Source organism: Pseudomonas sp. E141 (assembly GCF_052659885.1).
The window spans coordinates 2,228,631-2,459,316 of sequence record NZ_CP084024.1 but is presented as its reverse complement, the minus strand read 5'-3'; the positions used below and the strand labels follow the sequence as shown (position 1 = coordinate 2,459,316).

Genomic DNA, 230,686 nt, shown 5'->3' with positions numbered 1-230,686 from the left:
TGTTCGAACGCATCCAGGCGTTCTACAAAGGCGATTTGCGCGGTAAAACCTTCGCGGTGTGGGGCTTGGCCTTCAAGCCCAACACCGACGACATGCGCGATGCGCCGAGTCGTACCCTTCTGGAGGCGTTGTGGGGTGCCGGTGCCAGTGTCCGCGCCTTTGACCCAGAGGCCATGCAGCAGACCCAGCAGCTGTATCCCGACGAATCGAAGCTGATGTTGATGGGCACGCCGGAATCGGTTTTGCCGGGGGCCGATGCACTGGTGATCTGCACTGAATGGCAACCGTTCAAGGCGCCGGATTTCGATCTGATCCAGCAACGGCTCAAGGCTGCGGTGATTTTCGATGGCCGCAACCTGTATGACCCGGACCGCATGGCAGACAAGGGCTTTACCTATTTCCCCATAGGGCGCGGGCAATCGTGCAACCTGCCTATCGCTCAGCAAACCTGGTTTCAAGCGTCCAGAAGCGCATGATCTTCTTTACTTCAAAATAAGTGCACTCAAACAGCATTAATATGAATTTGTAAGCAGGGGCCGCGAACGGCACACTGTGCATCGTTCCTCCCCCAACTGTTGGAACACTTAAAGGGCTTTCAGGGATTCTCCCGTAAGCCCCTTTTTTTGTTCGTTTTTTGGATTTTCGCTTAATGCTTTCTCGCTGGTTCCCCGCTGCTATCAATACCCGCCCCACCGAATGGAGCCGGGCCGCCATCGGTATGGCCCTGGGTACGATGTTCAGTGTCTGGCTGTGCGGCCAGGTGTTTGGCCTTGAGGTGGCGCAACACCTGATTGGCCCGCTCGGCGCCTCGGCCGTGCTGTTGTTTGCCGTCTCCTCAGGCGCCCTCGCCCAGCCCTGGTCGATCTTCGGCGGTTACTTGTGCGCCTCGGTGGTGGCATTGCTGGTGGCCCATGTCCTGGGCCGTACCCTGGGGAGCGCCTGTCTGGCGGCCGGCATGGCGCTGGTGTTGATGTGCTGGCTGCGTTGCCTGCACCCTCCGGCGGGTGCCCTGGCGGCGACGATGGTATTGGCCGATCCGTCGATCATCGCCCTGGACTGGCAGGCCGTCGGTGCCGCGATGCTGGCCGGTTCCACCTTGCTATTGAGTGCATTGGCCTATAACAACCTGACGCGCGTGCGCTATCCCAAGCGCGCCAGCGAGCCGACGCCGGTCATTCCCGCCGACCATTCGCCCATCGACCGTCAGGCCATTACGGCTGAGGACTTGAAGCTCGCTCTTGAGCAAATGGAAGCATTCTTTGACGTAACTCCCGAAGATCTCGAGCAATTGATCCACGCCAGCGAACGCAATGCCAGGCGTCGCAGCATCACGGAAGTCCTCTCGGGTCGCGGCTGAGCCTGAGGCTGCTATAAATATGCAGACAGGACCTGCACGTATCCCGGTTGTGCAAGGCAAATTTGCACTGGTACGATCCTGACCGGGTACGCGCGACACAATTCATAAAGAACAATAAAAGCAGGGAGTTAGCGATGACAGCTCAGGTTTCATCACAAGCCTCGGGACCCATCGGAGCCGTGGCTCATGAAGTGCTGGTCGAAGTACGCAACCATATCGGCCACTTGACCCTGAACCGCCCCGCCGGCCTCAATGCCCTGACGCTGGACATGGTGCGCAGCTTGCAGCAACAGCTCGATACCTGGGCTATGAACCCACAGATCCGCGCCGTGGTACTGCGCGGTGCCGGTGACAAGGCGTTTTGCGCCGGCGGCGATATCCGCTCGCTGTACGACAGCCACAAGCAGGGCGACAACCTGCACCAAGACTTTTTCGTCGAGGAATACGCCCTCGACCTGACGATTCATCACTACCGCAAACCGATCCTCGCCTTGATGGACGGTTTCGTCCTGGGCGGCGGCATGGGCTTGGCACAAGGTGCCGACCTGCGGGTGGTGACCGAACGCAGCCGCCTGGGCATGCCGGAAGTCGCCATCGGTTACTTCCCCGACGTCGGGGGCAGCTATTTCCTGCCGCGTATTTCTGGCGAACTGGGCATCTACCTGGGAGTCAGTGGCGTACAGATCCGTGCTGCCGACGCGCTGTATTGCGGGCTGGCCGACTGGTATCTGGACAGCGACAAGCTCGATCGGCTCGATGAACGTCTCGACCGCCTGGAATGGCACGACACGCCCCTCAAGGACCTGCAAGGCCTGCTGGCGAAGCTCGGCATGCAGCAGTTGCCTGCCCCGCCTCTGGCCGACCTGCGCCCGGCCATCGATCACTTCTTTGCCCTTGCGGACGTGCCAAGCATGGTCGAGCAGTTGCGTCAGGTCACCGTCGCCAACAGCCATGAGTGGGCGCTGAAAACCGCCGACCTGCTGGAGACACGCTCGCCCCTGGCCATGGCCGTAACCCTGGAAATGCTGCGTCGCGGCCGACATTTGAGCCTGGAAGACTGTTTTGCCCTGGAACTGCACCTGGACCGTCAATGGTTCGAGCGCGGCGACCTGATCGAAGGCGTGCGCGCCTTGCTCATCGACAAAGACAAGAACCCGCAGTGGAACCCGCCGACCCTGGGGGCGCTGGACAAGCGCCACGTGGCGAGTTTCTTCGACGGCTTCGACGACCACGGGAACTGAACCATGCACGACCTTGAGCTGACCGAAGAGCAAGTGATGATCCGCGACATGGCCCGGGATTTTGCCCGCGGCGAGATCGCCCCTCATGCCCAGGCCTGGGAAAAAGCCGGCTGGATCGACGACGCCCTGGTGGCGAAGATGGGTGAGCTGGGCCTGCTGGGCATGGTGGTGCCCGAGGAATGGGGCGGTACCTACGTCGATTACGTGGCCTATGCCCTCGCGGTGGAAGAAATCTCCGCAGGCGATGGCGCCACCGGGGCGCTGATGAGCATTCACAACTCGGTGGGTTGCGGGCCGGTCCTCAATTTCGGCACCGACGAACAGAAACAGACCTGGCTGGCCGATCTGGCCAGCGGCCAGGCCATTGGCTGCTTCTGCCTCACCGAACCCCAGGCCGGCTCCGAAGCCCACAACCTGCGCACCCGCGCCGAACTGCGGGACGGCCATTGGGTGATCAATGGCGCCAAGCAATTCGTCAGCAACGGTAAGCGGGCGAAACTGGCGATTGTTTTTGCGGTGACGGATCCTGAGCTGGGCAAGAAAGGCATTTCGGCGTTTCTGGTGCCGACCGACACGCCGGGCTTCATCGTCGATCGCACGGAACACAAGATGGGCATCCGCGCTTCGGATACCTGCGCCGTGACCTTGAACAACTGCACCATCCCCGAAGCCAACCTGTTGGGGGCTCGCGGCAAAGGCCTGGCGATTGCCCTCTCCAACCTGGAAGGCGGCCGCATCGGCATCGCGGCGCAGGCCTTGGGCATCGCCCGTGCGGCGTTTGAAGCGGCCCTGGCTTACGCGCGGGACCGGGTGCAGTTCGACAAGCCGATCATCGAGCACCAGAGCATCGCCAACCTGCTGGCCGACATGCACACCCGCCTGAACGCCGCCCGCCTGCTGATCCTCCACGCCGCCCGCCTGCGCAGCGCCGGCAAGCCATGCCTGTCGGAAGCCTCCCAGGCCAAGCTGTTCGCCTCGGAAATGGCCGAAAAAGTCTGCTCCTCGGCCATGCAGATTCATGGCGGGTATGGGTATCTCGAGGATTATCCGGTGGAGCGCTACTACCGCGATGCGCGGATTACCCAGATCTATGAAGGGTCGAGCGAGATACAGCGGATGGTGATTGCCCGGGAGTTAAAGAACTACCTGGTGTGATGGCTGAAAAAGCATCGCGAGCAGGCTCGCTCCCACATGGGATCTTTGGTGTACGCAATCTCTGTGTACACCTCCGAACCCTGTGGGAGCGAGCCTGCTCGCGATGGCGTCAGTCAGGACGCCGCATTACTTGTCCTGAAACTCCGCCGCCCGCTTGGCCACGAACGCCGCCATGCCTTCCTTCTGATCCTGCGTGGCAAATGCCGCATGGAAGACCCGGCGCTCGAAACGCACACCTTCGGACAGGCTGACTTCAAAGGCGCGGTTGACGCTTTCCTTGACCATCATGCTGATGGGCACTGACTTGGAGGCGATCAGAGCGGCGGTTTTCAGCGCGTCGTCGAGCAATTCATCAGCCGGCACGATACGCGCGACGATGCCGCACCGCTCAGCTTCCACTGCATCGATGAAACGGCCGGCCAGGCACATTTCCATGGCCTTGGCCTTGCCCACTGCGCGAGTCAGCCGCTGGGTGCCGCCCATGCCCGGCAGTACGCCCAGGTTGATCTCCGGCTGACCGAACTTGGCATTGTCACCGGCCAGGATAAAGTCGCACATCAACGCCAGTTCGCAACCCCCGCCCAAGGCAAACCCGTTCACCGCCGCGATGATCGGCTTGCGCCGGTTAGCCACGCGGTCGCTGTCGCTGAACAAGTCATCGAGGTAGATCTGCGGGTAGGTCAGCTCGGCCATTTCCTTGATGTCGGCACCGGCGGCAAAGGCTTTTTTCGAGCCGGTCAGCACGATGCAGCCAATCTTTGGATCAGCCTCCAATGCATCCAGCGCCTGGTTCAGCTCGCTGACGATCTGCGCGTTCAAGGCGTTCAAGGCCTGGGGACGGTTGAGGGTGATCAGGCCAACGCGGTCCTTGATCTCCAATAAAATCGTTTCGTAGCTCATGCAGGACTCCTGTTCAAAGATTGCGCGAAATGACCATGCGCTGAATGTCGCTGGTGCCTTCGTAGATCTGGCAGACGCGCACGTCGCGGTAGATGCGCTCCAGCGGGAAATCGTTGAGGTAACCGTAACCGCCCAGGGTTTGCAACGCCATGGAGCAGACTTTTTCGGCCATTTCCGAGGCGAACAGCTTGGCCATGGACGCTTGCACCAACGCCGGCTGGCCGTTGTCGCGCAAAGCAGCGGCGTAATGGACCATTTGCCGCGCCACGGCGATCTGGGTGGCCATATCAGCCAGACGGAACGCCACGGCCTGGTGTTCGATAATCGGCTTGCCGAAACTTTGCCGCTCGCGAGCATAGTCGCGGGCCGCTTCGAACGCCGCGCGGGCCATGCCCACGGACTGCGCCGCGATACCGACCCGCCCGCCTTCCAGGTTCGCCAGGGCGATCTTGTAGCCCTCGCCCTCCTCCCCCAAACGGTTGCCCACCGGAACACGGACATCCTCGAACAGGATCTGGCAGGTGTCGGAGGCGTGCTGGCCCAGTTTGTCTTCGACCCGCGCCACGCTGTAGCCCGGCGAATCGGTAGGCACGATGAACGCACTGATGCCACGCTTGCCGGCGCTCGGATCGGTCACCGCAAACACAATCACCACCCCGGCGTTCTGCCCGGAGGTGATGAACTGCTTGCAACCATTGAGCACGTAGTGATCGCCCTCCAACCGTGCCCGGGTCTTGAGGCTACTGGCGTCCGAACCGGCCTGGGGCTCGGTCAATGCAAAGGCACCGAGCATCGCACCGCTGGCCAGGGGGGTGAGGAATTTGGCCTTCTGTTCATCGCTGCCGAACTTGAGGATCGGCACGCAGCCCACCGAGTTGTGCACGCTCATGATGGTCGAGCACGCCCCATCGCCGGCGGCGATCTCTTCCAGGGCCATGGCATAAGTCAGGTAGCCGGTGTCGCAACCGCCCCACTGCTCCGGCACGAGCATGCCGAAGAAACCCAGTTCGGCCATTGCAGCAATGGCTTCCTTAGGGAAGCGGTGCTCGCGGTCCCACTCAGCGGCGAACGGTTTCAAGCGCTCCTGAGCGAACTGCCGGGCCACGTCGCTGATTTGAGTCTGTTCTTCAGTCGGGAGCATGGTGATTCCTTAATACAGGCATTCAACGGCCATAGCCGTGGCTTCGCCGCCACCGATGCAGATGGCCGCGACGCCACGCTTGAGGCCTTTCTGGCGCAGGGCCGAAAGCAGCGTCACCAGAATCCGCGCGCCCGACGCACCGATGGGGTGGCCCAACGCGCAGGCGCCGCCATGGACGTTGACCTTGTCGTGGGGGATCTCCAGCGCGCCCATGGTCGCCAACGCCACCACTGCGAAAGCCTCGTTGATTTCAAACAGCTCCACGTCGTCGAGCGACCAACCGGTTTTTTCCATCAGTTTCTTCACCGCGCCGATGGGTGCGGTGGGGAACAGGCTCGGCGTGTCGGCAAACGCAGCGTGACCGTGAATCACCGCCAACGGCTTCAAGCCTCGCTCCCGAGCCTGGCTCTGGCGCATCAACACCAGCGCTGCGGCACCGTCAGAGATGGAGCTGGCATTGGCTGCGGTGACCGTTCCGCCCTCACGGAACGCTGGTTTGAGCGAGGCGATCTTGTCCAGGCGGGCCTTGGGCGGCTGTTCGTCGTGGCGCACGGTGACCTGTTCCTTACCGACCATGACCTGCAACGGCACGATCTCGGCGTCGAAGCTGCCGTCCTTGATCGCCTGTTGGGCTCGGGTGGTGGAAGCGATGGCGAAAGCATCCTGGGCTTCGCGGCTGAAACCATTGGCTTCAGCGCAATCTTCGGCAAAGGTGCCCATCAGGCGGCCCTTGTCGTAGGCATCTTCCAGGCCATCGAGGAACATGTGGTCAAGCACCTTGCCGTGCCCCATGCGCAAACCGCTGCGGGCGCGGTCGAGCAGATACGGGGCGTTGGACATGCTTTCCATGCCGCCAGCCACCACCACCTCGGCGCTGCCGGCGATCAGCATGTCATGGGCAAGAATTGCCGCCTCCATGCCCGAACCACACATCTTGTTGAGCGTGGTGCAGCGGGTCGATTTATCGAGCCCGGCCCCCAGTGCGGCCTGGCGCGCCGGAGCCTGGCCCTGGCCTGCCGCGAGCACACAGCCAAACAGCACTTCTTCAACCGCATCAGGGGCAATGCCGGCCCGCTCCACGGCAGCTTTAATGGCGGCGGCTCCCAGTTGCGGAGCGCTGAGGCTTTTCAGTTCACCTTGAAAGCCGCCCATGGGGGTGCGGACGGCGCTGACGATAACAATCGGATCGTTGGACATGACAATTGCTCCTACTTGGCAGCCATACGCAAGGCGCCGTCGAGACGGATCACCTCACCGTTGAGCATGGTGTTTTCAATGATATGCCTGACCAGCCCCGCGTACTCGGCCGGTTTGCCCAGGCGCGGTGGAAAAGGCACGCCGGCGGCCAGGGAGTCGCGTACTTCGGGTGTCATGCCGGCCATCATCGGCGTTTCGAAAATGCCCGGGGCGATGGTCATCACACGGATGCCGAAGCGCGCCAGTTCCCGGGCGGCCGGCAGGGTCAGGCTGGCGATGGCGCCTTTGGAGGCCGCGTAGGCTGCCTGGCCGATCTGGCCGTCGAAAGCCGCCACCGAAGCGGTATTGATGATCACACCACGCTCACCCTCGGCATCGGCATCGGCATCGGTTTCACTGATGGCAGCGGCGGCCAGACGCAACAGATTGAAGCTACCGATCAAGTTGACGTTGATCACCTGGCTGAAGCTGGCCAGCGCGTGCGGGCCGTTCTTGCCGAGGATCTTCTCGCCGCGCACGATGCCGGCGCAGTTCACCAGGCCATTGAGGCCACCGAACGCCGCCACGGTGGCCTTGACCGCCGCGTCTGCCGCCGCTTCGTTGCTGATGTCCGCCACCACGCTCTGGCAGCCCAGCATCTGCGCCTGGGCAGCCACGGCTTCGGCGTTGAGGTCCACCAGCATCACCTTGGCACCGGCCTTGACCAGCATCTCACCGGTGGCCGCGCCGAGGCCGGACGCGCCGCCGCTGACGAGGAAAATCTTGTTGTCGATCTGCATCATGGTTTCCTTGGATTCAAGCTGAAACGTTAGGCGCCGCGGCCTCTTGAGCCTTGGCGATCTCCTGGTTGCGCAAGATAAAGCGCTGCAACTTGCCGCTTGGGGTTTTCGGCAAGTCGCTGACAAATTCGATTTCACGGGGATAGGCGTGAGCGGCCAAGCGCTTACGCACGTGCTGGCGCAACTCTTCGGCCAGCTCTGGCGCGGCGCGGTATTGGGCGCTGAGCACCACGAAGGCTTTCACCAGTTCGGTGCGTTCGGGATCGGGCTTGCCGACCACCGCCGCCTCGACCACGGCGGGGTGTTCGATCAGTGCGCTTTCCACGTCGAACGGGCCGACGCGATAGCCGGAGGTGGTAATCACGTCGTCGCTGCGGCCGACGAAGCTGATGCTGCCATCGGGGTTGAACTCAACGGTGTCGCCGCTCAGGTAATAATCGCCGACGAAAGCCTTGGTTGGCCCACCCTCGTAACCGGCGAACCAGCACATCGGTGACTGGCTGCGGTCGACAGCGAGAATGCCCGGCTGGCCCACGCCCAATTCACGGTTATTTTCATCCAGCACCACGATCCGGTGGCCCGGCGAGGCGAAACCAGCCGCGCCCATGTGCACCGGATGTTCCAGAGCGTGGTGATTGCACAGCACCATGCCCAGTTCGGTCTGGCCGTAGTGATCGTGGATCACCACGTTCAGGTTGTCGGCAAACCAGCGGATGACCTCCGGGTTCAGCGGCTCTCCGGCGCTGCTGACCGCGCGCAGCGTGCCCTTGATCGAGCGGGCGAACTGATCGCCCCCGGCGATCAACAAACGATAGGCAGTGGGTGAACCGGCGAGGTTGGTGATGCCGTACTTGTTGATGACTCGGCAAGTGCTTTCCAGGGTGAACGGCCCATCGTAGAACGTGATGGGATGCCCCATGGCCAGAGGGCCGGTCACACCGAAGTAGATGCCGTAGGCCCAGCCCGGATCAGCGACGTTCCAGAAGGCGTCTTCGGGACGCAGGTCCACGGCGTCACGCATGTAGCTCTGGAATGCGACGATGGCCTTGAGCGGCACCGACAGCGCCTTGGCCGGCCCGGTGGTGCCGGAGGTAAACATCAACAGGAACGGGTCTTCGCCACTGAGCATCACCGGTTCGCACTGGTTTGCATGGTTCGCCACTTCTGCCCAGAAACTGTAATCGCCGCGAACGATGCCCTGGCCTTTTGCGCCGCCGACCGTGACCACTGTGGGGCAACCGGCTACATCGTTGAGTTTGGGGCGATTGACCGCGTCGGTGACCACAACACGCGCACCGGAGCTGCCCAGACGGTGTTCGATGGCCTTGGGGCCGAACGCGGTGAACAACGGCTGATACACCGCGCCGATGCGCCACGTGGCGAGTACCACGATCAGCAATTCAGCGGTACGTGGCAGCAGGCCGGCCACCTTGTCACCCTTGCCCACGCCTTGGGCCAGGAGGAAATTGGCAAAACGCGCGGCGTTGTCCTGCAAGTCACGGTAAGTCCAGGTCGCGTCGCTGCCGTCGCGACCCTCCCAGAACAAGGCAATACGCCCCGGCAACGCATGCCGGTCGCAACACTCGACACAGGCGTTCAATGCCTCGAGCGAGCCGTGCAGCGCGGTGTTGACGGTGTGCAGGTAATCGAACTGTGACGTGGCGGACGAGTAATCGCGCATGACCAGAATCCCTCTGTACTTTTTATTGGTTGGGGGAACCGTAAACAGCAGGGAAATACTCGCGCCGAAGGGCTTGGGCGGCAATGGTCAAAGCCATCAAGTTGCTTGACTGGTTTGGCCATGGTTGGGTGATGTGGCGTCTGGGAGGCCGTTATCGCGAGCAGGCTCGCTCCCACCGGGGCAATGCGAACCTTATGTGGGAGCAAGGCTTGCCCGCGATAGCGCAAGCCCACTCAACCCACATCCCGGATCAGCCAGGATCGTTGAGAATCAGGCTGCGATAATGTCCCGGATTGGACCCGGACCACTTGCGAAACGCCTTGTAGAAGGAGCTGGCATCGGCAAACCCCAGGCGTGCGGCGATTTCCACGAAACTGATGGAAGGTTCGGCCAGCCAGTTGATGGCCAACTCTTTGCGCACACTGTCCTTGAGCCCTTGATACGTCTGGCCCTCCTCCGCCAAGCGGCGGCGCAGGGTCGAGGCCGAAACGCACAACTGCTGGGCCAGAGCCTCGGTCTCCGGCCACTGCTCGGGTGGCAATTGGCGCAGGTCGTGTCTGATGCGGCTGGCGAGGCTTTGCGGGTCACGATATTTGACCAGGATGTTGGCCGGTGCCTGGGCCAGAAAGCGGTTGAGTTCCTCGGCGCTACGTCGGATGGGCAGGTCCAGGCATTCGGCGGAGAAGATCATCCGGGTGCGGGGCCGGTCAAAGCGCAGGTTCCGGGAGAACATCACACGATAGTCGTCGCAGAAATCCGGTTCCGGGCAACGCAACTCGATGGAAAGAATCGGAATACGCCGCCCGGCCAGCCAACAGGCCACGCCATGAACAATCATCCAGTAGGTGAAATAGGTGAAGGCCCGTCGCGGATCCTGATCGTCCTCCAGCAGGACGATTTCCGCCAGGCTCTGCTGACGGACCCATTGGGCCGGCAACTGTTCGAACATCAGCGAGAGGAACCCCAGCCCCGCCGTCAGGCCGCTCGCCAGCGTGGGTTGGGCCATGGCGCACTGGCAGAGAAACGCCAGGCTACCCGACTTGAGCTTGCGCGGGTCCATGCCAAAAAACTCGTCATCCAGGCGTCGGGCGAGCAAACGCCAGAGCCGCGCATAAGCATGGGCCGGGACCCGCGCCTGGGAGTCGTCGAGCAACGCAGGGTCTATGCCGACCTTGCTCAGAACCTCATCGGTGGCCGCTCCGGGAGCGCAGCTTTGCAGCAGCGCCTCACGTACCAACTGGATGGAGATGGTGTCTTTTTCCGACATAGCACGAGCTTTCACAGGATCCGGTAAAGCAGCCGCTCGATCCGCACCCGGCTGACCCGTTTCAGAAACCTGGCGACTGCGGCGGGATAGTCCGGCAGGGTTTCCAGGTCCAGATATCGATCGATGCGCCGGGTGTGCTGGTAAATCTGCTCAAGCTCGGCCTGACGCGGCCCCAGCAGTTCGCCCTTGGGGTCATCCAGCAACAAAGCGTTTTCCAGGTCCAGGCGAAACGCCCGTGGATTGAGGTTATTGCCGGTCAGCAAGGTGTAGCGCTCGTCGATCCACATGCCCTTGAGGTGATAGGTATTGTCACCGTCACGCCACAGGTGCAGGTTCAGTTGGCCGCTGTCGATGTAACGCTGATGCCGCTTGGCGAAGCGGCGCAGGCTGATTTCGTAGAGATAGGGCAGCGCGGCGATGATCTTGAACGGCTCGCTGGGCGGCATGTAGAAGTCGTTGGCGGTTTTGTCGCCGACGATAATGTCGATCCTGACCCCGCGAGCCAGCGCGCGATTGATTTCCCGGGTCACCCCCAGGGGCAGATTGAAATACGGCGTGCAGATGGTCAGTTGCCGGCGACTGCTGGCAATCAATTCGCCGATCACCCGGCTCAACGGATTGTTCTTGCCCACGCCCAGCAACGGGCTCACCGACAGGCCGCTCTTGTCGAGGTTGCCGGCCTGCGTGTCATACGCGGCGTACTTGAGCCGGCTGCGCAGATCGCCGATGTCCTTGCGCAGGCTGCGAGTGCTGGGCAGGTTCGGCAAATCCAGACGATGCACGGCGCTGGAGGCAATCAAGCCATGCTGTATCAGGTGCTGCATCGAGTCGGCCAGTGCCTCGTTGCGCAACAGGTGGTAGCGGTCGTAGCGGTATTTGTCGAACTTGTGCAGATAGACGTTATTGAGGCTGGCGCCGCTGTAAAGCACACAGTCGTCGATCACGAAGCCTTTGAGGTGCAGCACGCCGAACAACTCGCGAGTCTGCACCGGCACGCCGTAGATCGGCACTTCGCTGGCGTGAGTGCGGGTCTGTTCCTGATACCACGCCGAATTGCCCGGCTGCTTCTTGGCGCCGATCAGCCCGCGCTGGGCCCGCAGCCAGTCCACCACCACGACCACGTCCAGTTCCGGACGCTTGGCCTTGGCGGCGTGCAAGGCATCGAGGATTTCCTGCCCGGCCTCGTCCTCTTGCAGGTACAGGGCGACGATGTAGATGCGCTGGGTGGCCTGGGCGATTTGCTCCAGCAGGCAACGGCGGAACTCGGCGGCGCCATCGAGGATGGTCACGGCATCGGCGGTCAGTGCAAAGCTGCGCAGCTTAGGCAGCAAGGGGCGTTTGAAAAGCGACGGCATAGGGCTCGCAAAAGGTCGAATCCGAAGAGTGGTTGAGCTTACACCATCGATGGGTTCGGGTCTTCAGGGCGTCATGAAAAAACAATTTGACCAAGGAGAACGATCGTTCTACTGTTGGCGACATGAACGAAATCAATAGCAATGAGACCCGAGACATTATTCTCGATGTCGCCGAAAAGTTGATCTATAAAAGTGGCATCGCGGCCACCGGCATGGATCTGCTGGTGAAAACCGCCGGCGTCTCCAGAAAGAGCATTTATCGCTACTTTGCCAACAAGGACGATCTGATCGTGGCCGCACTCCAGCGGCGCGACGAACGCTGGATGCACTGGTTCAGCAGTGAGGTCGACAAGGCCCCTACTCCGCGCGCCCGGCTGCTCAACCTGTTTACCGTGCTCAAAACCTGGTTCGACAGCGAAGGTTTCCGTGGCTGTGCGTTCATCAACACCAGTGGCGAAACCGGCGATCCACAGAACCCGGTCCGCCAGGTCGCCAAACTGCATAAACAGAAGTTGCTCGACTATGTAACCCGGCTATGCACAGAACAAGGCGTCGAGAGCCCGGATGCCTTGGCCCGGCAGTTACTGATCCTGATCGATGGCGCCATTACCGTCGCACTGGTCATGGGCGATCACAGCGCCGCCGACCAGGCCCAAAACATACTGAAGTCCTTATTGGCTGAAACTGAATAACCCGTTCCCGTAAACCGCTGTGCCACTTGCTCGATCACTCACTGGAGATCTGCCATGTCATCCACTGCTGAAGTTCGTCCGCCGCTGCCGCCTTTCACCCGTGAATCGGCCATTGAAAAAGTCCGCCTGGCCGAAGACGGCTGGAACTCCCGCGACCCACAACGGGTGTCCCTGGCCTATACGCTGGACACTCAATGGCGCAACCGTGCCGAATTCGCCCATAACCGCGAAGAGGCCAAGGCCTTCCTGACCCGTAAATGGGCCAAGGAACTGGACTACCGGCTGATCAAAGAACTGTGGGCCTTCACCGGTAACCGTATCGCCGTGCGCTACGCCTACGAATGGCACGACGATTCGGGCAACTGGTTCCGTTCCTACGGCAATGAAAACTGGGAGTTTGACGAGCAAGGGTTGATGTCCAACCGCTACGCCTGCATCAACGACATGCCGATCCAGGAAAGCGAACGCAAATTCCATTGGCCGCTGGGTCGCCGGCCGGATGATCATCCGGGGCTGTCTGACTTGGGGCTGTAGGCGCACGGCATTTGTATAAGCAACAGAAACCTTGTGGGAGCGGGCTTGCTCGCGAAGGCGGTGCGTCAGCAGGTAGCAATGCTGGACGAACAACCGTCTTCGCGAGCAAGCCCGCTCCCACATTGCTACTGCGGGCTCGGCCCAGCGCCCGCTCACAACGGCGCTAGACAAGCGGCCACTCGCCAGGGTTGACCGGCATGCCGCCAGGCATCACATTGCCTGGACCGCCGATACACTCAGAGGCGATTTGCTCGTTGCTGACCTGTGGAGCCCATGACCGCGTCGATTCCGATCCGCCCCCCCTGCCCGCCTGGTGTCTGTGACTGCGGGCGTGATGCGTTGCTGCAAACCCCGGGCAGTGACCTGCGCATTCTTTGCTTGAACCGTCAGGAAGAAAAACGCCTGCTCGAACGGCTGGAAAATATCCAGAGCCTGGACGAACTCCAACGGTTGCAGCAGCGTATGTACGAGAACCTCGGAATCCGCCTGAGCGTCGAACCCGGCTACAACGAAGTACGCACCATGCGCGGCATCGCCATCGAGTTCCAGGAGCAGCCCGGCCTGTGCCGCAAGATTCGCCAGTCGATCCCCACCGCCATTCGACGCGGGTTGGAAAAACGTCCCGAAATCGCCTGGCGCTTGCTGGATGCCCACGACCTGTTCCGTGACGCCTGAGAAACAGCTTCATCCCTGAAGCTGCACATCGGTCTAGAAGTCCACGGTGGCCGAAAGCAGGTAAGTGCGCGGCGTTGCCAGGGTCAAGCCTGCCTCGCTGTCATCCGAGGCGCCGGCTGAACTCCAGTAGCGCTTGTCCGCGACGTTCTCGACATTGGCACGCAGAGTGATGTTCTTCTGGTCCACCTTGAACGCGTAGCGCGCGCCCACATCCACACGCTCCCAGGAATCGATTTCCTTGGTGTTGGACTGGTCCAGGTACTGCGAACTGGAGTGGATGGCGCGGCTGGTCAGGGTCAGGCCCTGCACGGTCGGCACATCCCACTCGGCGCCCAGGTTGACATTGTATTTGGGCGTGGCCGGCGCCCGATTACCATCAAAGGCGCCATCGGTGGTATCGGTCAACTCGCTGTCGATGTACATGACCCCGCCGAGCAAACGCAACCCCTTGAGCGGCTCACCGAACACGCTCAACTCAACCCCGGTGTTCTCGCGTTTGCCGTTCGGGCCGAAGACACGGGTCGTGGCATCGGTGGCGTAAGCAGGCTGCTTGATCCGGAAGACGGCGGCGGTGACGGCGAGCGCACCCGCGTCATATTTGGCTCCCACCTCGACCTGACGACTGATGAACGGCGGGAATATTTCGTCCTCGTTGATCGAGGTCGACGGCGCGATCTTGCCCTGGCTCAAGCCTTCCATGTAGTTGGCATACAACGACAGCTTATCGGTTGCCTTGAACAGGATTCCGCCCGACGGCGACATCTTTTCCTCGTCGTACGCGGTGGCGCCTTTGACGTTATCCGTCCAGTCGTCAACCTTGATCCGCTGCCAGCGGGTGCCGAGGGTCAGCAGCAGTCGATCATCGAAGAAACCCAGGGTGTCGGACAGCGCCACGCCGGTGGAGCGGTTTTCGGTATAGACCTTGCTGTCCTGGCGCGTGGGGTCGCTCGGAGTCGGCGTTTGCACCGGGTCATACAGGTTGCTCGGGGACGAAGCATAACGAGCGCCGCCATTGGTGAAATCCATGTAGAAGTAGCTGGCGGCCAGGTTGATCTCATGGCTCACCGGGCCGGTATGGAACCAGTTGCGCACCCCGGCCGTGGCCGTGCGGACATTTTCATCGCGGGTAAAGTCGCGGGGTTGAACGCTGAAATCGCCAGCGTCGTTGCTGACCGAAACGTTGTGCCGCAGGAAGTCATGATCACTTTTGCGCGCCCCCGCACTGCCGTACAGCATCACGGAATCGTTGACATCGTATTGCGCGTTCACCGCGCCGAAAGTGTCCTTGGTGCGCGCCTTGCTCCAGCGCTGAGCGTAGTTGCGGCGCACATCGCTGGCGTGCGGGACCTGTGCGTTGGCCCCTACCAGCACGCGCTCCTGCGGCGCGTCGGTATCGCGCTCGGTGCGCCCGATATCCGTCGAGAGGCGTAGACGCTCGCCACGAAAATCCAGGCCCAGTACGGCCATGTCGCGGTCGACACTCTGGTGATCCCATTCAGTGTCGCCGGACTGCTTCACGCCGTTGAAACGAACGCCGAACTGGTTGTCTTCACCAAAACGCCGGGCGACATCCACGGCGCCGCCGAGCTGGTTGTTGGAGGCGTAGCTGCCCGTGAACGAAGTGATGGGTTTGTCGGTGGCCCGCTTGGGCACCACGTTGATCCCGCCACCCACGCTGCCACGTGGCGAGACGCCGTTGATGAGCTGGGTCGGGCCCTTGATGATGTCGACGCGGTCGGCCATCTCCATGTCGATCGAATAGGTCGGCAGGATGCCGTAGAGACCGTTGTAGGCGACATCACTGTTGAACAGGCTGAAACCGCGAATGGTGAACTGCTCGAAACGCCCGCCTGCCGGATTGGTGGCGCGAACCGAAGGGTCGCTGGCAATCAGGTCGCCCAGGGTCCGAGCCTGCTGGTTCTTGACCACTTCGCTGGTATAGGTGGTCATGCTGAACGGGGTTTCCATGAAGTCTCGCGACCCGAGCAAGCCTTGCGAGCCGCGGCGCGCGACCTGGCCACCGGCATAGGGCTCGCCCTGCGCCAGGCTCGTGGCCCCCATGATCGAGGTGGGAGCCAGTTGCAAGCTGCTGCCTTCCGGCGCCGGGGTCAGGATGTAAGCCTGCTCGCCCACCGGCTGCAGTTGCAGACCCGAGCCCTGTAACAGTCGGGCAAAGCCCTCCTCCACGGCATACTCCCCCGACAGACCGGGGCTGTTATGCCCGCTCACCAGGGCCGGGTCGACCGACAGGTTGACCCCCGCCAGGCCGGCGAACCGGGTGAGCGCGGCGCTGAGGCTGCCGGCCGGCACCTGATAGCTGCGTCGGGCAGCTTCTTCGGCTTGGCTGGAGGACATGAACAATGGGCTGGCGCTCAGGCTGAGCACGAGGCTCAGGTTCAACAGCGGACGCCAGCCGGCAAGGGCCGGGCAAAAACGCAAAGGTACTACTGCGGACATTGGGGGGAGCTCTCGTTTTTGTTCAGTTGCCTTGAATGACAAGCGAGACAAAAAAAGGGGACAGGCGTCAGACAGTATTTTTGCGCAGCGTCAATGTGACCCAGTATCGGGTGCGCGTTTGCACGTGCAGCGGCAGGCTGGCCGAGAGCAACGCGAGGATTCGATCGGTGTTTTCCAGACGGAAGCTGCCGGTCACCCGCAGCGACTCCAGGGCGGGGTCCCAACGCAATAAACCTGGGCGATATCGGCCCAGCTCACGGAGAAAATCCCCCAACGGCTGGTTCTGCGCGACAAGCACACCGTCACGCCAACCCAACTGCGCTACGTCGAACGCCCCCACCGGTCCGGCGCCCGAGGCCAAGAGGTTGACCTGCTCGCCTTCCTTCAGTGTCAGCATTGGCCCGCGCAGCGGTTGCAGTTGCACCGAACCACTGAGGACCGACACCAGGCAACTGCGCTCATTCAGGCGTACGCAGACCTCGCTACGGCTGACGGAGATCAGGCCGAACGGTGCCTGAATGGCCAATGGCGCAGGGCCCTGGACATTGAGGGCCATCTCCCCTTGCACCAGCACCAGGCGTCGAGCCTTGAGGTCCAGGTCCAGGGCGCTGTCGGTATTCAACTGCAAGGCGCTGCCGTCGGCCAGCGACCAGCGCCGCTGTTCGCCCGTGGCCGTATGCAGGTCGGCGCGCCAGACCTCCAGCGGCAGCTCTCGCCCCAGCCACCAGGCCGTGGGCACCAACGCGGCGACGCCGAGCGCACGCTTGAGCACCGCCCGACGGGGCAATGCCGGGCGATCCAGGGTCGCCATACCCAATGAAGGCGGCACCCCGGCGAAACGCTGGCGCAATCGCTGGGCTTTTTGCCAGGCGGCCTCGTGGTGGGCGCTGCTGTCGCGCCAGCGTTGCAGCGCGGCGCAATCGAAGTCATCCCCGCCAGACTCCATCATGGCCAGCCAGCGAGCCGCCGCCCGGGCGACTTCGCGAGCTTCAGGCGAAGGGGCCTGGCGCATCAAAACTCCACCAACAGGCAATGCTCATAAGCCTGGGCCATATAGCGCTTGATGGTGCGCTCCGACACCTGCATGCGCTCGGCGATTTCACGGTAGCCCAGGCCTTCGAGCTGGCTCCACAAAAAAGCCCGCCGCACCAGAGCCGGCAGGCCATCGAGCAATTCATCCAGGGCTTGCAACGTTTCCAGCAGCAGCCAGCGCTGCTCCGGGGACGGTACGCACGCTGGGGACAAGCTCGCCAAGGCGTCGAGGTAAGCCTGCTCCAGGTTGCGGCGCGCGTAAAAGTTGCTCAACAGACGCTTGCCGACTGTCAGCAGATAAGCGCGTGGTTCGTGCAGATCGGCCAATGGCTGAGCGCTGGACAGGACCCGCAGGAACGTATCCTGGCGCAGGTCCGCGGCATCCCAGGCATTGCCCATGCGTCGTCTCAACCAGCCTTCCAGCCAGCCACCGTGGTCTCGGTACAGCGCGTGCAAGGAACGCTCCGTTGGCGTAGCTGCATCAGACATGTCAAGAAGCCTTGTGCAAGGAATACATTAAATGAGAGTGATTCTAATTAATGTTCCCGCACGAATCCAACTTCTTTATCGAACCGCTCTGTTAATGACACTGGCCTATCGTTTTTTGCCAGCCTGCCAAACGGGTGGTTCGCCCCCCAACGCAGCCAGGGACGAACTCATTTGTTCAAACGGCCTCAGTGGCTGGCATGCAGTTGCTTCTGGACTTGCGGCATGGCCGAGGAGTGGTGGTTAAGGATCTTCCACTGACCGTCAATGCGTTCATAGATAAAGGTGTAGCGCGCCTGAACCTCGCGCTTGGAGCCGTCGGCGTTGGTCAGGGCAAAGGTATAGACACCACTGTCCATCGCCGCGTCAGGTCCCAGGTGACGGATTTCCCGATAGTTGATCTGCCCCACCGGCTTGCCGGCCAGGAAGTGTTCAAAGTAATCCTGAATCAGTGCCGCCGTGTTGCGCACCTGGTTGGATACGGTGGGCTGCAATATCGCATCCGGCGCATACAGGCTGGTTACTGCAGCAGCGTTGCCGGTTTTGAGGGCCGCGTTCCAACGGTCGAACAATGCGGCGATTTCACGGTCATTCTGATTCTGTGGCTGCTCGGCTACGGTGCGATAAACGTATGGCGTTGTTTCAAGTGCCAGGGCCAAGGGTGTGGTCAGCATGAAAAAAGCGGCAGCGGCGAAGGTTTTCAGTTTCATCGTAACGTTCCTGTGGGTTTCAATGAGCCGACTTTGCCGGGCCTGGCGGGCTTCGCCATCGGCCAACCGGTGCCGATTGCCTATGCCGTTCGGCAGATAGGCCCGGTGCTGATGACACGCTCTAATACCGCCACGCCGACCGGTCCCATCCACGCTGGAGCCCTATCATGCAAAGCCCACCCCATGACCCCGGCAGTGCCCTGGCCATCCGAACCCAATATCGCCAGTCGCAAAGTCGTGCCGCACGCCTGCGCCTGCTGTTGGGCACCGGCCATGAACTGACGCAACTGCCCCTGTCGGCGATGCGCCAGCGCGCAGTGCAACGAGCGTGCGCATTCATGGCCATGGATCATGGCCTGCTGCTGGAGTGGGCGGCGGACACCACGTTTCGCACCATCGCCAGCCATGGCAGCCAAGAACGGCTCGATCTGCTTGCCAACCTGGCTCAGCCGCCGTCAGCCGAGCCACAATGGCTGGAGTACCCTGGCAGCGCCCTGCCCCAGGTCTTGCGCGTTCCGTTGCGTGGCTCCGACGGTGTGGTGTTCGGGGCTTTATTGCTGGGCAACGGCGTAGCCCTCGGCACGCCGGACAACGAGGATATTGAGTCACTGCAATTGCTGGCGACCCTGCTGGCTGCCCATTTGGAGAACAGTCGTCTGCTCGAAGCGTTGCAGGCCCGCGAACGCACCATGTCCGAGCTGGTCCATCGACTGTTCAGCGCCCAGGAAGACGAACGCAAGCGTGTGGCCTACGACCTGCATGATGGCCTGGCACAGAACCTGGCCGGCCTGCATCAGCGCCTGCAGGGGTTCGCCGGTCGCTGCCCGCCTCTGCCGCTGGCCCTGGCGAACGACTTGCAGGCCATCCTCGATCTCGCCCGGGGTTGTGTCGGCGAAGGCCGGCAGTTGATCGGCGGTCTGCGTCCCCATGCGCTGGATGACTTCGGTCTGTACAAAGCCGTCGACAAGGAAGCCGACCGCCTGCGGGATGCAGGCCTGTCGGTGGACTGGGCCGAGCACAGCGCCGCTCGCCTGCCGGGCAACACCGAAATCGCCTTGTTCCGCATTGCCCAGGAAGGCATCAACAACATTCTCAAGCACGCCCGGGCCAGCCATGTACGCCTGGGATTGATGGTGAGCGACGACCGGGCCTCGCTGCGGGTCGAAGACAATGGCCGTGGTTTTGCTCTGGAACAACCCATCGAGACCAATGGCACCTGCCATCTGGGCCTGGCGGCCATGCAGGAACGTGCCAGCCTGCTGGGCGGCCACCTGAGCTGTTTCAGCCAGCCCGATGGCGGCACCCGTTTGCTGGCCAGCGTCCCCCTACCCACCCACGGAACACACTCATGACGTCCCCTTTACGCCTGCTTTTGGCCGATGATCACGAAGTGACCCGCACCGGTTTTATCAGCATGCTGGCCGGCAGCCCGGGGTTCGAAGTCGTCGGCCAGGCCAGCGACGGCCAGGAAGCCCTCGATCTGTGCGAGCGGCTGCAACCGGACATCGCCATTCTCGACATTCGCATGCCGGTGCTCAATGGCCTGGGGGCGGCGCGTATCCTGCAGCAGCGCCAGCCGGGGATCAAAGTGGTGATCTTCACCATGGACGACAGCCCTGATCACCTTGAAGCCGCCATCGGCGCGGGCGCGGTCGGTTATCTGCTCAAGGATGCCAGCCGCGATGAAGTGCTGGACGCCCTCAAACGGGTCGCCCAGGGCGAAGAGGCCCTGAACAGTTCGGTCAGTGCGCGCCTGCTGCGGCGCATGGCCGAGCGCGGTGCCAGTGGCGCTACCCCGGTCCAGGCCCTGACAGCCCGCGAGCGCCAGGTGTTGGGGCTGGTGGCCGGCGGCTTCAGCAACCGTGAAATCGGCGAAAAACTCGGCATCGCCCCCGGCACCGCCAAGGCCCACGTGGAGCGCGTCATCGGCAAGTTGGGAGCCGCCGATCGAACCCAGGCCGCCGTGCGCGGTGTTGCCCTGGGGTTGGTGGCACAACCCAGCGGGCAATGGCCATGAGATTCCTCGCCGCCCGCCGCTGGGCCAACCTGCCATTGCGGGGCAAGGCATTGGTGGTCATTTCCCTGCCCCTGGTGGTGCTGTTGCTGTCGCTGGTGCTGATCTACATCACCGAACGCCAGACCGCCCGGGCCGAAGAAGACGTGCGCCGGGTGCTGCTGGTCCAGGGCGATATCCAGACGGTGCATACCCTGCTGGCCGAAGCCGCAGCCAGCGTGCGCGGTTACCTGCTGACCCGGCGCGAAGACTTCCTGCCCAGCTACGAACAGGCCACGCCGCTGATCAAGGCCGCGTTACAACGGTTGGACCACAACATCCGCGACGCCCGGATGCGCGAGCGCCTCAAGACCATCACCCCACTGATCGCAGAAAAACTCGATGGGCTGGATGCCTTGCGCAACGGCAAGGCCGATGACACAGCGGCCATCACGACGATTCTGATCGAAAACAAACACGTCCTGGACGTGCTGCGCGAGCAGATCAACGCCATGCGTATACGTGAGGACGCCCTGCTCGCCGACCGCAGTGCCGCCGCCTCGGCCACGCGCATGCGCCTGTTGTTCGCCACGCTACTGGCGGCGCTGTGCGGGCTGCTTGGCGCCATCGTGGCGGTGCTGTTCCTGTCCAAGGGCATTGTCGCCCGCGTGCAACAGGTGCAAGGCAACGCTCAGCGCCTGGCCTTGGGTCAACCGTTGTTGCCGCAACCGCCGGAGCAGGACGAAATCGGCCAGTTGGGCACTCGTCTGGTAGAGGCCGGGCAGTTGCTTGCCGAACGCGAGCGGGCTCTGCGGGATAACGAAGAACGCTTGCGACTGATCATCGATGGGGTGAAGGACTACGGCATCTTTGCGCTGGACGCCCAAGGCCATGTCATTACCTGGAACGCCGGCGCCGAGCGGATCAAGGGTTACACCGAACAGGAAATCCTCGGCCGGCATTTTTCGTTGTTCTATCTGAGCGAAGAATGCCCGGCGCACCCGGACATGGCGCTGCACGAAGCCGCCCGTGACGGTCATTACATGGAAGAAGGCTGGCGCTGTCGCAAGGACGGCAGCCGCTTCTGGGCCAGTGTGGTCATCACTGCCCAGTACGACAGTACCGGCACCCTGCGCGGGTTTTCCAAGATCACCCGCGACATCACTGACCGCCGCGCCGCCGAGATCGCCCTGCGCACCGCCCGTGAAGAAGCCGAAAGCGCCAGCCGCGCCAAGAGCGAATTTCTTTCGCGCATGAGCCACGAACTGCGCACCCCCCTGAACGCCATACTCGGCTTCGCGCAACTGCTGGACATGGACTCCAGCGCCGGCCAGCGCCCACAGGTCAGTCACATCCTGCGCGCCGGTCAGCATCTGCTGGCATTGATCAACGAGGTGCTGGACATTGCCCGGATCGAGGCCGGTCGTCTGCCGCTGAACATTGAGCCGATTGCCTTGACGACGGTGTTGCATGAAGCCCTGACGCTGGTTTCACCCATGGCGGCCGACGCCGGGATTCAGTTAGCCGAGCTGGCGCCGCTACCCGACAGCAGCGGTGTGCTGGCCGACCGTCAACGCCTGGTGCAGGTGCTGCTCAATCTGTTGTCCAACGCCATCAAGTACAACCGGCCCGGCGGTGAAGTGCGCATTGAAGTGACGGCCCAGGGGCCGCGAGTCAGCATTGCCGTCAGCGACACCGGGCATGGCATTGCCCCTGAGCAGCTTGACCGGTTGTTCAAGCCGTTCGAGCGCCTGGGTGCCGATCCACAGGTCGAGGGCACCGGTCTTGGGCTGTCCTTGAGCAAGAGCCTGCTGGAAATGATGCAAGGCAGCCTGCAGGTCCACAGCGAGCCGGGGCAAGGTTGTTGTTTCACCCTGCAATTGCCCGGTGCCCGGGTGGAACACGCCCGCTTGCCCCCCATCGTCGCGCTGAAGGCACCGCGTCCGTCAGTCGAATATCACGGCAAGATACTGTGCATCGAAGACAACCTGTCGAGCCTGGCGCTGATCGAGACCCTGATGCAGCGACGTCCGGGTATTCAACTGCTGTCGAGCATGCAAGGCCAGTTGGGCCTGGACCTGGCTCGCCAGCACGCCCCGCAGTTGATCCTGCTGGACGTGACCCTGCCGGACCTGACAGGCCTGGAGGTGCTGCGCCGCTTGCGGCAATCGGCGGCTACGGCGTCCACACCGGTACTGATGATCACCGCCGATGCCAGCGACCTGACCCACCGTGCCCTGCACGAAGCCGGGGCCACAGCGATCCTGACCAAACCCATTCATATCCAGGCCTTTCTCGGCCACCTTGAACGTTATTTACCGGAGCCCGCATGAATCGCGATTTGCGCATCCTGATCGTTGACGATCAGCGCCCCAACCTGGACCTGATGGAGCAGTTGCTGGCTCGCGAAGGGCTGCACAACGTATTGAGCAGCACCGAGCCTTTGCGCACCCTCGACCTGTTCAACAGTTTTGAGCCTGACCTGGTGATCCTGGACCTGCACATGCCGGCATTCGATGGCTTCGCCGTGCTGGAGCAGCTCAACCGGCGCATCCCGGCAAACGACTACCTGCCGATCCTGGTGCTGACCGCCGACGCCACCCGCGACACCCGCCTGCGCGCCCTGGCGCTGGGCGCCCGGGACTTCATCAGCAAACCCCTGGATGCGCTGGAAACCATGCTACGCATCTGGAATCTGCTGGAAACACGGGCGCTCTATAAGGCGTTGCGCGAGCTGGTTCCATCGCAGCAGATCGAACTGTTGCGCCAGCACCGGCCGGCCGCCGGCGCGGTTTAGTCCGATTACGCCGGGCCGCAACAGGCTCGGGTTCTATTCGATGCGGTAGTGAAAGGTATTGCGCACCGCCGGCACTGTCACGGCCTGGCCGTCGACGATCCGCGGCTGATAACGGAAGGTCTGGGCCGCAGTCAGCGAGGGTCGGATGAACAACGGATGGCAGCCATCCAGCACCTTGGGGTTGTCGATTCGCCCGTCCGGCTTGACGCTGTACTCCACCGTGCAATCGCCTTCCAACCCTTTGTCCAAAGCCCGTTGCGGATAATCCGGGGCCTCTTTGCTCAGGGGTTGATAGTGGCGACTGTCGGCGGCGGCCAGGCGCGCCTGTTCGGCTTGGCGTTGCCGGGCGAGCGCCTGGGCCTGTTGAGCCGCTTGGCGCTGTCGTTCGGCGGCCTGTTGCTCGGCTTCCTGCTGACGTCGCTGGTTCTCCAGACGCTCGCGCTGCTGCTGGGCCTGTTGCTCGGCCTGCTGCTCGCGCTTTTGCTCCTCGACCCGTTTACGCGCCAGGGTTGCCTGCTCCAGTTTCTGCGCCTGGAGCCTTGGATCAACCGCAGGTTTGCTCGGCGCCGGGCGTGGCGCTTGCACTGGAGCCGGCGTGGCTTCGACCGGTTCTGGGGCGACCTCTGCCACGGCGGTCGGCGCAGGCGCTTCAGGCACAGGCAGCGGTGGCAACATCACCAGTTGCGTGCGCAGTACCCGCGGCGTTTCGACGGTCGGTTTCTCTACGGTCCAGCCCAGCACCAGCAATGCCGCGACAACCGCGTGCAAGGCCACGGCGAGTCCTGCTGCCAGGCTGTTCCTCCAGAAACCACTGCCGGACACCGTGGGTAAACCCAAGGATGGACTGTGCATGATCATCGCCGTCATCGGGGTGCCTCGGTCACCAGCCCAAGGTTGCTCACCCCGCCCTGCTGCAAAGCGGCCATGGCGGCCACGACACGACCGTAGTCGGCGTGGTCGTCGGCACGGATATACACCTGGGTATCGCTGCGCTCGGCGACAACCTGGGCCACTTTGGCGCGCATCTGATCCAGGTCCACGGCGCTGTCGGTCTGGCTTTGGGTGTCCAGTTCAGCACCCAGGTTCCAGTAGTAACCGCCCTCGGCCTTAACAGACAGGGTCAGGATCTGTTGGCGGCTATCGTTGGCCAATGCCTGGCTGGCGACCTTGGGCAGCTCGATTTTCACGCCTTGGGTCAGCATGGGTGCCGTGACCATGAAGATCACCAGCAGCACCAGCATCACATCGATGTAAGGCACCACGTTCATTTCGGCCTTGGGCCCGTGCTTGCGTTGCGGCTTGATTAGCATCTGCCCTCTCCTCTCAAGCGGCCGCGGCCAGGTTCACCGGAGCGCCGTGCAGCTTGCGATGCAGGCGTGCCTGCAGCTCGTTGCCGAACGCGTAGTAGCGTGTCAGCAAGGTCTGGCCGCGGGCGGAAAAGCGGTTGTAGGCGATCACCGCAGGAATCGCCGCGAACAGGCCGATGGCAGTGGCGATCAACGCCTCGGCGATGCCCGGCGCCACGGTGGAGAGACTGGCCTGTTGCACCTGGGACAACCCCAGGAAGGCATTCATGATCCCCCAGACCGTGCCGAACAAACCGATGTAAGGGCTGACCGAACCGACCGTGGCGAGAAACTGCAAGCCTTTCTCCAACTGCACCTCCTGCTCGCTGATTGCCACTTGCAGCGAACGCTCCACCCCTTCAAGCACCACCTGTGGGCTGCCGGAGGGCACGTTGAGCTGGGTGAAAGCCTGGAAGCCGGCGTGAAAGATCGGCTCCACGCCGCCCTCTTCCTCGCGCACCTGGGCGGTCTCGCGCAACAGCGCTGGCAAATCGCTGGTGCTGCGAAAACGCTGCATGAAACCCTTGAACTGGCGCTCGGTGCGGCGCAGCACGGTGCTGCGCTGGATGATCAGGTACCAGCTCAGCAGCGAGGCCAGCAGCAGTGTGAGCATGACGGCCTTGACCAGAAGACTCGCATCGCTGATCAGGCCCCAGATTGTCATATGTTCCAGCGTGGCTTGCATGGGTAGAACTCCTGTCTGGCTGCTATTCGATGAAATGTTCATGACCGGTTGATGACAGCGCCGCTCAAGGCAGGCGCAAGGCTTTCGCGACTTCGTTCCAGGGCACGAACTTGAAGTTCTGGGTCTGCTCGGGCATCCGTTTGCGGCCGTCCTGGACCACCAGCATGCCGTCGCTCCAGGGACCGCCAAGGTTGGCCGAAGTGACTTCCAGGCCATCGGTTTCCGAGGCGCCGTCGATGCCCGCGGCGCCGTTCAAGCCGACACGGAACGCACCGCGCACGGCATAAGGCGGTTCGGCATCAAGTAGCACATAGCTGTCGTTGCCCTGGCTTGAGATCACCAGGTAATCGTGGCCGGCGCCTTGGTACAGGGCGATGCCCTCGACGTCGGCATGCAACTGAGGTCCGACCTTGATCACGTTGTCCAATGTCGCCGGTCGGTCGGCCCGGGCATCCACCGCCCAGACTCCGACGTCTTCTTCACCGAGAAACAGCCGCTGGCGCCGGTCATCGGCGACGCACCCTTCAGGCTGGCTGTCGACGCTGAACTGGCGCACCAACTGCCCTTTCACCACGCCGTCCGGGGCGCTGAGGCGGTACTGCAAATAGCGCCCGTCCTTGCCATTGGCGAAGGCATACAGTTCGCCCTCAACCGGCTGGAACAGGCAGATGCCGTAGATTTCCTTGAGTGGCGTAGGGATCTCGCCGGCCTCGCGCAGTTCGCCGCTGACCCGGTCGATGCTGAACAGGCTGAGACTGTTGCGGTCGCGATTGCTGGCGACTGCCAGATCGACGGTTTGCGTACCCAACTTGAAGTTGCCGCGCACATCGACGTTGTTGAGGCGGCCCACCGCCAGCTCCTGCAGCAGCTTGCCGTGCAGGTCATACGTCAGCAGGCCTTGCTTCTTGTTGGTGCCCAACACCCGGCTCAAGGCAGGTGTGGTGGGATGAACCCAGATCGCCGGATCATCCGCCGCGTCGCCCTGGCGCGCCACCGGCTCGCTCTGGCCAATGGCAGCCACTGTAGGCAGCACCGGCGGCAGGGACACAGGGGTGGGTTGCCAATTGATTTGGCCCTGATACAGGCGTGCGCTGTCATCGTCGCGCAACAACAGTTCAAGGCCGTTTTTCGTCGCCCGTACCGCCAGATTTTCCGGCTCGTTCAGGCCGGGCAGCGCCAGACGGGCTATTGAGGTCCAGCCCTGGCCGTCTTGCTGATACAGATGCAGCTGTCGCGCTTGTGGGTCCAGGCCCAGCAACCCGCCTGGTAATGCCGCCAGGTCTCCAGCGGCCTGCTGGATGTCACCGAACGGTGTGCGCATCGCCACGGGTACACGCACGGCATCGGCCTCGGAGGATGCCGGGTAGGCCCACCAGCCGACTTGTTCCTCGTTGACGAACAGTTGATTGGCGCTGTCTTGCACCTGACAGGTCTGGGCATCGGGCGGCAGTGGCAAGCCGCGTACGCGCTGTGCACTGGCGCTCAGGTGCTCGCCGTTGCCCACCAGCCATTGCTCCCCCTTGCCTTCTTCACCCACCAGAAACACAAACAGGTTGCTCGCTTCATCGCGGTACAGGCACAGCCCGTTCACCGGAAAATCTCGTGCTGGCAGGTACAGCGGCGTCCCCCACTGGCGTTTATCCGGATCGAGGCTGACCAACAGTGCTTGCTGACGAGTGCTGTCGAGGCTGGCGACCAGAATGTTCGAGCCGAGGGCACGGCTGTCGAGACCTTCGAAGGAGCCCTCCAGGCGTGACAGTTCGCGGCCTTGGGCATCCAGCAACAGCAAGCCTTCACGGGCGCTGGCCAGTCGTTCGCTGGTCCAATGGCCGGGCACGAATTCCAAGGCATTGATCGAGCGTTCCTGTGCCTGAGGCCAGGGTTGCAGCTTCAGGGTTGGGGAAGCTGCCAACGCTGGAACGCTTGCTAGGCTGATGAGCATTGCCAGCAGGTACTGCTTGGGTAAAAACAAAGCTGTGTTCAACGGAAAAATCCTTGTCATTGAGCCGGGTTCAAACGGGTCTTTTGTCCACCTGCAGGGCGATGGGATTGATCTCCTCGCCCTGACGGATCGGCGTCGCGATCTAGAAATGGGTGAAGGTCAGCCCCAGCTTGTAAGTCGGGCCGTATTCTTCGTACTGACCGTTGTAGGCGCGGTGGCCGGTGTAGACGAAATACGACTCGTCGGTGAGGTTCTGGGCTTCCAAGCTCACTTGCAGGTTTTTGGTCAGGGAGTAGCGGGCGCTGAAGTCGACAAAGGTCTGGGCGTCAACGTGCAGGTCATGGTCGCGGTCGCTGATGGACGCCAGCTCATACAGGTAGGCCGACTTGTAATTGGCCGACAGGCGCAAGCTCAGCTTGTCGTTTTCCCAGCCCAGCATCAGGTTACCCACGGTGTCCGACTGGTTCGGCAGGTCGATGCTGCGCTTGCGTTGTGTTCCGCTGGCCTGATCGAACCCTTCGATCTCGGCGTCCGAGCGACTGAAGGTGGTGTTGGCCCCCAGAAGCAATCCATTCCAGGGGGCTGGCAGCCAGTCGAATTTTTGTGAGTAGGCCAGTTCCAGGCCATAGAGCTTGGCGCTGTCACCATTGGCAAAGCTATGGGCTTCGGAGAAGTCGGCCCAGGCGCCCGTGCCCGCCAGGTCGGTGTTGTAGACGAAGTTCTTGATGTCTTTGTAGAACACGAAAGCCGACACAGTGCCGGCCCGGCCCATGAAATGTTCAATGCCCAGGTCCAGGTTGCTCGACTCCAGGGGTTTGAGGTCCGGGTTGCCGAAGGTCGCCTCGTCATCGTCAATGACAAAACCCGGGGCCAGTTGCCCGAAGGTCGGACGCACCACGGACTTGGTCCAGGCCGCACGCACCTGGGTGTTCTTGTCCAACTGGTAACGCGCGTGCAGGCCCGGCAGCCAGTGGTGATATTTGCGCCGGGTTTGGGTGTCGGTGAACACGCCGTCGGTAACGCCGCTGCCTTTGGCTTCGAACTCCGTGCCTTCATAACGCATGCCGGCGATCAAGCGCCAATCGTCGATGTCCACCGTGTTCATCAGGTAGGCGGCGTTGATGTCTTCGCTCATCTGGAAGTCATTGACCCGCGACTCTTGCGCATCAAAGAAGGCGTCGCGGTCCAGACCACCCAACAATTGTTCGATGGCTCCGGCACTGATGCCTGGACCGTAACGGCCGAGACTGTAATCCACGTTGCCCTTCTGGAATTGTCCGAGGTTCAACTGCTCGTCGGTGAACCCCAGATCGTCGAAATCCTCATAGACCCAGGCGTCGAGATCGTTGTCCTTGTCGCGGCGGCTGACTTTGCCGCCGAATTTGACCTGGGAGGCGTAGCCACTGACGTCATAGTCTCTGGCCAGGTCCAGGCGCAGGTTTTTCTCGGTGTCGGTGGTGTTCTGCTGTTCCCAGTCCACCTTGTCCAGGCTGAAGTTGGCCGGATCATAGAACCCCGAACCAATGATCGGCCGCGGTTTGTCGTTGCCGTAGAAGCCCCCCTCGAAACTGTCGATGCCTTCGAATGTGGCACCGGCGATATGACCGGGGCTGTCCTCGCTGGACTTGCTGTAGCCGCCCTGGCCGCTGAGAGTCCAGAGACCGAACATGCGCTCCCCGCCCAGTACATAGGATTGGATCTCCTGGGTTTCTTCGCGCTGCTTGATCTTGCGCTCGCCTTCTGCGGCACCCAGCTCGCCGGCCGCTTGTGGATCCTCGAAAGCCAGGCTGGCGGCATTGCGGGTTTCGCTGTCTTTGTAACGACTGTAAAGCGTGCGCAGGTAGTAGCTGCTCAGATCATCAGGCTTGTAGTCGAAGTTCAGCCCGCCGCCGGCGCGCTCCCGACGGATGTCATAGTCGCGTTGTTCGAACTCTTCCAGTCGTGAGCCTTGCTCGAAATCCCAGGCGCCGCCGGTTTCAACGTTGTCCGAGCCAAAATCGCGCTTCTGCCAGCTCAGCGCTGCTGCAACGCCGAAGTTATCGATGCCGTCGCCCAGGCTGAAACGGTCGCTGATAGCACCAGAGAATTTCGGACTCGTCTGGCCGGTATTCTTGTCGTAGCTGGCTTCGCTGCTGCCGGTGTAGAACAAGCCCTTGTGGTCGAACGCCGAGAGGCTTTTTACGTCGACCGTGCCGCCCAGGGAGTTGGCGTCCATGTCCGGCGTCAGGGTCTTGATCACCGACAGCGACTGCACCAGCTCCGCGGGCAGCACGTCCAGGGCAACGGCCCGGCGCTCGCTTTCCGGCGCCGGCACCAGCGTGCCGTTGATGGTCACGCTGTTGAGGTCTGGCCCCAGGCCCCGCACACTGACAAAACGACCTTCGCCCTGGTCACGTTCGACGCTGATGCCCGGCAGGCGCTGCACGGCTTCGGCGACGTTTTCATCCGGCAACTGCGCCACGCCGTCGGCATGCACCACGCTCTTGATGCTGTCGGCGCTGCGCTGCTCCTTCAGGGCCTGATCGATGCTGGCCGCCTGACCGACCACTTGGACGTGTTCAGTGGTCGTCTGCTCGGCAGCGCTCAGCCGTTCACTGGCAATGGCCATCGCCAACGCGGTGAACGTAAAACCGACGAGCCCGGCAGTGCTTGTGCGGTGATGCATGGTGATCTCCCCCAGGAATCCGAAAATCCGCCAGGCAACGGCCCGGCAACTGGGAGGGCACGCTAGGGGTGGGGGGTGACGGTTCTGTGACAGCGTTTGCCCGCAGGGCCTAAAACACACTGATGTGAGGGGGTTGGCGGACCAGAATGAGCTGAAATGACCTGTTTCCGAGTCGCACAGGCCTTCAGCAGCCGATCACTTTTAGCGAAACGTCGCTGCACACCGCTGTGGGAGCAAAGCTTGCTCGCGATGCAGGCGCCTCGATCCCCTGAAAAACCGAGTCGTCTTCGTCGCGAGCAAGCTTTGCTCCCACAAAATCCCCTCGCCACAATGAGATAAGGGCGATCTCATGCATAAAAATCCGGACAACCAATGAGCTGATTCGACCTCCCCCACCCATTCACCCACCGTCACCGCACTGTCACATCCATCTGCTGTGCTGAGCCGCATTCCGCTTCTGGCAAAGGATTCCGGCCATGTTCTCCGTGCTGCGCCCGCACCGCCTCAAACTCACCCTGCTTCTGCTGGCGGCCAACCTCGGGCTGATGCTCCACCTGGCCAACGGTGAGCTCAAACCGCTGAGTGAGTGGGTCTGGCTGGATATCCTTGGCGAAGGCGGCTCGGCCTTGCTGGCGCTGGTCTGGCTCGGCCTGGTGCTCAAGAGTCGCCCGGCCGGTCGGGTGACCAACTACCTCGTATGGGGCCTGGGTTGCATCTTTTTTTCCTGGTGGATCGACAGCCTCGACGAGTTCATCCGTTTGCCCGACAGCATCACCTGGGACCACTGGCTGGAGTCCGGGCCGATGCCGGTGGGCATGATTCTGCTGACCCTCGGCATCTATCACTGGCACCGGGAACAACTGGCGATCAACGGACAAATGGAAAAGCGTGAACGGTTGTTCCGCGAGCACCGCCTGTTCGACAAACTCACGCCGCTGGGAGGCGCGGACTTTTTCAGACATGAACTGACGAGCAGCCTGGAGGACAGCCGACGCCGCCAGCAGCCCTTGTCATTGCTGGCCCTGGACCTGGACAACTTCACCGCCATCAATCAGCGCTTCGGTCACGGCGAGGGGGATGCGGTGCTGCAAGCCGTCAGCCAGTTGCTGGTGCTGAACCTGCGCCGTCAGGATCTGCTTTGTCGCCTGGCCGGTGATCGCTTTGTGGTCCTGCTGCCCGACACCGGCGAGAGCCAGGCCCGGTATCTGGCCGCAGAACTGGCCCACGCGGTTGGCAGCCTGGCCCACAAGACTCGGCAACACGGCGAGCGCTTGCAACTGGCCGCCAGCACCGCCGTGGTGATGGCATTTGACGAGTCGCCGGAGGCCTTGCTCAAACGCCTCAACCTGACGCTGGCCCGATCCCGTTCCACGTTGAAAAGCGCCTGAGGCCGGCCCATGACCCTCAAGACCTGCTGGTATGAAACCGACAGCCGCTTCATTCCGGGGCACTATCAGCCTGCCGCGCTGATCGATCTGGCACTGTCGCGTGACATCGACAGCCACCGCCTGCTGCGTGGCACCGGGCTGTTCCACGACGATATCCTCGCTGGCCAGAGCCGCATCAGCCCGCAACAGTTTCTTGGCCTGATCGACAACAGCCGACGCCTGCTCGATGCCAGTGATAGCAGTTTCCTGTTTGGCCAGCGGCTGCTGCCGGGACATTACGGGCCAGCCAGTCATGCGCTACGCCACGCGCAGAATCTGCATCAGGCCCTGGAAACCCTGATTGACCAGCAAGCACTGCTCAGCCCCCTGGCCGCGCCGCGCCTGTTGTTGGACGAGCACTACGCCTACATCCATTGGCTGGACAGTTGCGGTGCGGATGAACAATGGCGCTTCATACTGGAAGCCAGCATGACTTCGATGGTTGCCATGAGTGCATGGCTGAGCGGCGAACGGCTGCCCTGGCAATGCAGCTTTCGCCATGAGGAGCCGCGTTACGTCGAACAGTACTGGGTGCATCTGGGTGAACAGACGCAATTCAATCGACCGCTGGACCTGATGCGCCTGCCCCGCCACTGCCTGGCACAGCCCTGGCCCAACGTGTCGGCCACCGCCGGCCAGGTGGCGCGGATCGAAGCCCGAGACCAACTCGATCAACTGGGTTTCGCGGCAAGCTTTCTGGACTGCGTCTACGACTACCTGCACAGCCATGTGCAGCAGACGCCCAGCCTGGAACAGATCGCCCAGGCTTTCGCCATGAGCCCGGCGACGCTCAAGCGCAAGCTGCACAAGCACCATACCGGGTTCCAGCAACAGGTGGACCGGGTGCACACCCATGTGGCGTTGTACTTGTACCAGGTCAAGGGGTTCAGCAACGAGGAAGTGGCGCAGTACCTGAACTTCAACGACACGGCGAATTTTCGCCGCTCGTTCAAGCGCTGGACCGGCAGTACGCCGAATCTGATCCGGCAGTTGCTGATGTTGGGGTGAGGAAATTTAGCGAAACTTCGCACCATTGTGGGAGCAAGGTTTGCTCCCACAGATAAATTCCCTGTGGGTTCAGTGCCCGCGAATGTAATGCTCCAGCTGCCGGATCAAATCCGCCTGCTCGACAATCGCCTCCTTCACCAGATCGCCAATGGACAACAACCCCATCAACTGGCCGTTATCCAGCACCGGCAAGTGCCGCAGGTGGCTATCGGTCATGACTTCCATGCAGCGGTCGATGCTCTGCTGGCTATCGGCGGTGACCACGGGAGCACTCATGACGGTGCGTACCGAAGTGCCCACCGAGGAGCGTCCTTGCAACACCAGCTTGCGCGCATAGTCGCGCTCGCTGAACACGCCAACCACCTGACCGTGTTCGATCACCGGCAACGCGCCGACGTTTTTCTCGGCCATGATCTGCAGCGCTTCGAGCACGGTCTGCTCCGGCGCGATGCTGTGAACCTGCTGGTTCTGCACACTCTTGAGTCTTACCAGTTGAGCGGCTGTTTTCATTGTTGATCCTCAACTTCAGTTAAAGGCAAGCCAACCAAACAAGAAGATCTGCGCCAGGCGCGATCCCTGTGGCGGGGTCAGAGGCGGATCAGTCTTCGCCAATCTCCACCACATCACCATTCAGGCGCACCGGCCACACCCGCAGACGCTGCTCCGGGTATTCGAGGCAATGGCCGTCTTCCAGGCGGAAATGCTGTTTGTACAGGGGCGATGCGATCACCAGTTCACCCTTGATGCTGCCCAACAGCCCCCGACCGATCACGTTCGCCCCGGACTTGGGGTCGCGGTTGTCGATGGCGTACAGCGGTTTGTCCTGCTGTTCGGGCAGGTACAACAGCGCCACCTGGCTGCCGTCGTGCCAGGCGACCACGCCGGAGTTGGGCACCAGATCCTCGCGGCTGCACAGGGCACGCCATTGCACGGGACTTTGGGCCGCGTTGCGGGTGGGGATACGAACGACGTTTGACTGGCTCATCAGAGCACCTCCTCGGTAACGGGAATCAGGTGAAGCTCGTGGGCGTGAACCGGCCGGCGCTGGCCGCGTTCCCTGACGAAATGAACATCCGGATCACCGCGACCGTCGTTGACGAAGGTGCGGAAGCGCTTGAGTTTGTCCGGGTCTTTGAGGGCGTTGGCCCACTCGCATTCATAACGATCGACCACCAGTTGCATCTGGGCTTCGAGTTCGGCCCCCAGGCCCAGGCTGTCTTCGATGATGACGTCCTTGAGGTAGTCCAGGCCGCCTTCCAGGCTTTCGCGCCAGACCGACGTACGCTGCAACTTGTCGGCGGTGCGGATGTAGAACATCAGGAAGCGGTCGATGTAGCGGATCAGGGTCGCGTCATCCAGGTCGGTGGCGAACAGCTCGGCGTGACGCGGGCGCATGCCGCCGTTACCGGCCACGTAGAGGTTCCAGCCCTTCTCGGTGGCGATCACGCCGACGTCCTTGCTCTGGGCCTCGGCGCACTCGCGGGTGCAACCGGACACCGCGAACTTGAGCTTGTGGGGCGAGCGCAAACCCTTGTAGCGATCTTCAATGGTCAGGGCCATTTGCACGCTGTCCTGCACGCCGTAGCGGCACCAGGTGCTGCCCACGCAGGACTTCACCGTGCGGGTCGACTTGCCGTAGGCGTGCCCGGTTTCGAAACCCGCTTCGATCAGTTCGGCCCAGATATCCGGCAACTGGTGCAACTGGGCGCCGAACAGGTCGATGCGCTGGCCGCCGGTGATCTTGGTGTAGAGGTCGTATTTTTTGGCGACCACGCCGATGGCGATCAGCTTGTCGGCAGTGATTTCGCCCCCGGCGATGCGTGGCACCACCGAATAGGTGCCGTTCTTCTGCATGTTGGCCATGAAGGTGTCGTTGGTGTCCTGCAACGGCACCAGGGACGGGTCCATGATCGGCTGGTTCCAGCACGACGCCAGGATCGAGCCCACTGCCGGTTTGCACAAGTCGCAACCGGTGTGCCCGCGGCCGTGCTTGGCCAGTAGCTCGCCGAAGCTGATGATGCCTTCAACCCGCACCAAGGCATAAAGCTCCTGGCGGGTATAGGCGAAGTGTTCGCACAGGCTCTTATCGACACTGACGCCGCGAACAATCAGTTCGTGCTCGAACACCTGCTTGACCAGGGCGGCGCAACCCCCGCAACCGGTGCCAGCCTTGGTATCGCATTTCAGTTGCCCAAGGTCGGTGCAGCCGCTGTCGATGGCCGCACAGATCGAGCCTTTGGTGACGTTGTGACACGAGCAGATGGTCGCCGCCGCAGGCAGTGCTGCCGGGCCCAACGTGGGTGCACCTTCGGAACTCGGCAGGATCAGGCCGGCAGCCTCCTTGGGCAACGCGATGCCGTTCTGCATGTATTGCAGCAGGGTGTCGTAGTAGCTGTTGTCGCCCACCAGGACCGCGCCGATCACTCGTTTGCCATCGGCGTCCACGACCAGTCTCCGGTAGCTGGCACTGGTTTGATCGATGAACTGGAAGCTGCGCGACCCCGGTGTATTGCCGTGGGCGTCGCCGATGGAACCTACGTCCACCCCCAGCAACTTGAGCTTGGTGGACATGTCCGCGCCAGTGAACGGCTCGGCGCTTTCACCGCACAGGCGAGCCGCGACGTTGCGGGCCATCTGGTAACCCGGAGCGACCAGGCCGAAGATGCTGCCGTTCCAGGCTGCGCATTCGCCGATGGCGTAGATGTCCGGGTCACTGCTCAGGCAATGGTCATCGATCACCACGCCACCGCGCGGGCCGATCTGCAGAGCGCACTGGCGAGCGAGGGCATCCTGGGCGCGAATGCCGGCAGAAAATACGATCAGGTCGGTTTCCAGGAAATCGTCATCGCCGAAATTCATCCGATAACGGTACTGCTCACCGGCGCTGATGGACTGAGTGCCCTTGGACAGATGCACGCCGACGCCCAGTTTCTCGATGCGCGCCTTGAGGGCCAGACCGCCCTGCTCATCCAGTTGTACCGGCATCAATCGCGGGGCGAATTCCACCACATGAGCTTCCAGGCCGAGGGTCTTGAGGGCATTGGCCGCTTCCAGGCCCAGCAGACCACCACCGACCACCACACCCCGGCGGGCGTTGCTTGCGGCGGCACGAATGGCGTCCAGGTCTTGCAGGGTGCGATAGACCAGGCAGGAATCGCCTTCGGCGCCCTGGATCGGTGGCACGAACGGGTAAGAGCCGGTAGCGAGCACCAGTTTGTCGTAGCTGATGCGAGCCTGGGCAGTGACCACCTGGCGCGCCTCGCGATCAATTTCCAGCACCGGCACGCCCAGGTGCAGCGTGACGCCAGGGGTCTGGTACAACGAGGCTTGCCCAAGCGCCAGGGACTCGGCGTCACGGCCAGAGAAATACTCCGACAGATGCACGCGATCATAGGCGCGCATCGGTTCTTCGCTGAACACATGCAGGTGGTAATGATTGAGGGCACCGCGCTCGATCAGTTGCTCGACGCAGTGATGGCCGACCATGCCATTGCCGATCACGATCAGTGTTTGCAGCTTGTTCAGGGAAGCAACGTTGGAATTCATAAAAGCACCCGACAAAAGCCCATCACGGTTTTGAAAGCAAAAAAAAAGACGCCTGAAACCTTGCGGTTCCAGGCGTCTTTGCCTGTTCTGTGCGGTATCGATCCGGCGACTGCGCCCCGATCTACCGTTATCCCCGGCCTGCTGGCTCTCGATCTTCGTTGACCGACGGGGTTGCCCACTTGAATGTATTTACAGTGGGCCTGAACAGCCTCTTGCAGCGAGCGTGCCAAGCCTTTGTCTGCCGCCCTGAAGTCATAGACCCAACGCTGCTTGCAACCCTCGAAAATCCCTGTGGGAGCGGGCTTGCCCGTGAAAAAGGCCGTCCAGTCACCTCATGCTTACAGGCGCTCACCTGACGCTTCCATGCGCGGACGATTGCCTTGCCATGGTGCGATCCATCGCCTGCGGCTTCATAAAAGTGCAGTGACTGGGCTGACGCTATCGCGAGCAGGCTCGCTCCCACAGGGGGGCTCGGGCCATTCGCGATGGAAGAGGTTCAGGTTGCGCCGATGCGGGCGGCTCTATCCACCATCGCCACGATGGTCACAAAGAGCTCTTGCTTGGCCTCCACGGCGCTGACTTCCCCGGTGGCAGCGGCATTGGACAGGGCTTCTGCCGCACCCAGCATCGCCCGCAGACTCGCCTGGGTGATGGCCCGTGTACCAGCGAACGGTTCCAGGACGGTTCGGCACTTGTCCAGGAAAATCGCCTCATATTCGCGCTTGATGCGCTCCAGTTCTGGCGAACTGGTCAGCGCCGCGATCACCCCCGGGATCTCCCGGCCTTGCAGCAGGACGCATTCGACAAACGAAGCAGCAATCACCTCGGCGCGGCTTTGCAGTGTCGGTTCGCTCGCTTCCAGGGCGGCGTCCATGAGCGCCGTCTGACGGGCATCGAAATCCTGATAGAGCGCCGCCAACAGCCCGGATCGAGTGGTGAAGTGGTCATACACAATGGGTTTGGTTACCCCCGCCTGTTCGGCGAGGCGGGCCAGGGTCAGCGCTTCGCTGCCCTCCTCTCGCACCAGCCGCCAGGCGACATCCAACAGCTGCCGTTGCCGATCCTCGCGAGACAAGCGTCGACGGGGAGCAGCAGAAGATCGCGAATTTTCATCAAGGCTTGACATGCTAACTTTACCAACCGTAACTTACTAAAGGTAACTTAACCAAGCATACCTGCTTGATACCGGTCATTGCCATGAGGAGTTTTGCCATGCACGCACTCATCGTTGTCGCTCATCACGATCCCCATTCCCTTACCCACGGCCTCGCGAAAAAAATCGCCCAAGGCCTGACCCAGGCCAATCCCGCCGATACGTTCGAGATCGCCGACCTGGCCGCCGAAGGCTTTGATCCGCGGTTCAGTTTCGCCGATCACGCGGTACACCACCGCGAGGCCTCACCGCCCATGGACGTTTTGGCCGAACAAGCCAGAATCGACCGCGCAGATGCGCTGGTGCTGGTGTATCCCATCTACTGGTGGTCGATGCCAGCATTGCTCAAAGGGTGGATCGACCGGGTGTTTTCCAACGGCTGGGCGTTCGATTTCAGCCTCGATAAACCCTTTATCAAAAAACTGCAGCGTTTGCAGGTGCATCTGGTGGCCCTGGGCGGGGCTGATGAGGGTACGTTCCTGCGCCACGGCTATGGCCAGGCGATGACCGCGCAAATCGACCACGGCATCTTTGATTACTGCGGCGCCCGGGTGGTCAGTTCCCAACGTTTGCTCGACTCGGAAACCCTCGAACCGGCGCTTCACCTGGACACTGCCTATGACCTGGGCCGGCGGCTGTTCCCGCAGTGCGAGAAGACTGCACAGGTTCAAGCCAGCAGCGAGTGCGCCTGACCGCCATCAGAGCACGCTGCCCTTGGCCGCGGAGAGGACCTGATCACGCTTGTAGATATCCGGGATGTACACCGCCTGCCCCTGGCTGTCGGCTTGCACTGTCCAGTAGCCCAACAGAATCGGCACCGGCCTGGCCAGCCTGAACTCATGAGTCAGCCCGCTGGCCAGCAGCGTGTCGGTGCGCAGACGTTCAGCCGGGCTCACCAACCAGTCACGCAACTGCATGGCCTGTTCGACTCGCACACACCCCGAACTGAACGCCCGCGGTTCCTTGCTGAACAGTGACTGGTTGGGCGTGTCATGCAGGTACACGGAAAATGGGTTGGGGAAGCGGATCGCCATTTTACCCAGTGGGTTTTGCGGACCGGGGTCCTGACGCAGCATGAGGCCGCCGGGATGCTCCCAATCGATGTCCTGGGCCAGTAACGGCAAGCCATCGCGATCGATCACCCTCAGGTTGTGTCGACTCAAGAACTCTGGGTCACGACGAATCTCAGGCAGTTTGTCTTCACGCATGATAGTCGGGGGGATGGTCCAGGTCGGGTTGAGTGTCAGTCGTGTCACTCGGGACTTGAGCAATGGTGTTTCCCGGTCCGCGCGGCCCACTTGGGTGCGGGTTTGCCAGACCGCTGCGCCGTCCTGGTAGACCGTCAACCGGGCCGCCGCCACATTGACCAGTACGCTGTCCGGCTCCAGGTCCCGGGCCAGCCAGCGCATGCGCTCCAGATTGACGCGCAACTGCTCGCGCCGCATGAACGGGCTGATGTTCAGCTCCGTCACCGTCCATGGCCCCACTACCCCATCGGCTTGCAGCGAATGGTGAAGCTGGAAGCTTTTCATCGCTGCCACCAGGTCGGGGTTGTAGTGATCGTCGATGATCACGGGGGGCGCGCTGAAATAGCCTTCGCTGAACAATCGCTGGGCCAGGGCCGGTACGCGGGCGTCCCGCTTGTCCGGGTGCAACAACGGGCCGCCGGGCACCGGTTGCCATTCGGGCAAGGGCTGTTGCCGTTGCCGGGCGTAAAGTTCACGCAAGTTGCGATACAGCGCCAGGCTCGGCCGGGCCTGCTCAAAGGCCTCGTCCAAGTCCTGCAGGCCCGACCCGGCAATGGCCAACACCTCGGCCTGACGATCCTGCGGCAGCGGGTCGGCCTTCCACACCGGCTCCAGGCGGTCCTGAGGCAGGTAGCCGAAACGCAGCTCATACAGCGCTTGCAAGTAGCGCTGACTGATGGCGATGTCTACACAATGGGGGTCTTGGGCGGTTTCTTCTGCGGGCAAGCTGTAGCGTGCCGGGTCCAGTCCGTCGTCGGCCAGTTGCTGCAACTGTGCCTGCAACGCCATCCGCCGCTCATCGTCCGACCAGACGTCCTGGCCTGCGTTTTGCTCGTAGAACGCCTGCAAACTCATCATCGTCGGAAAGTCGACGCCTGCGGCCAGCTCGGGACAGTTGACCGACAGCTGGGCCAAGGTGGTTTGCACCAATGCCGGATCGCTTTGCTCGGCTGTTGCGACCAATGGCGCAGTGAGCAATAAAAGGCTCAGGTAACATGCGGACTTTTTGAACAACTGCTTTACTCCAATCCATGGCCGTCCCGTTGACGGTCAACTTTGCGACAGGTACGACCCGCCATCATGCAAACAAACCAAATCGGACGGGATGCCGCAAACAAACACCACCGTGGGAATTTTCCATCTTCAGCAAGCCTCTTGCGCCGACTCTGCCTGGTCATCACCGGCCTTGGCGTGATGTGCAGCCCGGCGCTGGCCGACAAAGGAAATTCTCAGCCGCTTTACAACAGCCTCACCCACGCGGCGCCGGAACTCAATCCCCAAGCGCTCAAAAGTGCCTTGAGCGCCATGCAATGCGCTGTCGCCAACGGCGCTCGCCCAGCCCGCCACCTGGCGGTCATCGACTACTCGCAACCTTCCACGGCCCGTCGCCTGTGGATCTTCGACCTGCGCCAGAAGAAGCTGGTATTGCGCGACCTGGTGGCCCACGGGCAAAAATCCGGGGAAAACTTCGCCACGCAGTTCTCCAATCGCCTGGGCAGTTTCCAGTCGAGCCTGGGACTGTTTCGCACTCAGGAAAGTTATCAGGGCGCCCATGGATACTCGTTGCGCATGGACGGTCTGGAGCCGGGCTTCAATGACCTGGCCCGCGACCGCGCGATCGTGATCCACGCCGCCGATTATGTGAACCCGTTGTGGAGCGTGCGTCAGGGGCGCATCGGCCGCAGCCTGGGCTGCCCTGCCGTCCGCCCGCAGGTGGCGCGCAAGGTGATCGACAAACTTAAAGACGGGCAATTCATGTTTTCCTGGTACCCGGACCCGAGCTGGCTCAAGCGTTCGGCCTACCTCAACTGCCAGCCGCAACAGGTTGCGAGCATTTTGGCTACTAGCGGCAGTTAGGTAGCACCTTTGTGGCGAGGGGATTTAGCGAAACGTCGCACCGCCCCGCTGGGCTGCGAAGCAGCCCCAATGCAGCAGACTCCATCTTCCTGGCACACCGAGTTGGCAGGCAGGGCTGCTTTGCAGCCAGCGGGGATAAATCCCCTCGCCACAGATTGCACCTGCTGAAAGGCTGGTTAAAATGCCGGCCTTTCGCATTGCTGGCCTTGTCCGATGAACCCTGAAGCCCTTCAAACCCTGCAGACCCATTTACTGACGGCCCTGACCTCGGTGCCGGAAGAAACCCGGCGCCTGTTCCATGGCCGCGGTCGCTGCTGGCCGGGGTTGGAGCAGATCACCGTCGACTGGCTGCAAGGGGTGATGCTGGTTTCGTTGTTCAAGCAGCCTGAGCCGACGCAGTTGGACGATCTGATGTCCATGCTGCTCGCCCTCACCGTTACCCCGGCCTGGCAACAGAGCAAGGCCCATACGCTGGCCGTGCAACACCGTTACCTTCCCGACAGCCTTACCCAGTGGCTGGTGGGTGAGGCTCTGGACGAATGGACCTTGGTCGAAGGCGGCTTGCGCTATCGAATCGACCTGGGCAAGAAGCAGAACAACGGTCTTTTCCTCGACATGCGCTACGGCCGCGACTGGGTTCGCGCCAACGCCAGCGGCAAGCGAGTGTTGAATCTGTTCGCCTACACCTGCGGTTTTTCCGTGGCAGCCATCGCCGGCGGTGCACAGCATGTGGTCAACCTGGACATGTCGCGCGCGGCCTTGAGTCGTGGCCGCGACAACCATCGCCTGAACGGCCATGACCTGAGCCAGGTGAGTTTTCTTGGCCACGACTTGTTCAAGTCATGGGGCAAGGTGATCAACAGCGGCCCTTATGACCTGGTCATCATCGATCCCCCTACCTTTCAGAAAGGCAGCTTCCTGCTGACCAAGGACTATCAGCGAGTCCTGCGGCGCTTGCCGGAACTGTTGTGCGCCACTGGCACGGTCCTGGCCTGCAGCAACGACCCGGCCACCGGCCCGGACTTCCTCATCGACGGCGTCACCCGCGAAGCGCCTGGCCTGAAGTTCGTGGAACGCCTGGCCAATCCCCCGGAGTTTCCCGACGCGGATATGGAGTGCGGCTTGAAGGCATTGGTGTTCACCCGCGACGATGGCTGCGCCGTGTAACGATGCCTGATGCGCCCCTTTGCAAGGGCGCTGTGGCGAGGGGATTTACGCCCTCGCCACAGCTTCGCGGCAGGTGTGCCGGCACAGGTTATTGCGGTCGCAGCGACCACCAAGGGGTGACCAGGCCAGTGGTTATCCGATGCACCATGGCCTCGACTTCCCGGCTCTTGACCGAACGGTAGATCGCCATGGTGCGCCGCAACTGGTCTTCGGTGAGCGTCACCGGCTCGCCTGCGGCCCAGTTCACATCCGCTACGGCCTCGAGCCTCACCCGATACCACATCGTCCCGGTGGGCTGCGTGATTGACTCCAGGGCACTGGGCAGGTCGGCGTCCGGTTGCGCCAGGTTATCCAGCAATACCTGCGGCCAATGGGAGGGATCCACCGGCTCGCTGAAGGCATCCACCAGGTTTTCCTCCACCGTGTCCCAGATGGCCAGGCCGTCGAGCCAATCGCGAGACATCAACCCCAGATACGGGCGCCAGGCCTGTTCCCCTACGCGGGGCGTTTGATCATTGCTGTTGAATGTGTCCTGTGCGTCACTGAGCCAGTTGATGAAACCCTCACGGGTCATCGCGGCCCGGCGTTGCACAAGCTCGGGATATCGGCCGCTTAACACCTGGCCCCAATAGTCATAATGGTTGGTCAGAAACCTCGCAAAGTGTATGCCCTGGGGTTCGAGGCGGGCACGCTGAACCGAACCGAACATGAGGAAATGCAGCTCCAACTCGGCAACGTCTGGTGTTTGCCTGTCCAGAACCCGCGCTTGCAAGCGGGTACGCAGTTGGGCCAATTGCTGGTCGAAATCTGCGATACGCCCCGACAGCTCGGTATAAAGGTCGGGGTAGCCAGTGTAGTACTGCAGGATACCGGCAGCCCTCTGACGATCTCCCAGGGCCAGGCCGCCTGGTTGATCGGCGTCTGCGTCACGGATGGCGCCGCAGAACCAATCGATGAAGCGTCGCCCTCCGGCATCGTCGCGAGCCACTTCCAATGCACTCTTGAGGTCGGGGAAGTCACGGAGCCAGTCATCGACGGTGTAGCGAAAGGCCTCGGGGTCCAATGCGCGAAGGGCGCGGATCTGGGCGCTGGGCAGTGGATTATCTTCGAGCCAGAGCCCAAGGGTGTTCGTCTTCGGCATGTTGCCAAGGGCAGGAATCAGATCATCCTGGATGTTGCTGATGCGATTGCCCTTGAGGTCGAGGAAGATCGGATCGGATGAAGGCCTGGCCAACAGTGCCAGGGCCAATGCCGGTACCCGATCGAGCCCCGCGTTGGCCAGCTCCAGCTCCTTGAGGTGCGCAAGCTCCGGCAGATTGGGTAATTCCCGGCAGTTGTTACCGCTCAAGCGCAGGTCCTCAAGGGCCGTGGCGGTACGCAAGAATGCACTTCCCTGTTCATCCAGGCGAAGGCCACAACGAACCAGGTCCAGCGCTTGCAATCCTGGTAAAGCGGTGATGGCCTCCAGCTCCTGGGGGGTGAAATGCAAGTTGTCGGACCAGACGAGTTCACGCAGGGACGGCAACTCAGCCAGGCGGCCGATGGCCGCGACCATATTGGCACTGGCCACGGGGTCCGAGCCACTGCTCACCTCGGACAGCTGCAGCTCTCGCAAACCAGTAGCACGGTCGGCGCCGATCAAGGGGGCAAAGGTGTCCGCATTCATATTGAGCGGATTTCTGCCCAATGACAGCTCCTCCAGAGAGCGAAACTCACCCGCCGCTACCGGCACGGCGGTGAGCTCATTGCCATGCAGGCGCAGCGTATCGATATTGGGAAACAACCTCAGGAAATTCGAAGGGTCTTCGCTCAGCCCCAGATGAGCCAACGTCAGCTCTTCAATATGCTCGAAACGTGCGCTGATGGGAGGAAGCCGGCCGATGTTCAACCCCGACAGACGTAGAGTCAGCTCGCTATCCTCCCTGAGCGGATCGGGCTCACGGCGCCAGGCGCGACGGATCTCCTGCGCCACCTCCCTGCGCATGGCGATGGTATCTGCACGGGTATATTCGCTCTCGACGGGGTGATGAACCCCCTCATGGACCTCCCACTGACGCAGGCCTTCGTCCAGCGTTGCCCAATCGTTGCTCAACCGGGTCACCAGGGTGTCCAGGCTGATGCCTTCGCGCCTGGCCTGATCGGCCAGGCTACGCTGAAGCCTGGCCAGCGATTCCCCGGCATAGTAGGGAAACAGGCGTTCAAGACGCCCTTCCACACGGTGGCGCCAGCCCTGCAAAGGAAGTTTCCCGCGCCCACTGAGCGGATAACCCAGGCGTCCGTTCTGCCATTGCAGGGCAGCTGCGTCGTTGCCCGTGCGTTTGAGCGACAGGTACGTACGCAGCCTCTGGCGATCGCCAAGGGCTTGCTCCATCAGCACCTTGCGAAGGGTGGTCGACGCCCAGATGTTCAAGCCGAGCGCGTTGCGGGCCTCATCCGGCATCGCTCTGAGCAGCGCCTCTTCGAGGCTCGAATCCCCAGCCAGCTCATTTCCCCTTTCGTCGAAGGGATGGTATTTCCCGTCGTCCTGGCGGATGACTTTCAAGGGGCCGTTCTCTCCCACCTCGAGCGGAGCCAACAACTTGTCCGACAACAGCCGCAGGTGCAACCGGCCTTGCAGTTGCGGCGCATTGCCAAGTAGGCCCATGACAATGCGATCCCGGTCCGCGCTGCTTTCACCCCGCTCAAGATCGCGCAAGGCTCGAGTCAGGCGCAGCTCAGTCAGGGCTTCTACGCATTGTTTACCCAGGCGTCCCGTCACCCGGCCTGCTTGCAGCCGCACCCGGTCCTGGCCCTGAGACTGCCGGGCAAGCTCGTTGGCGATGGATTCAGGCAGCCCGGAAAAAGCCCGAACTATCGGAGCGGCCAACGGATCGAGCCGGGTGGACGAGGCCATGCCAGCCGTCACCTGCGTAGCATTGCGCTCAAGATAATCGGCCCAACGGCTGGCCAACAACCGACTGCTTTCCACCGGGCGTAGGCCGATAGAACTCTGCCCCAGCAGCACGCGCTGTTCGTCCGCGCGAAGGCCGGCCAGGATACGCTCCGCCCAGGCATGATGCTCCAGGTCCGCTTTGTCCAGATCGAGAAAACGCGTGGTGGCCCTGTCGCCCACGGAGTGAACCTGCTCGCCATCGTGCAAGCGTAGCTTCATGTCCGCAGGCCAACCGGGCAAATCCACAAGGGTTTGGGTGACTTGAATGTGCGCGCTCCCGGGTGCTTCACCCGCGCGCAAGCGTCCAACGGTCTGCTGCACCCATTGCCAGTTGCGTGCCTCAGCGAGGGCATCGGCGAATATGGCCGGCATTGGCTGCCCGCCAACTTGCAGGTAGCGCAGATGCGCCTCGCTGATACCGACCTGCTGCTGTACGGCCAGGAGCATAGCTTCGTCCAGTTCGGCGGGCGTCTCGACAAAGTTGCGCAGCAACTCCAGATTGCTTCGCTGCAAGGGATTGCGGTGCGCCCATTGCCAGCCACGCGCGCGACTCCACTCCAGAGGCGGGGTCACGCCTCGGTGACCGGCAGGCAGGCGCAGCCCCAGGGCCTCGCCGGTGCCTTGCACCTCGAAATAACGACCATCGATCCGCACCCACGCCTCGTCTGGCGTACGCCAGACACCCCAGGCGTCCTGTTCGGCCTCCACGGGCGGCAAGCGCCGCGCCTGGAAGGGCGTGACATCGCCATTCCACAGCCGCGTCGTGCCGTCATGCACGGGCATGGGTTCAACGGTCCCGCCGATGAAACCCAGATAGGCACCTTGGGCGACCCCGAACAGCACGTTGAAGATGTGATTGATGCCTTCTTGCGCGTGGCCTTCGTTGAGCGCCTGGATACCTTCAAAGAACTCATACACCAGGCGCACCCCGCCCACCGCCGCCGCAGCCATCCCCATGGGAGCGCAGAACGGAATGAAGCTGACAGCCAGCATCAGTGAACGCTCGGCAAGGCCTTCCCAATACTCCAGGCGTGCCAGCAATGCCTGCCAGTCCTGGTCCCGGGTCGAGATCATCAGCGCCGAGGCATTGCTCAGGGTATGGGTGCGCCATTCGTGATAGCGATCATTCCAGTGATCCTCGCGAACATCGCTAAGGGTCCAGGGGACATGGGGAACAGGCACCCGAATGCGCCGGGGATTACCCTCCTCGCCAAGCTCACCTTCGCGCCAACCCACAATACGCGCGTGGATTTCCTGGAAAAGGTTGAGGTTGTCTTTTATCTCCCACTCCACTTGGTCATGCAGGGCCTCACCTAAGCGGGCCTGCAAGCGTACCGGCAGGTAACGCATCAGGCTCTGGCGGTAACTGCGTTTGCGCACCAGTTCGGTCAGCTTTGCGGCCATGGCCTGCAGGCTGGGAAATTGCCTGATCGGGGCCACCACGTCATAGGGCAGGTGCAAGACGACCGGGCGAACGCCTTTTGCGTCCCCTTTCAGCCCCCAATACACCCGTGCGCCGAACAACGGCGCAGACAGCACCTCCAGGCCCTTGACCTCACACGCCAGGGAAGCCACCGGACGATCTTCGAGCCGCACCCCGACATAGGCCAACAGTCGCTCGCCGGTGTCGTCCAGGCGTCCATCCAGCTTCGCCTCGTACGCGTCATAGGCGAGCAGACTGCGCGCGTAGGCCTTATAGGCGTCAGCCACGACAGGAACCTCGTCGCCGATAGGCGGCAGGCGCTGCTTGAGCAGACGCTGGTAGGCACCGCCCACATCCACCTGCCGACAGACTCGGGCAAAACTGGCAGGGGTCGTGGGCAATGCCGTGGTGTCTGACGGCGCGCCCCAACGGTAAAACTCTCCAGGCTTGCCCTTGATGAAAAGCTCGCCGGTTTTATCGAAAGAACTGCCGGTGGCCGCATCAGCAGGAGAAAAGTTGCGCATGGCGGCCTCCACCACCGACAGAGAGGGGCCGAAGTGCTCGCGCCTGACCCTTGCCCGCCGTACTGCGTCGCAAACACTGCCGCGGCCATTGATCGGGCGCCAGGCCTGCATGGGCGGCTGAGCCTGTAGCAAATCGAGTGTGAAGGGTTCCGGCGCTGGCAGGTCGATAAGCCGTGCGTTCAGCGCATCGCTGTCGCGCTGCAATTGCTGGGCAAGGACCTTGAAACGCTCTTGGCGGTGGCGCGAGGCTTGTTTCAACCAGGCCGGTAGCCTGGCCTGGATGAAATCGATATGGGAATCGACAGTGGACATGATGGACCTCCTTCCTTGGGGTCGATTAAGCATCTGAAATTTTGAAATACGCTAAGCCGGGGCGTGGGCGATCCTCTCCAAAATGAGCTTGTTTTTAAACCGCCCAACCGTTGCAAGGGGTTGCAGGTTCCATGGCCAGTCGCTGACAGGTCTGCATCAGATGCTTGCGCCTGATCAGGATCACACCACCAACGTCAACCACGCCGACATCAGCAACAACACCGCCATGATCCGATTGAACCGCCCCATGGCCACAGTGGATCGGCAGAATCTGGCGGCGCCGAGGCCCAGATACGCCCAGGCGGTCATGCATGGGATCGAAATCGCGAAGAACGCCAGGGACAGCCAGAGCACCCGCACGGTGCGGTCGGCCTCGGTGCCGGTGAAGACGCTGACCACCGCCAATGCCATCATCCAGGTCTTGGGATTGACCAACTGCAAACCGGCCGCCCCCGCCAAGCCAAGACGCGGACCCTCAATGGGTCGTTCAGGGTCGATGGCCTGGACTGGCGTGCTGAATATTTGCCAGGCCATCCAGCTCAACCAGGCAATTCCGGCCCATGACAGCAAAGTCTGGAGCGTTGTATGACGGGCCAGCACATCGCCCAATCCGGTGCCCACCAACAACACCAACAAGGCTGCGGCGGCGCAGGCGCCAAGGATAATTGGCAAGGTGGTCGCCAGGCCAAAGCGCGAGCTGTGGCTCAGCACCAGGATATTGGTCGGGCCCGGGGTGATGGAGGCAACAAAGGCGAACAAGGCGAACGGCAGCAACTGGTCCATGGAGCAACATCTCGGTGAATGATCGTAGCCTGATCATCCCCACCCAACCGCGCTCAGTCTGGAACGTTTGAGCAACGCTTGCGGTAGTCCGCCGGGCTCAGGCGATAGGCGCGCTGGAACCAGCGACCCAAATGACTCTGGTCGGCAAACCCGAGTTTCGCCGCCACCGCCACCGCGCTTTCGCCACGGGCCAGCAAGCGCCGGGCCCCGGCCAGGCGCAACTGGATCAGATAGGCATGGGGGGCGAGACCGAACGCGGCCTTGAACGCCCGGGTCAGGCGAAAACGGTCCACCCCGGTGACCCGTGCCAGGTCATCCAGCCCGATGTCTTCACTCAGATGACTGTGCAGATAATCACGGGCCTGCTGCGCCACCAATGGCAGGCGCGGATCGGGATTGATCCGCGCACGCCAGTGCAGGTGCTGGGTCAGGTTGGCCAGCAAGGTGTCGAGGGCCGTCTGGCGCACGATGCGCATCTCCTGCTGATGCAAACTCTGGAACGCCATGGCCGTGGCGCTCGCCAGCCGCGCATCGTCGGCCAGGGTGGCGGCAAATCCCAGCTGTGCATTATCCGGAGCCATGTCGAACAACGACCGCAGTTCGCGCTCCAGCCACTGTGGCTCAAGGTACAACGTGCGATAGGTGAAACCGCTGGCGTGGGGCGCGTTGCCGTCATGCAACTCGCCAGGCTCGAGCAGAAACACCTTGCCCGGCGTGCTGTTGTGCTGCTGGCGGCGACAATGGAACTGCTGCACGCCCTGTTCGGTCACGCCCACCAGATAGGCGTCGTGCCAATGGGGATCGTAGGCATGCCCCTCGAAATGCGCGCGCACGGTCTCGATGCCGGACGTGGCGTCCTGCTTGAGATCGATCCAGTTGCGCGTTGTCATGGGCAGTCTCGTTTTGTGTATCAGCACGAGCAGGTTAACCGCTGGCGGCGAGGGTGTCTGGAAGATTTGTGCAGTTTTGTTTTCGTCGAAAACGAAGCAAATGGATCCATTAAAGACTGCCAACCGTCTACCAGGACACCAAAAATATTGACAACCGAAATAGTTAAGAGAGTTAATGGATCCATAAGCACAACAACATCAGCCCGGAGATCCGTCATGTATCCCAAGAACACCTGGTACGTTGCCTGCACCCCCGATGAAATCGCTGACAAACCTCTGGGCCGCCAGATCTGCGGCGAGAAGATGGTTTTCTACCGTGGGCATGAAGGCAAGGTCGCGGCCGTCGAGGACTTCTGCCCTCATCGCGGCGCCCCGCTCTCTTTGGGTTATGTCGAAAACGGTAACCTGGTGTGCGGCTATCACGGGCTGGTGATGGGGTGCGATGGCAAGACCGTCGAAATGCCCGGGCAACGGGTCCGGGGATTCCCTTGCAACAAGACGTTTGCGGTGCAGGAGCGTCATGGGTTTATCTGGGTCTGGCCCGGTGACCAGGCCTTGGCTGACCCGACGCTGATTCATCATCTTGAATGGGCCGAAAGTGACGAGTGGGCTTACGGCGGCGGTCTGTTCCATATCCAGTGCGATTACCGCCTGATGATCGACAACCTGATGGACCTGACCCACGAAACCTACGTGCACGCCTCCAGCATCGGCCAGAAGGAAATCGACGAGGCGCCGCCGGTGACCACGGTCGAAGGTGACGAAGTGGTCACCGCCCGGCACATGGAAAACATCATGGCCCCGCCCTTCTGGCGCATGGCCTTGCGCGGCAACAACCTGGCCGACGACGTGCCGGTGGACCGCTGGCAGATCTGCCGTTTCACCCCGCCCAGCCACGTCCTGATCGAAGTCGGCGTGGCCCATGCCGGCAACGGCGGGTATCACGCCGCGCCGCAGTTCAAGGCGTCCAGCATCGTGGTGGACTTCATCACCCCGGAAACCGAGACATCCATCTGGTACTTCTGGGGCATGGCCCGGCACTTCCAGCCCCAGGACGAAGCGCTGACCGCCAGCATTCGCGAAGGCCAGGGCAAGATTTTCAGCGAAGACCTGGAGATGCTCGAACGCCAGCAGCGCAACCTGCTGGATCACCCGCAACGCAGCCTGCTCAAGCTCAATATCGATGCCGGCGGCGTGCAGTCGCGTCGAGTGCTGGATCGTTGGATTGCCCGTGAGCGCGAGCCACAAGCGGGATTGATTGCCAGCACCCATCAGGGAGAGCAGCGAGCATGATTGAAGTCCAGGTCACGGCGCGACACAACGAAGCCCAGGACATTTGCAGCTACGAGCTGACGAGTGTCGACGGCCAGCCTTTACCGGCGTTCACCGCCGGTGCCCATATCGACGTACACCTGCCCAACGGCATGATTCGTCAGTATTCGCTGTGCAATCATCCCGAGGAACGGCATCGCTACCTCATCGGGGTGCTCAAGGATGCCGCGTCCCGAGGCGGTTCGCGCAATTTGCATGAACAGATTCTGCCAGGCGCGCGCTTGCTGATCAGCGAACCGCGCAACCTGTTCCCCCTCGCCCCCGAGGCTCGACGCAGCCTGCTGTTTGCCGGCGGTATCGGTATTACGCCGATCCTGTGCATGGCCGAACACCTAGCCCAGAGCGGTGCGGCGTTCGAGCTGCATTACTGCGCCAGGTCCAGGGAGCGTGCAGCCTTTATCGAACGCTTGCGCCAATCGCCTTATGCCGACCGGGTGTTTCTGCATTTCGATGAAGAGCCTGCAACCATGCTGGACGCTGCCAGGGTCCTGGCCGCCCCCAGTGAGGATCTGCACCTCTATGTGTGCGGTCCCGGTGGCTTCATGCAGCATGTCCTCGACACCGCCAAGGTTCAGGGCTGGCGGGAAAGCTGTGTGCACCGCGAGTACTTTGCCGCTGCGCCCACCGACACCCGCTCGGACGGCAGCTTCTCGGTGAAAGTCGCCAGCAGCGGCCAGGTCTTCGAAGTACCCGCCGACCGAAGCGTGGTCCAGGTGCTGGAAAGCCATGGCATCGAGATTCCGATCTCCTGCGAACAGGGCGTGTGCGGCACCTGCCTGACGCGTGTGCTGGAAGGTGTGCCGGAGCACCGGGATATGTTTTTGACCGAGGCTGAACAGGCTTGCAACGACCAGTTCACGCCGTGCTGCTCCCGCTCGAAGACGCCACTTCTGGTGTTGGATATCTGACCCAATACCCTGAGGGAAGAGCTTTGTGGGAGCAAAGCTTGCTCGCGATGACGGCGACTCAGTCAGCATTGCTATCGGCTGACAGACGGCTATCGCAAGCAAGCTTAGCTCCCCCAGCCGTATGCGTGCTCACTGCGCCCGAACAATCACCTTCATCCGCTCATCAGCCAACGTCGAGCCGAACACCTCGGCATAACGCAAAGTCGCATTGGCATGTTCACGCATGATTGCCTCGGCGCGGGCTCCCTGGCGATGGATCAGCGCATCGAACACCGAGTGGTGCTGCATGTGGGCGTAGTTGAAGCGGCGAAATTCGCCGGCCATGTTCTGACGATCCACCGCCAGGGCGGTGACTGAGGCAAATGGCAGGTGATCGTTGCGAGCCAGGGCATCGGCAATCGCCGGGTTATGGCTGCCCTCGACGATCACCTGATGAAAGCGCATGTTCAAGTCGTGATAGACCTCAAGGTCATCCTCGGTCACATAGCCCTTGGCAAACAGTTCGTCGCCCTGCACCAGGCATTGTTCAAGTGCCGCTCGCCCCTCTTCGGATAAGCCACGCTCGGCCGTTTGCCGCGCGGCCAGGCCTTCGAGCACACCACGCACCTCCACGGCCCCGGCGATTTCCTCGGCACTGACCGAGCGCACCTGGAATCCGCGACCACCGAAGCGCACCAGCAGCCCTTCCTGCTCCAGGGTACGAAACGCCATGCGCACCGGCATTCGCGAAACACCGAACAACTCAGCCGTGGGAATTTCCATCAAGCGCTCACCGCCCGCCAGCTCGCCTGAGGCGATCATCCTGCGCAATGCGACCAGCACCGTTTGGCCGGGCTTACTCATCCAGGTTCTTCCAGAGAAAACAGAGTCGCCATAGTAGAAGGCTTGGGACGGTGTGTCACGGCGGGGGTATGGAGCGAACGCAAGAGCAATCGAGCGCAGGAAAATCAGCGGGGCAGGCAGACCGCCATCGCGAGCAGGCTCGCTCCCACAATGGGTCCGCCATAGATCCTTGTGGGAGCGAGCCTGCTCGCGATGGCGGCAGACCAGACAACATTGATGGCAAGCCTTGCTGTCACGGATTTTGGGTCTGGACCGACTAGTTCGCCCGCAGGATCGACAGATCTTCGCCGCAATACAGCGCCTCGACTTTCGCCGCGCGCCATTGCAACACCGCCCGTTGGTTGATCGAGCCCTTGTCGGTGATTTCACCACGATCGATGGAGGGCGGCTCATCGAGCAAGGCAATCCACTCTACGCGGCTGGCGTTGCCGCTCGCCTCGCGGTTAAGACGTTGCAGCCAATCGGCAAACCACTGGCGTACCGGTGGGCTGGCCAAGACCTCGGCATCGCTGGCGCTCGGGGACAGGCCTGACAAGCGCCGGCATTCAGCCAGCCGTGGGAACACCAGCGCGCCCAGGCACTCGCGATCCGGCGCGGTCACCACCAGGTCCTGGACATACGGGGTCCCCTCCAGCACCGCCCGGTTACGCAGCGGCCCGACACTGACAAACACCCCAGAGGACAGCTTGAAGTCCTCGGCTATCCGTCCGTCAAACATCAGGCCCAATTGCGGGTCATGGGGATCGGCCAACTTGATCGCATCGCCCGAACAGTAAAAACCGTCTTCGTCGAATACCTCAGCGGTCTGCTGCGGCGAGCGCCAGTAGCCGGGCATGATGTGCGGTCCGCGGAAGCGCCCTTCGAACTTGCCGTCCACCGGCACCAGCCGCACCTCGCAGCCGGGTGCCGGCAAGCCGATGTAACCGGCCATGGACAACGGCCCGGTGGTAAAAGTGCAGGACGGCGACGCCTCCGTCATGCCCAGCCCGGCCATCATGCGAATGCGTTCGCCGCAATGCTGTTCGGCGACCTTGTCGAGCCGGTCCCAAGTACTTTGGGACAGACCCGCTGCCGCAAAAAAGAACAGACTGATGCGCTCGAAGAACCGCTCGCGCAACTCGCCGTCCTGCTCCAGGGCACTGACCAACTCTTCCCAACCTTTGGGCACGGTCAGGTACGCAGTGGGAGAAATCTCCTTGAGGTTGCGCAAGGTTTCGGCGAAGCCCTGGGCGGTGGGCTTGCCGTCGTCCAGGTAAAACGTGCCACCGTTGTACAACACGATGCCGACGTTGTGACTGCCACCGAATGTGTGGTTCCACGGCAACCAATCCACCAATACCGGCGGCGCTTCACCGAACACCGGAAAGGTCTGCAACAGCATTTGCTGATTGGCGCAGAGCATGCGTTGGGTAGTGATCACAGCCTTGGGCAGCTTGGTGGAGCCCGAGGTGAAGAGAAACTTGGCAATGCTGTCCGGTCCGGTGGCGGCAAAGGCCCGCTCGGCCTCAATACCACCGGGTTGCGCCAGCAGGCTGGCAAAGCTTGCCCTGGACCTTGCGGCCATTTCCCCGCGCACTGTGATCAAGGGGATGTCCGCCGGCAGCACCGCATTGATCGCCCGCTCAAACGGCGCGGCCTCGCTGACAAACACCAGCCCCGGCTGCAACAGATCGCAAACGTGCCGCAGCTTGGCGAAATCCTGGGATAGCAACGAATAGGCCGGCGACACCGGGCAATAAGGGATCCCGGCGTACATCGCGCCAAGGGCCATTTGCAGGTGCTCGATGTCATTACCCGATAGCAGCGCCAGAGGCTTTTCGGCTGACAGGCCATAGCTCAACAAACCTTGAGCGATGGCCCGCACGCTGTCGAGCATCTGAGCATAGCTGACTCGACGCCAGTCCCCGCCCGCCTGGCGGGCTGCAATAAAGGTCTGTTGCGGGCGCACCTCGGCCCAATGCACCAGGCGATCAAGCAAGCGCGTCGGCAACGCAGCCAACGGCTCCAGGGAGCGCATGTGCAGGATGCCCTGCTCTTCTCTGACTTCAACGGCTGGATGACCAATCGACACCTGGCGATAGCGCCCGGGACCGGCTCGGGAGGACGATCTGAACTCAACACTCACGTACATTTCCTCCATCAAGGCACGCCGAACCCGCGCGAAGCGAGCGGAGCGTGGCAGCATCTGGCTGCGGCCTTGTTATTGTTATGTCTGGCCTGCATCGGGCCGGCGATGTCCACGCGCCGCCGCCCGCATGCAACGGATATCAGATCGGGTAATGCCGGGCGCCGTTCTGCATCGTCACCCAGCGCAACTGGGTGAAATGTTCGATGGACGCCTTGCCGCCAAAACTGCCGTAACCGCTGGACTTGACTCCACCGAAGGGCATCTGCGCCTCGTCGTGCACGGTCGGACCATTGATGTGGCAGATGCCCGACTCGACCCGTTGGGCCAAAGCCAACGCCCGAGTGGTATCGCGGCTGAAAATGGCTGCCGAAAGGCCGAACTCGGAGTCGTTGGCCAGGCGCAACAAGGCTTCGTCGCCTTCACCACGCAGCAACACGGCCACCGGACCGAAAGACTCTTCGCGGTACAGGCGCATGTCTGGAGTGACGCCGTCGAGCAAGGTCGGCTGCAGAATGCTGCCGTCCAGTTGCCCTCCCGCCACCAGCGTCGCGCCTTTGGCCAAGGCATCGTCGATCAACCCCTTGATACGCTGGCCGGCACTGACGTCTACCAGCGAACCCAATACCGAATCACCGGCCGCAGGATCACCGGCACGCAAGGTGGCGATCTTGGCGCTCAGCCGGGAAACAAAGGCATCGGCCACGCTGGCATCGACGATCAGCCGCTCGGTGGACATGCAAATCTGCCCCTGATTGAAGTACGCCCCGAAGGCGGCGGCTTCTACCGCTGCATCCAAGTCAGCGTCATCCAGCACCAGCAACGGCGCCTTGCCGCCCAGTTCCAGTAATGCCGGCTTGAGGTGGCGCGCCGATAGTTCGCCAACGATGCGCCCGACATGGGTCGAGCCGGTGAAATTGACCCGGCGTACCGCAGGGTTGGCGATCAGCCGCGCGACAATGGCCGGTGCATCTGCCGGGGCATTGCAGATGACATTGACCACGCCATCGCCCAGTCCGGCGTCCTGCAATACCTGGCCAATCAAGCGGTGCACCGCCGGGCTGATTTCAGAAGCCTTGAGCACCACGGTGTTGCCGCAGGCCAGAGGCATGGCGATGGCGCGGGTGGCGAGAATCACCGGGGCATTCCACGGCGCGATACCCAGCACCACACCACACGGCTGACGCAGGGCCATGGCGAAACTACCGGGCACATCCGAAGGAATGATTTCGCCGTTGATCTGGGTGGTCATGGACGCGGCTTCGCGCAGCATATTCGCCGCCAGATGCACGTTGAAACCGTACCAGTTGGCCATGGCGCCCGTCTCGCCGGCAGCGGCGATGAACTCGCCAGTGCGCGCCTGCAATTGCTCGGCGGCACGCAGCAGACGCGTGCGTCGCTCATTGGGCGCCAGCGCTGCCCAGGCGGGAAACGCAGCTTGCGCGGCGGCCACGGCGGCGTCGGCATCCTCCAGCGTGGCAGCCGCCACACGGGAGACCACTTCACCGGTTACCGGATTGCAACTCTCGAAAGTCCGACCGTCACGGGCGGGGCACGACTGGCCGCCGATCAACAGGGGCACGTCCAGCATGGTGATTCCTCTTTATTGTCTTTATAGGGAACACATTCACAGTAGCGCCAAGGGCTTTTGAACAACAGCCTGCGGGCGCAGGATAGGCACCCGCCGCGCCGTCGTCTCAGCGCTTGTAGGTCTGCAACCCCGGCTTGATGCTCTTGTCGTCGAGGAACTGCTTCATCCCCTGCTCGCGACCACCCTCGGTGTCGAGCAGGCGCGACTGATCGAGCTTGGCGTACAGGTAATCCTCATTCTGCTCCCAGGTCAGTTCGCGGCAGCGTTTGAACCCGTGCTTGGCTGCTCGCAACACCACCGGGTTTTTCTCCAGCAGGTTACGCGCCAGCTCAACGGTGACTTCGCGCAGTTGCGCCAGGGGCACGCTTTCGTTGACCAGTCCCATCTCGGCGGCTTTCTGCCCGCCAAAGGTCTTGCCGGTCATGATGTAGTACAGCGACTGGCGATGGCCCACGGTATCAGCCATGGCCTTGCTGACCAGATTACCGGGCGGGATGCCCCAGTTGATTTCCGAAAGGCCGAAGGTCGCCTCGTCAGCGCAGATCGCCAGGTCACACGCCACCAGCGGGCTGAAGCCGCCACCGAAGCACCAGCCATTGACCATCGCAATGGTCGGCTTGGCGTACATGCGCAGCAGTTTCCATTGCCACTGGGAGGCTTCGCGACGGATTTTTTCTTGCAGGATTTCAGGCCCGGCATCTACTTCGCGGAAATACTCCTTGAGGTCCATGCCGGCCGTCCAGGCATCACCGGCCCCGGTCAGCACCAGTACACCGGCGGCCGGGTCCTGCTCCAGGGTTTCCAGCACGTCGATCATCTCGCGATTGAGCGTCGGACTCATGGCGTTGCGTTTTTCCGGACGATTGAGGGTGACCCAGGCAATGCCTTCCTCGATATCGACCTTGACCGTTTTCCAGCGACCTTCGTAATTGCTCATGGCGGGCGTGCTCTCTTGTTCTTGGCTGAAGATGAGCAAAAATTAAACTCGAAAACTAGTTATGTCAATTAACTATTAATCCATTTATCTGTATTTTTCCCAACGGACAGGACAAAGCGGCAAATCACGATTTCGATATCCACCATAGCCATCGCGCTTCAACCTCGGCAAAATGGATAGCCTTGTTAATCACTCACCTTGAGGATGCTCCCTCCGATGGCCAAGTCTTCCAAGCTTGCCGAACCCGCCGAGCCCCAGGCCAGCGGTACCGACGCACAGGCCCCGCTGGACTCCGCGCTGGATGATCTGATCGGTTACGCCCTGCGTCGCGCCCAGTTGAAACTGTTCCAGAACCTGATCGGTCGACTCGCCATCCACGATCTGCGGCCCGCCCAATTTTCGGCCCTGGCGATCATCGACCAGAACCCCGGCCTGATGCAGACCGATCTGGCCAAGGCCCTGTCGATCGAACCGCCGCAAGTCGTGCCCCTGTTGAACAAGCTGGAAAGCCGGGCACTGGCCGTGCGGGTGCGGTGCAAGCCCGACAAACGCTCCTACGGGATATTCCTGAGCAAAACCGGCGAAACCCTGCTCAAGGAACTCAAGCAAATCGCCGCACAGAGCGACCTGGACTCCACCTCAACGCTTGACGGTGCCGAGCGCGAAGAATTGCTGCGCCTGCTCAAGAAGGTTTACCAGGCATAGAAAAACGGGCGCCAGCGTTTACAATCACCGCCTTCTCCTACTACCCAAGGAATCGCCATGTCCGGGCTTGAACTGTTTGCCGCAGCCCTCGGCGTGATTGCTGTCTGGTTGACCGTCAAGCAGAACCCCTGGTGCTGGCCGATCGGCCTGGTCATGGTGCTGCTCTATAGCTGGATCTTCTTCGAAGTGAAGCTGTACTCGGACATGTTGCTGCAGTGTGTCTACGCCGTACTGCAACTCTATGGCTGGTACCAATGGACTCGTGCGGGGCAGCATCATGAGGGGCGACAAATCACCCGTCTGGGCGCGCCTTCAGTATTGCGTGGCCTGGCGGTCGGCGCGGCAGGCAGCCTGATGCTGGGTGCTGCCATGGCGCACTGGACCGACGCCGCCCAGCCCTGGCTCGACGCTGCACTCACCGGCTTCAGTCTCGTGGCGCAGTGGTGGATGGCGCAAAAACGCGTGCAATGCTGGCCGTTGTGGATCGCCCTGGACATCATCTTCGTGGGCTTGTTCATCTACAAGGACCTGTACCTGACCGCTGCGCTCTACGCTTTGTTCACGCTGTTGGCCGTACAAGGCTGGCGCGAATGGCGCGCCGACCCGGTCCTGCGCACATGAAGGTGATGGTGCTCACCGGCCCGGAGTCCAGCGGCAAGAGCTGGCTGGCGGCGCAGTTGCAGGAGCACTTCGGCGGCTTGCGGGTGGACGAATACGTTCGCCACTTCATGGAGCAGAACCCGCGTGAGACCCGCCTGTCGGACATCACCGATATCGCCGCAGGACAGTTGGCCTGGGAAGACGCAGCCCGCGCCGGTAAACCACCGTTGTTGATCCTCGACACCCACCTGTTGAGCAACATCCTCTGGAGCCAAACCCTGTTCGGCGACTGCCCAAGCTGGCTGGAGCCGGCCTTGCTGGCCCGCCATTACGACTTGCACCTGCTGCTGAGCCCGCAACAGGTCGAATGGACGGGCGACGGCCTGCGCTGCCAACCCGAACTGGAAGACCGAATGAGGTTTTTCGAGGCTATCGAGCAATGGCTGGTTCGGCATCAGCAACCCTTCCAGGTTATTGAAGGCGATTGGGCGCAACGTCGGGAACGGGTGTTTGCAACCGTGACTCGACTGCTCCAAGCCTGATTTACCCCTCTGTTTGTACCACTCTTGAAACACCCCAGTCGTGGCAAACCCGGCTCCAGAGCACTTCGATGGTTTTTCCATTGCCTTTGTCAGGTTCTTGAAACACCTGCTTGCGAAGCCTTGAACCAGAGCCAAGCGATAGCGCCCGGCCATTAGCCTCTATCGGCATGTCTCACGGATGAAACAGGTGCTGGGCGAAACTCCCCTTAAATATAGCAACCCATTGAATTTGATAGATTTTTTATAACCGGCACAACACCTGCTCTTCCTCCTTCGCAACGCTGGACCAAGGCCAGCCCACCGAAGAAGGAATCGATGCCGTGGGGACTTTCAATAGAAGCTTGACCTGCCTGCTGTTGATCGGCTGCGCCGCTGGCGCGACGTTCAGCCTCCCTGTGCAGGCCGAGGGCAACGGCGTCATTGTGCTCACCCGTGACGTACAGCCCGTTCATATCGGTCGCAACGGTGGCAAAGACCCCTACCCGAGCACCGTCAACGCCAACCCATCTGATCGAGTCAATCAAGCGACCGCCAGCATCGAGCTGAGCGACGGCGAATTCGCCAGCGTCGCCAGCGGCTCGTCGATCCGCAACGCCGTCAACCCGAACAACACCGGCGTACAAGGTCTGAACATCGTGACCAACCCCAACGGCTTGCCGGGCATGCGCGCCGGTCACGGTGGCGGCAACGGTGGTGCCATCTCCGGCACGATCAACCGCTCGCTGAGTTCAGGGCTGGCCCCGCTGGGCCGGCTGGCCGGAGGTCAGTGACATGAAGCCAACCCTGTTTCTGCTTGCCCTGCTCGGCTCGTCCACCGCGTTCGCCGATCCGGGCGCGGCGGTGATCAGCAATGCCAATCTGCAGGATTCCGGCAGCCGCTATACCGGCAACTTCAACGTCAACCAGGCCGCTGGCGATCAGACCCAGCAGACCAACACCCGGGCCATCGCCATCGGCACTCACGCCCAGGCCACCACTGTCGTGCGTCAACGACTGGACACCGCGGCCGACCCGTCGATGAACGCAACGGCCCGCATCGGCGGCAGCTCATTTAGCAACGGCAACGGAGTACTGGGCGTGAACCAGTCCGCCGGCGCCAACAACCAGATGGCCAATGTCATGCGGGTGGGCATCAGTGCCCGGCCGCAGAGCATCGACGATAGCGCCCTTTCTCAACAGAACGTGGCGTTGTTACCAAACTCAGGAGCAACTGGCACCCCAACCGGCAGTCGCCAGGTCGTCACCAGCGACCAGGCCTTCACCGGCAGCCGAGGGGTTATCCAGGTGAACCAGAGTGCCGGGGTGGGGAACCGCATGGCTAACACCCTGAGCATCCGGGTCGCTGACTGACCCGAAAAACGTGGGCATAAGAAAGTACTGACACTTAACCAACGACACGCAAGGAGAAACACCATGAAACCAACAATGGCACTTAAACCATTGGTTTTCGCTCTCGCCGCTGTCATGGCAATGGCTGCACAGGCTGATGGAAACGGACGTGGCAACGGGCACGGCAACGGGCATGGCAATCACGGTCCGCAAGGTCCGTCGTTTGAACAACTGCTTTCGATCACCGCCGGGGCTAGCGCGACCGTGATGGATGAGCAGAACAGCGACGGCAACGTGGTGACCAACCAGGCCACCCGCAACACGGCTGAAGCCGCTGACTCGCTCAATGGCAGCAACGGCAATATGGGCGCCAACATCGCCGCCGGCGATGGCAACCAGCAGGACAACGCCGCCGCCATCGCCACCGCTGACGAAGCATTCATCTTCGGCTCGGCGGTCGCGACCTCCAGCGCCATGCAGGTCAATAACAATAACTACGTCAAAAACAACTCGACCCGAAACAACGCCTCGCTCACCAATGCGGGCAACAATGGCTCCGGCAACATCGGCATCAACGTGACGGCCGGCAACTTCAACCAACAGAAAAACAACCTGGCCATCGCTGTATCGGGCGGACGTGTCGCAGAGGCCGCAGCCTCGGCTGATCAGTCTTCCACCGGCCTTGTGGTCGACAACAAGGGCGTACGGACCTACAAGACCGACACCCTCACCAGCACCTACGCTGCTTCCGGCACCTTCAAGGCCAAAGGCACCGGCACCGTCGAAGACGACGACCATGGCGGCTGGGGCAACAGAGGCGGCTACGGCGGCGGTCACGATGACGACAAGTTCAAGTTCTCCGCCGTGGGCACTTTCGAACTGGCCGGCAGCAACACTCAACAAGTGCTGACCCGCGATGGCTGGAAAAACCCTGTCATCAACAACGCGACCATGACCAACTCCATGAACGGCTTCTCCGGTAACGGCGGCGCCAACGTGTCGGCGGGCGTGGGCAACCAGCAAAGCAACTCGCTGTCCATTTCGGCCGGTTGCAGGGCTTGCATGTAAGCGCGATCGAAACGAAGCCCCGGAAACGGGGCTTCTTTCCCAGGTGTGCATAAGGCGTATCGATCATGCGAGCGGCAGCCCTTTCTCTGCTCCTTTGTCTGGCCGGCGTGGCTGAAGCTGCGCAAATGCCGGTCGCCGCCCTACCCGGCGGCATGTTGGTCTACAAGCCAGTACAGAGTGTGCGCGAGCGCAAGTTCAGTGACATCGTCGAACAGAAAACCGATTTCAGTTGCGGCGCCGCCGCGCTGGCCACGGTACTGCGCCAGGCCTATTGGCTTGACGTGGATGAAGAGCACGTCATCAAGGGCATGCTGGTCAAAGCCGACCATGACCTGGTCCGCACCCAGGGATTTTCCATGCTCGATATGAAGCGCTACGTGGAAAGCATCGGCATGCGCGCCAGGGGCTACCGGATACCGCCGGAAAAGCTCGAGGCAGTGACAATTCCGGTGGTGGTCCTGATGGACATCCGTGGCTACAAGCACTTCGTGGTATTGCAGCGAGCCGACCAGCAATGGGTTTATATCGCCGACCCCGTACTGGGGCACAAGCGCTACGCCCATGACGATTTCGTCAAAGGCTGGAACGGCATCGTGTTTGCCATCGTCGGCCCGGGTTACGACAAGACCAACGCACTGCGCACCCCTCCGCAACCGCTAACGGCGCGTAACAAACTGGACGGGTTCAACCCGGTCAAAGATGCAGAGCTGATGGATTTTGGTTTCATACAGAGCGACTTTTTCTAATCGCCGACCAATCGCCAACCATAAGTACAAAAGGAGCAGGAAGCTCCGGGAGCAGCACATGAAAACTTCACGTTGGCTGGCGTTTGCCAGCCTTGCCGCGGCTGTGTCGGGCCATGCCCACGCCGGATTCAAACCCATCGAAGTCAAGGATCAGGAGCTTGCCGAACTGCGTGGACGCTATGTCATGCCCGGTCGGGTCATCAGCTTCGGCATCGTCATGAGCAGCACCTGGCGCAACGCCAGTGGCGACCTGATCGGCGCGAGCAGTTCCATGCAAATCCAGGCGGCCACCGTCAAACCCCAGTTCTATGTTTCAACGATCAAGCAGACCGGCAATGGCCAGGCCCCGCAACAGGGCAGCGGCAACATTGTCGGTGGCGCGGGCCTGGCCGGTGGCCAGGGCGTGACCCAGAGCGTGCGCGCCGCGGGCGATGGCAATTCCGCCTACAACAACGTCAGCATCAACGTCAGGGAAAGCAACCAGGCACCCGCATTGGTGCCTGCTCAAGGCCAACTGCTGAGCAAAGGCCAAACCATCAGCGGCAGCAACGCCGCCGGCAGTGTCGCGGTTACCGCCACCGGCAGCGGCGTGCAGATGGCGATCCAGGCCAACCACAACCAGGGTAGTTCTCTGCAACAAGTCGCCCAGGGCGGCTTGCTGCAAAACACTCGCTTGCTGGGTAACAGCAACCTGGTCAACAACATGACGCAACTCAACGTGGTGTTGAACAACAACGGCCTCAGCGCCGGAGCTTTGGACTGCAACCTGACCCAGCTGCGCGGACTGCGCAATCTCGGATATTGAACTACGCTGCCTTGCGACCACTGGGCAAATAGGGACGGCATATTTCATGTATCGATCCGTATCGTTGCGCGCTGTGATGTGCGTAAGCACTCTTTTACCGGCGCCCCTGCTGCAAGCAGCACCTGACGCCGACATTCAAGCACTGAAGCAGGAGCTTCTCGAGCTCAGACAACGATACGAGGTCCAGCAAAGAGCCCTGGCGGTACTCGAACAGCGAGTCCGCCAGGTCGAGGATCAACCCGCTGCTCCCCCGCCCAAGCGCCTGGCCAAATCCCCAGCCGACATGAAAGGCAACCAGACTGCGGCTGGCGGCGCAGCGGCCGGTGGCAGCGGTTACGGGCAGTCTCTGGCCGATGATTCGCAGCCCGCCCAGAGTGTCTCCAACCTCTATGACGAGGCCAGCGGCTTTTTTGGCGGTGGCAAGTTCAGCTTCGAAACCGGCGTGACCTATTCGCGCTACGACACACGACAATTGATTCTGAACGGCTTCCTGGCCCTGGACTCGATTTTCCTGGGCAACATCAACCTGGACAGGATCAAGGCCGACACCTGGACCCTGGACCTCACCGGCCGTTACAACTTCGACAATCGCTGGCAGTTCGACCTCAACATACCGGTGGTCTACCGCGAATCCACCTATCAGTCCGGCGGTGCCAACCAAGGGGCAGCTGGGGTGACCAGCGAAGAAACCGTTACCCGCGATCCCACCATCGGTGACGTCAACTTCGGCATCGCCTACAAGTTCATGGACGAATCGATCAACAGCCCGGACGCGGTGCTCACTCTGCGCGTCAAGGCACCAACCGGCGAGGAGCCGTTCGGCATCAAGCTGCGCCAGTCCCAGGCCAACACCAACCTGTTCGTGCCTGAAGACCTGCCCACCGGCAACGGCGTATGGTCGATCACACCCGGGATCTCGCTGGTCAAGACCTTCGATCCGGCAGTGCTGTTCGGCAGCCTTTCCTACACCCATAACTTCGAAGAGTCCTTCGACGACATAAGCTCCACCGTCAACCAGAGGATACCGGGCAAGGTGCGGATCGGCGACAGCTTCCAGATCGGCGCGGGCATTGCCTTCGCGCTGAACGAGAAGATGAGTATGTCGTTCTCGGTTTCCGACCTCATACAAAAGAAAAGCAAGCTCAAACAGGACGGCGGGGATTGGGAATCGGTGGTTTCCAGCGACGCCAATGCCGGCTACTTCAACATCGGCATGACCGTAGCCGCCAGTGACAACCTGACCATCGTCCCCAACCTGTCCATCGGTCTGACCGACGATGCACCGGACTTCACCTTTAGCCTGAAATTCCCGTATTACTTCTAACGCAGTACCCTGTGGGAGCGAGCCTGCTCGCGATAGCGCTAGATCAGTGACCTGTTGGTGACTGACACACCGCTACCGCGAGCAAGCTCGCCCCCACATCGAATAGTGCAAGGCTTGATTCAGCGGATTTGATGCTTGTGCAGAAGCCGGTAGAACGTCGGCCGGGATATGCCCAGCACGCGGGCAGCAACACTCAGGTTGTCACTGTGCCGGTTAAGCACATCGCTCAACGCCTGGCGCTCAGCACGGGTCTTGTAGTCTTCAAGGGTGCCCATCGGCGCGACCGGCCCTTGATGGCCTGTCAGGCCAAGGTCCATCGCTTCGATCTGCCGCCCCTCGGCCAACACCAGGCCGCGACGTACCCGGTTGGCCAGCTCACGCACATTGCCCGGCCAGTCATGCTTGCCCATGGCCACCAACGCGTCTTCACTGAAACTGCGAGGCCGGCGACCGGTTTCCTGACTGTAGAAATGCGAGAAGTGGCTGGCCAGCATCGACAAATCGCCATGGCGTTCACGCAACGGCGCCATCAGCACCTGCAGCACGTTCAAGCGATAATACAGGTCTTCACGAAACAGCTTGTGCTCGATGGCGGCTTCCAGATCCACATGGGTGGCGGCCAAAATCCGCACATCCACGGCGATTGGCTGGCTGCCTCCGACCCGCTCGATGTGTTTCTCCTGCAGGAAACGCAACAGATTGGCCTGTAGCTCCAACGGCAGGTCGCCAATTTCATCCAGAAACAGGGTGCCGCCGTGAGCCGCTTCGATCCGCCCGATCTTGCGCTGATGGGCACCCGTGAAAGCGCCTTTCTCGTGCCCGAACAATTCCGACTGGATCAAGTGCTCCGGTATCGCGCCACAATTGATGGCAATGAACGGTTTGTTGCGCCGATGGGATTGGCGATGCAGCGTGCGCGCCACCAACTCCTTGCCGGTGCCGCTTTCACCGCGAATCAACACTGGCGATTCGGCAGGTGCCAGCTTGCTCAACAATTTGCGCAGCTCCCGAATGGGTTTGCTGTCGCCCAGTAATTCATGTTCGGGCTCATTGATGTGAATCGAGCCCTGTCCGCGCAAACGCGCCATGCCAAAGGCGCGGCCCAGAGTCACCTGAACCCGGGACACGTCGAATGGCAAGGTATGAAAATCAAAAAACCACTCGCAGACAAAATCCCCCACATTCTTCAGACGCAACACTTCCTGATTCAGGACGGCGATCCACTCGGTGCCGCTGCGGCTGATCAACTCCTTGACCGCCTCCGGCCGTTCCAGATGAAAAGGTTGAAGTCGCAACAGGCCCACATCGCACGTTCGATCGCCCGCATGTTCCAGGGAACAACTCTCCACGTCCCAGCCAATGGTGCGTAATCCGGGCAACAGGCGATGGCAATCATCGCAGGGATCAACCACGAGCAGACGACGCGACGTACTGGCTTCGATCATGACTGATCCTTGGCGCCAAAATAAGGAATATGAGGAAAAACAGTCGTTTGGCGAACCTGCATGTAACAGTAGCAAGAAGTTGACACCTGCTTGTATCAATTGATTATCGAGTTCGCTTTAAAGTGGTTATAAGCGCGCGTTTCGTTAGTTGTCGCCCGCTGGAATCTTTCATCAAGCTTTCAAACAAAAGTCCAAAAGCCGGGTCTGAAAGAAAATCGAAATTTATTTAAGGAATGTGTGACCTGCCCCCCCTTACAAGACATCAGTACAAGTAACCAGCCGCCCGGTACGCCCAACCGACGGCACATCATTTGATTGGGCATACTTAAGAGATAACGCCATGAACGCCCCGCTCCGTATCAACGAAGCTCTTTTGATTGCCGACCGCGCCTTTCGTCCTTTTCAATGCGTGGCCTGGGCTCCACAAGACGGTAATGGTGAACTGAGCCTGACCGTCATTGACCGCACCAATACTCATATTGGCCGCACTCAGATTCCAAGCAGTGCCTACACCGACCCGGCCCAACTGGCTGACTGCTTGAAACAGGCCCGTGCCGAGTTGAGCCAGGAAGGCTACACCCTGCAATCCTGGTCCATGCCTGAGTAAATCCTTAGCGGTAAACCTGATGATGGATTGCAGGCTTTGCACTGGATCGAAAAGCCAGTGTTCTGGCACGATTCGCTGCTGTTTCTGCAGAGTCTGATAGTTGTGCATTGTCACATTCAGGGATTGAATGTTGCCCTCATGCAGTCGTCGCCCCTCCGGGCTTATCGACACGCAAGGAGAGGCATGCATGCTCGATCAATCCGCGTTTGCAATGCCGACGGCCGCGACCTGTGCCGGCCATCTCGACCCAGGCTTTGCCGATAACGGTAAAGCCTGGTTGCATTTCACCGGTAGCCTCGGGAGCCTGACCACGGGCCTGACGGTCGATCATGCCGGAAGGATCCTGGTGGCAGCCCGGATCGAAACGACCGAAGGCAGCCGGTTCGGGCTTGCACGGCTCAACCACGACGGTTCGGCTGACGCGAACTTCGGACACCATGGCTATGTGATCGGCTCTTTTGAGCGCGGCTTCGAAGCCACGGCAGGCAAGGTGATGGAATTACCCGACGGCCGTATCCTGCTGTCCGGTCTGCACTACGAAAACAGCGACCGCACCCTGCCCGCCATCGCGCTGTTCGATCAGCAGGGCCGCGCCGTTCAAAGCTTCGGCAGCGCCGGGCGGCAGGTCATACGGCTGTGCGGCAACCTTTCCCAAGGTCTGCGCGACACCTGGCTCCCACCCGGCGTACCGGGTCTTGAAGCCTGTGACATGCGGGTGCAGGCCGATGGCCGGATCCTCATCCTCGCCAACCATCATTACCAATTATCTGACCATGTCGGCATCCTGATCCGGCTCCTGCCGGACGGCGCATTGGACACTTCGTTCAACAACCGCGGCTTTGTGATGGTCCGGCATCTGTTGAAAAACACTTGGCTGGGTTGTATGGCGCTTCAGGCCGACGGCAGCATCGTGGTCGGCGGAGTGATTGACTTGCCCCAACAAGGTTTGATGGCCCGCTATGATCCCAGCGGCACACTGGATGACAGCTTTGGCGAGAACGGTTTCCTGTCCATCACGACTCAGCAGCACAGCGTGATGGTCAGCCAGATCGTCCAACTTCCAGACGGTGATCTGCAAGCACTGGGCAGCAGCCGCGACCCGATGCATTGCCTGTCGCTAAGAGTGGGCAGAGACGGCAAACCGGACCCTCGTTGCAATCAAGGACAGTGTCAGCTCCTGACATTTGGCAACAGCGCCAGTCAGTGGACGGCGGCCCAGCTTCAAGCGGACGCAAAGCTAGTGACCGCTGGGGCCACCATCGGCGGTATCGAAACGGACTTCGTTCTGGCCCGGCACTTGCCGGACGCCAGCCTCGACCCGGATTTCGGTGAGGGCAGCGGTTGGGTCCGCACTCGGCTGGGCTACAGCCTCGACACCGCCACATCCCTGGCGCTGCAGGCAGACGGAAAGATTCTGGTGGGCGGCTACTCTCTGCATGGCACGTATCGGGCGGTGGTGGTGCGGTACCGGCCCTGATGATTTGCGTGGTTCATCGAGCCAGAATGAATCGCTCGATTGCCAGCGCCGCACCGTCTTCGGTGTTGGCTGCGGTGATGACATCGGCCTGACGCTGAATCGCCTCCTCCGCCTGCCCCATGGCAATCGACAACCCCGCACGGTGAAACATCGCCGGATCGTTGCCACCGTCGCCCATGGCGGCAGTCTGTTCCAACGGCACCCCCAGGAACGCTGCCAGGGTCGCCAGCGCTTCACCCTTGTTTGCCCGCATCGCCGTCACATCCAGATAGATCGGTTGCGAACGCGAGACCTGAGCCTGGCCCTTGAGCAGCGGATGCAAGCGCGCCTCCAGCTCAACCAGTAGCTGCGTATTGGCGCTGGTGGCGACGATCTTGTCGATACGTTCCAGGTAAGGCTCGAAACTCTCGACTTGCACCGGCGGATAGCCAAGCCCACGCGTTTCCACCGGCACCATCGGACCGTTGGCGTCGCGCACCAGCCAGTCACCGTCGGCAAACACCCAGACCTCGATATCAGGCTGGTCGGCGTACAAGGCCAGCGTCGCCAAAGCCGCCTCAGGTGGCAGGTAGTGCACGGCGAGGAAACTGCCGTCCGGGTGGACCAGCGTACCGCCATTGAACGCGGCGGTAGGCAGGTCCACGCCCAAGGCTTCGATCTGCTGCAACATCGCCCGGGGCGGCCGCCCGGTGGCGAGGCTGAACATCACGCCCGCCTCGCGCAGCGAGCGAACGGCCTCGATAGTGCGCTGGTTGAGACTGTGGTCGGGCAGCAGCAGCGTGCCGTCCATGTCACTGAGTAAAAAGCGGATGGGGTGTTTCACCTGATCACTCATCGAGCGCATGCCAAACGCGGCCATCGCGTGTCAGCAGGTCATCTGCGGCCGACGGACCATCTTCACCGGCCTTGTAGAACTGGACCGTCGCGTCCTGTTGCCAGGCATCGAGGAACGGCTGGACCACACGCCAGCCGTTTTCAATGTTGTCGGCACGCTGGAACAAGGTCTGATCGCCGGTCAGGCAGTCGTAGATCAAGGTTTCGTAGCCCGTGGACGGTTGCATTTCGAAGAAGTCCTTGTAGGCAAATCCCAGTTCAATATTCGCCATGTCGAGGGTCGGACCCGGCCGCTTGGCCAGCAGGTCGAACCACATGCCTTCATTGGGCTGGATCTGGATTCTCAAGTACGTAGGTTGCAGTTCATCGACTTCGGTATCGCGAAACTGCGCGTAAGGCGCCGGTTTGAAGCAGATGACAATTTCCGTGTCCCGCACACTCATGCGTTTGCCTGTGCGCAGGTAAAACGGCACCCCGACCCAACGCCAGTTATCGATCATCACCTTGAGGGCGACGTAGGTTTCGGTATTGCTGTCGGGCGCGACATTGGCTTCCTCGCGGTAACCATTGACCGGTCTGTCGTCGACGTGGCCTGCGGTGTACTGGCCACGCACCGAGTTGGCGCGGGCCTGCTCCACCGACCAGGGGCGAATGGCCCCGACCACCTTGGCCTTCTCACCACGCACCGCATCGGCGCCAAAGGCGGCCGGCGGTTCCATGGCCACCATCGCCAGCAACTGGAACAAGTGGTTGGGCACCATGTCCCGCAGGGCGCCGGTGTGTTCATAGAAACTGCCACGGGTTTCCACGCCAACGGTTTCTGCGGCGGTGATTTGTACGTGGTCGATGTAGTGATTGTTCCAGAAGGCCTCGAACAGGCTGTTGGAAAAACGGCTGACCAGAATGTTCTGCACCGTTTCCTTGCCCAGATAATGGTCGATCCGGTAGATCTGTTTTTCGCTCATGACTTTGAGCAGGCAGGCATTGAGCGCTTCGGCGGTTTGCAGGTCGGAACCGAACGGTTTCTCGATCACCACACGCCGGAAGGCATCATCCTGTTCCTGAAGCAGCCCGGCCGCACCGAGGCGGCGGACCACTTCACTGAAAAAGCGCGGCGCGGTCGCCAGATAGAAAACCGCGTTGCCGGTGCCACTGGCGGCGATCTTCGCCGCCAGTGCTTCGTAGGTGCTGTCATCGAGGAAGTCACCCTGAACGTAACTGATGCCCCGAGCCAGACTGGCCCACAGCACCGGGTCGAGCGCCCGGTCGGCATCGCCGCCCTTGCTCGCCGCCTGGTGACGGATGAAATCCTCGAGTTTCCGGGCGAAGTCCACATCACTGATAGCGTTGTGGTCGACGCCAATGATCTGCAGGCCATCCCCCAGCAGCCCGTCGCGACTGAGGTGGTACAGCGCCGGCATCAGCAGACGCTTGACCAGATCGCCATGGGCGCCGAACAGAAACAGCGTGGTCGGCGGCGCGGGTTCTGCCTTGGATTTCCTGCCGATCGAGGTCATTTTTTCGGCGTCTCCACGTGACCACCGAAGCCAAAGCGCATGGCCGAGAGCATCTTGTCACCGTAGGTGCTCTGCTGGCGCGAGCGGAAACGGGCGAACAATGAACTGGAGAGCACCGGCACCGGCACCGCTTGCTCAATGGCCGCTTCGATGGTCCAGCGTCCTTCACCACTGTCGGCAACCTCACCGGAGAAGCCGTCCAACTTCGGATCGCTGGCCAAGGCGTCGGCGGTCAAATCCAGCAGCCAGGACGACACCACACTGCCGCGACGCCAGACTTCGGCGATATCGGCCACGTTCAAGTCAAATCGCTGCTCAGGTGGCAGGCTTTCGCTGGATTTGGTCTTGAGGATGTCAAAGCCCTCGGCGAAGGCCTGCATCATTCCGTATTCAATGCCGTTGTGGATCATCTTCACGAAATGCCCCGAACCGGCCGGGCCCGCGTGGATGTAGCCGCGTTCAGCGCGATCATCGTCGGACTTGCGGTCGCGGGTGCGCGGGATATCGCCCATCCCTGGTGCCAGGCTGTCAAACAAGGGGTCCAGGCGCTTCACCACTTCGGCGTCACCCCCAATCATCATGCAATAACCGCGTTCCAGGCCCCAAACGCCGCCGGAAGTGCCGACGTCGATATAATTCAGGCCCTTGACCGACAAGGCCTGCGCGCGACGGATGTCATCCTTGTAGTACGTGTTACCGCCATCAATGATGACGTCGCCCGGCTCCAGCAACTCGCTGAGAACGTTAATCGTGTCTTCGGTGGGTGCGCCGGCAGGCAACATGACCCAGACAGCCCGTGGTTTTTCCAGACCGGCCACCAGTTGCGGCAGATCCGCGACGCCCGTTGCGCCCTCCTGGCTCAGGTTTTCAACAAAGGCGGCATTGCGATCGTAGACGACGGTGGTATGCCCATTGAGCATCAGGCGCCGCGCAATATTGCCGCCCATGCGGCCCAGTCCAATGATCCCGAGTTGCATGTGCTGATGCTCCCTACTACAAATAAAGGTGTGTCAAAGGTTTAGCTCAATCGACGAGTGGAGGTTAGTCCAGAGCATTGCTGCATAGTTTCCGGGTAATTCGAGCGATCACAAGGGATAACGCTCCAGATCCGGCCAAAGACACAGCGACCATGAAAAATAAAAAAGTTCCAATCACAAGCAAAAGAAATCAGAATCGGCGCCGATAGTAGAGGTGTCGACCAAATACTGGCGACATCTCTATAGTTGATGTACGCCATTTGCGAGGTGAGCAATGGACTCCGTAGTTACCGCACGTCCTCCCCAAACCCTTTACGTGACCATTCGTCGCGACGAATTACGCCTGCTCAAAGAAGAGCGTGATCTGCTGCTTGATGAGGTGACGCAATTGCGCATGCAGTTGCAACACTCCCAGCTGTCCCATCAGAGCCAGGCCCTGGCTCGGTAACCCCCGAGCAGAGGCGCGACGCCGGAAGTGGCACTGGACAAACCGGTGTCATTTCCATGCATACCCATCCGTGCCAAGGGCATGTGTCCCTGCCGCAGCGCGTAGCGGTCCCGCCCCTGAGTGCGCGGGTTTCAGTGCGTGAGGTGGCAACGCGACCACCGAAATAAATTTCCTCGCCACAAGAAACGCCTTCGCCACAGCCCCCGACATTCGTCTTGTAACCAAATATCTCACAAATTTTTCACACCTCCATCGCGATACTCCTGGCCTTTTAGGATAGTTCGGCGCATGCCTATGGGCATCCAATGGGTGCCAGCGGCTTCGTCGACAGGAAGGCTGGAGCGCTTGATGAGTTTGTTCAAACGCAGCACAACGACTGCGAAAAGTTTCGACTGGGCCGGGTTTGGCTGGTTATTTCTGTTTTTCTGGTATTTCTCGGGCATTACCCAACTGCTCATACTGGTGACCGACACCTCTGGGTTCACCGGGTTTCGCCAGGCATTCGTGATGAGCGCGCTGTGGCTTGCGCCCATGCTGCTCTTTCCTGCCCGGACCCGTTTACTTGCTGCGCTGATCGGCGTGGTCCTGTGGGCTTGCTCCATGGCCAGCCTGGGCTATTTCTTCATCTATCAGCAGGAGTTTTCCCAGAGCGTCATCTTCATCATGTTCGAATCGAACGTGTCCGAAGCCGGCGAGTACATGACGCAGTATTTTGCCTGGTGGATGCTGGCGGCCTTCCTGGCCCATACCGCCTTCGGATATTGGCTCTGGACACGTCTGCGCCCGGTGTACCTGCCCCGCGGCCAAGCCATGGTCGCGGCGACTGCGATTGTGGTGGCGGTGGTCGGCTATCCGCTAGTCAAGCACACCCTGCGTGCCGGCACGCTTGCCGGTGGCCTGGAGAAATTCGAAAGTCGCATCGAGCCGGCCGTGCCGTGGCAGATGCTGGTTGCTTACCGGCGCTATGGCGAACAACTGGAAAACATGCAGGGCATGCTTCACAGCGCCAGCAAGATCGCCCCCCTGGGCCACCTGAAGGACGCCATGGCCGACCAGCCCGCTACTCTGGTGCTGGTCATCGGCGAGTCCACCAACCGCCAGCGCATGAGCCTGTACGGTTACCCAAGGAAAACCACCCCGGAACTGGACAAGCTCAAGGACCAGCTCTCGGTTTTCGACAATGTCATCACCCCGCGCCCCTACACCATCGAAGCGCTGCAGCAGGTGCTGACGTTCGCCGATGAACAGAACCCAGACCTTTACCTGAGCACACCGTCCCTGGTGAGCATGATGAAGCAGGCCGGTTACAAGACCTTCTGGATCACTAACCAGCAGACCATGACCAAGCGCAACACCATGCTCACGACCTTCTCTCAACAGGCCGATGCGCAGGTATACCTGAACAACAACCGCAACCAGAACGCGGCGCAATACGACGGCGATGTGATCGCCCCGTTCAACCAGGCCCTGGCAGACAGCGCTGCGCGCAAACTGATCGTGGTGCACCTGCTCGGCACCCACATGAGCTATCAGTACCGGTATCCGCCCACCTTCAAGAAGTTTACCGACCGCCAGGGCGTACCGGCGGGGGTGCGTGACGACCAGGTCCCGACCTACAACAGTTACGACAACGCGGTGCTGTACAACGACTTCGTAGTGTCCAGCCTGATCAAGGACTACGCCAAAACCGACCCCAACGGCTTTTTGCTGTACCTGTCGGACCATGGTGAAGACGTGTTCGATTCGCCGGGCCATAGCACGCTTGGCCGCAACGAAGGCAAGCCGACCGCGCCGATGTACACCATTCCGTTCATCGCCTGGGCCTCGCCCAAGTGGCGTGAAACTCATGACTGGAACTTCAGCGGTGACCTGTCACGCCCCTACAGCAGCGCTCACTTGATCCACACCTGGGCAGACCTGGCCGGTTTGAGTTTTGATGAGCTGGACCGCAGCAAAAGCCTGGTGAGCGATGACTTCAAGGCCCGCCCGCTGTTGATCGGCAACCCTTATGAACACCAGCGCAAGGCCTTGATCGACTTCAGCCTGATGCAGCCCAAGGCGCCTGCGGTGCGGGTCGTGCAAAAATAACCACCGCCCTCGCCCGCTACCACAGGGGCGGCCTCTACAGGGGCTTTGTCCAGAACAGCATACGGCCATGGGCCGGGTCGAACATGCCTGGGGCAAAGCCAAACCTGGTATAGCTGGCCTGGGCGATGGCATTGCCTTCAAGCACTTCCAGGGTGATTTTGCAGCAACCACGCTGGCGGGCGATATCCTCGACCTTCTGCAGCATCTTCTGGCTCACCCCCAACCCGCGGAACGGCTTCATCACCACAACATCGTGGACATTGACCAGAGGTCTGCAGGCGAAGGTCGAAAAACCTTCGAAGCAATTGACCAGGCCCGCTGGTTCGCCGTTGACGAAAGCCAGTACGCTGAAAGCATGGGGGCGCTTGGCCAGTTCCTCGGGTAGATGCAGCAGCACTTCCGGCGGCAGCGACTGGCCACCGCCCATTGGATCTTCGGCATAGCCGTTGAGCACATAACAGATTGCTTCGGCGTGGACTGCATTGGTATAGCTGGCTTGCAATACAAGAATGTCCCTGGTTTCTTCCACGGCGTTCCATCTCACTTCGGTAGTACCGGCGGCTCCGGTGCCGTCGGCGGGATACGGTCAGGCGGACTGACCAAAACGCTGCATTTGCATTTCCTGCAGGCGACTGAGCGTACGACGAAACGGGAATTGCAGATAGCCCTCGGTGTACAACCGGTCCATCGGCACCTGTGCTGAAAGGTACAACGGCACCTTGCGGTCGTAGCATTCATCGACCAGGGCGATGAAACGCCGCACACCGTCATCATGGATGGACAACTGCGGCAACTCACGATCACCAGCCTCTACCCTTTCAACCCCGTCTTCGGTTCCACGGGCAATGCGTCCCTCGCGCTGCTCGGCGCTCAGACTCGGTACGTCGCTGATCAGGATGGCCTTGAAACGGTCGCACAGTGCCATGAAATCCATGGCTGAGAACGGCTGTTCGCACATATCCGCGTAACGACTCCAGAGCACCGTATCGCTGGCCCGCACGGGCTGAAGCAGACGATGGCCAACTTCAATCGGCAAACTGTTGGACGCCTGTCCTGCGGTCAACTGGGCAAAAACAGCCTCCAACGGATCGGGTTGTCCGTCGTCGCGTAGCCAGTAGCGCTGCTGCAATGCTCCCGGATGCTGGCGATGATCTTGCCATCCGTTCACCGGCACAACCTGCATGTGCTGCTTGATCGCCGTGATGGTGGGCAGGAATCGCTCGCGGTTGTGGCCGTTGGCATAAAGCTCCTCGGGCGGCAGGTTGGAGGTGCTGACCACCACCATGCCCCGCTCGAACATGACCTGAAACAGACGACTCAGAATGATGGCATCGCCAATGTCGGTGACGAACAACTCGTCGAAACACAACACCCTGACCTCTTGGCTCAGTTCTGCAGCCAATGCCTGCAAAGGGTCCGGCGTGCCCGTAAGCTGGAACGAGCGCTGATGCACCCAGGCCATGAAATGATGGAAATGCTGACGACGGGCCGGCACCCTCAGGCTTTCGTAGAAACGGTCCATCAGCCAGGTCTTGCCGCGGCCGACCGGTCCCCAGAGATAAACCCCCTGGATCGACTTGCGCCCCTCGTGCAGTGCCTGGTGGCACTCTTGCAGAGCCATGATGGCCAGTTCCTGGGCTTCATCCTGGACAAAGCCATGGTGTTCGATGGCATGCTGCCAGGCGCTCAAGGGGGAGTCGAAAGTCATACGGCCCTGATCCGGAAAACGAGGTCGGGGAGTATGCCATGTCGGTGGCTTTGAGTGAGTGATCTCACCTGCCTGTGAATTCAAGCAAAACCCTGGGGCGAGGGCGATTTACCCCCTCGCCACAGGTGTTGACGAACCAACGTGCAAACATCTAGATCGAGATATCCAGCCGACTGATCTTCCCCTGCTCGTCGAGCCGGAAGGTGTAGCGCAACTCCAGCGGGCTGCCGGGGAAAGTTCCGGAGATCAGATTATGCACCAGCACCTTACCGGTGCGTTGCTGCACATTGAGCACCTCGACCCGAGGCTGTAAACGCCGGGCGGTGTCTTCCATCCATTGAGCGATGGCCTGGGTGCCGGCGCGGTGCTGGCCTTCATCGAACACATTGGCATCCTCGGCGAAAAAACGCGTCACCGCCGAACTGTCACGGGCATTGGCGGCCGCAATGTAGCCGGCGATGGCCGGGGCCAGGGAAGAGACGGGATTGGACATGGTAGGGCTCCTTGTTTTATCGATCTGACACCATGCTAGAACAGCCTTGTGTCAGTTTTTGTCAGGAGTGAAACGCCCCGTTTCGTCCAGTTCCATCAGCTTGAACCAGGCGCGCAACAAGTCGCTGCGCCGGCCAGGATAGCGCTCGCCCTGCTCGGTGGCAGAAGCAATCCGATCAGTGCGAAAGGTCCGATAGGCGCCGCGTAACTCACACCAGGCAACCACTACCCGCGCCTCATTGAAAAAACCCAGGGCCAACGGCCAGATCAGGCGCTGGCTGGGGGTTTTGTTCACGTCGGCGTAGTCGATATGCAGCTTTGCTTGAGCCCGAATGGCCTGGCGGTACACATTCAGCTCCACCGTATTCTGTGGGTAGCCATAGCCAGGAGGCCCGGGCAACACCGTGGGATTGCGCAGGGCATCCCGGACGTCAGGCGCCAGCACTGCGGCCACCTTGGCCAAAGCGTCGGCGGCGGCCTTGCCCAGCACCTCGTCGCCACGCTGATCAACGTAGCGCAGCCCCAGCACAATGGCTTCGATTTCATCAGCCGTGAACATCAATGGCGGCAGGAACAGGCCGCTGCGCAACACATAGCCAATGCCCGCCTCGCCCTGGATCGGCGCCCCCAGGGCCGAGAGTTCGGCGATATCGCGGTAGAGCGTGCGCTCGGACACTTTCAACTCGGCCGCCAATGTCGCAGCGGTAACCGGGCAGCGCTTGCCTCGCAAGACTTGCAATAATGTGAGCAGTCGAGTGGTACGCGACACGATGGACGATCCGGAAAAACGATTGACGCAGATTAGCAGAGCCTGGTGTCAGAAACTGTCAGGAGCCATGAGCCCTGTCTGGATTGAACTGGACGGGAAACCGCGTGATGTGCGGTGGTTTGAGAGAAATGTGGGTTATCGTGCTCAACAGCTCGCCCGTTTGCCCTACCTATTATCGTGAGAGTTTATCCATGCGCAGAGCCCTCGGTGTGTCCCTTTTCCTGATGTTGCTCAGTCTGAGCGCCTGCGCCCTCTTCCCGCACCGCGATCCGCTGAACATCACCGTGGTGGGCATCGAACCGTTGCCCAGCCAGGAGCTGGAGATGCGCTTTGCCGTGAAACTGCGATTGCAGAACCCTAACGAAACCGCCATCGATTACAACGGTGTCGCGCTCGACCTCGAGGTTAATGGCCGGACACTGGCATCGGGGGTCAGCGATCAGACCGGATCCATCCCACGGTTCTCCGAGGCGGTACTGAGCGTGCCAGTGAGCATCTCGGCTTTCTCCGTGCTGCGCCAGACGCTGGGCCTGAGCCAGACCCAAAGCCTGGACAACCTGCCTTATGTACTCAAAGGCAAACTGGCCGGTGGACTGTTCGGCACCCTGCGCTTCGTGGATCGCGGCACCCTGGACTTGCCGGGTACCGCGGCCACTTGGTAAATCAACGAGTGAAACGCACGCCGGGTTTGGCCCGCTCGTCCACCACCAGTTCGAACACATCTGGCCTGGCGTAATGGCCGACCACGTCATAGTCGTAGCGCGCTGGTACCAGTTCATCGGTATCGATTTCGGCGGTCAACAACCCGCTTGTGCCTTTAAGCGGACCGGCCAGGACGTCCCCCATGGGGCCGACAATTACACTGCCGCCGGCAATCAAGGGACGCTCGGCGGGCCAGTTCGCCACTTCAATGCCCAGCGCCTGAGGCGAGGCCTGAACCTGACAGGCGCTGATCACGAAACAACGACCTTCGTGGGCGATATGACGCATGGTCACCTGCCACATCTCCCGCTCATCCACCGTCGGCGCACACCAGACCTGCACCCCTTTGGCGTACATCGCGGTGCGCAACAGCGGCATCATGTTCTCCCAACACACCGCCGCGCCTACGCGACCGACCTGGCTGTCGATCACCGGTAAAGTCGAGCCGTCGCCCTTACCCCAAATCAGACGCTCGGTGCCAGTGGGCATCAGCTTGCGATGCTTGGCCACCAGGCCGGCATCGGGCTCGAAATACAGGGCGGTGCAGTACAAGGTACTGCCGTCACGCTCAATGACACCCACTACCAGACTTGCCCCCGTGCGCGCCGAAAACCCGGCCAAGGCCTCGGTTTCACTGCCCGGCACGTCGATGGCGTTGGCAAAATAACGAGCAAAGGCCTCGCGCCCCTCGGGCAACCGGTACCCCAGCTGTGTACCGAAGCGTTCTCCCTTCGGATACCCACCCAGCAGCGCTTCGGGCATCACCACCAAGCGTGCTCCGGCCTGGCGTACGGCATCTTCATAGGAAAGGATCTGCGCCAGGGTGTCAGCTTTGCCTCCGGGCAACGAGCCAATCTGCAGGGCAGCCACAATGGATTTGGGCATGGTTTTCAACTCCTCGATCATCTGGGGTTGCTGATTTTCAGATGCCAGACGATCATGAATAAAGCCCCATACGCTGCTAAATGATATGAGTGTTATGAATATCGCGGATGTCGACCTTAATCTGCTCAAGACCTTCGAAGCCCTGCACGATGAATCCAGCGCCAGCCGCGCCGCGCTGCGCCTGGGCGTGACCCAGTCGGCCATCAGCGCGGCGCTGCGCAGGCTTCGAAACCTGTATGACGATCAATTGTTTGTGCGCACTGGCCGCGGCCTGGCGCCGACCTTACGGGCCAATCAGCTCAAACCGGTGATCAGCGACGCACTGAATAAATGTCGCCAGAGCCTGGCGATGGTTGACCCCGGCGCCAGTCATTACGAAGGTCGTTCGGTCATCGTCGGGCTGTCCGATGATTTCGAAATTGCCCATGGCCGGCGCTTGATTGAGGACGTGGCACGACGCGCGCCGGGGCTGCGATTGATTTTTCGCCAGACCCATAGCCAGATCGTCGGCCGGGCGCTGATGGAGCGCAGTTTCGATCTGGCGATCACGGCGGGAGGGTTTACCGAACGCTTGCTCAGCCGTCAGGTACTGGGCGAAGGCGACTACGCCTGTCTCGTCGACCCGGCCAGCCTGACGCAGGACCAACAGACGCTGACCCTGGAGGCGTTCGTGGCCCGCGAGCATCTGCTCGTGTCTTCCGGTGGGTTCATCGGCATCACCGACGAAGGGTTGGCCGGCCTTGGCCTGAGCCGGCGGGTGTGTGCCTCGACCACCCACTTTGCCGCCCTGCCGTTCCTGCTCAAGGGCAGCCAGGCCGTGGCGACCATTCCGCTGCATGCCGCCGCGGCGATCGCCTCCCTCAGTGGCCTGGCGTTGCTGCCCTGCCCGCTGGACCTGCCCCGCTACCCGATCGAACTGGGCTGGCGAACCCATACACAGATGGACCCGGCCGTGGTCAAGGTGCGTGAGGCTATCATCGCGACCTTTGCCTGAGGTTTATTTGTTGGCTGCCATCAGACGATTGACTTCACTGCGCACCATGTTGGCGTACTCAGGCGGCGACATGCCGTCCAGTTCGGCACGTACCCATTCGGACCACTTGCCCTTGCGCTTGGAACGCTCGCCGAACAACCGGGCCGCGTCACCCTTGGCCTTGCCCAGATTGTTTTGCCACAGTTCAAAAAGTCGGGACTTTTCGTCTTCCAGTGCCGCGCGCTCGGCCAGGGGCTTGTCAGCCAGATTGAAACTCATGGGAATTACCTGTTGCGTAAATATGCGCCATCTTACACCTTGAAGAGGCGCGTCTTAACCACGTTTTATGATCCACAGTGCTGCCGCTGCCAGACGCTGCAACTTTTGCTCAAGGGCAGCACTCCATTGTTCACTGCCATCATCAGCAAGGAGTACCTCAATGGCTCGCAAAAGCACGCTGCAAGGGAATGGAGAGCAAATCAAGGATCAAGCCTTCAGTGAACTGAAGGCTTTGATTGAGGAATCGGAAAAGCTGCTCAAAAGCAGCGCCTCACTGGTCGGCGAAGACGCTGAAAACCTGCGCGACCAGATCTCGCAGAAGCTGCAACAAGCCCTGGATTCGGTTGCCAGCGCACGGGAGCGGACCCGGCCGATGGTCGATGCCACCGAAGTCTATATCGGCGGACATCCATGGCAGACCGTGGCCATTTCCGCAGGCTTCGGCCTGGTGGTGGGGTTGTTGCTCGGACGCCGTTAAGCCCTTGGCAAAAACCTGTTTGAATGATCACTGATAGTGTGGCGAGGAGATTTATTTCCTCGCCACAGATGCGTGAACCGCCAGAGCCTCATCCGAAGCCGGCTTTACAAACCCGCCAACTCCCGCAACTGCGCCAATGTCTGCTCGTCCAGTGCGATCCCCCGCTCATTGGATTTGCTGCGCTCGTTGTGCCGACGATCACCCGGCAGCCGTCGCAACCCGACACCATGCATCTGTCTGACCAGCTCCTGGCTGCGCTCGGCGAAGTTCTGCCCGGCGGCCTTGCTCGGGTCGATCACGATCAACAACTGACCGGTCCAGGGTGTCTTGGCCCCAGGATGGTTGTGCCAATCGAACTCGAAGGAAAAGTTGCCACCGGTCAGGGCGGCCGCCAGCAGCTCGACCATCATCGACAACGCCGAGCCCTTGTGTCCGCCAAAAGGCAGGAGCGCCCCGCCTTCGAGAATCGCCTTCGGATCGCAGGTCGGCTGACCGAGGCTGTCCACCCCCATTCCTGGCGGTAGTGACTCGCCCTTGCGTGCAGCAATCTGCACATCACCGTGGGCAATCGCGCTGGTGGCCAGGTCGAAGACAATCGGCTCACCATCGGCCCGTGGCGCAGCGAAGGCAATGGGATTGGTACCAAAGAGTGGACGGTCAGCACCGTGAGGCACCACGCACGTCATGCTGTTGACCACGCTCAATGCCACGAGACCTTCATAGGCAAACGGCTCGACATCCGGCCACAGGGCAGCGAAGTGATGGGAGTTGCGGATCGCCAACACTGCAATCCCGGCGCTGCGGGCCTTGGCCACCAGCAACGGACGTGCGGCGGCCAGGGCCGGCTGGGCGAAGCCGTTACCGGCGTCCACCCGTACAAACCCTGATGCCACATCTTCGACCGTGGGTACTGCCTGACCATTGACCCAACCACTTTTCAGCGTCGAGACATAACCGGGAATGCGAAACACCCCATGACTGTGGGCGCCATCACGTTCGGCTCCGGCGCAGTTTTCGGCCAGGGCCCTGGCGACCTCGGCCGACGTGCCGTGTCGCAGGAATATTTTCTCCAGCAAGCTCACCAAAGCGGAAAAAGACAGGGTGCTTGAACCGGCATGATCGGATAGCGCAGACATCTGAAGCTCCAGAGTGATTGTTGGAGGTAGCAACAGCGTAAGGGGAACCAGCCGGCTGATTAAACACCGCTTCACTGTCGGAGCAAAGCTTGCTCGTGCCGGATTACGCTGATCACCGCGCTTGGGTGCGGTAACTATGTACCACCTTGGCTCATTGATCGTTGCCTAGTCTGGCCGCTCATCCACCAAACGTGCCGCCTCGCGGCGCCTTGAGCGAGAAGCAACGATGACCACTGCAACTACGCCGTTATTATTTCCCGAGGTATTGGCCGCCAATAACCTGGAGGACTTGAACGCCCCCCACGGATTGACCCAGGCCGACCTCGACTGGCTGCACCACGTGTCCCTGTCCAACCACACGCTGCGCGCCGCACAGACGCCCCCCATGTCTGCCGAAACGATTCGCTTGCAGGTCGACGCAAACGCGCCGATCCCGCTGGCCGGCTGCCTTGTGCTCAAAGCGCTGACAGACGCAGACGCAGCGCAGACCCAGCCTGCGTTCCTCTACACGCCCTACGGCGGAATCAGAAAATTCGACAGCCCCGAAGCTCTCGAAGAGAAGATGGAAGCGATGCTGGACAGTCCAGCCGAGCGTGACGATCTTTTTCGGCTGTTATCGATTTCCCAGCGCGCCGAACTCAACAGCACCTCCGCGATCAGGACTACCCGGCAACGTATCGACGGTGACGTCTTCAACACCCTGGTCGAGTCCATCGAGTTCGCTCAAAGCCTCAACGCCCGAACAATGGTGGATGAACTGATCAAGTTACCCTCCCTCAGTACGATGCTTGACGCGATCTTGAATGAGGTGCTGTCCAACTTTGATCATCGACAGACCCGCGTAACCATGAGCACGTGGAGTAGCGCGGGGAATCAGAAGACAAGCCAGTTGACCAGAAGCATGACACTCAGCGAGGCGGTCCTGGCCTACTTCCACAGCCAGGGTCGGCCCGCCGGGCAAGACGTTGACTTCATTCATCCAGGCATCACCGTATCACCGCAAAACAAGCGTCAATGGGAGAGCGTGTTGAAGGTGACCGCCAGCAACCTGATCCCCAGCCTTGCCCATTGTATCGACGCTTATTGGGACGCCACCGGCCCGTTCAATACCTCGCGCCGGCGCTTTCTTTCCCAAGTTCTCAGCGATGCGCTACAAGCCACGATTCTGATCAAGCGGGAGAAAAGACAACTCACCGAGGCACACGCCCAGGAACTGCTGCGGCTGTACAGGCCATCTCGCCCGGACGAACCGCTGCTGTTTATCGAAACCCTGCGTCTTTGGGAATATGAGCCGCTCTACGTAGAGCTGGCGGGTTCTTTGATGATCAGCGCCAAGGGACACTATCTCTATACCCCCAGCCACGGCCTTGAGAAAGTCGACAACTACCTGGGCTTCAGGGATGCGCTGCTCAATGCCCCCACCGGCGCGGGGCGAAAGGAAGAACTCTACAGTCTGCTCAGCCTGGAGGAGCGCAACCGCTTCCTGCGCTTTGACGATCCCCAGGTGTCAGGTAAGGCGGTGACGTGGCCGGTATTCGAGTCTCTGGCTGATGCGATCATCGGCAAACAGTCGAAAAACCTTCATTTCGCAATGGAGATGTCCCGCCAGGGGGACGTGGACGTCCACGCGCTCGTTGACAAGGCCCTGGACATACGCAGCCTGATCGGCAAAAACCTGCTGACGCAAAAAACCGCTGGACACTGGGGCACGCAGCCGGTTTTTTACGGGGACCTGCGCCCGTCCAATTTCATGGCTGATCAACTGGAGAGGAAGATCAAGAGCTACGCCAGTGTCGAAGAGGCCTTGAATGCCGAACTGAGCCGATTGCCACTCTCCAGCGACACCTCGCTGCGTCACGCATTGAAAGGCCTTCTTCCTAAACTGACCAACGTCTTTTCCCTGGGAATACGTGCAGAAGCCGAACTCAGAGAACTCAACGCAACCCTGTCTCCCGCCGCGCGCGACCTTATCGCCGCGGTCTTTGCCTTTGATGCCGAATATCCGGACCGCACTCAACGCATCGGGGTAAAGGGCTTCCGGCCCGATGTCTATTCGCTGAGGCTGGCATGTACCGAGGACGGCAAAACCGTCTCCTTGCCGCTGGCCAATTGTTTCCTGCTGACCGAACGCGGCGGGCTGGATACGCCTCATTCCGGCCTGGCAATTCTCTGGACACCGGCCGATGGTTTACAAGTGTTTGCCTCAGTCGAACTTGCCACCCAGCAATTGAATCGCCACCTGCTCGACTCACGAAAGCGCTCTGGTCTGCTCGCCAACCTCTGGCCCGCCCAACGCAAGCCCCATGGACGCTATCAACTGGATGTGTTTGAGCTGATCGAAGACAACGTGCTGCTCAATCGGATGAAGTCGTTCAACGCACTGTTCGAGGCCCAATACAGGTATCTGAGCACGCTAAAGAGCGGGGACTGGCAACTGACAGGGCCTGAACGGGTAAAAAGCCTGGGCACATTGCTTGAAAAGGCCGCGCCTACCAATCTGACACACGCCACACGTATCGCCCAGGCGATCCGCTTGCAACAGAAACTCCCCGCCTGGCTTGGCGCCGCACCACTTGAAGAACAGCGCCTACAGATTGACCTGCTTGAGCAATACAGAAGCAGTGTCGACGATGACGAGGATTATCTGGACGGTATCGAGCCCCTGCACACCTATGTGAGCAAAAAGCTCAAAGCGCTCCTGGATGCGCGTTTCGCCGTAAAAGACCTGGATCCCGCCACCCTGTTGATCACCCCGAACCATGCGTTGGCGGGGCCCGCCAGCAGCTTGACCGAGTTCGCCCTCAATCATGCCGACTTCACTCAAAAGACAGGCTTCAGGGTATCCTCGACCTCCGGGCGCGCGTTGCCCGACAGCCTGAACGAGACGGCTGTCAGGCAAATGCTGCTGTCGTTGGACATCCCCACCGCCTATAAAAAGATCGTACTGGACGAACTCTCCACTACCTCAACCGATGGCCAGAAAAGAAAGCAGCGATTTCGCCGGCAGTTGCCCTGGCAACTGTTGCAACATGCCCACGCACTGCATCTACAACAGCACCTTTCGCCCACAGGGTTTGACTTGATTCGCCAGGTACTGGACATGCCGGATGCCATCGCACGCCAGGCAGTGGACGGCGCCAGCGCGTTGATTCGTCCACTGGAGCTGATCAAAACCCGGGGAACTGCGGCGATCAAGGCACTGGGGCTCTACCTGATCGGATCAAGCACCGATGATACTGCCCCCCATGTGCTGTATTCCCCCTACCATGCGGGCCACAACTTCACCGAGTTCAAGGACCAGGCCAGCCTCATTGCAGCCTTCAACACGCCGGGCGCGTTGCAGGACCTGCTGATTCGTCGACTTCCCGAAAGCCAGCAAGCCACGTTCAAGAACCTGTTCGCCGCCACGGTCGGTTCTCTATCGGAAATCACCCTGGCTTCCAATCCGATCAAGACCAACCTGTTCGATGTATTGTTCAACGACAATACAACCCTGTTATCGGACATGCTGAGCGCACAAACAGAAAAAAACCGCCAGTTTGACTGGGAAACGGCCCTGCATTTGTTCAGCGCCGGCGTCAAACTGGTGGGGCGGCAGTTGCAAGGCAAACTGACGTTTATCGAAACGCTTTGGGAAAGTTACCAAGACTTCAAGGCCTCTTCTGAATCCCTGCAGCAGCATGACTGGAAAGCAGGCTTGCACGACTTCATCGCCGGCGCGGCAGAGATGGTCTCACTTGGCTTCCTGAATCGCGACGACACCTTCGGCCTGCTCGGCCCGATAGGTCCCGGCACGCAGAACGCCTCCATGGCGACCCCGCCCCGCTGGAAAGACATCGCCTCCACCGCCCCGACGCGCACCAACCTGCGGGCCTTCGAAGCCACGGAGGTGAGCCTGCACAATCTGCAGAAGAACCGGATCGACGGAACCTACAGGGCCCCAGGGTCCGACAAGCTTTACGCACCTGTTGCCGGCATGGTTTTTCAGGTGGCCAAAGCCAATCAGGTCTGGCGCGTGGTCCATGAACAGGGAGAGGGCCCAATACTGAGGCAGTCGCCTGATAACCAGCAATGGACCGTAGACCCACAACGGCAGACCATTCGCTACGGCAAAGTGATGTCAACGCTGGCCAATTCCTACAGCGACTACAAGGCTTCAACGTCGCTCAACATTGAGGCTCGGGGCATGGCGCAAATACGCCGCAAATACCCGGCTTACGCAAACATGATCGAGCAGGCCCTGGAGGTGGCCAGGTATTACTCATTCAACGCCCTGCATAATCTGGATCAGATCAAACATCAGGTCCCGCCGGGCTCTCGGCTGGATACCTTCCTGAAGGCCTTTTTTGGGGTGAGGACAGTCGACGCCAGCCTGATCAAGAAAATACACACCGCCGTCTCGCCGCTGTGCCGAGCATTGGCCGACCCGTCCTGGGAAACTCGCAACGCCAAGCGCCTTGTAATCGGCCGTTTGAAATACATGGACGATAGAGCCACTGCATTCGTGCTCGAACCGGAAACGGCAGGAAGAATCTATCTCACCCAGTATTTCTTCGAGGTCGGATTGGATTGGTACAAGGACGCGGTCCCGGATTCCTTCAATGTCGATGCCCACGCCCAGGCAGCGGTGCTTATCCACGAAGTTTCTCATCAGCTTTTCGACACGCTCGATATTGTCTATCTGGACGCGGCACTCCCGTTTCTGGACCTGATTTCCAATGCCACTCAGTTCGGACATTCAAAATACAATTATCAAAAGGACCAGCAACGCAACGGGCTGTCGTTGACCACGCCACGATCCAAACTGTTCATGGGCTGGGACAGTGCAGCCGGCGGGCTCAAGAGCCTGGAGCTTTTCCCCGAGCATCGGGATATGGCCCGGGAAATCCTGAAGATGACCGGCGCCAGAAGCATGAGCGAGGCGCGCAGTATCTTTCTGGATCCAGGTTCACCGACAGCACGCATCGACGTGATCTTGCGAAACGCCGACTCCATGACGCTACTCATCTGTGAGCTGGGTCGACAGCTGGACTCCCCACCCTTGAGTCCCGCTGCCACGTTTTAAACTGCCTCTGCGAACGCTGCGCGCGGACGGGTCTTGATCTTTTTTTCACGAGATGTATGCCACGCTATAACCACGACATACCGGTGTTCGAGCCTTTGACCGGAAAAAACAGGCTCATTTTGATGTGCAAACGCCATGATGGCGGTTCTCGACAGGTCATGCCGAAGGTTAGAATGCGGCAAACCAGGAAGAGTCAATGACCGAACATACACTCTCGGAAGCCGAATACGACGCCATTACCGATGCGGCCGCGCATTGGTGCATGCGTTTGCACGCCGTCGACTGCACCGACGCCGAACGGCTGGCATTCAAACAATGGCACGATGCCGATCCCCTGCACGCTTTCGAATACCAAGCCATGCTGGAGATCTGGGCCGTGGCCGATCATCTTCCGCGTGTCGAAGCGGCACCATCTCCCGCGCCAATACCGCGACCTCGGTCCCGCTGGAGTCGGATGGCTGTCGCAGCCGCAGTGCTTGTGCTGGGCATACCCCTGGCCGCCTACACGGGCTGGAACCTGGGCTGGGTTGCCAACTCCTACGAACGATTCGAAGCGGATACAAGCGTGCGTCACATCACCCTGGGTGACGGCAGCCAGGTAGAACTGAACCTGGGCAGTGAACTGGTATTTGCCAATTACAAGAATGAGCGTCGGGTGACGCTGAAAAAGGGCGAGGCGTTTTTCGACGTCAGCCATGACACACGCCACCCGTTCGTTGTACGGGCCGGCCAGGGCCAGGTGCGCGTGACCGGCACTCGCTTCAATGTATGGATGTATCAGGATCAGGTCCGGGTGACGCTGGTGGAGGGCTCGGTATGGGTGACCAGCAACCAGGCACTTGCCAGTAACGGCTCACAACTGTCGCCGGGCATGCAGGCCAGCTACAAAGCCGGCGACTACCAACCGCAAATCCGTGAAGTCGATGCCAACGACAGCTCGCTGGCGTGGCGCAACGGCAAGCTGGTGCTGGACAACCTTGCCCTCAGCGATGCACTCCCGCTGATCAATCGTTATCTCGATCATCCCGTCATGCTGGCCGACAACAGCACGGGCGCCCTGCGTATCGGTGGTATCTACAACCTCAACGAAGTGAAGAACCTGGTGCCTTCGTTGCCCAAAGTCCTGCCGGTTTACCTGACGCAGAACAAGGACGGCAATCCAGTCCTCAACTCCATCGGTCAACGGCCGTCCAACTGAAAAAGCCGCGACCTGATCAGGTCGCGGCTTTTGTGTAAAACAACAGCGATCAGTGCGCGGCCACCCTGCCCGCCTCATCACGCTCACGGATGATCACCGCCTGATAGTGCGGATCGGCTTTGATCTGCTGTTCGGTGAACGGTAGCGCACTCCATTGCTTCTTCGAGAATGCCTGGGTCTGGTCGGCCGAATACGGCGATGCCGGGTCGCTGGAAATGGAAAATGCCAACAGACCTTCAGCCCGAGGTCCTTTGCCATCAAAACTCACCACTTGCAGATAGCTGGTGCCGCTGACCACTTCCCGTTTGCCGTTGGCCCCTGGCACGCTCTGAATCGCGTTATAGATCCCCAGCTCACCGGGGCCGCCGTGGATTGGCGTCTGCCGGCTGCCACTGCTGGCAACCTGGATGTCCTGCCAGCGGCTATCCTTGGGCAATCCGGCGGCCTTCACAGAGGCCTGCGAGGCCAGCATGGCTTGACGCACAGCCTTGTGCACCGGGGCACGCTCAATCGCCAGGCCGTTTGGAGTATGTCGCGGGTCTTGCGGATCGAACGGGACACGCCATGAATCAGGCACCCTCTGCAACTGCGCCATGATGCGCTGGAAATGAATGAAGCCCAATCCGCTGTCCAGGCCAGCGGTTCGATCCCAGACCCTGAGATCGTTGCACACCTGGGTCAACGTCACGGCATCGGCCCCCAGGTCACCGGCGCAAAAGCCCAGCAGGTCGGGCATCACCTGATCAGCAAGGTAGACCTGGTCGTCCATGACCATACGCTGCAAGTCATCGACCTTCACCGGCCCGTCCTTGGCCAGTTGACCCAGCCGCTGCAGAGCAAAACGCGCACGCAGGCCCAGCGGTTGGTCTTGCTGGCTGATCAAGGGCGAATAACCGGACAAGGGTTGTGAAGGGTTGACCATCCAGGCCGAATCGTTGGAATTTTGCACATAATCGCGGCGCAACAACTGCGGTAGCTTGTCGGCGGCGTAAATGCCTTTCTGCACGGCCTCGGGATCGATATCCCAGGCGCATTCGCCGCGCGAGCCGTCCAGTACGATGAGTTGCAGCCCTGCCCGCGGGTCGCTGCAGCGGGCCAACTTGTCGGCATCGACGTTCGGTACCACCGACACGTTCATGTAGAGACTTTGCCCCTGATCGTCCACCGCCAGGGTGTTGACCCATGGAATACCGTGGATCTCATGGACCGCACTCTGCAAGTCCTTGAGCGTGACGGCTTTGTTCATGGCGTACCACTGGGCGAGCACACGATCATTTTCCCGGTTCGCATCGCGCAGGCTGTAGGCGAACTTGTCATCCCAGTCCAGCCGGCCGGGCCATTGCACGATCGGACCGAACTGCGAGCCGTAGACCACCCGCGAAACGCTCTGCACCTGGCCATCGGGTTGTTTGATGTCCACCGTCACCGTCTGTTGGCTCATCGGTACGGATTGACCATCGAGCAGGTAGCGGGTCGGGTCTTTCGGGTCGAGTTGCAGACGGTACAGCGTGAAATGTTTGGAGGTGTCGACGGTGTGGGTCCAGGCCAGGTGCTGGCTGAAACCGATGTTGATCACGGGCAAGCCTGGCAGGGCCGCGCCCATGACGTCCAGTTTGCCGGGAATGGTCAGGTGCATCTGGTAAAAACGCATGCCCCCCAGCCATGGGAAGTGCGGGTTCGCCAGCAACATCCCACGCCCGTTGAAGGAGCGCTCACTGCCGATGGCGACCGCGTTACTACCACGCTCCAGGGCGAAACGCTGCTGCCGGGTGGCTGCGCCTGCAAAACCTGCCCTCGGCTCGCCAGCGTCCGCCGTCGCTTGTGGCGGCTGAGCGCCCGCCAGGGCTTCGGCGAACTGGCCGACGCCACCTTCCACCAACAGGCGCTGGGTCAGTTTGACCAGGTCCAGCACGGTGATCGGCCGCACCCACTCACTGGCACATTGCTCGGGCAGGCCGATAGCCTTGCGTTCGGCCAAGGCGCGGTTGTAGCCCGCCACATAGCCTTCGACCAGTTGCTGTACTTGAGGCGTCTGGGCTTGCCAGAAACCGGAAACGGCTTGCGGCGTGTTGAGCCAGTTGAAAAATACATCGCTGACGCGGTTCTCCCGCTGTTCGAGCGTGACCTGCTCCGGGCCGAAGTAGCGCGAGCGTTGACCATTGACCGTGACGATCTCATTGGCCAGCAGGCATAAATTATCCTCAGCGTACGCATACCCGATGCCGTAGCCCAACCCGCGCTCATCCTGAGCCCGGATATGTGGCACGCCAAAACTGGTGCGACGGATCTCGGCACTGGCCTGTTCTTTATCACTTTGAGCGCTGGCGACGCAGCTGAACCCCAGGCTCACTGCGAAAAACACACCTGCGAGACCAAACCTCGATAACTGCCCGGACATTCTCACGTTCACTCCTGATCCAATACTTTCTAAAACCAGGACGGCTGCCTGGGAATTCACATACCGCGTGCCTGGCCGGAATGTGCCTCCCTTGAAAACGAATGGGATGAAAAAAAATTAATGGCCTGGCACCGCCTGACTACGGGCGTTTGATCGCCTCCAGACAAATTTTTCAGCTTTTTGCCTTCATGATTGGCCGCGTTCGTTCGTCCTATTACAGGAGAGTATCCGTGACCTTTTCTGAACAGGCTGGTAAGGAGTTTTTGCATGCATGACGCGCGTCAGCCCATGGAGGGCAAGCCCAGGTCGACCGGCGTTCCGGCGACAGCCACTCACAACCTGTTCGACAGGCCGGCAGAACGAGGTAGCAATGAACACATCAGGCTTTTGCTCAAGAGCTTCGGCCTCAGAACCAGCCTGATTCGCCTCAAGGTCATCGATGCATTGCTCAAGGCCGCCGTTGAAAACCGCAGCCTGGGTGTGCGGGGCGTACACAGTCAACTGTTGGGGCTGGACATTCCATTGTCCTTCCTCAGCGTGCGCGAGGTGTTGAAGCGCCTGTGCAGCGAGGGTGTCGTCACCCTTAACCCCGATAAGACCTACAGTTTGCACCGCAAGGCCATGCACGTGCTCCAGGGCGGGGAGTGACGCCTGCGCTCAGGGCTTGACCTTGCGTCGCATCACGCCGTTGATCACGACCACGATGACCGCGACGGCAATCGCGATGTATTGAAACAGCTGCTCGCTGATCATGCCGTTGTTCTGCATCCAGGTCAGTCCCAGCATGATCGCCAGAACCACGAGGACCACCAGAATCGAGTATTTCAAACGTTGCGATTGAGTCATTGCCAATTTCCTGAATGTATCCGCTCTGTATCCCCGTGCTTGCCAGCCCCATACCGTGTTTTGGAAATGGCGGGCAGCAGACGGGGTCTCATGGTACAGCCGAACGGGCGTACTCACGCAACCGAAGCCCATCAGATTAATTACCTGCATCACCACAGAAGTCCGCCCCTGGCGGACTTTTGTCTTACAGAATTAACTCATATTTCTGCCACAAACAAAGGGGAAGACTTCTTTCGGCCCTGAATTCCCCCAACGTATTCTCGAATAAGAGGCGCTTACCTCCTTACCGAAAATCAACGTTGGAAATCATGCAAAACTTGCTGGCAACTCTTTCGCCAATACGATTGACAGGTTTTTGCCTGGCTATCGCTCTTTTCGAACTATTGACTTATCTGGCCAGCGACCTGGTCATGCCGGCCATGCTCGCGGTGACCCGGGAACTGGATGCGCCCGCGGATCAAATCCCCTACGCCTTCAATCTGTATCTATTGGGCGGTGTTCTGCTGCCGTGGCTGATCGGTCCGTTATCCGATCGCTATGGGCGTCGTGCATTCATGCTCGCCGGTTGTGCCGGTTTTGTCCTGGCTTGCGCGGCGATCACCCTGGTCACCCACATGCAGGGATTCAACGGGCTTCGTTTGATCCAGGGTATGGGGCTGGGTTTCGTGATCGCGGTCAGCTACCCGGCCATACAGGAAGTATTCAACGAGTCGGACGCTGTGAAGGTCATGGCGTTGCTGGGCAATCTCGCCCTCCTCTCGCCCTTGCTGGGGCCGCTGCTGGGTGGCTTGCTGCTGCAATGGCTGTCCTGGCGCGAGCTGTTCATGTTGCTGGCAGGCCTGGGGGCAGTGAGCTGGCTGGCCTTATGGACATTCATGCCCCGAAGCCCCGGTCTGGCGCACTCCTGCCCCCGGCAACCGGCCCTGGAGCCGTTCGAACTGCGCACACTCATCAGGCGCTATGGCGCGCTGCTGGGTCACTCCGGCTTCATGGCCGCGTGCGTGGCGCTGGGGTTGATGAGCCTGCCGCTGATTGCCTGGATCGGTCTGTCCCCCCTGTTGCTGATCCAGGACCAGGGCCTGTCGCCCCTGGTGTATGGCCTGTGGCAAATCCCGGTGTTCTCGGGCGTGATCCTTGGCAATCTCCTGCTCAATCACCTGGTGGAGCGGGTGGGCGTGCGCGGGGTATTGCGCTACAGCCTGTGGCCCTTTTCTACCGGCCTCATCGCACTGGTGATCGCCAGCCCGTTCAACCTTGGCGTACCCGCGCTGGTCAGCGGCCTGGCGCTCTACGCCCTGGGGCTGGGCATGGGCAACGCGGCCTTGTATCGATTGGCGCTGTTCGCCAGCGACGACAGCAAAGGGCTGGTCTCGGCCATGGTCGGGATGATTTCCATCGCAGTGATGAGCACCGCCGGCTCACTGCTCGCGCTGCTGGGCGCCGGAACAAGCCTGAACGCCTTTGCCTTGATGGTCGGCATTGCCGGGCTCAGCTGCCTTGTGGCGCTGCGTCTGTTCCTGTCGCAACCGGCCGCTCACGTCTGAAAATCCCCTCCCTGAGGAACGTTACCCATGATTCATTTTCCCCACGCCGATGCGCTGTGTGCATTGGCGCAGCCTTACGATCCCGATTCGGTACCTGCTGGTCTGTTTGATCGGGCCATGGCCCAAATCAGCCTGTTCCATTGCCACCACACCCCTGGCTACGAACACTGGCTCAACGCCAACGGCCTGGCGGTAGAGGATCTGGAGCATTTGACTGACTGGTCGCGCTTGCCGCCCATCTACGCCAATTACTTCAAGCAGCGCTTGTTGCTCAGCCCCACCGGCGAGAACGCGCTAGAGCTGACATCCTCCGGCACCAGCGGTCAGAAAAGCCGCATGCGCTACGACGAGCGCAGCATGGCCGCGGCCCAGGGCATGGTGGCGCGTATCTTTGAACATTACGGCTGGTTCACGCCGGATTCGCCCTGCAACTACCTGTTGTTCAGTCACGAACCGGAGAAGGTCAATCACGTCGGCACCGCTCATACAGACCAGTTCTTGCGCAGCTTCGCGCCGGCCAATCGGATTTTTCATGCGCTGCGGCGCACCGGAAAAGGTCATGAGTTCGATGTCTTTGGCGCGATCCGGACCCTTCAGGAGTTCGCCGAAGAGGGCCTGCCGGTGCGGATCTTTGGCTTCCCGGCGCTGCTGTGTCATGCGCTTGAGCGCATGCGTGAAACTGCGACGCCGAACCTCAAACTTGCCCCCGACTCCCTGGTATTTCTGGGAGGCGGCTGGAAAAAACAGGCCGCCCAGGAGATCCCCCGCCACGAGGTCTATGAACACATCACCCGGCAACTGGGCATTGAAGCGCACCGCTGCCGCGACGGTTACGGTGCCGTCGAGCACGCCGTGCCGTACATCGAATGTGCGCACCACAGGTTTCATGTGCCGATCTATTCGAAAGCTTTCATACGTCACCCCTCGAACTTCAGCGTCCAGCCCTTCGGTGAGGCGGGATTGTTGTCGTTCGTCTCGCCTTACATCTCTTCCAGTCCCGCCCATGCCGTGGTGATGAGCGACCTGGCGACCCTGCATCCGGCCAATTGTGAGTGCGGCCTGAACACCCAATGGTTCGAGCTGCATGGTCGGGCCGGCACCAGTGCCAGCCGAAGCTGCGCCATGGCCGCTTCCGAATTGATCAAGGAGAATTGATATGTATCTCATCAATGGCCAACTGCACGCTGATCTGCCACTCGATGCAGCCCTTGAGCGCCTGCAGACGCAACTGCCTGCTCTTCTGGACGCACCGCCCCCCAGCGATAGCGTGCTCGATTGTGCGCAGGCGTTCGCACAAATGCTGCGGGTCCCAGAACAAACTCCGTTCCTGGACGACGACCAGCGCCAGGCACTGATCGCCTTCTGCGAACGCAAGCATTTGAGCCGCAAACTCGAACGGGAGCTGGGGGCGGACGCGCGCTCGCTGCGCCGAATCGACTATAGCGATGGCCCTTTCGAAAGCTGGCAACCCCTGGGGCTGGTGGTGCATGTCACCCCCGGCAATGCTCCGCTGCTGGGGTTCTTCGCGGCACTGGAAAGCCTGCTGGCGGGCAACGTCAACTGGCTGCGACCCAGCACGCGCGATGCAGACCTGACGGCGCGGGTGCTGGCGACGTTCCTCGATTGCGACCCAAGCGGCCAGTTGCGCGATTACGTTGCGGTGCTGCCAGTGCCCTACCACGAGTGCCGGCGTCTCTTCGCGCTGGCCCAGGGCGTCAGCGCCTGGGGTGGCGAGACAGCACTCAAGGCCATGCGTGACCAGCTTCCAAGCGGCTGCCGCTGGATCGATTGGGGACATCGCATCAGCTTCGCCTATGTCACGCCGCAAGCCGCCAACGAGCAGGCGCTGGACAGTCTGGTGGATGAGGTCTGCCGCCTCGATCAGCAAGCCTGTTCCAGCCCCCAGTGGCTGTTGGTGGACAGCGACGAGCCGGCCCAGATGCTGGCACTGGGTAACGCCTTGGCTGGTGCATTTGAACGACGCACCGGACAATGGCCGGCGTTGGAAACCAGTGCAGCCGAAGCGTGCGAGATCACCACCCGCACGGCACTTGCCCGACTTGACCACAGCTTTGCAGGACAAACCGGCCAGATTTGGGAAGGCCACGGCTGGCGTATTATTTGGGAGCATCACCGCGACCTGTTGCCATCGCCACTGTTTCGCACGCTTTTATTACGACCGGTGCCCCATGGGCTGATCACCGAAACCCTGCTGCCCTGGCGAAACGTGTTGCAGAGCTGCGCGCTGATCAGTGAACCGCAACGGGCGCCTGAGCTGGCACGTCGCGTATTAGCCGCCGGCGTGACCCGCATTTCGGCAACCGCAGACATCCAGCAAGGCTACGAGGGCGAGCCTCACGACGGCGTCTACGCGCTGCAACGATTGAGTCGTCGGGTATCGGTCGGTCTTGAACCTGAGGTCGCCAGTCATCGTGTGACACTGGACGCCCCGCCGACCACGACACCTATTTCACCCTCGACGCCGATCATGGACAAAGCGGCATTCCTGGCGCTGCCTGCCGCACCCCAGGCCCAGTTGTTCTTCCGCTCAGGTGGTAGCAGCGGCGCACCGGTGCTGTCGCCCTACAGCTACCGCGATTTTGATCGCCACATGCGGGCCGCCGCCGACGGACTGCGCGCGGCCGGTCTGGATCCGACGAAGGATCGGGTGATGAATCTGTTTTATGGCGGCAACCTCTACGGTGGCTTCTTCAGCTTCTCGAAAATACTGGAGCACATGAACGCCGTGCATTACCCCATGGGTGCGACGTCAGATGCGGACTTTGAAGAGATCGCACGGATGATCGTCGCTCACAAGGTCAATACCCTGGTTGGCATGCCAAGTACCTTGCAGCGCCTGTTTTCCAGCCAGCGAGAAACCCTTCAAGGCTACGGCGGCGTGCGCAAAGTCATGTTGGGCGGCGAGCACCTGGGGCCAGGCTGCCGTCAGTTGCTTGAGGACTGCGGCGTGACAAGTATTCGCTCAGCCATCTATGGCAGCGTCGACGCGGGCCCCCTTGGCCATGCCTGCGCTGCTGGCGGCGAGGGCGTGTTCCATCTCATGGAGGACATTCAACACTTGGAGATCGTCCAGTTGGAACAGGACACTCCAGTCGAACCAGGGGAAACCGGACGGCTGCTGTTCACTTCGCGCAGACGCCAAGCGCAGCCCCTTCACCGCTACGAAGTTGGTGATTGCGGGCGCTGGCTCACCGCTCCCTGCTCGTGTGGCCTGGAGTCACCCCGGTTCGAGTTGCGCCAGCGCCACGGCGCCCTGATACGCATCGTGACGTACCTGATCAATACCCGCGAGCTGGCTGAGCAGGCACAAACGGCCATTCAGATCGTACTCGATTACCACAGCAGCGGCTGCGAACGCCTGCTGATTCGCGCCGATGGCGACGCACAAACAGTTCGGCGCCAGGTCATGGGCCTCGAACTGCTGTCCACGCTGGTGGAGTCCGAAATGCTTGTACTGGACGTGCAATCCTGTCCAGCAACAAGTTTCGAACCTAACAAACACAGCGGCAAAGTACCGCTGGTGATTGATCGCAGACTCACCGCTTGATTGTTTTCCCGTGTAATTGAATAAGCGGACGTTAGAGTCCGAGAGAACCCTGATGAGCACCTCTTTACCATTCGAACAATGGCTCGCCCATATTCGTACGCATTCAACGTTCTACCGCAAGTCTTTACGGCATTTACCCGCGCAGAATTGCGCTCTGGAGGATGTCCCCATTGTCGACGTCGCCGACTATTGGGCCGGCAGTCATGACCTGGACCATTGGGACGTACTGACCGGCAAAGTCGAAGACGCACTGATCTACAAAACCGGTGGCACGACCAGTCAGGGAAAACTGTCTGTGTACACCCACGCTGAATGGCAGCGGATGCTCAACTGCTTCGGTCAGAGCCTGTCAGGGCAATTGAGGGCTGGTGATCGAATCGCCAACCTGTTCTTTTCCGGAGACCTGTACGCCAGTTTCCTGTTCATTCATGGCGCCCTTGGCAAAGTCGATGTAGCCATCACCGAATTCCCGTTCACCGGGGCGGTGGATCTCGACGTGCTGACCGAGGCCGTAACCGGCCACCGCATCAATGTGCTGGCCGGCGTGCCCGCGCACCTGCTGGCGTTTGCCGACCATTTGGATCAACAGGGGCGAACGCTGCCCGGCATCACCACCGTGCTGTTCGGCGGAGAAAACCTGTTCGACAGCCAGTTGCCCGCGTTGCAGCGCGCCTTCCCACAGGCACGCTTCGCCTCCATCGGCTATGCCAGCGTCGACGCCGGGCTGGTGGGCGCCAGCGCACCGGACTGCAACCTGGGCGAGCACCGCGTGTTCGGCGAACAGATACGGGTGGAGATCATCGATGAACTGAGCGGTGAGGTCATCCAGGCGTGCGATCGGCCCGGCAATCTGGTGGTGACCAACCTCACCCGGACCCTGATGCCCATCGTGCGGTATCCGGTGGGCGACCGAGCGTGCTGGCGCGAGCCGGTTGGTACCCCGCGACGCAAGTTCGCGCTTCAGGGCCGCAGCGCGAAAAGCCAGCGAGTGCGGGTAGGCGTTTTCTCGCTGTTTTCGCAGGAAATCAGCGACATCATCCGCAGCATTGGCGGTGACCTTCAGTGGCAATTGATCATCGAGCACGCACAGAACAACGACCGCGTGTTGCTCAAGTGGGTGCCTGGCGGGCAAACCCAGGCTTGCCAGTCACTCTCCAACACATTGAAAGCTGCTTTGACCAAACAGTATCCGGGTATCGACCAACTCGACCTGCACGTCCAGGCCTGCGCCTTGCAAGCGTTGGAACGCCATCCACGCTCTGGCAAGCACCTGTCGATCATCGACCGCCGCACCTATGCTCCGTTGACAGCGAGGCACGCCGGATGAGCAGCGTGGTCATCCGACCGTTCAGGCCCACGGATGGCGTCGGAACCAGCGAATTGTTCCGCCGGGTTTACGGCGATCACTACGTCTCACCAGACGTCTACCTGCCACACATGATTGGCCTGCACAACCTGCTGAACCGTTGGCACTCCATGGTCGCCGTGGAGGATGAGCGCGTGGTCGGTCATGCCGCATTGTGTCGGCAGACGGCCGATGGTGAAGACGCGGAACTGGCCCTGATCGCGGTGGACCCCGCGATGCAGGGCGGCCAGATTGCGACGCGCCTGGGGCAGAAATTACTCGACAGCTGCCAGGACCTCGGGCTTGCCAGGCTGTCGATCAAGCAAGTCACCAGCCATTGCTACAGCCAGCGTCTGGCACAACGCCTGGGGTTCCATGACACCGGGCTGCTGCCTGACCATGTGCCCTCACCTTTCGCCACGGTCCACGCCGAAACCATCGTGGTCGGCAGCCAAGTGGTCAGCGGCCATCGCCGCCCGCTGCCGCACCTCAAATGGCCCGCGGCATGCCAATGGCTGACGCAACCCTTGGCATCGCTGTTTGGTACCTCGCTCGAGGCGCCCTTGCCTTCGGTACAGCCTTTTCAAATCCGACAGCTGCCCGGAAGAATCGACATTGTGGCTGGGTACATAGGCCTTCGCCTGGCCGGGCAACTGCTGCGCTTGCCGGCCCATTGGTCGCTTTCAGTGCGACTCGGACTGCGTCAGCAATTTGCCGACGATTACCAACGATTGATGGACGCCGGATTCATCTTCACCGGGATCATGCCTGCCGAAGGCGACCCCGGTTGGCAGGCGCTGTTTCACCGTGGCGCCCTGGATCGCCCGCTCACCTTGCATTCGGAGCCGATGCAACGGCTCCACGAACAAGTGCAAGCCCAAGGGCACATCTGGAGGAGCGCCCAGGCAGGTTCGGCGGCGTAAAAACGGAGTTTTCGGCGCTGTGGCCACGCAAAAAAGTCGCGCTGAAATGCTGGAAGATCGCGGCGTTCACGCTGCGATCTTTCCCGATCAGCGGTAATGTTTGCTATGTGGGCACCCCTCAAGCTGTCCAGCGACGGGCCGATAAAAATAAGTCAGGCCATTGCGCCAGCTCCCGAAAGACGCCTTCGAGCAAGGATTCCCACATGCCCGCATTTCGCACCATTCAGGCGCGCTACACGCTGTTCCTGATTTCATTCATCCTGTTGTTGTCCATCCTGACCGTCGTGGGTATCAGCTATCTCGTCGCGCCCAAACTGCGCCACACCGAAGAGCAAGTGGCGCTTAATCGCATCAGCGAAGTGGCCGAGCAGATCCAGGGGGAATTGAACAAGGTCCAGGCGCAGCAACGCAGCATCACCCAGACCATCCCGCTGCTCGACAGCGATGCCATAGACAGGGTCCTGCCTGGCTTGGTGGATCAGTACGGCGAGCTGAAAGTCTTTGGTGGCGGGATCTGGCCGCTGCCTAATCAGCGGGCCGAAGGACGTAGCAAATTCAGCACGTTCTGGCACCGCGACGCCTCGGGCAAACTAGTGGTCAATACCTTCTGGAACAGCGACGCGGCGCCAAATTATTACGATCAACCCTGGCACAAGGGCGGCATGGCCACACCCGCCGGCAAGTGCGCCTGGGCCGCCGCCTATAAAGACGACGCCAGCGCTGAGCCGCGGACCAACTGCGCCATGTCCATCCAGAAGAACGGCGCGCCTTATGGCGTTTCCACCATCGACGTGACCCTGGGCTTCTTCAATGAGCTGGTAGCACGCAAGGAAGCCGAGCTGAGCGCCGAGATGCTGATCGTGGAAGGCGATGGCAAGATCATCAGCAACAGTTCGCGCATCAGCGGCCCCATCGTGCTGAAGAACATCAGCGAACTGGCGGCAACCTCGCCCTTCGCCGCACAGGTAAAGGCCGGCCTGGCCCAACGAGACCAGCCGCTGCAGCGGGTCGAATTTGATAACAAGGGTGAGGCCAGTACCTTTTTCATGCGGCCTATCGAAGGTTCGCCGTGGTTCCTGGCTACCGCCTTGCCAACCCGCCTGATCACCGCCCAGCGCGACGATGTACTGAGCACGTTAAGCCTGCTGCAGATCCCGATGGTGATCCTGCTGGTGTTGATGCAGTTGTACGCGATCCGTCAGTTGACCAACCGCATGAAGACACTCAAGAGCAACATCGATGCGCTGTCCACCGGCGATGCCGACCTGACCCGGCGCATCACCATCCGCGCCGAGGATGAACTGGGGGCGATCGGTCATTCGGTCAACGGCTTCATCGTTTACCTGCAAAACATGATCGGCGAAGTCACCCAGGCGACCGGCGCCATGGCGACAAGCCTGGACAACCTGCAACGGACCTCAGCCCACACCAGCGAAATCCTGATGCGCCACGCCTCGGAAACCGATCAGACCGTCACGGCCATCACCGAGATGAGTTCCACCGCCGAAAGCGTCGCGCAGAACGCCGCCGAAACCGCTGCGTTCACCCAACGCGCCAATGAACATGCCGACCATTCTCGGGTGGTTGTCGCAGAGGCGTCCAACAGTGTGGTGGCCTTGATCGATGAAGTCGCCAGTGCTACCCGCAAAGTCGAAAGCATGCAGCAGGACGCTCAACGCATCACCGAGATTCTCGGCGTAATCGGCGCCATTGCCGAGCAGACCAACTTGCTGGCCCTTAACGCCGCCATCGAAGCCGCCCGGGCCGGTGAGCAGGGTCGAGGCTTCGCAGTGGTGGCCGACGAGGTACGCGCCCTCGCCGCCCGCACCCAGGCCAGCACCTCGGAAATCAACGAAATGCTGACGCGCTTGACCCAGGGCGTGAGTTCATCGGTTTCGGCCATGGAAAACACCCAGGCCAGCTGCCAGTCAGCCGCCGACGCCACGTCCAGGGTCAATTCAGGACTGGATGAAATGGCCGGTTCCGTCAGCCAGATCAACAGCCTGAGCACTCAGATCGCCACCGCTGCCGAACAGCAGAGCGCCGTGACCGAGGAAATCAATCGCAGCATGGTGCAGATCCGCCATATGGTGGAAGAGCTGGTGGAAAGTGGCCTGGCCAGCGAGAACAACACCCGCCAGTTGCTGGAAGCCAACAGCCGGGTGAATGCGATCATGGGGCGGTTCAAAGTGCGCTGAAACGCCCCAGGTTGTTTGCATATGAACCTGAGGGAGCGAGCCTGCATGCGATGACGGCGGCAAGGTCGACACTGGCCAAGCTGACCCACCGCGATCGCGAGCAGGCTCGCTCCCGCAGGGTTCTGCGGTGGCGGGTGAATTTGCGCCGAACTTCGAATCAGTACCGCTTCCAACCTGACAACTCTGTAATCCGCCCCTCAGCCCACTGTCAGCTCACGCTCGCTACTCTGTTATCCTCCTCCCAAACTGTTCGACACGAGACTGTCCCCATGGCCAATCCCCTGCACCTGCTCGCCCTGAGCGCGTTTTTTGTCACCACCCTGGCCCAGGCCGCCGAACCGATCACCATTGACGTACACCGCGATGCCAATTGCGGTTGCTGTAAAAAATGGATTTCACATCTGCAAGAAAACGGCTTCAAGGTCAACGACCATGTTGAAACCGACATGAGTTCAGTCAAACAACGCCTGGGTGTTGCGCCAAACCTGCGCTCCTGCCACACCGCCCAGATCAATGGCAAATTCGTTGAGGGGCATGTCCCGGCCGACCAGGTCCTGGCGTTGAGCAAACGGAACGACCTGCTCGGTGTGGCCGCGCCTGGCATGCCCATGGGTTCGCCCGGTATGGAAACGGACGGCATGAGTGATGCGTATCAGGTGATCGGCCTGAAAAGCGACGGGACGCAAACCGTGGTGGCGGATTACCCGGCCCACTGATGGGCGAGGCTTACATCGGCTTGTTCCTGGCGGCATTCGGTGCCGCCACCTTGTTACCGCTGCAATCCGAAGCACTGCTGGTTGGGCTGTTGCTCAGCGAACGCTATGAAACCTGGCTGTTGCTGGGGGTCGCCACCGTGGGCAACGTACTGGGCTCGCTGGTGAACTGGTGGCTGGGCACACGCCTGGAGCAGTTCAAGGATCGGCGCTGGTTTCCGGTCAGTCCGGCGCATCTGGACAAGGCCCGCGTGCATTATCAGCGTTATGGGCGTTGGTCGCTGCTGCTCAGTTGGATGCCCATCATCGGCGATCCACTGACCTTGGTGGCGGGCGTGATGGGCGAGCCGTGGCGGCGCTTTGTGTTGATCGTGACCCTGGCCAAAGGGTTGCGTTATGGCGCACTCGCCCTCGCGACCCTGGGCTGGATGGGTTGAACGTTCGCGACTTTGGGTTGCCTGTGGTTAATGTCGCCATAATCGGGCCACGCCAGGATTGGCCGGATGCCCAAAGGAGATTGCCCATGTCGCGTTCCACTGCTCGCTGGTTACCCAGCCTGTTTCTGACGGCCGCCCTGCCGCTGTTCGCCCAGGCCGAAAACCCGCCTGAAGGCCCGGCCTATGGCCCGGAACTCCAAGGCTTCGAATACCCCTACACACTCAAGCACTTCCCCCTTCAGTCCCAGGGCCAATCGTTGCAAATGGGCTACATGGACGTGCCGGCCCAAGGCGAGGTCAATGGCCGCACCGTGGTGCTGATGCACGGCAAGAATTTTTGCGCCGCCACCTGGGGCGACTCGATCAAGACCCTCAGCGAGGCCGGTTACCGGGTCATCGCCCCGGATCAGATCGGTTTCTGTACGTCCAGCAAGCCCGCTCATTACCAGTACAGCTTCCATCAACTGGCAACCAACACCCAGGCCCTGCTCAAGGCTCTCGGGGTGCAGAAAAGCATTGTGCTCGGCCACTCCACCGGTGGCATGCTCGCCACCCGTTATGCCTTGCAGTTTCCCGATCAGGTCGAGCGGCTGGCGATGGTCAACCCCATCGGCCTGGAGGACTGGAAAGCCCTCGGCGTGCCCTACCGTACAGTGGACCAGTGGTACGAGCGCGAACTGAAACTCAGCGCCGACGGTATCCGCAACTACGAGCGCAAGACCTACTATGGTGGCCGCTGGAAACCGGAGTTTGAGCACTGGGTGGACATGCTGGCCGGGCTGAACAAGGGGCCGGGGCACACGCAAGTCGCGTGGAATTCGGCGCTGATCTACGACATGATCTTCACCCAGCCGGTCTACTACGAATTCAAGGACCTGAAAGTACCGACGCTGCTGCTGATCGGCACCTCCGACACCACCGCCATCGGCAGCGACATCGCGCCGCCGGCCGTGAAAGCCAAACTGGGCCGGTATGAAGTGCTGGGCAAGCAGGTGGCTCAATTGATTCCCCAGTCGACCCTGGTGGAGTTCGCCCATCTGGGGCATGCCCCACAGATGGAGGAGCCGGACCGGTTCCACCAGGCCTTGCTGGGCTGGCTGAACAAACCCATTCCCTGACGAGGTGTTCCATGGCGGTGCAAATAGCAGTCATCGATGATTGGCAGGACGTAGCGCGGGACGTGGTGGACTGGTCGGTGCTCGATAGCATCGGCCAGGTGACATTTATTCATGAGTACCCTGCCGAGCGCGACACCCTCGCCGCGCGCCTGCACCGCTTCGAAGTGATCTGCGTGATGCGTGAACGCACGCCATTCGACGAAGGCCTGCTGCGCCGCCTGCCCAACCTCAAGCTGTTGCTCACTGGCGGCATGCGCAATGCCGCCCTGGACCTCAAGGCAGCCGCCGAACTGGGTATCCAGGTATGCGGCACCGAAAGCTACAAGCACGCAGCCCCCGAGCTGACCTGGGCGCTGATCATGGCCCTGACCCGCAACCTGGTGCAGGAGGCCAATGCCTTGCGCGCTGGGCTATGGCAACAAGGCTTGGGCGGCGACCTGCATGGCAAGACCCTGGCGATCCTCGGCCTGGGCAGCATCGGCACACGGGTAGCTCAGTTCGGCCAGGTCTTCGGCATGCGGGTGATCGCCTGGAGCCAGAACCTCACCGCTGAACGGGCCGCAGAGGTGGGTGTGACCTACGTGAGTAAACAGCAACTGTTCGAACAGGCTGACATTCTCTCGGTGCATCTGGTACTCAGCGAGCGCTCCCGCGGTTTGGTGGACGCCCAGGCGCTGGGCTGGATGAAACCCCAGGCGCTATTGGTCAATACCGCACGCGGTCCAATCGTCGATGAAGCCGCCCTGATCGACGCCCTGCGCGACAAACGCCTGGCCGGTGCCGCCCTGGACGTCTTCGCCGAGGAACCCCTGCCATCCGACCACCCGTTCCGATCCCTGGAAAATCTACTGGCCACACCGCACGTGGGTTACGTCACCCGGAACAATTATCAGAAGTTCTATTCCTTGATGATCGAAGACCTGCAAGCCTGGGCGGCCGGCAAACCGATCCGCCTGTTGACCCCCACTGGCGACTGAACACGTTTTAAGTGGGAGCAAGCCTGCTCCCACAGAAACAGCGTATTTCCGGGCCAACAATGGCCACTAAAATGCCTCTATTTCACCCGCCCCCTGATGGTGCATCGCGCCATTGCATCGCGCACGCCGATGAAACACCGCCATTCCCCATACACCCATTACGTTTCCAGAAACTGCACTTCGTCGGTGCGTATCCCGCTTTGTCGTGTAAGACATTGCCGCCAACAAAGCTGATTGTCGGACAATTCGACGAAGCGCGCCGCACCGCTCTAGGTTCTGACCTAGACTGCCAAACCGGGGAGAAAACCGACCGGTCGTCCAGACGAAAAAAAGTGGAAACTTTTCGCAACGGCGACGGGTCAGGTTAGAGGTAGGGCAACAACGGCTGGTGCAGTCCTTGCAAGTCCTTGAAGCAGCCCCTTCACCTGATTCGCTTAACCGCATTGGGCAGCGCTTTGCTTACCTTGCGTAGCGCTTGTGCGCCTGGCCGCAGGATTCGGCCAATGAAACAACAGCTCTGGCGCTTGCCGGAAACAGATCGAGAAAATGGGAGAAAGTTATGATCAGTGCTGCCTTGGAACCACAGCAAGTCCGTTCTCAACTTCCGCTGGCGACTGACTCGCCGACGGCACCGGTGCTGGCCACCGGCGGCAAGGCACTGCTCCCGGTCGTCAGGCAGAATCCCAATCGCAAGAAGGTATTGTTCGTAACCTCGGAAATTGCCGACCTGGTCAAAACCGGCGGCCTGGGCGATGTTTCTTCCGCCCTGCCCCGGGCCATGGCCGGCCTGCATGACGTGCGGGTGCTGATCCCCGGTTACCCGCAGGTGATGAACAGCGGCAACCCGATCCACATCATCGGTGAACTGGGCGGCCACGCCGCGCTGCCGCCCTGCAAGATCGGGCGCATGGACATGGCCGACGGCCTGGTGATCTACGTACTGATCTGTCCGGAACTCTTTGCCCGTGAAGGCTCACCCTACGGGGCCAACAACGGTCGCGACTGGCCCGACAACCACATTCGCTTCGCCCGGCTGGGCCTGGCCGCAGCTGATATCGCCGCCAACCTCGCCCAAATCCACTGGTGCCCCGATCTGGTCCACGCCCATGACTGGCCGGCCGGTCTGGCGCCGGCCTACATGCACTGGCGTGGACAACGCACGCCTACCCTGTTCACCATTCACAACCTGGCATACCAGGGCGTAGTGAGCCTGGCCTCATGCCCGGAGCTGGGTATCCCGGAGCACGCGCTGCAGCAGGAAGGCATGGAGTTCTACGGCAAGTTGTCGTTTCTCAAGGCCGGCATGGCCTACTCCAGTCATATCACCACGGTCAGCGCCACCTACGCCCAGGAAATCACTACCCCGGCATTCGGTTGCGGGCTCGACGGTTTTCTTGCGGCTAAAACACAACAAGGCCTGCTCAGCGGCATTCCCAATGGCATCGATGAGAGTTGGGACGCGGCCACCGATACGCACTTGTTCCGCCAGTTCGCCATGGGTGACTGGGAAGGCAAAGCCGTGAACGCGGCTCATGTACGCGATCTGTTCGGTCTCGACGACTCCAGCGGCCCGCTGTTCGCCGTGGTATCGCGCCTGGTGTACCAGAAAGGCCTGGACCTGACCGAAGCCGTCGCCGAGTTCATCGTCGAATCCGGGGGCCAGATCGCGATCATTGGTCGCGGCGAACCGGAGGAAGAGCAAGCCATGCGTGAACTGGCGCTGCGTTTTCCCGGACGCATCGGTGTACGCATCGGTTTCAACGAAACCGACGCGCGGCGGATGTTCGCCGGCAGCGACTTTCTGCTGATGCCTTCACGCTACGAGCCCTGCGGCTTGAGCCAGATGTACGCCCAGCGCTTCGGCTCGCTGCCGGTGGCACGCAATACCGGCGGGCTGGCGGACACCATCGAAGACGGCATCACCGGCTTCCTGTTCGATGAGTCCACCGCCGAAAGCTACAAACAGGCATTGAGCCGGGCCTTCAAGGTCTTCGAGTTCCCTGACCTGCTCAACGCGATGCGCTGCCGGGCCATGTCAGCGCCATTCAACTGGTGCAAGGCCGTGGAACCCTACGCCGAACTCTATGAACAGCTAGTGGCCAAGTCACTGGGTAAATCGGCCAGACAATGAGGTAACAATGCCGTCAAGGACGCCTGAAACCTGGACCCATGGCGCGGTCATGCTCGATGCCGAGCACACCCGCTTCGCCCTCTGGGCCCCGGATGCTTTTTTTGTGAGTGTCGAACTCGACACTGGAGATTCAATACCGCTACTGCCCCAGGCCGATGGCTGGTTCATGATCCAGACCCGCTGCCCCGCCGGCACTCGTTATCGCTACAACATCGACGGCGAACTGGAGGTTCCCGACCCGGCGTCCCGCGCCCAGGCCGGTGACATTGACCGCCACAGCGTGGTGGTCGACCCTCATGCTTACCGATGGCGCCATACCCAATGGTCCGGGCGCCCCTGGCATGAAGCTGTGATCTATGAGTTGCACGTCGGCGCCCTCGGTGGTTTCCAAGGCGTCGAACAGCACCTGGCGCGCCTGGCTGGATTAGGGGTAACCGCCATCGAACTGATGCCGCTGTCGCAGTTTCCCGGTGACCGTAACTGGGGCTACGACGGCGTCCTGCCCTACGCTCCCCAGGCCTCCTACGGCACGCCGGAACAGCTCAAGCACTTGATCGACAGCGCCCACGGCCACGGGCTGGCGGTGATTGTGGACGTGGTCTACAACCATTTCGGCCCCGACGGCAATTATCTGCACCGTTACGCAAAAGGTTTTTTCCGCGAAGACAAGCACACCCCCTGGGGCGCGGCAATTGACTTCCGGCGCCGCGAGGTGCGGGACTTCTTTATCGACAATGCGCTAATGTGGCTGCTGGAATACCGTTTCGACGGACTGCGCCTGGACGCCGTGCATGCGATCGAAGATCCGGATTTTCTCCAGGAACTGGCCGCCAGGGTGCGCGAACAGGTAGATCCGGTTCGGCATGTCTGGTTGACCGTGGAAAACGAACACAACCAGGCCAGCCTGCTGGAGCACGGCTATGACGCCCAGTGGAACGATGACGGGCACAACGCCCTGCACGTGCTGCTGACCGGCGAAACCGACGCCTATTATGCTGACTATGCCCAAGAGCCGACGGAACAATTGGCACGCTGCCTCAGCCAGGGGTTTGTCTTCCAGGGCCATATCAACCGCCACGGCGAGCCCCGGGGCGAACCCAGCGGTCACCTGCCCCCCAGCGCCTTCGTGCTGTTTCTGCAGAACCACGATCAGATTGGCAACCGGGCACTGGGTGAACGCCTGCACCAACTGGCCCCGCCTCAGGCCGTGCAAGCGGCGACGGTCTTGTTGCTGTTGTCGCCGATGATTCCGCTTCTGTTCATGGGCGATGAAGTAGCCGCCCGGCAACCCTTCCTGTTTTTCACCAGCCATCACGGCGAGCTGGCGGAGCTGGTTCGTGAGGGTCGGCGCAACGAGTTCAAGGCGTTCAGTGCCTTTGCCGATCCCGAAAAGCGTGAGCGCATCCCGGATCCTAACGCGGCTGATACCTTCGAGGTGTCGAGGCCTGAGCTGGAGGCGCAGCACGCTGAGCAACTAGCCAGTGAAACACTCTATCGACAACTGCTGAAAGTCCGCCGTGAAGTGATCGTCCCGCGCTTGCCCGGAGCCCAGGCCTTGGACGCCGAAGTGCTGGGCCATGGCGCAGTCAGCGCACGCTGGCGCATGGGCGACGGCAGCGTGTTGCGCATTGACCTGAACCTCAGCGATCAGCCGGTCAAGCATACCGCTCAAGAAGAGGCCGAGATTCTTTTCGAACATCCGCAGCACGCCATGGGTCTGTTGCAGCAAGGGGCCCTGGCGCCCTACAGCGCGCTGGTCAGTCTGACGCACGCGGCAAACTTGCCCAACATCACTGGAGAGCGCCTATGAGCGATGCGCAACTGGAAATTCTCGCCGGCCGAGCGGGCCTGGCGGTGGACTGGATCGACGCCAACGGCCGGGCGCAGAAAGTCTCGCCCGCCGTCTTGCGTTCAGTCCTCATCGGTCTGGGCCATCCAGCCGGGACCGCCCAGGAAATCGACGCCAGCCTGCTGCAATTGCAGCAGGACCAACAGAATCATCAATTGCCACCGCTGATCACCGCCGATGTCGGCGCCAGCGTGGATCTGAGCCGCTACTTCGAAGCCGCCACGCCCTGCGAAATCCAGCTCGAGGATGGTGCCACACTGAACCTGAAACTCGACGCCGACGCCAGGTTGCCGGGGATGGTCCCGGTGGGTTACCAGCACGTCAGCATCCAGGACCAGCATTTCACCCTGGCGGTCGCGCCAGCACATTGCTATAGCGTGGCCGATGCGGTAGATAATCCGACGCCCCGCGCCTGGGGCCTGAGCGCGCAGTTATATGCGCTGCGCCGCCCCGGCGACGGAGGTTTCGGTGACACCCAGGCCCTGGAGGAGTTGGTACGGGTCGCCGGCGAGCGCGGTGCCGACGCCCTGGCGATCAGCCCGATGCACGCGATGTTCAGCAGCGACACCGGCCGTTACAGCCCCTATTCACCGTCCAGCCGGCTCTTCCTCAACAGTCTCTATGCCGCGCCGGGCACCGTTCTCGGCGAACGCGCGCTGCGCGCGGCCATTGACGCCACTGGTTTGACCAAACAACTGCGCAATCTGGAAGAACAACCGCTGGTGGATTGGCCCGTGGCGGCCCAGGCCAAGCAGAAAGTCCTGCGCGCCCTGTACGACGGCTTCAGCCAGGGCGAGCATCCATTGCATGAGGATTTCAGCAGTTTCCGCCACACCAGCGGCGAACCCCTGGAGAATCATTGCCGCTTCGAAGCCCTGCAGGCCGAACGTGCGGCTCGGGGAGAGAGCCTGGACTGGCGCCATTGGCCCGAAGAATGGCGCAACCCGCGTAGTTCGACGCTAGCGCATTTTGCCGAGGAGAACGCCGACGAAATCGGCTTCTACGCGTTTTGCCAGTGGCTGATTACCCGGTGCCTGGAGCGCGTCCAGAGCGCGGCTAAATCCAGCGGCATGGGCATTGGCCTGATCGCTGACCTGGCAGTAGGCGCCGATGGTGGAGGCAGCCAGGCCTGGAGTCGGCAGGATGAACTGCTCGCCTCGTTGACCGTGGGCGCACCGCCGGACATCCTCAACCGCTCCGGCCAAGGCTGGGGCATCTCGGCATTCTCGCCAGAGGGGTTGGTACGCAATGGTTTTCGCGCGTTCATTGAGATGCTACGGGCCAACTTCGCCCACGCCGGCGGCTTGCGCATCGATCATGTGATGGGCTTGCAGCGCCTGTGGGTGATCCCCAACGACGCCCCGCCCAGCGATGGCGCCTACCTTTATTATCCGGTGGACGACCTGCTGCGTCTGCTGGCCCTTGAATCCCATCGCCATCAAGCCATCGTCCTGGGCGAAGACCTCGGCACCGTGCCCGAGGGCCTTCGCGAGAAGCTCAGCGCCCGGTCGATCCTCGGCATGCGCGTGCTGTTGTTCGAACAGGACAACACCCACTTCAAACCCATCCTCGACTGGCCGGACAATGCCCTGGCCACGACCAGTACCCATGACTTGCCGACCCTCAATGGCTGGTGGCACGGCCACGATATCGACTGGAATGCCCGGCTGGACCTGATCGATTCCCACACCGAGATGGACTGGCGCAGACACCGCGAGCGTGAACGTGAAGGCCTGAGCAATGTGTTGAATCAGGACCCGCAGAACTTTCGTGAAGAACACCAGGATACCGACGAGATACTCGACGCCAGTGTGCGTTTTCTCGGCCATACCCGTGCGCCGCTGGTGTTGCTGCCCCTCGAAGACGCCCTGGGCATCGACGAGCAGGCCAACCTGCCTGGCACTACCGATACCCACCCCAACTGGCGGCGTCGCCTGGCGTGTGACAGCCAGGTGCTGCTGGATGACCCGGGCGCCGCCCGGCGTCTGGAAATCCTCGCCTGCGCAAGGCTTCAGGCGAACGAGCGTGACCGATGAATCAGACGTTGATCCAACCATTGCGGGCGACCCTTCGCCTGCAATTTCATAAAGGCTTCACCTTGGACGATGCCATCCCCCAGGTGCCGTACTTCGCATCGTTGGGCATCAGCCATATTTACGCCTCGCCACTGCTCAAAGCCCGCGCCGGCTCCATGCATGGCTACGATGTGGTCGATCCGACCCAGGTGAACCCGGAACTGGGCGGCGAAGCGGCGCTTCGACGCCTGGTCGCCAGCCTGCGTGAGCACCGAATGGGGTTGATCCTCGATGTCGTGTCCAACCACATGGCCGTCGGCGGCAATGACAATCCCTGGTGGCAGGACCTGCTGGAATGGGGACGTTTGAGCCCCTTCGGCGAGTTTTTCGATATCCAGTGGCATTCTCCCGACCCCTTGATGGAGGGCCAACTGTTGCTGCCGTTTTTAGGCAGCGACTACGGAGTGGCCTTGCAGGAAGGCACCCTGAAGTTACGCTTCGATGCCACACAAGGCAGCTTCCTGGCCGAGCATTACGAGCATCACTTCCCTATCTGCCCCATGCAGTACGGCGAATTACTCAAACCTGCCGAAACGCTGCCATCCGAACAGGCCGAATCCCTCAAGGCGTTGGCCGAGCGTTTTACCACGCTGAACTACCAGACCGACGCCCATACCCTGGCCCGACCGCTGCAGCAGCAATTGCAAGAGCTGGCCAGCCAGCCAGGTATCCAGGCCACCATCGAAGAGAACTTGCGCGCCTACGACTCCCGGCAACCCGAGGGGTTCGAGCGTCTGCATCAATTGCTGGAGCGCCAGAGTTACCGGCTCGCCAGTTGGCGCACGGCGGCGGACGACATCAACTGGCGGCGCTTTTTCGACGTCAATGAGCTGGGTGGCCTGCGGGTCGAGCGCCCCGCGGTGTTCGAAGCCACCCACGCCAAAATTTTCGAATTGATATCCGAAGGATTGGTGGACGGCTTGCGGATCGACCACATCGACGGTCTTGCCGATCCTCGCGGCTACTGCCGCAAATTGCGCAGGCGTCTTGATTCGCTTTCGCCCTCGCGGCACCTGCCCATTTTCATTGAGAAAATCCTCGGCGATGGCGAGAGCCTGCGTCGGGACTGGAACATCGACGGCAGTACCGGTTACGAGTTCATGAACCAGATCTCGTTGCTGCAGCATGACCCGGCCGGTGCCGAACCCCTTGCCGAGTTCTGGAGTCGCCACAGCGAGCGACCGGCGCACTTCATCGAAGAAGCGCGTCTGGCCCGTCAACAGATTCTCAATGGTTCCCTGGCCGGAGACTTCGAAAGCGTCGCCCAGGCCCTGTTGCAAGTCGCGCGGGACGACGTGATGACCCGTGACCTGACCCTCGGCGCCATTCGCCGCGCGTTGCAGGAACTGATCGTGCACTTCCCGGTGTACCGCACCTACATCAACCCGCTCGGCCGCTCCAACGAAGACGATGTGTTTTTTCGTCAGGCCCTGGAAGACGCCCGACAGACCCTCAGCGAAGCCGACTGGCCGGTGCTCGACTACCTGGCCGACTGGCTCGGCGGGATGCCCTGGCGGGATCGCCCACGGGGTGGTCAGCGCAAACGGCTGCGCCATGCTTGCGTGCGCTTCCAGCAACTGACCTCGCCAGCCGCCGCCAAGGCCGTGGAAGACACGGCGCTTTATCGTTCGGCAGTACTGCTGTCGCGCAATGACGTGGGCTACAACACCGAACGGTTCAGCGCCCCGCCGCAAGCGTTTCATGACGCCTGCCTCGAACGGCTGGAGCATTTCCCTGACAACCTGATGACCACCGCCACCCATGACCATAAGCGCGGCGAAGACACCAGGGCGCGGCTGGCGGTCATCAGCGAACGAGCTGATTGGTACATGGCGTGCGTGGACCAGTGGCGCATTCTTGCGCCATCGCTGCACAGCGACCCCGCCGCTCCTTCAGCCGGTGATGAACTAATTCTGTACCAGGCGCTACTGGGAAGTTGGCCGCTAGACCTGGATGTGCACGACCACACGGCACTGGCCGACTACAACGAGCGCATGTGGCAATGGCAACGCAAGGCTTTGCGCGAAGCCAAGTTGCAAAGCAGTTGGTCGGCCGTCAACGACGCTTATGAGCAGGCGACCCAACTGTTCCTGGAGCGGCTGTTGCTCGGTGATGAGGGGCTGCCTCTGCGCAACGCCCTCGCCGAAGCGGTCCAGGTCATCGCCCCGGCGGGCGCCCTCAACAGTTTGGCGCAAACCTTGCTGCGCATGACTGTGCCTGGTGTACCGGACCTGTACCAGGGTAATGAGTTCTGGGATTTCAGCCTGGTGGATCCGGACAACCGCCGCCCGGTGGATTTCCTGGCGCGCCGCGAGGCAATGCAAACACCAGGCACCCCAGCGCAACTGGTAAGCACTTGGCGCGATGGCAGGGTCAAGCAAGCGTTGATCGCCAGGACACTGGCCGTACGCACCGAACACTTGCAGCTGTTCCAGCAAGGCCGCTATCAGCCATTGCAAGTGGTTGGCGCGCAGGCCGAACGGGTCCTGGCCTTTATGCGTGAGCATGAGCAACAACGGGCAATCATAGTGGTACCGATCCATGCAGCTCGCCTGCTGGAAAACGGTGCCGTGCCGCTGGTGGCTGCATCGGACTGGGGCGACACCCGCGTATCACTACCGTTTGCCCGTGGGGATGAAAAACTGAAGGGACTTTTTTCCAGCGCGGCAGTCACACCCCAAAGGGAGCTGATGGTCAGCGACGCGCTGGGGGATTTCCCGGTCAATGTCTTTATCCAATCTTGAGTTCAGTCAGGAGCACTGCGATGAGTACCGACGATAAACGCATTCGTGAATTCGCCTATCAGATCTGGGAATCCGAGGGTAAGCCTGCCGGGCAGGAAAAACGCCACTGGGAGATGGCTCGCAAACTTGCCGAGGCCGAAGCCCTGGCACCGAGCAAACCCGCCAAGGCCGCCGGTAAACCAGCGGCGAGCAAGCCTGCCGCGACCAAGAGCACCGCAGCCAAGCCTGCCACGAAAAGCACTACGCCCAAGGCCAAGCCTGCAGCCAAACCTGCCGCTGTCAGCACCGCGGCGGAAAAACCTGTGGAGAAAAAGCCACGAGCGCCGCGCAAGCCGCCGGCTAACTGATCCATACCTGACATCCGCCTCAAGGGCATGCGCCCCCGTGCTGACAAGGGCGCGTGCTGACGCCACACCAGGCCGACGCCTGGATGCGCGGTGTCCATCAATGGTGCCGCTAGGCGGCACAGCGGGAGCAAGCTGCCTCGCCACAGTGAAACGAATAGATTTTAAGTGAACAGCATTGCCGTATCTGTCTGTCTTTTGCAGGAGCAACTATGACCCATCCAAAAAACACTACGCCGCCGCCCGTTATCGAGGCTTCGCGGATTCGTGAAGGGCTGCCTTTCCCGCTGGGTGCGACGTGGGATGGCCTGGGGGTCAATTTCGCGCTGTTCTCAGCGAACGCCACCAAGGTTGAACTGTGCATTTTCGATGATACCGGCGAAGTCGAGCTCGAGCGTATCGAGCTGCCGGAGTACACCGACGAGATTTACCACGGCTATCTGCCTGACGCCCATCCGGGGATGATCTATGGCTACCGGGTCTATGGCGCTTACGACCCGGAGAATGGCCACCGCTTCAACCCCAACAAACTGCTGATCGACCCCTACGCCAAGCAATTGGTCGGCGAGCTGAAGTGGTCCGAGGCACTGTTTGGCTACACCATCGGCCACCCGGACGGCGACCTGAGTTTCGATGAACGCGACAGCGCGCCCTTCGTACCCAAATGCAAAGTCATCGACCCGGCCCACACCTGGGGCAACGACCAGCGTGTCAGTGTGCCGTGGGACAAGACCATCCTGTATGAAACCCATGTTCGCGGTATCAGCATGCGCCACCCCTCTGTCCCGGAAAACCTGCGAGGCACCTTCGCCGGATTGATGGTGGACGATGTGCTCGAACACATCCGCAAGCTGGGTGTTTCATCGGTGGAGCTGCTGCCCGTCCACGCGTTCGTCAATGACCAGCACCTGCTGCACAAGGGCATGACCAACTACTGGGGCTACAACAGCATTGCCTTCTTCGCCCCGGACCCGCGTTACCTGGCCAGCGGCAAAATCGCCGAATTCAAGGAGATGGTTGCGCACCTGCACGAGGCCAACCTGGAAGTCATCCTCGACGTGGTCTACAACCACACCGCTGAAGGCAACGAGCAAGGCCCTACCCTGTCCATGCGCGGCATCGACAATGCCTCGTACTACCGGCTGATGCCGGATGACAAACGCTACTACATCAACGATTCCGGCACCGGCAACACCCTGGACCTAAGTCACCCGTGCGTGTTGCAGATGGTCACCGACTCCCTGCGCTACTGGGCCACGGAGATGCACGTCGACGGCTTCCGTTTCGACCTGGCGACTATTCTGGGTCGATACCACGATGGCTTCGACGAGCGCCACAGTTTCCTCGTCGCCTGTCGCCAGGACCCAGTGTTGCGCCAGGTGAAAATGATCGCCGAGCCGTGGGATTGCGGCCCTGGTGGTTATCAGGTGGGTGGGTTCCCGCCAGGTTGGGTGGAGTGGAACGACAAATTCCGCGACACGGTGCGCGCATTCTGGAAAGGCGACGACGGCCAACTCGCCGACTTTGCCAGCCGCATGACCGCCTCAGGCGAGATGTTCAACCAGCGCGGTCGTCGCCCATACGCCTCGGTGAACTTCGTAACCGCCCACGACGGTTTTACCCTGCACGACTTGGTGTCGTACAACGACAAACACAATGAAGCCAACGACGAAAACAATCAGGACGGCAGCAACAACAACCTGTCCTGGAACCATGGCGTCGAAGGCCCGACAGACGATCCTGAGATCAATGAACTGCGTCAGCGACAGATGCGCAACTTCTTTGCGACCTTGCTGCTGGCCCAGGGCACGCCGATGATCGTCGCTGGCGATGAGTTCGCTCGGACCCAGCACGGCAACAACAACGCCTATTGCCAGGACAGCGAGATCGGCTGGGTCAATTGGGACCTCAGTGAGGATGGCGAGGCGCTGCTCAAGTTCGTCAAGCGTCTGATCAAACTGCGCCTGACCTACCCGATCCTGCGGCGCGGGCGGTTCCTGGTGGGCAATTACAACGAAGACCTGGGCGTCAAGGATGTCACCTGGCTGGCCCCCGATGGCAGCGAGATGACCACCGAGCAATGGCACGACGGCCACGGTCGGTGCCTGGGCATGCTGATGGACGGGCGCGCCCAGGAAACCGGTATTCGTCGCAAGGGTGGCAACGCGACCCTGCTTCTGGTGGTCAATGCCCATCACGACATCGTCAACTTCCGCCTGCCGGAAGTGCCCGAAGGCAGTTTCTGGACATGCATGGTCGACACTAACCAGCCGAAGGTGCGTGGCCAGGAGCGTTTCGATTTTGACTACGAATACTCCGTCACCGGCCGCTCGCTGTTGTTGTTCGAGTTGCAACGTGAGGAGGAGGAATAAACCTTCGATAAACGGGTGAAAAAACACAACCGCAGGGACGCGGTTTGTTCACCCGCTCAAGTCCCCGCGCAGAAAAACAGCATTCGCAACAACATGGGGCGCGACGAATCGCCCAACATGATCAATACTTGGCGAGCGGTAGATTCCAGGATCGGAACATCGCCGCTCGCAGTCAGGCCCTGGTGGGCACCACCGGGCAATCGGCCCGGTGCATGGCTGAAAGATTGAATACAAACAGGGACGTCTCTCATGAAACTCGCTTCTCGCTTGCCAGGTCGACAGCATCCGCAAATATGGAACAGCGCCCCCCAGCTGGCCGACATTCCCATCATCAGTACCCAGACCCTTATTCCCGCTGGCGCACGCGCCGTCATCCTTGCTCCGCATCCGGGTGATGAGGTCGGCGCCTGTGGCGGTCTGCTCCAGTTGCTGAGCAATCTGGGTCATCCCATCTTGCTGATCTCGGTCACCGACGGCAGCATCAGCCATCCCGGCTCACCGCTGTGGACCGATGAGCGCCAGCATGCCTACCGCCCCCATCCCCAGGAAAGCGTGGACGCCCTGCATCGCCTGGGGGTACCGGCCCGTGGCATGCAGTGGGTGCGCGGTGGTTTCCCGGAAAAAACCCTCGCCGACCATGAGGCCCAACTGAGCGCTTTCATCGCTCGGTACTTGAAGCCGGGCGACGTTGTGTTCAGTACCTGGCGCAAGGATGGTGACAGCGACCATGATGCCGTTGGCCGCGCCGGGGCCCTGGCCGCCGAAAGCATTGAGGCGGTGTTCATTGAGCTGCCGGTGTGGGCCTGGCACTGGCCGGTCCGTGAGCAAAACAAGATCCCTTGGCACCGGGCCCGCAAGCTGCGCCTGGATATCTGGACCACCGCCCGCAAACGGCACGCCATGCACGCCTACGCCAGCCAACTCAACGGTGAGCCCGCCAGCGGCATCGCACCGTTGGTGCCACGGGTCATTCTTGATCGCATGGGTTTGCCCTATGAAATTGTGTTCATCTGACCACCGCCAATCCAGTGTGAGGGATGTCACAAAAGCGATGCCCCCTACCCTGTGGGAGCGAGCCTGCTCGCGATAACGGTGGCTCAGCGGGTGACGTGATTGACCTGGCAACGGGGAAAAATCCGGAACTGCGGCAGCCACCATAAGTCGCATGAACAGGTACGTCTGATTCAGGAGTGAACGTGACTGGCGATCCCAACCGGCAAGCCGCCGAATCAACGCCTTTGGACACGCCCGCAGCGGTCCATCGGCTACGGGTTCTGACGGTCAATACCCACAAGGGTTTTACCGCCCTCAACCGTCGTTTCATCCTGCCCGAACTGCGTGAAGCGGTACGCAGCACCGGGGCCGACCTGGTGTTCCTGCAGGAAGTGCTGGGCGAACACGACCGCCACGCTTCGCGCTACGAGAACTGGCCGCCAATGTCCCAGTACGAGTTCCTCGCCGACAGCATGTGGAGCGATTTTGCGTATGGCCGTAACGCGGTGTATCCCGATGGCCATCATGGCAATGCATTGCTCTCCAAATACCCGATCCGCGAGTTTCGTAACCTCGACGTTTCCATCACCGGTCCCGAGCGGCGCGGACTGCTGCATTGCGTGCTGGACGTACCGGGTCATGCCGAGGTCCACGGAATCTGCGTGCACCTGAGCCTTCTGGAAAGCCATCGGCAGTTGCAGCTCAAGTTGCTCTGCCAACTGCTGGATTCGTTGCCCGAAGACGCCCCAGTGATCATCGCCGGTGATTTCAACGATTGGCAGTTGCGCGGCAATACCGCCCTCGCCCGTCGCCAATACCTGCACGAAGCCTTCGAGCACCACCTCGGTCGTCCGGCGAGGACCTACCCGGCCCGCTTCCCCCTGCTGCGTCTGGACCGTATTTACCTGCGCAACGCCACCAGCCATGCCCCGCAAATCCTGGGCAGCAAACCCTGGACACACCTGAGCGATCACCTGCCGCTTTGCGTGGAAGTGCATTTGTGAGGCCAAACACTGCTCTTTACCTGCAATACCTGTAAGTTCTGACAGTAGCGACGCTCGTTATTCGTTGTTAGGGTCCTTTCCATACAGCGAGCGTTGCCAGGCCCTGCGTGCCTTCTGTAGTGCAACCGATGCTGAAACCGGCATAACACGGGTGCCGATGCAGAGGGATAGCACATGAGCTTGCGCGATCAAGGTTTCAATCGGCTGTTCCACGCGGTATGCGTATCGGCCCCTTTCCTGTTATCCGCTCAATCTGCCATGGCGGCTTGCACATTGACGCCAACGGCGGGCGATGACGTTTATGTCTGTGACAGCGGCACCAGCCCTGGACTGACGGACCTTTCTGGCAACAACAGCCTGACAATGCCGGCCAATGGCAGCGGTATCATTCAGGGCGACGTCATTTTCGACGCCGGGATCGACCGCATCGAGATCAATGCCAACGGCGTGATTGACGGCGACGTCGAGCAAGGTTCGGAGGGCGATGAGTTCGTGATGAATGGCGGCAGGATTCTCTCCATCTCCCAAGGCGATGGCCTCGATCAGTTCACGATGACCGGCGGCACCATCGTCGATGCGTTCGAAGACGGCGACATTGCGCGAATGTCCGGCGGCAGCATCGGCCGGGTCGATATGAAACTCGATGACAATGTGTTCGACATGTCGGGCGGGCAGATCATCGGCAACCTGGTGGCCGGTTTCGGCCACGACACCATCATCCTGTCCGCAGGCCGTATCGGCGGCAACGTCAGCGTCAGCGGTGGCAACGACCGTATCACCGTGAGCGGTGGCGAAATCATCGGCGAAGTCCGGGCCAGTGCCGGCGATGACCGATTGCAGTGGAGCGGTGGCCTCATTCACTCGGCTGTTCTGATGGGTGAAGGCAGCGACACGGCGGTATTGCGCGCCCTTGACGAAACAGGGCTCGCCACCACGCCCAGTGTGGATGGCGGGTTGGGCCAGGACCTACTGACCTTTGAGAGCAGCACCTCCGGCACGGGAGCCCGTTATGCCAACTGGGAAACGATCAATCTGATCCGGGACTCACGCCTGGATCTGGATGACGCGCTGGTGCTAGGTGATAGCGCCACTGGCACCGGGACGCTGACGATCGATGACAGCAGCACCCTGACGTCGACCCAGGGCAGCGTCGCGCCGTTTACCGCCGGCCAGCTGGCAACCCTCAACAACAACGGGATCATTGACCTCACCCGCGAGAACACCCGCACCGACGACACCCTCACCGTGCAAGGCAACTATGTCGGTACGAACGGCCAGTTGCGCCTGCAGACGGTGGTCGGCGCCGACGACTCTTCCAGCGACAAACTGGTGGTCGATGGCGGAACACTCACAGGCAGCACGTCCATTACGGTCACGAACCTGGGCGGCATGGGCGCACAAACCACCCAGAACGGCATCGAGCTGGTCCAGGCTCAGGGTGGCGCGGTCAGCGACATCGGTGCCTTCTCGCTGGCGCAATCGGTCTCGGCCGGCGCCTTCGATTATCGTTTGTTCAAAGGCGGCGTGGCCGGCAATGAAAACAGCTGGTACCTGCGCTCAGACTTGGTCGCCGGACCGATAGCGGCGCCCAGCTCGACGTTGCCGGCCTTGCCAGCGGCAGTGCCCGGTGCCGCGCCCATCCCGTTGTACCGCCCGGAAGTGCCCAACTGGTCGGTGCTGCCTCCCGCCGCCGCGCAACTGACCCTGATGGCCTTGGGCACGTTCCATGATCGTCAGGGCGACCAGCGCCTGCTTACCGAAACCGGTGCGTTTGGAGCAGGTTGGGGCCGGGTCTACGGCAAGGATCTGGACCAGACCTGGGCCGGCACGGTGACCCCGCGGCTGGACGGGTCCATCAAGGGTTTTCAGGTGGGCAACGATTTGTACAGCGCGCCGATGTCCGGCGGCCAAACCCAGCGCATCGGTTTCTTCGTCGGCCATACCGAACTCAATGGCAAGGTCGACGGTTTCAACCTGGGCTTTGAGGGCCGACACGCCGGCAAGATAGAGCTCGACGGCGACAGCTACGGGTTGTACTGGACACTCACCGACCCCAGCGGCGGCTATGTCGACGCGGTGGTGATGGGCACACGGTTCAACGGCGACAACCGCTCCGAACGCGGTCTCAAAATCGATAATCGCGGGCACGCCCTGACCTTGTCGGCAGAGGCCGGTTATCCATTCGCTGTCACTGCTGACTGGGTCCTGGAACCCCAGGTCCAAGTCATCCATCAGAAGATCTCTCTGGATACGCAGGACGACGGGGTCTCAAGGGTCGAGTTCGATGCCGATAGTGCCTGGACCGGTCGCCTCGGCGCCCGGCTCAAGGGTCGCTACCTGGTCAGCGGCACGCCGGTGGAGCCCTATCTGCGGGCCAATGTCTGGCACACCTTTTCCGGCACCGATACGGTGACATTCGACGATGCCCATCGGATCGAGACCCAGCAGCGCGCCTCCACCGGCGACCTGGGCGTCGGCGTCATCGTGAGCCTGGCATCCACGGTCAGCATCTATGCGGCGACGGACTACAGCCATGACCTCGACAGCACGCAACAACGCAGTGTGTCGGGCAACATCGGCGTTCGAATCAAATGGTGAGTCGATGAACCAGAGGGGAAACGGTGGATTGACGTCAATTCACTGATCTGGATAACCGAAAAAAATCAGTTATTTATTGGCTCTGATTTCAGTTTGCCATTCATCGTTCATTTTCTTGACGCGACGGCACCGGTCTTCTTGACTACAACGTACTACCCCCGGAAATACAGTCAGGGGCAAGCCTCGGAACCCCGCTACAGCGGACGGCCCGAGGTTTGCCTCAATCCATTCGGTCGCCCCTCGTTCGGGGTAGGAGAGACGCCATAAGCGAGAAACGCATGCGATTGCAAGGCAGGCCCCCATGAAAACTTCCCTCCGTCCACAAGAGATCACTACCACTTTCTACACAATCTCGACTTCGTTGTTACTGTGTTCGTCCATGGAGGTATGGGCCTGGCCCGCCGAGCAGACGTCGCAACTCTGGTATGACCGAACACAGTCCGACAGCCAGGGCACCGCATCCATAAACACTGACCCCACCTCCAGCAAGAGCCCCGCCCTCTTCACCTTGCGAAACGACAGCGGCCATACCCAACGCGTGGGCCTGATCAGTGGACAGAACCAGGTCATCACCCGCGTCAATGGCACGCTAGTGACACCGGCCATGGCCGAGCCCGGCAAAGAAGCACTGAACCTGCAAGGCACCCATCTGGGGGCGTACTGGAGCCTGACCGGGCCGGCAGGCTGGCATGTGGACCTGAGTGCCAGCGGCGGGCGCGTCAACGGTTACAGCCGCACCGAGCAAGGCCAGCGTCAGGCCGCTGAAGGCAATGCCGTCACGTTGTCGGTCGAAGGCGGTTTTCCCATCGGTATCAGCGACCATTGGGTGGTCGAACCCCAGGCGCAACTGATCAACCAGCGCATCACCCTCGACAGCCCCAATGCCGAGAACGGCTCCGGCAACGAACTGAGCACCTGGAGCGGGCGCGTCGGGGCACGCCTCAAAGGGACGTATCAGGTCAACGGCCTGGGCGTGGAACCCTACGTGCGCACCAACCTTTGGCACACGGTCCAGAGTGCCGACACCTTGACCCTGGACAAAGTCGACAAGATCAGCAGCAGCCGCAAATCTTCCACCGTCGAGGTAGGGCTGGGGTTGGTGGCGCGGGTTACACCGGTGGTGAGCCTCTACATCAGCGCTGACTACAGCAGCGACGTCGACGACAACGACCTCAACGGGCTGATCGGCAGCCTGGGGGTACGGATGCGTTGGTAAACCAGCGCTTCAGGGCGGGTCGCAGCCATGTGTTGGCGACTCGCCATGCCAACCGACAATGAGTCCCGCCTGCCCACCTCCACACCTGCCTGACGCCGATAAAATCCTGTCCCTCGCCCCCCGGCACTTAAAACGCACCGCCATTTGGGCGTATAACCCTAAAAGCGATTTACGCCTGAAAGCCGTCAGCCCATGGCTCATTTCATTGATGGAGTAACGACATGACCCAAGCCAACCTCTTCGCCAACCTGTTTCCCAGCGCTGCCGATATTCCGCAGGCCTACCGCCTCGAGGGACAGATCGAGCAGCGCGAATACCTGATCGATGGCGTGCTGCAAACCTGGCAAGGGCCGCTGGCAGTTGTTCGCAGCCCGGTGTACCTGGCAGGCCCGCAGGGGGACGAACAAGTGATACTGGGCAGCACGCCGCTGCTGGATGCACAGACTGCGCTCACCGCCCTGGACGCAGCCGTCCGCGCGTATGACCGCGGCCAGGGCCAGTGGCCAACGATGCGTGTTGCAGAACGCATCCGCCATGTGGAGGCGTTCCTGGCGCGCATGCGCGAACAACGCGAGGCGGTGGTCAAGTTGCTGATGTGGGAAATCGGCAAGAATCTCAAGGACTCCCAAAAAGAATTCGACCGCACCTGCGATTACATCGTTGACACCATCAACGCCCTCAAGGAACTGGACCGCCGCTCCAGCCGTTTCGAGCTGGAACAGGATACGCTCGGGCAGATCCGCCGCGTGCCGCTGGGCGTGGCCTTGTGCATGGGCCCCTACAACTATCCGCTGAACGAAACCTTCACCACGTTGATTCCGGCATTGATCATGGGCAATACCGTAGTGTTCAAGCCGGCCAAACTCGGCGTACTGCTGGTGCGGCCGCTGCTGGAAGCATTTCGCGACAGCTTCCCGGCCGGTGTGATCAATGTGATCTACGGCAGCGGCCGGGAAACCGTCAGCGCGCTGATGGCCAGCGGCAAGATCGACATCTTTGCCTTCATCGGCACCAACAAAGCTGCAAGCGATCTGAAAAAACTCCATCCGCGCCCGCACCGTTTGCGTGCCGCCCTGGGCCTGGACGCAAAGAACCCGGGCCTGGTGCTGCCGGATGTGGATCTGGACAACGCCGTCAGCGAGGCGCTGACCGGCTCGCTGTCTTTCAATGGCCAGCGCTGCACGGCATTGAAGATCCTGTTTGTCCACGAAGACCTGGCACCGGCATTCATCGAGAAATTCAACGCCGGGCTGGCCGCCCTGAAACCTGGCATGCCGTGGGAAGATGGCGTGGCACTGACACCGTTGCCCGAAGCGGGCAAGGTCGATTATCTGCAGGCGCTGGTGGCCGATGCCGCCGCCAAAGGTGCGCAGGTGACGAATGAACACGGTGGCGAATCCCGCGGTTCGTTCTTCTATCCGGCCGTGCTCTATCCGGTGAACACTGCAATGCGGGTCTACCACGAAGAACAGTTTGGCCCGGTCGTCCCCATCGTGCCGTACCGCGACCTCAATACCGTGGTCGATTACGTGCTCGAGTCCGATTTCGGCCAACAGTTGAGCATCTTCGGCAACAACCCGGCCGAAGTCGGCAAACTGGTGGACATCTTCGCCAACCAGGTCGGACGTATCAACATCAACGCCCAATGCCAGCGTGGCCCGGACACGTTCCCGTTCAACGGCCGGAAAAACTCGGCCGAGGGCACGTTGTCGGTCCACGATGCGCTGCGCACCTTTTCGATCCGCACGTTGGTGGCGACCAAGTTCCAGGACAGCAACAAGGCGCTGATCAGCGACATCATCCGCGGGCGGGACTCTAACTTCCTGACCACCGACTACATCTTCTGACCCGCGCCGAACGATGGGTTATGGCAGGGCTGGACGGCGCACCTTGATGCCCCAGCCCTGCTGCATGCCGGCTGCCGCCAGCAGGATCGCTGCCACACCCAGCCACTGCAGCAACTCGAGGCGATGACCGAAGGCGAACCAGTCGACGAAAATCGCCGCGATCGGATAGATGAACGACAACGCGCCGGTCACTGCGGTGGGTAGCCGTTGAATCGCGCTGTATAACAACACATACATCACGCCGGTATGAACCATGCCCAGGGTTACCAGGCTAGCCCAGGCCTCGGGCTGCTGCGGCAACGCCGAAAAGTTCGCCCAGGGTGCCAACAGCAACACACCGGTGCTGACCTGAATCAGCGCGATCAAGTGCGGCGGTGTCCCGGTCAGATGCTTGATGATCAACGCCGCAATGGCGTACAGCAAGGCAGCGCCCAACGCCAGGGCGATACCCGTCAGATAGTTGCCGCCACTCTGCCCTTGCTCGCCGTGGGCGCTGACGATGGCCAACATGCCGAGAAACGACACCGCCAGCCAGAACAGCTTTTGGGCGGTGATTTTTTCCCCCAGCAGCAACGCCGCCAATCCCACCAGCATGAACGGCTGAACGTTGTACACCGCGGTACCGATGGCAATCGACGCGCGGGAGTACGAAGCAAACAGCAGCACCCAGTTGCCCACGATCGCCACGCCACTGAGCACCGCCAGCAAGAAGGTGGTACGCGTCAGGAGACCCGGACGCAAGAATCCGAAACCGGCGCAAATCAGCAGCAAGGTCGCAGCACCGAACACGCAGCGCCAGAACACCACGTCCAGCACCGGCACACCGGAAACCAGCACGAACCAGCCGATGGTTCCGGAAATCAACATGGCGGCGGTCATTTCCAGCGAACCGCGACGTAAGGTCTTGTCCATCTTCAGGCTCCTTCAGCAAGTGGGCACAGTATGCCGAGCCAAAGGGGCGCTCCTCCATGGCACGAGAAAGGCTAAACTGGCTTTCGACCTTTTTTATCAAGGCAACTTCGAGCATTGGCCTAACGGAGTGAAAAATGACTGACGACATCGACCAGATCCTCATCAGCGCGCTGATGGAAGACTCCCGACGCTCCCTCAAGGCCTTGGCAAACTTGAGCGGCCTGTCTTCCCCCAGCGTCGCCGAGCGCCTTCGAAGGCTCGAAGAGCGTGGCGTGCTCAGGGCGTACACCGTTGAAGTGGACCCCAAGTGCTTCGGCTACCAGCTCCAGGCGATTGTGCGTATTCGCCCGTTACCGGGGCAGTTGCAAGAAGTGGAACGGCAGATCCAGGCCATCGCTGAATTTACCGAATGTGACAAGGTCACCGGCGATGACTGCTTCATCGCTCGGCTGCATGTGCGTTCGATGGAGCAACTGGACACCTTGCTGGACAAGCTCAATGTTCTGGCAGAAACCAACACCGCCATCGTCAAGAAGACTCCGGTCAAGCGGCGACTGCCACCCATGGCATGAACCTGACCCGGCCTCGGTGTCATCCGAGGCCGGGATTTATGTTACTCGAGGTCTTCCAGCTCAGGACTGCGCTGCACTTTTTGCACCTCATCCTGAGGCGCATTGCTTGCTTTCATCAATTTTAGCGGCACGATTTTTTCGCAAGCATTCTTGCCATCGGCATAGACGCCACTGTGATTACATTTCCAGTCATAGAAGTTGGCCAAGGCCGCGGACAATTGCAGGCTGTAGTCCGTGCTTTGGGTGCCCGGCGTAAAGGGTTGGCCGGCGGGGATGTTCTGGAACCATTTCATCCACTCTTCAGTACCCGGCGCTGGTGGGTTGGCCTGGAAAGTCGGGTTCATGATCGCCAGTTGCTGGTATTCAGCGGTCATGTGACAGCTCAGGCATGAAGCCTGCGGGTTGTCCACCGGCCCATTGAGGCGTCCGTTCCAACCCAGGTGGGTCGGCGGCAGTTCTTTGGTATTGGCATTGATTGCGGTCTGCTTCAACGCAGGGTTGATTTTGGTTTCTGTCGGGGTCGGATTGGTGAACTCGCTGCTGGTCACTTCAGGGTCGTTACCCCACATGATTCCGACCGGCACCAGGTTTTCCCAGTCGCCTTTGCTTTTATCGATGCCGTTGTACTGAAAGGTCCCGAAGAGCCATCCGGTCTCGCTGACACGCGAGTCACGCACGGCAATGTCCATCTGGATCAATGCGACTTTTTTCACGACGCGATCAGTGGATGTAAACGTGACGGCGGTGTAGGCATCCAGCAGCAAGGGATTGGCCAATGACGGCACCGAATTGACATCGATGTCGGCATACAACGCCTTACACACCACGGTGCCGTTGGGGAAGCTCTTGGGCTTTGAAGTGAAGCTCGGGTCAGGGTTCTGCGGATCTTTCCAGACCTGGCCGATGGTAAAGGCACCGATATCGTTATAGATCCCCACCGCATAAGTCTGACCGGACTCCAACTGTGTGTGAGCGAGCTGTTTAGGCTGAATAGGCGCCTCTCGAGTCAGCCCGTGGATGCCTTCACGCCCGCTCGGCCCGTAATGCTGCCAGGGCATGTGATACCACTGGCGGACGGCGTTTTTCTGCACATTCCAGTTGGTCTCGGCGTTGCCCTCCAGACAGTATTGCTTGACGCCCTCCATATAGGCTCGCCAGGTTTCAAAATCATTGCTGCGTGTTGTTGGCAGAATCTTGAAGAACGCTGGCATCGACGCGGCGCCAGGGGCAGTGGTGGGATAGTTCTGGCTGAGCTGGAACGCAGGGCCGGAATATTCACTCTTGGGAGGGGCGAAGCCGAAATCAGGGAAGGTGCCGGCATTGGCCATGGACGACCCGCCGGCCAAGGTCATGAGTACAAGGATCTTTGCGTGGGACTTAATCATCGGTATCTCCTTATAGGGGCAACGCCTGCCAAATCATCGATCTCCTGATTGATGCGCAGGGCTTCCTTTGTTATTGGGCCAGGGCGCGTTGCCCCCGCCGGCTCACGGTTAACGCTCAGTGACGTGCGTACACCTCCTTGGCGCCTGAAAAACGGGCGCAATCAGACCTGGCTCGGATAGCCGAATGCGAACGATATCGGGGGGGAACATGGCGAAGATTTCGCGCGGTGGTTGACCGGTTTACCTCATGCCGCCCCTGGCAATGCAATCCCTTGTCATAGTTGTAGATCAATTATTCAAAGGCGCCATCACGATTCGGCTTTTTTGCGGGCAATTGGCCATAACGAAAAATCGGGGACGAAAAAAAGCCCGCCGAAGCGGGCTTTTCATATCACGCATGCAATCAGTCGTCGCGACCCATCAGGCCGAACAGCTGCAACAGGCTGACGAACAGGTTGTAGATCGATACATACAGGCTGATGGTCGCCATGATGTAGTTGCGCTCGCCGCCGTGGATGATGGCGCTGGTCTGATACAGGATGCAGACCGACGAGAACAGCACGAAGCCGGCGCTGATTGCCAGTTGCAGGCCGCTGATCTGGAAGAAGAAGCTGGCAACTACCGCACCGAGCAACACGAAGAAGCCTGCGGTGATGAAACCGCTCAGGAAGCTCATGTCCTTGCGGGAGATCAGCACGTAGGCCGACAGACCACCGAACACCAGCGCGGTCATGGCGAATGCCGAGCTGACCACTTCGGCGCCACCCTGCATTCCCAGGTAACGGTTGAGGATCGGGCCGAGCAGAAAGCCCATGAAGCCGGTCAGGGCGAAGGCCGAAACCAGGCCCCAGGCCGAATCGCGGAGCTTGTTGGTGAGGAAGAAAAGGCCGTAGAAACCGATCAGCACCACGAAGATGTTCGGGTAGCCGACGCGCATCTGTTGTGCAACGAAGGCCATCACACCGCTGAAAGCGAGCGTGAGTGCCAGCAGGCCATAAGTGTTGCGCAGGACGCGGCTAACCTCTAGCTGCTCAGCCTGCACGCTGTTGTTCACTGCGTAATCCTGTTCGCGCATGGCGACACTCCTCCGGTTTTGAAACATTCAGTGGCAAGGATGATAACAGACGCTCTGTAACAAGCTACGTAGAGAGTTTGACAGTGTGTTTCATTCGGGTATTATGGCGCCCGCAACGCAATACGGAGGTGTGGCCGAGTGGTTTAAGGCAACGGTCTTGAAAACCGTCGACTGTAACAGGTCCATGAGTTCGAATCCCATCGCCTCCGCCATCTTTATACGACAAAGCCCTGATTAATCAGGGCTTTGTCGTTTCTGGCGCATGCGTTTTCTGTTGTGCCACCCCGGTTCTCCCGACAGAAAACTACGCACCTGAGTTGGCGCTAGCGGTTATCCAATCGATCAGGCGCGAGGATCTCCTCAAGAAAATCAATGAACACATTGATCCGGCTGGAGCCCCGGTGATTGGGTAAATACAGGGCATTGATACAACTGCTCGCGCTGCCGGGATTGACTTCATAATGCTCCAGCAACCGTGCCAGCCGGCCGGCGGCGACGTCGTCACGTACCAGCCAGTCGGCCAGCAAGGCCACCCCGCCGCTGGCGATCGCCGCTTCACGCAGGATATCGGCGTTGTTGCTTTGCAGGCGACCGTGGACGTTGAGCTGGATGCTTTCGTCCTCGCCCTGGAACGTCCAGTGGTGGTGCGAACCACCGTAATCGAAGCGCAGGCATTGTAGCTCCAGCAAGTCACGGGGATGAGACGGCACCGCGTGACGACTCAGATAGTCCGGGCTGGCCACCACCCAGCGCTGGAAGGCCCCTACCCGTTTGCTGACGATATCCTCACTGACCACCGACGATCCGAGACGCACCGACACATCGATCTGTTCGCTCAGCAGGTCGCTGACCTGATCGCTCAACGACACGCTGATTTCGAGTCCTGGATGACGAGCAAGCAATCGACCCAGATGCGGCGCGATGATTCGTCGACCAAACTCCACCGGGACGCTGATCCGTAGGCGTCCCTGGGCCTCGATGCCACGGTCGGCGACTACGGCATCGGCTTGATCAATGGCATCGAGAATGGCGACGGCCTTCTCGAAATAGGTTTGCCCAGCGACGGTAACGCTGGTGTTGCGAGTCGTACGGTTAAGAAGACTGGCGCCCAACTCATTTTCGAGTCCTGCCACCTGGCGTGTCACCGAAGATGTCGAGATGCCGAGTTTGCGTGCCGCGGCGGAATAACCACCACAACGCACGGTTTCAACAAACATCTTCAATGCCAGCAGCTTGTCCATAGGTGCAATCCGGTCGAAAAGGAACGCAGACGATTGTGCATCACTCGTCTCGCGCCGTCTTGTACGAACGCACCTCACACCTTTCACCGACGCCTGGCGCTCAGGCCTCTGCCTTACGTCCCAGAAACATTAGCAAAGCCAGAGCAGGCAACAATGCCACCGTCACGGCAGACAGGTTCCAGCCGAAATGTTCATACAGTGGGCTCGCCACCAACGAGCCCAAGGCACCCCCCACGAAGATGCTGGTCATGTAAACCGCATTCAGGCGCGCGCGACTGTGCGGGTCGATGGCATACACCTCTCGTTGGCCCAGCACCATGTTCAGTTGCACGGCGAAATCCAGCAGCGCTGCACACACCACCAGCCAGAGGTAACTGCTGCCAGGCAGCGCCGCGATCAATAGCGAGACGGGTGCCAACAGCAGTGCAGCCAGCGTCCCGCGGCGGCCATGCCCAGCATCGGCCAAGCGCCCGGCAATCGGTGCTGCCACTGCACCGACGGCTCCGACCAGCGCAAAAATCGCAACCTGCGCCTGACTGAACGCGTGGTTACGTATCAGCTCGATGGGCGCGAGGGTCCAGAAGAGGCTGAAGCTGGCGAACAATAAGCCCTGATACAACGAACGTTGCCGCAGAACCGGGTGGCGACGGGCAAGCGCAAACACCGAACCGATCAACGCCGGGTACGTGGCCTGATGAGTCGGCACACGCCGCGGCAGCGCAGTCGCCATAATCACGGCGATGACGGCCATCAGTGCCGCGGCGCTGAAAAACACCCCGCGCCAGCCGAACACTTCCACCAGCAGGCTCGACAGCGGACGTGACAGCAGAATGCCCAGCAACAGCCCGCTCATGATGTTGCCAACAACGCGCCCACGCGTTGCTTCCGGCGCCAGATGCGCCGCCAGCGGCACAAGAATCTGCACCGCCACTGAGGTAAGACCGATCAGCAAGGACAATATGAGGAACATCGACGGCGAATGCGTCAGACCGGCACACAACAGGGTCACGCTCGCAGCGAGGGTAAAACCCACGACAAGGCGTCGGTTTTCCATCAGGTCGGCCAGTGGCACCAGCAACAGCAGGCCCAACGCATAACCAAACTGTGTGAGCGAAACAATCAGACTGGCATTGGCGCTGGACAGGCCGATCTGCGGCGCGATCAGTTCGACAATTGGCTGAGCGTAATAAAGGTTGGCAACGACCGCGCCGCAGCAAAACGCCAGGAACGCGACCATCAGGCCAGAGAGTGAAGCAGATTGTTCGGCCTTGGCCGTTGCCGCCGGGTTACCCGTGAGCATGATGACACCTCGTTGAGTTCGAGAAAGTGGCGTCAAGGCTAAAGGCAGCGGTCGATCCGCAGAATCCACCCCATGAGCAATTGAGTGATGCGCCATATGCAACGCGCACTCGCCTTGCGCTTGGCGCAACAGGCTATTGCGCGATCCGCGGATACTCCAACAGCCACACCTTCCTTACCTTCGGCACTTGGCGCAGAGGTCTCTCCTCCGGCGCCCTTCCCAGGCTGACCGAGGAGCTGTTCATGACCCCCAACTCATCATCACTTGCGACCGCGCGTCTGCGGCACCGGGCATTTTCATGAAGGGCAGTTTCATCAGAGCCAAGCCGTTATGGATCAGCGCCGTGGTCCTGGCTTCGGTAGGCGCGATCGGGGCCGTGATGCTGATGTGGCGTCCGGCGATAGCTCCCATCGAGCGTCCGCGAACCTTCGATTCCGCACAATTGCAACGCGGTGCTCGCGTTGTCGAGGCGGGCGATTGTGCGGTGTGCCATACACGACCCGGGGGCCAATACATGGCGGGGGGCCTGCCGCTAAGAACGCCGTTTGGCACGCTCTACAGCACCAATATCACTGCGGATCCGCAGACCGGAATTGGCCAATGGTCGCTGCCGGCATTCGAGCGGGCGATGCGCGAAGGGATCTCACGCGATGGTCACTTCCTTTACCCGGCCTTTCCATACGTACATTACCGGCGCATGACCACAGACGACATCGCTGACGCCTATGCGTACTTGATGAGCGGCCCTGCCGTGGACTCACCGGCCATGCAAAACGACATGAACTTCCCGATGAACATCCGCCCGCTAGTCTCATTCTGGAATCTGCTGTTCCTGCACGCCAAGCCACTCACGCCAGTAGCACGACAATCTGAAGCCTGGAATCGCGGGCGTTATCTGGTCCAAGGGCCCGGCCACTGCGCAGGGTGTCATTCACCTCTGAACTTACTCGGTGCCCAGAAGAGCGGCGAAAGCCTGGCGGGCGGTTCCGTGGAGGGTTGGCAAGCGCCTTCGCTACTCGGCATGGCCCGTGGTGCAAACGCATGGAGCACTGAGCAATTGGTGCGCTACCTTCGCGCGGAAATCGTGGAGGGGCATGGCACCGCGGCTGGACCGATGCGTGCGGTCAGTCTTGGCCTGGCACGCATGCCGGTGGCCGATGCAGAGGCGATTGCCGAGTACTTGCTGAGTCTGCCCGGCAGGGCTGTGATCAGGGAAATCCATCCCGATGCTGCCAGCGCCGAGCCCGCCGCCCAAGCCAGTGGCGCCATGCTCTTCGCCAGCGCCTGTGCCGGTTGCCATGGCGCGGCGGCACCGATGCGCGAAATCGACGGGCGTCCGGCGTTGAATCGTACGTCAGCATTACAAGCCTCAAGCGCGCGCAACTTCCTGAAAACCGTACTCGATGGCATCCCGGCCATCCCGGGCGTGCCGGGTCCGGTGATGCCGCCGTTTGCCGCCAGCCTCGACAACGCCCAACTCTCAGCCCTGGCGTCATACCTGCGCCACCAGGCCAGTCCCGACCAACCCTGGACTGACCTTTCTGCCACCCTTGAAGCGATACGCCAGGAGACGAAATGACCCAAGTCACTCTCAATGTCAACGGCTCGCCCCAGACACTGGAGCTGGAACCTGACATGCCGCTGCTCTACGCGCTGCGCAATCACCTGGGGCTCAATGGCGCCAAATACGGGTGCGGCTTGGGCCAATGCGGTGCCTGTACCGTCATTGTCGATGACAAGCCTGTGTTTTCCTGCGTGACACCCTGCGCGGGCCTTGACGGCAAACAGGTTAGAACGGTTGAAAGCCTCGGCACCGTCGAGCGCCCCGGCCCTTTACAGAAGGCCTTCATCGATAAACAGGCGGCCCAGTGCGGCTACTGCATCGCCGGTATGTTGATGCGCGCCCAGGCATTGCTGGAAAGCAATCCGTCCCCGGACGAACAGACCATACGCCAGTACATGGCAGGCAACCTGTGTCGGTGCGGAACCCACCTGCGAATTATCGACGCGATCAGCCTTGTAGCCAGGCAAAACCGGAGTTCGCTATGACGCAGGTTAAAGAGATGACTCACAGTCGCCGCGCCTTCTTGAAGGGCGGCGCCTTGTTGATGGCATTCACCCTCGCGCCGATGACCCGACGCGCATGGGCAGACACCGAAGTTGATACGCTTGGCACGGTAGTGCGGGCGCCGGACCTGCCCGGCAGCCTGCGCACCAACCCCTATCTCGATGCCTGGATCCGGGTCGGCGCAGATGGCATCACCGTCTACACCGGCAAGGTTGAGTTGGGCACCGGCGTCAAGACAGCCCTATTGCAAATAGCCGCGGAACGCCTGGAAGTCTCCCCGGCGGCGATCAATTTGCTTACCGCCGATACGGCTCTGACACCTAACGAAGGCTACACCGCCGGTAGCCACAGTATTTTCGACAGTGGGACCGCGCTGTACAACGCGGCGGCGCAGGTACGTGAGTTACTGCTGGAGTCGGCCGGGCGTAGCTGGGAGGTATTGCCGGCACTGCTGAGCACCGAGCAAGGCATCATTCTCGGCCCCACCGGGCAGCGAATGAGCTATGCCGACGCCGTCAAGAATGTCGATCTGCACCTCTACGCCAAGGCCGAATCGCCGGTCATGCCGGCGACGCAATTCAAGCTGATCGGCCATTCGCTGCAAAGGCTGGATATTGCGGCCAAAGTCAGCGGCGGTGCCGCGTTCGTTCAAGACATTCGTCTGCCAGGCATGGTGCATGCGCGAGTCATCCGCCCGCCGCGTCCCGGCAGCAGGCTGGAGGTCTTCGATGCGAAATCGATCAAGATGCTGCCCGGGGTCGTGCAAGTGATTCGTGATGGTAATTATCTGGCCGTGGTGGCGCTTGATGAATGGCAAGCGATCAAGGCCATGCGCAGCGGATACGAGTCGGCCTATTGGAGTGGTGGTCAGGCAATCCCCGAGTCTGGATCGATCCATACCTTGCTCGAACGGCTCCCCTCACGCCGTTATCCAATCAGTCATGAAGGTACCCCGCAAGACGTGCCCCACCATAGCTACCGCGCGCGCGTAACCAAACAGTATTTGATGCACGGCTCCATCGGCCCGTCATGCGCCGTGGCCTGGCTCAAGGACGGCACCCTCACGGTCTGGACCCACACACAGGGTGTGTACCCCCTGCGCGCCGGGATTGCCGAAATGACAGGACTGCCACCCGAGCGCGTTCGTTGTATCCACACCGAAGGCTCGGGTTGCTATGGTCACAACGGCGCGGACGATGCAGCGGCCGACGCGGCGCTGATTGCCATGCGACTACCGGGCACCCCGGTTCGGGTGCAGTGGATGCGCGAACAGGAAAATCTCTGGGAGCCCTACAGCTCGGCGATGATTACCGAGGTCCAGGCCAACCTTGATGCGCAGGGTCGACTGCAGGACTGGAACTGCGAGCTATGGACCACGCCTCATAACGAACGCATCGTCAATGCCGGACGCTTGCTGCCGGCGCGGCTGCTGGCCCGCCCTTTCATCTCTGCGCCTTCGGTGCCTATCGCACAACCCGAAGGCGACGGCGATCGCAACGCGGTGCCCCTGTACACATTGGGCTCGACGCGCATCGACATGAACTTCGTTACCGAGATGCCATTTCGCACATCGGCCATGCGTTCACTCGGCGCGCACATCAACATTTTCGCAATCGAGGCCTGCATGGATGAGCTGGCCATCAAGGCCGAAGTCGATCCAGTTGCCTTGCGCCTTGCCCATCTGACCGATCCCAGGGCGCGAGCCGTGGTGGAGCGAGTTCGCGACGCCATTGCCTGGCCGCAAAGAAGCAGCGCTCCTGGCGCGGGCATAGGTTTCGCGTTCGCCCGCTACAAAAACATCATGGGGTATTGCGCCATCGCGGTGCGCCTTCAGGTGCACCCTCAGACTGGCGAAGTGCAGATCGATCACGTCGTCACAGCCGTGGACGTTGGGCAGATCGTCAATCCCGACGGCTTGCGCAACCAAGTGCAAGGGGGGGTCGTCCAGTCAACCAGTTGGACGCTGTATGAAAAAGTCGCCTATGACCCCGGAGGCATTCGCAGCTACGACTGGAGTGGTTACCCGATCCTGCGCTTTTCGCAAGTGCCCAAAAAGGTCGACGTCCATCTGCTCGATCAACCGGGACAACCGTTTCTCGGCGCCGCCGAGATCGTCCAGGGACCAATGGCTGCGGCCATTGGCAATGCCATCGCGAATGCCACAGGGCGGCGCTGGTTGAACCTTCCCCTGACTCGCTCGCAGCAGCCGTCATGAACCCACGCTGCATTGCAAATCACGCAATGCAGCGTGGCGAAGTGTGTGGATTATCAGGCGTCATCGCGCCGTTTAACTTAAGTACAGCCAGTGCCTGGCCCAGGTCAGACGCCACCCTGCCTGCACTTTTCGATTATTGGAGAACACCATGACGCCACATCTGTTTCGTCCCATCGCATTAGGTCCGTACACACTTGCCCACCGTGTGGCGATGGCACCGCTGACACGCTCTCGCGCCGGGCAACCGGGCGACACTCCGACAGCGATGAATGCCGAGTACTACCGCCAACGTGCAAGCGCCGCCTTGATCATCACCGAAGCGACGCAAATATCCCGACAGGGCCAGGGTTATGCCTGGACGCCGGGCATCTACAGCGATGAACAGGTGCAGGCCTGGGGCGAAGTCAGCGACGCCGTGCATGAGGCGGGTGGTTTGATCTTCATGCAGCTTTGGCATGTGGGCCGCGTATCGCACCCCAGTTTTCAGCCCGACAACGCGCTGCCGGTTGCCCCGAGTGCATTACCCGTACCTGGCAAGACGTTCATTGTCGATACCGATGGTCACGGCGTCTGGGGTGATGTGCCGGTGCCACGAGCGCTGCAAACCTCGGAGCTCGCCGGCATTATCAGCGACTACCGCAAGGCTGCACGCAATGCGATGAACGCCGGAATGGATGGTGTGGAAATTCACGCGGGCAATGGTTATCTGCTGGATCAATTTATCAACAGTAACAGTAACCAGCGCACTGACCGTTACGGCGGCAGCCTGGAAAATCGTGCTCGCCTGTTACTGGAAGTGGTGGCTGCCGTAGTCGATGAGGTCGGTCCAGAACGCGTGGGCGTGCGTCTGACACCCATGGGGCGCTTCATGGGCATGGGTGATGAAACCCCTGAGGCTACATTCGGCCATATCGTGCGTTCGTTGAACCACTGGAACTTGGCCTACCTGCACCTCGTCGAGCCCGCCGTCGTCGGCACTGTAAAAGATGAGAACTTCGATCCGCGCTGGGATGCCATTATCGGTCAGTTGCGTGCAGCCTGGGACGGCGTACTGATGATCGCCGGCGGCTACGATCCAAAGACGGCAGAACAGGCGCTGATCGACGGCCGCGCGGACATCATCGCGTTCGGCAGGCCGTTTCTGGCCAATCCTGATCTGCCACGGCGAATTCGCGAAGGGTTGTCACTCAATGCGCCGGATCCGAGCACATTCTTTGGTGGCGACCAGCGTGGATATGTGGATTATCCGGTTCATTCCTGAGCTGTGACCGTTGTAATAGACCAAGCCAAAAGTCGGCCGCCATTGTGGCGGCCGACTTAATCTGCGCCCGCCGCCAGCCTCCCCCATCGCCCCGCCTCCTTAGCGCTACACTCACGTCATTGACGTACCACGCCATCGTTAGCAGGGAGCTCGACGTGCACCCAGGCAAAAGCAGACCCACGCCACCTATACAACACCAAACAAACACCCCACCCATCGTCCCATGCTGCGCAATCCTGCCTTATCTTGGGAACTCACCGATCTGCCCGGCCAATAGCCTTGACGGGAGGACCGTGTGACCACTCTCATCAAAAAATATAAATGGCCCGCCTTGTTGGCTGTCGCGCTTGCTGTGTTTTCGGCCTTGATATTCTTTTTAGTCAAATCCTACACCTACGACGCCTCCACCTATTTCGAATCCCGGGACTTCATCCGCCAACTCAAACAATCCGACGCCAACTGGAACGTCAAAATCCTGCGAAAGAAGATCGGCATCAATAACAACCTGTCGCTGACCCCGCCACCTGAAGCGGCCAGTCGATGGGAGCAATTGGAGCAGCTCAACAATTCTGGCCCTTTGGCGGCCCTTTGGGCGTCCAGGCGCCAGGGTTATGTGGAGGCGGTGAAGAACAAAAGCCTGCTGGTGGAGCAGTTCCAGCAACACAACACCCGCTTACGCACCGCTCTGGATGCGCTGCCACTTGCCGAGGACGACATCCAGACACGGCTCAGGGAGATGGATGCCGACACTCCGATAAACCGCCTAGAGATTGCCTCCAGTGTCCTTGACCTGACTCTGACAACGCTTGAGTACGCCCTGTATGTCACCTCGGACAAGGCCGAAGAAGTAAGGAGCCAGCTCAATGCGCTGGAGCAATACATCGCCCAACTGCCCCCGTCCTACCAGCCGTCCTTTAGCACGCTGACACAACATGTCGAATCCATTATCCAGGAACAACCGATCGTCAATGACCTCATTGACCGCATCAGTGTTATCCCGGTCGCCCAAGAGCTCGACAGTATTAACGAGCTGTTGAACGAAACCCAACGCAGGACCGCCGAGACCGAACGCCAATATCACATCTATCTGGCTGTATGCGCCGGCCTCATGGCCATTTTGATGATCTACCTTGCTGCGCGGTTGGTTCGCAGTTCCGCGCTCATCACTCAGATCAACCAGGAACTGCAATTCTCCAACGAACGGCTGGAAGAACGGGTGGAAGATCGCACTCGCGAGCTGATACAGGCCGAACGTGAGCTGGTGGAGGCGGCGCGAATGGCGGGAATGGCCGAGATCGCGACCAACGTGTTGCATAACGTGGGGAACGTTCTCAACAGCGTGAATATTTCGGCGGACCTGGTGACCCGCAAGTTGAAAAACAGCAAGACGCTCGGTCTGGGCAAAGCGGTAAAAATGATGAATGAGCATTCCGAAGATTTGGGCCGTTTCATCACCCTGGATGAAAAAGGCAAATTGTTGCCTCGTTATTTCAATGAGCTGGTCGAGTCCATCAATGCCGAACAGGGCCTGCTCATTGACGAGCTGGCACAACTGACCAAGAGCATTGACCACATCAAGGAAATCGTCGCCACCCAACAAACCTACGCTGGCGCCGCGAGATTGATCGAGCCGCTCAATGTCAGGGATCTGTTCGAAGATGCGTTACGCATGAACGCAGGTGCGCTGAGCCGGCACCATGTCACGGTCATCAAGGATTTTCAGGACATCCCCACCATCCTGGGAGACAAGCACAGGTTGCTGCTGATCCTGATCAACCTGATCAGCAACGCCAAATTCGCAATGTCGAATGTTTCCGGACATCCGCGGGAAATGACGCTAGGGATCCAGATCGTCGCTGAGAGTACGTTACGCCTCAGCGTCAAGGATCGAGGCGAAGGTATTGCGCCGCAGAACCAGGCTCGAATCTTTAACCACGGGTTCACGACCCGCAAGGACGGCCATGGCTTTGGTTTGCACAGCTGTGCTCTGGCCGCAGTTGAAATGAATGGTCGTCTCTACGCCCAGAGCGATGGGCCTGGTCAAGGGGCCTTGTTCACTCTGGAGATCCCGCTGGAACTGGCCAATACCTGAACCACTGGGGCGAGTTGGCTGCGTGCGCAGCATCCTCCGGGGGTTGCGCGCGTGCAGCCAACTCTGACCTACGAACACGACCTTCTAGCGCTGCTATTTAGTGTTAGCCGATCGCTCGCTTCGGTTTCTGCGTACCGGCAACGCCGCCGCGTAAGCCAGCGCTTCCTCACGGGAAGCAAAGGAACCAAGCCGGTCCACTTGGGTGCAGACCCGCCATGGGCCGCTGTTCACACTGAGTACGTCATAACCGTTGATGTGCAGTTTCGTTAGCATCGCAGCACTCATAGTTACCTCCTGCTAGATAAACCTAAGGTACGCCCCTTACCTTACACTCAGTTGGCATCAGGGCATCAACCGGGCGTCGCAATTTCCCGGGTGCGACATGCCCGTCAGGGTGAGCCAGAACCCCACAACCTGTTCCACAACCCAGGCAATTGCACCGGCTCGGTGCCGTCTTTGACGGTGCGAGCCAGCGCTGCTCGCTCGAGCGCCTGACGGTCGTCATAAAATGGCTTGGTGTCGGTCTTCACCCCAGTCGCCTGGGCAGCGTCGATCAGAATCTGCAGGTACTCCCGGGCGTGTCGTGCGGTGTAGCGATTGAGATCATGAAAGGTCACTACCACCGGAATGACCCCGTCAACGGCAGGTATCTGCCCGCCGGCGATACGTTCACGCACTTCGCTGAGCTGACGTATTAGGTTGATTCGCCGTCTCGGACTCGCCGTGATGCCCCAGACTTTGCCGTCGTTGGCACTCAGATCAGTGAGCAACATGTGCAGGCCATGGCGCCGGTAGGCCGCGAAGGTGCGGGTGTCGAAGCTCCAGAACGGCGGCCTCACCAGGCTGGGAGCTGCCCCCGTGATGGCGGCAATGTCGGCGCTCCCATTGAGCAGCGACTGTTCCAGTTCATCTGGGCTGAGGAACCGGTGGTTGCTGTGCCCGGAGGTCGCGGTATGAAAGCCCAGCACATGCCCTTCCTGCTGTTCACGACGCATCACCGAACGCCCGATATCACTGCCACCGGCCCGCGACGCTCGAGTCTGCACAAAAAATACCGCCTTGATCCCCGGCTGCACCGGGTTTTGCGCCAGGGCATCGAGCACGCCCATGCTCGGGTTCCAGAAAGATGATGCGCTGGGCCCGTCATCGAACGTCAGCAGAAAGCGGATCGGCGGCAGCGTGCGAAGGCGCTGTTCGGTCTGCGCAGTCAGCTCGATGGGAGCGCCAATGCATCCCAGCAAAGCGCTGGCAAGGGCTACGAGAGACAACACCCTGGCGAAGATTTTCATTGTGTGCCTTTTATGGTGATCGCACTGACTCGCCTACGATCCATGGCCCTTGGTGCCCAAGCCCAGCTTGGAGAAGGTTAACCGGGTTTGGTTCCCGACCGCGAGCCTCGCCGCGCCCCCCCCGATTTTGACCGTCTGGAGATCCGATGGAATTTTCCGCCCGCCTCTGCATCCATCCGTATAGAACTAATTAGGGAGGATTTATGGGCGGGCCATCGCTTTACATCATCGACTACATGCTCCATGGCGAGCCCAAGTCATTCATCATTCGTGCAGAAGTGATGAACAATTCCGAAGCCTGGCATTGGGCCAGTTGCGACGCGGGTGTCGGGCGCATCCCCAAATTCGGGAGGGAAAAGGTCAAGCGGGTGTCAAAACCACTGGCAGAAAAATACGGTATTACCGACGTGCGCTGGCGAGCCAGTGTCGCGCCGGCCTGGGTAAAAGAGTCAGGCTGAGTCCGCAACCCCTCTTTGGCGCACCGGCCGTCCGGCCGTGCGCCGTTTTCTTCGCCAGACCCGAAATAACTCAACTACGCTTAATTATCGGTACAACCCGCTGCTGGCGGGTTTTGTGCTGCCCTATACACACTCAATGGAGGTGCGACATGTCTGAAAAAGAGTCCATCACCACCGTGCTCACCTTGCTGGAATCGCGTCAGGCGCGATTGGCGGCAGCCTGCAAAGAAATCGCTGACTGGGTCGACCACCAGGGCGGACACCCTACCGCCGTGCGCATCCGGGATCGTCTCAATGACATCGAAAAAGACGCCCCCTCTATCCAGAGCGCGCTGACGTCCCTCAAGCCCGCCGAGCGACCATTGCCCAAGTTCCGCTAACGCATTGCGCTGCACAGGCTCTTCCCCACGCTCTACCGGTTGGAAAACCGATGGAACGCTGGCGTTCTTTGCGCCTCGATATGGATATGTATCGGAGCAAAGCCGCTAGAGGGAGAACACCATGTACGCCAGAATCCTGCTGTTGATCGCCTGTGCCTGCCCTGCCGTCGCCATGGCGCAAGGCTGCGATGTAATCACTCGGTCCCAGAGCCAAGCGATACCGAAGATCGAAACCCATAGTTGTTACGAATACAAAGGCGTGCCAGCCGAGGCGATTGGCTGGTCGTGCAGCAACGAAAGCAAAGGTGCACTGAGCACTGAAAAGAACCAGGTCGAACGTTGCGCCCAAGGCTATGTAGCGACGTGCCAGGCCCGGCTGACTCAGGAATCCCTGGCCAATCCGCACTCAACCAGCAAGGACCGTGGCGGCGAGTCAGCCAACATCCCTGACGATGCGCAAGTCACCCGGTACTACTACAACACCGAGCAACTGGCGCAAGCACAGAAAGATTGCGAAACCACCGGTGGGCGCTGGAAAAACCAATGAAGGGTCCCTAACCTTTGCTGTGCTCTGGCGACGACGGGCCTTCCTTCACACCGCGAGGGCCGGCAACGCCCCAGATGACCAGGCCCACCACAGGCAAGATGATCAACAACAGCGCCCATCCCGCCTTGGTCCCGACAGTCTTGTCACTGCGAAAGACACTGATGATCGCCCACAGATCCACAAGCAGCAAAAGCACCACAACGCCGATCCAGAAATAGCTGGCTAGTTCAGACATGGTCCAATCCTCTTAAGGTCTATGGTTTAGGCACACCCCCTGACGGTCCGTTCAAAGAATCTGCCATCGCGTCCCCCCGCCCGAACTTGCGTCTATCCACGCTCATTCAGATAGGCGACCCACCGTTCATAAGCGTCATGCTGGCGCTGGACGGCCTGCTCCCAAATCACCCCGCTCGTTTGATGTGCGTCGACGAGCGCCATCATTTCTGAAGTGGCCGCGTCCAGTTCCACGAGAAGCTCGTGGGATTTGATTTTGAAGTCTTCAACCGTGGTCATGTCTGCTCACTTCCCCTCTACCCGAGGTTGGCTATCCACCCAACATGGATACGTTTTTTCCAAGCTGATTCAGTCGAGGCGATGATCGGTCCAATGCCCAGTCCAGACACATAGCGAGTGCGGGGATGAAATGAAGTTCAGTCTTTCGACGATTGGCGCGGTCGTACAGAGAGGCCCCGGTAAAAACTGTAGTGGACAGTCCGTATGACATCGGGCTCAAATATTGCATTTATATTTCAATTTAATGACAGTCACGGATTGAGCAAGGCCATGAAAATTCGAGCGACCGTCATCTGCGAGGAAGATCGCCACATCTTGCTCGTGCGCAAGGCAAACAGCCGCTGGACATTGCCTGGTGGAACCGTTGAGCGCGGCGAAACCCATGCTGGGGCGGCACTACGCGAGTTGGCAGAAGAGACCGGGCTGGACGCGCACAACCTGCTTTATCTGATGCGCATCAGCGACGGTGAAACCGAACACCACGTGTTCGAAGCCGCGGTCACCGATTCAAAGACCGCCCGGCCACAGAATGAAATCAGCGACTGCCTCTGGCATCCGCTGGACGCTATCGCGCAACTGCAAATGAAAAAGGGCACGCGGGAGATTCTCGAGGCATTTCGGCGCAGGTTGTGAGCGCAGCTTGGATAAGATGGTTTCACGGAGCAGAAACAAACAAGGGTTTGCATTAGCTTTCGCTCGCAAACCCTTGATTTTAGATGGTCGGTCAGGTCTTCGTTCGATTCAGCCAACTCTTCGGCGCCTCGGACCACTTGATCGGCGATCCGTTGCTGTCGACCAGTCGTTTCGACTCGCGTCAACCCCAGCGCTTGACGACCCGTCGATGACAATCGGCCGGGGTTAACACCTTGCCCGCCTTGGAACGTACGGCGATGGTTTCTACCGGCTCCGACAATTCATTGTCGAGCAGCACTGAATAGCTCTCCCCTGTGTTGAACAAGTAGCGCTCCCCCCACTGGCGCATGCTGACGACGATGGGAAACACCGCGCGCCCCATTTCAGTCAGCACATATTCTTTGTAGGCACTGCCGTCGGATGCCGGCTGGATGTTGAATACGCCCAACTCGACGAGCATTTTGAGCTTGACCGTGAGGATGTTCTTGGCGAGACCAAGACGTTTCTGAAACTCACTGAAGCGGCGAACGTCGTCGAACGCGTCGCGAATAATCATTAATACCCAGCGATCTCCGATCGCTTCAAGCGTGCGAGCGACCGGGCATTCGCTCTGCGCCAGTAATTCCTGTCTGGCCATGGGTCTCCTGGAGGCGAGTCAGTAGGAAGGGGGGGAAAGTTTCTAACGTCAGACGAAAATGTTTTATAAATTTGGTTGCATTTAACAACTTCATTTGATAGAAATCAACGAATCGGTTTCCTTTCGAAACCACATATTCCAAGGAAGGAGTGATGCCGCTCAAGTCTCATGCCCCGGTAAAGATGGACATCGAAGCCGAAAAATACAGCGGTGGGCACACGCGAGCACCCCAAACCCGGGACACCTCCAAGCTCAGTCGCTATCAGACTTTTCTTTTTGCAATTACCTGCGCCATGGCGGTCGCAAACGTCTACTTCGCCCAGCCTTTGCTGGAGTCGATGGCTGCCAGCCTGTCGGTTTCGTCGGGCACGATTGGTGTCGTAGTGACCGCGACACAAGCCGGTTATGCTGTCGGATTGTTGTTCATCGTTCCGCTGGGTGATTTGCTCAATCGCAAGAAACTTATCCTTACACAAATGCTGCTGTCGGCTCTGGCCCTATGCGCAGTTGGCGTGTCGCAGGATTGGGGCATGTTGCTCGGCGCGATGGTGCTGGTGGGCATGATGGCGGTCGTGGTGCAAGTGGTGGTTGCCTACGCCGCTTCGCTGGCGAGTCCCGAGCAGCGTGGCGAAGCCGTCGGCACCGTGACCAGTGGCGTGGTGCTGGGAATTCTGCTGGCCCGTTTCGTCTCCGGTGCAGTGGCTGATCTGGCCGGCTGGCGCGGTGTTTATTTTGTCTCAGCCGCCCTGATGATCGGCATGGCACTGGTGCTGATGCGCACCATGCCTGCCTCCACCACGCCACCGGCGAAAGGCGGCTACTGGCAATTACTGCGATCGGTGTTCCAGTTGTACCTGACCGAGCGCACATTGCGTGTCCGGGGCACCTTCGCCCTGCTGATCTTCGCCGCGTTCAGTGTGTTGTGGACGTCGATGGTACTGCCACTCAGCGCGCCGCCGTTGTCGCTGACACACACGCAGATTGGTTTGTTCGGACTCGCCGGTGTGGCCGGTGCGCTGGCAGCGGCACGGGCCGGACGGCTCGCCGACCAAGGGCTCGGCAATCGCACCACGGGCGTCGCGTTGGCACTGTTGACCTTGTCCTGGCTGCCTACGGCGTTCGTTGAACACTCATTGTTCGCCATGGCGGTAGGTGTGGTGCTATTGGATTTCGCCGTGCAAGCCGTCCATGTCACCAATCAGAGCCTGATCTTTGCCGCACGACCCGATGCACAAAGCCGACTGGTGGCCGCTTACATGTGCTTCTATTCGGTGGGCAGTGGTCTGGGTGCAATAGCCGCTACTTATACTTATGCACACTTTGGCTGGGTCGCCGTTTGTATATTGGGTGCCGCTATCAGCGCAGTCGCCCTGCTGTACTGGTTCTACCTGGGACTGACTTCCAAGTAACTTTCCAACGATTCGGCGTTCCGCGCGTCGGTGCCACAGGAGCTGTCACCGGCAACCTGCAGCGCCGCCACGGTGATGTTCGGCGTACCCGAGGACATGACGCTCGACGTGATCGAACAGGGCGAAATCCGCACCATGGTTAATGACAGGCTGACGTTGGCGACGTACGAATTGAACCTCCGCGGCGTGACACCGACCTCCTTCATCAAGGCAAATAATCCATGAAACCACTGCACGTAGTGTTGGCTGTATTGATAACGGCAATCTGGGGTGTGAATTTCTCTGTGATCAAACTGGGACTGGCCACCGTCGACCCGTTCATCCTGGCGGGTATCCGCTTCAGTCTCTGTGCGTTACCGGCGATTTTCTTCATCCGTAAACCCGAAGTGCCGTGGCGCTACATCATCGGCTATGGCCTGGTGTTCGGCATTGGTCTGTGGGGCGTGGTCAATCTGGGTATCAAGGCCGGGCTGTCGGCGGGCATCGCGTCGCTGGTGCTGCAATTCAGCGCGTTCTTCACCATCCTGCTCGGCGGTTGGGTGGTCAAGGAAGCGCTGACCCGCTTCCAGGTGCTGGGAATGTTGATCGCCCTCGCGGGGCTGTTGTGCATCATCAAGATCAGTGACGGTTCGGTGAGCCTGACCGGCGTATTGCTGGTACTGGTGGGCGCGGCGTCTTGGAGCGTTGCCAACATCATCAACAAGAAGGCCAGCACCAAGGATGTCTTCGGCTTTCTGGTCTGGTCCAGTGCGTTTGCACCGATTCCGCTGTTCGCCCTCGATTACGCGGTGAACGGCAGCGCCGGCTACACCGCGCTTGTCAGTCAGGTGAACACGACTGCCGTGTTGTCGATCCTGTTCCAGGTCTATCCCAATACGCTGTTCGCTTACTGGATCTGGAACTCGCTGCTCAAAACCTATCCGGTCTCCACAGTGGCGCCGCTCTCTCTGCTGGTGCCGATCTTCGGCATGCTCGGCTCGGTAGTGGTGTTCAACGAAAGTGTGCCGGTGAGCAAAGTACTGGCGGTGGTCCTGATCGTACTCGGCCTGGCCGTCGGCCTCTATGGTCAGCGTATTTTCAATGCTATGTTCGCGCGCCCTGTGCGCACTTCAATGTGAATCGATAGGGAACCGGCATGAGCCTGGGAAGAAGCGATTTTATGGGCGCCATTGTAGGAGCGGCCCTGATTGGAGGCAGTATGTTCGGAAAAAAAAGGGCTTGCATGAGGTATGTCATGCAAGCCCTTGATATTCATGGTGCCCGAAGCCGGAATCGAACCGGCACGCCCTTACGAGCGGGGGATTTTAAGTCCCATGCGTCTACCAGTTTCGCCATTCGGGCGGTAGCGCGGTCAACCTTATGGACATCAGCGTGGAGCAGATATGCCAGTCGAGGCTGGTGCAGCAAGAGGGGGGAATATATACATCCCTTCCCGGCGAAGCAAGGTAGCTTCTGTCCTTTTCAAGACAAAACCTGTCGCTGCTCCGAAAATAAAAAAGCTCCGTAAATCATGGATCTACGGAGCTGTTTTAAAGTGGAGGCCGAAGTCGGAATCGAACCGGCGTAGGTGGATTTGCAATCCACTGCATAACCATTTTGCTATTCGGCCTCAAGACGTTTGATGCAAGAAAGCTACATCAACCGCGTACAAACCTGATCAGGAAACAAGACGCTTACGAAGCTCTATCTCCTTGAAAACATTGAGATTTTTTACGTCCCAGTGCGTTCGATGGGCGCAATTATGTACTCATTTGCCTAGGCTGACAACCCCTTGATTTCAAAAAAAATTCGTCCAAAGGCCAGCTTCCGCCCGACAACCACATAGGTGTGCGAAGGCTTCTGGGCCTGCGTCGCAACCCAGCGGAGCCAGCTCCCTCGCCACGGAGACTTCAGGGACCCATGGAGGCAGTCGCAGCCCTGCCCCATTTATGGGTAACATACCGGCCTTCCCCGCAGTCACCTGCGCCCTGCCAAATAAGCCCATTTCATGCCTTTCGAACTCAGCGTTGACCTTACCACCCTCGCTATCCTGATCGTCGTCGCATTCATTGCCGGTTTCATCGATGCCATTGCCGGCGGAGGTGGCCTGTTGACCACCCCGGCCCTGCTGACCGCCGGCTTGCCTCCCCATCTGGTCCTGGGCACCAACAAACTCAGCTCGACCTTTGGTTCGGCCACGGCCAGTTTCACGTTCTACAAGCGCAAGCTGTTCCATCCAAGGCAGTGGACCCATGCCCTCGTCGGCACGCTGGTCGGTGCCTTGGCCGGCGCCATCGTCGCCCATTACCTGCCCGCCGAGTGGCTGAACAAGATGCTGCCGGTGATCGTCTTCGCCTGTGGCCTGTACCTGTTGTTCGGTGGCACGCCCAAGGCGCCGCTGGACAGCGATGCGCCGATCAAGAAGACCTGGCAAGCGCCCCAGGGGTTCAGCCTGGGCTTCTACGACGGCGTGGCCGGTCCTGGGACGGGTGCATTCTGGACTGTCAGCAGCCTGCTGCTCTATCCCATCGATCTGGTCAAGGCCAGTGGTGTGGCCCGCAGCATGAATTTCGTCAGCAACATCGCGGCGCTGTCGGTGTTCATTTTTTCGGGGCAAGTGGAGTGGATCATCGGCCTGAGCATGGGGCTGTCGGTGATGGTAGGGGCATTCTTCGGCGCGCGCACCGCCATCACCGGCGGCGCGAAATTCATCCGACCTGTATTTATCACCGTGGTACTGGGCTTGACCGTGCGTCTAGCCTGGCAGCACTGGTTCAGCGTGGCCTAAGCGCCGCGCCACATAGAGGTCGATCAGGTAGCGGGCGATGGAACGCGAGGCCGGCAGCGGCGGCAGGTTGTGCACGTTGAACCACTGGGCATCTTCGATTTCATCTTCCTGCCTGACGATGTCGCCACCGGCATATTCGGCGTGGAAGCCGAGCATCATCGAATGGGGAAACGGCCAGCATTGACTGCCGACATACTGAATGTTCTTCACCTCGATGCTGACTTCTTCGCGCACCTCACGAACCAGGCAATCCTCGGCGGACTCACCTGGCTCGGCGAACCCGGCCAGCGTGCTGTAGACACCCGTGACGAAGCGAGGCGAACGGGCCAGCAGGACTTCATCGCCACGGGTGATCAGCACGATCATGCTTGGTGAGATTCGCGGGTAATGCCGCAAGTCGCAGGCATCGCAATACATCGCCCGTTCCCGGGCAATCTGGCCCATGCGCTTGCCGCAGCTGCCACAGAAACGGCACTCCCGAGCCCAGGTGCCGATCTGCGCGGCATAGCCCAGGACCTTGTACAGGGTGTGGTCATCCTCGAGCATGAACGCCCGCAGCCCCTTCCAGTTACAGCCGGGGATGTCCTGTGAGCTGTGCAGTTCCAGCAGATAGACCGGCTCGCCATCCAGGTGGCCAATGCCATGCTCGGCGAGGATCGACAGGTCCTGGCGCTTGAGCCAGTCGCGGGGAAACAGCGCGCCGTTGTCATCGAACAGAAAGCCTTCCGGGCTGCGGGCCACGGCCCAGCCCCCCGGGAGATCGGTATCGAGTACTGCGGTGGTCCAGCGTGAAATCATGATCAATCAATCCTGAAATTCAGGTTTCTGTTTGCTCATATGGGCGGCCATGGCCACGCGCAGGTCGGTCGATTGCAGCATGGCGGCGTTCCAGGTGGCGACGTATTCCAGCCCGTCGTCGATGCGGTGGTCGCGCATGTAGCTGATCATTTCCTTGGTACCGGTCACGGCGATCGGCGACTTGGCGGCGATTTCTCGAGCGATGCCCATGACACCGTCAAGCAGGCTGGCGGTATCACTGTAGACACGATTGACCAGGCCGATGCTGCGCGCTTCGTCGGCACCAAAGGTACGCCCCGTATAAGCGAGTTCACGCAGCATGCCGTCCCCGATGATCCGGGGCAAGCGTTGCAATGTGCCAACATCGGCCGCCATGCCGATATCGATTTCCTTGATGGAGAACTGCGCATCCTCGGCGGCATATCGCATGTCGCAGGCTGAAATCAGGTCGATGGCGCCGCCCAGGCAATAACCCTGGATCGCTGCAAGCACCGGTTTGCGACAGTTGTCCACGGCGTTGAACGAGGCTTGCAGTTGCAGGATCTTGCGGCGCAACAGGCGTGCGTTGCGGCCCACGTCCTTGCCCAGCTCATTGGCCACGGCGGCCAGCATCATCAGGTCGATGCCCGAGGAGAAGTGTTTGCCGGCCCCGCTCAATACCACCACGCGCGCTTCGTCGGTGTCGTCGATCCATTGGAAGATTTCGACGATCTCGCTCCAGAACGCGGCGTTCATTGCATTGATCTTGTCCGGTCGATTGATCTGCACATGGGCGATATTGTCTGCAAGTTCGACGGTGAACGCTTGGTATTGCGACATGGCAGTGATCCTTTACCGGCTGAAAAAGAGGCCTGAACTATAACAAGTCAACGCACCGGGTCGTAGACAGTGCATCGGCCAAAAGCGGGACCTGGCTGCCTGCAATGAAAATCCACCCTGTGGCGAGGGAGCTTGCTCCCGCTGGGCTGCGTAGCGGCCCCATTTTTATGAGTGCTTCGCACTCAAGCGGGAGCAAGCTCCCTCGCCACACATTCATCTTTGTCCCTTAAAAAGACAGCGTTGCCGACTCAATCGGGGTTCTCACTCACCTGCATCTGCCCATCCCACCCACCACCCAATGCGGCGATCAGTTGCACACTCGCGATCAACCGGCTCTGCTGCAAGGTCAGCACACTGCGTTCATTACTCAGCGCGGTGGCCTGGACCGTGACGACATCCAGGTAGGCGATCAGCCCTGCCCTGTACTGGTTCTGGGTCAGGCGCAAGGATTCGCGGGCGGCATCCAGGGCCTCCTGGCGCACGCGGGCTTCGTCTTCCAGGACTTTGAGCTGGATCATGTAGTTTTCCACTTCGCGAAAACCGTCGAGCACCGTCTGGCGATAGGTGGCGACCGTCTGGTCGTAGGCCGCAACGGTGCGGTCGACTTCCGCCGAACGCTGGCCGCCATCGAACAGCGTCATCGCCAGCTGCGGTCCCACCGACCAGAAGCGATTCGGCACACTCACCCAGTTATCGTAGGTACTGCTGCTGTAACCGCCGCTCAAGCTCAGGGTCAGGTCCGGGTAATAGGCGGCCTTGGCCACGCCGATGTTGGCGTTGGCGGCCATCACCGAACGCTCCGCCGAGGCAATGTCCGGCCGGCGCTCAAGCAACTGCGAGGGTAGCGCCACGGGGATTTGCGGAAGGGTCGGGATGTCCTGGGTTTCTGCCAGGCTGAATTCGGCCGGCGGCAGGCCGATCAGCACAGCGATGGCGTTTTCGAATTGAGCACGTTGCCAGATCAGGTCGATCAACTCGGCCTGGGTAGTCTTGAGCTGAGTCTGCGCCTGGGCCACCGCATCCCTGCCGGATACGCCCGCGCGGTATTGGTTTTCGGTCATCTTCAGCGAACGCTGATAGTTGTCCACGGTGGTCTGCAACAAGCGCTTCTGCTCGTCGATCACCCGCAATTGCAGGTAGTTTTGCACCAGTTCCGATTGCTGGCTCAGGCGCATGGCGGCCAGATCGGCGAAGCTGGCTTCGGCGCTGGCTTCATTGGCTTGCAGAGTGCGACGCAACTTGCCCCAGACGTCCGCCTCCCAACTGACACCGGCCTGGGCGCTGTAGGTGTCGCGGATGCCACTGGCCGAACTGCTCAGGCTCGAATTACTGCTGCCGGTGCCCTGGCTGGAGCGGTTCTTGCCGACGGTCAGGTCAACGGAGGGGAAGAACGCGCCCCGGGCACTGCGAACCAAGGCCTGGGCCTGACGGTACTGGGCTTCGGCCTGGGCCACGGTCTGGTTGGAGGTGTTGAGTTTCTCCACCAGGCCATTGAGCCGGGCATCGCCGTACAACTCCCACCAGGCACCCCGAGCCAGGGCGTCGCTAGGATTGGCCTGGCGCCAACCCTCAGCCTCCTTGTACTGCACGGGCGCCGCGGCCACCGGGCGCTGGTAATCCGGGCCGATGGCGCAGGCGCTGAGCATCGCCACGCACAGCGTCAGGCTCAGCAGCCGCGAGCCACGGGCGGTCGCCAGCGGTGCGACAAGATTGAAAAGCGAACGGTCGGTCATAGCGGAGTTTCCAGGGCAGCATCAGTGCGCACGCCGCGCCAGCGGTTGAAGCGATGGCGCAGTTTGTCGAGATAAAGGTAAACCACAGGCGTGGTATAGAGGGTCAGGATCTGGCTGAACACCAGTCCGCCGATGATGGTCAGGCCCAGCGGCTGGCGCATCTCCGAGCCTTCGGCACCGCCAAGCAATAGCGGCAAGGCACCGAGGATCGCCGCCAGCGTAGTCATCAGAATCGGCCGCAAGCGCAGCAGGCAGGCGTTGCGGATCGAGTCCTGCGGCGACTGCCCGCCGCGCTCCAGTTGCAACGCCAGGTCGATCATCAGGATCGCGTTTTTCTTCACCACGCCAATCAGCAGGAACAGGCCCAACAACGAAATCAGGCTGAACTCGCCGCCCAACAAGTAGATCGACAGCAGTGCGCCGACACCGGCCGACGGCAAGGTGGACAGGATGGTCAGCGGATGAATGTAGCTCTCGTACAACACACCCAGCACCAGGTACACCGCCAGCAATGCACCCAGGATCATGAACGGCTGGCTCTTCTGGGTTGCCGCGAACGCATCGGCGGTGCCGGCCATTTTTGCGATGATGTCTTCGGGCATCCCGAGCCTGGCAATTGCCCGCTCGATGGCGGCCGTGCCCTGCTCCACCGTCACACCCTCGGCCAAATCGAACGATATGTCCTCGGAGGCGAACTGACCCTCATGGCTGACCCGATCATCCTCCAGGCTGCTCTCATAATGCGCGATGGTCGACAGGGGCACCCGCGCGCCGTCAGCGGTAATGACCTGGACCTGCTCGAGGGTGCTCGGGTCCTGGGCGTACTTGGGGTTGACCTCCATCACCACCTGATACTGGTTGAGGCTGTCATAGATGGTGGATATCTGCCGCTGGCTGTAGGCGTTGTTCAACACCGAGGTGACCATGTCCATGTCGATGCCCAGGCGCTTGGCCTGGTCACGGTCCACCACGAGCGTGATCTGCTGGGCGCCGCCGCCGTCGCGAGCGTCGATAGCGGTCAGCTCCGGCAAGGCCCTGAAGGCCGCCGCGACTTTGGGGTACCACTGGCGTAGCAACGCCAGGTCACCGCTCTGCAGGATGTAGGAATACTGCGAGGTGGTCTGCTCACGTCCACCACCAAACTGCAGATCCTGGTCGGCCATCAGCATCAAGCGGCCACCCGGCACCAGGGGCATCTCCTTGCGCAAGCGCTCGATGACTTTCTGCGCGGAGATCCCACGCTCGTTGATCGGTTTGAGGCGCACCAGCATGAAGGCATTGTTGGTGCCGTTGTTGCCGCCGATGAACCCCGCCACGCTTTCTACGGCTTCATCCTTCAGCACGGCGCGACGAAAGATTTCCATCTTCGGCTGCATGACGTTGAACGAGAGTCCGTCGTCGCCGCGCACGAAACCGATCAACTGGCCGGTGTCCTGCTGAGGCATGAAGGTTTTCGGCACCACCACGTAGAGCGCGATGTTCACCCCTATGGTCACCAGCAGGCTCAGCAAGGTCAGGCGCCGATGGCGCAGCACCCAGTCCAGGCTGCGCGCGTAACCACGGACCATCCGCTCGTTGAGGCGCCGGCTCCAGCGCTGCAAGCGATTCTCCTGCCCCGGCACGTGGGGCTTGAGCCAGCGAGCGCAGAGCATCGGCGTGAGGGTCAGCGACACCACCAGCGAGACCACGATGGCCGCCGCCAGGGTGATGGAGAACTCGCGAAACAGGCTCTCGATAATCCCGCCCATGAACAGGATCGAGAGAAACACCGCCACCAGTGAGACGTTCATCGACAGCAGCGTAAAGCCCACCTCTTCGGCGCCCAGGTAGGCCGCCTTCATGGGCGGTACGCCTTCGTCGATGTGCCGGGAAATGTTCTCCAGCACCACGATGGCGTCGTCCACCACCAGGCCGGTGGCGAGGATCAACGCCATCAACGACAGGTTGTTCAGGGAGAAGCCATAGAGGTACATCACCGCAAACGTGCCCACCAGGGACACCGGCACCGCCAGGGTCGGGATCAGTGAGGCGCGAAAGTTGCCCAGGAACAGGAACACCACCAGCACCACCAGGGCCACGGCAATCAGCAGGGTCATTTCCGCCTCGTGCAGCGTGGCCTTGATCACCGGTGAGCGGTCCATGGCCAGGTTCAGCTTGACGCTGGCCGGCAGCACGGCCTGCAACGCCGGCAGCTGGTTCTTGATCTCATTGACCGTCTCGATGATGTTGGCGCCAGCCTGACGGTTGATCACCAGCAGCACGGCTGCGTCATCGTTGAAGAAACCGCTGTTGTAGCGGTCTTCGACGCCGTCGGTGACTTTTGCTACGTCCTTGAGGCGCAGCACCGAGCCGTCCTGGTAACGGATGATCAGCGTTTCGTAGTCCTTGGCCTTCTCCAACTGATCGTTGGCCTGGATTTGCCACATGCGCTGTGCGTCCTCGACCGAACCCTTGGGCCGGCGCACGTTGCTGTCGGCAATGGCGCTGCGCACATCATCCAGGGCTACGCCGTACTGGTTGAGCAGTTGCGGCTCCAGTTCGATGCGCACCGCCGGCAAGGAACTGCCACCAATCTGTACCTCGCCCACGCCCGACACTTGGGACAGGCTCTGGGACAGGATGGTTGAAGCCAGGTCGTAGAGCTGGCCCTTCTCCAGCACATCCGAGGTCAGCGACAGCACCATGATCGGCGCCTGGGACGGGTTGACCTTCTTGTACGTGGGCATGCTGCGCATGCCGCTGGGCAACAGGTTGCGCGAGGCATTGATGGCCGCCTGCACTTCCCGCGCCGCGCCGTTGATGTCGCGGTCCAGGTCGAATTGCAGGATCACCCGGGTAGAGCCCTGGCTGGAGCGGCTGCTCATGGTGTTGACCCCGGCGATGGCGCCAAAGGAACGCTCAAGCGGCGTTGCCACCGTCGACGCCATCACCTCGGGGCTGGCCCCCGGCAAGTTGGCCTGGACCACGATCACCGGAAAATCCATCTGCGGCAACGGTGCAACCGGCAGCAAGCCAAAGCTCACGCCACCGAGCAGCATGATTGCAAAGCTCAGCAGCATGGTCGCTACGGGGCGACGGATGAAAGGGCCGGAGAGGTTCATGGGTGACAGCTCCAAGCTTCAAGCTGCAAGCTGCAAGAGAAAAGCAAGTCGTGCACAGGCTTTAGCTTGCCGCTAGATACCGTCATACCCGCACCTCTTCCCCATCAGGCTTGGCAAAGCGGCGCCCCAGGCGGTCGAAATACAGGTAAATCACCGGTGTGGTGAACAACGTCAGCACCTGGCTCACCAACAACCCACCCACCATCACCAGCCCCAAAGGCTGGCGCAGTTCGGCGCCGGAGCCCGTGGCGAGCATCAGTGGCACCGCACCGAACAGGGCCGCCAGTGTGGTCATCAGGATCGGCCTGAAACGCAGCAGCGCGGCCTGGTAGATGGCCGTCTGCGGGTCCATGCCCTGGTTGCGTTCAGCGTCGAGGGCGAAGTCGATCATCATGATCGCGTTTTTCTTGACGATGCCGATCAGCAGGATGATGCCGATGATCGCGATCATGCCCAGGTCATTGCCGCTGATGATCAGCGCCAGCAAGGCGCCGATGGCCGCCGAGGGCAATGTGGAGAGAATCGTGATCGGGTGGATGTAGCTCTCGTACAGAACGCCGAGCACGATGTACATGGTCACCACCGCCGCCAGGATCAGCAGCAAGGTACTCGACAGCGAGGCCTGGAACGCCTGGGCCGCGCCCTGGAATTGGGTCTGCACCCCGACCGGCATGCCAATGTCCTGCTGGACCTTCTCGATCACGTCCACCGCGTGCCCGAGGGCTACATCGGGCGCCAGGTTGAACGACATCATCACCGCCGGGAACTGGCCGATGTGAGCAATGGCCAACTGGGCCTGACGCTCCTCGACGCGGGCCAGACTCGACAGCCGCACCTGGCCACCATCGGTGGTCTTGACGTGAATCTGATCCAGCGCCTGCGGCCCGATGCGCTCCCCGGCCTGGGCCTGCAACACCACCCGATACTGGCTGGCCTGGGTGTAGATGGTGGAAATCTGCCGCTGGCCGAAAGCGTCATACAGTGCATCAGTGATGTCCGCCACCGACACGCCCAGGCGAGACGCGGCGTCGCGGTCGATCACCAGGTAGACCTGCAGACCTTTGTCCTGCAAGTCGCTGGCGACGTCGGTCAACTCCGGCTGCCGGGCCAAGGCTTCGACAAGGCGATCGCTCCAGAGGCTGAGCAACTCGGCATCCGGCGAAGACAGGCTGAACTGGTACTGGGTGCGGCTGACCCGGTCTTCGATGGTCAGGTCCTGCACCGGTTGCATGAACAGGCGGATGCCCACCAGCCGGTCCAGTTGCGGCTGCAAGCGGGCGATGATTTCGGTGGCGCTGTCATCCCGTTCGCTGTGGGGCTTGAGATTGATCAGCAAGCGACCACTGTTGAGCGTGGCGTTGTCACCGTCCACGCCGATGTAGGAAGACAGGCTCTGCACCGCAGGGTCGGCCAGGATCACCTTGGCCAGCTGCTGTTGGCGCTCGCTCATGGCGGCGAAGGAAATCGACTGTGGCGCCTGGGAAATACCCTGGATCACCCCGGTGTCCTGCACCGGGAAAAACCCCTTGGGCACGGCCAGGTACAACACCACCGTCAGTACCAGGCTGCCCACGGCAACCAGCAGGGTCAGCGGCTGATGCTTGAGCACCCACTGCAACTTGCGACCGTAGGCGGCGATCATCCAGTCGATCCAGGCGCCGCTGGCGCGGTAGAAACGCCCCTGCTCCTGCTCTTTGGGTTCGCGCTTGAGCAACCGGGCACACATCATCGGCGTCAGGGTCAGCGACACCACAAGAGAGATCAGGATCGCCACCGCCAGGGTGATGGCGAACTCGCGGAACAAGCGCCCAACCACGTCGGCCATGAACAGCAACGGGATCAGCACCGCGATCAGCGACAGCGTCAGCGAAATCAAAGTGAAGCCAATCTGCTTCGCGCCCTTGAGCGCGGCCTGCATGGGGCTTTCGCCCTCCTCGATGTAGCGGGCAATGTTTTCCAGCATGACGATGGCATCGTCCACCACAAAACCGGTGGCAATGGTCAGGGCCATCAGCGTCAGGTTGTTGATGGAAAAACCGGCCAGGTACATCACGCCGAACGTGCCGATCAGCGACAACGGTACAGCCACCGACGGAATGATCGTGGCACTGACCCGACGCAGGAACAGGAACGTCACCATGACCACCAGGGCGATGGCGATCAGCAGTTCATGCTGTACGTCGGTGACCGAAGCGCGAATGGTCTGGGTGCGGTCAGTCAGCACCGTAACGTCCAGGCCGGCCGGCAGGTTGTCGGTAATGCTCGGCAGCAAGGCCTTGATCCGGTCTACCACCTCGATGACGTTGGCCCCCGGCTGGCGCTGGATGTTCAATAACACGGCCTGATTTTCGTTGGCCCAGGCGGCAAGGCGTTCATTCTCGGCGCCATCGACGATCTGCGCGACATCCTTGAGGCGCAACGGAGCGCCGTTGGCATAGGCGAGGATCAGCTCGGCGTAGTCCTTGGGTGAGGTCAACTGATCGTTGGCATCGAGCATCGAGACCCGGGTCGGTCCGTCGAAGTTGCCCTTGGGCTGGTTGACGTTGGAGGCGCCGACCAGGGTGCGCACGTCCGCCAGGTTCAGACCTGCGGCTGCCAGGGCCTCGGGATTGACCTTGATCCGCACAGCCTGGCGCTGACCGCCGGCGATCGAAACCATGCCGACCCCGCTGATCTGGGCGATTTTCTGCGCCATGCGGGTGTCCACTAGGTCATTGAGCTTGGGCAGCAACATGGTCTTGGAGGTGATCGCCAAGGTCAGCACCGGGGTGTCGGCCGGGTTGACCTTGTTGTACACCGGAGGGGCCGGCAGATCGTTGGGCAGCAGGTTGGTGGCCGCATTGATCGCCGCCTGCACCTGTTGCTCGGCGACATCCATGTTGATGTCGAGGCTGAAACGCAGGGTAATCACCGACGCGCCGCCGGAGCTGGTGGACGCCATTTGCGTCAGGCCCGGCATCTGCCCGAACTGCCGTTCCAGAGGGGCGGTCACGGCGCTGGTCATCACGTCGGGACTGGCGCCCGGGTACAGGGTCATCACGCGGATGGTCGGATAATCGACCTGGGGCAATGCCGACACCGGCAGCAACCGATAGGCGATCAGACCGGCCAGCACGATGGCCAGCATGCTCAGGGTGGTGGCGACCGGGCGAAGGATGAACAGACGCGAGAGGTTCATGCGCCGCCCTTTTTCGCCTTGTCGGCCACGGCCGGTTCAGCCGGGGCCGCCGCCGTTTTGCCCTGCAGGTGTTCGGTCGGCGTGGTGGGCACGTCCTGGCTGTCGTTGACCACATCCACCTCACTGCCTTCCTTCAGGCGATCGGTGCCTTCTAGCACTACTCGATCACCTGCGGCCAGGCCTTCGGTGACTACGGTGTGTTCGCCGTCGCTGGCGCCGATCTTCAGCTTTCTGATGGTGACTTTTTTATCGCCATCCAGGGCGTAGACGAAGGTGCCGTTGGTGCCGAACTGAATCGCAGCGGTCGGCGCCAGGACTACATTTTTGAGGGTGTCGGCCAACAGATGCACATTGACGAACTGGTTGGGGAACAGCGACTGGTCGCGGTTATCGTAACGAGCCTTGAACTTCAGGGTGCCGGTGGTGATGTCGATCTGGTTGTCCAGGCTTTGCAGTACACCGCTGGCCTGCAGCTTCAGGTCACTACGGTCCCAGGCTTCCACTGGCAGCTTCGCCCCGCTGCGATAGCGGGCAAGCACGGTATCAAGGTTGGTTTCCGGCAGCGTAAACACGACGCTGATGGGTTGCGTCTGGGTGATGACCGCCAGCGCGGTAGTGTCGTTGGCGGCCACCAGATTGCCAACATCCAGTTGCCGCAAACCGACCCGACCGGAGATCGGCGCCCGGATCCTGGTGAACTCCAGATTGAGCTTGGCGTCGTTGACTGCCGCCTGGTTGGTCTTGACCGTGCCCTGGTACTGGCCCACCAAAGCGGCGGCGGTATCGAGGGTCTGTTTGGCGATGCTGTCCTCGGCATACAGGCCACGATAACGCTCGAGGTCTACCTGGGCATTTTTCAGTTGGGCCTGATTCTGCAGCAGCGTGCCTTCGGCCTGGAGCAAGGCGTTCTGGTATGGCCGCGGATCGATTTCAGCCAGCAGGTCTCCGGCCTTGACCATTTGCCCTTCTTCAAAGGCGATCTTGACCAGCTCGCCACCCACCCGGCTGCGCACGTTGATGGTATTGAGGGCCGTGACGGTGCCCAACGCCTTGTAGTAAAGCGGAAAATCACCGGTGACTGCCGGCGCTACCCGAACCGGTACCGGCCCTGTCGCCCCCCCAAACCCTGGCCGCATCCCGCCCGACCGCCCCGCCTGTTCAGCAGGCGCTTTTTGCCCTGCTCCGGGCTTTTGGTCCGTGCCGGCGGGCCAGAACTTCCAGGCCAGCGCCGCGACGATCAATACGACGACCAGGCCAAACAGCCAGCGACGGGATTTGTGGGAAACAGAGGATTGCATGGAATGATCAACCATTGGGCGCGTGGGCTTCTTTTACGGGAGGCTGAACGATAAGCACTGGCGGGTATTTAGCAAAGCGCCTTTACCGGCAATTTACCTTGGGCTTACCTATCGCGTAGTTGGCTAAGGTCTTGAAGCACAAATGAAAACGGCCTGGACAAGGCCAGGCCGTTAACCATTGTAATAAATACTTTATTTCAGTACAGCTAGAGCAGCGTCGTAGTTGGGCTCTTCAGCGATTTCCTTGACCAGCTCGCTGTGCAGCACGTTGTCGTTTTCGTCGAGCACCACCACCGCACGGGCGGTCAAGCCTTTGAGCGGGCCATCAGCAATCGCCACGCCATAATTCTCGATGAACTCACTGCCGCGCAGGGTGGACAGGTTCTGGACATTTTCCAGGCCTTCGGCACCGCAGAAACGCGCCTGGGCGAACGGCAGGTCAGCCGAGATGCACAGCACCACGGTGTTGCTCAGTTCGTTGGCCTGGGCGTTGAACTTGCGCACGGAGGTGGCGCAGGTCGGGGTATCGACGCTTGGGAAAATGTTCAGCACTTTGCGCTTGCCGGCGAAATCCTTCAGGGAAACGTCGGACAGATTGCCGGCTACCAGGGAAAAGGCTGGCGCCTTGGAACCGGCTTGTGGCAACTGGCCGTTGACTTGAACCGGGTTGCCTTTGAGGGTGACTTGAGCCATGAACGGATTCCTTCTGACAGGTTTGAAAATGGTGAGGCCGGAGTTAACCATGAAATGGTTCTGCGACCTATGGTTGGACATAAAAAGTCATGGCTTGGCGGTGTAGGAGCTATCGAGTGCAACGAGTCTGCGATCTTTGCCCTGCTAATTGAGTCTAGAGCGAAAGATCGCAGGCTTCGCCAGCGCCTACAGCGACGCCTGTGGGCTATTTAGCCTTGAGCTTCAGAAACGACTGATGCAAGTCCGCTGCCCAACCATCGATCACACCTTTGACATCATCGGGCTTCATCACCTGGGCTTCGTTGGACAACGGCTTACCCGTGCCCTTGCGCACCACCTGGGCGACCACTGCATTGTTGCCACCGTCGAGGAATACCGCTTCAGTACCCAAGGTGGTTTCCTGGTCGCGAATACCGCTGGCGGTACTGACCGCGGCCGCCACCAGCGCGATCGGAATCACTTCATAAGGCTTCAGGCCCTCGGTCTTGCTGCTTACGGCGGTGATGGCCGCGCGCATCACCAGTACTCCGGGCCCAGGGCCGGTCGCCAGGGGCAGGGATTTGCCCGCTTCCCGCTTGAGCGCCTGATCGTAGTAACCGGTAATGCCGGACAAGGTGGCCTGGGGGATCTTCACGGTCGGCTGCGGCTTGGGGTAAAGCTGTGTCGGCTCGACGTAAAGGCTGGTGTATTTGCTCAGGTCTGCCGTGGGATCAACCCAGCGCATCACTTCGGCCCCCGACGGCGATTTCTCCTCCTTGAGCCGGCTGTAATCACCCAGAAAGCCGGAGTACTCATCCGGTTGGGTGATATTGCTGGAGCAACCCGCCAGGGCAAGCGAGGCCATGCACACGGTGCCAATCATTGACGCAAACTTCATGCTGTCACTCCTGTAAGCCACACGAAACGGGGCCGGGAATTACAGGTATAGCCAATGGGCGCGGTTTTGCCTGCTCCGACAGGAAGAAGTCACTGGGCAAGCCCTTTGCTCGCCACCGCCTTCAGCCGCGCTCGCGGGGTATCAGGCTCTGCAATTGCTGCGCGAGAAAGTCCGCGTCGAAGGTAAAAGTATCCGGATCCTTCAACCCGTTGGTTCGACGCCATTGCCACTGCAACGAAGGCGGCAGGCAAACCAGCGAGATGCTGCCGTAACGCGTTGCTGTCAGCCCCATGATCGCCAGGGAAATCTGCCCGCCGGCCCCCATTACATCGGGTATGAATTCCACCGGCTTGCCAGTGATGGACAGTGTCAGCTTTTCTGTCTTGAAGCCGGAGGTTTCTGCCGGAACACTCGGCCCGTGGGCCACATACGCCTCACGGGTCAGCGTCAGAAGGCCGGGGGCCAGGACCGGCGCCAGCCATTGCTCGATCTGCCCGTACAACGCCTCGATCTGCGCGGCCCACACCGCCGATTGCGCCTCGTGCTGTTGCTTCTTGTGCGCTTCGCTGTCTGCGTAATGACGAAGCATCTCGCCTAGCTGCTGTACATCGTCCATGCGCTGTTCCTCTGTATAAGGGATGCTGCAAAGCACGATGATGACAGGTTAAAGACCCGGGCGTACGCAAATGCCAACATGCCTGAGCAGACGGATCCTTCAGCGCAGCCGCGCCATGGCCTGGGTATCCACCCATCGCCCGTCACGCACGGCGTAGTCGCGCAGCAGGCCTTCGGTTTCGAAACCGAACTTGCGGTACAGGCCGATGGCCGCTTCATTGTCGGCGTACACCGTCAGCTCGACCCGGCGCAGGTTCATCCAGTTGTCGGCCACCTCCAGCGCGGCAGACAGCAGCATTGAACCTACCCCCTTGCCCTGCCAGGCAACTGCCACGCCCATGCCGAGGCTGCCGCAATGGGCTCGACGGATGCGCGAGTACTGCTCCAGCCCCAGATGCCCGATGACTTGGTCTTGATGCAGCGCCACCAGTTTTACCTGACGCTCGTCATCCCCACCCAGACGCTTGCGCCAGACTTCAGGGGACTGGAAAGGCATCTGCAACATCTGACGGGCGACCGCCGGGTCGTTGTAGAGCGCGGTGACACCGGCGATGTGGGCTTCAGTGAAGCGTGCGAGGGTGATCGAAGACTCGGCCATGGGGGCTCCTTCCTGGAGGCACGACAAGGCCGACTACTATAAGCCGCGTCAGGTTATAGGGGAACCTGTGGGAGCGAGCTTGCTCGCGATGGCGGTGGGCCGGTTGGTGGTGACGTCGGCTGGGCAACCGTCTTCGCGAGCAAGCCCGCTCCCACAGGGGCTCTCGGGTGGATACAAGGTTTGTGTCCACCACCCATTCCAGTGTGGGATCGGGTGTTGGCGATGAGGCCTGTGCCTTTATTGGTGTTGTACCTGAACCATTGAGTTCACCTGCACCCGCGCATACATTTGCTCTGCCCCGCCACCGCGGCGCATGCCGCGTACCGGACAGGCGTCGAGGTAGTCCAGGCCGACCGCCAGTTTCAAATGCCGATCCGGACAGGTCAGGCGATTGGTCACGTCGAAGCTGTACCAGCCGTCCTCCAGCCAGGCTTCAGCCCAGGCGTGGCTCGCCAGATGACTTTCATCTTCGGTGCACAGGTAACCGGAGACATAGCGCGCCGGAACCCCCAGGCTACGCGCGCAGGCCAGAAATGCGTGGGTATGATCCTGACAAACCCCCACGCCCCCGGCGAAGGCTTCGGCGGCGGTACTGCTGACCTCGGTCGTGCCCGGGCTGTAGGGCATGCGGGCAGCCAGGCCGTTCATCAAATCGGTCAGCGCCGAGCGATCACGTCGGGCTGCGCATTGCTCCACAGCAAAGGCCGCGAGAGCATCATCGGCCTGGGTGAGGCGGCTGGGGCGCAGAAATGGCAGCGGTGACTGGCTGTCCGGCTCCATCTGCACCGCCTGATGGATTTCCACCTCGCCATAAGCCGTCAGCACCAGAGCGCCATGGGGCTCATCCATGGTCATCACATGCAGGATATTGCCGTAGGGATCGAGCTGGCTGCGCACCAGACGTGGCAATTCCAGATGCCATTGCAGGATGCGTTGACGCTGAGTGTCCTTGGGAGTCAAGCGCAGGAACTGGATGCTGGTGCACACTTCATCGGCATAGCTATAGGTCGTGTCGTGGCGTATGGAAAGTTTCATACCACCTCCAGATAAGACTCGTGAACGGTCTGGCCCAGGTGGCGAATCTGGCCAATGAGGTCGGTCAGCCATTGATGCAGGCCCGATGCCAGGATCTCGTCGATGCCGGAGTAACGCAGCCGCGCGTTCAGTTCAGCGGCCAGGCGTTGGGCCGGGCGGCCATTGTTGCCCGGCAGGCTGGAGAGGATCTGGTCCAGCTCCTCGATACAGGCATGCAACGAGCGCGGAACGTCGGCGCGCAGCAGCAACATTTCCGAGACCTGCTCGGCGTTGGGCGCATTGCGGTAGATCTCGTTGAACGCTTCAAACGAAGACAACGCCCGCAGCAAGGCGCTCCACTGGTAATAACCGCGTGCCGAGTTGTCGCTGACCTCTTCCGACTCCTCACCAAACATTTCGTAGCGGGCGTCCAGCAGACGCAGGGTGTTGTCCGCCCGCTCGATAAAGGTTCCCAGACGAATGAATCTATAGGCATCGTTGCGCATGATGGTGCCCGACGTCGCGCCACGGAATAGGTGCGAGCGCTCCTTGACCCATTCACAGAAGTGGCTGATGCCGTAGCGGCCCAGACCATTGCTGGCAATGTTGCGCATCTCCAGCCAGGTGGCGTTGATGTTCTCCCACATATCGGCGGTGATGCGTCCACGCACCGCATGGGCATTGGTCCGCGCCGCCCGCAGACAGCTGTAGATGCTTCCGGGGTTGGTTTCGTCCAGTGCGAAAAAATGCAACATGCGTTCGGTGTTCAGCGCGTCATAACGGGCGTTGTAATCGTCCAGCGTGCCGGCCGCCAGCAACGACATCGCCAGCTCGGCATGCCCGTCGCTGCGCCCGGCCTGGGGCATGAGCGACAGCGAGTAACTGACTTCGAGCATGCGCGCCAGGTTCTCGGCGCGCTCCAGGTAGCGGGACATCCAGTAGAGGTCCGAAGCGGTTCTTGAAAGCATGTCTTAGTCCTCCACTACCCAAGTGTCTTTGGTGCCGCCACCCTGGGACGAATTGACCACCAGCGAGCCGTCGCGAAGTGCCACGCGGGTCAGCCCGCCGGGCACCAGACGGGTTTCCTTGCCCGACAACACGAACGGACGCAGATCGATGTGGCGCGGGGCGATACCGCTCTCGACGAAGGTCGGGCAGGTGGAAAGGCTCAACGTCGGTTGGGCGATGTAGGCTTCGGGGCGGGCCTTGAGGCGTGCGCGGAAGTCTTCGATCTGCGCCGCTGTAGCTGCCGGCCCTACCAGCATGCCGTAACCGCCGGAGCCCTGGGTTTCCTTGACCACCAGGTCAGGCAGGTTGGCCAGCACGTGGGACAGATCCTGGGGCTTGCGGCACTGCCAGGTCGGCACGTTCTTCAGAATCGGCTCTTCGGTGAGGTAAAAGCGGATCATCTCGTCGACGTAAGGGTAGATCGATTTGTCATCGGCCACGCCCGTGCCCACCGCATTCGCCAGCACCACGTTGCCTGACCGGTAAACGGCGATCAGTCCGGGGACGCCCAACATGGAGTCGGGGTTGAACGACAGCGGATCGAGGTAATCATCGTCAAGGCGGCGATAGATCACATCCACCTGCTGGGGGCCTGCGGTGGTGCGCATGTAGACATGGTCGTCGCGCACGAACAGATCGGCGCCCTCCACCAGTTCCACCCCCATTTCACGAGCCAGGAACGCATGTTCGAAATAGGCACTGTTGAAACGACCGGGGGTCAGCACCACGGCGGTCGGGTTGTCCAGGGGGCTTGAACTCTTGAGGGTGTCGAGCAACAGATTCGGGTAGTGATCAATGGGCGCCACGCGCTGGGCGGCGAAGAGCTCGGGGAACAGGCGCATCATCATCTTGCGGTCTTCGAGCATGTAGCTCACGCCGCTGGGCGTACGCAGGTTGTCCTCCAGCACGTAATAACTGCCATCACCGTCGCGAACCAGGTCAACACCCGCGATGTGGGCATAAATGCCTCGGTGCAAGTCCAGGCCTTGCATCGCGATTTGATAACCCTCATTGGCGAGCACCTGCTCGGCCGGAATGATTTTTTCCTTGAGGATCCGCTGCCCATGGTAGATGTCGGCCAGAAACATGTTCAGGGCCTGGACCCGCTGAATGCAGCCACGCTCGACCATCTTCCATTCGCTGGCCTTGATGCTGCGAGGAATGATGTCGAACGGAATCAATCGTTCGGTACCCTGCTCGTCACCGTAAAGGGTGAAGGTGATACCGGCTCGATGAAACAGCAGATCGGCTTCGCGACGACGCTGTTCCAGCAGCTCCAGCGGCGTATCCGCCAGCCAGCGTGAGAAGGCTTGATAGTGCGGGCGGCAGTCACCCTTTGCATCATACATTTCATTAAAAAAAGCTTGGGGCATAGCCAACTCCCAGCCGCGTTCTACACGGCATTTTTTATCACTTCGTCATTCCAATGGTCCGGCCTTGCTTTGTTTTAATGAGCCCTGTTTTTCTGAGTACCTCGATTGCACCGGTCTCTGATCTGGCCTTTGCGTCTGGATGACGTGCGCCCCCTGATTAAATCTGCGCCGTGAATGCTCCTCTGATAACCCCGCGCTGTAGTGGCCTACTTTCTTGAGCTCTAGCAAAGGCTGTGCCTAAGCCCGGTGCACCAGGACATTGCTGGAGAAACCGTCGTAGATGTACGCCCCCGCGATATTTAGTTTCATTTTTGCGACATACGCTCCTTTATACGCTGAAACGTTTATTTCAGCTTTTTCCTACATGCGCCCGAACGAGTCGAATCGGTGCAATAAGTCAGGTAACAGGTCGGTAATGCCCCGAAAGAGGGAAATTTATACTCACCGCCCTTCAGAGCGCTCAAAAGCGACTCTCCTTTTTAAGCAAGAGACTTATCCCGCACTCAGGATTAAAGCACTCATCAGGCAGAGCGCTCAGCGATCACAGCCCCCCCCACGCCCCTCACTATCCGGCTCGGCCATTTGTCGCCTCCCTGCGAACAAACTCAAAGCAGACACTTGCGCCAGTAGTATTATGGTATACCATCATACGCACAGACCAATTCCACCCTCCTACGGAGCAGCTCATGAGTTTCGAAATTCGCAAGATCGTCAGCTATGTCGAAGAAACCTTTATCGAAGGCGGCAAGGCCACCGACAAGCCGGTGACCATGGTCGGGTTGGCGGTGGTGATGAAAAACCCTTGGCTGGGCCGTGGCTTCGTTGAAGACCTGAAACCGGAAATCCGCGCCAACTGCTCCGACCTCGGTGCGCTGATGGTCGAGCGTCTGGTGGGCATCATCGGTGGCGCGGAAAAAATCGAAGCCTATGGCAAGGCCGCGGTGGTGGGTGCCGACGGTGAAATCGAGCACGCCTCCGCCGTGATCCACACCCTGCGCTTTGGCAACCATTACCGTGAAGCGGTGAAAGCCAAGAGCTACCTGAGCTTCACCAATAAACGTGGCGGCCCCGGCACCTCGATCCAGATCCCGATGATGCACAAGGACGACGAAGGTCTGCGCTCGCACTACATCACCCTGGAAATGCAGATCGAGGATGCACCACGCGCCGACGAAATTGTTGTGGTGCTGGGTTGCGCCGATGGCGGTCGCCTGCACCCGCGCATCGGCAATCGCTACATCGATCTGGAAGAACTGGCCGCCGAGAAGGCGCAGTGATCCAGCCTGGGCAACCACTATAAAAAAGGCATGCAGGAGCGCTCCATGATTCGGCTCACCGCTGAACTCACCCCGGCCGGCACCAGTTATCTGGCGACCGGCCAAGGCCAGCCCGTGGTCTTGATCCACGGCGTGGGCCTGAACAAAGAAATGTGGGGCGGCCAGATCGTTGGCCTGGCCACAAAATACCGCGTGATTGCCTATGACATGCTTGGTCACGGGGCCAGTCCGCGTCCCGAAAGCGGCACCGGCCTGCTGGGTTACGCCGACCAGTTAGTGGAGCTGCTCGACCACCTGCAAGTGCCCCAGTCGACAGTGATCGGTTTCTCCATGGGCGGCCTGGTGGCCCGTGCGTTTGCCTTGCATTATCCGCAACGCCTGCAAGGCCTGGTGGTCCTTAACAGCGTATTCAACCGCAGCGCCGAGCAGCGTGCCGGGGTCATCGCCCGCACCGCCCAGGCCGCCGAACATGGCCCGGACGCTAACGCCGAGGCCGCGCTGTCACGCTGGTTCAGCCGCGAGTATCAGGCCGCCAACCCGGCGCAGATTGCCGCCCTGCGCCAGACCCTGGCAGGAAATGATCCTCAGGGTTACCTGACCACCTATGAACTGTTTGCCACCCAGGATATGTACCGCGCCGACGACCTGGGCAGCATCACGGTGCCAACGTTGATTGCCACCGGCGAACTGGACCCGGGCTCGACGCCGGAAATGGCCCGTGAACTGGCCGAGCGAATTCCCGGTGCAACGGTTGCCGTGCTTGACGAGCAGCGGCATATGATGCCGGTAGAATCGCCGCGCCTGGTCAACCAGTTGCTGCTGGAATTTCTCGACAGCGCAAATACCCGACAAAATCCAATAAAGGGGATCGTTGCATGACACTCGCACGCTTTTCGATGTGCATCGGCGGTGAATGGGTCGATGCCCTGTCCGGCAAGACTTTCGAAAGCCTGAACCCGGCCCTGGCCAAGCCCTGGGCCGAGTTGCCCGATGCCGACGAAGCCGATGTCGAGCGCGCCGTGCAGGCTGCACAGACGGCGTTCGAAAGTCCTGCCTGGCGTGGCTTGACCGCCACCGCTCGCGGCAAACTGCTGCGGCGTCTGGGCGACCTGATCGCTGAAAACAAAGAACAACTGGCCCAACTGGAAAGCCGCGACAACGGCAAGCTGATCCGTGAAACCCGCGGGCAGGTCGGTTACCTGCCGGAGTTTTTCCATTACACCGCGGGTCTGGCCGACAAACTTGAGGGCGGCACCCTGCCCCTCGACAAACCGGACCTGTTTGCCTACACCGTGCACGAAGCGATGGGCGTCGTTGCAGCGATCATTCCCTGGAACAGTCCGCTGTACCTGACCGCGATCAAGCTAGCCCCGGCGCTGGCGGCCGGCAACACCATTGTGATCAAACCCTCCGAACACGCTTCGGCCACCGTTCTGGAACTGGCTCGCCTGGCCCTGGAAGCCGGGATTCCACCGGGGGTGGTCAATGTCGTCACCGGCTACGGCCCGAGCACCGGCGCCGCCCTCACCCGTCATCCGCTGGTGCGCAAGATCGCCTTCACCGGCGGCGCCGCCACGGCCCGGCATGTGGTGCGCAGCAGTGCTGAAAACTTCGCCAAGCTGTCGCTGGAGCTGGGCGGAAAATCACCCAATATCATCTTCGCCGACGCCGACCTGGACAGCGCCATCAATGGCGCGATAGCCGGGATCTACGCCGCATCGGGACAGAGTTGCGTCTCTGGTTCGCGACTGCTGGTGCAGGATGAAATCTACGATGAGTTCGTCTCGCGCCTGGTAGAGCGGGCCCAGCGCATCCGCATCGGCAACCCTCAGGAAGATGCCAGTGAGATGGGCCCGATGGCCACCGCGCAGCAACTGGCAGTGGTCGAAGGTCTGGTGGCCGACGCTATCGCTGAGGGCGCTCGTCTTCGCTTGGGCGGCAAGCGCCCAGCGAACCTGGGCGAAGGCTGGTTCTACGAGCCGACCCTGTTCGAATGCGACCGCAACTCCATGAAGATCATGCAGGAAGAAGTGTTCGGCCCGGTGGCGTCGGTCATTCGTTTCAAGGATGAAGCCGAGGCATTGGCGATTGCCAACGACTCGCAGTTCGGCCTCGCCGCCGGTATCTGGACCCGCGACCTGGGCCGCGCCCATCGCCTGGCCCGGGACGTGCGTTCGGGGATCATTTGGGTCAACACTTACCGCGCGGTCTCGGCCATGGCGCCCATTGGCGGCTTCAAGAACAGCGGCTACGGACGCGAGAGCGGCATCGATTCGGTGCTCGCTTATACCGAACTCAAAACGGTGTGGATCAATCTCTCTCAGGCGCCCATGCCTGACCCGTTCGTGATGCGCTAGGAGTCCTGAGAAATGATCGAGCCCGGCATTTACAAAGAAGTCATGAGTTCGTTCCCATCCGGCGTCACGGTGGTGACCACCCTGGACCCAGACGGCAACATCGTCGGCATCACCGCCAGCGCCTTCAGCGCGCTGTCGATCGACCCGGCGCTGGTGCTGTTTTGCCCCAACTACGCCTCCGACACCTACCCGATCCTGCGTGACAGCAAACAGTTCGCGATCCACCTGCTGTCCGCCGACCAGACCGCCGAAGCCTATGCCTTCGCCGGAAAAGGCAAGGACAAGGCCAAGGGTATCGACTGGCACCTGAGCGAGCGCGGTAACCCGCTGCTGAGCAACGCCACCGCCATCATCGAATGTGAACTGTGGCGCGAATACGATGGTGGTGACCACGCGATCATCGTCGGCGCGGTGAAAAACCTGATCCTGCCCGAGCAGCCGGTGACGCCGATGATCTACCACAAAGGCAAGCTCGGCCCACTGCCGGTGCTGGCCTGAGTCTTCCGGGCGCAGATCCAATGTGGGAGCGCCCCATTTTCTCAGGAGCCGGCATGAGCCAAGCAGACGTGCAACTGCACAACCAACCTCTATCGACGATGTTGAGAGCACACCACGATGAGCAACGACAAATATGAACAAGGCCTGAAGATCCGCACCCAAGTGCTGGGCGAGGACTACGTCAACCGCTCCATCGAGAACGCCGACGATTTCACTCGCCCCTTGCAGGAAATGGTCACCGAATACTGCTGGGGCCATGTCTGGGGCCGTGAGGGTTTATCGCTCAAGGAACGCAGCATGATTAATCTGGCCATGATCTCGGCGCTCAATCGTCCGCACGAACTCAAGCTGCATGTGCGTGGCGCCTTGCGTAACGGCCTGAGTCGTGAGCAAATACGCGAAATTCTGCTTCAGGTCGGCATCTATTGCGGCGTCCCTGCTGCCGTAGACAGTTTCCGGCTCGCCCGTGAAGCCTTCGCCGAAGCCGATGCCGAGGCCTCCAGTTAACCCTCGGCTGTTTGATCTGAGCGGGCAAGCCTCTTGCCCCTTCTGCATGGACAGCCACATTACAGAGCGGACCCGATGAAACGCCTGCCACTCGACGACAGCTTCAAGGTCAATCGCAACCCCGTTACCCTGCGCGAAATCGTGCTGGATAAACTGCGAAGCGCCATCATGAATTTCCAGCTTCTGCCGGGAGATCGTCTGGTCGAACGCGATCTGTGCGATCGCCTGGGCGTGAGCCGCACGTCGGTGCGCGAAGCCTTGCGTCACCTCGAATCCGAAGGGCTGGTGGAATTCGCCGATGCCAAGGGCCCACGAGTCGCGATCATCACGTTGGCCGATGCCGGCGACATCTATGAACTGCGCTGTGTACTCGAGGGTTTGATCGTTCAGCTGTTCACCCTGCGGGCCAAGGCCAAGGACATCAAAGCGCTGGAAAAAGCCCTGGAGGAGAACCGCAAGGCCCTCAAGGACGGCGAACTGCAACAGGTCATCGATTCAGTACAGGGTTTCTACGATGTGCTGCTGGAAGGCTCCGGCAACCATGTTGCCGCCACTCAGTTGCGCCAGTTGCAGGCCCGGATCAGCTATCTGCGGGCGACCTCGGTGTCCCAGCAGAACCGTCGCGGTAGCAGCAACCAGGAAATGGAACGCATGGTCGAGGCAATCAAGAGTGGCGATCCGCTGGCCGCCCACCAGGCTTGTGTCGACCATGTGCGCGCCGCCGCCAAGGTCGCCCTGGAGTACCTCAAGCGCCAGCAGGAAGAAACCGGCGACATCCCTGAAATCACGGCGCCCATCGCCCTGAAAGAACCTCGCATAGGTCGCTGATCATGTTCAGCCCCAGCTTTTGTCCAAGGTGCGGCGGCAGCGACTTGAGTCACCGCCTGCCAGCGGGCGATACCCACGAACGCCTGATGTGCGGTGGCTGTGGCTATATCCATTATGTGAATCCGAAGATCATTGCCGGCTGCATCATCGAGCAGGACGGCAAGTACCTGCTGTGCCAGCGCGCAATTCCTCCGCGCCCCGGCACCTGGACGCTGCCGGCGGGCTTCATGGAGGGCGGTGAGACCACCGAGCAGGCGGCACTGCGCGAAGTCTGGGAAGAGACCGGCGTTCGCGCGGACATTCTCTCGCCCTACTCGATCTTCAGCGTGCCGAAAATCAGCGAGGTGTACATCATCTTTCGCGCCATCGCGCTGGAGATCACTGGCCAGTTCGGCCCGGAAACCCTCGCTTGCCAGTTCTTCGCCCCTGAAGATATTCCGTGGGACAGTATTTACTACCCGGCCATCCGCCAGATCCTCGAACGCTACATCGAGGAACGCCAGGCCGGGGTCTACGGCATCTACATTGGCAACGACGACAGCGGCAAGATTCATTTCATCCGCTGACAGGCCTCAGGGCGCAATACCCTCGACGATAATCACCTCAGCCTTGGCTACGTCCAGGCGATAGCGCTTGGCCGCCTGATACTGCTGCGAGTGATAACAGGCCAGCGCCTGCTCGTAAGAATCGAACTCGATCACCACGCTGCGTTGCGGCGTGGCCCTGCCCTCCAGCGCCTCGCTGCGCCCGCCCCGGGCCAGCATCCGTCCGCCATACAGAGCAAACGCCGCTGGCGCCCGCTGGGTGTATTGGCTGTATTGATCGGGGTCGGTGACATCTACATGAGCAATCCAGTACGCCTTCATAGTGACCTCTCGGTTTATTTTGTATTATGGTATACCAGGTATTTTAACCTGACACCGAGAATTCCAGCATGGCCTTCAACAGCATCGAAGAAATCATCGAAGACTACCGACAAGGCAAGATGGTGCTCCTGGTTGACGACGAGGATCGGGAGAACGAAGGCGACCTGTTGCTGGCCGCCGACCGCTGCAGCGCCGAAGCCATCAGCTTCATGGCTCGCGAAGCGCGCGGATTGATCTGCCTGACCTTGACCGACGAACACTGTCAGCGCTTGGGCCTGGAGCAAATGGTGCCCAGCAATGGCAGTGTCTTCAGCACCGCCTTCACCATATCCATCGAGGCGGCCGTTGGCGTGACTACCGGCATATCTGCTGCCGACCGCGCGCGCACCGTTGCCGCGGCGGTCGCTGTCGGCGCCGGTCCCACAGACCTGGTGCAGCCGGGCCATATCTTTCCGTTGCGCGCCAAGGAAGGTGGCGTGCTGACCCGCGCCGGTCACACCGAAGCCGGTTGCGACCTGGCGCGCCTGGCAGGCTTCACACCGGCGTCGGTGATCGTCGAAGTGATGAACGACGACGGCACCATGGCCCGCCGTCCTGACCTTGAGATTTTTGCCCACAGGCACGGGATCAAGATCGGCACCATCGCCGACCTGATCCACTACCGCTTGAGCACCGAGCACACCGTGGTGCGCATCGGTGAACGCGAATTGCCCACGGTGCACGGTACCTTTCGCTTATTCACCTTCGAAGACCGCATCGAAGGCGGCGTGCACATGGCGATGGTGATGGGCGATATTCGCCGGGAAGAACCGACCTTGGTGCGAGTGCACGTGATCGACCCGCTGCGGGACCTGGTGGGTGCCGAATACAACGGGCCTTCCAATTGGACGCTGTGGGCGGCCCTGCAACGGGTCGCCGAAGAAGGCTGCGGCGTGGTGGTCGTACTGGCCAATCACGAATCGTCCCAGGCGTTGCTCGAGCGCGTACCGCAGCTGACCCAGCCGCCACGCCAGTTCAGCCGGTCGCAATCACGCATCTATTCTGAAGTAGGCACCGGTGCGCAGATTCTCCAGGACCTGGGCGTCGGCAAGTTGCGGCACCTGGGGCCGCCGCTCAAATACGCGGGGTTGACGGGGTATGACCTGGAGGTGGTGGAGAGTATTCCCTTTACCGGATAAGCATGAGGCACCACCGTCCTCTGTGGGAGCGAGCCTGCTCGCGATAGCGGTAGACCTATCGGTCTCAAATGTTGACTGACACACCGCTATCGCGAGCAGGCTCGCTCCCACAGAGAGTGCAAAAAATCCCGGCAAGACAGATAGCCGGTACGGCAAAATGCTTGCAGAAAGTTTGGAATACCATAATATGATATTCCATAGACCGGCCACTCCAGCTAAGTGCACCCAACCGGGCAAGCACGCGAAACCAGCCCTTGGCCCGGTCGCCTGCAAGGCCAGATGGACCTGAAGCTCCCGATAAGCGGGTAAACACAAGCCCGCTCAATAAACACAACAATGAGGGCGTGAAAATGGTGTTGAAGAAAAGTGCAGCCGCAATTTTTTTTGCAGGTCTGCTGAGCGTTACCAGCCAGGCATCGATGGCGGCCGAAAGCATCAACTTCGTCAGTTGGGGCGGCAGCACCCAGGACGCCCAGAAGCAGGCGTGGGCCGCCCCGTTCAGCAAGGCCAGCGGCATCACCGTGGTCCAGGATGGTCCGACCGACTACGGCAAACTCAAGGCCATGGTCGAAAGCGGTAACGTGCAGTGGGACGTGGTAGATGTCGAAGCTGACTTCGCCTTGCGCGCCGCCGCTGAGGGTTTGCTCGAACCCCTGGACTTCTCGGTCATCGAACGCGACAAGATCGATCCACGCTTCGTGTCCGATCACGGCGTCGGCTCGTTCTACTTCTCGTTCGTCCTCGGCTACAACGAAGACAAGCTCGGTTCCGGTAAACCTGAGGACTGGTCCGCGCTGTTCGACACCAAGACCTACCCTGGCAAACGCGCCCTGTACAAGTGGCCAAGCCCTGGCGTGCTTGAACTGGCTCTGCTGGCCGACGGCGTTGCAGCGGACAAGCTTTACCCGCTGGACTTGGACCGCGCCTTCAAAAAACTCGACACCATCAAAAAAGACATCGTCTGGTGGGGCGGCGGTGCCCAGTCCCAGCAACTGCTTGCCTCCGGCGAAGCCAGCATCGGGCAGTTCTGGAACGGCCGTATCTATGCGCTGCAGCAGGACGACGCCCCCGTCGGCGTAAGCTGGAAACAAAACCTGGTCATGGCCGACATCCTGGTCATTCCAAAAGGCTCGAAAAACAAGGCCGCAGCCATGAAGTTCCTGGCCAACGCCAGCAGCGCCAAGGGCCAGGCGGATTTTTCCAACCTGACTGCTTATGCGCCGGTCAACGTCGACAGCATCGCACGCCTGGATTCGGTGCTCGCTCCCAACTTGCCGACCGCCCACGCCAAGGATCAGATCACACTTGATTACGCGTACTGGGCCAAGAACGGTCAGGACATCGCGACACGGTGGAACGAATGGCTGGTGAAATGAAAATTTCGGCAACGGCAACCCCTCGCACCGGGAGCGCTCCTGGCGCTGCCGGTGCGGCAACTGCCAAGGCAGCGATGGTCGCGCAAACGCCGTCGCTGGCACAGCGCTGGCGCGGGGCCGGCAATCTGCTCCCCGCCCTGCTGTTCCTGGGCCTGTTCTTCCTGGCGCCGTTGATTGGGTTGCTGCTGCGTGGCGTGCTGGAACCGGTACCCGGGCTGGGCAACTACGAGCAATTGTTCGCCAATTCGGCCTATGCAAGGGTGTTGTTCAACACCTTTTCGGTAGCCGGGCTGGTGACGCTGTTCAGCCTGTTGCTGGGCTTCCCCCTGGCCTGGGCCATCACCCTGGTGCCTCGAGGCTGGGGCCGCTGGATGCTGAACATTGTCTTGCTGTCGATGTGGACCAGCCTGCTGGCCCGTACTTATTCCTGGCTGGTGCTGCTGCAAGCCTCCGGGGTGATCAACAAGACGCTGATGGCGCTGGGCATCATCGACCAACCGCTGGAGATGGTGCACAACCTCACCGGCGTGGTCATCGGCATGAGCTACATCATGATCCCATTCATTGTCCTGCCGTTGCAGGCGACCATGCAGGCCATCGACCCGATGATCCTGCAAGCCGGCTCCATCTGCGGCGCTAGCCCGTGGACCAACTTCTTCCGGGTGTTCCTGCCGCTGTGCCGGCCGGGTCTGTTCTCCGGCGGGTTGATGGTGTTCGTGATGTCGCTCGGTTACTACGTGACCCCGGCGTTGCTGGGCGGTGCGCAGAACATGATGCTGCCCGAATTCATCATCCAGCAGGTGCAGTCGTTCCTCAACTGGGGCCTGGCCAGTGCCGGCGCTGCCTTGTTGGTGGTGATCACCCTGGTGTTGTTCTACTTCTACCTGAAGCTCCAGCCGGAATCCCCGGTGGGTGCCAGCAACGCGAGGTAAGCCGTCATGCTCCTGACCCCCAATGCCATGAGCCGGCGCATGCGGTTCGGTCTGTACTTCACCACTGGCCTGATTGCGCTGTTCCTGCTGTTGCCGATCGTGTTCATCGTGCTGCTGTCGTTCGGTTCGTCCCAGTGGCTGGTCTTCCCGCCACCGGGCTGGACATTGAAATGGTACGGCCAGTTTTTCTCCAATCCCGACTGGATGAGCGCGGCATTGACCAGCCTCAAGGTCGCGGTACTGACCACCGTCTGCGCTGTCGCCCTGGGCCTGCCGACCGCATTTGCCCTTGTACGTGGACGCTTCCCCGGCCGGGAAATGCTCTACGGCCTGTTCACCCTGCCGATGATCGTGCCACTGGTGATCATCGCAGTGGCGGTGTACGCGCTGTTTCTCAAACTCGGCTACACCGGCACGATGTTCGCGTTCGTGGTCAGCCACGTCATCGTCGCGCTGCCGTTCACCATCATTTCGATCATCAATTCGTTGAAGCTGTTCGACCAGTCCATTGAGGACGCTGCGGTGATCTGCGGCGCCTCACGCCTGCAAGCGGTGTTCAAGGTGACCTTCCCGGCGATCCGCCCAGGCATGGTCGCCGGTGCCCTGTTCGCGTTCCTGGTGTCGTGGGACGAGGTGGTGCTGAGCGTCATGATGGCCAGCCCGACCTTGCAAACCCTGCCAGTAAAGATGTGGACCACCCTGCGCCAGGACCTGACGCCTGTGATCGCCGTCGCTTCGACGCTGCTGATCGGCCTCTCGGTTTTGGTGATGGTGATCGCCGCCGCCCTGCGCCGGCGCAATGAAATCAGCGCCTGAGCGCCTAGGAGAACACGATGAGTGCCGTCAAAGACCCCGCACAACAGAACAACAAGACTCTGGTCAGCCTGCGCAACCTGAACAAGCACTACGGCGACTTTGCTGCCGTGGACGACATATCCCTGGACATCCAGGAGGGTGAATTCCTGACTTTTCTGGGCTCCAGCGGCTCGGGCAAAAGTACCACGCTGTCGATGCTGGCCGGGTTCGAGACCCCCAGCAGTGGCGAGATCCTGGTGGACGGCAAATCCCTGGTAAACGTTCCACCCCACAAACGCGACATCGGCATGGTGTTCCAACGGTATTCGCTGTTCCCGCATTTGTCGGTGCGTGACAACATTGCCTTCCCGCTGGCGATCCGCAAACTGGCCGCTGCTGAACGTGATCGTCGCGTCGACGCCATGCTCAAGCTGGTGCAGCTTGAGCAATTTGCCCACCGCCGCCCTTCGCAACTGTCCGGCGGCCAGCAGCAGCGCGTGGCGATTGCCCGGGCGCTGGTCTACGAACCACGCATTTTGTTGATGGACGAGCCTCTCGGCGCCTTGGACAAAAAGCTTCGCGAAGACCTGCAGGATGAACTGCGTCAGTTGCATCGTCGCCTGGGCATCACCATCGTCTACGTCACGCACGACCAGGAAGAAGCCATGCGCCTGTCCCAACGCATTGCCATCTTCAGCCACGGCAAGATCGTCGGCCTGGGCAGCGGCTACGACCTCTATCAGAACCCGCCGAATGCCTTTGTCGCCTCGTTTCTAGGCAATTCCAACTTTCTCAAGCTCAAGGCCCAGGGCAACGCGGTGGCGACGTTTGAAGACCAGTCCTTGTCTATTCGCCTGACCGCCGGTCTGCAAAGCGATCAGGCTGTATTGCTGATGGTGCGCCCGGAAAAAGCCTTGGCCCTGAGCGTCGAACAAGCCGCCCAGGAGCCCTTGGCGGCCGGCTGGAATGAGGTCTCGGCCAAGGTCGTCGAGGTGCTGTTTCTCGGTGAGAGCCAGACCTGCAGCGTGGTGACTTCGGGCGGCACTGCCATGACGGTCAAAGCGCTTTCCGCCGCCGGCATGCCCCTCAAGACCGGCGACCCGGTGCGCGTGCGCTGGGCCACGACCGATGCGTGCGTCTACACCCAATGGGCCGAAAGCGACCTCAACAAGGCCGCCGGGGCTCATTGAGGAACCGCGTCATAACCGAATTGCGTACGAGGACTGCTAAATGATCGATGCCAGCGTTTACAAACAAGTCATGGGCTCGTTTCCGTCCGGTGTGACAGTGATCACCACACTCGATGACGACGGGCACATCGTGGGCCTCACCGCCAGTGCCTTCAGCTCATTGTCGATGGAGCCGGCCCTGGTGCTGTTTTGCCCCAACTACAGCTCCGATTCCTATCCGGTGCTGATCAAGAACAAGCGCTTCGCCATTCACCTGCTCTCCGGTGGGCAACAGAACGAAGCCTACGCATTCGCCCGCAAAGGCAAGGACAAGGCCCAGGGCATCGAATGGACCCTGAGCGAGTTGGGTAACCCGCTGCTGAGCAACGCCACCGCCATCATCGAATGTGAACTGTGGCGCGAATACGAAGGCGGCGACCACGCCATTATGGTCGGGGCCGTGAAGAACCTGATCGTGCCGCAACACACACCAGGGCCGCTGGTTTACTGCCACGGCAAGATGGGCGCCCTGCCCGTCCTCGCCTGAACCGATCGCCAACCATAAGAGAAAGCGCCATGAAATTTTCCCTGTTCGTACACATGGAGCGCTGGGACGAAAGCGTCAGCCATCGCCAGTTGTTCGAAAACCTGAGCGAGCTGACCCTGATGGCCGAGGCCGGCGGTTTCAGCACCGTGTGGATCGGCGAGCACCACGCCATGGAGTACACCATCTCGCCAAGCCCGATGCCATTGCTGGCGTACCTGGCCGGCAAGACCACCACGATTCACCTGGGCGCAGGCACCATCATCGCGCCGTTCTGGCACCCGCTGCGGGTGGCCGGCGAATGTGCGCTGCTGGATGTGATCAGCAATGGCCGCATGGAAGTCGGTCTGGCCCGGGGCGCCTATCAAGTGGAATTCGACCGCATGGCGGGCGGCATGCCCGCCTCCTCCGGCGGTCAGGCTCTGCGGGAAATGGTCCCGGTGGTGCGTGCCCTGTGGCAAGGCGACTACGCCCATGACGGCGAAATCTGGAAATTCCCCACCTCCACCAGCGTGCCCAAGCCGATTCGCAAACCCCACCCACCGATGTGGATCGCCGCCCGCGACCCGGATTCCCACAACTTTGCCGTCGCCAATGGCTGCAACGTCATGGTTACGCCGCTGATGAAGGGTGATGAAGAAGTCCTGGACCTGAAGAACAAGTTCCAGGCTGCCCTGGACAACAACCCTGACGTGCCGCGTCCACAACTGATGGTGCTGCGTCACACCCACGTGCATGCCGCCGACGATCCCGAAGGCTGGAAAATCGGCGCCCAGGCAATCTCCAAGTTCTACCGCACCTTCGATGCCTGGTTCGGCAACAAGCAAGTTCCGGTCAACGGCTTTCTGGCACCAAGCCCGGAAGAAAAATTCGCCGAGCGTCCGGAGTTCCAGCTGGAGAACATTCGCAAGAACACCATGATCGGCACCCCGCAGCAGATCATCGAACGGATCAAGTATTACCAGGAACTGGGCGTGGATGAGTTCAGCTTCTGGTGCGACAACAGCCTGTCCCATGCCGAGAAGAAGAAGTCCCTGGAGCTGTTTATCCAGCAGGTGGTGCCGGCCTTCAATTGATATCCAACCCTGGAACCCCCGGGGTCAGTTCCACCGCCATCGCGAGCAGGCTCGCTCCCACAGGGGGGCTATGCCGTTCACATAATGAGTGAACACCCGCGGCCAATGTGGGAGCGAGCCTGCTCGCGATGGCGGCCTGACTGAGACAACGATGTCATATCTGCCAAATTCCCCCACTTCCCCGTCGCCGCCCCGCAAACCTCTGTTCAGCGCCGATAAACCCCAATAACTTAACCGTTCAACGGATCAACTCTGATTAAGGATGATGGGCGTGGGGAGTTATCGGTTGCTGCTGGCCATGCTCGTGGCGATTTCCCACATGGGCGTGATGTTCGTAGGCTTCAACCCCGGCGTTGTTGCCGTAGTGTCGTTTCTGATTATCAGCGGTTTTGTGATGACGCCCTTGATCGACAGGAGCTACAACGTCCCAGGGAAAATCGGCCTGTTCTACCTTGACCGATTGTTGAGACTTTACCCGCAGTTCCTTCTGTATTTCGTCCTCTCCTGCGCGGTGATTCATTTCCTGCTGCCGGGCACGCCACAGGCGGCGGCGCTGACAATCGAAAACATCGCCACCAGCCTGCCCATCGTGCCGCTGGGTTTCTATATGTTCGGCATCACTGTGCCGGAGATCCTGCCACCTGGCTGGTCTCTGGGGCTGGAGATGTGCTTTTACCTGCTGATCCCGTTTCTGATCCTTTATAAGGCCCGAGGCATTGCGTTCGCGGTGTCCGTAACGGTTTTCCTGGTCGCCTCGCTGGGCTACGTCAACACCGACATCTACGGCTACCGCCTACTGCCGGGCGTGTTGTTCATCTTCCTGTGCGGCAGCTACCTGTACCACGCCCAAACCAAAGGACTATGGGTCGCCTCCATCACCACAGTCGTGGCAGCGATAATGTTCCTGGCCATTGTTGTCGGGTTCATTCCCCGCCGCCCCTTCAGCGCAGAAGTAACCTTGGGCATAGTCTTGGGTGTGCCGGCGGTGCATGTGCTCAGCAGGCTCAAGCATCACTGGATGGATGAGTTTCTGGGGAATATCAGCTATGGCGTGTTCCTCAACCATTTTGTGGTGATGTACGTGTTGCGGGCGTTCTGGCCGGTTGAGTACAGCGCCCTGATGATTACACTGGTGCTGGTGTTGTCGCTGGCATTGAGTGGCTTGTCGTATTACTGCGTTGAGCGACCGGCGCTGAAGCTGCGCCACGCGTTGAGGGCGGGCGCTAAACGTGACATCACGCAGGTACCCGTTGGCCGCACACTGGCTTAGCCGCTGGCCCCGAATAAAAAAATGCCCGGAACTCGGTTCCGGGCATTTTTTGTTTTCAGTACAGCGCACTCAGAACGTCACGCTGGCACTCAGGCGGGCGGCACGCGGTTCGCCGACATTGACCTGCACTTCGCTGCCGGTGGAAGACGGGTAGTAGTGTTTATCGAACAGGTTGTCCACGTTCACCTGCAACGAGGTCTTGTGCCCCAATACCGGTGACTCCCAGCGCAGGAAGGCGTCGGCCACGGTGTAGCTGCTGAGCCAGAAACCGTTGGCGGCATTCGCGGCGCGCTCTCCAACATAACGCGCACCGGCGCCGGCGTGCCACGCGCCGAATTCAGCGGGCACGTTCAGATGGTGGGTCAGGTACAGGCTGGCGGTGTGCTTGGGTGCGTCGGGCAGGCGATGACCTTCGTTTTTCGGGTCATCCAATATCTCGGTATGGGTGTAGGCGTAAGTGCCTATCAAGTCCCAACGGTCGGCCAGGCGACCGGTGATGTCCAACTCCAGGCCTTGGGAGCCAACTTTGCCGGCGGCTTCGGAGACGTCGTCAACAGTGGTCACCACGTTCTTTTTAACGATGTCGAACAGGGCGAGGTTGATGTTCAAGCCTGGCAATGGATCGTACTTGGCGCCGATTTCATAGCTGCGGCCCTCTTCCGGTTTGAAGGTGGCAAGGTTTTTATCGACGGTATCGTTAGGCTTGAACGACCGGCTGTAGTTGCCATAAAGCGACAGTTCCTCGGTGGCTTTATAGACGAGGCCCAGGAATGGGACAAAGGCATCGCCGTTATCGTCACGAACGTGGACGCGCGTGAGCATGCCTTGGTCGGCGTATTGATCGTAATGCTGGTAACGGCCCCCAAAGACCAGGATCCAGCGGTCATCCAGATGCCAGTTGTCCTTGAGATACACCGAACTGGAAGTCAGCTTGTTGCTCAAGTTGCTTTGCGGCGCATTTACCGTGCTTGGCTCCCCCAGACCACCGTACACCGGTGCCGCAGGGTCAAAGCCTGATTGATAAGCTCCGCGATAGGTTTTGCCACGGAATTGATCGGACACCTGATTGTCGACACCGATCAACAGGTCATGACGCTGGCCGAACAGTTCCTGCTTGCCCATGAAATCCCAACTGGCGTAGCGGGTTTCATCGTCATAGTGCGCGCCGTTGGCGGCACGCTGGAAAACTCCGTTCGACAGCCGCGGCTGCGCAATCGAAAGACTATACCGATCATTGTTCCAGCCATAGGTCACGCGGGTCTTCCACGCTTCACTCAGCTCATACTCAAACCGCGCTGTCGCCGTTTCGCGAATCCCCACGCTTTTGGCCCAAGGCTCATCAAGGCGCTTGTTGTAGTCAATGTCGGCCGGATGCCCGTCGGTGAATACGGTGCCGCGGTCGAAGGGATTGGAATATTCGTTGTACTCATAACTGAGGTTCAACGAGGCCCGCTCACCCGTCCAGGCCAGGGACGGCGCCACCAGCGTGCTCTCGTTGACGCCATAGTTGCGCCAATAATCCTCATGCCCACGCTCGGCGATCAACCGATACGCCAGGCCGGTATCGCCCAACGGCCCGGTGGTATCCAGGGCCATGGTGCCGCCACCTTCGCTGTAGGCCGAGCCGCTCAGTGTGGTGCTCTGGGTGTATTCGGGTTTCTTGCTGATGATGTTGACCAGGCCGCCGGGCTCCAGCGCGCCGTATAACATCGAGGCCGGGCCCTTGAGCACTTCGACCCGCTCGGTGGTGGCGCTGAAGTTACGTCCCAGGTTCGAACGCACACCATCGCGCAGGATCGAGCCGTCATCGTTGGTGCCGAAACCGCGCTTGACCAGCGAATCCCGCGAACCGCCCAGGGTATTGCCCTGGCTGACGCCGCTGACAAATTTCATCGCATCGCCCAGCGAGCGCACCTGATAGTCCGCCAGGGTCTGCCGGGTCACCACGTTGATCGACTGCGCCTCTTCCTTGATCGGTACATCGCTTTTGCTCGCGGTGCTGGCTTGCGACGCCGTGTACCCTTCGTCCTGAGTGATGCGACTGCCCTGGATGTCCGTGGTTGGCAGTTCGAGAATGTCCTGCGCCCACAAAGGGCTTGCAATGAAACAGCAGGACAGCGTTGGCAACACGCGTTTAAAAAAGGCGTTGCGGGTAGCGAGAGGGGTGGAACGATTCAAGACGCAGCACTCACAGAGGGATGTTAATGAGAGAGAATATACTTTGAGAATGATTCCCAGTAAATATTTCTAACGCTTTCCCGCTTGACCCGCGCAAAAAAAAAGACGCCGGATCACTCCGGCGCCTTTGTTCGTTTCCCACCCCTGTTATCAGGGCTTACCGCACATCAATGATCGATGGCCGCACCCGCCCCCCTTGGAACCCGGATATCTTCCACCAGGTGCTGAATGTGCTCCGGTGGCGGCGCGGTAAAGCGTGACACCACCACCGCGGCTACGAAGTTGAAGAGCATCCCCAGGGTGCCGATGCCTTCGGGCGATACGCCCAGCCACCAGTGATCGGCAGTGTTCATCGCCGGATTGATGAATTTGAAGTAGACGATGTAGGTGAATGTAAACGTCAGCCCCACAATCATCCCGGCGATCGCGCCTTCGCGGTTCATGCGTTTGGAGAAGATCCCCATGACAATCACCGGGAAGAACGAGGACGCCGCCAGTCCAAAGGCGAACGCCACCACCTGGGCCACGAATGCCGGCGGGTAGATGCCGAACAACCCGGCGATCAGCACCGCCACGCCAGCGGCGATCCGGGCGGCCAGCAACTCTTGCTTTTCAGTGATCCTGGGCATGATGTTGCTTTTGAGCAGGTCATGGGAGACCGATGTGGAAATCACCAGCAGCAACCCCGCTGCCGTCGACAGCGCCGCCGCCAGGCCACCGGCGGCAATCAGGGCGATGACCCAGCCTGGCAACCCGGCAATCTCCGGGTTGGCCAGAACCATGATGTCGTTGTCGACATACAGTTCGTTGGCCACTGGTGAAACCTGGTTGCTCAGCAGCCGCTGCTCGTTCGCCCCGCGCTCACCCGTGAAACTCGGCGCGCCGACCAGGGCTGCCCCCGGGCCATACTGGATGATGCCGTCATTGTTTTTGTCCGCCCAGGCGATCAGCCCCGAATTTTCCCAGGTCTTGAACCAGGCTGGCGCTGTGGCGTAGCTGACGTTGGGGATCGAGGTCAGCAGATTGGTGCGCGCGAAAGCCGCCACGGCCGGTGCGGTGGTGTAGAGGATGGCGATGAACAGCAGTGCGTAACCTGCTGACTTGCGCGCATCACGCACTGTCGGGGTGGTGAAGAAACGCACGATCACATGAGGCAGGCCCGCAGTACCGACCATCAGCGCCATGGTGATGAAAAACACGTCGGTGGTCGATTTGGTGCCGTCGGTATAGGCCGTGAAACCCAGCTCCGCACCCAGCCCGTTGAGCCGCTCGATTACACTCTGGCCGGAGCCGGTGACCTCGCTGATGAAGCCCAGTTGCGGGACCGGATTACCGGTGATCATGATCGAGATGTAGATCGCCGGCACCATGTAGGCAAAAATCATCACGCAGTACTGCGCCACCTGCGTGTAGGTGATGCCCTTCATGCCGCCCAGTACGGAATAGAAGAACACAATGGCCATACCGATCATCACGCCGGTATTGATATCCACTTCCAGGTAACGGGAGAACACGATGCCCACACCGCGCATCTGCCCTGCCACATACGTGAAGGAAATGAAGATCACGCAGATCACAGCCACCACCCGCGCCGTCTGCGAGTAGTAACGCGCGCCGACGAACTCCGGGACGGTGAACTTGCCGAACTTGCGCAGATACGGCGCCAGACACATCGCCAGCAGCACATAGCCGCCGGTCCAGCCCATCAGGTAGACCGAGCCGTCATAGCCGGCGAAGGCGATGATCCCGGCCATGGAGATGAACGAAGCGGCCGACATCCAGTCGGCCCCTGTAGCCATGCCGTTGAGTACCGGGTGCACCCCTTTGCTGGCGACGTAGTACTCGCTGGTGGAGCCGGCGCGCGTCCAGATGGCAATGGCGATATAGAGCGCAAAGGACGCACCGACGAACAGGTAGATCAGGGTTTGGGTATCCATGCTCGTCGGCCTCAGTCTTCGTGGACGTCATATTTGCGATCGAGCTGATTCATCTTCCAGACATAGAAGAAGATCTCGAGCACAAAGACATAGATGGACCCCTGCTGGGCAAACCAGAATCCCAGGGGCGTACCGAAGAAGCTGATGGTGTTGAGCTGGTCAACCAGCAAAATGCCAAAGCCGAACGACACCAAGAACCAGATTGCCAGCAATACCAGCATCCAGCGTAGGTTCTCCGTCCAGTAGGCGCGCGCAGCCTGTTGCTTTTGAGTGGACATGGAAATCAACTCCCGTTGTTTTTATTGTTTTCCACTCAAACCGTAGCAGTCGCTGGGCAGAGCGCTAGTACGACTTTCGTCTACCTTCGCCACTCTGGATATTGACATCCGCGTTCCCTCACTTACTGGGACGGGTTAAAGATCGCGGAAACCGCCGCAGTGATATCAAATCGCCCATTTCCCTAAAGCTTTGCCGTGCGCGGTCGAATGTATGCAATCAAAGTGATTTTTTACCCGGGAGCAACGGATGCAGACGCTAAAGGCCTTGTACGAGTCTATCGAGATGCAGTTTTTCGATACGCTCACCAAAAAGCTGTCGAGCCTTTTCCTGCTGGTCGTGGTCAGTGGCTTGCTTTACTGGGTGGCAGTCAGTGCCCGCGCCGACATTGTGCTGCAGTTGCACACTGCGCAACTGGACCCCGCGCTGCTGGGGCAAGTCGAAGGCCGGCTCGACAGCCTCACCCATGCCCTGCTCTTCGGCGCGCTGCTGACGCTGTGCATGATCAGCTTCATGGTCTGGTACTTTCGCCACCTCATCGTGCGCCCCGTCACGGCCATGACCAAGGCGCTCGAGGAGATCGCCAGCGGCGAAGGCGACCTGTCCAAAGACCTGCCTCTGGTGACCCACGACGAAATCCGCGTGCTGGCCGACACTTGCAACCGCTTCCTGGCCAAGCAGCGGGAGATCATCAGTAATGTCCAGGCGCTGACCGTGCACATTGCGGTCGAATCGGCGCGTTCGTTGAAAAACATCAGCGACTCCAGCGACAGCGCTACTCACCAGGCCCGCTTCGCCAAGGAAGTGATGGACCAGAGCAACACCGCCGTAGGTCGCATCGAAGAAGTCTCGCGCCAGACTCAGGGCATTTCCAGCACCACTGCCCAGAACCTGAGCATGGCTCGCGACTCCTATGCAGAACTGCTGGAAGTGACGGGCAACATCAGTGAAATCTCCAGCAGCCTCAATGAATTCGCCACGCTGGTAGGCGCCCTGAACCAACGTTCTTCGAGCATCAAGTCCATCGTTGGGCTGATCCAGCAGATCTCTGCCCAAACCAACTTGCTGGCCCTCAACGCGGCCATCGAAGCCGCCCGGGCCGGTGAAAGCGGTCGGGGGTTTGCCGTGGTGGCCGATGAGGTGCGCACCTTGGCGCAGAATGTCAGCCGGGCTACCGACGACATCTCACGAAACATCGACGCCATGCTCGAAGAAGTCAGTTCCACACATGAACAGACCAACCAGATCAGCCACAGCGCCCGGGAAACCCAGAAAGTCGTGGAGCGTGCCTCGGGCCATTTCGAAAGCATGATCGGCGACTTCGAATCCACCAATGGCAAGTTGGCCGATATCGCGTCCCATATCCAGCTTTTCGCCGAATCCAACACGGGTATCAACGAACGGGTTACGCAGATCCATGCCGACAGCCAGTCGATTGACCAGCGCATGCAGCATTCGGCAACGGCTACCCGTGACTTGTCCGGTGTCGCTGAAAAGGTCCAGGCATTGTTGGGCCGGTTCGTGCTCGGCCATGGCAAGCTGGATGCCGCCATCACCCGGGCCAGCCAGTGCCGCGACGGCCTCCAGGTCCAATTGGAGGCGCTGCAGCAGGATGGCCTCAACCTGTTCGATCAGAACTACCAACTGATCCCCGGCACCGATCCCAAGCAATACATGACCAGCTACACCGAGCGTTTTGCCCAAGTCTGCCAGGAAGAATGCGACAAACTCACCCGCAGCACCCCGGGCGGCAAAGTCTCATTCATCGTCGACACCAAGGGTTATTGCCCAGTGAACAACAGCTGGGTTTCGAAACAACCGACCGGTGACCGCACCGTCGACCTGCCCGTGTGCCGCAACAAGCGCATCTTCAACGACCCGATCGGCCTGCGCGCGGCGGGCAACACCCAACGCTTCCTGCTCCAGACCTACCTGCGCGATACCGGGGAAATCATGACCGAGATCGACGTACCGTTCTTCTTCGGCGGCCGCCATTGGGGCAATTTGCGGGTCGGGTTCGATGCAGCGGTGCTGTTGGCAGAGTGATGCACTGCACCTGGTTCGGTGCTGATGCACATCCCGAGGCCACCCCAAAACAACGGTGGGAGCAAGCCTGCCCGCGAAAGCGGTAGATCAGCAAACATCAATGCTGCTGACCTGATGCCATCGCGAGCAGGCTCGCTCCCACAAGGGTTCTGTGGTGATGCAAATCCCGAGGCCGCCCCAAAACAACTGTGGGAGCGAGCCTGCTCGCGAAAGCGGTGGATCAGCAAACATCAATGCTGCTGACCTGATGCCATCGCGAGCAGGCTCGCTCCCACAAGGGGATCGGTGGTGTATGCAAATCCCGAGGCTGCCCCAAAATAACTGTGGGAGCGGGCTTGCTCGCGAAAGCGGTGGATCAGCAAACATCAATGCTGCTGACCTGATGCCATCGCGAGCAGGCTCGCTCCCACAAGGGGATCGGTGGTGTATGCAAATCCCGAGGCCACCCCAAAACAATTGTGGGAGCGAGCTTGCTCGCGATGGCGGTGGGTCAGTCAACATCATCGTAACTGACCCGACGCCATCGCGAGCAGGCTCGCTCCCACAGGGTTACCTCATCAACCTGAAATCAGTTGATCAACAGCACTTGGGTCCCGCCTTGCCACCGTATCGGGCTTCCTGGCGTTCGCGGAAGAACGCCTCGTAGTCCATCAACGGTTTGTCCGGGTGTTTGCTTTGCATGTGCTCGACGTAGTTGTCGTAGTCGGGCATGCCGACCATCAGGCGGGCGGCCTGACCGAGGTATTTACCGAGGCGACTCAAGTCATTGAACATCGTTGCAATCCTCGATTCAGGCGTCCGGCACGGCCTGGAAGGGGGCTTCTTTATCCGTGCGTTCCTTGTGACCCCAGGCGGCGATGCCGACCTTGAGCGCGTAGAACAGGATGCTGAAGACCACCAGCAGGAACAACACCGTCAGCGTTGCGTTGGTGTAAGCGTTGTACACCACGTGCTGCATCTGCTCGATGCTCTTGGCCGGGGCCAGGATCTGGCCGGCGGCCAGGGCATCGTTGTATTTGCGGGCCAGGGCCAGGAAGCCGATCGCCGGGTTGGCGTCGAACAGCTTGATCAGGCCCGCCGTGGTGGTGCAGATCAGCAGCCAGACCGCCGGCAGCATGGTCACCCAGACGTAGCGCTGGCGCTTCATCTTGATCAGTACCACGGTGCCGAGCATCAGGGCGATACCGGCCAGCATCTGGTTGGAGATACCGAACAGCGGCCACAAGGTGTTGATGCCGCCCAGCGGATCGATCACACCCTGATACAACAGGTAGCCCCACAGCGCCACACAGCCGGCGGTGGCGATCAGGTTGGCAACCCAGGATTCGGTCCGCTTGAGGGCCGGGACGAACGAGCCCAGCAGGTCCTGCAGCATGAAGCGCCCGGCACGGGTGCCGGCGTCTACCGCCGTGAGGATGAACAGCGCCTCGAACAGGATCGCGAAGTGGTACCAGAACGCCATGGTGTTCTCACCCGGCAACACCGAGTGCAGGATCTGCGCGATCCCCACCGCCAGCGTCGGCGCACCGCCGGCACGGGCCAGGATGGTGGTCTCGCCGATGTCATTGGCCACCGCCTGCAGCGCTTCGGGGGTGATTGCAAAGCCCCAACTGCTGACAGTCTGCGCCACGCTCACCACATCACCGCCGACGATCGCCGCCGGGCTGTTCATGGCGAAGTACACACCCGGCTCGATCACCGAAGCGGCGACCATTGCCATGATGGCCACGAACGACTCCATCAGCATGCCGCCGTAACCGATGTAGCGGGCGTTGACTTCGTTATCGAGCATCTTCGGCGTGGTGCCCGAAGAGATCAGCGCGTGGAAACCCGAGACCGCGCCACAGGCGATGGTGATGAACAGGAACGGGAACAATCCGCCCTTCCACACCGGGCCCGTGCCGTCGGTGAACTGGGTCAGTGCCGGCATTTTCAGCTCGGGCATGGTGACCAGGATGCCGATCGCCAGGGCGACGATGGTGCCGATCTTCAAGAAGGTGGACAGGTAGTCGCGCGGCGCCAGGATCAGCCAGATCGGCAACACCGCGGCAACAAAACCGTAGCCGATCAGCATCCAGGTGATTTGCACGCCGGTGAAGGTGAAGGCCTCGGCCCAGACCGGGTCTGCGGCCACTTGCCCGCCGAGCCAGATCGAACCCAGCAGCAACAGCACGCCGATGAGGGAGATTTCACCGATGCGGCCCGGGCGGATGTAGCGCATGTAGATGCCCATGAACATCGCGATCGGGATGGTCGCCATCACCGTGAAGATCCCCCACGGGCTCTCGGCCAGGGCCTTGACCACGATCAGCGCCAGCACCGCGAGGATGATGATCATGATCAGGAAGCAGCCGAACAGCGCGATGGTGCCGGGAACGCGGCCCATCTCTTCGCGGACCATGTCGCCCAGGGAGCGACCGTTACGACGGGTGGACAGGAACAGGACCATGAAGTCCTGCACGGCACCGGCCAGCACCACCCCGGCGATCAGCCAGAGCGTACCGGGCAGGTAGCCCATCTGCGCCGCCAGTACCGGCCCGACCAACGGCCCCGCACCGGCAATGGCCGCGAAATGGTGGCCGAACAGGATGTGTTTGTTGGTCGGGACATAGTCCAGGCCATCGTTGTTGAGCACGGCGGGGGTAGCCCGGCGCGCATCGAGTTGCATCACGTTATTGGCGATGAACAGGCTGTAGTAGCGGTAGGCGACCAGGTAGATGGCCACGGCTGCGACGACGATCCAGAGGGCGTTGATCGGTTCGCCGCGGCGCAAGGCCACGACACTCAACGCACAAGCTCCCAGAACAGCCACGGCAAACCAGGCAAGGTGTTTAACCAGACGGGTTGTCATTGCGTGTCTCCTGCCGATATCCAGTGGATTGCGGCGATTGTTTTTATAGTGTGCCCCGACTATTCGGAGCCGGCCCAATATCCGTGGAAGCCGTCAATAAATAAATCCGCAGTACTACGTACGGGCCATCTACGTAGTTCTACGTAGATTCTCGTGGAATCCCTCTGTGTGAGCCCATGCAAAGCCAATGCAGGCTAACGACTGTGGGAGCAAAGCTTGCTCGCGATAACGCTGGGTCTGTTGGCAACAGTCCAGGCTGATCCGTCGCGATCGCGAGCAAGCTTTGCTCCCACAGCGTTATGATGCCGACCATTCGCCTCCCCCCGTTGAGTCCGGACAGGAGTACACATGCTGCTCAAACACAAAATCGTCGCCTTGGGAATTCTGCCCCTGGTCCTGGCGATTGCCGTCATCTGCGCCTTGGTGATCTCGCTTAATCGCCAGTTGGGTGACCAACAGGCGCAACTGATCGAAGACAGCATCCTGGCCAGCAAGCGCGCGGAGCTGAAAAACTATGTCGAAATGGCGCAAAGCCTGATCGCCCCGCTGTATAACAACGGCCAGGGCGACGCACGCGCGCAGCAGCAGGTGCTGGAGGAGCTGCGCAAGCTCAGTTTCGGCATCAATGGCTATTTTTTCGTCTACGACCGCCAGGGGCGCAGCCTGATGCATGCCCGGCAGTCCGAACTGGTGGGCCAATACCTCTGGGACATGAAAGATCCCCAGGGGCTGCCGGTGATCCAGGCATTGCTCAAGAGCGCCGAATCCGGCGAAGGTTTCCAGCGCTACGCCTGGAACAAGCCCTCCTCCGGCCAGGTGACCGACAAGCTGGCCTATGTGGTGATGCTGGATCGCTGGGGTTGGATGCTCGGGACCGGGATTTACCTGGAGGATGTCGAGCGCGCCACCCAGCAAGCCCGCGCTGAAGTGGCCCAGGGCATCCACACCACCATGCAGGCCATCGCCGCCATTGCGCTGGTGGCGGTCCTGCTGGTGTTTGCCGGCGGCATGACCCTCAACGTCAGCGAACATCGCTTGGCCGACAAAAAGCTGCAACGATTGAACCAGCGCATCGTCAGCTTGCAGGAAGAGGAACGCGCGCGAGTTTCACGCGAGCTGCACGACGGCATCAGCCAATTACTGGTGTCGATAAAATTCCAGTTTGAACTGGCCAGTCACGTCCTCGAAAAGGGGCAGGAAAACGGCCTGGGCATCCTGAAGAACGCGACAGACCGGCTGGGGGAAGCCATTGGCGAGATCCGCAACATCTCCCACGACTTGCGCTCCTCCCTGCTCGACACCCTGGGCCTGTCCGCCGCCATCGGCCAGCTCGCGGCCGAATTTCAGCAACGCAGCGGGCTTGAAGTGTCGTACAAAAGCAACGAATTCGATTGCCGCCTGGAAAATGGAGCACCGGTTTCGCTGTTTCGCATTGCTCAGGAAGCCTTGACCAATATCGAGCGTCACGCCGGGGCGAAAAGTGTCGGCATCACCCTGTTCGGGTCCGGCCAGTCCTTGCGCCTGACGGTGGTGGACGACGGGATGGGTTTCAACGTACCGCAGGTCGAACGTGGCCACGCCGGCATCGGCCTGCGCAATATCCGTGAGCGGGTCGAGCATTTCGGCGGACGGCTGGAAATGACCTCGGTGCCGGGACGAAGCGAGCTGGATATCCTGCTGCCCATGAACATGATGGCGACACAAAGCTGATGCGCGCCCAACCTGACAAGAGCACCTGCCGATGAACCTGCCCTCTGTGATCCGCGTCGCGCTGGTCGATGATCATTCCCTGGTCCGCGATGGCATCAGGGCCCTGTTGTCCGTCATGCCCCAACTGGACGTGGTGGGCGAAGCCGAGAATGGTGCACAGGCCATCGAGATGGTCGGGCGCTGCCAACCGGACCTGTTGCTGATGGACATCAGTCTCAAGGACATGAACGGACTTGAACTGACCCGCCTGCTGGGCAAGCAATACCCCAACCTCAAGATCCTCATCCTGAGCATGTACGACAATTATGAGTATGTGAGTGAGTCCGTGCGCTGCGGCGCCAGTGGCTACGTGCTCAAGAATGCCCCTTCGCGGGAAATCATCGCGGCCATTGAAGCCATCATCAGCGGTGGCACCTTCTACAGTGCCGAGATCGCCCAACGGCTGGCCACCGACCCAACCACCGACAACGAGCTGACGCCGCGCGAGAGTCAGGTGTTGTACAAAATGGTCCAGGGGCTGAACAACAAGGAAATGGCCCGGGAACTGGACATCAGCGTGCGCACCGTCGAAACCCATCGCTTGAGCATCCGCCGCAAGCTCAACATCGACAAGCCGGCGGCCCTGGTGAAATACGCCATCGATCACGGGATCATTTCACGCTAGGAACCCGACTCGCGCTCGCGGCCTATGACTGAACCTCGGCGGGCCTATCGATCCGACCCGGAACTTCATCGGCCACCGTGCGATTGCGCCCGGTTCGCTTCGCCTGGTAAAGCAAGGTATCTACACGCTTGTAGAGATCCTGCCAGGTCTCCCTGGCGTCTAGACTGCCGACACCGAAGCTCGCCGTGACCGGCCCGACCGTATCGCGCGTGACAGGCGTACCGTTCTCGATAGCCGCCCGCAAGCGCTCGGCACATTCGTAAGCTTCCCGGGCATCGGTATCCGGCAGGAGCACAGCGAACTCTTCACCACCGAGACGCCCGACGATGTCCCGTTTGCGCGCCGAAGTGCGCAGCAGTTGGCCAACTTCGCGCAAGACGTTATCGCCCACGTCATGGCCATGGCTATCGTTGATGTTCTTGAAGTTGTCGATATCGCACAGTGCCAGCGCTGTCGTGCCGCGCGGGCTCTTCATCAGCAGCATCGACACCCGTTCTTCGAAGCCGCGCCGGTTCAAGACACCGGTCAACGGGTCAAAGTCGCGTTCGCGACGCAGGTCATCGATCACGTCAGCAATGGCCGCGGCGAGAATCACAAAGGCAAGTCCGATACCGAGCACCGCCAGGGACAACTGGAGCGCCTGCCAGAACACCGAGTTGGCGAAAGCGACCCGGTCCAGCGGCACCGACAGCCCGACAGTCAGCAGGGTCCGCGGAAAGAAATGCAACGCGAAGACCAGCAACACCCAGAACAGCGCCTTGTCAACGAGTCGCCCGCGTAACAGCGATCTGAGCTTGACCGCCGCCACAAGCAAAATCGCACCATAGCCGAAGTTCTGGATGTAGATGCGCGCAAGCAGGTTGCGGTCGATATAAAAGAACCAGGCCAGTGCCAGGGAAATGACGCATACCACGGCCACGTCCAGCCGCCAGCCGAGGCGTTTTTGCGAGCGCAGCAAAACGCCTTCGGCCACTGCCAGGACCGCCGAGGTATACAGCGCGCCGGACACAATGGCATTGGGCCCGACCCCGGGAGGCCAGCCGAAAAGCTGCGACGTGGCACCACACGCGAACAGGCCACAGCCACCAGCCAGGAGCAGCAGATAGTCGCGTTTTTTGTCGATAAACCAGGCGCAGACGAACGCAACCCCAAAGACCGACAGGATCCCTGGGACCATCAACATAAGCGTAATTCTGACGACTGATGCGTCCATCCGAAACGTGTTTCTCCCCTGACCCAAGTCTGCCATCGCCCATGATGACAGAGGCGAAGGCAGCACACCTGCGAAGTTTGAGGCGCCAATGACAGCCCGCCAACCTTTTCACTACACTGCCCTTCTTGTCCCCTCCCTTGCGAGACGTGCAATCCCTATGAAAAACATAACAAACACAATGACGTTCTGTGGCCTGCTGGCGTTCTGCGGCAGCGCCCTTGCCGAGCCAGTCCCTTCGCACCTTGATCAGGTCCTGCAGCGCGGCGAGCTGAAAGTGTGTACGACGGGCGACTACAAGCCTTACACCTACAAAGCCGAAACAGGTGAATACGAGGGGATCGACATTGACATGGCCCGTTCGCTGGCCGCCAGCCTAGGGGTCAAGGTTCAATGGGTGCAGACCAGCTGGAAAACCCTGATGCCGGACATGGTCGCCGGTAAATGCGATATCGGCATGGGTGGGATTTCCGTGACCCTGGAGCGTCAGAAAAAAGCCAACTTCAGCACCACCCTGGATGTGGATGGCAAAATCCCGCTGGTGCGTTGCGAGGACCAGGCGCGCTACCAGACCATCGAGCAGCTCAACCAGCCTTCGGTGCGCCTGGTGGAACCGGCCGGCGGCACCAACGAAGCTTTCGTCCGGGCGTTCCTGCCCAAAGGGCAACTCAAGTTCCACGACAACGTGACCATCTTCCAGGAGCTGCTGGACAAGCGGGCCGACGTGATGATCACCGATGCCTCGGAAGCGCTCTATCAGCAGAAACTCAAACCCGGTCTTTGCGCCGTCAACCCCAGCCGCTACTTGCAGTATGGCGAGAAGGCCTACCTGCTGCCACGGGACGACATCACCTGGAAAATGTACGTCGATCAGTGGCTGCACCTGAGCAAGGCAAATGGCAGCTACCAGAAGGTCATCAGCCAGTGGCTGGCGGTGCCCCAGCAACAGTGACAATGCCTGCGCCGCACACGACTCACTCACCCAGGGTTTGTGTGCGGCCCCTGGAACTGGCATGTTGGTCTCTCAATTGATCAGCCACGAGGTTCCATGCAGATCGAGTTACTGGAAATCAGCGAGCACCTGCATCGTTTTCCCCCTTTCGATGCCCTGCCCCAGCAAACCCTGGAGGCCATAGCCCAGCGCGTCGAAGTCAGCTACTTCAAGGCCGGCAGCGATATTCTCGAGGCAGGCTCCATCGTCCACGACCTGCATTATGTGCGCAGTGGTGCAGTCGAGATCTACCGGCGTAACGGCCAGTTGTACAACCGTCTGGTGGAAGGCGATATCTTTGGTCAGGCCAGCCTGCTGCGCAGCAACAAAGTGCGTTTTCCGGCGCGGGCCCTTGAAGACAGCCTGATCTATTTCATCCCGGCGGATGTGTTTGCCCAGCTGTGCGAGCAACATGACAGCTTCGCCGACTTTGTCGAGGCCGAAGGACACTCCAGGCTCAAATCCGCCGTCGAGGCCCAGGGCCGCGCCAGCGAACTGATCCAATTGAAATCTCGCGCGCTGATTTCCCGGGACCTGGTCTGGGTCACCCCGCACACCAGCGTTCACGAAGCAGCACGGTTGATGTCCCAGGAAAGCGTTTCCTGCGTCGTCGTCCTGGAACCTGCCGGGCATCACCCGGAAAAAATGCTCGGCATCGTCACCGACCGCGACCTGCGCACCCGGGTAGTGGCCGCCAACCGCAGCGGCGATACCTGCATCGGTGAAGTGATGTCGACCGATCCGGTGGTCATCCAGGCCGACGACTCGTTGTTCGAAGCCATGTTGTGCATGCTTCGCAGCAACATCCACCACCTGCCGGTGGTGCACAAGGGGCGCACGCTGGGGTTGATCAACCTGTCGGACATCATCCGGCACGAGTCCCAGAGCAGCCTGTACCTGGTCAACAGCATCTCCAACCAGACCTCTGTCGAGGGCTTGCGCTCATTGTTGCGAGATCTGCGCGGCACCTACATTCGCATGGTGCGCGACGGTGCGACGGCTCACATGATCGGCAGCGCCATCTCGGGCATTGGCCGCGCCTTCACCCAGCGGTTGCTCGAATTGGCCGAGCGGGAACTGGGGCCGCCGCCGGTTCCGTACTGCTTCATGGTGCTGGGATCGATGGCGCGGGACGAACAACTGCTGGTAACCGACCAGGACAACGCCCTGGTGCTGGATGATCGTTTCGACCCGGCCCTGCACGACGAATACTTCAAAAGCCTGGCCACCTTCGTCAGCGACGGCCTGGCAGAGTGCGGCTACAGCTACTGCAAGGGCGGCATCATGGCCACCAACGCGCAATGGCGGCAGCCGTTGCGAGTATGGCGCGAGTATTTCAGCCAGTGGATCGAGAAGCCCAATGCCGCCACCCTGCTCAACAGTTGCATCTTCTTTGACCTGGACGGGGTCTATGGGCAACTGGAAATGGTCAACGAACTCAAGGTGCTCTGCGCTGAAAAATCCAGGGTGACCCCCGCCTTCCTGGCGGCGATGGCCCGGAATGCCTTGAACCGCACGCCCCCCTTGGGTTTCTTTCGCACCTTCGTAATGGAAACCGACGGCAAGCAAAAACAGATCATCAACCTCAAGGGCCGTGGCACGGCGCCATTGACCGATCTGATCCGTATCCACGCCCTGGCCTGCGGGACCACGGCGCAGAATTCCTTTGATCGTCTCGAAGCCATCAGCACCACACAGCTCGTGCAACCGCAGGCCATTGAGCATCTACGCTACGCCTTGGAGTTCCTGTCGATGGTGCGCATCCGACACCAGGTCGATGCCATCGAACAGGGCCAGAAACCGGATAACTACATCGAGCCGGAGCGCTTTTCCACCACCGAGCGGCACAACCTCAAGGAAGCGTTTCAGGTATTGAGCAATGCGCAGAAATTCCTGCGATTCCGCTACCCCGGTCACGCTCGGCCATCCCGATGAACAATCCGAAGGGGCAAGAAACGCAGGATTGGGCGGCACGTTTCAAACGTCTGGAACAGCAAGCTCGGCACCCGCTGCTGCAACGCTTCTACCAACAGGGTGTCATCGATGCCGGGACTGCACTGGAGCAGGTGGAACTGCTGGCCATGGACCTTGAAACCACCGGTCTGAACGCGCGCACCGACAGTATCGTCAGCATCGGCCTGCTGCCGTTCACCCTCAGGCGCATACGCTGCGGTGAAGCCCTGTACTGGGTGATCAAGCCCTCGCAGCTCAGTCATGAGTCGGTGACGTTTCACCACATCACGCACTCCGACATCCGTCATGCTCCCCGATTGCCGGACGTCATGGAGAAAGTGCTGGAAGCCATGGCAGGGAAGATCATGGTGGTGCATTACCGGGCAATCGAACGCAACTTCCTGGATCAGGCGTTACGCAATCACCTTGGGGAGGGCCTGCAATTTCCGGTGATTGACACGATGCAGCTGGAAGCGCGGCAGGTGCGCGGTCAGCGGCGTTGGCTGGACCGGCTGTTACGCCGTCCACCCGAGTCCATCCGGTTGGCGGACAGTCGCTTGCGCTACCACCTGCCGCCCTATCACGCCCATCATGCCTTGACCGATGCCCTGGCGACGGCCGAGCTGTTGCAAGCGCAAATAGCCACTCACTACAGCCCGTCCGTCCCTATCGGCCAGCTGTGGGATTAAAAGGTCAAGTGCGCGGTTCCGACATCAATCCCTTGACCAGGGAAATACAGCCCAGCAGCAGGACAATGGCAAACGGTAAGCCGGTGGAAACCGCCATGGCTTGCAACGCGATCAAACCGCCACCCAACAACAGCGCAATAGCGATCACACCTTCGATGATGGCCCAGAACACCCGCTGTGGAACGGGCGCATCGACCTTGCCGCCAGCGGTGATGGTGTCGATGACCAGCGAACCGGAGTCCGAAGAGGTGATGAAAAACACGATCACCAGCACGATACCGAGCAGTGACGTGACCTCCTTGAGCGGAAGCCCTTCGAGCATGGCAAACAGCTTGAGCTCCAACACCGCATCCTTGACCCCACTCAGCCCCTGGAGGGTGGCCTGGTCGATGGCTGTCCCGCCAAAGGTGGTCATCCACAATACCGACACCAGCGAAGGCACCAACAGCACCGAGATCAGGAACTCGCGAACGGTACGGCCGCGACTGACGCGGGCAATGAACATCCCCACAAACGGCGACCAGCTGATCCACCAGGCCCAGTAGAACGCCGTCCAGCCTTGGGTGAATTCAGTGTCTGTGCGACCGAAGGGGTTGGACAACGCCGGCAGGTACTCGGCGTAGGTCACCAGATTCTTGAAGAAGCCGGTGAGGATCGCCAGGGTTGGTCCCACCACGATAATGAACAAAAGCAACAACAGGGCCAGGCCCATGTTGATTTCGGAGAGCAGCTTGACGCCCTTCTCCAACCCGGCGAGCACCGACCACAGGGCAATCAGGGTGATGCCGATGATCAGCACGACTTTGCTCACGCTGGTCGATTGAATGCCAAACAGGTGTTCAATCCCCGCAGCGGCCTGCTCGGCACCGATGCCCAGCGAAGTCGCCAGCCCGAACAGGGTGGCGAATACCGCCAGGATGTCGATGATATGGCCGGGCCATCCCCAGACGCGCTCACCCAGCAGCGGGTAGAAGATCGAGCGTATCGACAGCGGCAAGCCTTTGTTGAAGGAGAACAGGGCCAGGGACAACGCGACGATGGCGTAGATGGCCCAAGGGTGCAGACCCCAGTGGAAAATGGTCGCGGCCATGGCCAGGTCGGCGGAGGCTTTCACATCGCCCGCCGCACCACCCAAAGGCGCCCAGTCGGTACGTGCCCCGCTGGCGTCGAGTGTGACCCCCCCATAGAGGCAGCGTAATGGGACATGGGTTCTGCCACACCGTAGAACATCAGGCCGATGCCCATCCCGGCGGCGAACAACATGGAGAACCAGCCCACATAGGTGTGGTCCGGCGTGGCATCCTGACCGCCCAATCGAACCTTGCCCAAGGGCGAGACGATCAGCGCCAGACACAGCACTACGAAGATGTTGGCCACGCTCATGAAGAACCAGGCCAGATGCTTGGTCAACCAACTGCGCATGGCGCTGAAAAGCGGTTCGACTTCATTCTGCAGTGCAAGTGTCACGATGACGAACAGCAGAATGGTCGCCGCGGAGATGATGAAAACTTTGCCGTGGATATCCAGAGAGAAAGAGAACTGACCTCGGATATTGTCTTGCCCGATCACGTAGTCGGTGTCGATGAGATTGGCTTTGCCGCTGGGGGCTGGTATCCCCTCTGTGCCGGTTGACTGGGGTTGTCCTGATAGATCGTCTACAGGGTTTTTTCCCACGAGAACCTCCTTTTGTTATCCGCGCGCTTGGGCGCGCATGGTCTGATAAGCCCCGCTGTTCCTATGGTAAAAACGAGATGTGTGCGCATGTATCTTAACAAGCTTATGGGCCAGTCTGGGACATTGCGGCCGTTCAAGCGTTCCCCGGCTGGGAAAATGGCCCGTGCGCGAGCCCTCAGGGGACCGGCATCACGGCTGGGAAAAGCCTGAATCGCAAAGAAAAAAAGGCGCCGGGATTGCCCCGGCGCCCTTTGATCAGCCTGTGTGTCGCTCAGCTCACTGCGCGGCGCGTACCTTGGCAATTTCGTCGTACATCATCTTCACCAGATTGGCATCCAGGGACTTGGCGAACTTGTCGATCACCGGTTGCACACGCTCGCGAAAGCGATCTTTCTCGGCCGGGGTGATCTCGTTCACGGTCATCGCGCCGGCCAGCGTAGCTTTGGCCTTGTCCATGCTCGCGGCAGTGACTTCCCGCTGGTACTTCTGCGCCTCGGCGGCGGCCTGGCGGATCAGGTTTTTTTCATCGTCATTCAGACGGTTCCAGGTTTTCTGGCTGATGATCAGCGACTGGGGATTGAAGATGTGGCCGGTCACCGACAGGTACTTCTGCACCTCGAAGAACTTGTTGCCCTCAATCACCGTGAAGGGGTTCTCCTGGCCGTCGATGGTGTGCTGCTCAAGGCCAGTGTAGACCTCGGGAAACGCCATCGGCACCGGGTTAGCGCCCAGGGCGGTAAAGGTTTCCAGGTAGATCGGTGACTGGATCACGCGAATCTTCAAGCCCTGCATGTCTTCAAGCTTGGCCACTGGATGCTTGCTGTTGGTCAGGTTGCGGAAACCCAGGTCCCAGTAGCCCAGGCCAACCAGCCCTTTGCTGTCCAATTGCGCCGCCAGTTTCTGGCCGACCGGCCCGTCGATCACCGCGTGGGCTTCTTCGGCGTTGTTGAACAGGAAGGGGAAATCGAGCATCGCGAAATCCGCTGCCTGGGCGGCCAGGATGCCGGAGTTGAGCACGGTGATGTCCAGCGTACCGCCCTGCAGGGCCGAGACCGTCTGCACGTCACCACCCAGGGTTCCGCCGGGGAACAGACGGACCTTGAGCTTGCCGCCGCTCTTCTCGCTCAGCAGGTCGGCGAACTTCTGTGCGCCTTGCCCTTGGGGGTGCTCCTTGACGTTCTGGAACGCAAATCGCAGGGTACGCTCGCGGATCTCGTCCGCGTGGCTGACCACGCTGCCCAGCAGCAGCCCCGTTGCACATGCCCCGGCCAACAAGGTTTTCATCAGTTGTCCCATGTCACTCTCCGATCATTATTGTTTTAAAAGTCGAGCTACTACCGCTTGCACCGGCGTCAACCGGTGAAGAATTTCAAAGGTCCCAGAACCAGTTGCGGAAACAGGACCAGAAGGAACAGCACCGCCAGTTGCGCGAGCAGGAACGGCCACACGCCACGAACGATCTCTTCGATATTGAGTTTCGAAACCCCGCTCACCACATTGAGCACGGTACCCACCGGTGGCGTAATCAGGCCGATGGCAGTGTTGATGAGAAACAGCACGCCGAAATAAACCGGATCGATACCCGCCTGGGTCACCGCTGGCATCAGCACCGGGGTGAGGATGAGGATGGTGGGCGTCATGTCCATGACCGTACCGACCATGATGATCAACAGCATGATCACCACCAGAAGCAAGGTCGGGCTGTCCATGAACGGTTCGAGCACTGCCGCCAACTGGCCCGGCAAGTCGGCAATGGTCACCAGCCACGAGGAGACCATGGCCGCCGCCACCAGGAGCATCACCACCGAGGTGGTCTTGGCCGAGGACAGGATCACTTCGTACAGCTGGCTGACTTTCATTTCCCGGTAGATGACCAAGGACACAAACAACGAATAGACCGCTGCGACCACCGCCGCTTCCGTCGGGGTGAAAATGCCGAACTTGAGACCCAGGATGATGATCAGCGGCAGGCCCATGGCCCAACTGCCCTCGACCAGGGCCCGCATCACTTCGGCCCGCGAGCGCTTGGGCGGTGTCTGCACATGCTCGCTGCGGGAGATGAACCACCAGGCGATGGCCAGGGCGACACCGAGCATCAGACCCGGCACGATCCCGGCCAAAAACAGCTTGGAAATCGATACCCCGGACGCCACGCCAAACACAATGAAGCCAATGCTCGGCGGAATGACCGGGGCAATGATGCCTCCGGCGGCAATCAAGCCGGCCGAACGCGCCCGGTTGTGCCCCGCCAGCACCATCATCGGCACCAGCAAGGCCGCCAGCGCCGCCGCGTCGGCCACCGCCGACCCCGAAAGCGATGCCAACAGGCAGGACGCGATGATCGCCACGTAACCCAGGCCGCCACGTTTGTGTCCCACCAGCGCCATGGCGATGTTGACGATGCGTTTGGACAGGCCGCCGGAGTTCATCACTTCGCCGGCCAGCATGAAGAACGGCACAGCCATCAACGGAAAACTGTCGGCACCGTTAAGCAGGTTCTGGGCGATGATTTGTGCGTCAAACAGATCCAGATAAAACATCAACGCCACACTGACCACCAGCAAGGCAAAGGCAATGGGAATGCCCAGCGCCATGCTGCCTATCAATGACCCGAGGAAAATAACCAGTGTCATGGGCGGGTACTCTTGATGGGGTTATGGGCGATCACTTCGGCGGCGTCGTTGTCCTTGACCATGACCATTTCGTCATCCCTGAGCTTGCCGAACAGCGCCAGGTAGAGCTCATAGACCAGGATGGCGGCGGCGCTGGCGCCGAACACCAGGCCGGCAGCGTAGAACACTGCCATCGACATACCCGAGGCTGGCGCGACCACATCCAGGTTGATAACCGCCTGCTGCCAACTGCCGCTGAAGATCAGCCAGCAGATGTACAACATCATCAGGTGCCCGATGACCAGGCAGAGGCGCTTGCCGGCCGGAGGCAGGCGTTTGACCAGACTGTCGAGCCCCAGATGGGCACGGTCCTTGAGCGCCACCAAGGCGCCGAGAAAAATCATCCAGACGAAGAACCAGCGCGACAGTTCCTCCGAGACGCTGATGCCTGAGTTGAAGGCATAACGCAGCACCACATTGCCGAACACCAGCACGATCATTGCGACCATGCACAGCACAATCAGCAGTTTGAGCAGTTTGAAATACAGATCGACGACCTTTGTCATCTTGAAGACCTCCCGGACTTGTCGAGCACCGGCATCTCGCAACCGGCGCGATAGGACCGCAACGATGGGCGGGGAGCTATCGGGTCAGGACACAGCGACTGAGCGTTGTTCCGGGGCCGGAGCAACGAAGCGAGGGATAGGGGCTGAGCGCTTGCAGACGGGTACGCATGGGGGTTCCTCAATTTTTTATTATGGTCTTGGTCAAGCTGAACAAGAGGTGTGCACCTAAAATGTACCAACCGGTTAGTTCGGTCAATCACCTTGGCGGGAGGCCCACACAAAGCGTGCGATTATCGGATAAGCGTGTGGACCGGCTTATCCGGTATTTTTGGTGTTCGACACCGTGCCCAATGCGTTTTTTATTTATCAACAGACAACTTTAATTATGAACTAGCGCCATACAAAACTGTTCAACTCCGCTGATCTGAAAATCCAATAATAAAATTGAACCTTATTTAACCTCTGCACTTCACCGGCAACCCGCCAACTCGATAATACTTCCAACCTCGACAACAAACAGGCGTCATTTCAATGACAAACATCCAGGCACCTTTATATAAAGCGGCGCCAGAAATAAGACCTCGATAGACTTGGCGTGATCAAGATGCCCTTTCCAGCACTCAGTAAATCACGAAAAAACCTTATTATTCAAAATCTTACACTATTTTAATTTCAGAATAAGAGCGCAACTTTCCAACCTCCCCCCAACCCTTCTTAGTCAAAACAACAAAATACCTTTCAAATAAAACTTTGCGCCCGTGTTCTTTGGTGTTATTACTTCGCCGCTCCAAACTGCAATAGGCCATTACGCAACTTTTCCGCGTGCGTAACGCGCCTGCCTGATATTTGGATCCCACTTAATTCAACTTGCTTGTTTACTCAGACGCATGATCGCGCTTGGGCGAACGGCTGTGCAGCGCAGCAAACTGCGCGAGGAAGGGCGTCATCGCTACTCATCAGTCACGGATCAGGATTCTTTCGATCTTCGGTACCCGTCCGGAAGCCATCAAGATGGCACCTTTGGTCAAGGCCCTCGCCGCCGAACCGGGCATTGAGTCGCTGATCTGTGTCACCGGCCAGCATCAGAGCATGCTTGAGCAGGTGCTGGACCTGTTCGATCTCAAGGCGCATTTCACCCTCAACGTGATGACGCCGCACCAGACGCTCAACTCGCTGACGGCTGCGTTGTACGGCGCAATCGACCCGGTACTGGAACAGACCCGGCCGGATCGGGTGCTGGTCCATGGCGACACCACCTCGGCCATGGTGGCTTCGATGGCCTCCTTTCATCGACGCATTCCCGTGGGGCATGTGGAAGCCGGGCTGCGCACCGGCGATATCTACAGCCTATGGCCGGAAGAAATGAACCGTCGTTGCATCGACCTCAGCGCCGACCTGCTGTTTGCCCCCACCGCACAATCTCGCGATAACCTGCTGGACGAACGTCTGCAGGGCCGCTGCCTGGTGACCGGCAATACCGTCATCGATGCGTTGCAGATGACCGCCCGGCGCATCGAGCAGGATGCACAACTGCGACAAACACTGGACCAACAGTTCCCGTTCCTGCAAACCGGACGCAAGCTGCTGCTGGTCACCGGCCACCGCCGGGAGAACTTTGGCGAAGGCTTCCTGGACATCTGCAAGGCCTTGCGTCACTTGGCCCAGCGTCCCGACATCCAGATCGTCTACCCGGTGCATCTCAATCCCAGCGTACTGGGCCCGGTGACCGAACAACTGGGTGACCTGCTCAACGTGCACCTGATCAAGCCCCTGGATTACCTGGCGTTCGTGCGCCTGATGCAACACGCCCACGTCATCCTCACGGACTCCGGTGGTGTGCAGGAAGAAGCGCCGTCCCTGGGCAAACCGGTGCTGGTGATGCGCGACGTCACCGAACGCCCCGAAGCCGTAGCTGCGGGCACGGTGCGTCTGGTCGGCACCTCCCCGGCCTCGATCATTGCCGGCGTGGACGCACTGTTCGACGACAAGGCCCTGTGGCGCCGCGCGTCTCAGGCAGCCAACCCCTATGGTGATGGCAAGGCCAGCCAGCGCATCGTCGATACCCTGATGGGGCGCCCGATGGACGAATTTCTCGTGGGCCAGTCGCAATTGCCCCAAGGCTGGGCTCACCCACCGATGTACGCGCCACGCCAGTTGCTCGCCTCCTAATCGCTGCTCCCCCTTATCAGAATCGAGATTTACCTGAATGAAGCCTTCCGTTGCCATCTCTACGGGTGCGCTCAGCGCCCTTGCCTGTGGCCTGAGCCTGCTTGCGCTCATGCCAACCTTTGCCTTGGCTGCCGATAGCCCGCTTACCCAGGCAATCCATCGGCTCAACGCCGATACCCGCCAGGAGCGCGAAGTCCGCTTGAGCGACCTGGGCATCAGTGCGCCGATCCTGCTGGGCGCCAGCGATTCCCGACGGGAACTGTATCTACCCGTGCCGGCCGGGGTTGCCCTCAATGAGGCGACCCTGCAACTGGACGCCAGCTATCTCAATGGCGAAGGGGGCCGCAACACCCTGCTGCTGTCGCTCGATGGCTATCCGGTGCGCGCCGAAGGACTCAGCGAACCTCAGGGCAGTGCCAGCGCCACACTGGGCGTCGACAAGGCTGCGCGCGACAACGGCCTGGTGCGGCTGGGCATTGCCTGGTCTTCGGTGGTCTCCCGGCCGTTGTGCGAAGACGACCGGGTCATCGGCAACGTGCTGCGCATCCAGCCCGACACACGCCTGAACTACAGCTACGACGCCAGCCAACTGCAGGATGTCGGTGCCGCCTGGACGGCATTGCCTGCTCAACCCGGGATCCTGGTTGCACCCGGTTCGTTGTCCGCCGACAGCTATGACGCGGCCTGGCGATTGGGCGTGGCCCTGGAGCGAATGGGCAAGCACAGCCGCATCTTGCCGTTCCCTGCCGTACAAGACAGTGTGGATTTGAGCGCTCTGCGCATCCCGGCCGAACTGTTGAGCCTCCCGGCCTTCGCCAGCCTCAACGCGAAGGGCCAGCATCGCCTGGCCAACCCGGCAGAGATCGGCGCGCTGCTGATGCTGGGGCAAACCCCGAATGTACAGGCCGATCTGGCCATCAACGACCCGCAATTGCTCCAGGCCATCAATCAGTCCCTGGATGCGTTGCAGAGTCAGGTCCAAAGCGTCGACCCAACGGCGGCCAGTGCATTGACCCAATGGCGCGCACAACACGTCAACGCAGCCACGGCAGGCGCCGGTCCAGACGATGTGCGCCTGGCGCTGCTGGGTACTCGCCCGGTCCTGATGATCGCCCCGCACGCCACCGGCAAAGCCCTGTCGCTGCTTGGTTCAGCGTGGAACAAACTGGCGCGCAGCCGTCAGTTGACCGTCAGCCAAGCGCAAACGCCTTTGAGCAACGATGGCCGCGTGGCCCTGTCGCGACTGGGCGGCGCACCTGGCACCTATGACGTGGCCTCCCGATTCGACTGGAGCACTTCGTTCCCCTTGGGCAGCGTGGCGTATGACGGTCGCTTGCCGGTGACAGCCGTGGTGGACCTGTCCGCAGCACCGGGGGCTTCACACACCCCGCCCGTGGCCTCGCTGTTTTTTAACGATTTCCTGATCGGGGCCCAGCAGTTGACCACCGATGGTCAGTCACAACGCATCCAGGCCCATATCCCCAGCTATGCCCTGGGTTCAAAAAACGTATTGCGCGTCTCGTTCCAGCGCCAGCCTGTCAGCGATCGCTGCCTGGAAACACCCCAGGCCTTCCCGGTAGCGGTGCTGCCGAGCAGCCATATCGTGCTGGAAAAAATCGCCCTGGACGACGGTTTCTCCGGCATGGCCGCGCGCTTCGCCGTGGCGACCCAGATCCTCGTTCCCCAGGCATACCTCGACCAACCGGCCGCCAGTCTGGCCCGGGTGATCTCGGTGGCCGATGCCGCCGGTGTTTCACCGTTGCGCGCGCAGTTGAACGTCAGCTCCGATCCCAAAGCCGTGGTCAGCCCGGACAAAGCCTTCCTGGCGTTCGAGTTGCCGCTTGAGGACAGCAAGGAATCGGTCCTGGTCGATGAACAGGGACGTCTGCGCATCAACCATGAAGATCACTTGCTGCTGGATGTGCAGCCTCTCAACCAACTGGCTTCGCTACAAGTGGTGCAAGCCTCGGGACAGCATGGCCTGGTGTATCGGACCTTGGGCAGCCAAGCGCCCGACTTCGCCCAGCCGATTGTGCTGACCCGTGGCGATGTGGCGATTCTCGGCGACAGCGGCGCGGTGACGATCATCGACAGCAAGGACCCCAGCGGCAGTCGGTTGCTCGGCCGTGAAGAACCCAAAGGGCTGGATGCCTGGCGTAAACCCTCGCTGCTCTGGCTGATCCCTGGCGCCATTGTGTTGTTCCTCCTCCTGTTGCTGGCTGGCCGTAGCGCCCGTCGCAATCGCCAGTAACGGTACCCTTCGATGACGTCGCTTTATTGGCCCTATTGGCTGGCCCACTACTACAACTACCTGGAAGCGGCGACCATCGTCGTCGCGGTGGTGATCCTGATCTCCAGCCTGGACGACCTGATCATTGACCTGTGGTACTGGTCTCGCCGCCTGTACCGCAAGCTCACCGCGGACCGAAAATACCGGTCGCTGACCGTCGACCAACTGCTGGCCCGGGACGAACAGCCCCTGGCGATCATGGTGCCGGCCTGGCTGGAATACGACGTCATCGCACCGATGATCGAGAACATGGTCTCGACGCTTGATTACCAGAACTACGTGGTCTTCGTCGGCACCTATGTCAACGACCAGCGCACCATCGACGAAGTCGAGCGGATGCGCCGGCGCTACAAGCAACTGCACCGCGTGGAAGTGCCCCATGCCGGACCGACCTGCAAGGCCGACTGCCTGAACTGGGTGATCCAGGCGATCTTCCTGCACGAGAAAACCCATGGCATGACCTTCGCCGGGGTGGTGTTGCACGACAGCGAAGACGTGCTGCATCCATTGGAATTGCGGCTGTTCAACTACCTGCTGCCGCGCAAGGACATGATCCAGTTGCCCGTGGTGTCGCTGGAGCGCAACTGGTACGAATGGGTGGCGGGCGTCTACATGGACGAGTTCGCCGAATGGCACGGCAAGGACCTGGTGGTGCGTGAAAGCATGACCGACACCGTGCCCTCGGCCGGCGTCGGCACCTGTTTCTCCCATCGCGCGTTGCGGGTACTAGCCGGCGAAACCGAAAACCAGCCGTTCAACACCGACAGCCTCACCGAGGACTACGACGTCGGCGCGCGACTGGCCAAGGTCGGCATGAACGCCATCTTCGTGCGTTTCCCGGTGCAGTTTCGGGTGCTGCGCAAATCCTGGTTCCGCAAGCCCTACGAATCGACCCTGACAATGCCACTGTGCGTGCGCGAGTTCTTCCCGGACACCTTCCGCACGGCGTTCCGACAAAAGGCCCGCTGGACCCTGGGCATCGGCCTGCAAGGCTGGGAACAGATGGGCTGGAGCGGCTCGTTGGCCAACCGCTACCTGCTGTTTCGCGACCGCAAGGGCGTGGTGACAGCGTTCGTCAGCATCATCGCCTACGTGATTCTGGTACAACTGCTGGGCTTGATCATTCTGCGCAACAGCGGCTGGTGGGACGTCACCTTCCCAACGCCCTTTGAAACCAACGACCTGATCAAATACCTGCTGGTGGCCAACGGCATTGCCCTGCTCTGGCGGATCCTGCACCGATGTTATTTCACCACCGTGCTGTACGGCTGGCAGCATGGCTTGCTATCGATCCCGCGCATGCTGGTGGGTAACTTCGTCAACTTCATGGCCGCGTCCAGAGCCTGGCGGATGTTCCTGGTGGGCAAGGTGATGAATCGCAAACTGGTCTGGGACAAGACCATGCACGACTTCCCTTCCACCGACCTGGTGGCCATCGCGCCCCGCCGCCTGGGCAGCGTGTTGCTGTCCTGGCAGGCCATTACCGACACCCACCTGCAGAGTGCCCTGGACCAGCAACAATCACGCAACATGCCCCTGGGGCGCATTTTGCTCAACAACGGCTGGCTGGATGACGAAACCCTGGCCGAAGCCATCGCGTTCCAGAATGACCTGCCCCGGGTCTTCGACGTGGCGCAAAAAGCCGCCGCCTCCACCTCGTCATTGACCGGCGAGTTTGCCCTGCGCTGGCGGGTCATTCCCCTGGGCCGCAACGCTGACGGCTGCGAACAGATCGCTGTTGCCAACCCCCTGTCCGACGAAGGCCTGCAACAGATCGCCGCCGAACTGGGCAGCGAGCCGGTGCAACTGATTGCCAGGGAAAGTGAAATTCTCGCGCTGCTGCGCCAATTGCCGGAACGCAACGGCCACGCCGTACCGAATGCCAGTGCACCGCTGCTGGGCGACTTGCTGATCGAAATGGGCCTGCTCGATCGCGATCAGTTCAGCCGCGCCATGTTGCAGTATCGACCGCAGCACCACGGTCGGATCGGCGATTACCTGGTCGACAGCGGCGTGCTGCCCCGGGCCACTATCGAACAGGTGGCGGCGCGTCAGCACAGCGTCTACCCCATGGAGCTTCCGGCATGAACCGCGCCCTTCTGACCCTCTTGGCCACGGGGCTGAGCCTGATACCGGCCCTGGCTGCTGCCGAAACCTTGCCGCTGCCGTTGTCCGGCCCGGCCTACACCGCCGCCAACCAAGCCTACAGCGCCTACGAGCGCAAGGACTACGACCTGGCCATCGCCAAGGCGCGCGAGGCCCTGCGCCTGCGCGCCGACGTGACGCGTCTGCACACCCTGATCGCCATGGCCGAACGTGACAAGAAACGGCGCGACCAGCCCCGGACCGCCGCTTCGTCCGCCGTGGCCGCGGCACCGGGTTTCATGGCCGCCACCCAAGGGTACAGGGCCTATGATCGCGAACGGTTCGGTCTGGCCGCGCAATCGGCTCGCAAGGCGATTGCCCAGGCTCCCCATCGCCGGGAGTACCGGCTGTTGCTGATCGACGCCTTGCAGCGCCAGCATCTTCTGGTCGAAGCCGACCAGGCTGTGGGCGATGCGCTCGGGGTCTTCGCCAACGATGACGCGCTCCTGATGCGTCGAACGGCGATTCGTCGCCAACTGGCGGCGCCGCTGGCGGTCCAGGGCTACCGTGCCTTGCAGCAAGGCGATGCGGTGCTGGCCGTGGACAAGGCTCGCCAAGCCGTGGCTTGGGCTCCGGAAATCGCCGCCAACCAGCAATTGCTCAACAGCGCGCTGCTGACGGCCGAGGATCGCGACGCACCGATTCTCGAGTGCCAGGAAAGTACCTTCGGCCTGACGTGCGCCACCCGACCGGAGAACACCGAAGGACAGGCACCGGTCAGTGATTTGCAGCTGGCCTATGATTCAGTCCGGGCCGGTGACGACGAGGCGGCCCACGCCGCGTTCCGCAGGGCCGATGCCAGCACCCGGCTCGCCCCGGCAGCGGCTCAGGATGCAGCTTACAACGCCATGCGCGTTCATGAAGACGACGAAGCGGTGGCGTATTTCAAGCGCGTCATCGATGCCCAGGCAACCGCTGAGTCGCCCATGTCTGCACAACAGCTGTTCGATACCCGTCGTGCCGTGGGCGACATTTCACGCACCATGGGCTTGACCAGCACCACCAGCTATCGCGGCAACAGTTCCAGTGGCCTGAGCGCTGCTCCGGGCACCAGCAACAGCGGCAGCCAAAGCAATGATCAACTGCAGAACAGCACTGAGCTGTCCTGGCGGCCGCTCGGGTATCGCAATGCACGTTTCGTCGAACTCTACGGGCGCGTCACCGACACCCTGTGGAGCAAGAACAGCGACTCGGACACCGGTGCGGATGCCTTGCAAGGGGCGCTGGGGGTTAGGATCAAACCCTTCAGCTCCATCAACATCATGGCCGCCTTTGAACGCACCTTTCCCCTGGGCTCCTCGAACGTCGAAGGCGACTGGCTGGCGCGCCTGGGCTACGGTTCGAGTATCGGCACCGACCTGCGGGTCGATGCGCCCAGTTGGTGGACCTCGCAGCTGTACGCCGAAGTCGGTCGATACATCAACGACTCGCGCAATTATTTCAACAGCGAATGGCAAGTGGGACGCAGCTACGCCATCGGCGGTACCGGCTCGCGCTGGGTGACCTTCCCCCATGTCGTGGCGGCGGTGGACTACGACTCCAAGATGAAAAGCGGCGCCGACGGTGACTTCTCGTCCGGCAACGCCGGCGGGATCGGCGTGGGCAACAACGTACGCTACTGGTTCCGCGAAGACGCCTACAACGCCCCGCGCTCCTATGTGGATTTTTCCCTGCAGTACAGGGCCAGGGTATTTGGCGAGGAACGCGCCAAAGGCGTGTTCGCTCGCTTGACCTACTCCTATTGAGGCCGTTGATGTGATGTGCAATTGCAAGAAGACGCTCGCTTGAAAATCTTCGGCCATATCATCAGTCGCACGGCTGTGGCGGCGCTCTCGCTGGCCACGGCCCTCGGCGCAGGCACAGGGACGTATTACATGATGAACCAGGAGGTTGCACCGAACATCGTTGGCATCGTCTGGCAGCCAGACAACCAGACCGTGGGCATCAAAGGCAACTGGGAAAAGCTGGGGGTGCGCGAGCTGCTGGTGCAATGGACGGTGGTGGATGACCAGGCCTTCGTGCCCGGCACCGGCCTGCCCAGCGTGCCGCTGCTGCCTGACTGGGCGCGCATCGCCAAGGCGCCCTGGGCCCAGGATGTCATCCTCGGGCTGGCCGGCCATTTCAGTGAAAACCGCTCCAGGGACAACATCGAGCAACTGGCCACGGTGTCGGAGCGCATTGCGCAACTGCCGACGCCACTGCACGTGACTGGGTGGTACTTTCCGGCCGAGGTCGATCCCAGCTGGTCTCGCGCCAAGGAACTGCCCGCCTTGCTGGCCAAGCTGCCGCGCCCGTTGTGGATCAGCGTCTACGACGGCGCCAACATCGGCCCCGCCGCCACTGCCGACTGGCTCAAGCAATGGTTGCCGGACGATATTGGCGTGTTCTTCCAGGATGGCGTCGGCGTCTACGCCCGCACCGCCCCGGTGGCCCGGGACTACGCCGACACCCTGCGTGACCGGCTCGGGAAGGATCGCGTGCGGATCATCGTCGAAGCCTTCCGCCCCAAGTTCGGCGGCGGCTTTCGCTCGGCCACGGTTGCCGAACTCACACCCCAACTGGCCGCCTATGCCGGCTATCCGCTGTACCTGTTCGACGGCCCCCATTATCTGACGCCTGAGTTGGTGGAGCAGCTGGAGCAATCCTTGGCCAAGCCGTGATCATGGCTCGAGGCCTTCGTCCTGGCCTGGCCCCATAGATTTGTATCGCTGTGTATATGAACGGCGAGTTGATACGAAATCGCTGACTTCGAGCCTTGCCGACACACAACGTCGATACACCTTCGCGTTTAACTGTGATCACCGGACAGCAGCACACCCGTTGCCACCGGCCCACTCAATCAAGCGCAAGGAGAATCACCATGTTCACTTTCTCGAAAGTTTCGTCCCTGGCAATCGCTCTGACACTGATGGGCGGGCTCGGCCTGTCGAACATCGCTTCGGCCACGGCCATGAGTGCAGCGGCGAAGGGTCAGGCTGCACAGTTGGTGGTTGAAGGCGGCTCCGATCGTCTGAGCCAGAACCGCGTAGCCGAGGGTGGCTCCGATCATCTGCTTCAGAACCGCGTGGCTGAAGGTGGCTCCGATCGTCTGCTTCAAAACCGCGTGGCTGAAGGTGGCGCTGATCGTCTTCAGGAACTGCGCGAACGCAACGCTTAAGCGTTGCCGATAGCCGTGCCGAGTTTGGATCGAAGTCTCAGCGCAATGGATTATTCGGGGTGAGGGAGCTTGCCCTCTCACCCCGAATGTTTGCCTGGCTCACGGCTTGATGTTCTTCAGCTCGTTGAGCAGCGCCAACAGTTGCTGCATCTTTTCTTCACCAAACTGTTCTTCGATGCGGCGATAGTTGCTTTCCATCCCCTCACTCATCGACACGAAGCACTGCTGCCCACGCTCGGTCAGCCCTACGAAAACCCGACGCTGATCCTGGCTCGACTTCTGCCGACGCACCAGCCCATCACGCTCCAGACGGCTGAGCACACCGGTCATGCTGGGTTTGAGGATGCAGGCCTGATGAGCGAGCTGGTGGCTCTCCAGCTCTCCTTGCTGATGCAGGATACGGATCACCCGCCATTGTTGTTCCGTAAGATCATGCTGGTTCAGCGCCGGGCGGAAAAAAGCCATGGCCGCTTCGCGCGCTTGCAACAGGGTCAGTGTCAATGAAGGTCTGGGGTTGGCCATGTTCGGACTGTTTGGATGGACGAGCTGGCAGCTTAGTGTCGCGGACAAGCGGCTGCAAGAAACAACTCCGCGCACTGGACGGCTGCATGACGCCGGTGGTGAGTGCTCCACCAGCAACGACGCTCAACGCAACCCCGATTGCCGCTGGCGATACTCCCCTGGTGTGAGCCGGGCGTAGCGCTGGAAGAAACGACTGAAATACGCCGGGTCCTTGAACCCGAGCTGGTAGCAGATTTCATTGGCTGAACTGCCGGTAAACAACAGCAACCGCTTGGCCTCCTGCATCAGCCGTTCCATGATCAGCTGCTTGGAAGGCAGGTCGGCGATCCGTCGGCACACATCGTTGAGCCGCGCCTCGGTGACGCCGATGCCCTCGGCGTAGCGCGACAACGGCCAATGTTGCAGATAGTGAGCTTCGATCAGCTCATTGAAGCGGTGGAAAATCTTCAGGTCCTCATGCCGGGCCGGTCGTGCCTGCAGAGAATTGGAACACAGGCGCAGCAGACTGATCATGATCAGCCGCGTCAAACCGTCCAGCGCCGCGCTGCGCCCCGGCCGCTCGGCACAGACCTCCTCGCTCAGCACCTCGAACAGGTACTCCAGTCGCCGCACCTCCCCCGCCTGTTCCGGCCCCAACTGCGCCAACGCAACGCAGGCCGCCGGCATTTGCACACCCGCCGGCGCCAGGCTCGGATCAGCGTCGATCAACTGCCACACCAATTGCTGACGAACGGTCAACACATGCCCGTCACTGTCGGCTTCGGTCACAAAAGAATGGGGAATGGTGGGTGGCGTAAGGAAAAACATAGGCCCGGATTCGACGTATTGCTGGTCGTCCAGATACACCCGTACGGCGCCGCTTTTCACGTAGTGAACCTGAAAGAAACGGTCATGCCGATGCACCGGCATATTGCGACCGAAGAAACCCGCCAGGTTGGCAAGCCGATCGTAGTGAACCTCGGCATCGCTGTAACGCTGGTCGTACACCTGGCCAATGTTGATGTTGGGGATTGGCTGACGGTCAGTCATCACGCATTTCTCGTTTTTTTATTCTGATTCAGGCAGCGGCTTGGATTCATCCTGCGCCGATTTCCCGAGGGCAACCAGTGTCCGGTGATTCTGCCACGCTTGACGATAGTTAACATCTTAATTATAACTGTTAATACATTAACAATATCTGCAGAGCCCTCATCTCTGCCGCTGCCAGGAGACAAGCATGAGCCGTGCCCTGCATGACGTCGCGACCGGCACCCTGTTTGGGGTTGCACTGAACTATCAGGGGCTGCTGAAGCAGCGCCTCGCCGAGTTCGAGCAACCGCCTTACCAGAAGCCGCCGGTCAAACCGGTGTTGTTCATCAAGACACCCAACACCCGCAACCGGCACGACGCCGACGTGGTTCACCCGGGTCACGGCCAGCGGCTGCAACCGGGGCCCGCGCTTGGCGTGGTGATGGGCAAGTCGGCCAGTCGTGTCAGCGCCGCCGAAGCACTGGACTACGTCGCCGGCTATACCGTGGTCAATGAATTCAGCCTGCCGGAAGACAGCTATTACCGCCCCGCCGTCAAGGCCAAGTGCCGGGACGGCTTCTGTGCCATCGGGCCTGAACTGGTGCCCACGGCCAACGTTGCCGACCCCCATAGCCTGACAATCAGGCTGTACGTCAACGGCGAGGTGCGCCAGCACAACAACACGGCCAATTTCGTTCGCAACATTCCCCAATTGATCGCCGAGATCAGCGAGTTCATGACGTTGCATGCCGGCGACGTTCTGATCACTGGCACGCCCGAGGGCCGGGTTGATGTCGTGCCTGGCGATCGCGTCGAAGTGGAGATCAGCGGCCTGGGCCGCCTCGTCAATAGCGTTGTGGCCGAGCACACAGGAGCACGTTCATGAAACACGCGCGCATTGGTTTTGAAGGCCAGGTCCACACGGTCACCGTTGAAGCTCACAACGCCGTTCGCCTGGCCGACGGTCGGCTGCTGGCCGAGGATCAGGTCCAGTGGTTGCCGCCGGCCACCGGCAGCATGTTCGCCCTGGGCCTGAACTACGCCGATCACGCCGCCGAACTGGCGTTCAAGCCGCCAACCGAACCGTTGGCGTTCATCAAATCCCCGGGCACCTACACCGGCCACAACCAGATGACCTGGCGCCCCGACAACGTCGCCTACATGCACTACGAGTGCGAGCTGGTGGCGGTCATCGGCAAAGCCGCGCGCAACGTCAAGCGCGAGGACGCGCTGGGTTACCTGGCCGGTTACACCGTGTGCAACGACTATGCGATCCGCGACTACCTGGAAAACTACTACCGCCCCAACCTGCGGGTGAAAAACCGTGATGCCACCACACCTGTCGGCCCGTGGATGGTCGATGTGGCCGATGTACCGGACCCCGGCAACCTGAAATTGCGTACCTGGATCAACGGCGAACTGCGCCAGGAAGGCTCGACCCGCGACATGATTTTCGACATCCCCTACCTGATCGAATACCTGTCCAGCTTCATGACCCTGCAACCCGGCGACATGATCGCCACCGGCACGCCCGAAGGCCTGGCGGACGTGGTGCCCGGTGATGAAGTGGTGGTGGAAGTGGAAGGCGTCGGCCGCCTGGTCAATCGAATTGTCAGCGAAGCCGAGTTCTTCGCATCCCGTAAAGAGGCGTGAGCAGCATGATCAAGCACTGGATCAACGGCCGTGAGGTCGAAAGCAAAGATGTGTTCGTCAACTACAACCCGGCCACCGGTGAAGCCATTGGCGAAGTTGCCAGCGGCGGCGCCGAAGAAGTTGCCCAGGCCGTGGCCGCGGCCAAGGACGCTTTCCCGAAGTGGGCCAACACGCCGGCCAAGGAGCGCGCCCGACTGATGCGCAAGCTCGGTGAACTGATCGAGCAGAACGTGCCGAAACTGGCCGAACTGGAAACCCTCGACACTGGCTTGCCGATTCATCAGACCAAGAACGTGCTGATCCCGCGCGCCTCCCACAACTTCGACTTTTTCGCCGAAGTCTGCACGCGGATGGACGGCCACACCTATCCGGTCGACGACCAGATGCTTAACTACACCTTGTACCAACCAGTCGGTGTCTGTGCATTGGTCTCGCCCTGGAACGTGCCGTTCATGACTGCAACGTGGAAGACCGCGCCGTGCCTGGCGCTGGGCAACACCGCCGTGCTGAAAATGTCCGAGCTGTCGCCGCTGACCGCGAACGAGCTGGGGCGCCTGGCGGTGGAAGCCGGCATTCCCAACGGCGTGTTGAACGTGATCCAGGGTTACGGTGCCACGGCCGGCGACGCGTTGGTGCGGCATCCGGATGTGCGGGCGATTTCCTTCACAGGCGGCACCGCCACCGGCAAGAAGATCATGCAGACCGCCGGGCTGAAGAAGTACTCGATGGAACTGGGCGGCAAGTCGCCGGTGCTGATTTTCGAAGACGCCGACCTTGAACGGGCCCTCGACGCAGCGCTGTTCACCATCTTCTCGCTCAATGGCGAACGTTGCACCGCCGGCAGCCGGATCTTCATCCAGGAAAGCGTCTACCCGCAGTTCGTCGCCGAATTCGCCGCCCGGGCCAAACGCCTGATCGTCGGTGATCCGCAAGACCCGAAAACCCAGGTCGGCTCGATGATCACCCAGGCCCACTACGACAAGGTCACCGGCTACATCAAGATCGGCCTCGAAGAAGGCGCCACGCTCCTGGCCGGCGGTCTGGAGCGCCCGGCCAACCTGCCGGCGCACTTGAGTCGCGGCCAGTTCATCCAGCCGACAGTGTTCGCCGACGTGGACAACAACATGCGCATCGCCCAGGAAGAAATCTTCGGCCCAGTGGTGTGCCTGATCCCGTTCAAGGACGAAGCACAAGCCTTGCAACTGGCCAACGAGACTGACTATGGGCTGGCCTCGTACATCTGGACCCAGGACATCGGCAAGGCCCATCGCCTGGCCCATGGCATCGAGGCCGGCATGGTGTTCATCAACAGCCAGAACGTGCGCGACCTGCGCCAGCCTTTCGGCGGCGTGAAGGGTTCCGGAACCGGCCGCGAAGGTGGACAGTACAGCTTTGAAGTCTTCGCCGAGATCAAGAACGTCTGCATCTCCATGGGCGGGCATCACATTCCGCGCTGGGGGGCATGATCACAGACAAATCGGGTGATTAACCTTGTGGCGAGGGGATTTATCCCCGCTGGGCTGCGCAGCAGCCCTACACCCGACGACTCGGTGTGTCAGGCCTATTGAGGGGCCGCTCCGCGCCCCAGCGGGGATAAATCCCCTCGCCACAAGTGCAGTGATCCACCCAGAGCATCAAGACCCGATTCACCCGTTATCCGAGATTCAACAAGAACAATTTTTCAGGAGAATCATCATGGGCGAAGTCGTCCTGGCTGCGAAAATCTGCCACGTTCCCTCGATGTACCTGTCGGAGCTGCCGGGCAAACACCACGGCTGCCGCGCAGCGGCCATTGCCGGCCATAAGGAAATCGGTCGCCGCGCCCGTGAACTGGGCGCCGACACCGCCGTGGTGTTTGACGTGCACTGGCTGGTCAACAGCGCCTACCACGTCAACAGTGGCGCGCACTTCAAAGGCATCTACACCAGCAACGAGTTGCCGCACTTCATCAAGAACATGGAGTACGAATACTCCGGCGCTCCGGAACTGGGCGAATTGATCGCCGCCGAGGCCAATGCCGCCGACGTGCGCACCCTGGCCCACAACATCCCGAGCCTGGAGCTGGAATACGGCACGCTGGTGCCCATGCGCTACATGCACATGGATGTTCCGCAAGACCAGAAATTCGACGTGGTGTCGGTTGCCGCCTGGTGCGCCTGGCACCGTCTGCAAGACAGCTTCACCTTCGGTGCCGCCGTGCGCCGGGCCATCGAAAAAAGTGATCGCAAGGTGCTGGTGCTGGCTTCCGGCTCGCTGTCGCACCGCTTTTCCGATGATCGCAATGCCGAAGCCAACATCCACAACTGGACGCGCGAGTTCGACAAACAGGTCGACCTGCATGTCGTGGAGCTGTGGCGCCAGGGTCGCTGGAAAGAGTTCTGCGCCATGCTGCCCGATTACGCCGAGCACTGTTTCGGTGAGGGCAAGATGCATGACACCGCCATGCTTCTGGGGCTGCTCGGTGGGCCGGACTATGCCAAACCCGCCGAAATCATCACCGAACCTTTCGGCAGTTCCGGTACGGGCCAGATCAACGCCATTTTTCCAGTTTGAGCCACAGCGGCAGCCGACCACCCTCGACTTGCCGCTTGAAGCTTGCCACTCACAGCTGCCGACGCAGGAGGCCTCCATGCCCCACTTCATTGCCGAATACACCGACAACATCGAACAACAGGCCGATCTGCCCGGCCTGTTTGAAAAGGTTCACACCCTGCTGGGTGACAGCGGTGTGTTTCCCCTGGGTGGTATCCGCAGCCGTGGTGTGCGCCTGGATACCTGGCGCATGGCCGACGGCAAGCACGACTATGCCTTCGTCCACATGACCTTGAAGGTCGGCCATGGCCGTGACCTGGCTACCCGCCAGAAAGTGGCGCAAAAGCTCTTTGAAGTGATCACGGCGCACTTCGCCGAACTCCAGGCCCAGCGCTTGCTGGCGCTGTCGTTCGAGATGATCGAGCTGCACGAACAGCTCAACTTCAAGGCCAACAACGTTCACGCCTTCCTCAACGCCCAGGCCCATTAAACCCGCCTGCCCGTTCGCCCTTCGGCCTCTCTGACAAAAAGTACAAAATCATGAGCACAGCCAATACCGCCGACACTGCCGGCACAATCGCCCACGACCGCACCCATGCCACCGTCACCTGGCGACTGATGCCATTGCTGTTGGTCTGCTACCTTTTCGCCCACCTGGACCGCATCAACATTGGCTTTGCCAAGATGCAGATGAGCGCCGACCTGCAGTTCAGCGACACGGTCTATGGCTTCGGCGCGGGCCTGTTCTTCATCGCCTACGCGCTGTTCGGCGTGCCGAGCAACATCGCCCTGGACCGGGTCGGCCCGCGCCGCTGGATCGCCACGCTGATGGTGGTCTGGGGGGCTTTGTCCACCGGCATGTTCCTGATCGAAAGCGCCGCTGGGTTCTACGTGTTGCGCTTTCTGCTGGGGGTGGCCGAAGCCGGGTTCTTCCCGGGCATTCTGGTCTTTCTCAACCGTTGGTACCCGGCACGACGCCGCGCCCAGGTGACCGCGCTGTTTGCCATTGCCGTGCCGATGGCCGGCGTGATTGGCGGGCCCTTGTCGGGCGGCATCCTTGAACACTTTCATGACTTCGGTGGCCTGCGCGGCTGGCAGTGGATGTTCGTCATCGAAGGGCTGCCGGTGATTCTGCTCGGCCTGGTGGTGCTCAAGTGCCTGCCGGACAGTTTCGAGACGGTCAACTGGCTGACACCGCAAGCCAAACAGCAATTGCGCGCGCAACTGAGCGTTGAAGAACAACGCAAATCCATCACCTCGTTCTCGGCGATTCTCAACAACCCGCAGGTCTGGTTGCTGGTGGCGGTGTATTTCGCCGTGATGCTGGCGGTGAACACCCTGGCTTTCTGGATGCCCACGTTGATTCACGGCGCCGGAATCGGCAGTGACGGTCAGGTTGGATTGCTCAGCGCCGTGCCGTATCTGGCCGGCTGCTTTTTCATGATCGGCTGCGGCCGTTCGTCAGACCGCCATCGCGAACGGCGCTGGCACCTCTGCGTACCGCTGCTGATGGCGGCGGCAGGCATTGCCATCGCCGGTCTCTCACCCACCAGCCCAACCCTGGTACTGGGTGGCCTGATCATCGCGGGTATGGGTGCCAGTGCAGCGTTGCCGATGTTCTGGCAACTGCCACCGGCCTTCCTGTCCAACAGCACCCAGGCCGCCGGCATCGCACTGATCAGCTCCTTCGGCAGCATTGCCTCATTCCTGGCGCCCTATCTGATCGGCTGGATGCGCGACACCACCCAGAGCGCCAGCCTGGCCCTTTATGTGCTGGCGCTGCTCATCACCGTGGGGGGCCTGCTGGTGCTTCGCACCCAGGCCGCCATCGTCAACCCTCAATAAGAGATGCTCTTCATGCTCGATCAAAACCTCATCCAGCAGGCCGCCGCCCGCCTCGACCACGCAGAACGTTCGCGCGAACAGGTGCGGCAGTTTTCCCTCGACCATCCGCATATCACCCTGGACGACGCTTACGCCATCCAGCGCGCCTGGGTTGCGCAAAAGATCAAGGACGGCCGCAAGCTGGTCGGCCACAAGATCGGCCTGACCTCCCGGGCCATGCAGGTCTCGTCGAACATCACTGAGCCGGACTATGGTGCCCTGCTCGATGACATGTTCTTCGACGAGGGCACCGACATCCCGTTCGAGCGCTTCATCGTGCCCCGGGTAGAAGTGGAACTGGCGTTCATCCTCGGCAAGCCGTTGAAAGGCCCGAACGTGACGGTATTCGACGTGCTGGACGCCACCGAATGGGTGATCCCGGCACTGGAAATCATTGATGCCCGCATCCAGCAGATCGATCCACAAAGCAAGGCCACCCGCAAAGTCTTCGACACCATCTCCGACAATGCCGCCAACGCCGGCGTGGTCATGGGCGGGCGCGCGGTGCGCCCCACTGAAATCGACCTGCGCAAGGTGCCTGCGGTGCTCTACCGCAACGGCGTGATCGAGGAATCCGGCGTCTCGGCAGCGGTGCTCAATCACCCGGCCAAAGGCGTGGCCTGGCTGGCGAACAAACTGGCGGCCTACGACGTCACCCTGCAGCCGGGGCAGATCATTCTCGGCGGCTCCTTCACCCGTCCCGTGGCGGCCAACCCGGGGGATACCTTCCATGTCGACTACGACATGCTCGGTTCCATCGCTTGCCGTTTCGTCTGATCGGAGACTGACTCATGGACATGCCCATCAATACCTTCAAGCAACGGCTGCGCAGCGGTGAGGCGCAGATTGGCCTGTGGCTGGGCCTGGCCGACGCCTACTGTGCGGAACTGGCGGCCAACGCCGGCTTCGACTGGTTGCTGATCGACGGCGAACACGCGCCCAATGATGTGCGCGGGATGCTCGGCCAGCTCCAGGCCGTGGCCCCCTACCCCAGCCAACCGGTGATCCGCCCGGTGGTCGGCGACACCGCATTGATCAAGCAGGTGCTCGACATCGGTGTGCAAACCTTGCTGGTGCCGATGGTCGAAAGCGCCGGCCAGGCTCGCGAACTGGTGCGCGCCATTCATTACCCGCCTCAAGGCGTCCGAGGCGTCGGCAGTGCGCTGGCCCGTGCATCACGCTGGAACAGTATTGCCGGTTACCTCGATAAGGCCGACGAACAGATGTGCCTGCTGGTGCAGATCGAAAGCCGCGAGGGCCTGGCCAACCTGGATGCCATCGCCGCAGTGGAAGGTGTTGACGGGGTCTTCATAGGTCCGGCGGACCTGAGCGCGTCCATGGGTTTTCGTGGCAATCCCGGGCATCCGACCGTGCAAGCCGCCATCGAGGACGCCATCGCCCGCATCCGCCAGGCCGGCAAAGCGGCCGGGATTCTCAGCGCCGATGAAAAGCTCGCCCGGCGTTATATCGAGCTGGGCGCTGCGTTTGTCGCGGTGGGGGTGGATACAACCGTGTTGATGCGCGGTTTGCAAAGCCTTGCGGCGACGTTCAAAGACACACCAAAACCTGCGACGGGTGGTGTGTACTGACCCTGCCGAATACCCTGTGGTGAGGGGCCAGTGGGAGCAAAGCTTGCTCGCGAAACACGCACCTCGGTTTCTGAGAGACCGCGGTGCCTTCATCGCGGGCAAGCCTTGCTCCCACAGACGTTAACCAACCCGGGATCTCAACGCCTGATCGCTTTCAGGTCATTGAGCAACTCCAGCAACGTCTGCAACTTCTGCTCCCCCAACTTGCCCTGCAAACGCTGGTAATTCTCTTCCATGCTCTGGCTCATCGAATCGAAGCTCGCCTGCCCCTGCGGCGCCAGGCGCACCAGCACCCGCCGCTGATCCTGTTCGGCCTTGCGCCGTTCCACCATGCCCGCCGCTTCCATGCGCGTCAGCACGCCGGTCATGCTCGGTTTGAGAATGCAGGCCAGTTCAGCCAGGCGATTGATCTCCAGCTCGTCGTGCTGGCTGAGGATACGGATGACTCGCCATTGCTGTTCGGTCAAACCGTGCTGGTTGAGGGAGGGACGGAAAAAACCCATGGCCGCTTCACGGGCCTGTAGAAGGGTGAGGGTCAAGGATTGGCGCGGTTTGGGCATAGGTGAGTTCGCGAGGGAATTTAGTTAATGAGTTAACTAAATCTTAACAGCTTCGGCGCCAAGTTACCTTGGGGCGAAGGGATTTCTCTCCTCGCCACAAGGCTGATTGTCGCGCCTGAACCCCTGTAACAACTCAAGCGCCTTTGATGACGCCTTTGAGCACGGCCTTGAAATGCTCCACCTGTTGCTCGCTGAACTGGCCGAATACCTTGTCCTGCTGCTCCTTGGCAATTGCCCAGAGTCCTTCGGTTTCGTCCACGCCCTTGACGGTCAGACGCACTCGCTCGCCCTCATCGGTGACCAGGCCCTTGCGCTTGAGGTTAGCCACGGCCTCTTCGATCTCACGCGCCGGCATCGCCACTTCTCGTTGCAGGTCGCACAGGTTCAGCCCTGCATCGTTTTCCAGCACCATCAACATCCGTGCTTCGCTGGTGCGCAGCCCGGTGGACAGCTGGCGCGGCTGGTAACTGGCCTGATAGGCCCGCAGCGCCTGGGTCATCAGGTAATACAGGTTGTGGCTCAAACGGCCCTGGAAGTGACTGCTGGGGGACTGTCCCTCCTCCCGTTTGGTCATGCGGGTGTGGGGCAAGATCATCGAGTAGGCGCCCTGGTGATAGAGCAACGGTGAGCGGCCGTAATCATCAAACGCCACGACTTTACCGATCATGATCCAGTGATCACCGCCATCGACCTGTTGGAATTTTTCACAGTGAAAACGCGCCGAGCAATCGACAAACACCGGAGCACCTCCCTCCCCGGCCTCGAACTGGATCTCGGCGAACCGATCCTCCTTGGGCCGAGCGAAGTTGTTCGACAGGTCGATCTGATCGGCGGCCAGCACGTTCACCGCAAAATGGCTGGCGGCCTCGAACACACCGTGACTGCTGGAGCGCTTGTCGATGCTCCAGAGAATCAGCGGCGGATCCAGGGACACCGAGTTGAAACTGTTGGCCGTCACACCGACCTTGCGACCATCTTCGGCGGCCGCGGTGACCACGGTCACGCCAGTGGCAAAGTTACCCAGGGCCCGGCGAAACGCACGGGTGTCGAAAGCGCTATCGCACACATCAGACATACAAGACTCCCGGCCGCCTCAGTCGACGGCCTCAATTGTTTTTATATGAGCCAGGCTCAGCGAGCAGGCGGTCAAACCATGGTGGGGTCGGGCTCCAGGCCCATCAGTTCACGGCCCAGAATCTGCGCGCAGACGTCGTAGTCGGTGTAGGCGTGAGCACCGGTCAAATGGGCATCGCGGAACAGTCGTTGCAGTTCATTGGTCTCGAACCAGGCGCCACCCCCGGCTGCTTCCATCAGGCGATCCACTGCCTGAATGCACATTTTGGTGGCGTACCCCTGGTTGGTCCGCCAGAACGCCAGGGTTTCGCGGCTGGGGTATTGGTGGCGCTCACTGTGCTCGGCATGCTCTTGCCAGGTTTTCTCCAGAAACGCCCGGGCTGCCGCCACCTGATGAGTGGACTCGGCCAGGCGCATCAGGGCCGGGGTGGCGGCGCCCACTGCCGCGCCGGTGTAGGCGCGCACGCGGGTCCGGGTTTTCTCGCGAAAAACCTCCAGCATGCGTTCCGCCACACCCAGGCTCACGGTGGAGAAACCGCTGGCGAAATACGGGCGATACGGCGAGTAGAAAATCTTGCTGTCGGGGTACAGGCCAAACCCGGCGGATTTGCCTTCCATCATGTCCTTGGCTTTCTGAATCCGGTGTTCCGGCACAAACGCGTTGTCGATGATCAAGGTCTTGCTGCCACTGCCGCGCATGCCTACCGCGTACCAGTCATCGCGGATTTCATAATCGCTGCGAGGCAGCACCGCGAAGCAATAGTCCTGGGTTCCTTCGGCATTTTTGCGGCGAAATCCCACGATCGCCCACTCGGCATGGTCACAGCCGCTGCTCCAGCCCATTTCGCCGCTGAACATCACACCGCCCTCGACCTCCTCGGTGCGGCCGAAAGGTGCAATGCTGCTACTGGCAGTCGCATCGGGATCGTCACCCCAGACTTCTTCCTGGGTTTTGGCCGGGAACATTGCCAATTGATGGCTGTGGGTGCACAACAGGCTCATGGCCCAGGCGGTGTTGGCGCAGGAGCCGGCCAGCAACGCGATGCAGTCGGCGAACTGCGGTAGCGATATTTCCATGCCGCCGTACTTTTTCGGCTGGAAAGCCCGGTGCATGCCGATACCTTTGAGCAAGGCTATATTTTCGACAGGAACGCTACGGTCCTTCTCTGCCTGGAAGGCATTGGCGGCAATGACCGGCAGGATAGGCTTGAGGTCTTCGAGCAATGGATTTGGCTTTTTCATGGACGGGCTCTTTTATTATTGGCATCTGCCGATCCCGCCTTTACCCGGCAACCCGGTGGTGCAGAAATGGCGAAATCAGTGATTAAGGCCCGTTCAGTATGGGTAATCCGGGGCAACTGAAAAATGCACCTTCCAGACCCAAGATTGTACTTTCCACGGTGCGACCTTCACTGCCATGGCGCGCTCGATCAAATCCGCCGGCACGGATGATCAAGACAGGCGCCAGCACCAGGGCTCTTAATAGGGCCATCGCGTGCAGTGTCTTGCGAAGGCGCTTGTCACGGCGTTTCTTTTCACTTTGTCAGGTTGCGTCATGATCAATATCGAAACGCCCACCTATTACACCGCCACCAAGAAATACAACCTCAGTTTCCCAACCCTGGAACAGGACGTGGAAGCCGACGTCGTGGTGATTGGCGGCGGTTTCTCCGGCATCAATACCGCGCTGGAACTCGCTGAAAAAGGCATTACCAATATCGTGGTGCTGGAGGCGCGCTACCTGGGGTTCGGCGGCACCGGGCGCAATGGCGGGCAGATCATGGCCGGCATCGGCCATGACCTGGAAAAAATCAAGAAGGATGTGGGAGAAGACGGGCTGCGGCAGGTCTTCGAGATCAGCGATCTGGGCGCGGACATCATCAAGGACCGCATCGCCAAGTACGACATCGATGCCGACTTCTGCCATGGCTACGGCTACATGGGCTTCAACGCTCGCCAGGAAAAAACCCTGCGGGCCTGGGAAAAAGACTTCAAGTCGATCAACAGCAAGCATGAGATCCGCTTTCTCGGCGGTTCCGACGTGCAGCAAATCATCGGGTCCAAGGCCTACAGCAGTGCATTGCTGCACATGGGCGGCGGGCACGTGCATTCGCTGAACCTGTTGCTGGGCGAAGCCAAGGCACTGGTCAGCCACGGCGTGCGGATTTTCGAGAACAGTCCGGCCCTGGAAGTCAGCTACGGCGAGCGCATCACCGTGCGCACCGGGCGTGGCTCGGTCAAGGCCAGCAAGCTGTTGTGGGCCTGCGACAGCTTCCTCAACAAACTGGAGCCGGAGCTGCATCGCTCGACCATCAATACCTATGCCTTCCAGATGATGACCGAGCCATTGTCGGAGGAGCTGATCCAGCGCATCAGCCCGATTCGCGGCGCCTACAGCGATATTCGCCCGGTGATCGACTACTACCGCGTCACCAATGAAAACCGCCTGCTGTTCGGTGCGGCGACGCCGTTGATAGAACACATCCCCCAGGACCTCAAGGCCTGGAATCGGCGCCTGATGCTGAAGATTTTCCCGTACCTCAAGGACGTGAAGATCGACCTGGCCTGGGGCGGCCCGATGGCGTGCAGCCCGAACCTGTTTCCGCAGATCGGCACCCTGCCCGGCCGCAGCAATGCGTTTTTCGTCCAGGGCTATTCAGGCTTTGGCGTCACCCCCAGCCACATCATCTGCAAGGTGCTGGCCGAAGGCATGAGCGAAGGCTCGGCGCGCTACGACCTGGTCAGCTCCGTCAGGCGTCCGACCATCATCGGCAAGGACGCCATCCGTCCACTGCTGCTGACCGCCGGCAAGTCCTGGCACCAGCTGTCGGGTTACTGGAATGGCCGTCGCTGATGGCCATGATGCCAGTCAGTTAGGCGCTCCCACAGATCCCAGCGCCTTCACGGACCGGTACTAGACATACATACCCGCTGTTTTTTTCACTCATCAGGAGTCACTGCCATGCCCCTTATCAACCTCAAGAAAGACATCCAGCTGTCCGACCTGGACGCCTGGGGCACCGTCGCCGATCTCGGTTCGCAGATTCTCGAAGGCGAAGTCAAAGCCTTCGGCAAAATGACCTTCGGCGCCCCCACCGATGCGGTCAGCAGCGCCTACTTCGGCACGACCAAGGGCAAGTTCCGAATGGTTTATCCGTTCGCCGAACAGGCCACCGTGGTCACTGGCGAAGTGGTGCTGACCGATGAAGCCAGCGGCCAGAGCACCCGCTACAAGGCCGGCGACAGCTGGTTCGTGACCAAAGGTACGCCGGTATTGTGGGAAGTGGTCAGCGAAAGTTTTGTCAAACACTACTTCGCGGTAGTCTGACCGGACCCGGCTGCCGGATTCACCGGCAGCCCTCTTGGCGAAGGTTGCGAGCATGTACGTCATCCCCTCCCAGGACATCGCCGGCCATTGCCTGCACGCGTTCACCCAGCTCGTTCCCGCCAGTCGAGCGGCCTTCTATTGCGTCGACCGACAGTTGCAAGCCCATGACTTCAGCCTGCATGGCATGAGCGGCGAGATGCATCGCGACTATCTGGACAATTATCGCCAGTTCGACCCGTTGCAGCCGCGCAACTACGTTTCCAGCCACCTGGCCGTGGTGCCTCTTGGGCTGGCCATGGCCCGCCAGCCAATCCGTGACAGCCATCGCTACCGCCATTTTTTACAGCGCTACGACGTGGTGGATGTGGTGGAAGTCTTCGCCCATCGGGGCAGTCGGCCTCAAGCGGCTATTTCCTTGTTGCGCACCGCCGAGCAAGGCGTCTTCACCAGCGAGCAACTGACGCAGCTCGCAGCGCTGCAAGCGTTGCTGCAACTGGCCGTCGCCAACCTGCCACCGCAGGACGACTTGCTCAGTAGCCTGACCCCCAAGGAACGCCAGATAGCGTTGCTGCTGCGCCAGGGCGCCAGTAACAAAGAGTTGGCCCGAGAGCTGGAAGTCGGCCTGCCCACGGTCAAGACGCATCTGATCAACCTGTTTCGCAAGACCGGCGTGAGCAATCGAACCGAGCTGGTCAGCAGCCTGTTCCTCTAAGCCATTGCCTGTGCCGGTTCAACCATTCGGTTGATGGGCCAGCCCCGCGCAAGGCGCCATGATCCGGGTGGCTATCTCATCCAACCGGAGTCTTGCAATGACCACACCTACAGACTGGATCACCGTCGGCGCCCTGGCCGACGGCTTTGCCCCTGAAGCGTTCATCCTGCCGAACCTGGCCGACCTGAACGGTAAGACCTTCACGCTGAATTTCGCCAATGGCTGGCAGATCGAACACCGCTTCGAACAGCAAACCCTGTCATGGAACGCAGCCGATGGTCATTCCAGCGGCACCGCGCCTTATCGGGCCACGTCGGTGCGGCCAGGCCTCTACCTGGTGGATTTCGTCAAGCACGAAGGCGCACAAGCCTGGTCGGTCAGCCTGGTACTTGATACCGCTCACGCGGCGTTCACCGCAGTGATCGGCAGCATGCCCGGGCAAGAACAAACTCGCGAAGGTCTGTACAGCCGCGCGCTGGCCGGCCAGCCACTGACGGGCGTGAAAGTGGAGTTCCTTCACGGCAGTCTCGACCGCCCCTGGCAGCAGGGCCTGTGCCCACATGCACCGACCACCGAACTGGTGGGCCTGCGCAACCTGTATCGCTACAGCCCCAGCGAAGTCTACGAACACATCTATCTCAACGACCGGTTCTATTCCTGGCAGTGCCTCAAGGGTGTCGAACAGGGCCTGTGCGATACCGACCGGTGTGACACCTACAAGATCGCCGATCAGTTGTACCTGTTCGTCTGGCGGGAAAAGATCATCCCGACCCTGGGCCTGGTGCTGATCGACATGCAGCAGCACCGCAGCGACGGCAAGATTTTCGGTTATGCCGGCGCGTCTTTCGATGAGTTTTCCAATTTCCCCGTCAGTTCCTACTGCCAGGTTCTCAACCGGACGGAATATCCCGATGCCTGAATTGCGCACCATCGTGATCACGGGCGCGGGCACTGGCATCGGTGCCGCCTGCGCCCGGTTGTATGCCGCTGACGGCGCCAACCTGGTGCTGATCGGCCGACGCCGCGAACCTCTGGCGCAACTGGCCGAGGAAATAGGCGGCCTGGTGCTGGTGGGCGATGCCGCGTGCCCGACGACCTGGGACGGCTTCGTCGCACAGATCCGCGAGCGTTATGGCCGGCTCGATGTGCTGCTGGCCTGCGCTGGCGGCATGGGCCTGGGCAGCGCCACCCAGACCAGCCCGCAGACCTGGGAAGCGGCCATGCGCAGCAATCTCGACAGCGCCTTCTACAGCGCCCGGGCGTGCCTGCCGCTGCTGCAGGAAAGCGCTGGCAACATTGTGCTGATCGCATCCATCGCGTCGTTGGCGGCAGGCCCGCAAGTTTGCGGCTATACCACCGCCAAGCACGCGCTGCTGGGGCTGAACCGCTCCCTGGCGCGCGATTACGGCCCGCGCGGGGTGCGGGTCAACGCCGTCTGCCCGGGCTGGGTGCGCACGCCGATGGCTGATGAGGAAATGCAGGTCTTGATGCAGTTTCACGGCGAAACGCTGCAGCAGGCCTACGACAGGGTCTGCGCGGACGTGCCATTGCGCAGGCCCGCCAGCGCGCTGGAGATTGCCCATGTGTGTCGCTTCCTGGCCTCGGATCAAGCATCGATCATCACTGGCGCGGCACTGGTGGCCGACGGTGGCTCCAGCATCGTAGACGTACCAACCCTGGCCTTCAGCCGGATGGAGGTCACGGATGCCTGATGATCTGGATTTCAGCGCAAAAACGGTGCTGGTCACAGGCGGTGCCCAGGGTATAGGCCGGGCCATCGTCGAAGCCTTCGCCTGGCGTGGGGGCCGTGTGGTGATCGCTGACCTGGACCTGGCACAGGCCGAGGTGGTGGCGAGCGAGTTGACCGCTGCAGGTTGTCAGGTACAGGCCGTGGGCGTGGACCTGGCCGATGCAACGGCGATCAGTACGCTGATAGCTGATCTGGAGCAGCGTCTGGGGAGGCTGGATGTTCTGGTGCACAACGCCGGGTACTTTCCCCTGACACCCTTTGCCGGGATCACACCGCCGATGCTTGAGCGCACGCTGGCAGTCAACCTTTCGGCGCTGTTCTGGCTGACTCAGGGAGCATTGCCGATGTTCCGTCGGCAGGGCCGGGGCTGCGTGCTGGTGACCTCCTCGGTCACCGGCCCGCGGGTGGCTTATCCAGGGCTCAGTCACTATGCGGCGTCCAAGGCCGGAGTCAACGGGTTCATCCGCAATGCGGCACTGGAACTGGCGAGTGAGCATATCCGGGTCAACGGCGTCGAACCCGGGATGATCGCGACACCGGCCATGGCGAACCTGGGGGATGATGCGGTCAATCAAGACATCGCCCGTCGGGTACCGCTGGGACGCCTGGGCACCCCGTCCGACATCGCCGGCGCCATGCTCTTTCTGGCATCGGACCTGGCCGCGTATGTGACCGGACAAACCCTGGTGGTGGACGGCGGCTCGACCTTGCCCGAAGTTTGAGCGTGTGGGAGCGGTGCGTCGGCTGGCGATGATGTCGACGCAGCCGTCATCACCGGCAGCCCTGCTCCCACAGCCCCATCCTCCCCCCATCCACTGTGGGAGCGAGCCTGCTCGCGATAGCCGTGGGTCAGCTTGAGCCGACCCTGAATGCGCCCACCACTCAAACCACCCCCTGTACCTGTTGCAGATGGCTGGCACGAAATTCCTTGGGCGATAGCTCGAACTGTTTCTTGAACGAACGGCTGAAATGGGCCGAATCGGTGAAGCCCCATTTGTAGGCGATCGAAGTGATGGATTCGTCCCGCAGGAACGGATTGGTCAGGTCATCGGCGCTGCGCTTGAGCCGGGCCCGCTGGATGTAGCGGCAGACGCTGTCATCCTGTTCTTCGAATAAACGGTACAGATGTCGCACCGAAATGTTCAGACGGTTGGCCAGGCCCACCGGGCTCAAGCCGGGCTGGGTCAGGGACTCGTCGATGACTTTCTGCACATAACTGCGCAAGTGACTGCCTTGAAACGCAACGCCGTCATCCTCCGATCCGGTGCCCTGCTCCAGGGCCGAACCGAGCAGCGAAACAAACGCATTCTGCAAAGCTTCGCCTTCTCCTGTGGCGCCCTCACCGTCGGGAGTGTCCTTGCACAGCTGATCCATCAAGACGTGCAACATGCGCCCACAAGCCTTGCGCGAGGAGATCTTGCCGAAGGTCCGGGTTTCCCCGCCCAGTTTCCTGGACACATCCTGGCGGGACAGAGACAACACCGCGTGTTCAATCAGGCCGAACGGGCTGATCTCGAGCGAGCCCACCGAATCCATCAATAGCAGTTCGCCGGGCGCCAGCTGGATGCTCAGGCCGTTCTGAGTAATGCGTGAATATCCACTGCGCTGACTGACCAGGAAGCAATCCTGGTCGTCATCGTGGTCGGGATTTGGCGAGTGACGCTTGATACAGCCAGCGTTGGTACGCAAGTTGGCGAGGGGAAGACCGCCACGGAAGAAATTCGACACCTCACCGATAAACAGCGCGCGATTAAAGGCCAGTTCCGTCTCGAAATGGCCGCAAGTCGCGCGCAGATCCCGGTTCCAGGTCTCCAGCCCGTCTTGCCCAACCTGATGCATGCTCATGGCGCTCTCCGCAGTGGCTTATTGTTTTTGTACGGCAATAGTTAACATGTTATCTATATGCACGCAACAAGTACCTGATCGCCAGAGCAGTAGCACAATTGATGCCAGGGCAAAGCCCACAAATCAGAGTGTTCCCAGCACCCTTTGCAAGCCGCTCAAGACCGCCCACAAGGCAATCCGTTGCTCGCGGCTCAAAGCAATGTAGCGCCGAAAGGCCGGCATCCGATTCACCACCTCACTGCCGCCCATGTGCTCCAGCCGCACGCACCACTGGTGGTCTTGCAGATCGATGCGCAGGCGTTTGAAGTCCAGCGGCATGAGGGCTTGGTACAGCGCCGGATCGCCCTCTATCGCCGTCTTCAAACGAGCCGACAGCTGATTGTCCCCGTCCTTGAGCCGACAACGAATACCCTGGCGACGCACGGCCCCGCCATGGTGCAGTTCCACGCGTGCCGTGCCCTCTCTCGACGCAGGCACGCGCAGCACGAACTCGGTCATCACCAGGTGCATCAACAACTGCGACTCGGTGCGCTCGACGATCTCCACCTGCAAGCAACCATCATCGGTGACGGCCATCGCCATCACCGGGCCGGACATCTCGAATCGCGCCAGCCCGAGGTTGCGCCGCAAGTGTTCCAGCGTCACCCCGGGACGATAACCGACCGGGGCGCGGTGGGCACTGAACAGCTCAGACAGTCTTCGCAGCACGTTCGTCAAACTCGCTGACAGGTTGCCCTGGCTCATGGGAAAACTCCTTGGCCAGCACGTCTTCCACCGACGCGGGCTTGAATGGATTGACCTTCTGCACCACCAGGGTCCAGAACAAGGCGTAGGCCGCAGTGCCACCGAGCATCACCGCGAATGGAACGTAAATGTCTGCCGGATTCATGCCTGGTGGAGTGATGAACCACATGCCGATGACGATGCCGACACTGGACAGGATCTGAGGCAGCGGGAAAAACGGTGAGCGATAGGCCCGTGGCAGATCCGGACGACGGATCCGCAGGCTGATCACCGACACGGTCACCAACAGGTAGGCAAAACTCCAGGCACACACTGCAGCCAGCACCAGATGCATGATGTTGTCGGTATTGCCGCCGAGCCACAACGCGTGCAGACAGGGAATCAGCATCGCCACAAGGATGCACAGCACGGGGGTCTTGAAACGCGGGTGCAGATAGGTGAAAAACCGCGGCAGCGCACCATCCACCGCCATGCCATACAGAATCCGCGGCACACCGGCCATCAGGGTGTTGATGGTCGCCGCTCCGGCAAACAGGAAGCCGATCCCCAGCCACATCGGGCCGATATCGCCCATGACCTGCTCGGCGAATCGCGGAATCGCCATGGGCGTGTCCAGCAAGTGCACGCCGCTGGAGGCATCGAGCAGTACGTTTTCGACCTGGCGCTTCATCGCCGCGCCATAAATGAACATGCATGTGGCAACGCCGAACAACCCCAGCATCATGGCCCGCGGCATGGTCGTGGCCGAGCGCCGCAGGTCCGGCGCCAGTGGCGTGACGAACTCGCAACCGACAAACATGAACATGGCCATGCCCACCAGCGACAGCACCGTCACCAGATCGGTGCCCACCACGGATGCGCCAAACCACCCCTCCAGCTCCACCGCCGGAGCGGCGATCAAGCCCAATACGCCGAACACCATCAGGGTCGTCCACATGCCGAACGTGAGGATGATCTCGGCCCGGCCGAAGGCGCTGACACCAAACGCGTTCAGCACGCCGAAGACCACGACGAACCCCACGCCCAACAGCCAGGAGCCACCCGCCGATTCGGCCAGGGTGTTGAGGTGCTCGAAATTCACCAGGGCCATGACCCCGGCCAGGATCGTTTCCGCAGTTCCGGCGAACACATGGACAATCAGGTAGGCCGACAGCGTACCGGTGATTGCAAAAAAGCGTCCCATGCCACAGTTGATGTAGTCGTAGACCGAGCCGGTGGTGGGCAGGATCGAGGCGGCTTCGGCGAAGGTGGTCGCCTGGGCCAGCATCATGACCACGGCGATCAACATCGCCACGGCAAAGGCGCTGCCGCCAATACCGAAGCCCATGGTGGCGGTGAGAATCACCGGGCTTGCCATGATCAGGCCAATGGTGCTGGCCAACGCGGTGGGAAAGCCCACCGTACCCCGGTTCAAGTGCTCGGTGAGCCTGTCATTGATCGACATCGTGAAGATCCTCGAAAGCGGATTTTTAGTATGGATGCCACTGCCGTCCAGGAGCCGGCGCTCAAGCCTTCCCCAGCCAGTCCCTGATCGAAACGGCGTCGCGTGCAGGATCACTGTGCGCCGCCCTCGGCCCGAGCGTCTTGCCCGTGTCTGCCGCCGGTTTTGTTGCTGCCTGCCAGCGCTCGCGCCTTGGCGGGCTGGATCAATTATCTGGCAGGCAGGTAAAAGACTTCCCTGCCCCGGTCTCCCCTTAATGGGCGCTCTGATGTCCTATCACACTGGGGAAAACACCATGGAGCACACCCGCAATACACCTTTGCTGCGCAACGCCATCGGCCTTGGGATCGCCCTGCTGGTGGCTGATTCGTCGGCCCAGGCCTATGAGCTTTACGCCGACGACGACACCACGGTTACCGGCAACTTCCTGGCGGTCTACGGGATGTTCAATAGTCGCAAGAACTATGACGGCACCCGCGGCGGCTCAAGTTGGCGTGAGGGTTTTATCAAGTATGGCCTGAGTATCGACCAGACACTCGGCGCCATGGGCAGCGTCTACGGGACGGCCAATCTGGTCAGCTCCGGCACCTGGGGCGACGGCGATGCCGCGGGCCTGAGCGACGGATCCGAACGCACCACCAAGTTCGATGAAACGTTTGCCGGCTGGCGTTCAGGGGATCTGTTCCCGGCGCTGGGCAAGGACGGCGTCGACCTGTCCTACGGTCGCCAGGTCATTACCCTCGGCGATGGTTTCATCATCAATGACGACGGTCTGAACCTGGGCAAAGGCGTGGCCGACGGTGAGTTCAACCGCGGCGGCGCCTATTACCTGGCGGCCCGTCATGCCTTCGACAAGACCGCCGTGCTGCGCCTGGGCGGCCAGGAAGGCGTACACGGCAGCCTGATGTGGATCAAGTCCGACAACCGCGCCCAGGCCAATACCGAAATGGCCGCCGGTACCCTGCAATACAGCGCCGCACCAGGCACCCTGGGGCTGACCTACATCCATGGCATCGACGTCGATGATCGCTACGCCAGCGAGTTCCAGAAGCAGCGCGAAGGCATGGACATCTACAGCCTGCGGGGCGCGGGGAATGCCGGCATCGACAATGCCCACTTTGCCTTCGAATATGCCTGGCAGGACAAGGACGCGGGCCCGGAGAAAGCCTGGTACACCGAAGTCGGCTACACCTTCGCTGAGCTGCCCTGGACCCCGGACCTGACCTATCGCTACAGCCGCTACTCCAAGGACTGGGACTCGATGTTCAACGGCACGAGTCGCGGCTATGGTACCTGGTTCCAGGGCGAAGTCACCGGCAACTATTCCGGGCCGTTCAACAGCAACACCGCTGTCCAGCACCTGGGGCTCAAGCTCAAGCCAACAGAGGCAGTGACTATCGGCGCGCTATTCTTCGACTACAAGACCCTGCACACCCGCGACGCGCTGAATCTCGATGGACGGGAGCTGGACCTGTATGTGGAATGGGCCGTGAACGAACACCTGATCGTCACGCCACTGGTGGGTCTGTACAAGCCGGAAAAGGACGCGAGCAACGGCGGCAATCAAGTGAGTGGCAACGGCACCAATGTCTACAGCCAACTGGTGGTAGCGGTTCCATTCTGAAGCAACCGGGAGCTGCCCCGAAGGCAGCTCCCGGGCGGATTATTGTTTGTGCTGATGCAACATGGTCTGGATCTGATGGGTCGCCTGGCGAGTGCTTTCTGCCAGTTTGCGCACCTCATCGGCCACCACGGAAAAACCGCGTCCGACCTCGCCCGCCCTGGCCGCTTCAATGGCGGCGTTCAAGGCCAGCAGATTGGTCTGCTCGGCGATGCCCTTGATCACCCCCACCACGGTGGCAATCTGCGCGTAGGTCACCTGGTTCTGCTCCAGCATGCGCTGGTGGGTGGATTGGGCCGAGCGTTCATCGCTGATATCGCGCACCGCACCGATGACCCGAACCAGGCGTGCGTGCGAATCCCGTAACGCGCGACCACGCTCGCGACACCAGATGTAATCCCGGCTCTTATGGCGCATCCGGTATTCGAATACGTACTCGCCGCTGCCCTGGGAGCCAAGGATTTCCCGCTCGAAAATCGCCATGATCTTTGGCAGGTCGTCAGGGTGGGTGATGCTGACCTGGGCATCCCAGCCATCGGGTAACTCATCGGCGGTGTAGCCCAGCAGCGAGCGGAACTGACCGGAAAAACGCATGGCGCTGGCGGGGTGCTGCAGATCGCCATTGACCACCGTGATGTCCCAGCAGCCTTCGGTCAGGGTCGATTGCAGCAGCTCCCAGATGTGCGCTTGCTGCTGGAGTTGCTGCAACTGCTGGCGGTGTTCATCCAGGCGTGCTTCAAGCCGATGCTCGCGCTCCAGGGCCTGTTCCAACTGCTGGCGAGCCACCTCAAGTTCATGCTCACGTTGCCGGCCTCGCGCGCTCTGCTCGCTCACCTGTGCCTGGGCATTGCGCAGGTCTTCGCTTGCCTGCGTCATCTGCCGTGCGTGTTGCTCAAGACAGTCCCGCAGTGGCGGATACACCTCCAGCATCGGGGCGTCGCCGCCCTCTCCGGCCAATGCGCGTTGTATTTGCGCGATCAACGCCAGCTTCTGTTTGTTGGTCTGGAGAAACATCGCCCGCCCCTTTGCCCGTCAGTCGAAACACTGATCTGAACGCAAACCGGTCGCGCTGGCTTGTACATGGCTGCAATGGCTTTTGCTCCTGGCTGCCAGCCCCTTCCGGAAACTGGCAGCCACAGACATACCCCGCGGCAGGCACAGTCAAGCCGCATCGGCCCCCAGGGATTAACCTCCAGACTTTCCCTTGCCCGCGATCAGGAAACCCTCATGAGCGATATTGCCCT

Annotated in this window: 197 protein-coding genes, 3 tRNA genes and 1 pseudogene (2 of these 201 only partly in view); 116 read left to right on the top strand and 85 right to left on the bottom strand. The window is 60.8% G+C overall.

Translation table 11 applies throughout. The features are described from left to right. The 4 genes from GKKCFE_RS11085 to GKKCFE_RS11070 form a co-directional block, all read left to right on the top strand. Positions 1–476: the 3' end of a UDP-glucose dehydrogenase family protein gene (locus tag GKKCFE_RS11085; RefSeq protein ID WP_316913179.1), read on the top strand. 904 nt of this gene lie to the left of the window's left edge; only the last 476 of its 1,380 coding nucleotides appear in the window; its start codon lies beyond the left edge, outside the window; the stop codon is at positions 474–476. Between the two features lie 173 nt (positions 477–649). Beyond that, complete coding sequence (locus GKKCFE_RS11080) at positions 650–1,357, top strand: HPP family protein (protein ID WP_076384904.1); 708 nt, start codon at positions 650–652, stop codon at positions 1,355–1,357. Positions 1,358–1,491: 134 nt separating this feature from the next. Further along, positions 1,492–2,598, top strand: a complete 1,107-nt coding sequence (locus GKKCFE_RS11075) for an enoyl-CoA hydratase/isomerase family protein (RefSeq protein ID WP_445577837.1) — start codon at positions 1,492–1,494, stop codon at positions 2,596–2,598. A gap of 3 nt (positions 2,599–2,601) precedes the next feature. Beyond that, on the top strand, positions 2,602–3,753 hold the full coding sequence (locus GKKCFE_RS11070; protein WP_047226493.1) for an acyl-CoA dehydrogenase family protein: 1,152 nt from the start codon (positions 2,602–2,604) through the stop codon (positions 3,751–3,753). 126 nt (positions 3,754–3,879) lie between these two features. Here GKKCFE_RS11070 and GKKCFE_RS11065 read toward each other — a convergent pair whose 3' ends face one another. From GKKCFE_RS11065 to pssA, 7 genes are all read right to left on the bottom strand, one after another. Next, complete coding sequence (locus tag GKKCFE_RS11065) at positions 3,880–4,653, bottom strand: enoyl-CoA hydratase (protein WP_445577836.1); 774 nt, start codon at positions 4,651–4,653, stop codon at positions 3,880–3,882. Positions 4,654–4,666: 13 nt separating this feature from the next. Next, the gene (locus GKKCFE_RS11060) at positions 4,667–5,794 is read right to left on the bottom strand and encodes an acyl-CoA dehydrogenase (protein WP_047226495.1); all 1,128 of its coding nucleotides are present in this window, start codon (positions 5,792–5,794) and stop codon (positions 4,667–4,669) included. 9 nt (positions 5,795–5,803) lie between these two features. Further along, on the bottom strand, positions 5,804–6,991 hold the full coding sequence (locus tag GKKCFE_RS11055) for an acetyl-CoA C-acyltransferase (protein ID WP_445577835.1): 1,188 nt from the start codon (positions 6,989–6,991) through the stop codon (positions 5,804–5,806). 11 nt (positions 6,992–7,002) lie between these two features. After that, positions 7,003–7,770: an SDR family NAD(P)-dependent oxidoreductase gene (locus GKKCFE_RS11050; protein WP_445577834.1), complete on the bottom strand. Its 768-nt coding sequence runs from the start codon at positions 7,768–7,770 to the stop codon at positions 7,003–7,005. 16 nt (positions 7,771–7,786) lie between these two features. Next, positions 7,787–9,451 (bottom strand): AMP-binding protein, encoded by a 1,665-nt coding sequence (locus GKKCFE_RS11045; RefSeq protein ID WP_047226498.1) that lies wholly within the window; start codon positions 9,449–9,451, stop codon positions 7,787–7,789. Between the two features lie 250 nt (positions 9,452–9,701). Next, the gene (locus GKKCFE_RS11040) at positions 9,702–10,718 is read right to left on the bottom strand and encodes an AraC family transcriptional regulator (RefSeq protein WP_047226499.1); all 1,017 of its coding nucleotides are present in this window, start codon (positions 10,716–10,718) and stop codon (positions 9,702–9,704) included. 11 nt (positions 10,719–10,729) lie between these two features. After that, positions 10,730–12,073 carry a CDP-diacylglycerol--serine O-phosphatidyltransferase gene (gene pssA / locus GKKCFE_RS11035; RefSeq protein WP_139050333.1) on the bottom strand — a complete coding sequence of 448 codons (1,344 nt, stop codon included), beginning with the start codon at positions 12,071–12,073 and terminating at the stop codon, positions 10,730–10,732. Positions 12,074–12,195: 122 nt separating this feature from the next. Between pssA and GKKCFE_RS11030 the strand changes: the two genes are divergently transcribed. From GKKCFE_RS11030 to GKKCFE_RS11020, 3 genes are all read left to right on the top strand, one after another. Continuing rightward, positions 12,196–12,765 carry a TetR/AcrR family transcriptional regulator gene (locus GKKCFE_RS11030; RefSeq protein ID WP_445577833.1) on the top strand — a complete coding sequence of 190 codons (570 nt, stop codon included), beginning with the start codon at positions 12,196–12,198 and terminating at the stop codon, positions 12,763–12,765. A 54-nt stretch (positions 12,766–12,819) separates the two neighbouring features. Next, the gene (locus GKKCFE_RS11025; RefSeq protein ID WP_047226502.1) at positions 12,820–13,299 is read left to right on the top strand and encodes a nuclear transport factor 2 family protein; all 480 of its coding nucleotides are present in this window, start codon (positions 12,820–12,822) and stop codon (positions 13,297–13,299) included. A 273-nt stretch (positions 13,300–13,572) separates the two neighbouring features. Next, positions 13,573–13,974 (top strand): hypothetical protein, encoded by a 402-nt coding sequence (locus tag GKKCFE_RS11020; protein ID WP_047226503.1) that lies wholly within the window; start codon positions 13,573–13,575, stop codon positions 13,972–13,974. A 33-nt stretch (positions 13,975–14,007) separates the two neighbouring features. Here the strand turns inward: GKKCFE_RS11020 and GKKCFE_RS11015 are convergent, their stop codons facing one another. From GKKCFE_RS11015 to GKKCFE_RS11000, 4 genes are all read right to left on the bottom strand, one after another. Continuing rightward, positions 14,008–16,431 (bottom strand): TonB-dependent siderophore receptor, encoded by a 2,424-nt coding sequence (locus GKKCFE_RS11015; RefSeq protein WP_445577832.1) that lies wholly within the window; start codon positions 16,429–16,431, stop codon positions 14,008–14,010. A 67-nt stretch (positions 16,432–16,498) separates the two neighbouring features. After that, positions 16,499–17,443 (bottom strand): FecR domain-containing protein, encoded by a 945-nt coding sequence (locus GKKCFE_RS11010; protein WP_322834018.1) that lies wholly within the window; start codon positions 17,441–17,443, stop codon positions 16,499–16,501. Beyond that, positions 17,443–17,952 carry a sigma-70 family RNA polymerase sigma factor gene (locus GKKCFE_RS11005; RefSeq protein WP_322834019.1) on the bottom strand — a complete coding sequence of 170 codons (510 nt, stop codon included), beginning with the start codon at positions 17,950–17,952 and terminating at the stop codon, positions 17,443–17,445. Before GKKCFE_RS11005 ends, GKKCFE_RS11010 begins: the two co-directional genes overlap by 1 nt. Positions 17,953–18,137: 185 nt before the next feature. After that, positions 18,138–18,659: an SgcJ/EcaC family oxidoreductase gene (locus tag GKKCFE_RS11000; RefSeq protein ID WP_047226507.1), complete on the bottom strand. Its 522-nt coding sequence runs from the start codon at positions 18,657–18,659 to the stop codon at positions 18,138–18,140. Between the two features lie 167 nt (positions 18,660–18,826). Between GKKCFE_RS11000 and GKKCFE_RS10995 the strand changes: the two genes are divergently transcribed. Genes GKKCFE_RS10995 through GKKCFE_RS10980 form a run of 4 tightly spaced genes read left to right on the top strand, consistent with a single transcriptional unit; the run spans position 18,827 to position 23,449 of the window. Continuing rightward, positions 18,827–20,011, top strand: coding sequence for a sensor histidine kinase (locus GKKCFE_RS10995; RefSeq protein WP_445577831.1), 1,185 nt, complete (start codon positions 18,827–18,829; stop codon positions 20,009–20,011). Continuing rightward, on the top strand, positions 20,008–20,676 hold the full coding sequence (locus GKKCFE_RS10990; protein WP_047226509.1) for a response regulator: 669 nt from the start codon (positions 20,008–20,010) through the stop codon (positions 20,674–20,676). Before GKKCFE_RS10995 ends, GKKCFE_RS10990 begins: the two co-directional genes overlap by 4 nt. After that, positions 20,673–22,985 carry an ATP-binding protein gene (locus tag GKKCFE_RS10985; RefSeq protein WP_076384926.1) on the top strand — a complete coding sequence of 771 codons (2,313 nt, stop codon included), beginning with the start codon at positions 20,673–20,675 and terminating at the stop codon, positions 22,983–22,985. Before GKKCFE_RS10990 ends, GKKCFE_RS10985 begins: the two co-directional genes overlap by 4 nt. Beyond that, positions 22,982–23,449 carry a response regulator gene (locus GKKCFE_RS10980; RefSeq protein ID WP_047226511.1) on the top strand — a complete coding sequence of 156 codons (468 nt, stop codon included), beginning with the start codon at positions 22,982–22,984 and terminating at the stop codon, positions 23,447–23,449. Before GKKCFE_RS10985 ends, GKKCFE_RS10980 begins: the two co-directional genes overlap by 4 nt. A 33-nt stretch (positions 23,450–23,482) precedes the next feature. Here the strand turns inward: GKKCFE_RS10980 and GKKCFE_RS10975 are convergent, their stop codons facing one another. From GKKCFE_RS10975 to GKKCFE_RS10955, 5 genes are all read right to left on the bottom strand, one after another. Beyond that, on the bottom strand, positions 23,483–24,316 hold the full coding sequence (locus GKKCFE_RS10975) for an energy transducer TonB (RefSeq protein ID WP_316913172.1): 834 nt from the start codon (positions 24,314–24,316) through the stop codon (positions 23,483–23,485). Then, entirely contained in the window at positions 24,313–24,759 is a 447-nt protein-coding gene (gene tolR, locus GKKCFE_RS10970; protein ID WP_316913171.1) for a protein TolR, read from the bottom strand. Before tolR ends, GKKCFE_RS10975 begins: the two co-directional genes overlap by 4 nt. Before the next feature lie 13 nt (positions 24,760–24,772). Further along, positions 24,773–25,480: a protein TolQ gene (gene tolQ, locus GKKCFE_RS10965; protein WP_076384930.1), complete on the bottom strand. Its 708-nt coding sequence runs from the start codon at positions 25,478–25,480 to the stop codon at positions 24,773–24,775. Positions 25,481–25,544: 64 nt separating this feature from the next. Further along, a complete protein-coding gene (locus GKKCFE_RS10960) occupies positions 25,545–27,482 on the bottom strand; it encodes a phytase (protein ID WP_445577830.1) in 1,938 nt (645 codons plus the stop codon). Between the two features lie 82 nt (positions 27,483–27,564). Further along, positions 27,565–30,087, bottom strand: coding sequence for a TonB-dependent receptor (locus GKKCFE_RS10955; RefSeq protein ID WP_047226516.1), 2,523 nt, complete (start codon positions 30,085–30,087; stop codon positions 27,565–27,567). Between the two features lie 476 nt (positions 30,088–30,563). Between GKKCFE_RS10955 and GKKCFE_RS10950 the strand changes: the two genes are divergently transcribed. Both GKKCFE_RS10950 and GKKCFE_RS10945 read left to right on the top strand, forming a co-directional pair. Next, positions 30,564–31,475: a GGDEF domain-containing protein gene (locus GKKCFE_RS10950; protein WP_160892667.1), complete on the top strand. Its 912-nt coding sequence runs from the start codon at positions 30,564–30,566 to the stop codon at positions 31,473–31,475. A 9-nt stretch (positions 31,476–31,484) separates the two neighbouring features. After that, positions 31,485–32,522 (top strand): AraC family transcriptional regulator, encoded by a 1,038-nt coding sequence (locus GKKCFE_RS10945; RefSeq protein WP_047226519.1) that lies wholly within the window; start codon positions 31,485–31,487, stop codon positions 32,520–32,522. A gap of 69 nt (positions 32,523–32,591) precedes the next feature. Here GKKCFE_RS10945 and GKKCFE_RS10940 read toward each other — a convergent pair whose 3' ends face one another. The 4 genes from GKKCFE_RS10940 to GKKCFE_RS10925 all read right to left on the bottom strand — a co-directional run bounded on the left by GKKCFE_RS10940 (position 32,592) and on the right by GKKCFE_RS10925 (position 37,194). Then, positions 32,592–33,032, bottom strand: coding sequence for a CBS domain-containing protein (locus GKKCFE_RS10940; RefSeq protein WP_047226520.1), 441 nt, complete (start codon positions 33,030–33,032; stop codon positions 32,592–32,594). Positions 33,033–33,120: 88 nt separating this feature from the next. Then, positions 33,121–33,507, bottom strand: coding sequence for a nitrite reductase small subunit NirD (gene nirD, locus GKKCFE_RS10935; RefSeq protein ID WP_160892665.1), 387 nt, complete (start codon positions 33,505–33,507; stop codon positions 33,121–33,123). Further along, on the bottom strand, positions 33,507–36,068 hold the full coding sequence (gene nirB, locus GKKCFE_RS10930) for a nitrite reductase large subunit NirB (protein WP_445577829.1): 2,562 nt from the start codon (positions 36,066–36,068) through the stop codon (positions 33,507–33,509). The genes nirD and nirB overlap by 1 nt, the downstream gene beginning before the upstream one ends. Positions 36,069–36,564: 496 nt before the next feature. Further along, a complete protein-coding gene (locus GKKCFE_RS10925; protein WP_445577828.1) occupies positions 36,565–37,194 on the bottom strand; it encodes a TetR/AcrR family transcriptional regulator in 630 nt (209 codons plus the stop codon). Between the two features lie 86 nt (positions 37,195–37,280). Here GKKCFE_RS10925 and GKKCFE_RS10920 point away from each other — a divergent pair, with 86 nt between their 5' ends. Further along, positions 37,281–37,913 (top strand): NAD(P)H-dependent oxidoreductase, encoded by a 633-nt coding sequence (locus tag GKKCFE_RS10920; RefSeq protein WP_139050343.1) that lies wholly within the window; start codon positions 37,281–37,283, stop codon positions 37,911–37,913. Between the two features lie 6 nt (positions 37,914–37,919). Here the strand turns inward: GKKCFE_RS10920 and GKKCFE_RS10915 are convergent, their stop codons facing one another. Then, complete coding sequence (locus GKKCFE_RS10915) at positions 37,920–39,482, bottom strand: L,D-transpeptidase family protein (protein ID WP_445577827.1); 1,563 nt, start codon at positions 39,480–39,482, stop codon at positions 37,920–37,922. A gap of 180 nt (positions 39,483–39,662) precedes the next feature. Between GKKCFE_RS10915 and GKKCFE_RS10910 the strand changes: the two genes are divergently transcribed. Continuing rightward, the gene (locus GKKCFE_RS10910) at positions 39,663–40,325 is read left to right on the top strand and encodes a murein L,D-transpeptidase catalytic domain family protein (RefSeq protein ID WP_047226636.1); all 663 of its coding nucleotides are present in this window, start codon (positions 39,663–39,665) and stop codon (positions 40,323–40,325) included. Positions 40,326–40,538: 213 nt separating this feature from the next. Continuing rightward, positions 40,539–41,492, top strand: coding sequence for a class I SAM-dependent methyltransferase (locus GKKCFE_RS10905; RefSeq protein ID WP_139050345.1), 954 nt, complete (start codon positions 40,539–40,541; stop codon positions 41,490–41,492). Between the two features lie 88 nt (positions 41,493–41,580). Here the strand turns inward: GKKCFE_RS10905 and GKKCFE_RS10900 are convergent, their stop codons facing one another. The 3 genes from GKKCFE_RS10900 to GKKCFE_RS10890 all read right to left on the bottom strand — a co-directional run bounded on the left by GKKCFE_RS10900 (position 41,581) and on the right by GKKCFE_RS10890 (position 48,356). After that, entirely contained in the window at positions 41,581–46,683 is a 5,103-nt protein-coding gene (locus GKKCFE_RS10900; RefSeq protein ID WP_445577826.1) for a dermonecrotic toxin domain-containing protein, read from the bottom strand. Positions 46,684–46,863: 180 nt separating this feature from the next. Continuing rightward, a complete protein-coding gene (locus GKKCFE_RS10895; protein WP_188251694.1) occupies positions 46,864–47,466 on the bottom strand; it encodes a LysE family translocator in 603 nt (200 codons plus the stop codon). A 53-nt stretch (positions 47,467–47,519) separates the two neighbouring features. After that, complete coding sequence (locus tag GKKCFE_RS10890) at positions 47,520–48,356, bottom strand: AraC family ligand binding domain-containing protein (RefSeq protein ID WP_445577825.1); 837 nt, start codon at positions 48,354–48,356, stop codon at positions 47,520–47,522. 216 nt (positions 48,357–48,572) lie between these two features. On the opposite strand from GKKCFE_RS10890, the gene GKKCFE_RS10885 reads away from it, so the two are divergent. Next, positions 48,573–49,649, top strand: coding sequence for an aromatic ring-hydroxylating oxygenase subunit alpha (locus GKKCFE_RS10885; RefSeq protein WP_047226530.1), 1,077 nt, complete (start codon positions 48,573–48,575; stop codon positions 49,647–49,649). Then, positions 49,646–50,596, top strand: coding sequence for a PDR/VanB family oxidoreductase (locus GKKCFE_RS10880; RefSeq protein ID WP_047226531.1), 951 nt, complete (start codon positions 49,646–49,648; stop codon positions 50,594–50,596). Before GKKCFE_RS10885 ends, GKKCFE_RS10880 begins: the two co-directional genes overlap by 4 nt. 129 nt (positions 50,597–50,725) lie before the next feature. On the opposite strand, the gene GKKCFE_RS10875 is transcribed toward GKKCFE_RS10880, so the two are convergent. From GKKCFE_RS10875 to GKKCFE_RS10860, 4 genes are all read right to left on the bottom strand, one after another. Continuing rightward, on the bottom strand, positions 50,726–51,439 hold the full coding sequence (locus tag GKKCFE_RS10875; protein WP_445577824.1) for a GntR family transcriptional regulator: 714 nt from the start codon (positions 51,437–51,439) through the stop codon (positions 50,726–50,728). 256 nt (positions 51,440–51,695) lie between these two features. Further along, the gene (locus tag GKKCFE_RS10870; RefSeq protein ID WP_047226637.1) at positions 51,696–53,564 is read right to left on the bottom strand and encodes a feruloyl-CoA synthase; all 1,869 of its coding nucleotides are present in this window, start codon (positions 53,562–53,564) and stop codon (positions 51,696–51,698) included. Positions 53,565–53,706: 142 nt separating this feature from the next. Further along, complete coding sequence (locus tag GKKCFE_RS10865; RefSeq protein ID WP_445577823.1) at positions 53,707–55,155, bottom strand: aldehyde dehydrogenase; 1,449 nt, start codon at positions 55,153–55,155, stop codon at positions 53,707–53,709. Positions 55,156–55,261: 106 nt separating this feature from the next. Continuing rightward, positions 55,262–56,092, bottom strand: coding sequence for a p-hydroxycinnamoyl CoA hydratase/lyase (locus GKKCFE_RS10860; protein WP_003202420.1), 831 nt, complete (start codon positions 56,090–56,092; stop codon positions 55,262–55,264). A gap of 216 nt (positions 56,093–56,308) precedes the next feature. Between GKKCFE_RS10860 and GKKCFE_RS10855 the strand changes: the two genes are divergently transcribed. The 9 genes from GKKCFE_RS10855 (at position 56,309) to GKKCFE_RS10815 (ending at position 63,211) form a co-directional block, all read left to right on the top strand. Then, positions 56,309–56,797: a MarR family winged helix-turn-helix transcriptional regulator gene (locus GKKCFE_RS10855; protein WP_047226534.1), complete on the top strand. Its 489-nt coding sequence runs from the start codon at positions 56,309–56,311 to the stop codon at positions 56,795–56,797. Between the two features lie 57 nt (positions 56,798–56,854). After that, positions 56,855–57,418 carry a nicotinamide riboside transporter PnuC gene (gene pnuC / locus GKKCFE_RS10850; RefSeq protein ID WP_047226535.1) on the top strand — a complete coding sequence of 188 codons (564 nt, stop codon included), beginning with the start codon at positions 56,855–56,857 and terminating at the stop codon, positions 57,416–57,418. Continuing rightward, on the top strand, positions 57,415–57,939 hold the full coding sequence (locus GKKCFE_RS10845) for an AAA family ATPase (protein WP_047226536.1): 525 nt from the start codon (positions 57,415–57,417) through the stop codon (positions 57,937–57,939). Before pnuC ends, GKKCFE_RS10845 begins: the two co-directional genes overlap by 4 nt. 320 nt (positions 57,940–58,259) lie before the next feature. Then, complete coding sequence (locus GKKCFE_RS10840) at positions 58,260–58,709, top strand: hypothetical protein (RefSeq protein WP_076384961.1); 450 nt, start codon at positions 58,260–58,262, stop codon at positions 58,707–58,709. Between the two features lies 1 nt (position 58,710). Next, the gene (locus GKKCFE_RS10835; RefSeq protein WP_139050352.1) at positions 58,711–59,289 is read left to right on the top strand and encodes an adhesin; all 579 of its coding nucleotides are present in this window, start codon (positions 58,711–58,713) and stop codon (positions 59,287–59,289) included. Positions 59,290–59,352: 63 nt separating this feature from the next. After that, on the top strand, positions 59,353–60,336 hold the full coding sequence (locus GKKCFE_RS10830; protein ID WP_107322510.1) for a heme utilization protein: 984 nt from the start codon (positions 59,353–59,355) through the stop codon (positions 60,334–60,336). A gap of 65 nt (positions 60,337–60,401) precedes the next feature. After that, the gene (locus GKKCFE_RS10825; RefSeq protein ID WP_092397940.1) at positions 60,402–61,082 is read left to right on the top strand and encodes a C39 family peptidase; all 681 of its coding nucleotides are present in this window, start codon (positions 60,402–60,404) and stop codon (positions 61,080–61,082) included. A 58-nt stretch (positions 61,083–61,140) separates the two neighbouring features. Continuing rightward, positions 61,141–61,887, top strand: a complete 747-nt coding sequence (locus GKKCFE_RS10820; RefSeq protein WP_076384967.1) for a hypothetical protein — start codon at positions 61,141–61,143, stop codon at positions 61,885–61,887. Positions 61,888–61,933: 46 nt separating this feature from the next. Next, a complete protein-coding gene (locus GKKCFE_RS10815) occupies positions 61,934–63,211 on the top strand; it encodes a transporter (protein WP_445577822.1) in 1,278 nt (425 codons plus the stop codon). Positions 63,212–63,330: 119 nt separating this feature from the next. On the opposite strand, the gene GKKCFE_RS10810 is transcribed toward GKKCFE_RS10815, so the two are convergent. After that, positions 63,331–64,656, bottom strand: coding sequence for a sigma-54 dependent transcriptional regulator (locus tag GKKCFE_RS10810; RefSeq protein WP_047226543.1), 1,326 nt, complete (start codon positions 64,654–64,656; stop codon positions 63,331–63,333). A gap of 340 nt (positions 64,657–64,996) precedes the next feature. Here GKKCFE_RS10810 and GKKCFE_RS10805 point away from each other — a divergent pair, with 340 nt between their 5' ends. Together GKKCFE_RS10805 and GKKCFE_RS10800 are read left to right on the top strand one after the other, a co-directional pair. After that, complete coding sequence (locus GKKCFE_RS10805; RefSeq protein ID WP_047226544.1) at positions 64,997–65,263, top strand: hypothetical protein; 267 nt, start codon at positions 64,997–64,999, stop codon at positions 65,261–65,263. A gap of 187 nt (positions 65,264–65,450) precedes the next feature. Further along, positions 65,451–66,740, top strand: a complete 1,290-nt coding sequence (locus GKKCFE_RS10800; protein WP_445577821.1) for a hypothetical protein — start codon at positions 65,451–65,453, stop codon at positions 66,738–66,740. A 13-nt stretch (positions 66,741–66,753) separates the two neighbouring features. On the opposite strand, the gene GKKCFE_RS10795 is transcribed toward GKKCFE_RS10800, so the two are convergent. The 3 genes from GKKCFE_RS10795 to gnd are packed head-to-tail and all read right to left on the bottom strand — an operon-like array spanning position 66,754 to position 70,068. Further along, positions 66,754–67,575 carry an HAD family hydrolase gene (locus GKKCFE_RS10795; RefSeq protein ID WP_047226638.1) on the bottom strand — a complete coding sequence of 274 codons (822 nt, stop codon included), beginning with the start codon at positions 67,573–67,575 and terminating at the stop codon, positions 66,754–66,756. Further along, entirely contained in the window at positions 67,568–69,091 is a 1,524-nt protein-coding gene (gene zwf / locus GKKCFE_RS10790; RefSeq protein WP_047226546.1) for a glucose-6-phosphate dehydrogenase, read from the bottom strand. Before zwf ends, GKKCFE_RS10795 begins: the two co-directional genes overlap by 8 nt. Then, complete coding sequence (gnd, locus tag GKKCFE_RS10785) at positions 69,088–70,068, bottom strand: phosphogluconate dehydrogenase (NAD(+)-dependent, decarboxylating) (RefSeq protein WP_047226547.1); 981 nt, start codon at positions 70,066–70,068, stop codon at positions 69,088–69,090. The genes zwf and gnd overlap by 4 nt, the downstream gene beginning before the upstream one ends. 274 nt (positions 70,069–70,342) lie before the next feature. Here gnd and GKKCFE_RS10780 point away from each other — a divergent pair, with 274 nt between their 5' ends. Then, positions 70,343–70,516, top strand: coding sequence for a DUF6026 family protein (locus tag GKKCFE_RS10780; protein WP_171061379.1), 174 nt, complete (start codon positions 70,343–70,345; stop codon positions 70,514–70,516). A gap of 348 nt (positions 70,517–70,864) precedes the next feature. Then, a complete protein-coding gene (locus tag GKKCFE_RS10775) occupies positions 70,865–72,604 on the top strand; it encodes a phosphoethanolamine transferase CptA (RefSeq protein WP_310662544.1) in 1,740 nt (579 codons plus the stop codon). 34 nt (positions 72,605–72,638) lie between these two features. On the opposite strand, the gene GKKCFE_RS10770 is transcribed toward GKKCFE_RS10775, so the two are convergent. The 4 genes from GKKCFE_RS10770 to GKKCFE_RS10755 form a co-directional block, all read right to left on the bottom strand. Next, entirely contained in the window at positions 72,639–73,133 is a 495-nt protein-coding gene (locus GKKCFE_RS10770; protein WP_310662543.1) for a GNAT family N-acetyltransferase, read from the bottom strand. Between the two features lie 57 nt (positions 73,134–73,190). Then, positions 73,191–74,312, bottom strand: coding sequence for a cell division protein ZapE (gene zapE, locus GKKCFE_RS10765; RefSeq protein ID WP_310662542.1), 1,122 nt, complete (start codon positions 74,310–74,312; stop codon positions 73,191–73,193). Between the two features lie 151 nt (positions 74,313–74,463). Beyond that, positions 74,464–74,805, bottom strand: coding sequence for a nuclear transport factor 2 family protein (locus GKKCFE_RS10760; RefSeq protein ID WP_047226551.1), 342 nt, complete (start codon positions 74,803–74,805; stop codon positions 74,464–74,466). A 51-nt stretch (positions 74,806–74,856) separates the two neighbouring features. Then, the gene (locus GKKCFE_RS10755) at positions 74,857–75,573 is read right to left on the bottom strand and encodes a helix-turn-helix transcriptional regulator (protein WP_188251687.1); all 717 of its coding nucleotides are present in this window, start codon (positions 75,571–75,573) and stop codon (positions 74,857–74,859) included. Positions 75,574–75,764: 191 nt separating this feature from the next. On the opposite strand from GKKCFE_RS10755, the gene GKKCFE_RS10750 reads away from it, so the two are divergent. Continuing rightward, positions 75,765–76,235, top strand: coding sequence for an LEA type 2 family protein (locus GKKCFE_RS10750; RefSeq protein WP_047226553.1), 471 nt, complete (start codon positions 75,765–75,767; stop codon positions 76,233–76,235). A 1-nt stretch (position 76,236) separates the two neighbouring features. Here GKKCFE_RS10750 and GKKCFE_RS10745 read toward each other — a convergent pair whose 3' ends face one another. Then, positions 76,237–77,160, bottom strand: coding sequence for a carbon-nitrogen hydrolase family protein (locus GKKCFE_RS10745; protein ID WP_310662541.1), 924 nt, complete (start codon positions 77,158–77,160; stop codon positions 76,237–76,239). Positions 77,161–77,254: 94 nt separating this feature from the next. Between GKKCFE_RS10745 and GKKCFE_RS10740 the strand changes: the two genes are divergently transcribed. Further along, positions 77,255–78,154, top strand: a complete 900-nt coding sequence (locus GKKCFE_RS10740; RefSeq protein WP_310662540.1) for a LysR family transcriptional regulator — start codon at positions 77,255–77,257, stop codon at positions 78,152–78,154. Between the two features lie 3 nt (positions 78,155–78,157). Here the strand turns inward: GKKCFE_RS10740 and GKKCFE_RS10735 are convergent, their stop codons facing one another. After that, positions 78,158–78,412, bottom strand: coding sequence for a hypothetical protein (locus GKKCFE_RS10735; protein WP_076384979.1), 255 nt, complete (start codon positions 78,410–78,412; stop codon positions 78,158–78,160). Positions 78,413–78,572: 160 nt separating this feature from the next. Between GKKCFE_RS10735 and GKKCFE_RS10730 the strand changes: the two genes are divergently transcribed. Beyond that, complete coding sequence (locus tag GKKCFE_RS10730; RefSeq protein WP_047226556.1) at positions 78,573–78,890, top strand: DUF883 family protein; 318 nt, start codon at positions 78,573–78,575, stop codon at positions 78,888–78,890. A 104-nt stretch (positions 78,891–78,994) separates the two neighbouring features. Here the strand turns inward: GKKCFE_RS10730 and GKKCFE_RS10725 are convergent, their stop codons facing one another. Next, positions 78,995–80,026 carry an Ldh family oxidoreductase gene (locus GKKCFE_RS10725; RefSeq protein ID WP_047226557.1) on the bottom strand — a complete coding sequence of 344 codons (1,032 nt, stop codon included), beginning with the start codon at positions 80,024–80,026 and terminating at the stop codon, positions 78,995–78,997. Between the two features lie 385 nt (positions 80,027–80,411). Between GKKCFE_RS10725 and GKKCFE_RS10720 the strand changes: the two genes are divergently transcribed. Both GKKCFE_RS10720 and GKKCFE_RS10715 read left to right on the top strand, forming a co-directional pair. Continuing rightward, positions 80,412–85,091, top strand: a complete 4,680-nt coding sequence (locus GKKCFE_RS10720; protein ID WP_310662539.1) for a dermonecrotic toxin domain-containing protein — start codon at positions 80,412–80,414, stop codon at positions 85,089–85,091. Between the two features lie 196 nt (positions 85,092–85,287). Next, positions 85,288–86,289: a FecR family protein gene (locus GKKCFE_RS10715; protein ID WP_310662538.1), complete on the top strand. Its 1,002-nt coding sequence runs from the start codon at positions 85,288–85,290 to the stop codon at positions 86,287–86,289. Positions 86,290–86,338: 49 nt separating this feature from the next. Here the strand turns inward: GKKCFE_RS10715 and pvdQ are convergent, their stop codons facing one another. Further along, positions 86,339–88,687, bottom strand: a complete 2,349-nt coding sequence (pvdQ, locus tag GKKCFE_RS10710; RefSeq protein ID WP_310662537.1) for a bifunctional acylase PvdQ — start codon at positions 88,685–88,687, stop codon at positions 86,339–86,341. 267 nt (positions 88,688–88,954) lie between these two features. Here pvdQ and GKKCFE_RS10705 point away from each other — a divergent pair, with 267 nt between their 5' ends. Beyond that, a complete protein-coding gene (locus GKKCFE_RS10705) occupies positions 88,955–89,335 on the top strand; it encodes a fe2+ zn2+ uptake regulation protein (RefSeq protein WP_310662536.1) in 381 nt (126 codons plus the stop codon). Between the two features lie 9 nt (positions 89,336–89,344). On the opposite strand, the gene GKKCFE_RS10700 is transcribed toward GKKCFE_RS10705, so the two are convergent. Beyond that, complete coding sequence (locus GKKCFE_RS10700; RefSeq protein WP_047226561.1) at positions 89,345–89,533, bottom strand: hypothetical protein; 189 nt, start codon at positions 89,531–89,533, stop codon at positions 89,345–89,347. Between the two features lie 308 nt (positions 89,534–89,841). Between GKKCFE_RS10700 and GKKCFE_RS10695 the strand changes: the two genes are divergently transcribed. The 21 genes from GKKCFE_RS10695 to GKKCFE_RS10595 all read left to right on the top strand — a co-directional run bounded on the left by GKKCFE_RS10695 (position 89,842) and on the right by GKKCFE_RS10595 (position 121,529). Then, entirely contained in the window at positions 89,842–91,077 is a 1,236-nt protein-coding gene (locus GKKCFE_RS10695) for an MFS transporter (protein ID WP_316913156.1), read from the top strand. Between the two features lie 27 nt (positions 91,078–91,104). After that, positions 91,105–92,232 (top strand): LuxE/PaaK family acyltransferase, encoded by a 1,128-nt coding sequence (locus tag GKKCFE_RS10690; RefSeq protein ID WP_316913155.1) that lies wholly within the window; start codon positions 91,105–91,107, stop codon positions 92,230–92,232. Between the two features lies 1 nt (position 92,233). Then, the gene (locus tag GKKCFE_RS10685) at positions 92,234–94,645 is read left to right on the top strand and encodes an acyl-CoA reductase (protein WP_445577820.1); all 2,412 of its coding nucleotides are present in this window, start codon (positions 92,234–92,236) and stop codon (positions 94,643–94,645) included. Between the two features lie 52 nt (positions 94,646–94,697). After that, the gene (locus GKKCFE_RS10680; protein WP_445577819.1) at positions 94,698–95,972 is read left to right on the top strand and encodes a phenylacetate--CoA ligase family protein; all 1,275 of its coding nucleotides are present in this window, start codon (positions 94,698–94,700) and stop codon (positions 95,970–95,972) included. Continuing rightward, positions 95,969–96,913, top strand: a complete 945-nt coding sequence (locus GKKCFE_RS10675; protein ID WP_445577818.1) for a GNAT family N-acetyltransferase — start codon at positions 95,969–95,971, stop codon at positions 96,911–96,913. Before GKKCFE_RS10680 ends, GKKCFE_RS10675 begins: the two co-directional genes overlap by 4 nt. Positions 96,914–97,116: 203 nt before the next feature. Then, positions 97,117–99,111 carry a methyl-accepting chemotaxis protein gene (locus tag GKKCFE_RS10670; protein ID WP_445577817.1) on the top strand — a complete coding sequence of 665 codons (1,995 nt, stop codon included), beginning with the start codon at positions 97,117–97,119 and terminating at the stop codon, positions 99,109–99,111. Positions 99,112–99,380: 269 nt separating this feature from the next. Then, positions 99,381–99,827, top strand: coding sequence for a DUF411 domain-containing protein (locus GKKCFE_RS10665; protein WP_076385001.1), 447 nt, complete (start codon positions 99,381–99,383; stop codon positions 99,825–99,827). Then, positions 99,827–100,261 (top strand): YqaA family protein, encoded by a 435-nt coding sequence (locus GKKCFE_RS10660; protein ID WP_076385003.1) that lies wholly within the window; start codon positions 99,827–99,829, stop codon positions 100,259–100,261. Before GKKCFE_RS10665 ends, GKKCFE_RS10660 begins: the two co-directional genes overlap by 1 nt. 86 nt (positions 100,262–100,347) lie before the next feature. Continuing rightward, the gene (locus GKKCFE_RS10655; RefSeq protein WP_445577816.1) at positions 100,348–101,379 is read left to right on the top strand and encodes an alpha/beta fold hydrolase; all 1,032 of its coding nucleotides are present in this window, start codon (positions 100,348–100,350) and stop codon (positions 101,377–101,379) included. 11 nt (positions 101,380–101,390) lie between these two features. Continuing rightward, on the top strand, positions 101,391–102,356 hold the full coding sequence (locus tag GKKCFE_RS10650) for a D-2-hydroxyacid dehydrogenase family protein (RefSeq protein WP_107322524.1): 966 nt from the start codon (positions 101,391–101,393) through the stop codon (positions 102,354–102,356). 559 nt (positions 102,357–102,915) lie between these two features. Then, a complete protein-coding gene (glgA, locus tag GKKCFE_RS10645) occupies positions 102,916–104,487 on the top strand; it encodes a glycogen synthase GlgA (protein ID WP_047226572.1) in 1,572 nt (523 codons plus the stop codon). A gap of 7 nt (positions 104,488–104,494) precedes the next feature. Then, positions 104,495–106,297 (top strand): malto-oligosyltrehalose trehalohydrolase, encoded by a 1,803-nt coding sequence (treZ, locus tag GKKCFE_RS10640; protein ID WP_310662532.1) that lies wholly within the window; start codon positions 104,495–104,497, stop codon positions 106,295–106,297. After that, the gene (gene malQ / locus GKKCFE_RS10635; RefSeq protein WP_310662531.1) at positions 106,294–108,372 is read left to right on the top strand and encodes a 4-alpha-glucanotransferase; all 2,079 of its coding nucleotides are present in this window, start codon (positions 106,294–106,296) and stop codon (positions 108,370–108,372) included. The genes treZ and malQ overlap by 4 nt, the downstream gene beginning before the upstream one ends. Next, positions 108,369–111,155: a malto-oligosyltrehalose synthase gene (locus tag GKKCFE_RS10630; RefSeq protein ID WP_173407004.1), complete on the top strand. Its 2,787-nt coding sequence runs from the start codon at positions 108,369–108,371 to the stop codon at positions 111,153–111,155. Before malQ ends, GKKCFE_RS10630 begins: the two co-directional genes overlap by 4 nt. Before the next feature lie 20 nt (positions 111,156–111,175). Further along, positions 111,176–111,502, top strand: coding sequence for a DUF2934 domain-containing protein (locus GKKCFE_RS10625; protein ID WP_107322529.1), 327 nt, complete (start codon positions 111,176–111,178; stop codon positions 111,500–111,502). Between the two features lie 209 nt (positions 111,503–111,711). Continuing rightward, positions 111,712–113,871: a glycogen debranching protein GlgX gene (glgX, locus tag GKKCFE_RS10620; RefSeq protein ID WP_047226577.1), complete on the top strand. Its 2,160-nt coding sequence runs from the start codon at positions 111,712–111,714 to the stop codon at positions 113,869–113,871. Between the two features lie 249 nt (positions 113,872–114,120). Further along, complete coding sequence (locus tag GKKCFE_RS10615; protein ID WP_047226578.1) at positions 114,121–114,885, top strand: PIG-L deacetylase family protein; 765 nt, start codon at positions 114,121–114,123, stop codon at positions 114,883–114,885. Between the two features lie 182 nt (positions 114,886–115,067). After that, positions 115,068–115,868, top strand: a complete 801-nt coding sequence (locus GKKCFE_RS10610; RefSeq protein WP_188251675.1) for an endonuclease/exonuclease/phosphatase family protein — start codon at positions 115,068–115,070, stop codon at positions 115,866–115,868. Between the two features lie 174 nt (positions 115,869–116,042). Further along, entirely contained in the window at positions 116,043–118,466 is a 2,424-nt protein-coding gene (locus GKKCFE_RS10605) for an autotransporter family protein (RefSeq protein ID WP_310662529.1), read from the top strand. 301 nt (positions 118,467–118,767) lie between these two features. Continuing rightward, positions 118,768–119,682 carry an autotransporter outer membrane beta-barrel domain-containing protein gene (locus tag GKKCFE_RS10600; RefSeq protein WP_310662528.1) on the top strand — a complete coding sequence of 305 codons (915 nt, stop codon included), beginning with the start codon at positions 118,768–118,770 and terminating at the stop codon, positions 119,680–119,682. Positions 119,683–119,903: 221 nt separating this feature from the next. Beyond that, complete coding sequence (locus tag GKKCFE_RS10595; protein ID WP_047226581.1) at positions 119,904–121,529, top strand: NADP-dependent glyceraldehyde-3-phosphate dehydrogenase; 1,626 nt, start codon at positions 119,904–119,906, stop codon at positions 121,527–121,529. Positions 121,530–121,547: 18 nt separating this feature from the next. Here the strand turns inward: GKKCFE_RS10595 and GKKCFE_RS10590 are convergent, their stop codons facing one another. Next, positions 121,548–122,441, bottom strand: a complete 894-nt coding sequence (locus tag GKKCFE_RS10590) for a DMT family transporter (protein ID WP_310662527.1) — start codon at positions 122,439–122,441, stop codon at positions 121,548–121,550. A 134-nt stretch (positions 122,442–122,575) separates the two neighbouring features. Between GKKCFE_RS10590 and GKKCFE_RS10585 the strand changes: the two genes are divergently transcribed. Then, a complete protein-coding gene (locus GKKCFE_RS10585) occupies positions 122,576–123,013 on the top strand; it encodes an Lrp/AsnC family transcriptional regulator (RefSeq protein ID WP_047226583.1) in 438 nt (145 codons plus the stop codon). A 41-nt stretch (positions 123,014–123,054) separates the two neighbouring features. Here GKKCFE_RS10585 and GKKCFE_RS10580 read toward each other — a convergent pair whose 3' ends face one another. Both GKKCFE_RS10580 and GKKCFE_RS10575 read right to left on the bottom strand, forming a co-directional pair. Continuing rightward, on the bottom strand, positions 123,055–124,398 hold the full coding sequence (locus GKKCFE_RS10580; RefSeq protein ID WP_047226584.1) for a hypothetical protein: 1,344 nt from the start codon (positions 124,396–124,398) through the stop codon (positions 123,055–123,057). 403 nt (positions 124,399–124,801) lie between these two features. Continuing rightward, a complete protein-coding gene (locus GKKCFE_RS10575; RefSeq protein ID WP_039588756.1) occupies positions 124,802–125,473 on the bottom strand; it encodes a Bax inhibitor-1/YccA family protein in 672 nt (223 codons plus the stop codon). A gap of 124 nt (positions 125,474–125,597) precedes the next feature. Between GKKCFE_RS10575 and GKKCFE_RS10570 the strand changes: the two genes are divergently transcribed. Then, positions 125,598–125,685, top strand: a tRNA-Ser gene (locus GKKCFE_RS10570). A 111-nt stretch (positions 125,686–125,796) separates the two neighbouring features. On the opposite strand, the gene GKKCFE_RS10565 is transcribed toward GKKCFE_RS10570, so the two are convergent. Further along, a complete protein-coding gene (locus GKKCFE_RS10565; RefSeq protein WP_107322533.1) occupies positions 125,797–126,714 on the bottom strand; it encodes a LysR family transcriptional regulator in 918 nt (305 codons plus the stop codon). Between the two features lie 100 nt (positions 126,715–126,814). Next, positions 126,815–128,014 carry an MFS transporter gene (locus tag GKKCFE_RS10560; protein ID WP_139050378.1) on the bottom strand — a complete coding sequence of 400 codons (1,200 nt, stop codon included), beginning with the start codon at positions 128,012–128,014 and terminating at the stop codon, positions 126,815–126,817. 298 nt (positions 128,015–128,312) lie between these two features. Here GKKCFE_RS10560 and GKKCFE_RS10555 point away from each other — a divergent pair, with 298 nt between their 5' ends. The 5 genes from GKKCFE_RS10555 to GKKCFE_RS10535 all read left to right on the top strand — a co-directional run bounded on the left by GKKCFE_RS10555 (position 128,313) and on the right by GKKCFE_RS10535 (position 135,650). Next, positions 128,313–129,593, top strand: coding sequence for a c-type cytochrome (locus tag GKKCFE_RS10555; protein ID WP_080962871.1), 1,281 nt, complete (start codon positions 128,313–128,315; stop codon positions 129,591–129,593). Beyond that, the gene (locus GKKCFE_RS10550) at positions 129,590–130,063 is read left to right on the top strand and encodes a (2Fe-2S)-binding protein (protein WP_047226586.1); all 474 of its coding nucleotides are present in this window, start codon (positions 129,590–129,592) and stop codon (positions 130,061–130,063) included. Before GKKCFE_RS10555 ends, GKKCFE_RS10550 begins: the two co-directional genes overlap by 4 nt. Beyond that, positions 130,060–132,297: a xanthine dehydrogenase family protein molybdopterin-binding subunit gene (locus GKKCFE_RS10545; protein ID WP_047226587.1), complete on the top strand. Its 2,238-nt coding sequence runs from the start codon at positions 130,060–130,062 to the stop codon at positions 132,295–132,297. Before GKKCFE_RS10550 ends, GKKCFE_RS10545 begins: the two co-directional genes overlap by 4 nt. Before the next feature lie 148 nt (positions 132,298–132,445). Further along, entirely contained in the window at positions 132,446–133,558 is a 1,113-nt protein-coding gene (locus GKKCFE_RS10540; protein ID WP_047226588.1) for an alkene reductase, read from the top strand. Between the two features lie 295 nt (positions 133,559–133,853). Further along, a complete protein-coding gene (locus GKKCFE_RS10535) occupies positions 133,854–135,650 on the top strand; it encodes a DAHL domain-containing protein (RefSeq protein WP_445577815.1) in 1,797 nt (598 codons plus the stop codon). Between the two features lie 389 nt (positions 135,651–136,039). Here GKKCFE_RS10535 and GKKCFE_RS10530 read toward each other — a convergent pair whose 3' ends face one another. Beyond that, on the bottom strand, positions 136,040–136,939 hold the full coding sequence (locus GKKCFE_RS10530; RefSeq protein WP_188251672.1) for a polysaccharide deacetylase family protein: 900 nt from the start codon (positions 136,937–136,939) through the stop codon (positions 136,040–136,042). A gap of 203 nt (positions 136,940–137,142) precedes the next feature. On the opposite strand from GKKCFE_RS10530, the gene GKKCFE_RS10525 reads away from it, so the two are divergent. The 3 genes from GKKCFE_RS10525 (at position 137,143) to GKKCFE_RS10515 (ending at position 138,324) form a co-directional block, all read left to right on the top strand. Beyond that, positions 137,143–137,397: a DUF6555 family protein gene (locus GKKCFE_RS10525; RefSeq protein ID WP_047226592.1), complete on the top strand. Its 255-nt coding sequence runs from the start codon at positions 137,143–137,145 to the stop codon at positions 137,395–137,397. Between the two features lie 149 nt (positions 137,398–137,546). Further along, positions 137,547–137,777, top strand: coding sequence for a hypothetical protein (locus GKKCFE_RS10520; RefSeq protein ID WP_047226593.1), 231 nt, complete (start codon positions 137,547–137,549; stop codon positions 137,775–137,777). A gap of 121 nt (positions 137,778–137,898) precedes the next feature. Next, complete coding sequence (locus GKKCFE_RS10515; RefSeq protein ID WP_047226594.1) at positions 137,899–138,324, top strand: hypothetical protein; 426 nt, start codon at positions 137,899–137,901, stop codon at positions 138,322–138,324. 7 nt (positions 138,325–138,331) lie between these two features. Here GKKCFE_RS10515 and GKKCFE_RS10510 read toward each other — a convergent pair whose 3' ends face one another. Together GKKCFE_RS10510 and GKKCFE_RS10505 are read right to left on the bottom strand one after the other, a co-directional pair. Beyond that, positions 138,332–138,559, bottom strand: coding sequence for a PLD nuclease N-terminal domain-containing protein (locus tag GKKCFE_RS10510; protein WP_092397840.1), 228 nt, complete (start codon positions 138,557–138,559; stop codon positions 138,332–138,334). Positions 138,560–138,651: 92 nt separating this feature from the next. Beyond that, positions 138,652–138,837 carry a hypothetical protein gene (locus GKKCFE_RS10505; protein WP_047226596.1) on the bottom strand — a complete coding sequence of 62 codons (186 nt, stop codon included), beginning with the start codon at positions 138,835–138,837 and terminating at the stop codon, positions 138,652–138,654. A gap of 270 nt (positions 138,838–139,107) precedes the next feature. Here GKKCFE_RS10505 and GKKCFE_RS10500 point away from each other — a divergent pair, with 270 nt between their 5' ends. Beyond that, positions 139,108–139,470 carry an NUDIX hydrolase gene (locus GKKCFE_RS10500; protein WP_047226597.1) on the top strand — a complete coding sequence of 121 codons (363 nt, stop codon included), beginning with the start codon at positions 139,108–139,110 and terminating at the stop codon, positions 139,468–139,470. A gap of 181 nt (positions 139,471–139,651) precedes the next feature. Here the strand turns inward: GKKCFE_RS10500 and GKKCFE_RS10495 are convergent, their stop codons facing one another. Continuing rightward, a complete protein-coding gene (locus GKKCFE_RS10495; protein ID WP_139050382.1) occupies positions 139,652–140,107 on the bottom strand; it encodes a winged helix-turn-helix transcriptional regulator in 456 nt (151 codons plus the stop codon). Between the two features lie 152 nt (positions 140,108–140,259). Between GKKCFE_RS10495 and GKKCFE_RS10490 the strand changes: the two genes are divergently transcribed. From GKKCFE_RS10490 to GKKCFE_RS10480, 3 genes are read left to right on the top strand one after another with little or no spacing between them, the layout of a single operon-like run. After that, the gene (locus GKKCFE_RS10490; protein ID WP_139050383.1) at positions 140,260–141,516 is read left to right on the top strand and encodes an MFS transporter; all 1,257 of its coding nucleotides are present in this window, start codon (positions 140,260–140,262) and stop codon (positions 141,514–141,516) included. Positions 141,517–141,546: 30 nt separating this feature from the next. After that, a complete protein-coding gene (locus GKKCFE_RS10485; protein WP_257220788.1) occupies positions 141,547–141,741 on the top strand; it encodes a hypothetical protein in 195 nt (64 codons plus the stop codon). Then, on the top strand, positions 141,738–142,634 hold the full coding sequence (locus GKKCFE_RS10480; RefSeq protein WP_316913012.1) for an EamA family transporter: 897 nt from the start codon (positions 141,738–141,740) through the stop codon (positions 142,632–142,634). The genes GKKCFE_RS10485 and GKKCFE_RS10480 overlap by 4 nt, the downstream gene beginning before the upstream one ends. A gap of 136 nt (positions 142,635–142,770) precedes the next feature. Here the strand turns inward: GKKCFE_RS10480 and GKKCFE_RS10475 are convergent. Both GKKCFE_RS10475 and GKKCFE_RS10470 read right to left on the bottom strand, forming a co-directional pair. After that, positions 142,771–142,857: transfer RNA gene (locus GKKCFE_RS10475), tRNA-Leu, on the bottom strand. Between the two features lie 194 nt (positions 142,858–143,051). Further along, positions 143,052–143,125, bottom strand: a tRNA-Cys gene (locus GKKCFE_RS10470). Between the two features lie 378 nt (positions 143,126–143,503). Between GKKCFE_RS10470 and GKKCFE_RS10465 the strand changes: the two genes are divergently transcribed. After that, positions 143,504–144,283, top strand: a complete 780-nt coding sequence (locus GKKCFE_RS10465; RefSeq protein WP_139050385.1) for a TSUP family transporter — start codon at positions 143,504–143,506, stop codon at positions 144,281–144,283. Here the strand turns inward: GKKCFE_RS10465 and nudC are convergent. The 13 genes from nudC to GKKCFE_RS10400 form a co-directional block, all read right to left on the bottom strand. After that, complete coding sequence (gene nudC, locus GKKCFE_RS10460; RefSeq protein WP_139050386.1) at positions 144,251–145,081, bottom strand: NAD(+) diphosphatase; 831 nt, start codon at positions 145,079–145,081, stop codon at positions 144,251–144,253. The two genes, GKKCFE_RS10465 and nudC, sit on opposite strands and share 33 nt — an antisense overlap. Before the next feature lie 6 nt (positions 145,082–145,087). Next, the gene (locus GKKCFE_RS10455; RefSeq protein ID WP_047226600.1) at positions 145,088–145,900 is read right to left on the bottom strand and encodes a crotonase/enoyl-CoA hydratase family protein; all 813 of its coding nucleotides are present in this window, start codon (positions 145,898–145,900) and stop codon (positions 145,088–145,090) included. A 248-nt stretch (positions 145,901–146,148) separates the two neighbouring features. Then, positions 146,149–147,633, bottom strand: coding sequence for an efflux transporter outer membrane subunit (locus tag GKKCFE_RS10450; protein WP_047226601.1), 1,485 nt, complete (start codon positions 147,631–147,633; stop codon positions 146,149–146,151). Beyond that, a complete protein-coding gene (locus GKKCFE_RS10445) occupies positions 147,630–150,734 on the bottom strand; it encodes an efflux RND transporter permease subunit (protein ID WP_310663173.1) in 3,105 nt (1,034 codons plus the stop codon). Before GKKCFE_RS10445 ends, GKKCFE_RS10450 begins: the two co-directional genes overlap by 4 nt. 82 nt (positions 150,735–150,816) lie before the next feature. After that, positions 150,817–153,912, bottom strand: coding sequence for an MdtB/MuxB family multidrug efflux RND transporter permease subunit (locus GKKCFE_RS10440; protein ID WP_139050387.1), 3,096 nt, complete (start codon positions 153,910–153,912; stop codon positions 150,817–150,819). Further along, positions 153,909–155,225 carry an MdtA/MuxA family multidrug efflux RND transporter periplasmic adaptor subunit gene (locus GKKCFE_RS10435; protein ID WP_047226604.1) on the bottom strand — a complete coding sequence of 439 codons (1,317 nt, stop codon included), beginning with the start codon at positions 155,223–155,225 and terminating at the stop codon, positions 153,909–153,911. Before GKKCFE_RS10435 ends, GKKCFE_RS10440 begins: the two co-directional genes overlap by 4 nt. A gap of 177 nt (positions 155,226–155,402) precedes the next feature. Then, positions 155,403–155,903: a thiol peroxidase gene (tpx, locus tag GKKCFE_RS10430; protein WP_047226605.1), complete on the bottom strand. Its 501-nt coding sequence runs from the start codon at positions 155,901–155,903 to the stop codon at positions 155,403–155,405. A gap of 205 nt (positions 155,904–156,108) precedes the next feature. Next, a complete protein-coding gene (locus tag GKKCFE_RS10425; protein WP_139050389.1) occupies positions 156,109–156,780 on the bottom strand; it encodes a DUF3313 domain-containing protein in 672 nt (223 codons plus the stop codon). A gap of 121 nt (positions 156,781–156,901) precedes the next feature. Beyond that, positions 156,902–157,396 (bottom strand): hypothetical protein, encoded by a 495-nt coding sequence (locus tag GKKCFE_RS10420; RefSeq protein WP_139050390.1) that lies wholly within the window; start codon positions 157,394–157,396, stop codon positions 156,902–156,904. 99 nt (positions 157,397–157,495) lie between these two features. Then, complete coding sequence (locus GKKCFE_RS10415) at positions 157,496–157,993, bottom strand: GNAT family N-acetyltransferase (RefSeq protein WP_310663172.1); 498 nt, start codon at positions 157,991–157,993, stop codon at positions 157,496–157,498. A gap of 237 nt (positions 157,994–158,230) precedes the next feature. After that, positions 158,231–159,028, bottom strand: a complete 798-nt coding sequence (locus GKKCFE_RS10410; protein ID WP_310663171.1) for a transglutaminase family protein — start codon at positions 159,026–159,028, stop codon at positions 158,231–158,233. Then, a complete protein-coding gene (locus GKKCFE_RS10405; protein WP_047226611.1) occupies positions 159,025–159,975 on the bottom strand; it encodes an alpha-E domain-containing protein in 951 nt (316 codons plus the stop codon). Before GKKCFE_RS10405 ends, GKKCFE_RS10410 begins: the two co-directional genes overlap by 4 nt. A 3-nt stretch (positions 159,976–159,978) precedes the next feature. Then, on the bottom strand, positions 159,979–161,388 hold the full coding sequence (locus GKKCFE_RS10400; protein WP_076385079.1) for a circularly permuted type 2 ATP-grasp protein: 1,410 nt from the start codon (positions 161,386–161,388) through the stop codon (positions 159,979–159,981). Between the two features lie 686 nt (positions 161,389–162,074). On the opposite strand from GKKCFE_RS10400, the gene GKKCFE_RS10395 reads away from it, so the two are divergent. The 7 genes from GKKCFE_RS10395 to GKKCFE_RS10365 all read left to right on the top strand — a co-directional run bounded on the left by GKKCFE_RS10395 (position 162,075) and on the right by GKKCFE_RS10365 (position 167,421). Then, positions 162,075–162,665 carry an amino acid synthesis family protein gene (locus GKKCFE_RS10395; RefSeq protein ID WP_047226613.1) on the top strand — a complete coding sequence of 197 codons (591 nt, stop codon included), beginning with the start codon at positions 162,075–162,077 and terminating at the stop codon, positions 162,663–162,665. A 45-nt stretch (positions 162,666–162,710) separates the two neighbouring features. Further along, entirely contained in the window at positions 162,711–163,544 is an 834-nt protein-coding gene (locus tag GKKCFE_RS10390) for an alpha/beta fold hydrolase (RefSeq protein WP_107322612.1), read from the top strand. Continuing rightward, the gene (locus GKKCFE_RS10385; protein ID WP_139050397.1) at positions 163,541–165,022 is read left to right on the top strand and encodes an aldehyde dehydrogenase; all 1,482 of its coding nucleotides are present in this window, start codon (positions 163,541–163,543) and stop codon (positions 165,020–165,022) included. The genes GKKCFE_RS10390 and GKKCFE_RS10385 overlap by 4 nt, the downstream gene beginning before the upstream one ends. Before the next feature lie 12 nt (positions 165,023–165,034). Further along, a complete protein-coding gene (locus tag GKKCFE_RS10380; RefSeq protein WP_139050398.1) occupies positions 165,035–165,520 on the top strand; it encodes a flavin reductase family protein in 486 nt (161 codons plus the stop codon). A gap of 117 nt (positions 165,521–165,637) precedes the next feature. Continuing rightward, positions 165,638–166,027 carry a carboxymuconolactone decarboxylase family protein gene (locus GKKCFE_RS10375; RefSeq protein ID WP_047226643.1) on the top strand — a complete coding sequence of 130 codons (390 nt, stop codon included), beginning with the start codon at positions 165,638–165,640 and terminating at the stop codon, positions 166,025–166,027. A 75-nt stretch (positions 166,028–166,102) separates the two neighbouring features. Beyond that, positions 166,103–166,855: a GntR family transcriptional regulator gene (locus GKKCFE_RS10370; protein WP_047226617.1), complete on the top strand. Its 753-nt coding sequence runs from the start codon at positions 166,103–166,105 to the stop codon at positions 166,853–166,855. 2 nt (positions 166,856–166,857) lie between these two features. Continuing rightward, a complete protein-coding gene (locus GKKCFE_RS10365; RefSeq protein WP_047226618.1) occupies positions 166,858–167,421 on the top strand; it encodes an NUDIX hydrolase in 564 nt (187 codons plus the stop codon). 6 nt (positions 167,422–167,427) lie between these two features. On the opposite strand, the gene GKKCFE_RS10360 is transcribed toward GKKCFE_RS10365, so the two are convergent. Next, a complete protein-coding gene (locus tag GKKCFE_RS10360) occupies positions 167,428–167,721 on the bottom strand; it encodes a DUF1330 domain-containing protein (protein ID WP_139050400.1) in 294 nt (97 codons plus the stop codon). A gap of 68 nt (positions 167,722–167,789) precedes the next feature. Here GKKCFE_RS10360 and ribBA point away from each other — a divergent pair, with 68 nt between their 5' ends. The 8 genes from ribBA to GKKCFE_RS10320 all read left to right on the top strand — a co-directional run bounded on the left by ribBA (position 167,790) and on the right by GKKCFE_RS10320 (position 176,061). Then, positions 167,790–168,899, top strand: coding sequence for a bifunctional 3,4-dihydroxy-2-butanone-4-phosphate synthase/GTP cyclohydrolase II (gene ribBA, locus GKKCFE_RS10355; protein ID WP_076385081.1), 1,110 nt, complete (start codon positions 167,790–167,792; stop codon positions 168,897–168,899). A 350-nt stretch (positions 168,900–169,249) separates the two neighbouring features. Further along, the gene (locus GKKCFE_RS10350; RefSeq protein ID WP_047226621.1) at positions 169,250–170,275 is read left to right on the top strand and encodes an ABC transporter substrate-binding protein; all 1,026 of its coding nucleotides are present in this window, start codon (positions 169,250–169,252) and stop codon (positions 170,273–170,275) included. Beyond that, positions 170,272–171,207: an ABC transporter permease gene (locus GKKCFE_RS10345; protein ID WP_047226622.1), complete on the top strand. Its 936-nt coding sequence runs from the start codon at positions 170,272–170,274 to the stop codon at positions 171,205–171,207. The genes GKKCFE_RS10350 and GKKCFE_RS10345 overlap by 4 nt, the downstream gene beginning before the upstream one ends. Positions 171,208–171,213: 6 nt before the next feature. After that, positions 171,214–172,023, top strand: coding sequence for an ABC transporter permease (locus tag GKKCFE_RS10340; RefSeq protein ID WP_053125546.1), 810 nt, complete (start codon positions 171,214–171,216; stop codon positions 172,021–172,023). 17 nt (positions 172,024–172,040) lie between these two features. Further along, a complete protein-coding gene (locus GKKCFE_RS10335; RefSeq protein ID WP_445577814.1) occupies positions 172,041–173,192 on the top strand; it encodes an ABC transporter ATP-binding protein in 1,152 nt (383 codons plus the stop codon). A 40-nt stretch (positions 173,193–173,232) separates the two neighbouring features. Beyond that, positions 173,233–173,718, top strand: coding sequence for a flavin reductase family protein (locus tag GKKCFE_RS10330; RefSeq protein ID WP_047226625.1), 486 nt, complete (start codon positions 173,233–173,235; stop codon positions 173,716–173,718). A gap of 29 nt (positions 173,719–173,747) precedes the next feature. Continuing rightward, entirely contained in the window at positions 173,748–174,791 is a 1,044-nt protein-coding gene (locus GKKCFE_RS10325; protein ID WP_316913007.1) for an LLM class flavin-dependent oxidoreductase, read from the top strand. A gap of 262 nt (positions 174,792–175,053) precedes the next feature. Next, positions 175,054–176,061, top strand: a complete 1,008-nt coding sequence (locus tag GKKCFE_RS10320) for an acyltransferase family protein (RefSeq protein WP_445577813.1) — start codon at positions 175,054–175,056, stop codon at positions 176,059–176,061. Between the two features lie 69 nt (positions 176,062–176,130). Here the strand turns inward: GKKCFE_RS10320 and GKKCFE_RS10315 are convergent, their stop codons facing one another. The 3 genes from GKKCFE_RS10315 to GKKCFE_RS10305 all read right to left on the bottom strand — a co-directional run bounded on the left by GKKCFE_RS10315 (position 176,131) and on the right by GKKCFE_RS10305 (position 180,454). Further along, on the bottom strand, positions 176,131–178,239 hold the full coding sequence (locus GKKCFE_RS10315; RefSeq protein ID WP_445577812.1) for a TonB-dependent siderophore receptor: 2,109 nt from the start codon (positions 178,237–178,239) through the stop codon (positions 176,131–176,133). Between the two features lie 167 nt (positions 178,240–178,406). Further along, positions 178,407–180,176: a sodium:solute symporter family protein gene (locus GKKCFE_RS10310; RefSeq protein ID WP_445577811.1), complete on the bottom strand. Its 1,770-nt coding sequence runs from the start codon at positions 180,174–180,176 to the stop codon at positions 178,407–178,409. Between the two features lie 11 nt (positions 180,177–180,187). After that, positions 180,188–180,454 (bottom strand): DUF4212 domain-containing protein, encoded by a 267-nt coding sequence (locus GKKCFE_RS10305; RefSeq protein WP_047230535.1) that lies wholly within the window; start codon positions 180,452–180,454, stop codon positions 180,188–180,190. A 247-nt stretch (positions 180,455–180,701) separates the two neighbouring features. Here GKKCFE_RS10305 and GKKCFE_RS10300 point away from each other — a divergent pair, with 247 nt between their 5' ends. Then, a complete protein-coding gene (locus GKKCFE_RS10300) occupies positions 180,702–182,498 on the top strand; it encodes a methyl-accepting chemotaxis protein (protein ID WP_076385095.1) in 1,797 nt (598 codons plus the stop codon). 576 nt (positions 182,499–183,074) lie between these two features. Here GKKCFE_RS10300 and GKKCFE_RS10295 read toward each other — a convergent pair. Together GKKCFE_RS10295 and GKKCFE_RS10290 are read right to left on the bottom strand one after the other, a co-directional pair. Further along, positions 183,075–183,272 (bottom strand): YbdD/YjiX family protein, encoded by a 198-nt coding sequence (locus GKKCFE_RS10295; RefSeq protein ID WP_047230563.1) that lies wholly within the window; start codon positions 183,270–183,272, stop codon positions 183,075–183,077. 16 nt (positions 183,273–183,288) lie between these two features. After that, positions 183,289–185,349 (bottom strand): carbon starvation CstA family protein, encoded by a 2,061-nt coding sequence (locus tag GKKCFE_RS10290; RefSeq protein ID WP_076385097.1) that lies wholly within the window; start codon positions 185,347–185,349, stop codon positions 183,289–183,291. 348 nt (positions 185,350–185,697) lie between these two features. Between GKKCFE_RS10290 and GKKCFE_RS10285 the strand changes: the two genes are divergently transcribed. Continuing rightward, positions 185,698–187,059, top strand: a complete 1,362-nt coding sequence (locus GKKCFE_RS10285; protein ID WP_092398613.1) for a cache domain-containing protein — start codon at positions 185,698–185,700, stop codon at positions 187,057–187,059. 31 nt (positions 187,060–187,090) lie between these two features. After that, on the top strand, positions 187,091–187,723 hold the full coding sequence (locus tag GKKCFE_RS10280) for a response regulator (protein ID WP_047229883.1): 633 nt from the start codon (positions 187,091–187,093) through the stop codon (positions 187,721–187,723). A 22-nt stretch (positions 187,724–187,745) separates the two neighbouring features. On the opposite strand, the gene GKKCFE_RS10275 is transcribed toward GKKCFE_RS10280, so the two are convergent. After that, a complete protein-coding gene (locus tag GKKCFE_RS10275; RefSeq protein WP_445577810.1) occupies positions 187,746–188,906 on the bottom strand; it encodes a GGDEF domain-containing protein in 1,161 nt (386 codons plus the stop codon). 187 nt (positions 188,907–189,093) lie between these two features. Here GKKCFE_RS10275 and GKKCFE_RS10270 point away from each other — a divergent pair, with 187 nt between their 5' ends. The 3 genes from GKKCFE_RS10270 to GKKCFE_RS10260 all read left to right on the top strand — a co-directional run bounded on the left by GKKCFE_RS10270 (position 189,094) and on the right by GKKCFE_RS10260 (position 192,566). Continuing rightward, positions 189,094–189,885 (top strand): transporter substrate-binding domain-containing protein, encoded by a 792-nt coding sequence (locus tag GKKCFE_RS10270; protein ID WP_316913003.1) that lies wholly within the window; start codon positions 189,094–189,096, stop codon positions 189,883–189,885. Between the two features lie 96 nt (positions 189,886–189,981). Beyond that, on the top strand, positions 189,982–191,859 hold the full coding sequence (locus tag GKKCFE_RS10265) for a DUF294 nucleotidyltransferase-like domain-containing protein (RefSeq protein WP_076385103.1): 1,878 nt from the start codon (positions 189,982–189,984) through the stop codon (positions 191,857–191,859). Continuing rightward, a complete protein-coding gene (locus GKKCFE_RS10260; protein ID WP_445577809.1) occupies positions 191,856–192,566 on the top strand; it encodes a 3'-5' exonuclease in 711 nt (236 codons plus the stop codon). Before GKKCFE_RS10265 ends, GKKCFE_RS10260 begins: the two co-directional genes overlap by 4 nt. 4 nt (positions 192,567–192,570) lie before the next feature. On the opposite strand, the pseudogene GKKCFE_RS10255 reads toward GKKCFE_RS10260, so the two are convergent. The 4 genes and pseudogenes from GKKCFE_RS10255 to GKKCFE_RS10240 form a co-directional block, all read right to left on the bottom strand. After that, positions 192,571–194,240, bottom strand: a pseudogene (locus GKKCFE_RS10255) (BCCT family transporter). 276 nt (positions 194,241–194,516) lie between these two features. Continuing rightward, positions 194,517–195,536, bottom strand: coding sequence for a TRAP transporter substrate-binding protein (locus GKKCFE_RS10250; RefSeq protein ID WP_188251593.1), 1,020 nt, complete (start codon positions 195,534–195,536; stop codon positions 194,517–194,519). A 56-nt stretch (positions 195,537–195,592) separates the two neighbouring features. Then, positions 195,593–196,873, bottom strand: coding sequence for a TRAP transporter large permease subunit (locus tag GKKCFE_RS10245; RefSeq protein WP_047229890.1), 1,281 nt, complete (start codon positions 196,871–196,873; stop codon positions 195,593–195,595). Continuing rightward, positions 196,870–197,418: a TRAP transporter small permease gene (locus GKKCFE_RS10240; protein ID WP_076385109.1), complete on the bottom strand. Its 549-nt coding sequence runs from the start codon at positions 197,416–197,418 to the stop codon at positions 196,870–196,872. Before GKKCFE_RS10240 ends, GKKCFE_RS10245 begins: the two co-directional genes overlap by 4 nt. Before the next feature lie 1,011 nt (positions 197,419–198,429). Here GKKCFE_RS10240 and wecB point away from each other — a divergent pair. The 6 genes from wecB to GKKCFE_RS10210 all read left to right on the top strand — a co-directional run bounded on the left by wecB (position 198,430) and on the right by GKKCFE_RS10210 (position 207,179). After that, positions 198,430–199,587 (top strand): non-hydrolyzing UDP-N-acetylglucosamine 2-epimerase, encoded by a 1,158-nt coding sequence (wecB, locus tag GKKCFE_RS10235; RefSeq protein WP_445577808.1) that lies wholly within the window; start codon positions 198,430–198,432, stop codon positions 199,585–199,587. A 37-nt stretch (positions 199,588–199,624) separates the two neighbouring features. Further along, positions 199,625–201,838, top strand: a complete 2,214-nt coding sequence (locus GKKCFE_RS10230) for a hypothetical protein (RefSeq protein ID WP_445577807.1) — start codon at positions 199,625–199,627, stop codon at positions 201,836–201,838. 12 nt (positions 201,839–201,850) lie between these two features. Continuing rightward, positions 201,851–203,965, top strand: coding sequence for a glycosyl transferase family protein (locus tag GKKCFE_RS10225; RefSeq protein WP_076385113.1), 2,115 nt, complete (start codon positions 201,851–201,853; stop codon positions 203,963–203,965). Next, entirely contained in the window at positions 203,962–205,767 is a 1,806-nt protein-coding gene (locus tag GKKCFE_RS10220) for an NfrA family protein (RefSeq protein WP_445577806.1), read from the top strand. The genes GKKCFE_RS10225 and GKKCFE_RS10220 overlap by 4 nt, the downstream gene beginning before the upstream one ends. Positions 205,768–205,806: 39 nt before the next feature. Continuing rightward, positions 205,807–206,682 carry a hypothetical protein gene (locus GKKCFE_RS10215; protein ID WP_076386684.1) on the top strand — a complete coding sequence of 292 codons (876 nt, stop codon included), beginning with the start codon at positions 205,807–205,809 and terminating at the stop codon, positions 206,680–206,682. Between the two features lie 200 nt (positions 206,683–206,882). Continuing rightward, positions 206,883–207,179, top strand: coding sequence for a phage infection protein (locus GKKCFE_RS10210; RefSeq protein ID WP_310662939.1), 297 nt, complete (start codon positions 206,883–206,885; stop codon positions 207,177–207,179). A 99-nt stretch (positions 207,180–207,278) separates the two neighbouring features. On the opposite strand, the gene hpaR (GKKCFE_RS10205) is transcribed toward GKKCFE_RS10210, so the two are convergent. After that, positions 207,279–207,701, bottom strand: a complete 423-nt coding sequence (gene hpaR, locus GKKCFE_RS10205; RefSeq protein ID WP_003201625.1) for a homoprotocatechuate degradation operon regulator HpaR — start codon at positions 207,699–207,701, stop codon at positions 207,279–207,281. Positions 207,702–207,824: 123 nt separating this feature from the next. Next, positions 207,825–208,730 (bottom strand): 4-hydroxyphenylacetate catabolism regulatory protein HpaA, encoded by a 906-nt coding sequence (gene hpaA / locus GKKCFE_RS10200; RefSeq protein ID WP_310662938.1) that lies wholly within the window; start codon positions 208,728–208,730, stop codon positions 207,825–207,827. A 187-nt stretch (positions 208,731–208,917) separates the two neighbouring features. Here hpaA and GKKCFE_RS10195 point away from each other — a divergent pair, with 187 nt between their 5' ends. From GKKCFE_RS10195 to hpaI, 8 genes are all read left to right on the top strand, one after another. Continuing rightward, positions 208,918–209,595: a fumarylacetoacetate hydrolase family protein gene (locus GKKCFE_RS10195; RefSeq protein WP_047229900.1), complete on the top strand. Its 678-nt coding sequence runs from the start codon at positions 208,918–208,920 to the stop codon at positions 209,593–209,595. Then, entirely contained in the window at positions 209,592–210,362 is a 771-nt protein-coding gene (locus tag GKKCFE_RS10190; protein ID WP_107321715.1) for a fumarylacetoacetate hydrolase family protein, read from the top strand. Before GKKCFE_RS10195 ends, GKKCFE_RS10190 begins: the two co-directional genes overlap by 4 nt. Positions 210,363–210,367: 5 nt before the next feature. Beyond that, on the top strand, positions 210,368–211,828 hold the full coding sequence (gene hpaE / locus GKKCFE_RS10185) for a 5-carboxymethyl-2-hydroxymuconate semialdehyde dehydrogenase (protein ID WP_047229902.1): 1,461 nt from the start codon (positions 210,368–210,370) through the stop codon (positions 211,826–211,828). Between the two features lie 229 nt (positions 211,829–212,057). Further along, positions 212,058–212,915, top strand: a complete 858-nt coding sequence (gene hpaD / locus GKKCFE_RS10180; protein ID WP_047229903.1) for a 3,4-dihydroxyphenylacetate 2,3-dioxygenase — start codon at positions 212,058–212,060, stop codon at positions 212,913–212,915. A 76-nt stretch (positions 212,916–212,991) separates the two neighbouring features. After that, positions 212,992–213,384: a 5-carboxymethyl-2-hydroxymuconate Delta-isomerase gene (locus GKKCFE_RS10175; protein ID WP_047229904.1), complete on the top strand. Its 393-nt coding sequence runs from the start codon at positions 212,992–212,994 to the stop codon at positions 213,382–213,384. Positions 213,385–213,434: 50 nt separating this feature from the next. Further along, positions 213,435–214,739 (top strand): MFS transporter, encoded by a 1,305-nt coding sequence (locus GKKCFE_RS10170; protein WP_274090844.1) that lies wholly within the window; start codon positions 213,435–213,437, stop codon positions 214,737–214,739. A 12-nt stretch (positions 214,740–214,751) separates the two neighbouring features. Further along, on the top strand, positions 214,752–215,555 hold the full coding sequence (gene hpaH / locus GKKCFE_RS10165; RefSeq protein ID WP_047229906.1) for a 2-oxo-hept-4-ene-1,7-dioate hydratase: 804 nt from the start codon (positions 214,752–214,754) through the stop codon (positions 215,553–215,555). Between the two features lie 14 nt (positions 215,556–215,569). Next, entirely contained in the window at positions 215,570–216,367 is a 798-nt protein-coding gene (gene hpaI / locus GKKCFE_RS10160) for a 4-hydroxy-2-oxoheptanedioate aldolase (RefSeq protein ID WP_445577805.1), read from the top strand. 137 nt (positions 216,368–216,504) lie between these two features. On the opposite strand, the gene hpaR (GKKCFE_RS10155) is transcribed toward hpaI, so the two are convergent. From hpaR (GKKCFE_RS10155) to GKKCFE_RS10145, 3 genes are all read right to left on the bottom strand, one after another. After that, positions 216,505–216,927, bottom strand: a complete 423-nt coding sequence (gene hpaR / locus GKKCFE_RS10155) for a homoprotocatechuate degradation operon regulator HpaR (RefSeq protein ID WP_047229908.1) — start codon at positions 216,925–216,927, stop codon at positions 216,505–216,507. 133 nt (positions 216,928–217,060) lie between these two features. Further along, entirely contained in the window at positions 217,061–218,002 is a 942-nt protein-coding gene (locus GKKCFE_RS10150; RefSeq protein WP_047229909.1) for a p-hydroxyphenylacetate 3-hydroxylase reductase component, read from the bottom strand. Positions 218,003–218,073: 71 nt separating this feature from the next. Beyond that, on the bottom strand, positions 218,074–219,243 hold the full coding sequence (locus tag GKKCFE_RS10145; RefSeq protein WP_310662934.1) for a p-hydroxyphenylacetate 3-hydroxylase oxygenase component: 1,170 nt from the start codon (positions 219,241–219,243) through the stop codon (positions 218,074–218,076). Between the two features lie 313 nt (positions 219,244–219,556). On the opposite strand from GKKCFE_RS10145, the gene GKKCFE_RS10140 reads away from it, so the two are divergent. From GKKCFE_RS10140 to GKKCFE_RS10115, 6 genes are all read left to right on the top strand, one after another. Next, positions 219,557–220,855, top strand: coding sequence for an NAD(P)/FAD-dependent oxidoreductase (locus GKKCFE_RS10140; protein ID WP_047229911.1), 1,299 nt, complete (start codon positions 219,557–219,559; stop codon positions 220,853–220,855). 108 nt (positions 220,856–220,963) lie between these two features. After that, positions 220,964–221,329: a cupin domain-containing protein gene (locus GKKCFE_RS10135; RefSeq protein ID WP_047229912.1), complete on the top strand. Its 366-nt coding sequence runs from the start codon at positions 220,964–220,966 to the stop codon at positions 221,327–221,329. 52 nt (positions 221,330–221,381) lie between these two features. Further along, entirely contained in the window at positions 221,382–222,041 is a 660-nt protein-coding gene (locus GKKCFE_RS10130; protein WP_310662933.1) for a helix-turn-helix transcriptional regulator, read from the top strand. A 97-nt stretch (positions 222,042–222,138) separates the two neighbouring features. Continuing rightward, a complete protein-coding gene (locus tag GKKCFE_RS10125) occupies positions 222,139–222,960 on the top strand; it encodes a molybdenum cofactor biosynthesis F family protein (protein WP_107321710.1) in 822 nt (273 codons plus the stop codon). Continuing rightward, on the top strand, positions 222,953–223,753 hold the full coding sequence (locus tag GKKCFE_RS10120; RefSeq protein WP_310662932.1) for an SDR family NAD(P)-dependent oxidoreductase: 801 nt from the start codon (positions 222,953–222,955) through the stop codon (positions 223,751–223,753). Before GKKCFE_RS10125 ends, GKKCFE_RS10120 begins: the two co-directional genes overlap by 8 nt. Further along, on the top strand, positions 223,746–224,513 hold the full coding sequence (locus GKKCFE_RS10115) for an SDR family oxidoreductase (RefSeq protein WP_310662931.1): 768 nt from the start codon (positions 223,746–223,748) through the stop codon (positions 224,511–224,513). The genes GKKCFE_RS10120 and GKKCFE_RS10115 overlap by 8 nt, the downstream gene beginning before the upstream one ends. Before the next feature lie 160 nt (positions 224,514–224,673). Here the strand turns inward: GKKCFE_RS10115 and feaR are convergent, their stop codons facing one another. The 3 genes from feaR to GKKCFE_RS10100 form a co-directional block, all read right to left on the bottom strand. After that, positions 224,674–225,636, bottom strand: coding sequence for a transcriptional regulator FeaR (gene feaR, locus GKKCFE_RS10110; protein ID WP_310662930.1), 963 nt, complete (start codon positions 225,634–225,636; stop codon positions 224,674–224,676). Positions 225,637–225,759: 123 nt separating this feature from the next. Beyond that, positions 225,760–226,380 carry a DUF3156 family protein gene (locus GKKCFE_RS10105; RefSeq protein WP_310662929.1) on the bottom strand — a complete coding sequence of 207 codons (621 nt, stop codon included), beginning with the start codon at positions 226,378–226,380 and terminating at the stop codon, positions 225,760–225,762. Beyond that, a complete protein-coding gene (locus GKKCFE_RS10100; RefSeq protein WP_076385137.1) occupies positions 226,325–227,824 on the bottom strand; it encodes an APC family permease in 1,500 nt (499 codons plus the stop codon). Before GKKCFE_RS10100 ends, GKKCFE_RS10105 begins: the two co-directional genes overlap by 56 nt. Positions 227,825–228,116: 292 nt before the next feature. On the opposite strand from GKKCFE_RS10100, the gene GKKCFE_RS10095 reads away from it, so the two are divergent. Further along, positions 228,117–229,445 carry an alginate export family protein gene (locus GKKCFE_RS10095; RefSeq protein WP_310662948.1) on the top strand — a complete coding sequence of 443 codons (1,329 nt, stop codon included), beginning with the start codon at positions 228,117–228,119 and terminating at the stop codon, positions 229,443–229,445. A gap of 39 nt (positions 229,446–229,484) precedes the next feature. Here GKKCFE_RS10095 and GKKCFE_RS10090 read toward each other — a convergent pair whose 3' ends face one another. Continuing rightward, a complete protein-coding gene (locus GKKCFE_RS10090) occupies positions 229,485–230,456 on the bottom strand; it encodes a methyl-accepting chemotaxis protein (protein ID WP_310662927.1) in 972 nt (323 codons plus the stop codon). 213 nt (positions 230,457–230,669) lie between these two features. On the opposite strand from GKKCFE_RS10090, the gene GKKCFE_RS10085 reads away from it, so the two are divergent. Further along, positions 230,670–230,686: the 5' end (the start) of an aldehyde dehydrogenase family protein gene (locus GKKCFE_RS10085; protein WP_047229921.1), read on the top strand. It continues 1,471 nt past the right edge of the window; the window shows 17 of its 1,488 coding nt (coding positions 1–17); the start codon lies at positions 230,670–230,672; its stop codon lies beyond the right edge, outside the window.

Excerpts from the sequence above, each read along its gene's own strand:
- GKKCFE_RS10210 (WP_310662939.1), top strand. The coding sequence starts at position 206,883 with ATGTTCACTTTCTCGAAAGTTTCGTCCCTGGCAATCGCTCTGACACTG.
- GKKCFE_RS10715 (WP_310662538.1), top strand. The coding sequence starts at position 85,288 with ATGACCGAACATACACTCTCGGAAGCCGAATACGACGCCATTACCGAT.
- GKKCFE_RS10425 (WP_139050389.1), bottom strand. The coding sequence starts at position 156,780 with ATGAAGTTTGCGTCAATGATTGGCACCGTGTGCATGGCCTCGCTTGCC.
- GKKCFE_RS11005 (WP_322834019.1), bottom strand. The coding sequence starts at position 17,952 with ATGTCTGATGCAGCTACGCCAACGGAGCGTTCCTTGCACGCGCTGTAC.
- GKKCFE_RS10945 (WP_047226519.1), top strand. The coding sequence starts at position 31,485 with ATGACCCTCAAGACCTGCTGGTATGAAACCGACAGCCGCTTCATTCCG.
- GKKCFE_RS10310 (WP_445577811.1), bottom strand. The coding sequence starts at position 180,176 with ATGGATACCCAAACCCTGATCTACCTGTTCGTCGGTGCGTCCTTTGCG.
- GKKCFE_RS10365 (WP_047226618.1), top strand. The coding sequence starts at position 166,858 with ATGTTCAGCCCCAGCTTTTGTCCAAGGTGCGGCGGCAGCGACTTGAGT.
- GKKCFE_RS10730 (WP_047226556.1), top strand. The coding sequence starts at position 78,573 with ATGGCTCGCAAAAGCACGCTGCAAGGGAATGGAGAGCAAATCAAGGAT.
- GKKCFE_RS10230 (WP_445577807.1), top strand. The coding sequence starts at position 199,625 with ATGAAGCCTTCCGTTGCCATCTCTACGGGTGCGCTCAGCGCCCTTGCC.
- hpaR (WP_047229908.1), bottom strand. The coding sequence starts at position 216,927 with ATGCCCAAACCGCGCCAATCCTTGACCCTCACCCTTCTACAGGCCCGT.
- GKKCFE_RS10515 (WP_047226594.1), top strand. The coding sequence starts at position 137,899 with ATGTACGCCAGAATCCTGCTGTTGATCGCCTGTGCCTGCCCTGCCGTC.
- GKKCFE_RS10615 (WP_047226578.1), top strand. The coding sequence starts at position 114,121 with ATGAAACTCGCTTCTCGCTTGCCAGGTCGACAGCATCCGCAAATATGG.
- GKKCFE_RS10270 (WP_316913003.1), top strand. The coding sequence starts at position 189,094 with ATGAAAAACATAACAAACACAATGACGTTCTGTGGCCTGCTGGCGTTC.
- GKKCFE_RS10250 (WP_188251593.1), bottom strand. The coding sequence starts at position 195,536 with ATGGGACAACTGATGAAAACCTTGTTGGCCGGGGCATGTGCAACGGGG.
- malQ (WP_310662531.1), top strand. The coding sequence starts at position 106,294 with ATGAGCGATGCGCAACTGGAAATTCTCGCCGGCCGAGCGGGCCTGGCG.
- GKKCFE_RS10760 (WP_047226551.1), bottom strand. The coding sequence starts at position 74,805 with ATGTCCAATCCCGTCTCTTCCCTGGCCCCGGCCATCGCCGGCTACATT.
- GKKCFE_RS10445 (WP_310663173.1), bottom strand. The coding sequence starts at position 150,734 with ATGAACCTCTCCGGCCCTTTCATCCGTCGCCCCGTAGCGACCATGCTG.
- pnuC (WP_047226535.1), top strand. The coding sequence starts at position 56,855 with ATGTCCGGGCTTGAACTGTTTGCCGCAGCCCTCGGCGTGATTGCTGTC.
- GKKCFE_RS11040 (WP_047226499.1), bottom strand. The coding sequence starts at position 10,718 with ATGTCGGAAAAAGACACCATCTCCATCCAGTTGGTACGTGAGGCGCTG.
- GKKCFE_RS10575 (WP_039588756.1), bottom strand. The coding sequence starts at position 125,473 with ATGCGCGAACAGGATTACGCAGTGAACAACAGCGTGCAGGCTGAGCAG.
- GKKCFE_RS10810 (WP_047226543.1), bottom strand. The coding sequence starts at position 64,656 with ATGATCGAAGCCAGTACGTCGCGTCGTCTGCTCGTGGTTGATCCCTGC.
- GKKCFE_RS10135 (WP_047229912.1), top strand. The coding sequence starts at position 220,964 with ATGCCCCTTATCAACCTCAAGAAAGACATCCAGCTGTCCGACCTGGAC.
- GKKCFE_RS11020 (WP_047226503.1), top strand. The coding sequence starts at position 13,573 with ATGACCGCGTCGATTCCGATCCGCCCCCCCTGCCCGCCTGGTGTCTGT.
- GKKCFE_RS10330 (WP_047226625.1), top strand. The coding sequence starts at position 173,233 with ATGATCGATGCCAGCGTTTACAAACAAGTCATGGGCTCGTTTCCGTCC.
- GKKCFE_RS10720 (WP_310662539.1), top strand. The coding sequence starts at position 80,412 with ATGTCTGCCGAAACGATTCGCTTGCAGGTCGACGCAAACGCGCCGATC.
- GKKCFE_RS10595 (WP_047226581.1), top strand. The coding sequence starts at position 119,904 with ATGACCCAAGCCAACCTCTTCGCCAACCTGTTTCCCAGCGCTGCCGAT.
- GKKCFE_RS10980 (WP_047226511.1), top strand. The coding sequence starts at position 22,982 with ATGAATCGCGATTTGCGCATCCTGATCGTTGACGATCAGCGCCCCAAC.
- GKKCFE_RS10655 (WP_445577816.1), top strand. The coding sequence starts at position 100,348 with ATGTCGCGTTCCACTGCTCGCTGGTTACCCAGCCTGTTTCTGACGGCC.
- GKKCFE_RS10690 (WP_316913155.1), top strand. The coding sequence starts at position 91,105 with ATGATTCATTTTCCCCACGCCGATGCGCTGTGTGCATTGGCGCAGCCT.
- GKKCFE_RS10420 (WP_139050390.1), bottom strand. The coding sequence starts at position 157,396 with ATGGACGATGTACAGCAGCTAGGCGAGATGCTTCGTCATTACGCAGAC.
- GKKCFE_RS11055 (WP_445577835.1), bottom strand. The coding sequence starts at position 6,991 with ATGTCCAACGATCCGATTGTTATCGTCAGCGCCGTCCGCACCCCCATG.
- GKKCFE_RS10795 (WP_047226638.1), bottom strand. The coding sequence starts at position 67,575 with ATGAGTGATCAGGTGAAACACCCCATCCGCTTTTTACTCAGTGACATG.
- GKKCFE_RS10170 (WP_274090844.1), top strand. The coding sequence starts at position 213,435 with ATGAGCACAGCCAATACCGCCGACACTGCCGGCACAATCGCCCACGAC.
- tolR (WP_316913171.1), bottom strand. The coding sequence starts at position 24,759 with ATGCTAATCAAGCCGCAACGCAAGCACGGGCCCAAGGCCGAAATGAAC.
- GKKCFE_RS10735 (WP_076384979.1), bottom strand. The coding sequence starts at position 78,412 with ATGAGTTTCAATCTGGCTGACAAGCCCCTGGCCGAGCGCGCGGCACTG.
- GKKCFE_RS10800 (WP_445577821.1), top strand. The coding sequence starts at position 65,451 with ATGCTCGATCAATCCGCGTTTGCAATGCCGACGGCCGCGACCTGTGCC.
- GKKCFE_RS10550 (WP_047226586.1), top strand. The coding sequence starts at position 129,590 with ATGACCCAAGTCACTCTCAATGTCAACGGCTCGCCCCAGACACTGGAG.
- GKKCFE_RS10890 (WP_445577825.1), bottom strand. The coding sequence starts at position 48,356 with ATGACAACGCGCAACTGGATCGATCTCAAGCAGGACGCCACGTCCGGC.
- zwf (WP_047226546.1), bottom strand. The coding sequence starts at position 69,091 with ATGACCTCGATCGGCAGGAAATCCAAGGCAGAACCCGCGCCGCCGACC.
- GKKCFE_RS10145 (WP_310662934.1), bottom strand. The coding sequence starts at position 219,243 with ATGAAAAAGCCAAATCCATTGCTCGAAGACCTCAAGCCTATCCTGCCG.
- GKKCFE_RS10775 (WP_310662544.1), top strand. The coding sequence starts at position 70,865 with ATGAGTTTGTTCAAACGCAGCACAACGACTGCGAAAAGTTTCGACTGG.
- GKKCFE_RS10835 (WP_139050352.1), top strand. The coding sequence starts at position 58,711 with ATGAAGCCAACCCTGTTTCTGCTTGCCCTGCTCGGCTCGTCCACCGCG.
- GKKCFE_RS11070 (WP_047226493.1), top strand. The coding sequence starts at position 2,602 with ATGCACGACCTTGAGCTGACCGAAGAGCAAGTGATGATCCGCGACATG.
- GKKCFE_RS10995 (WP_445577831.1), top strand. The coding sequence starts at position 18,827 with ATGCAAAGCCCACCCCATGACCCCGGCAGTGCCCTGGCCATCCGAACC.
- GKKCFE_RS10220 (WP_445577806.1), top strand. The coding sequence starts at position 203,962 with ATGAACCGCGCCCTTCTGACCCTCTTGGCCACGGGGCTGAGCCTGATA.
- hpaD (WP_047229903.1), top strand. The coding sequence starts at position 212,058 with ATGGGCGAAGTCGTCCTGGCTGCGAAAATCTGCCACGTTCCCTCGATG.
- GKKCFE_RS10985 (WP_076384926.1), top strand. The coding sequence starts at position 20,673 with ATGAGATTCCTCGCCGCCCGCCGCTGGGCCAACCTGCCATTGCGGGGC.
- GKKCFE_RS10780 (WP_171061379.1), top strand. The coding sequence starts at position 70,343 with ATGGACTCCGTAGTTACCGCACGTCCTCCCCAAACCCTTTACGTGACC.
- GKKCFE_RS10740 (WP_310662540.1), top strand. The coding sequence starts at position 77,255 with ATGAATATCGCGGATGTCGACCTTAATCTGCTCAAGACCTTCGAAGCC.
- tolQ (WP_076384930.1), bottom strand. The coding sequence starts at position 25,480 with ATGCAAGCCACGCTGGAACATATGACAATCTGGGGCCTGATCAGCGAT.
- GKKCFE_RS10900 (WP_445577826.1), bottom strand. The coding sequence starts at position 46,683 with ATGTCCACTGTCGATTCCCATATCGATTTCATCCAGGCCAGGCTACCG.
- GKKCFE_RS11015 (WP_445577832.1), bottom strand. The coding sequence starts at position 16,431 with ATGTCCGCAGTAGTACCTTTGCGTTTTTGCCCGGCCCTTGCCGGCTGG.
- GKKCFE_RS10625 (WP_107322529.1), top strand. The coding sequence starts at position 111,176 with ATGAGTACCGACGATAAACGCATTCGTGAATTCGCCTATCAGATCTGG.
- GKKCFE_RS10435 (WP_047226604.1), bottom strand. The coding sequence starts at position 155,225 with ATGGTTGATCATTCCATGCAATCCTCTGTTTCCCACAAATCCCGTCGC.
- GKKCFE_RS10105 (WP_310662929.1), bottom strand. The coding sequence starts at position 226,380 with ATGAGCCAGGGCAACCTGTCAGCGAGTTTGACGAACGTGCTGCGAAGA.
- GKKCFE_RS10320 (WP_445577813.1), top strand. The coding sequence starts at position 175,054 with ATGATGGGCGTGGGGAGTTATCGGTTGCTGCTGGCCATGCTCGTGGCG.
- GKKCFE_RS11000 (WP_047226507.1), bottom strand. The coding sequence starts at position 18,659 with ATGAAACTGAAAACCTTCGCCGCTGCCGCTTTTTTCATGCTGACCACA.
- GKKCFE_RS10665 (WP_076385001.1), top strand. The coding sequence starts at position 99,381 with ATGGCCAATCCCCTGCACCTGCTCGCCCTGAGCGCGTTTTTTGTCACC.
- GKKCFE_RS10190 (WP_107321715.1), top strand. The coding sequence starts at position 209,592 with ATGAAACACGCGCGCATTGGTTTTGAAGGCCAGGTCCACACGGTCACC.
- GKKCFE_RS10340 (WP_053125546.1), top strand. The coding sequence starts at position 171,214 with ATGCTCCTGACCCCCAATGCCATGAGCCGGCGCATGCGGTTCGGTCTG.
- GKKCFE_RS10725 (WP_047226557.1), bottom strand. The coding sequence starts at position 80,026 with ATGTCTGCGCTATCCGATCATGCCGGTTCAAGCACCCTGTCTTTTTCC.
- GKKCFE_RS11080 (WP_076384904.1), top strand. The coding sequence starts at position 650 with ATGCTTTCTCGCTGGTTCCCCGCTGCTATCAATACCCGCCCCACCGAA.
- GKKCFE_RS10280 (WP_047229883.1), top strand. The coding sequence starts at position 187,091 with ATGAACCTGCCCTCTGTGATCCGCGTCGCGCTGGTCGATGATCATTCC.
- GKKCFE_RS10905 (WP_139050345.1), top strand. The coding sequence starts at position 40,539 with ATGAACCCTGAAGCCCTTCAAACCCTGCAGACCCATTTACTGACGGCC.
- GKKCFE_RS10540 (WP_047226588.1), top strand. The coding sequence starts at position 132,446 with ATGACGCCACATCTGTTTCGTCCCATCGCATTAGGTCCGTACACACTT.
- GKKCFE_RS10875 (WP_445577824.1), bottom strand. The coding sequence starts at position 51,439 with ATGAGTAAGCCCGGCCAAACGGTGCTGGTCGCATTGCGCAGGATGATC.
- GKKCFE_RS10395 (WP_047226613.1), top strand. The coding sequence starts at position 162,075 with ATGAGTTTCGAAATTCGCAAGATCGTCAGCTATGTCGAAGAAACCTTT.
- GKKCFE_RS10920 (WP_139050343.1), top strand. The coding sequence starts at position 37,281 with ATGCACGCACTCATCGTTGTCGCTCATCACGATCCCCATTCCCTTACC.
- GKKCFE_RS10975 (WP_316913172.1), bottom strand. The coding sequence starts at position 24,316 with ATGACGGCGATGATCATGCACAGTCCATCCTTGGGTTTACCCACGGTG.
- GKKCFE_RS10345 (WP_047226622.1), top strand. The coding sequence starts at position 170,272 with ATGAAAATTTCGGCAACGGCAACCCCTCGCACCGGGAGCGCTCCTGGC.
- GKKCFE_RS10415 (WP_310663172.1), bottom strand. The coding sequence starts at position 157,993 with ATGGCCGAGTCTTCGATCACCCTCGCACGCTTCACTGAAGCCCACATC.
- GKKCFE_RS10925 (WP_445577828.1), bottom strand. The coding sequence starts at position 37,194 with ATGTCAAGCCTTGATGAAAATTCGCGATCTTCTGCTGCTCCCCGTCGA.
- feaR (WP_310662930.1), bottom strand. The coding sequence starts at position 225,636 with ATGAGCATGCATCAGGTTGGGCAAGACGGGCTGGAGACCTGGAACCGG.
- GKKCFE_RS10545 (WP_047226587.1), top strand. The coding sequence starts at position 130,060 with ATGACGCAGGTTAAAGAGATGACTCACAGTCGCCGCGCCTTCTTGAAG.
- GKKCFE_RS10895 (WP_188251694.1), bottom strand. The coding sequence starts at position 47,466 with ATGGACCAGTTGCTGCCGTTCGCCTTGTTCGCCTTTGTTGCCTCCATC.
- GKKCFE_RS10140 (WP_047229911.1), top strand. The coding sequence starts at position 219,557 with ATGATCAATATCGAAACGCCCACCTATTACACCGCCACCAAGAAATAC.
- GKKCFE_RS10695 (WP_316913156.1), top strand. The coding sequence starts at position 89,842 with ATGCAAAACTTGCTGGCAACTCTTTCGCCAATACGATTGACAGGTTTT.
- GKKCFE_RS10820 (WP_076384967.1), top strand. The coding sequence starts at position 61,141 with ATGAAAACTTCACGTTGGCTGGCGTTTGCCAGCCTTGCCGCGGCTGTG.
- pvdQ (WP_310662537.1), bottom strand. The coding sequence starts at position 88,687 with ATGTCCGGGCAGTTATCGAGGTTTGGTCTCGCAGGTGTGTTTTTCGCA.
- GKKCFE_RS10240 (WP_076385109.1), bottom strand. The coding sequence starts at position 197,418 with ATGACAAAGGTCGTCGATCTGTATTTCAAACTGCTCAAACTGCTGATT.
- ribBA (WP_076385081.1), top strand. The coding sequence starts at position 167,790 with ATGGCCTTCAACAGCATCGAAGAAATCATCGAAGACTACCGACAAGGC.
- GKKCFE_RS10700 (WP_047226561.1), bottom strand. The coding sequence starts at position 89,533 with ATGACTCAATCGCAACGTTTGAAATACTCGATTCTGGTGGTCCTCGTG.
- GKKCFE_RS11065 (WP_445577836.1), bottom strand. The coding sequence starts at position 4,653 with ATGAGCTACGAAACGATTTTATTGGAGATCAAGGACCGCGTTGGCCTG.
- GKKCFE_RS10410 (WP_310663171.1), bottom strand. The coding sequence starts at position 159,028 with ATGAAACTTTCCATACGCCACGACACGACCTATAGCTATGCCGATGAA.
- GKKCFE_RS10195 (WP_047229900.1), top strand. The coding sequence starts at position 208,918 with ATGAGCCGTGCCCTGCATGACGTCGCGACCGGCACCCTGTTTGGGGTT.
- nirB (WP_445577829.1), bottom strand. The coding sequence starts at position 36,068 with ATGAATTCCAACGTTGCTTCCCTGAACAAGCTGCAAACACTGATCGTG.
- GKKCFE_RS10100 (WP_076385137.1), bottom strand. The coding sequence starts at position 227,824 with ATGTCGATCAATGACAGGCTCACCGAGCACTTGAACCGGGGTACGGTG.
- GKKCFE_RS10285 (WP_092398613.1), top strand. The coding sequence starts at position 185,698 with ATGCTGCTCAAACACAAAATCGTCGCCTTGGGAATTCTGCCCCTGGTC.
- GKKCFE_RS10605 (WP_310662529.1), top strand. The coding sequence starts at position 116,043 with ATGAGCTTGCGCGATCAAGGTTTCAATCGGCTGTTCCACGCGGTATGC.
- GKKCFE_RS10600 (WP_310662528.1), top strand. The coding sequence starts at position 118,768 with ATGAAAACTTCCCTCCGTCCACAAGAGATCACTACCACTTTCTACACA.
- GKKCFE_RS11025 (WP_047226502.1), top strand. The coding sequence starts at position 12,820 with ATGTCATCCACTGCTGAAGTTCGTCCGCCGCTGCCGCCTTTCACCCGT.
- wecB (WP_445577808.1), top strand. The coding sequence starts at position 198,430 with ATGGCACCTTTGGTCAAGGCCCTCGCCGCCGAACCGGGCATTGAGTCG.
- GKKCFE_RS10440 (WP_139050387.1), bottom strand. The coding sequence starts at position 153,912 with ATGAACCTCTCGCGTCTGTTCATCCTTCGCCCGGTCGCCACCACCCTG.
- GKKCFE_RS10680 (WP_445577819.1), top strand. The coding sequence starts at position 94,698 with ATGAGCACCTCTTTACCATTCGAACAATGGCTCGCCCATATTCGTACG.
- GKKCFE_RS10400 (WP_076385079.1), bottom strand. The coding sequence starts at position 161,388 with ATGCCCCAAGCTTTTTTTAATGAAATGTATGATGCAAAGGGTGACTGC.
- GKKCFE_RS11045 (WP_047226498.1), bottom strand. The coding sequence starts at position 9,451 with ATGCGCGATTACTCGTCCGCCACGTCACAGTTCGATTACCTGCACACC.
- GKKCFE_RS10955 (WP_047226516.1), bottom strand. The coding sequence starts at position 30,087 with ATGCATCACCGCACAAGCACTGCCGGGCTCGTCGGTTTTACGTTCACC.
- nirD (WP_160892665.1), bottom strand. The coding sequence starts at position 33,507 with ATGAGCCAGTCAAACGTCGTTCGTATCCCCACCCGCAACGCGGCCCAA.
- hpaA (WP_310662938.1), bottom strand. The coding sequence starts at position 208,730 with ATGACTGACCGTCAGCCAATCCCCAACATCAACATTGGCCAGGTGTAC.
- GKKCFE_RS10480 (WP_316913012.1), top strand. The coding sequence starts at position 141,738 with ATGAAACCACTGCACGTAGTGTTGGCTGTATTGATAACGGCAATCTGG.
- GKKCFE_RS10960 (WP_445577830.1), bottom strand. The coding sequence starts at position 27,482 with ATGACAAGGATTTTTCCGTTGAACACAGCTTTGTTTTTACCCAAGCAG.
- GKKCFE_RS10530 (WP_188251672.1), bottom strand. The coding sequence starts at position 136,939 with ATGAAAATCTTCGCCAGGGTGTTGTCTCTCGTAGCCCTTGCCAGCGCT.
- GKKCFE_RS10910 (WP_047226636.1), top strand. The coding sequence starts at position 39,663 with ATGTGCAGCCCGGCGCTGGCCGACAAAGGAAATTCTCAGCCGCTTTAC.
- zapE (WP_310662542.1), bottom strand. The coding sequence starts at position 74,312 with ATGACTTTCGACTCCCCCTTGAGCGCCTGGCAGCATGCCATCGAACAC.
- GKKCFE_RS11010 (WP_322834018.1), bottom strand. The coding sequence starts at position 17,443 with ATGCGCCAGGCCCCTTCGCCTGAAGCTCGCGAAGTCGCCCGGGCGGCG.
- nudC (WP_139050386.1), bottom strand. The coding sequence starts at position 145,081 with ATGATTTCACGCTGGACCACCGCAGTACTCGATACCGATCTCCCGGGG.
- GKKCFE_RS10590 (WP_310662527.1), bottom strand. The coding sequence starts at position 122,441 with ATGGACAAGACCTTACGTCGCGGTTCGCTGGAAATGACCGCCGCCATG.
- GKKCFE_RS10565 (WP_107322533.1), bottom strand. The coding sequence starts at position 126,714 with ATGGACAAGCTGCTGGCATTGAAGATGTTTGTTGAAACCGTGCGTTGT.
- GKKCFE_RS10815 (WP_445577822.1), top strand. The coding sequence starts at position 61,934 with ATGTATCGATCCGTATCGTTGCGCGCTGTGATGTGCGTAAGCACTCTT.
- GKKCFE_RS10175 (WP_047229904.1), top strand. The coding sequence starts at position 212,992 with ATGCCCCACTTCATTGCCGAATACACCGACAACATCGAACAACAGGCC.
- GKKCFE_RS10370 (WP_047226617.1), top strand. The coding sequence starts at position 166,103 with ATGAAACGCCTGCCACTCGACGACAGCTTCAAGGTCAATCGCAACCCC.
- GKKCFE_RS10260 (WP_445577809.1), top strand. The coding sequence starts at position 191,856 with ATGAACAATCCGAAGGGGCAAGAAACGCAGGATTGGGCGGCACGTTTC.
- GKKCFE_RS10805 (WP_047226544.1), top strand. The coding sequence starts at position 64,997 with ATGAACGCCCCGCTCCGTATCAACGAAGCTCTTTTGATTGCCGACCGC.
- tpx (WP_047226605.1), bottom strand. The coding sequence starts at position 155,903 with ATGGCTCAAGTCACCCTCAAAGGCAACCCGGTTCAAGTCAACGGCCAG.
- GKKCFE_RS11050 (WP_445577834.1), bottom strand. The coding sequence starts at position 7,770 with ATGCAGATCGACAACAAGATTTTCCTCGTCAGCGGCGGCGCGTCCGGC.
- GKKCFE_RS10500 (WP_047226597.1), top strand. The coding sequence starts at position 139,108 with ATGAAAATTCGAGCGACCGTCATCTGCGAGGAAGATCGCCACATCTTG.
- GKKCFE_RS10335 (WP_445577814.1), top strand. The coding sequence starts at position 172,041 with ATGAGTGCCGTCAAAGACCCCGCACAACAGAACAACAAGACTCTGGTC.
- GKKCFE_RS10375 (WP_047226643.1), top strand. The coding sequence starts at position 165,638 with ATGAGCAACGACAAATATGAACAAGGCCTGAAGATCCGCACCCAAGTG.
- GKKCFE_RS10580 (WP_047226584.1), bottom strand. The coding sequence starts at position 124,398 with ATGATTAAGTCCCACGCAAAGATCCTTGTACTCATGACCTTGGCCGGC.
- hpaI (WP_445577805.1), top strand. The coding sequence starts at position 215,570 with ATGGACATGCCCATCAATACCTTCAAGCAACGGCTGCGCAGCGGTGAG.
- GKKCFE_RS10275 (WP_445577810.1), bottom strand. The coding sequence starts at position 188,906 with ATGTTGATGGTCCCAGGGATCCTGTCGGTCTTTGGGGTTGCGTTCGTC.
- pssA (WP_139050333.1), bottom strand. The coding sequence starts at position 12,073 with ATGCCGTCGCTTTTCAAACGCCCCTTGCTGCCTAAGCTGCGCAGCTTT.
- GKKCFE_RS10300 (WP_076385095.1), top strand. The coding sequence starts at position 180,702 with ATGCAGACGCTAAAGGCCTTGTACGAGTCTATCGAGATGCAGTTTTTC.
- GKKCFE_RS10120 (WP_310662932.1), top strand. The coding sequence starts at position 222,953 with ATGCCTGAATTGCGCACCATCGTGATCACGGGCGCGGGCACTGGCATC.
- GKKCFE_RS10305 (WP_047230535.1), bottom strand. The coding sequence starts at position 180,454 with ATGTCCACTCAAAAGCAACAGGCTGCGCGCGCCTACTGGACGGAGAAC.
- GKKCFE_RS10860 (WP_003202420.1), bottom strand. The coding sequence starts at position 56,092 with ATGAGCAATTACGAAGGTCGCTGGAAAACGGTCAAGGTCGATATCGAG.
- GKKCFE_RS10865 (WP_445577823.1), bottom strand. The coding sequence starts at position 55,155 with ATGCTGGACGTGCCCCTGTTGATCGGCGGCCAGTCGTGCCCCGCCCGT.
- GKKCFE_RS11030 (WP_445577833.1), top strand. The coding sequence starts at position 12,196 with ATGAACGAAATCAATAGCAATGAGACCCGAGACATTATTCTCGATGTC.
- GKKCFE_RS10150 (WP_047229909.1), bottom strand. The coding sequence starts at position 218,002 with ATGTCTGATGTGTGCGATAGCGCTTTCGACACCCGTGCGTTTCGCCGG.
- GKKCFE_RS10660 (WP_076385003.1), top strand. The coding sequence starts at position 99,827 with ATGGGCGAGGCTTACATCGGCTTGTTCCTGGCGGCATTCGGTGCCGCC.
- GKKCFE_RS10325 (WP_316913007.1), top strand. The coding sequence starts at position 173,748 with ATGAAATTTTCCCTGTTCGTACACATGGAGCGCTGGGACGAAAGCGTC.
- GKKCFE_RS10380 (WP_139050398.1), top strand. The coding sequence starts at position 165,035 with ATGATCGAGCCCGGCATTTACAAAGAAGTCATGAGTTCGTTCCCATCC.
- GKKCFE_RS10830 (WP_107322510.1), top strand. The coding sequence starts at position 59,353 with ATGAAACCAACAATGGCACTTAAACCATTGGTTTTCGCTCTCGCCGCT.
- GKKCFE_RS10745 (WP_310662541.1), bottom strand. The coding sequence starts at position 77,160 with ATGCCCAAATCCATTGTGGCTGCCCTGCAGATTGGCTCGTTGCCCGGA.
- GKKCFE_RS10685 (WP_445577820.1), top strand. The coding sequence starts at position 92,234 with ATGTATCTCATCAATGGCCAACTGCACGCTGATCTGCCACTCGATGCA.
- GKKCFE_RS10825 (WP_092397940.1), top strand. The coding sequence starts at position 60,402 with ATGCGAGCGGCAGCCCTTTCTCTGCTCCTTTGTCTGGCCGGCGTGGCT.
- GKKCFE_RS10750 (WP_047226553.1), top strand. The coding sequence starts at position 75,765 with ATGCGCAGAGCCCTCGGTGTGTCCCTTTTCCTGATGTTGCTCAGTCTG.
- GKKCFE_RS10385 (WP_139050397.1), top strand. The coding sequence starts at position 163,541 with ATGACACTCGCACGCTTTTCGATGTGCATCGGCGGTGAATGGGTCGAT.
- GKKCFE_RS11075 (WP_445577837.1), top strand. The coding sequence starts at position 1,492 with ATGACAGCTCAGGTTTCATCACAAGCCTCGGGACCCATCGGAGCCGTG.
- glgA (WP_047226572.1), top strand. The coding sequence starts at position 102,916 with ATGATCAGTGCTGCCTTGGAACCACAGCAAGTCCGTTCTCAACTTCCG.
- treZ (WP_310662532.1), top strand. The coding sequence starts at position 104,495 with ATGCCGTCAAGGACGCCTGAAACCTGGACCCATGGCGCGGTCATGCTC.
- GKKCFE_RS10560 (WP_139050378.1), bottom strand. The coding sequence starts at position 128,014 with ATGCTCACGGGTAACCCGGCGGCAACGGCCAAGGCCGAACAATCTGCT.
- hpaE (WP_047229902.1), top strand. The coding sequence starts at position 210,368 with ATGATCAAGCACTGGATCAACGGCCGTGAGGTCGAAAGCAAAGATGTG.
- GKKCFE_RS10675 (WP_445577818.1), top strand. The coding sequence starts at position 95,969 with ATGAGCAGCGTGGTCATCCGACCGTTCAGGCCCACGGATGGCGTCGGA.
- GKKCFE_RS10705 (WP_310662536.1), top strand. The coding sequence starts at position 88,955 with ATGCATGACGCGCGTCAGCCCATGGAGGGCAAGCCCAGGTCGACCGGC.
- GKKCFE_RS10130 (WP_310662933.1), top strand. The coding sequence starts at position 221,382 with ATGTACGTCATCCCCTCCCAGGACATCGCCGGCCATTGCCTGCACGCG.
- GKKCFE_RS10525 (WP_047226592.1), top strand. The coding sequence starts at position 137,143 with ATGGGCGGGCCATCGCTTTACATCATCGACTACATGCTCCATGGCGAG.
- GKKCFE_RS10505 (WP_047226596.1), bottom strand. The coding sequence starts at position 138,837 with ATGACCACGGTTGAAGACTTCAAAATCAAATCCCACGAGCTTCTCGTG.
- GKKCFE_RS10115 (WP_310662931.1), top strand. The coding sequence starts at position 223,746 with ATGCCTGATGATCTGGATTTCAGCGCAAAAACGGTGCTGGTCACAGGC.
- hpaR (WP_003201625.1), bottom strand. The coding sequence starts at position 207,701 with ATGGCCAACCCCAGACCTTCATTGACACTGACCCTGTTGCAAGCGCGC.
- GKKCFE_RS10295 (WP_047230563.1), bottom strand. The coding sequence starts at position 183,272 with ATGTTCAATGACTTGAGTCGCCTCGGTAAATACCTCGGTCAGGCCGCC.
- GKKCFE_RS10490 (WP_139050383.1), top strand. The coding sequence starts at position 140,260 with ATGCCGCTCAAGTCTCATGCCCCGGTAAAGATGGACATCGAAGCCGAA.
- GKKCFE_RS10350 (WP_047226621.1), top strand. The coding sequence starts at position 169,250 with ATGGTGTTGAAGAAAAGTGCAGCCGCAATTTTTTTTGCAGGTCTGCTG.
- GKKCFE_RS10095 (WP_310662948.1), top strand. The coding sequence starts at position 228,117 with ATGGAGCACACCCGCAATACACCTTTGCTGCGCAACGCCATCGGCCTT.
- GKKCFE_RS10495 (WP_139050382.1), bottom strand. The coding sequence starts at position 140,107 with ATGGCCAGACAGGAATTACTGGCGCAGAGCGAATGCCCGGTCGCTCGC.
- GKKCFE_RS10520 (WP_047226593.1), top strand. The coding sequence starts at position 137,547 with ATGTCTGAAAAAGAGTCCATCACCACCGTGCTCACCTTGCTGGAATCG.
- GKKCFE_RS10990 (WP_047226509.1), top strand. The coding sequence starts at position 20,008 with ATGACGTCCCCTTTACGCCTGCTTTTGGCCGATGATCACGAAGTGACC.
- GKKCFE_RS10290 (WP_076385097.1), bottom strand. The coding sequence starts at position 185,349 with ATGACAACCCGTCTGGTTAAACACCTTGCCTGGTTTGCCGTGGCTGTT.
- GKKCFE_RS10650 (WP_107322524.1), top strand. The coding sequence starts at position 101,391 with ATGGCGGTGCAAATAGCAGTCATCGATGATTGGCAGGACGTAGCGCGG.
- GKKCFE_RS10670 (WP_445577817.1), top strand. The coding sequence starts at position 97,117 with ATGCCCGCATTTCGCACCATTCAGGCGCGCTACACGCTGTTCCTGATT.
- GKKCFE_RS10455 (WP_047226600.1), bottom strand. The coding sequence starts at position 145,900 with ATGTCGCAATACCAAGCGTTCACCGTCGAACTTGCAGACAATATCGCC.
- GKKCFE_RS10405 (WP_047226611.1), bottom strand. The coding sequence starts at position 159,975 with ATGCTTTCAAGAACCGCTTCGGACCTCTACTGGATGTCCCGCTACCTG.
- GKKCFE_RS10450 (WP_047226601.1), bottom strand. The coding sequence starts at position 147,633 with ATGACCGACCGTTCGCTTTTCAATCTTGTCGCACCGCTGGCGACCGCC.
- glgX (WP_047226577.1), top strand. The coding sequence starts at position 111,712 with ATGACCCATCCAAAAAACACTACGCCGCCGCCCGTTATCGAGGCTTCG.
- GKKCFE_RS10880 (WP_047226531.1), top strand. The coding sequence starts at position 49,646 with ATGATTGAAGTCCAGGTCACGGCGCGACACAACGAAGCCCAGGACATT.
- GKKCFE_RS10265 (WP_076385103.1), top strand. The coding sequence starts at position 189,982 with ATGCAGATCGAGTTACTGGAAATCAGCGAGCACCTGCATCGTTTTCCC.
- GKKCFE_RS10885 (WP_047226530.1), top strand. The coding sequence starts at position 48,573 with ATGTATCCCAAGAACACCTGGTACGTTGCCTGCACCCCCGATGAAATC.
- GKKCFE_RS10465 (WP_139050385.1), top strand. The coding sequence starts at position 143,504 with ATGCCTTTCGAACTCAGCGTTGACCTTACCACCCTCGCTATCCTGATC.
- GKKCFE_RS10585 (WP_047226583.1), top strand. The coding sequence starts at position 122,576 with ATGACTGACGACATCGACCAGATCCTCATCAGCGCGCTGATGGAAGAC.
- GKKCFE_RS11060 (WP_047226495.1), bottom strand. The coding sequence starts at position 5,794 with ATGCTCCCGACTGAAGAACAGACTCAAATCAGCGACGTGGCCCGGCAG.
- GKKCFE_RS10390 (WP_107322612.1), top strand. The coding sequence starts at position 162,711 with ATGATTCGGCTCACCGCTGAACTCACCCCGGCCGGCACCAGTTATCTG.
- GKKCFE_RS10360 (WP_139050400.1), bottom strand. The coding sequence starts at position 167,721 with ATGAAGGCGTACTGGATTGCTCATGTAGATGTCACCGACCCCGATCAA.
- GKKCFE_RS10125 (WP_107321710.1), top strand. The coding sequence starts at position 222,139 with ATGACCACACCTACAGACTGGATCACCGTCGGCGCCCTGGCCGACGGC.
- GKKCFE_RS10940 (WP_047226520.1), bottom strand. The coding sequence starts at position 33,032 with ATGAAAACAGCCGCTCAACTGGTAAGACTCAAGAGTGTGCAGAACCAG.
- gnd (WP_047226547.1), bottom strand. The coding sequence starts at position 70,068 with ATGCAACTCGGGATCATTGGACTGGGCCGCATGGGCGGCAATATTGCG.
- GKKCFE_RS10630 (WP_173407004.1), top strand. The coding sequence starts at position 108,369 with ATGAATCAGACGTTGATCCAACCATTGCGGGCGACCCTTCGCCTGCAA.
- GKKCFE_RS10510 (WP_092397840.1), bottom strand. The coding sequence starts at position 138,559 with ATGTCTGAACTAGCCAGCTATTTCTGGATCGGCGTTGTGGTGCTTTTG.
- GKKCFE_RS10950 (WP_160892667.1), top strand. The coding sequence starts at position 30,564 with ATGTTCTCCGTGCTGCGCCCGCACCGCCTCAAACTCACCCTGCTTCTG.
- GKKCFE_RS10090 (WP_310662927.1), bottom strand. The coding sequence starts at position 230,456 with ATGTTTCTCCAGACCAACAAACAGAAGCTGGCGTTGATCGCGCAAATA.
- hpaH (WP_047229906.1), top strand. The coding sequence starts at position 214,752 with ATGCTCGATCAAAACCTCATCCAGCAGGCCGCCGCCCGCCTCGACCAC.
- GKKCFE_RS10555 (WP_080962871.1), top strand. The coding sequence starts at position 128,313 with ATGAAGGGCAGTTTCATCAGAGCCAAGCCGTTATGGATCAGCGCCGTG.
- GKKCFE_RS10845 (WP_047226536.1), top strand. The coding sequence starts at position 57,415 with ATGAAGGTGATGGTGCTCACCGGCCCGGAGTCCAGCGGCAAGAGCTGG.
- GKKCFE_RS10855 (WP_047226534.1), top strand. The coding sequence starts at position 56,309 with ATGGCCAAGTCTTCCAAGCTTGCCGAACCCGCCGAGCCCCAGGCCAGC.
- GKKCFE_RS10245 (WP_047229890.1), bottom strand. The coding sequence starts at position 196,873 with ATGACACTGGTTATTTTCCTCGGGTCATTGATAGGCAGCATGGCGCTG.
- GKKCFE_RS10225 (WP_076385113.1), top strand. The coding sequence starts at position 201,851 with ATGACGTCGCTTTATTGGCCCTATTGGCTGGCCCACTACTACAACTAC.